At 28.3% G+C, this 230,686-nt stretch carries 226 protein-coding genes and 1 other RNA gene (2 of these 227 running past the window's edge); 101 read left to right on the top strand and 126 right to left on the bottom strand.

Annotated elements, in window-relative coordinates; translation table 11 throughout:
- From H9W90_RS04340 to H9W90_RS04320, 5 genes are all read right to left on the bottom strand, one after another.
- Nucleotides 1-269: the beginning of a DEAD/DEAH box helicase gene (locus H9W90_RS04340; RefSeq protein WP_187483243.1), read on the bottom strand. 1,072 nt of this gene lie to the left of the window's left edge; the window shows 269 of its 1,341 coding nt (coding positions 1-269); the start codon lies at nucleotides 267-269; its stop codon lies beyond the left edge, outside the window.
- Nucleotides 270-407: 138 nt separating this feature from the next.
- Nucleotides 408-599 (bottom strand): cold-shock protein, encoded by a 192-nt coding sequence (locus tag H9W90_RS04335; RefSeq protein ID WP_187483242.1) that lies wholly within the window; start codon nucleotides 597-599, stop codon nucleotides 408-410.
- Between the two features lie 225 nt (nucleotides 600-824).
- Complete coding sequence (gene hpf, locus H9W90_RS04330; protein ID WP_187483241.1) at nucleotides 825-1,127, bottom strand: ribosome hibernation-promoting factor, HPF/YfiA family; 303 nt, start codon at nucleotides 1,125-1,127, stop codon at nucleotides 825-827.
- A 25-nt stretch (nucleotides 1,128-1,152) separates the two neighbouring features.
- On the bottom strand, nucleotides 1,153-1,659 hold the full coding sequence (locus H9W90_RS04325; protein WP_187483240.1) for a peroxiredoxin-like family protein: 507 nt from the start codon (nucleotides 1,657-1,659) through the stop codon (nucleotides 1,153-1,155).
- 34 nt (nucleotides 1,660-1,693) lie between these two features.
- Nucleotides 1,694-2,749, bottom strand: a complete 1,056-nt coding sequence (locus H9W90_RS04320) for an NAD(P)-dependent alcohol dehydrogenase (RefSeq protein ID WP_187483239.1) — start codon at nucleotides 2,747-2,749, stop codon at nucleotides 1,694-1,696.
- 227 nt (nucleotides 2,750-2,976) lie between these two features.
- On the opposite strand from H9W90_RS04320, the gene H9W90_RS04315 reads away from it, so the two are divergent.
- The 3 genes from H9W90_RS04315 (at nucleotide 2,977) to H9W90_RS04305 (ending at nucleotide 7,357) form a co-directional block, all read left to right on the top strand.
- Nucleotides 2,977-4,626 carry an acetolactate synthase large subunit gene (locus tag H9W90_RS04315; RefSeq protein ID WP_187483238.1) on the top strand — a complete coding sequence of 550 codons (1,650 nt, stop codon included), beginning with the start codon at nucleotides 2,977-2,979 and terminating at the stop codon, nucleotides 4,624-4,626.
- A 4-nt stretch (nucleotides 4,627-4,630) separates the two neighbouring features.
- Nucleotides 4,631-5,998: an NAD-dependent succinate-semialdehyde dehydrogenase gene (locus H9W90_RS04310; protein WP_187483237.1), complete on the top strand. Its 1,368-nt coding sequence runs from the start codon at nucleotides 4,631-4,633 to the stop codon at nucleotides 5,996-5,998.
- A gap of 72 nt (nucleotides 5,999-6,070) precedes the next feature.
- On the top strand, nucleotides 6,071-7,357 hold the full coding sequence (locus H9W90_RS04305) for an MFS transporter (protein WP_187483236.1): 1,287 nt from the start codon (nucleotides 6,071-6,073) through the stop codon (nucleotides 7,355-7,357).
- 2 nt (nucleotides 7,358-7,359) lie between these two features.
- Here the strand turns inward: H9W90_RS04305 and H9W90_RS04300 are convergent, their stop codons facing one another.
- From H9W90_RS04300 to yiaA, 6 genes are all read right to left on the bottom strand, one after another.
- Nucleotides 7,360-8,244, bottom strand: a complete 885-nt coding sequence (locus H9W90_RS04300; protein WP_187483235.1) for a YihY/virulence factor BrkB family protein — start codon at nucleotides 8,242-8,244, stop codon at nucleotides 7,360-7,362.
- A 127-nt stretch (nucleotides 8,245-8,371) separates the two neighbouring features.
- Nucleotides 8,372-9,295 (bottom strand): EamA family transporter, encoded by a 924-nt coding sequence (locus H9W90_RS04295; protein ID WP_187483234.1) that lies wholly within the window; start codon nucleotides 9,293-9,295, stop codon nucleotides 8,372-8,374.
- Between the two features lie 132 nt (nucleotides 9,296-9,427).
- Complete coding sequence (locus tag H9W90_RS04290; protein WP_187483233.1) at nucleotides 9,428-9,568, bottom strand: hypothetical protein; 141 nt, start codon at nucleotides 9,566-9,568, stop codon at nucleotides 9,428-9,430.
- Between the two features lie 87 nt (nucleotides 9,569-9,655).
- Nucleotides 9,656-10,240, bottom strand: a complete 585-nt coding sequence (locus H9W90_RS04285) for a GDYXXLXY domain-containing protein (RefSeq protein ID WP_187483232.1) — start codon at nucleotides 10,238-10,240, stop codon at nucleotides 9,656-9,658.
- Between the two features lie 10 nt (nucleotides 10,241-10,250).
- Nucleotides 10,251-11,528, bottom strand: a complete 1,278-nt coding sequence (locus H9W90_RS04280; RefSeq protein ID WP_187483231.1) for a DUF2157 domain-containing protein — start codon at nucleotides 11,526-11,528, stop codon at nucleotides 10,251-10,253.
- A gap of 88 nt (nucleotides 11,529-11,616) precedes the next feature.
- Nucleotides 11,617-12,105: an inner membrane protein YiaA gene (gene yiaA / locus H9W90_RS04275; RefSeq protein WP_187483230.1), complete on the bottom strand. Its 489-nt coding sequence runs from the start codon at nucleotides 12,103-12,105 to the stop codon at nucleotides 11,617-11,619.
- A gap of 150 nt (nucleotides 12,106-12,255) precedes the next feature.
- Between yiaA and H9W90_RS04270 the strand changes: the two genes are divergently transcribed.
- Complete coding sequence (locus tag H9W90_RS04270) at nucleotides 12,256-13,752, top strand: hypothetical protein (protein ID WP_187483229.1); 1,497 nt, start codon at nucleotides 12,256-12,258, stop codon at nucleotides 13,750-13,752.
- A gap of 96 nt (nucleotides 13,753-13,848) precedes the next feature.
- Here the strand turns inward: H9W90_RS04270 and hisIE are convergent, their stop codons facing one another.
- The 13 genes from hisIE to H9W90_RS04205 form a co-directional block, all read right to left on the bottom strand.
- Nucleotides 13,849-14,448 carry a bifunctional phosphoribosyl-AMP cyclohydrolase/phosphoribosyl-ATP diphosphatase HisIE gene (hisIE, locus tag H9W90_RS04265; protein WP_187483228.1) on the bottom strand — a complete coding sequence of 200 codons (600 nt, stop codon included), beginning with the start codon at nucleotides 14,446-14,448 and terminating at the stop codon, nucleotides 13,849-13,851.
- A gap of 73 nt (nucleotides 14,449-14,521) precedes the next feature.
- The gene (gene hisF / locus H9W90_RS04260; protein ID WP_187483227.1) at nucleotides 14,522-15,277 is read right to left on the bottom strand and encodes an imidazole glycerol phosphate synthase subunit HisF; all 756 of its coding nucleotides are present in this window, start codon (nucleotides 15,275-15,277) and stop codon (nucleotides 14,522-14,524) included.
- A gap of 1 nt (nucleotide 15,278) precedes the next feature.
- A complete protein-coding gene (gene hisA, locus H9W90_RS04255) occupies nucleotides 15,279-16,016 on the bottom strand; it encodes a 1-(5-phosphoribosyl)-5-[(5-phosphoribosylamino)methylideneamino]imidazole-4-carboxamide isomerase (protein WP_187483226.1) in 738 nt (245 codons plus the stop codon).
- A gap of 2 nt (nucleotides 16,017-16,018) precedes the next feature.
- A complete protein-coding gene (locus H9W90_RS04250; protein ID WP_187483225.1) occupies nucleotides 16,019-16,399 on the bottom strand; it encodes a RidA family protein in 381 nt (126 codons plus the stop codon).
- A 9-nt stretch (nucleotides 16,400-16,408) separates the two neighbouring features.
- A complete protein-coding gene (gene hisH / locus H9W90_RS04245; RefSeq protein ID WP_187483224.1) occupies nucleotides 16,409-16,990 on the bottom strand; it encodes an imidazole glycerol phosphate synthase subunit HisH in 582 nt (193 codons plus the stop codon).
- A 74-nt stretch (nucleotides 16,991-17,064) separates the two neighbouring features.
- The gene (hisB, locus tag H9W90_RS04240) at nucleotides 17,065-18,201 is read right to left on the bottom strand and encodes a bifunctional histidinol-phosphatase/imidazoleglycerol-phosphate dehydratase HisB (protein ID WP_187483223.1); all 1,137 of its coding nucleotides are present in this window, start codon (nucleotides 18,199-18,201) and stop codon (nucleotides 17,065-17,067) included.
- Nucleotides 18,202-19,239: a histidinol-phosphate transaminase gene (gene hisC, locus H9W90_RS04235; protein ID WP_187483222.1), complete on the bottom strand. Its 1,038-nt coding sequence runs from the start codon at nucleotides 19,237-19,239 to the stop codon at nucleotides 18,202-18,204.
- Entirely contained in the window at nucleotides 19,236-20,522 is a 1,287-nt protein-coding gene (hisD, locus tag H9W90_RS04230; protein WP_187483221.1) for a histidinol dehydrogenase, read from the bottom strand. The genes hisC and hisD overlap by 4 nt, the downstream gene beginning before the upstream one ends.
- A 125-nt stretch (nucleotides 20,523-20,647) precedes the next feature.
- Nucleotides 20,648-21,505 carry an ATP phosphoribosyltransferase gene (hisG, locus tag H9W90_RS04225; protein ID WP_187483220.1) on the bottom strand — a complete coding sequence of 286 codons (858 nt, stop codon included), beginning with the start codon at nucleotides 21,503-21,505 and terminating at the stop codon, nucleotides 20,648-20,650.
- 380 nt (nucleotides 21,506-21,885) lie between these two features.
- Nucleotides 21,886-22,266: a hypothetical protein gene (locus H9W90_RS04220; protein WP_187483219.1), complete on the bottom strand. Its 381-nt coding sequence runs from the start codon at nucleotides 22,264-22,266 to the stop codon at nucleotides 21,886-21,888.
- A gap of 69 nt (nucleotides 22,267-22,335) precedes the next feature.
- On the bottom strand, nucleotides 22,336-24,108 hold the full coding sequence (typA, locus tag H9W90_RS04215; protein WP_187483218.1) for a translational GTPase TypA: 1,773 nt from the start codon (nucleotides 24,106-24,108) through the stop codon (nucleotides 22,336-22,338).
- Nucleotides 24,109-24,380: 272 nt separating this feature from the next.
- Complete coding sequence (locus tag H9W90_RS04210) at nucleotides 24,381-24,671, bottom strand: LETM1 domain-containing protein (RefSeq protein ID WP_187483217.1); 291 nt, start codon at nucleotides 24,669-24,671, stop codon at nucleotides 24,381-24,383.
- Nucleotides 24,671-25,834, bottom strand: a complete 1,164-nt coding sequence (locus H9W90_RS04205; RefSeq protein ID WP_187483216.1) for a proline dehydrogenase family protein — start codon at nucleotides 25,832-25,834, stop codon at nucleotides 24,671-24,673. Before H9W90_RS04205 ends, H9W90_RS04210 begins: the two co-directional genes overlap by 1 nt.
- An 89-nt stretch (nucleotides 25,835-25,923) precedes the next feature.
- Between H9W90_RS04205 and aroB the strand changes: the two genes are divergently transcribed.
- Nucleotides 25,924-26,982, top strand: coding sequence for a 3-dehydroquinate synthase (aroB, locus tag H9W90_RS04200; protein WP_187483215.1), 1,059 nt, complete (start codon nucleotides 25,924-25,926; stop codon nucleotides 26,980-26,982).
- Between the two features lie 91 nt (nucleotides 26,983-27,073).
- On the opposite strand, the gene H9W90_RS04195 is transcribed toward aroB, so the two are convergent.
- Together H9W90_RS04195 and H9W90_RS04190 are read right to left on the bottom strand one after the other, a co-directional pair.
- Nucleotides 27,074-29,590: a TonB-dependent receptor gene (locus H9W90_RS04195; protein ID WP_187483214.1), complete on the bottom strand. Its 2,517-nt coding sequence runs from the start codon at nucleotides 29,588-29,590 to the stop codon at nucleotides 27,074-27,076.
- A gap of 150 nt (nucleotides 29,591-29,740) precedes the next feature.
- The gene (locus H9W90_RS04190; RefSeq protein ID WP_187483213.1) at nucleotides 29,741-30,193 is read right to left on the bottom strand and encodes a cold-shock protein; all 453 of its coding nucleotides are present in this window, start codon (nucleotides 30,191-30,193) and stop codon (nucleotides 29,741-29,743) included.
- Between the two features lie 231 nt (nucleotides 30,194-30,424).
- On the opposite strand from H9W90_RS04190, the gene H9W90_RS04185 reads away from it, so the two are divergent.
- The 6 genes from H9W90_RS04185 (at nucleotide 30,425) to H9W90_RS04160 (ending at nucleotide 38,976) form a co-directional block, all read left to right on the top strand.
- Complete coding sequence (locus tag H9W90_RS04185) at nucleotides 30,425-31,441, top strand: hypothetical protein (protein ID WP_187483212.1); 1,017 nt, start codon at nucleotides 30,425-30,427, stop codon at nucleotides 31,439-31,441.
- A gap of 165 nt (nucleotides 31,442-31,606) precedes the next feature.
- Nucleotides 31,607-32,278, top strand: a complete 672-nt coding sequence (locus tag H9W90_RS04180) for a TetR/AcrR family transcriptional regulator (protein ID WP_187483211.1) — start codon at nucleotides 31,607-31,609, stop codon at nucleotides 32,276-32,278.
- A 5-nt stretch (nucleotides 32,279-32,283) separates the two neighbouring features.
- Nucleotides 32,284-33,951 carry a peptidase domain-containing ABC transporter gene (locus H9W90_RS04175; protein WP_187483210.1) on the top strand — a complete coding sequence of 556 codons (1,668 nt, stop codon included), beginning with the start codon at nucleotides 32,284-32,286 and terminating at the stop codon, nucleotides 33,949-33,951.
- A 3-nt stretch (nucleotides 33,952-33,954) separates the two neighbouring features.
- The gene (locus H9W90_RS04170; protein WP_187483209.1) at nucleotides 33,955-35,313 is read left to right on the top strand and encodes an HlyD family secretion protein; all 1,359 of its coding nucleotides are present in this window, start codon (nucleotides 33,955-33,957) and stop codon (nucleotides 35,311-35,313) included.
- Nucleotides 35,314-35,316: 3 nt separating this feature from the next.
- Entirely contained in the window at nucleotides 35,317-36,711 is a 1,395-nt protein-coding gene (locus H9W90_RS04165) for a TolC family protein (RefSeq protein ID WP_187483208.1), read from the top strand.
- Nucleotides 36,712-36,780: 69 nt separating this feature from the next.
- Nucleotides 36,781-38,976, top strand: a complete 2,196-nt coding sequence (locus tag H9W90_RS04160; protein WP_187483207.1) for a T9SS type A sorting domain-containing protein — start codon at nucleotides 36,781-36,783, stop codon at nucleotides 38,974-38,976.
- Between the two features lie 38 nt (nucleotides 38,977-39,014).
- Here H9W90_RS04160 and H9W90_RS04155 read toward each other — a convergent pair whose 3' ends face one another.
- Both H9W90_RS04155 and H9W90_RS04150 read right to left on the bottom strand, forming a co-directional pair.
- Nucleotides 39,015-39,215, bottom strand: coding sequence for a helix-turn-helix transcriptional regulator (locus H9W90_RS04155; RefSeq protein WP_187483206.1), 201 nt, complete (start codon nucleotides 39,213-39,215; stop codon nucleotides 39,015-39,017).
- 1 nt (nucleotide 39,216) lies between these two features.
- Nucleotides 39,217-39,660 carry a hypothetical protein gene (locus H9W90_RS04150; RefSeq protein ID WP_187483205.1) on the bottom strand — a complete coding sequence of 148 codons (444 nt, stop codon included), beginning with the start codon at nucleotides 39,658-39,660 and terminating at the stop codon, nucleotides 39,217-39,219.
- A 120-nt stretch (nucleotides 39,661-39,780) separates the two neighbouring features.
- On the opposite strand from H9W90_RS04150, the gene H9W90_RS04145 reads away from it, so the two are divergent.
- A complete protein-coding gene (locus H9W90_RS04145; protein WP_187483204.1) occupies nucleotides 39,781-40,200 on the top strand; it encodes a hypothetical protein in 420 nt (139 codons plus the stop codon).
- Between the two features lie 69 nt (nucleotides 40,201-40,269).
- Here the strand turns inward: H9W90_RS04145 and H9W90_RS04140 are convergent, their stop codons facing one another.
- The 4 genes from H9W90_RS04140 to H9W90_RS04125 are packed head-to-tail and all read right to left on the bottom strand — an operon-like array spanning nucleotide 40,270 to nucleotide 42,914.
- On the bottom strand, nucleotides 40,270-40,734 hold the full coding sequence (locus H9W90_RS04140) for a MaoC family dehydratase (RefSeq protein ID WP_187483203.1): 465 nt from the start codon (nucleotides 40,732-40,734) through the stop codon (nucleotides 40,270-40,272).
- Between the two features lie 3 nt (nucleotides 40,735-40,737).
- Nucleotides 40,738-41,361 carry a trimeric intracellular cation channel family protein gene (locus H9W90_RS04135; protein ID WP_187483202.1) on the bottom strand — a complete coding sequence of 208 codons (624 nt, stop codon included), beginning with the start codon at nucleotides 41,359-41,361 and terminating at the stop codon, nucleotides 40,738-40,740.
- Nucleotides 41,362-41,363: 2 nt separating this feature from the next.
- Nucleotides 41,364-42,485, bottom strand: a complete 1,122-nt coding sequence (locus tag H9W90_RS04130) for a DEAD/DEAH box helicase (RefSeq protein ID WP_187483201.1) — start codon at nucleotides 42,483-42,485, stop codon at nucleotides 41,364-41,366.
- 33 nt (nucleotides 42,486-42,518) lie between these two features.
- Nucleotides 42,519-42,914, bottom strand: a complete 396-nt coding sequence (locus H9W90_RS04125; protein ID WP_187483200.1) for an acyl-CoA thioesterase — start codon at nucleotides 42,912-42,914, stop codon at nucleotides 42,519-42,521.
- A gap of 106 nt (nucleotides 42,915-43,020) precedes the next feature.
- Between H9W90_RS04125 and H9W90_RS04120 the strand changes: the two genes are divergently transcribed.
- A complete protein-coding gene (locus H9W90_RS04120; RefSeq protein ID WP_187483199.1) occupies nucleotides 43,021-44,358 on the top strand; it encodes an MATE family efflux transporter in 1,338 nt (445 codons plus the stop codon).
- Between the two features lie 122 nt (nucleotides 44,359-44,480).
- Nucleotides 44,481-45,047 carry a TetR/AcrR family transcriptional regulator gene (locus tag H9W90_RS04115; RefSeq protein ID WP_187483198.1) on the top strand — a complete coding sequence of 189 codons (567 nt, stop codon included), beginning with the start codon at nucleotides 44,481-44,483 and terminating at the stop codon, nucleotides 45,045-45,047.
- A gap of 50 nt (nucleotides 45,048-45,097) precedes the next feature.
- On the opposite strand, the gene H9W90_RS04110 is transcribed toward H9W90_RS04115, so the two are convergent.
- A complete protein-coding gene (locus H9W90_RS04110; RefSeq protein ID WP_187483197.1) occupies nucleotides 45,098-45,772 on the bottom strand; it encodes a DUF2461 domain-containing protein in 675 nt (224 codons plus the stop codon).
- A gap of 57 nt (nucleotides 45,773-45,829) precedes the next feature.
- On the opposite strand from H9W90_RS04110, the gene H9W90_RS04105 reads away from it, so the two are divergent.
- Nucleotides 45,830-46,654 (top strand): DUF1853 family protein, encoded by an 825-nt coding sequence (locus H9W90_RS04105; protein WP_187483196.1) that lies wholly within the window; start codon nucleotides 45,830-45,832, stop codon nucleotides 46,652-46,654.
- Nucleotides 46,655-46,740: 86 nt separating this feature from the next.
- Here H9W90_RS04105 and H9W90_RS04100 read toward each other — a convergent pair whose 3' ends face one another.
- The 4 genes from H9W90_RS04100 to H9W90_RS04085 are packed head-to-tail and all read right to left on the bottom strand — an operon-like array spanning nucleotide 46,741 to nucleotide 51,052.
- Nucleotides 46,741-47,853, bottom strand: coding sequence for an efflux RND transporter periplasmic adaptor subunit (locus H9W90_RS04100; protein WP_187483195.1), 1,113 nt, complete (start codon nucleotides 47,851-47,853; stop codon nucleotides 46,741-46,743).
- A gap of 19 nt (nucleotides 47,854-47,872) precedes the next feature.
- Entirely contained in the window at nucleotides 47,873-49,117 is a 1,245-nt protein-coding gene (locus H9W90_RS04095) for an ABC transporter permease (protein ID WP_187483194.1), read from the bottom strand.
- 2 nt (nucleotides 49,118-49,119) lie between these two features.
- On the bottom strand, nucleotides 49,120-50,352 hold the full coding sequence (locus tag H9W90_RS04090; RefSeq protein ID WP_187483193.1) for an ABC transporter permease: 1,233 nt from the start codon (nucleotides 50,350-50,352) through the stop codon (nucleotides 49,120-49,122).
- A 1-nt stretch (nucleotide 50,353) separates the two neighbouring features.
- A complete protein-coding gene (locus tag H9W90_RS04085) occupies nucleotides 50,354-51,052 on the bottom strand; it encodes an ABC transporter ATP-binding protein (protein WP_187483192.1) in 699 nt (232 codons plus the stop codon).
- Between the two features lie 180 nt (nucleotides 51,053-51,232).
- Here H9W90_RS04085 and H9W90_RS04080 point away from each other — a divergent pair, with 180 nt between their 5' ends.
- Genes H9W90_RS04080 through H9W90_RS04070 form a run of 3 tightly spaced genes read left to right on the top strand, consistent with a single transcriptional unit; the run spans nucleotide 51,233 to nucleotide 52,966 of the window.
- Nucleotides 51,233-51,649 carry a thiol-disulfide oxidoreductase DCC family protein gene (locus tag H9W90_RS04080; protein WP_187483191.1) on the top strand — a complete coding sequence of 139 codons (417 nt, stop codon included), beginning with the start codon at nucleotides 51,233-51,235 and terminating at the stop codon, nucleotides 51,647-51,649.
- Nucleotides 51,649-52,305, top strand: a complete 657-nt coding sequence (locus tag H9W90_RS04075; RefSeq protein WP_187483190.1) for an HAD family hydrolase — start codon at nucleotides 51,649-51,651, stop codon at nucleotides 52,303-52,305. The genes H9W90_RS04080 and H9W90_RS04075 overlap by 1 nt, the downstream gene beginning before the upstream one ends.
- A 10-nt stretch (nucleotides 52,306-52,315) precedes the next feature.
- On the top strand, nucleotides 52,316-52,966 hold the full coding sequence (locus tag H9W90_RS04070; RefSeq protein ID WP_187483189.1) for a DNA alkylation repair protein: 651 nt from the start codon (nucleotides 52,316-52,318) through the stop codon (nucleotides 52,964-52,966).
- A 214-nt stretch (nucleotides 52,967-53,180) separates the two neighbouring features.
- Here H9W90_RS04070 and carB read toward each other — a convergent pair whose 3' ends face one another.
- Together carB and rpmH are read right to left on the bottom strand one after the other, a co-directional pair.
- A complete protein-coding gene (gene carB, locus H9W90_RS04065) occupies nucleotides 53,181-56,036 on the bottom strand; it encodes a carbamoyl-phosphate synthase large subunit (protein ID WP_187483188.1) in 2,856 nt (951 codons plus the stop codon).
- A 107-nt stretch (nucleotides 56,037-56,143) separates the two neighbouring features.
- Nucleotides 56,144-56,305: a 50S ribosomal protein L34 gene (gene rpmH, locus H9W90_RS04060; RefSeq protein WP_187483187.1), complete on the bottom strand. Its 162-nt coding sequence runs from the start codon at nucleotides 56,303-56,305 to the stop codon at nucleotides 56,144-56,146.
- Nucleotides 56,306-56,534: 229 nt separating this feature from the next.
- Between rpmH and pyrG the strand changes: the two genes are divergently transcribed.
- From pyrG to H9W90_RS04045, 3 genes are all read left to right on the top strand, one after another.
- Entirely contained in the window at nucleotides 56,535-58,148 is a 1,614-nt protein-coding gene (pyrG, locus tag H9W90_RS04055; RefSeq protein WP_187483186.1) for a CTP synthase, read from the top strand.
- A gap of 150 nt (nucleotides 58,149-58,298) precedes the next feature.
- On the top strand, nucleotides 58,299-60,188 hold the full coding sequence (gene yidC / locus H9W90_RS04050) for a membrane protein insertase YidC (protein ID WP_187483185.1): 1,890 nt from the start codon (nucleotides 58,299-58,301) through the stop codon (nucleotides 60,186-60,188).
- A gap of 200 nt (nucleotides 60,189-60,388) precedes the next feature.
- A complete protein-coding gene (locus H9W90_RS04045; protein WP_187483184.1) occupies nucleotides 60,389-61,192 on the top strand; it encodes an SDR family oxidoreductase in 804 nt (267 codons plus the stop codon).
- Between the two features lie 162 nt (nucleotides 61,193-61,354).
- Here the strand turns inward: H9W90_RS04045 and H9W90_RS04040 are convergent, their stop codons facing one another.
- The gene (locus tag H9W90_RS04040) at nucleotides 61,355-62,548 is read right to left on the bottom strand and encodes a THUMP domain-containing class I SAM-dependent RNA methyltransferase (protein WP_187483183.1); all 1,194 of its coding nucleotides are present in this window, start codon (nucleotides 62,546-62,548) and stop codon (nucleotides 61,355-61,357) included.
- 131 nt (nucleotides 62,549-62,679) lie between these two features.
- Between H9W90_RS04040 and H9W90_RS04035 the strand changes: the two genes are divergently transcribed.
- The 14 genes from H9W90_RS04035 to H9W90_RS03970 all read left to right on the top strand — a co-directional run bounded on the left by H9W90_RS04035 (nucleotide 62,680) and on the right by H9W90_RS03970 (nucleotide 75,182).
- Nucleotides 62,680-63,405, top strand: coding sequence for a class I SAM-dependent DNA methyltransferase (locus H9W90_RS04035; RefSeq protein WP_187483182.1), 726 nt, complete (start codon nucleotides 62,680-62,682; stop codon nucleotides 63,403-63,405).
- The gene (locus H9W90_RS04030; RefSeq protein WP_187483181.1) at nucleotides 63,402-64,079 is read left to right on the top strand and encodes a ZIP family metal transporter; all 678 of its coding nucleotides are present in this window, start codon (nucleotides 63,402-63,404) and stop codon (nucleotides 64,077-64,079) included. Before H9W90_RS04035 ends, H9W90_RS04030 begins: the two co-directional genes overlap by 4 nt.
- A gap of 79 nt (nucleotides 64,080-64,158) precedes the next feature.
- Nucleotides 64,159-65,142: a papain-like cysteine protease family protein gene (locus H9W90_RS04025; RefSeq protein ID WP_187483180.1), complete on the top strand. Its 984-nt coding sequence runs from the start codon at nucleotides 64,159-64,161 to the stop codon at nucleotides 65,140-65,142.
- A gap of 11 nt (nucleotides 65,143-65,153) precedes the next feature.
- On the top strand, nucleotides 65,154-65,744 hold the full coding sequence (locus tag H9W90_RS04020) for a hypothetical protein (protein ID WP_187483179.1): 591 nt from the start codon (nucleotides 65,154-65,156) through the stop codon (nucleotides 65,742-65,744).
- Entirely contained in the window at nucleotides 65,744-66,085 is a 342-nt protein-coding gene (locus tag H9W90_RS04015) for a hypothetical protein (protein WP_187483178.1), read from the top strand. Before H9W90_RS04020 ends, H9W90_RS04015 begins: the two co-directional genes overlap by 1 nt.
- 336 nt (nucleotides 66,086-66,421) lie before the next feature.
- Nucleotides 66,422-67,633, top strand: a complete 1,212-nt coding sequence (locus H9W90_RS04010; RefSeq protein ID WP_187483177.1) for a sensor histidine kinase — start codon at nucleotides 66,422-66,424, stop codon at nucleotides 67,631-67,633.
- Between the two features lie 120 nt (nucleotides 67,634-67,753).
- Nucleotides 67,754-68,530, top strand: a complete 777-nt coding sequence (locus H9W90_RS04005; protein ID WP_187483176.1) for a hypothetical protein — start codon at nucleotides 67,754-67,756, stop codon at nucleotides 68,528-68,530.
- Nucleotides 68,531-70,243, top strand: coding sequence for a tetratricopeptide repeat-containing sensor histidine kinase (locus H9W90_RS04000; RefSeq protein WP_187483175.1), 1,713 nt, complete (start codon nucleotides 68,531-68,533; stop codon nucleotides 70,241-70,243).
- A 62-nt stretch (nucleotides 70,244-70,305) separates the two neighbouring features.
- On the top strand, nucleotides 70,306-70,947 hold the full coding sequence (locus tag H9W90_RS03995) for a response regulator (RefSeq protein WP_187483174.1): 642 nt from the start codon (nucleotides 70,306-70,308) through the stop codon (nucleotides 70,945-70,947).
- A 114-nt stretch (nucleotides 70,948-71,061) separates the two neighbouring features.
- On the top strand, nucleotides 71,062-71,931 hold the full coding sequence (locus H9W90_RS03990) for a hypothetical protein (protein WP_187483173.1): 870 nt from the start codon (nucleotides 71,062-71,064) through the stop codon (nucleotides 71,929-71,931).
- Between the two features lie 19 nt (nucleotides 71,932-71,950).
- Nucleotides 71,951-72,787 carry a hypothetical protein gene (locus H9W90_RS03985; protein ID WP_187483172.1) on the top strand — a complete coding sequence of 279 codons (837 nt, stop codon included), beginning with the start codon at nucleotides 71,951-71,953 and terminating at the stop codon, nucleotides 72,785-72,787.
- Complete coding sequence (locus H9W90_RS03980; protein ID WP_187483171.1) at nucleotides 72,780-73,301, top strand: hypothetical protein; 522 nt, start codon at nucleotides 72,780-72,782, stop codon at nucleotides 73,299-73,301. The genes H9W90_RS03985 and H9W90_RS03980 overlap by 8 nt, the downstream gene beginning before the upstream one ends.
- 10 nt (nucleotides 73,302-73,311) lie before the next feature.
- Nucleotides 73,312-74,223 (top strand): DUF6175 family protein, encoded by a 912-nt coding sequence (locus tag H9W90_RS03975; protein WP_187483170.1) that lies wholly within the window; start codon nucleotides 73,312-73,314, stop codon nucleotides 74,221-74,223.
- Nucleotides 74,224-74,234: 11 nt separating this feature from the next.
- A complete protein-coding gene (locus H9W90_RS03970; RefSeq protein WP_187483169.1) occupies nucleotides 74,235-75,182 on the top strand; it encodes a hypothetical protein in 948 nt (315 codons plus the stop codon).
- Nucleotides 75,183-75,257: 75 nt separating this feature from the next.
- Here H9W90_RS03970 and H9W90_RS03965 read toward each other — a convergent pair whose 3' ends face one another.
- The gene (locus H9W90_RS03965) at nucleotides 75,258-77,441 is read right to left on the bottom strand and encodes an ATP-dependent DNA helicase RecQ (RefSeq protein WP_187483168.1); all 2,184 of its coding nucleotides are present in this window, start codon (nucleotides 77,439-77,441) and stop codon (nucleotides 75,258-75,260) included.
- Nucleotides 77,442-77,582: 141 nt separating this feature from the next.
- Between H9W90_RS03965 and H9W90_RS03960 the strand changes: the two genes are divergently transcribed.
- From H9W90_RS03960 to lptB, 3 genes are read left to right on the top strand one after another with little or no spacing between them, the layout of a single operon-like run.
- Complete coding sequence (locus H9W90_RS03960; RefSeq protein WP_187483167.1) at nucleotides 77,583-78,551, top strand: KpsF/GutQ family sugar-phosphate isomerase; 969 nt, start codon at nucleotides 77,583-77,585, stop codon at nucleotides 78,549-78,551.
- Entirely contained in the window at nucleotides 78,551-79,387 is an 837-nt protein-coding gene (tatC, locus tag H9W90_RS03955; RefSeq protein ID WP_187483166.1) for a twin-arginine translocase subunit TatC, read from the top strand. Before H9W90_RS03960 ends, tatC begins: the two co-directional genes overlap by 1 nt.
- A 54-nt stretch (nucleotides 79,388-79,441) precedes the next feature.
- Nucleotides 79,442-80,179: an LPS export ABC transporter ATP-binding protein gene (lptB, locus tag H9W90_RS03950; RefSeq protein WP_187483165.1), complete on the top strand. Its 738-nt coding sequence runs from the start codon at nucleotides 79,442-79,444 to the stop codon at nucleotides 80,177-80,179.
- Nucleotides 80,180-80,241: 62 nt separating this feature from the next.
- Here the strand turns inward: lptB and H9W90_RS03945 are convergent, their stop codons facing one another.
- Together H9W90_RS03945 and H9W90_RS03940 are read right to left on the bottom strand one after the other, a co-directional pair.
- Complete coding sequence (locus H9W90_RS03945; protein ID WP_187483164.1) at nucleotides 80,242-80,616, bottom strand: VOC family protein; 375 nt, start codon at nucleotides 80,614-80,616, stop codon at nucleotides 80,242-80,244.
- Nucleotides 80,594-81,325, bottom strand: coding sequence for a CDP-alcohol phosphatidyltransferase family protein (locus tag H9W90_RS03940; protein ID WP_187483163.1), 732 nt, complete (start codon nucleotides 81,323-81,325; stop codon nucleotides 80,594-80,596). Before H9W90_RS03940 ends, H9W90_RS03945 begins: the two co-directional genes overlap by 23 nt.
- Nucleotides 81,326-81,422: 97 nt before the next feature.
- Here H9W90_RS03940 and H9W90_RS03935 point away from each other — a divergent pair, with 97 nt between their 5' ends.
- From H9W90_RS03935 to H9W90_RS03925, 3 genes are all read left to right on the top strand, one after another.
- Nucleotides 81,423-82,403, top strand: coding sequence for a YheT family hydrolase (locus H9W90_RS03935; RefSeq protein ID WP_187483162.1), 981 nt, complete (start codon nucleotides 81,423-81,425; stop codon nucleotides 82,401-82,403).
- A 74-nt stretch (nucleotides 82,404-82,477) separates the two neighbouring features.
- Nucleotides 82,478-83,548 carry a putative type IX sorting system protein PorV2 gene (locus H9W90_RS03930; RefSeq protein WP_187483161.1) on the top strand — a complete coding sequence of 357 codons (1,071 nt, stop codon included), beginning with the start codon at nucleotides 82,478-82,480 and terminating at the stop codon, nucleotides 83,546-83,548.
- 5 nt (nucleotides 83,549-83,553) lie between these two features.
- On the top strand, nucleotides 83,554-84,744 hold the full coding sequence (locus H9W90_RS03925; RefSeq protein WP_187483160.1) for a lipoprotein N-acyltransferase Lnb domain-containing protein: 1,191 nt from the start codon (nucleotides 83,554-83,556) through the stop codon (nucleotides 84,742-84,744).
- Here the strand turns inward: H9W90_RS03925 and H9W90_RS03920 are convergent.
- From H9W90_RS03920 to H9W90_RS03770, 31 genes are all read right to left on the bottom strand, one after another.
- Nucleotides 84,716-86,098, bottom strand: a complete 1,383-nt coding sequence (locus H9W90_RS03920) for an exopolysaccharide biosynthesis polyprenyl glycosylphosphotransferase (RefSeq protein WP_254712524.1) — start codon at nucleotides 86,096-86,098, stop codon at nucleotides 84,716-84,718. The two genes, H9W90_RS03925 and H9W90_RS03920, sit on opposite strands and share 29 nt — an antisense overlap.
- A 94-nt stretch (nucleotides 86,099-86,192) precedes the next feature.
- A complete protein-coding gene (locus H9W90_RS03915; protein WP_187483159.1) occupies nucleotides 86,193-87,371 on the bottom strand; it encodes a glycosyltransferase family 4 protein in 1,179 nt (392 codons plus the stop codon).
- Between the two features lie 9 nt (nucleotides 87,372-87,380).
- A complete protein-coding gene (locus tag H9W90_RS03910; protein ID WP_187483158.1) occupies nucleotides 87,381-88,685 on the bottom strand; it encodes a phenylacetate--CoA ligase family protein in 1,305 nt (434 codons plus the stop codon).
- Between the two features lie 7 nt (nucleotides 88,686-88,692).
- Complete coding sequence (locus H9W90_RS03905; RefSeq protein WP_187483157.1) at nucleotides 88,693-89,706, bottom strand: glycosyltransferase family 4 protein; 1,014 nt, start codon at nucleotides 89,704-89,706, stop codon at nucleotides 88,693-88,695.
- A complete protein-coding gene (locus tag H9W90_RS03900; protein ID WP_187483156.1) occupies nucleotides 89,693-90,925 on the bottom strand; it encodes an O-antigen ligase family protein in 1,233 nt (410 codons plus the stop codon). The genes H9W90_RS03905 and H9W90_RS03900 overlap by 14 nt, the downstream gene beginning before the upstream one ends.
- Nucleotides 90,926-91,019: 94 nt before the next feature.
- Nucleotides 91,020-92,099, bottom strand: coding sequence for a glycosyltransferase (locus H9W90_RS03895; RefSeq protein WP_187483155.1), 1,080 nt, complete (start codon nucleotides 92,097-92,099; stop codon nucleotides 91,020-91,022).
- A complete protein-coding gene (locus H9W90_RS03890) occupies nucleotides 92,092-93,219 on the bottom strand; it encodes a glycosyltransferase (protein WP_187483154.1) in 1,128 nt (375 codons plus the stop codon). Before H9W90_RS03890 ends, H9W90_RS03895 begins: the two co-directional genes overlap by 8 nt.
- 3 nt (nucleotides 93,220-93,222) lie before the next feature.
- The gene (locus H9W90_RS03885; protein WP_187483153.1) at nucleotides 93,223-94,356 is read right to left on the bottom strand and encodes a glycosyltransferase family 4 protein; all 1,134 of its coding nucleotides are present in this window, start codon (nucleotides 94,354-94,356) and stop codon (nucleotides 93,223-93,225) included.
- A 21-nt stretch (nucleotides 94,357-94,377) separates the two neighbouring features.
- Nucleotides 94,378-95,781 carry a glycosyltransferase family protein gene (locus H9W90_RS03880; RefSeq protein ID WP_187483152.1) on the bottom strand — a complete coding sequence of 468 codons (1,404 nt, stop codon included), beginning with the start codon at nucleotides 95,779-95,781 and terminating at the stop codon, nucleotides 94,378-94,380.
- A gap of 8 nt (nucleotides 95,782-95,789) precedes the next feature.
- Nucleotides 95,790-96,620, bottom strand: coding sequence for a GNAT family N-acetyltransferase (locus tag H9W90_RS03875; RefSeq protein WP_187483151.1), 831 nt, complete (start codon nucleotides 96,618-96,620; stop codon nucleotides 95,790-95,792).
- On the bottom strand, nucleotides 96,610-97,524 hold the full coding sequence (locus H9W90_RS03870; protein ID WP_187483150.1) for a polysaccharide deacetylase family protein: 915 nt from the start codon (nucleotides 97,522-97,524) through the stop codon (nucleotides 96,610-96,612). The genes H9W90_RS03875 and H9W90_RS03870 overlap by 11 nt, the downstream gene beginning before the upstream one ends.
- Nucleotides 97,525-97,544: 20 nt before the next feature.
- Nucleotides 97,545-98,336, bottom strand: coding sequence for an SDR family oxidoreductase (locus H9W90_RS03865; RefSeq protein ID WP_187483149.1), 792 nt, complete (start codon nucleotides 98,334-98,336; stop codon nucleotides 97,545-97,547).
- Complete coding sequence (locus H9W90_RS03860; RefSeq protein WP_187483148.1) at nucleotides 98,326-99,024, bottom strand: acylneuraminate cytidylyltransferase family protein; 699 nt, start codon at nucleotides 99,022-99,024, stop codon at nucleotides 98,326-98,328. The genes H9W90_RS03865 and H9W90_RS03860 overlap by 11 nt, the downstream gene beginning before the upstream one ends.
- Nucleotides 99,021-100,013: a Gfo/Idh/MocA family protein gene (locus H9W90_RS03855; RefSeq protein WP_187483147.1), complete on the bottom strand. Its 993-nt coding sequence runs from the start codon at nucleotides 100,011-100,013 to the stop codon at nucleotides 99,021-99,023. The genes H9W90_RS03860 and H9W90_RS03855 overlap by 4 nt, the downstream gene beginning before the upstream one ends.
- A 24-nt stretch (nucleotides 100,014-100,037) precedes the next feature.
- Complete coding sequence (gene neuC, locus H9W90_RS03850) at nucleotides 100,038-101,162, bottom strand: UDP-N-acetylglucosamine 2-epimerase (protein WP_187483146.1); 1,125 nt, start codon at nucleotides 101,160-101,162, stop codon at nucleotides 100,038-100,040.
- Between the two features lie 3 nt (nucleotides 101,163-101,165).
- Nucleotides 101,166-101,825, bottom strand: a complete 660-nt coding sequence (locus H9W90_RS03845) for a TylF/MycF/NovP-related O-methyltransferase (RefSeq protein WP_187483145.1) — start codon at nucleotides 101,823-101,825, stop codon at nucleotides 101,166-101,168.
- A gap of 2 nt (nucleotides 101,826-101,827) precedes the next feature.
- Nucleotides 101,828-102,865 (bottom strand): N-acetylneuraminate synthase, encoded by a 1,038-nt coding sequence (gene neuB / locus H9W90_RS03840; protein WP_187483144.1) that lies wholly within the window; start codon nucleotides 102,863-102,865, stop codon nucleotides 101,828-101,830.
- A 7-nt stretch (nucleotides 102,866-102,872) separates the two neighbouring features.
- Nucleotides 102,873-103,832, bottom strand: coding sequence for a glycosyltransferase family A protein (locus tag H9W90_RS03835; RefSeq protein ID WP_187483143.1), 960 nt, complete (start codon nucleotides 103,830-103,832; stop codon nucleotides 102,873-102,875).
- Between the two features lie 17 nt (nucleotides 103,833-103,849).
- The gene (locus H9W90_RS03830) at nucleotides 103,850-104,773 is read right to left on the bottom strand and encodes a glycosyltransferase family 2 protein (RefSeq protein ID WP_187483142.1); all 924 of its coding nucleotides are present in this window, start codon (nucleotides 104,771-104,773) and stop codon (nucleotides 103,850-103,852) included.
- Between the two features lie 11 nt (nucleotides 104,774-104,784).
- Nucleotides 104,785-105,930 (bottom strand): glycosyltransferase family 4 protein, encoded by a 1,146-nt coding sequence (locus H9W90_RS03825; RefSeq protein WP_187483141.1) that lies wholly within the window; start codon nucleotides 105,928-105,930, stop codon nucleotides 104,785-104,787.
- A gap of 12 nt (nucleotides 105,931-105,942) precedes the next feature.
- Nucleotides 105,943-106,716, bottom strand: coding sequence for a glycosyltransferase family 2 protein (locus H9W90_RS03820; protein WP_187483140.1), 774 nt, complete (start codon nucleotides 106,714-106,716; stop codon nucleotides 105,943-105,945).
- A 16-nt stretch (nucleotides 106,717-106,732) separates the two neighbouring features.
- A complete protein-coding gene (locus H9W90_RS03815; RefSeq protein WP_187483139.1) occupies nucleotides 106,733-107,458 on the bottom strand; it encodes an FkbM family methyltransferase in 726 nt (241 codons plus the stop codon).
- Between the two features lie 22 nt (nucleotides 107,459-107,480).
- Nucleotides 107,481-108,443: a hypothetical protein gene (locus H9W90_RS03810; protein ID WP_187483138.1), complete on the bottom strand. Its 963-nt coding sequence runs from the start codon at nucleotides 108,441-108,443 to the stop codon at nucleotides 107,481-107,483.
- Entirely contained in the window at nucleotides 108,436-109,674 is a 1,239-nt protein-coding gene (locus H9W90_RS03805) for a glycosyltransferase (protein WP_187483137.1), read from the bottom strand. The genes H9W90_RS03810 and H9W90_RS03805 overlap by 8 nt, the downstream gene beginning before the upstream one ends.
- On the bottom strand, nucleotides 109,671-110,423 hold the full coding sequence (locus H9W90_RS03800; RefSeq protein WP_187483136.1) for a glycosyltransferase: 753 nt from the start codon (nucleotides 110,421-110,423) through the stop codon (nucleotides 109,671-109,673). The genes H9W90_RS03805 and H9W90_RS03800 overlap by 4 nt, the downstream gene beginning before the upstream one ends.
- A complete protein-coding gene (locus H9W90_RS03795) occupies nucleotides 110,420-111,469 on the bottom strand; it encodes a glycosyltransferase family 2 protein (RefSeq protein WP_187483135.1) in 1,050 nt (349 codons plus the stop codon). Before H9W90_RS03795 ends, H9W90_RS03800 begins: the two co-directional genes overlap by 4 nt.
- Nucleotides 111,454-112,338 (bottom strand): alpha-1,2-fucosyltransferase, encoded by an 885-nt coding sequence (locus H9W90_RS03790; protein WP_187483134.1) that lies wholly within the window; start codon nucleotides 112,336-112,338, stop codon nucleotides 111,454-111,456. Before H9W90_RS03790 ends, H9W90_RS03795 begins: the two co-directional genes overlap by 16 nt.
- Nucleotides 112,339-112,370: 32 nt before the next feature.
- Nucleotides 112,371-112,949 carry a CatB-related O-acetyltransferase gene (locus H9W90_RS03785; protein ID WP_187483133.1) on the bottom strand — a complete coding sequence of 193 codons (579 nt, stop codon included), beginning with the start codon at nucleotides 112,947-112,949 and terminating at the stop codon, nucleotides 112,371-112,373.
- A 2-nt stretch (nucleotides 112,950-112,951) separates the two neighbouring features.
- Nucleotides 112,952-113,926, bottom strand: coding sequence for a glycosyltransferase family 10 domain-containing protein (locus H9W90_RS03780; RefSeq protein WP_187483132.1), 975 nt, complete (start codon nucleotides 113,924-113,926; stop codon nucleotides 112,952-112,954).
- A 4-nt stretch (nucleotides 113,927-113,930) separates the two neighbouring features.
- Nucleotides 113,931-115,208 (bottom strand): ABC transporter ATP-binding protein, encoded by a 1,278-nt coding sequence (locus H9W90_RS03775; RefSeq protein WP_187483131.1) that lies wholly within the window; start codon nucleotides 115,206-115,208, stop codon nucleotides 113,931-113,933.
- A gap of 3 nt (nucleotides 115,209-115,211) precedes the next feature.
- Entirely contained in the window at nucleotides 115,212-116,084 is an 873-nt protein-coding gene (locus H9W90_RS03770; protein ID WP_187483921.1) for an ABC transporter permease, read from the bottom strand.
- A gap of 97 nt (nucleotides 116,085-116,181) precedes the next feature.
- On the opposite strand from H9W90_RS03770, the gene ftcD reads away from it, so the two are divergent.
- A complete protein-coding gene (ftcD, locus tag H9W90_RS03765) occupies nucleotides 116,182-117,864 on the top strand; it encodes a glutamate formimidoyltransferase (RefSeq protein ID WP_187483130.1) in 1,683 nt (560 codons plus the stop codon).
- Nucleotides 117,865-117,997: 133 nt separating this feature from the next.
- Nucleotides 117,998-118,465 carry a GNAT family N-acetyltransferase gene (locus H9W90_RS03760; RefSeq protein ID WP_187483129.1) on the top strand — a complete coding sequence of 156 codons (468 nt, stop codon included), beginning with the start codon at nucleotides 117,998-118,000 and terminating at the stop codon, nucleotides 118,463-118,465.
- Here the strand turns inward: H9W90_RS03760 and aroQ are convergent.
- The 3 genes from aroQ to H9W90_RS03745 all read right to left on the bottom strand — a co-directional run bounded on the left by aroQ (nucleotide 118,460) and on the right by H9W90_RS03745 (nucleotide 120,455).
- On the bottom strand, nucleotides 118,460-118,873 hold the full coding sequence (gene aroQ / locus H9W90_RS03755) for a type II 3-dehydroquinate dehydratase (protein WP_187483128.1): 414 nt from the start codon (nucleotides 118,871-118,873) through the stop codon (nucleotides 118,460-118,462). The two genes, H9W90_RS03760 and aroQ, sit on opposite strands and share 6 nt — an antisense overlap.
- A gap of 78 nt (nucleotides 118,874-118,951) precedes the next feature.
- A complete protein-coding gene (locus H9W90_RS03750) occupies nucleotides 118,952-119,455 on the bottom strand; it encodes a hypothetical protein (RefSeq protein WP_187483127.1) in 504 nt (167 codons plus the stop codon).
- A gap of 88 nt (nucleotides 119,456-119,543) precedes the next feature.
- Entirely contained in the window at nucleotides 119,544-120,455 is a 912-nt protein-coding gene (locus H9W90_RS03745; protein WP_187483126.1) for a hypothetical protein, read from the bottom strand.
- A gap of 49 nt (nucleotides 120,456-120,504) precedes the next feature.
- Here H9W90_RS03745 and H9W90_RS03740 point away from each other — a divergent pair, with 49 nt between their 5' ends.
- Nucleotides 120,505-120,876: a TM2 domain-containing protein gene (locus H9W90_RS03740; RefSeq protein WP_187483125.1), complete on the top strand. Its 372-nt coding sequence runs from the start codon at nucleotides 120,505-120,507 to the stop codon at nucleotides 120,874-120,876.
- 69 nt (nucleotides 120,877-120,945) lie between these two features.
- A complete protein-coding gene (gene xerD / locus H9W90_RS03735; protein ID WP_187483124.1) occupies nucleotides 120,946-121,842 on the top strand; it encodes a site-specific tyrosine recombinase XerD in 897 nt (298 codons plus the stop codon).
- Nucleotides 121,843-122,106: 264 nt separating this feature from the next.
- On the opposite strand, the gene rny is transcribed toward xerD, so the two are convergent.
- From rny to H9W90_RS03715, 4 genes are all read right to left on the bottom strand, one after another.
- Nucleotides 122,107-123,675, bottom strand: a complete 1,569-nt coding sequence (gene rny / locus H9W90_RS03730; protein ID WP_187483123.1) for a ribonuclease Y — start codon at nucleotides 123,673-123,675, stop codon at nucleotides 122,107-122,109.
- A 47-nt stretch (nucleotides 123,676-123,722) separates the two neighbouring features.
- Nucleotides 123,723-123,830, bottom strand: a non-coding RNA gene (gene ssrS / locus H9W90_RS03725) — 6S RNA.
- Between the two features lie 54 nt (nucleotides 123,831-123,884).
- A complete protein-coding gene (locus H9W90_RS03720; RefSeq protein ID WP_187483122.1) occupies nucleotides 123,885-124,175 on the bottom strand; it encodes a cell division protein ZapA in 291 nt (96 codons plus the stop codon).
- Nucleotides 124,176-124,188: 13 nt separating this feature from the next.
- Nucleotides 124,189-124,470, bottom strand: coding sequence for an MreC domain-containing protein (locus H9W90_RS03715; protein WP_187483121.1), 282 nt, complete (start codon nucleotides 124,468-124,470; stop codon nucleotides 124,189-124,191).
- A gap of 146 nt (nucleotides 124,471-124,616) precedes the next feature.
- Here H9W90_RS03715 and H9W90_RS03710 point away from each other — a divergent pair, with 146 nt between their 5' ends.
- Complete coding sequence (locus tag H9W90_RS03710) at nucleotides 124,617-126,320, top strand: M23 family metallopeptidase (RefSeq protein WP_254712523.1); 1,704 nt, start codon at nucleotides 124,617-124,619, stop codon at nucleotides 126,318-126,320.
- Nucleotides 126,321-126,325: 5 nt separating this feature from the next.
- The gene (locus H9W90_RS03705; protein WP_187483119.1) at nucleotides 126,326-128,773 is read left to right on the top strand and encodes a TonB-dependent receptor; all 2,448 of its coding nucleotides are present in this window, start codon (nucleotides 126,326-126,328) and stop codon (nucleotides 128,771-128,773) included.
- Nucleotides 128,774-128,858: 85 nt separating this feature from the next.
- Here the strand turns inward: H9W90_RS03705 and bcp are convergent, their stop codons facing one another.
- Nucleotides 128,859-129,311, bottom strand: coding sequence for a thioredoxin-dependent thiol peroxidase (gene bcp, locus H9W90_RS03700; protein WP_187483118.1), 453 nt, complete (start codon nucleotides 129,309-129,311; stop codon nucleotides 128,859-128,861).
- 118 nt (nucleotides 129,312-129,429) lie between these two features.
- Between bcp and H9W90_RS03695 the strand changes: the two genes are divergently transcribed.
- On the top strand, nucleotides 129,430-130,092 hold the full coding sequence (locus tag H9W90_RS03695) for an endonuclease III domain-containing protein (protein WP_187483117.1): 663 nt from the start codon (nucleotides 129,430-129,432) through the stop codon (nucleotides 130,090-130,092).
- Nucleotides 130,093-130,125: 33 nt separating this feature from the next.
- On the opposite strand, the gene H9W90_RS03690 is transcribed toward H9W90_RS03695, so the two are convergent.
- Entirely contained in the window at nucleotides 130,126-130,752 is a 627-nt protein-coding gene (locus tag H9W90_RS03690; RefSeq protein ID WP_187483116.1) for an SDR family oxidoreductase, read from the bottom strand.
- A 372-nt stretch (nucleotides 130,753-131,124) separates the two neighbouring features.
- Nucleotides 131,125-131,712: an RNA polymerase sigma factor gene (locus H9W90_RS03685; protein ID WP_187483920.1), complete on the bottom strand. Its 588-nt coding sequence runs from the start codon at nucleotides 131,710-131,712 to the stop codon at nucleotides 131,125-131,127.
- Between the two features lie 218 nt (nucleotides 131,713-131,930).
- Between H9W90_RS03685 and uvrA the strand changes: the two genes are divergently transcribed.
- From uvrA to H9W90_RS03655, 6 genes are all read left to right on the top strand, one after another.
- The gene (uvrA, locus tag H9W90_RS03680) at nucleotides 131,931-134,723 is read left to right on the top strand and encodes an excinuclease ABC subunit UvrA (RefSeq protein ID WP_187483115.1); all 2,793 of its coding nucleotides are present in this window, start codon (nucleotides 131,931-131,933) and stop codon (nucleotides 134,721-134,723) included.
- A 34-nt stretch (nucleotides 134,724-134,757) separates the two neighbouring features.
- Nucleotides 134,758-135,870 carry a MauE/DoxX family redox-associated membrane protein gene (locus H9W90_RS03675; protein ID WP_187483114.1) on the top strand — a complete coding sequence of 371 codons (1,113 nt, stop codon included), beginning with the start codon at nucleotides 134,758-134,760 and terminating at the stop codon, nucleotides 135,868-135,870.
- Nucleotides 135,871-136,013: 143 nt separating this feature from the next.
- Nucleotides 136,014-137,108: a hypothetical protein gene (locus H9W90_RS03670; protein ID WP_187483113.1), complete on the top strand. Its 1,095-nt coding sequence runs from the start codon at nucleotides 136,014-136,016 to the stop codon at nucleotides 137,106-137,108.
- Between the two features lie 94 nt (nucleotides 137,109-137,202).
- The gene (locus H9W90_RS03665) at nucleotides 137,203-139,179 is read left to right on the top strand and encodes a sensor histidine kinase (RefSeq protein WP_187483112.1); all 1,977 of its coding nucleotides are present in this window, start codon (nucleotides 137,203-137,205) and stop codon (nucleotides 139,177-139,179) included.
- Between the two features lie 7 nt (nucleotides 139,180-139,186).
- Nucleotides 139,187-140,032, top strand: a complete 846-nt coding sequence (locus tag H9W90_RS03660; RefSeq protein ID WP_187483111.1) for a metallophosphoesterase — start codon at nucleotides 139,187-139,189, stop codon at nucleotides 140,030-140,032.
- 1 nt (nucleotide 140,033) lies between these two features.
- A complete protein-coding gene (locus H9W90_RS03655) occupies nucleotides 140,034-140,783 on the top strand; it encodes a LytR/AlgR family response regulator transcription factor (RefSeq protein ID WP_187483110.1) in 750 nt (249 codons plus the stop codon).
- A gap of 123 nt (nucleotides 140,784-140,906) precedes the next feature.
- Here the strand turns inward: H9W90_RS03655 and ychF are convergent, their stop codons facing one another.
- On the bottom strand, nucleotides 140,907-141,998 hold the full coding sequence (gene ychF / locus H9W90_RS03650; RefSeq protein WP_187483109.1) for a redox-regulated ATPase YchF: 1,092 nt from the start codon (nucleotides 141,996-141,998) through the stop codon (nucleotides 140,907-140,909).
- A gap of 104 nt (nucleotides 141,999-142,102) precedes the next feature.
- On the bottom strand, nucleotides 142,103-142,453 hold the full coding sequence (locus tag H9W90_RS03645) for a 4Fe-4S dicluster domain-containing protein (RefSeq protein WP_187483108.1): 351 nt from the start codon (nucleotides 142,451-142,453) through the stop codon (nucleotides 142,103-142,105).
- A gap of 69 nt (nucleotides 142,454-142,522) precedes the next feature.
- Between H9W90_RS03645 and H9W90_RS03640 the strand changes: the two genes are divergently transcribed.
- From H9W90_RS03640 to H9W90_RS03590, 11 genes are all read left to right on the top strand, one after another.
- Nucleotides 142,523-143,584: an acyl-CoA reductase gene (locus H9W90_RS03640; protein WP_187483107.1), complete on the top strand. Its 1,062-nt coding sequence runs from the start codon at nucleotides 142,523-142,525 to the stop codon at nucleotides 143,582-143,584.
- A gap of 5 nt (nucleotides 143,585-143,589) precedes the next feature.
- Entirely contained in the window at nucleotides 143,590-144,654 is a 1,065-nt protein-coding gene (gene serC, locus H9W90_RS03635; protein WP_187483106.1) for a 3-phosphoserine/phosphohydroxythreonine transaminase, read from the top strand.
- Between the two features lie 70 nt (nucleotides 144,655-144,724).
- Entirely contained in the window at nucleotides 144,725-145,678 is a 954-nt protein-coding gene (locus H9W90_RS03630) for a D-2-hydroxyacid dehydrogenase (RefSeq protein ID WP_187483919.1), read from the top strand.
- 18 nt (nucleotides 145,679-145,696) lie between these two features.
- Nucleotides 145,697-146,365 (top strand): YggS family pyridoxal phosphate-dependent enzyme, encoded by a 669-nt coding sequence (locus H9W90_RS03625; protein ID WP_187483105.1) that lies wholly within the window; start codon nucleotides 145,697-145,699, stop codon nucleotides 146,363-146,365.
- A 25-nt stretch (nucleotides 146,366-146,390) separates the two neighbouring features.
- Nucleotides 146,391-147,470 (top strand): exonuclease domain-containing protein, encoded by a 1,080-nt coding sequence (locus H9W90_RS03620; protein ID WP_187483104.1) that lies wholly within the window; start codon nucleotides 146,391-146,393, stop codon nucleotides 147,468-147,470.
- Nucleotides 147,471-149,423 (top strand): DUF3858 domain-containing protein, encoded by a 1,953-nt coding sequence (locus H9W90_RS03615; protein WP_187483103.1) that lies wholly within the window; start codon nucleotides 147,471-147,473, stop codon nucleotides 149,421-149,423.
- A gap of 103 nt (nucleotides 149,424-149,526) precedes the next feature.
- Nucleotides 149,527-150,978, top strand: a complete 1,452-nt coding sequence (locus H9W90_RS03610) for a C1 family peptidase (RefSeq protein WP_187483102.1) — start codon at nucleotides 149,527-149,529, stop codon at nucleotides 150,976-150,978.
- A 7-nt stretch (nucleotides 150,979-150,985) separates the two neighbouring features.
- Nucleotides 150,986-154,393, top strand: coding sequence for a caspase family protein (locus H9W90_RS03605; protein ID WP_187483101.1), 3,408 nt, complete (start codon nucleotides 150,986-150,988; stop codon nucleotides 154,391-154,393).
- 46 nt (nucleotides 154,394-154,439) lie between these two features.
- Nucleotides 154,440-154,970 carry an RNA polymerase sigma factor gene (locus tag H9W90_RS03600; protein ID WP_187483100.1) on the top strand — a complete coding sequence of 177 codons (531 nt, stop codon included), beginning with the start codon at nucleotides 154,440-154,442 and terminating at the stop codon, nucleotides 154,968-154,970.
- Nucleotides 154,971-154,973: 3 nt separating this feature from the next.
- The gene (locus H9W90_RS03595) at nucleotides 154,974-155,762 is read left to right on the top strand and encodes an anti-sigma factor (protein WP_187483099.1); all 789 of its coding nucleotides are present in this window, start codon (nucleotides 154,974-154,976) and stop codon (nucleotides 155,760-155,762) included.
- 299 nt (nucleotides 155,763-156,061) lie between these two features.
- Entirely contained in the window at nucleotides 156,062-156,199 is a 138-nt protein-coding gene (locus H9W90_RS03590; protein WP_187483098.1) for a hypothetical protein, read from the top strand.
- Between the two features lie 311 nt (nucleotides 156,200-156,510).
- On the opposite strand, the gene H9W90_RS03585 is transcribed toward H9W90_RS03590, so the two are convergent.
- The 4 genes from H9W90_RS03585 to H9W90_RS03570 all read right to left on the bottom strand — a co-directional run bounded on the left by H9W90_RS03585 (nucleotide 156,511) and on the right by H9W90_RS03570 (nucleotide 161,391).
- Nucleotides 156,511-158,739 (bottom strand): TonB-dependent receptor, encoded by a 2,229-nt coding sequence (locus H9W90_RS03585; RefSeq protein ID WP_187483097.1) that lies wholly within the window; start codon nucleotides 158,737-158,739, stop codon nucleotides 156,511-156,513.
- A 21-nt stretch (nucleotides 158,740-158,760) separates the two neighbouring features.
- On the bottom strand, nucleotides 158,761-160,056 hold the full coding sequence (locus H9W90_RS03580) for a tetratricopeptide repeat protein (protein WP_187483096.1): 1,296 nt from the start codon (nucleotides 160,054-160,056) through the stop codon (nucleotides 158,761-158,763).
- Between the two features lie 82 nt (nucleotides 160,057-160,138).
- Nucleotides 160,139-160,711, bottom strand: coding sequence for a DUF4331 family protein (locus tag H9W90_RS03575; protein ID WP_187483095.1), 573 nt, complete (start codon nucleotides 160,709-160,711; stop codon nucleotides 160,139-160,141).
- A 29-nt stretch (nucleotides 160,712-160,740) separates the two neighbouring features.
- Nucleotides 160,741-161,391 (bottom strand): DUF4331 family protein, encoded by a 651-nt coding sequence (locus tag H9W90_RS03570; protein WP_187483094.1) that lies wholly within the window; start codon nucleotides 161,389-161,391, stop codon nucleotides 160,741-160,743.
- Nucleotides 161,392-161,582: 191 nt separating this feature from the next.
- Between H9W90_RS03570 and H9W90_RS03565 the strand changes: the two genes are divergently transcribed.
- The 4 genes from H9W90_RS03565 (at nucleotide 161,583) to H9W90_RS03550 (ending at nucleotide 165,205) form a co-directional block, all read left to right on the top strand.
- Entirely contained in the window at nucleotides 161,583-162,410 is an 828-nt protein-coding gene (locus tag H9W90_RS03565; RefSeq protein ID WP_187483093.1) for an ion transporter, read from the top strand.
- Nucleotides 162,407-163,327, top strand: a complete 921-nt coding sequence (gene miaA, locus H9W90_RS03560; protein ID WP_187483092.1) for a tRNA (adenosine(37)-N6)-dimethylallyltransferase MiaA — start codon at nucleotides 162,407-162,409, stop codon at nucleotides 163,325-163,327. Before H9W90_RS03565 ends, miaA begins: the two co-directional genes overlap by 4 nt.
- Nucleotides 163,327-164,610 (top strand): DUF2254 domain-containing protein, encoded by a 1,284-nt coding sequence (locus H9W90_RS03555; RefSeq protein WP_187483091.1) that lies wholly within the window; start codon nucleotides 163,327-163,329, stop codon nucleotides 164,608-164,610. The genes miaA and H9W90_RS03555 overlap by 1 nt, the downstream gene beginning before the upstream one ends.
- 76 nt (nucleotides 164,611-164,686) lie before the next feature.
- Entirely contained in the window at nucleotides 164,687-165,205 is a 519-nt protein-coding gene (locus H9W90_RS03550) for an OmpH/Skp family outer membrane protein (protein ID WP_187483090.1), read from the top strand.
- 139 nt (nucleotides 165,206-165,344) lie between these two features.
- Here the strand turns inward: H9W90_RS03550 and guaB are convergent, their stop codons facing one another.
- Complete coding sequence (gene guaB, locus H9W90_RS03545) at nucleotides 165,345-166,820, bottom strand: IMP dehydrogenase (protein ID WP_187483089.1); 1,476 nt, start codon at nucleotides 166,818-166,820, stop codon at nucleotides 165,345-165,347.
- A 253-nt stretch (nucleotides 166,821-167,073) separates the two neighbouring features.
- Between guaB and H9W90_RS03540 the strand changes: the two genes are divergently transcribed.
- Nucleotides 167,074-169,305, top strand: coding sequence for a TonB-dependent receptor family protein (locus tag H9W90_RS03540; protein WP_187483088.1), 2,232 nt, complete (start codon nucleotides 167,074-167,076; stop codon nucleotides 169,303-169,305).
- Nucleotides 169,306-169,336: 31 nt separating this feature from the next.
- On the opposite strand, the gene H9W90_RS03535 is transcribed toward H9W90_RS03540, so the two are convergent.
- Both H9W90_RS03535 and H9W90_RS03530 read right to left on the bottom strand, forming a co-directional pair.
- On the bottom strand, nucleotides 169,337-170,863 hold the full coding sequence (locus tag H9W90_RS03535; protein ID WP_187483087.1) for a bifunctional metallophosphatase/5'-nucleotidase: 1,527 nt from the start codon (nucleotides 170,861-170,863) through the stop codon (nucleotides 169,337-169,339).
- A gap of 42 nt (nucleotides 170,864-170,905) precedes the next feature.
- The gene (locus tag H9W90_RS03530; protein WP_187483086.1) at nucleotides 170,906-171,763 is read right to left on the bottom strand and encodes a hydroxymethylglutaryl-CoA lyase; all 858 of its coding nucleotides are present in this window, start codon (nucleotides 171,761-171,763) and stop codon (nucleotides 170,906-170,908) included.
- Nucleotides 171,764-171,897: 134 nt separating this feature from the next.
- Here H9W90_RS03530 and H9W90_RS03525 point away from each other — a divergent pair, with 134 nt between their 5' ends.
- Both H9W90_RS03525 and H9W90_RS03520 read left to right on the top strand, forming a co-directional pair.
- Nucleotides 171,898-172,161 carry a hypothetical protein gene (locus tag H9W90_RS03525; protein ID WP_187483085.1) on the top strand — a complete coding sequence of 88 codons (264 nt, stop codon included), beginning with the start codon at nucleotides 171,898-171,900 and terminating at the stop codon, nucleotides 172,159-172,161.
- Nucleotides 172,162-172,410: 249 nt separating this feature from the next.
- The gene (locus tag H9W90_RS03520) at nucleotides 172,411-172,920 is read left to right on the top strand and encodes a hypothetical protein (protein WP_187483084.1); all 510 of its coding nucleotides are present in this window, start codon (nucleotides 172,411-172,413) and stop codon (nucleotides 172,918-172,920) included.
- A gap of 140 nt (nucleotides 172,921-173,060) precedes the next feature.
- On the opposite strand, the gene H9W90_RS03515 is transcribed toward H9W90_RS03520, so the two are convergent.
- From H9W90_RS03515 to pheT, 3 genes are read right to left on the bottom strand one after another with little or no spacing between them, the layout of a single operon-like run.
- Complete coding sequence (locus tag H9W90_RS03515; protein ID WP_187483083.1) at nucleotides 173,061-173,675, bottom strand: LysE family translocator; 615 nt, start codon at nucleotides 173,673-173,675, stop codon at nucleotides 173,061-173,063.
- Between the two features lie 42 nt (nucleotides 173,676-173,717).
- A complete protein-coding gene (locus tag H9W90_RS03510; RefSeq protein ID WP_187483082.1) occupies nucleotides 173,718-174,752 on the bottom strand; it encodes a quinone-dependent dihydroorotate dehydrogenase in 1,035 nt (344 codons plus the stop codon).
- Nucleotides 174,753-174,797: 45 nt separating this feature from the next.
- Nucleotides 174,798-177,224, bottom strand: coding sequence for a phenylalanine--tRNA ligase subunit beta (pheT, locus tag H9W90_RS03505; protein ID WP_187483081.1), 2,427 nt, complete (start codon nucleotides 177,222-177,224; stop codon nucleotides 174,798-174,800).
- A 123-nt stretch (nucleotides 177,225-177,347) separates the two neighbouring features.
- Here pheT and H9W90_RS03500 point away from each other — a divergent pair, with 123 nt between their 5' ends.
- The gene (locus H9W90_RS03500; protein ID WP_187483080.1) at nucleotides 177,348-179,342 is read left to right on the top strand and encodes an LTA synthase family protein; all 1,995 of its coding nucleotides are present in this window, start codon (nucleotides 177,348-177,350) and stop codon (nucleotides 179,340-179,342) included.
- On the opposite strand, the gene H9W90_RS03495 is transcribed toward H9W90_RS03500, so the two are convergent.
- From H9W90_RS03495 to H9W90_RS03475, 5 genes are read right to left on the bottom strand one after another with little or no spacing between them, the layout of a single operon-like run.
- Nucleotides 179,339-179,899, bottom strand: coding sequence for a phosphatase PAP2 family protein (locus H9W90_RS03495; RefSeq protein ID WP_187483079.1), 561 nt, complete (start codon nucleotides 179,897-179,899; stop codon nucleotides 179,339-179,341). The two genes, H9W90_RS03500 and H9W90_RS03495, sit on opposite strands and share 4 nt — an antisense overlap.
- 1 nt (nucleotide 179,900) lies before the next feature.
- Nucleotides 179,901-180,941 (bottom strand): peptidylprolyl isomerase, encoded by a 1,041-nt coding sequence (locus H9W90_RS03490; RefSeq protein ID WP_187483078.1) that lies wholly within the window; start codon nucleotides 180,939-180,941, stop codon nucleotides 179,901-179,903.
- A 7-nt stretch (nucleotides 180,942-180,948) separates the two neighbouring features.
- Nucleotides 180,949-181,650, bottom strand: a complete 702-nt coding sequence (locus H9W90_RS03485) for an FKBP-type peptidyl-prolyl cis-trans isomerase (RefSeq protein WP_187483077.1) — start codon at nucleotides 181,648-181,650, stop codon at nucleotides 180,949-180,951.
- Nucleotides 181,651-181,658: 8 nt separating this feature from the next.
- The gene (gene gldI, locus H9W90_RS03480; protein WP_187483076.1) at nucleotides 181,659-182,189 is read right to left on the bottom strand and encodes a gliding motility-associated peptidyl-prolyl isomerase GldI; all 531 of its coding nucleotides are present in this window, start codon (nucleotides 182,187-182,189) and stop codon (nucleotides 181,659-181,661) included.
- Nucleotides 182,179-183,207 carry a DHH family phosphoesterase gene (locus H9W90_RS03475; protein WP_187483075.1) on the bottom strand — a complete coding sequence of 343 codons (1,029 nt, stop codon included), beginning with the start codon at nucleotides 183,205-183,207 and terminating at the stop codon, nucleotides 182,179-182,181. Before H9W90_RS03475 ends, gldI begins: the two co-directional genes overlap by 11 nt.
- Before the next feature lie 78 nt (nucleotides 183,208-183,285).
- Here H9W90_RS03475 and H9W90_RS03470 point away from each other — a divergent pair, with 78 nt between their 5' ends.
- Nucleotides 183,286-183,705 (top strand): nucleoside-diphosphate kinase, encoded by a 420-nt coding sequence (locus H9W90_RS03470; protein WP_187483074.1) that lies wholly within the window; start codon nucleotides 183,286-183,288, stop codon nucleotides 183,703-183,705.
- A 128-nt stretch (nucleotides 183,706-183,833) separates the two neighbouring features.
- A complete protein-coding gene (locus tag H9W90_RS03465; protein WP_187483073.1) occupies nucleotides 183,834-184,634 on the top strand; it encodes a hypothetical protein in 801 nt (266 codons plus the stop codon).
- A 1-nt stretch (nucleotide 184,635) separates the two neighbouring features.
- On the opposite strand, the gene H9W90_RS03460 is transcribed toward H9W90_RS03465, so the two are convergent.
- Together H9W90_RS03460 and recF are read right to left on the bottom strand one after the other, a co-directional pair.
- Complete coding sequence (locus H9W90_RS03460) at nucleotides 184,636-184,932, bottom strand: DciA family protein (protein ID WP_187483072.1); 297 nt, start codon at nucleotides 184,930-184,932, stop codon at nucleotides 184,636-184,638.
- Nucleotides 184,933-184,974: 42 nt separating this feature from the next.
- Entirely contained in the window at nucleotides 184,975-186,054 is a 1,080-nt protein-coding gene (gene recF, locus H9W90_RS03455) for a DNA replication/repair protein RecF (RefSeq protein ID WP_187483071.1), read from the bottom strand.
- A 114-nt stretch (nucleotides 186,055-186,168) separates the two neighbouring features.
- On the opposite strand from recF, the gene H9W90_RS03450 reads away from it, so the two are divergent.
- The 7 genes from H9W90_RS03450 (at nucleotide 186,169) to H9W90_RS03420 (ending at nucleotide 192,347) form a co-directional block, all read left to right on the top strand.
- The gene (locus tag H9W90_RS03450; protein WP_187483070.1) at nucleotides 186,169-186,936 is read left to right on the top strand and encodes a tetratricopeptide repeat protein; all 768 of its coding nucleotides are present in this window, start codon (nucleotides 186,169-186,171) and stop codon (nucleotides 186,934-186,936) included.
- 72 nt (nucleotides 186,937-187,008) lie between these two features.
- Nucleotides 187,009-187,515, top strand: coding sequence for a 6,7-dimethyl-8-ribityllumazine synthase (gene ribH, locus H9W90_RS03445; protein WP_187483069.1), 507 nt, complete (start codon nucleotides 187,009-187,011; stop codon nucleotides 187,513-187,515).
- Between the two features lie 147 nt (nucleotides 187,516-187,662).
- Nucleotides 187,663-187,938 carry a riboflavin synthase subunit beta gene (locus H9W90_RS03440; protein ID WP_187483068.1) on the top strand — a complete coding sequence of 92 codons (276 nt, stop codon included), beginning with the start codon at nucleotides 187,663-187,665 and terminating at the stop codon, nucleotides 187,936-187,938.
- On the top strand, nucleotides 187,938-189,752 hold the full coding sequence (mutL, locus tag H9W90_RS03435) for a DNA mismatch repair endonuclease MutL (protein ID WP_187483067.1): 1,815 nt from the start codon (nucleotides 187,938-187,940) through the stop codon (nucleotides 189,750-189,752). The genes H9W90_RS03440 and mutL overlap by 1 nt, the downstream gene beginning before the upstream one ends.
- A gap of 3 nt (nucleotides 189,753-189,755) precedes the next feature.
- Nucleotides 189,756-190,481: a rhomboid family intramembrane serine protease gene (locus H9W90_RS03430; protein ID WP_187483066.1), complete on the top strand. Its 726-nt coding sequence runs from the start codon at nucleotides 189,756-189,758 to the stop codon at nucleotides 190,479-190,481.
- Entirely contained in the window at nucleotides 190,481-191,335 is an 855-nt protein-coding gene (locus H9W90_RS03425; RefSeq protein WP_187483065.1) for a rhomboid family intramembrane serine protease, read from the top strand. The genes H9W90_RS03430 and H9W90_RS03425 overlap by 1 nt, the downstream gene beginning before the upstream one ends.
- A 1-nt stretch (nucleotide 191,336) precedes the next feature.
- A complete protein-coding gene (locus H9W90_RS03420) occupies nucleotides 191,337-192,347 on the top strand; it encodes an endonuclease/exonuclease/phosphatase family protein (protein ID WP_187483064.1) in 1,011 nt (336 codons plus the stop codon).
- 3 nt (nucleotides 192,348-192,350) lie between these two features.
- Here the strand turns inward: H9W90_RS03420 and H9W90_RS03415 are convergent, their stop codons facing one another.
- Nucleotides 192,351-192,671 carry an antibiotic biosynthesis monooxygenase family protein gene (locus H9W90_RS03415; protein WP_187483063.1) on the bottom strand — a complete coding sequence of 107 codons (321 nt, stop codon included), beginning with the start codon at nucleotides 192,669-192,671 and terminating at the stop codon, nucleotides 192,351-192,353.
- Nucleotides 192,668-193,165, bottom strand: coding sequence for a GNAT family N-acetyltransferase (locus H9W90_RS03410; protein WP_187483062.1), 498 nt, complete (start codon nucleotides 193,163-193,165; stop codon nucleotides 192,668-192,670). Before H9W90_RS03410 ends, H9W90_RS03415 begins: the two co-directional genes overlap by 4 nt.
- A gap of 39 nt (nucleotides 193,166-193,204) precedes the next feature.
- Between H9W90_RS03410 and mtaB the strand changes: the two genes are divergently transcribed.
- The 4 genes from mtaB to H9W90_RS03390 are packed head-to-tail and all read left to right on the top strand — an operon-like array spanning nucleotide 193,205 to nucleotide 196,918.
- Nucleotides 193,205-194,539, top strand: a complete 1,335-nt coding sequence (mtaB, locus tag H9W90_RS03405) for a tRNA (N(6)-L-threonylcarbamoyladenosine(37)-C(2))-methylthiotransferase MtaB (RefSeq protein WP_187483061.1) — start codon at nucleotides 193,205-193,207, stop codon at nucleotides 194,537-194,539.
- A 17-nt stretch (nucleotides 194,540-194,556) separates the two neighbouring features.
- Nucleotides 194,557-195,312 (top strand): DUF6438 domain-containing protein, encoded by a 756-nt coding sequence (locus H9W90_RS03400; RefSeq protein ID WP_187483060.1) that lies wholly within the window; start codon nucleotides 194,557-194,559, stop codon nucleotides 195,310-195,312.
- Nucleotides 195,312-195,971, top strand: a complete 660-nt coding sequence (locus H9W90_RS03395) for an alpha/beta hydrolase (protein ID WP_187483059.1) — start codon at nucleotides 195,312-195,314, stop codon at nucleotides 195,969-195,971. Before H9W90_RS03400 ends, H9W90_RS03395 begins: the two co-directional genes overlap by 1 nt.
- A 44-nt stretch (nucleotides 195,972-196,015) precedes the next feature.
- Entirely contained in the window at nucleotides 196,016-196,918 is a 903-nt protein-coding gene (locus tag H9W90_RS03390; protein WP_187483058.1) for a lytic transglycosylase domain-containing protein, read from the top strand.
- A 12-nt stretch (nucleotides 196,919-196,930) separates the two neighbouring features.
- Here the strand turns inward: H9W90_RS03390 and H9W90_RS03385 are convergent, their stop codons facing one another.
- From H9W90_RS03385 to H9W90_RS03360, 6 genes are all read right to left on the bottom strand, one after another.
- Nucleotides 196,931-197,128: a YwbE family protein gene (locus H9W90_RS03385; protein WP_187483057.1), complete on the bottom strand. Its 198-nt coding sequence runs from the start codon at nucleotides 197,126-197,128 to the stop codon at nucleotides 196,931-196,933.
- Between the two features lie 85 nt (nucleotides 197,129-197,213).
- Nucleotides 197,214-197,405 carry a cold-shock protein gene (locus H9W90_RS03380; protein ID WP_077809452.1) on the bottom strand — a complete coding sequence of 64 codons (192 nt, stop codon included), beginning with the start codon at nucleotides 197,403-197,405 and terminating at the stop codon, nucleotides 197,214-197,216.
- Between the two features lie 117 nt (nucleotides 197,406-197,522).
- The gene (locus H9W90_RS03375) at nucleotides 197,523-198,464 is read right to left on the bottom strand and encodes an NAD(P)H-dependent flavin oxidoreductase (protein WP_187483056.1); all 942 of its coding nucleotides are present in this window, start codon (nucleotides 198,462-198,464) and stop codon (nucleotides 197,523-197,525) included.
- A complete protein-coding gene (locus tag H9W90_RS03370; protein WP_187483055.1) occupies nucleotides 198,464-200,143 on the bottom strand; it encodes a S8 family serine peptidase in 1,680 nt (559 codons plus the stop codon). Before H9W90_RS03370 ends, H9W90_RS03375 begins: the two co-directional genes overlap by 1 nt.
- Before the next feature lie 53 nt (nucleotides 200,144-200,196).
- Nucleotides 200,197-201,384 (bottom strand): tRNA 2-thiouridine(34) synthase MnmA, encoded by a 1,188-nt coding sequence (mnmA, locus tag H9W90_RS03365; RefSeq protein WP_187483054.1) that lies wholly within the window; start codon nucleotides 201,382-201,384, stop codon nucleotides 200,197-200,199.
- 131 nt (nucleotides 201,385-201,515) lie between these two features.
- Nucleotides 201,516-202,235 carry a toxin-antitoxin system YwqK family antitoxin gene (locus H9W90_RS03360; RefSeq protein ID WP_187483053.1) on the bottom strand — a complete coding sequence of 240 codons (720 nt, stop codon included), beginning with the start codon at nucleotides 202,233-202,235 and terminating at the stop codon, nucleotides 201,516-201,518.
- Between the two features lie 79 nt (nucleotides 202,236-202,314).
- Between H9W90_RS03360 and H9W90_RS03355 the strand changes: the two genes are divergently transcribed.
- The 7 genes from H9W90_RS03355 to H9W90_RS03325 all read left to right on the top strand — a co-directional run bounded on the left by H9W90_RS03355 (nucleotide 202,315) and on the right by H9W90_RS03325 (nucleotide 209,089).
- Complete coding sequence (locus H9W90_RS03355; RefSeq protein WP_187483052.1) at nucleotides 202,315-202,863, top strand: HEAT-like fold family protein; 549 nt, start codon at nucleotides 202,315-202,317, stop codon at nucleotides 202,861-202,863.
- 47 nt (nucleotides 202,864-202,910) lie between these two features.
- Nucleotides 202,911-204,254: an adenylosuccinate lyase gene (gene purB, locus H9W90_RS03350; RefSeq protein ID WP_187483051.1), complete on the top strand. Its 1,344-nt coding sequence runs from the start codon at nucleotides 202,911-202,913 to the stop codon at nucleotides 204,252-204,254.
- The gene (locus H9W90_RS03345; protein ID WP_187483050.1) at nucleotides 204,255-204,728 is read left to right on the top strand and encodes a hypothetical protein; all 474 of its coding nucleotides are present in this window, start codon (nucleotides 204,255-204,257) and stop codon (nucleotides 204,726-204,728) included. It begins immediately after the preceding gene.
- A 1-nt stretch (nucleotide 204,729) separates the two neighbouring features.
- Nucleotides 204,730-205,497: a TerC family protein gene (locus tag H9W90_RS03340; RefSeq protein WP_187483049.1), complete on the top strand. Its 768-nt coding sequence runs from the start codon at nucleotides 204,730-204,732 to the stop codon at nucleotides 205,495-205,497.
- Nucleotides 205,498-205,546: 49 nt separating this feature from the next.
- Nucleotides 205,547-205,819, top strand: a complete 273-nt coding sequence (locus H9W90_RS03335) for a hypothetical protein (protein ID WP_187483048.1) — start codon at nucleotides 205,547-205,549, stop codon at nucleotides 205,817-205,819.
- Between the two features lie 107 nt (nucleotides 205,820-205,926).
- Nucleotides 205,927-208,197: a TonB-dependent receptor gene (locus H9W90_RS03330; RefSeq protein ID WP_187483047.1), complete on the top strand. Its 2,271-nt coding sequence runs from the start codon at nucleotides 205,927-205,929 to the stop codon at nucleotides 208,195-208,197.
- Between the two features lie 127 nt (nucleotides 208,198-208,324).
- Nucleotides 208,325-209,089 carry a CDP-alcohol phosphatidyltransferase family protein gene (locus H9W90_RS03325; RefSeq protein WP_187483046.1) on the top strand — a complete coding sequence of 255 codons (765 nt, stop codon included), beginning with the start codon at nucleotides 208,325-208,327 and terminating at the stop codon, nucleotides 209,087-209,089.
- Here the strand turns inward: H9W90_RS03325 and H9W90_RS03320 are convergent.
- Nucleotides 209,086-210,462, bottom strand: coding sequence for an MFS transporter (locus tag H9W90_RS03320; protein WP_187483045.1), 1,377 nt, complete (start codon nucleotides 210,460-210,462; stop codon nucleotides 209,086-209,088). The two genes, H9W90_RS03325 and H9W90_RS03320, sit on opposite strands and share 4 nt — an antisense overlap.
- Before the next feature lie 68 nt (nucleotides 210,463-210,530).
- The gene (locus H9W90_RS03315; RefSeq protein ID WP_187483044.1) at nucleotides 210,531-211,346 is read right to left on the bottom strand and encodes a M48 family metallopeptidase; all 816 of its coding nucleotides are present in this window, start codon (nucleotides 211,344-211,346) and stop codon (nucleotides 210,531-210,533) included.
- Between the two features lie 222 nt (nucleotides 211,347-211,568).
- Here H9W90_RS03315 and msrB point away from each other — a divergent pair, with 222 nt between their 5' ends.
- The 8 genes from msrB to H9W90_RS03275 all read left to right on the top strand — a co-directional run bounded on the left by msrB (nucleotide 211,569) and on the right by H9W90_RS03275 (nucleotide 218,401).
- Nucleotides 211,569-212,048, top strand: a complete 480-nt coding sequence (gene msrB / locus H9W90_RS03310; protein WP_187483043.1) for a peptide-methionine (R)-S-oxide reductase MsrB — start codon at nucleotides 211,569-211,571, stop codon at nucleotides 212,046-212,048.
- Between the two features lie 43 nt (nucleotides 212,049-212,091).
- Nucleotides 212,092-213,588, top strand: a complete 1,497-nt coding sequence (locus H9W90_RS03305) for a YfcC family protein (protein WP_187483042.1) — start codon at nucleotides 212,092-212,094, stop codon at nucleotides 213,586-213,588.
- Nucleotides 213,589-213,657: 69 nt separating this feature from the next.
- Complete coding sequence (locus H9W90_RS03300) at nucleotides 213,658-214,200, top strand: DinB family protein (RefSeq protein ID WP_187483041.1); 543 nt, start codon at nucleotides 213,658-213,660, stop codon at nucleotides 214,198-214,200.
- Entirely contained in the window at nucleotides 214,178-214,678 is a 501-nt protein-coding gene (locus H9W90_RS03295; protein ID WP_187483040.1) for a hypothetical protein, read from the top strand. The genes H9W90_RS03300 and H9W90_RS03295 overlap by 23 nt, the downstream gene beginning before the upstream one ends.
- Nucleotides 214,679-214,680: 2 nt before the next feature.
- The gene (locus H9W90_RS03290) at nucleotides 214,681-215,124 is read left to right on the top strand and encodes a hypothetical protein (protein ID WP_187483039.1); all 444 of its coding nucleotides are present in this window, start codon (nucleotides 214,681-214,683) and stop codon (nucleotides 215,122-215,124) included.
- Nucleotides 215,125-215,198: 74 nt separating this feature from the next.
- The gene (ffh, locus tag H9W90_RS03285; protein WP_187483038.1) at nucleotides 215,199-216,527 is read left to right on the top strand and encodes a signal recognition particle protein; all 1,329 of its coding nucleotides are present in this window, start codon (nucleotides 215,199-215,201) and stop codon (nucleotides 216,525-216,527) included.
- Nucleotides 216,528-216,604: 77 nt separating this feature from the next.
- Entirely contained in the window at nucleotides 216,605-217,480 is an 876-nt protein-coding gene (gene folD, locus H9W90_RS03280; protein ID WP_187483037.1) for a bifunctional methylenetetrahydrofolate dehydrogenase/methenyltetrahydrofolate cyclohydrolase FolD, read from the top strand.
- 3 nt (nucleotides 217,481-217,483) lie between these two features.
- Complete coding sequence (locus tag H9W90_RS03275) at nucleotides 217,484-218,401, top strand: YitT family protein (RefSeq protein WP_187483036.1); 918 nt, start codon at nucleotides 217,484-217,486, stop codon at nucleotides 218,399-218,401.
- 19 nt (nucleotides 218,402-218,420) lie between these two features.
- Here the strand turns inward: H9W90_RS03275 and H9W90_RS03270 are convergent, their stop codons facing one another.
- The 13 genes from H9W90_RS03270 to H9W90_RS03210 all read right to left on the bottom strand — a co-directional run.
- Nucleotides 218,421-219,452, bottom strand: a complete 1,032-nt coding sequence (locus H9W90_RS03270; RefSeq protein WP_187483035.1) for an AI-2E family transporter — start codon at nucleotides 219,450-219,452, stop codon at nucleotides 218,421-218,423.
- A gap of 76 nt (nucleotides 219,453-219,528) precedes the next feature.
- Nucleotides 219,529-220,110: a hypothetical protein gene (locus H9W90_RS03265; protein ID WP_187483034.1), complete on the bottom strand. Its 582-nt coding sequence runs from the start codon at nucleotides 220,108-220,110 to the stop codon at nucleotides 219,529-219,531.
- A gap of 86 nt (nucleotides 220,111-220,196) precedes the next feature.
- Nucleotides 220,197-220,562: a cupin domain-containing protein gene (locus H9W90_RS03260; protein ID WP_187483033.1), complete on the bottom strand. Its 366-nt coding sequence runs from the start codon at nucleotides 220,560-220,562 to the stop codon at nucleotides 220,197-220,199.
- 3 nt (nucleotides 220,563-220,565) lie between these two features.
- Complete coding sequence (locus H9W90_RS03255; RefSeq protein ID WP_187483032.1) at nucleotides 220,566-220,958, bottom strand: hypothetical protein; 393 nt, start codon at nucleotides 220,956-220,958, stop codon at nucleotides 220,566-220,568.
- 152 nt (nucleotides 220,959-221,110) lie between these two features.
- Entirely contained in the window at nucleotides 221,111-221,674 is a 564-nt protein-coding gene (locus H9W90_RS03250) for a hypothetical protein (protein ID WP_187483031.1), read from the bottom strand.
- A gap of 48 nt (nucleotides 221,675-221,722) precedes the next feature.
- Nucleotides 221,723-223,294, bottom strand: a complete 1,572-nt coding sequence (locus H9W90_RS03245) for a helicase HerA-like domain-containing protein (protein ID WP_187483030.1) — start codon at nucleotides 223,292-223,294, stop codon at nucleotides 221,723-221,725.
- Nucleotides 223,295-223,396: 102 nt separating this feature from the next.
- The gene (locus tag H9W90_RS03240; protein WP_222934233.1) at nucleotides 223,397-224,125 is read right to left on the bottom strand and encodes a glycosyltransferase; all 729 of its coding nucleotides are present in this window, start codon (nucleotides 224,123-224,125) and stop codon (nucleotides 223,397-223,399) included.
- On the bottom strand, nucleotides 224,125-225,657 hold the full coding sequence (locus H9W90_RS03235; RefSeq protein WP_187483029.1) for a glycosyltransferase family 39 protein: 1,533 nt from the start codon (nucleotides 225,655-225,657) through the stop codon (nucleotides 224,125-224,127). The genes H9W90_RS03240 and H9W90_RS03235 overlap by 1 nt, the downstream gene beginning before the upstream one ends.
- Nucleotides 225,658-225,897: 240 nt before the next feature.
- A complete protein-coding gene (locus H9W90_RS03230; protein ID WP_187483028.1) occupies nucleotides 225,898-226,260 on the bottom strand; it encodes a TraR/DksA family transcriptional regulator in 363 nt (120 codons plus the stop codon).
- A gap of 214 nt (nucleotides 226,261-226,474) precedes the next feature.
- Nucleotides 226,475-227,626, bottom strand: coding sequence for an ABC transporter permease (locus H9W90_RS03225; protein ID WP_187483027.1), 1,152 nt, complete (start codon nucleotides 227,624-227,626; stop codon nucleotides 226,475-226,477).
- The gene (locus H9W90_RS03220) at nucleotides 227,623-228,741 is read right to left on the bottom strand and encodes an ABC transporter permease (RefSeq protein ID WP_187483026.1); all 1,119 of its coding nucleotides are present in this window, start codon (nucleotides 228,739-228,741) and stop codon (nucleotides 227,623-227,625) included. The genes H9W90_RS03225 and H9W90_RS03220 overlap by 4 nt, the downstream gene beginning before the upstream one ends.
- 38 nt (nucleotides 228,742-228,779) lie before the next feature.
- On the bottom strand, nucleotides 228,780-229,763 hold the full coding sequence (locus H9W90_RS03215; RefSeq protein WP_187483025.1) for an HlyD family secretion protein: 984 nt from the start codon (nucleotides 229,761-229,763) through the stop codon (nucleotides 228,780-228,782).
- Between the two features lie 14 nt (nucleotides 229,764-229,777).
- On the bottom strand, nucleotides 229,778-230,686 hold the 3' portion of the coding sequence (locus H9W90_RS03210; RefSeq protein WP_187483024.1) for a TolC family protein. The gene runs 480 nt beyond the window's last position; only the last 909 of its 1,389 coding nucleotides appear in the window; its start codon lies beyond the right edge, outside the window; the stop codon is at nucleotides 229,778-229,780.

The raw sequence follows: 230,686 nt of genomic DNA, 5'->3' as shown, positions 1-230,686 counted from the left end.
TTATGAATTTGTTGCCCCAATTCTCTTGTTAGCGCTAAAATAATTGCCTGAATATCTTCTTTTTTTGTGTCAATTAATTGCAATAATGGCAAGCCAAAAGAAGCAGTTTTACCTGTTCCAGTTTTTGCCATTGCAACTACATCTTCATGCTGATTTAAGATTACAGGTATTACTTTTTGCTGAATATCTGTAGGTACAGAAATCTGTAAATCTGTTAAACTTTGTTGTAATTGTTGATGGATTCCTAAATCGGAAAAATGTTTTGACATGTAAAATTATTTTGTGCAAAGATAACGACACTTTTTGTTGATATGGTTTTTTCTTTACTGCATTTTTAATTCAAAAAAAACATAAAAAAAGCTCATCAAAATTGATGAGCTTTCTTTTAAACTTGAAAGTATATGTTATTAGATAACTTTTACGTTTACTGCGTTTAAACCTTTGTTACCTTCTTGTAAATCAAATTCTACTGCATCTCCTTCACGAATCTCGTCTACTAAACCAGAAACATGTACGAAATGATCTTTTTCAACTCCTTCTTCAGTGATAAATCCAAAACCTTTAGTTTCATTGAAAAACTTTACTGTACCTTTACTCATAATATTGTTATTATATTTATTAAGCCACAAAGATGACTCCATATTTTAGACTTACAACCTATTAATTGATTTATTTTCAAATTATTACGTAATCCTCACTGACTTTTGGGTATTTATGTATCAATCAACGAACTGTCAAGTAAATAACTATATAATTCTTATCTTTTAAATACATAAAAACCTCCCAAATTGGAAGGTTTTCAACTTTATTACTCGAAAACTTTTTTAATAAGCCTTCATTTTATCTTTTTTCTTTCTTAATTGTACGTCTAATTCACGAATTGCTTCACTAACTGACGACTCAAAATTATCGTTACTTGATTCTGCAAATAATCTTGGCCCAGGTAAACTTACTCTAATTCCGCAAATTTTTCCTGTTTCTTCTGAAGATGTATTTTCTTGTTTAAAAAACACATCTGCTCTTATTAGAAAATCATATTTCTTATACATATGATTTAGTTTTTCTGTTGTAAAAGCTTCTAAACGTTCGCTTGCTGTAATTTCATGGTATTCAAATTTAATGTCCATATTTTTTCTTATTTAAGTTAATAATTTACGCTTCTCCTCTTGCAGGATATCCTTCTTTTAAAATATAATCGATTCCGCCTAAAACTTCTCTCAAAGGAGATCTTCCAAAAGGCATCGATTGTATAGATTCCCAATAGACAGTTCCGTCTTTATGAATTAAAAACAAACCTGGTTCTGTAAAATGTTTGGGTTCATTTTTAATTCCTTCAGAAATAAATAAACCCCATTTCCTGGCTTCTTCAATAGGAAAATCATATCCAACAGGAATATCTTCAATATCCCATTCTTTATACGTTTCTTTGGCTACTTCTTCAGTATCTGAACTTATTGCAATTAGATTTACGCCTCTTTCTGTAAACTCGTCTTTTTTCTTTTGAAGTTCTTCTAATTGTTTTTTACAAACAGGACAATGTTTTCCTCTATAAAAAACAAGCATTGTAAAGTTTTCTGGAGTTTGATCTTGTAGACTCCACTTTGTATCGTTCACTAAATTTATTTCTAAATTAGGTGCTTTTTCTCTTGGTTTTATCATCTTTTTCTGTTTTTTATTAATATATATTCTCTCTCTATGCTTCTTTTAATGTTTTCATATCAATTACAAATCGATATTTTACATCGTTATTTGTAACTCTTTCAAACGCTTTGTTGATATCTTGCATGTCAATCATTTCAATTTCTGATGTGATATTATGTTCTCCGCAGAAATCTAACATTTCTTGCGTTTCTTTAATTCCGCCAATTAGAGATCCTGCAACTCTTTTTCTTCCCATAATTAAATTTCCACCATTCATTGGTTCCAAAGGCTCTATTGCGCCAACCATAACCATTGTGGAATCTCTTTTTAAAATTTGTAAATACGGATTGATATCGTGTTTTACAGGAACAGTATTCAACAGAAAATCGAAACTTCCTGCATGTTTTTTCATTTCATCTTTATTTTTTGAAATAATTACATCATCTGCTCCTAATTTTTTAGCGTCTTCTGCTTTTCCTTCGGAAGTTGTAATCATATACGTTTCTGCACCCATTGCACTTGCGAATTTAATTCCCATATGTCCAAGTCCACCTAAACCAATGATACCAACTTTATCTCCTTTTTTAATTTTCCAATGATTTAATGGTGAAAATGTAGTAATTCCTGCACATAATAATGGTGCAACTGCTTTTGTATCTAAATTCGTTGGAACTTTTAAAACAAATTCTTCTCTTACAACAATGGATGTTGAATATCCTCCAAAAGTTCTATCTCCAGAATGTTTGTCCTTTCCATTATACGTTCCAACCATTCCATTTTCACAGAATTGTTCTAAATCGTCTTCACAAGCACCACATTCTTTGCAAGAATCAACCATACATCCTACTCCAACTAAATCTCCTTCTTTATAATTTTTGACTTCAGCACCAACTTCAATTACTTTTCCAATAATTTCATGACCAGGAACTAAAGGATAATTTGCATTTCCCCAATCGTTTTTTGCTGCATGAATATCACTATGACAGACTCCACAATATAAAATATCGATTTTTACATCATTCTTTAAAATTGCTCTTCTTTCAATTTCCATTTGTTGCAAATCTTTATCTGCAGCTTCAGTTCCATATGCTTTTATTTTCTCTGACATCTATTTTTATTTTTTATGAATTTCCACGAAAATAGGAATTAAAAAAGGTGATTATTGGCTCTTTTGAAATCGATTTGGACTCATTCCAAAAATTAACACTTTATAACACAATCCCTTTAAAATTAACAGATTCTTAAGGTTGATGATGAATATTAACAACTATTTTATTCTTATTTTCGAAGAAATGATGAACAAATTTCATCTGTAAAAAAAAGCTATAGAAAAACATGAAAACTTCCGATATAATTATTCAAGCATTAGAAAATGAAGGTGTAGAATATATTTTTGGATTGCCTGGAGAAGAAAATTTAGACGTTTTAGAATCCATCAGAAAATCCGATAAAATTGAGATTATAATAACAAGACACGAACAAGGTGCAGGTTTTATGGCAGCAACTTATGGACGACTCACAGGAAAACCTGGAGTTTGCATGTCCACTTTAGGTCCTGGAGCCACAAATTTAGTTACGCCAACTGCGTATGCACAATTAGGTGCAATGCCAATGGTTATACTTACAGGTCAGAAACCTATTAAAGAGAGTAAACAAGGAAAGTTTCAAATTTTAGATGTGGTAGAAATGATGCAACCACTCACAAAATTCACCAAACAAATTACCTATGGAAAAAATTCTGGAGCTATTATTAGAGAAGCTTTCAGGCGTTCTCAAGAAGAAAGACCTGGAGCTGTTCATTTAGAGATTCCAGAAGATGTTGCCAAAGAAGAAGTAGAAAAACCTCATTTTTTTAATGTTGAAAATATAAAAATTCCATCTGCAAATAAAGATTCGGTTTTAGATGCTTGTAAAATGATTATTGCAGCAAAAAAACCACTTTTATTAATTGGTGCTGGTGCAAATAGAAAAAGAGCTTCTGAGGCACTTACTGATTTTGTAAAAACTTTAAAAATCCCATTTTTTAATACACAAATGGGAAAAGGAATTATTGATGAAAGAAATCCTTTATATATAGGTACAGCTGCACTTTCTTCGAATGATTTTATTCATGAAGCGATTGAAAATGCCGATTTAATTATTAATGTTGGTCACGATTCTATTGAAAAACCACCATTTATAATGAATGCTGATGATGAACGAAAAGTGATTCATATCAACTTTTTTGCAGCTGAAATTAATGAAGTTTATTTCCCACAATTGAATGTTATTGGAGATATTGCCTCAACAATTAAAGAATTAACAAGTCAATTAAAAGACAATTCAAAAAAATGGAACAATGACTTTTACTTGAAAGTGAAGGAAAATGTTTCTAATCATTTAGCAAAATATGAAGAAGACAATCGTTTCCCAATTTTACCTCAAAGATTGGTAAAAATTACCAGAGATATTTTACCAGAAGATGGAATTGTAACTTTAGACAACGGAATTTATAAAATTTGGTTTGCGCGTAATTTTCCTGCCTATGCTCAAAATACTTTAATTTTAGACAATGCTTTGGCAACAATGGGCGCAGGTTTTCCTTCTGCGATGATGGCTAAAAAACTAAATCCAGATAAAAAAGTAATTTCAGTAAATGGAGATGGTGGTTTTATGATGAATTCACAAGAATTGGAAACCGCAATTCGTATGAAATTAGATTTGGTAATTATTATTTTAAATGATAATGCCTATGGAATGATTGAGTGGAAACAAGAAGGAGAAGGATTCCCAAAGTTTGGTTTGGAATATAAAAACCCCGATTTTGTAAAATATGCTGAAAGCTTTGGTGCTTTTGGGTACAGACCAACATCCATTAAAGATTTTGAAGAAATATTAGCAAAAACATTAGATTTAAAAGGAATTCATATAATAGATTTAGCAGTAGATTATTCGCTAAATCATAAAATATTGAATGTATTATTGAAAGAAAATTCGAAAAAATAAAAAAATGAAAAAGACAACAACTATAAATCCTGCAACAGAAGAAGAAATAAAAAGTTATGAAAGAATTTCTCCAAAAGAAGCGAAAGAAAAAGTAGCAAAAGCGAATGAAGCTTACCAAACTTGGAAAAAAACAAGTTTTGAAGAGCGTTCTAAATTAATGAACAAATTAGCGACAATTTTTGAAGAAAACATAGAAGAATATGCTCAATTAGCAACCCAGGAAATGGGTAAAATAATTAAACAATCTCGTGCAGAAATAGAAAAATGTGCAAAAATATGTAGATATTATGCTGATAATATTGAAGAATTATTAGCAGATGAAGTTATAAAAACTGAAGCTAAAAAAAGTTATGTTACTTTTCAACCTTTAGGAGTTACTTTGGCTGTAATGCCTTGGAACTTTCCATTTTATCAGGTAATTCGTTTTGCTGCACCAGCAGTTATGACTGGTAATACTGGCGTTCTAAAACATGCATCTAATGTACAAGGTTGTGCTTTTGCTTTGGAAGATGCATTTAAAAAAGCAGGTTTTCCTAATGGAGTTTTTACCAACTTAAATTTAGAATCTAAAGACATTAAAGCAGTTATTGAAGATAAAAATATTGTAGCAGTTACATTGACAGGAAGTGAACCTGCAGGACGTTCTGTTGCAAAAATTGCTGGAGAAAATTTAAAGAAAACCGTTTTAGAATTAGGAGGAAGTGATGCATACATCATTTTGGAAGATGCAGATTTAGAAAAAGCGACGGATTTAGCTACTTATGGACGTTTGCAAAATAACGGACAAACTTGCATCGCCGCAAAACGTTTTATTGTTTTAGAAGAAATCTATGATGATTTTCTAAAACTCTTCACCAAAAAAATGAAAGATGCAAAAATGGGAGAACCTACCAACGAAGATGTTTATTATGGACCAATGGCAAGAGTAGATTTGCGAGATGAATTGCATGAACAAGTAGAAAAAACAATAAAACAAGGTGGTAAATTGGTTTTAGGTGGTAAAATTCCAGATAGAAAAGGCGCGTATTATCCTGCAACAATTTTAGCGGATTTAAAAGCTGGAATGACTGGTTTTGATGAAGAACTTTTTGGTCCAGTTGCTTCTGTAATTAAAGCAAAAACAGAAGAAGAAGCAATTGAATTAGCAAATAATTCCACTTTTGGTTTGGGTTCTGGTGTAATTACAGGAGATTCTAAAAGAGGAGAAAAAGTGGCTCTACAATTAGAAGCAGGAAATAGTTTTGTAAATAAATTGGTGGCTTCAGATCCAAGATTACCTTTTGGTGGAATTAAAAATTCTGGTTATGGTAGAGAATTATCAAGTTACGGAATTCGTGAATTTGTAAATACAAAATCAATTTGGATTGATTAAAAACTAACAAATAACACATCAACATTTAAAAATAGACTTTTAAGAATGGTTTTATAGTACTAATTTTGTGCTATGAAAAAATCCGTTTCAGAAAAAGTCTATTTTTTTTTTAATACTGATGATAAAAATGTTGACGAGCATTTGCCAAGAAACTACTTTTTACTTTTAATAAGTAGCATTTTTACAAAATTGGGAGACACTTTAAGCAACCCAAAAACAGTATTGGCTTGGATTATGAATTATATAAACGCACCAGTTTATATGATTAGTTTTATTGTGCCTATTAGAGAATCTGGCTCTATGTTACCTCAAATATTTTTAGCGAGTTATATTAAAACCAAAGCAAAAAGAAAATGGATTTATGTTTCTGGGTCTATTTTTCAATTTGCTTCAATTTTAGCAATTGGTTTAATAGCTTACTTTTTTGAAGGTGTTTTTGCAGGGGGTTTAATTATTTTATTTCTGATAATTTTTAGTCTTTCAAGAAGTTTATGTTCTGTAAGTTCTAAAGATGTTTTAGGAAAAACAATCCCTAAAGATAGGCGTGGAAAATTAAAAGGATATACAGTCTCTGTATCCGGAATTTTAGTTTTATTGACTGGTTTATTTATGATGTATAAATCTAAAAGCGATGCTTCTCTCCTATTCTACAGTGGAATTTTAGTTTTTGCGAGTTCTATGTGGCTGATTTCAGCATTTATTTATTCAAAAATTAAAGAACCTAAAAGCGAAGTTGAAGAAAATAAAGATACTTGGAAAGAAGTTTTACAAAGAATAAAAATTGTAAAAAAAGATACTCATTTTAGAAACTTTATTATTGCACGTTCGCTATTATTATGTTCGGCTTTAACTGCTCCTTTTTATGTATTATTGGCACAAGAAAATATTGGAAAAGAAAGCTATTTGTTAGGTTTATTTATTATCGCAAATGGAGTTGCATCAATCTTAAGTGCTCCAGTTTGGGGAAGAATGGCAGATATATCGAGTAAAAATGTTATGTCTTTTGCAACGATAATTGCATCAATTTTAGGAATTGTAATGTTTATAATTATTGAAGTATTTGTAGACTTTTCGAAAGTATTTTGGTTGTATCCAGTCGCTTTTTTCATTTTAGGAATTGCACATAGTGGCGTTCGTTTAGGAAGAAAAACATACGTTGTAAATATGGCAGAAGGAAACAAAAGAACAGATTATGTAGCTGTAAGTAACACCATAATTGGTTTAATTTTATTAGTAACTGGTGGAATTAGTGCTTTAGCATCACTTTTTTCTGTAGAATTGGTATTATTGGTTTTATCAATATTTGGAATTTTGGGCGCATTTATGAGTTATAAATTGCCAAATGTAGAAGCTGAATAATTTTATTCTTTAATAATTATTTCATCATTATTGTTCAAATAGGTATCTGCATACACTTTTGTAAAATGCGCTCCAAAAAAGAGAATTAAACTCGAATAAGAAACCCATAACATAATCAAAATTACAGAACCAGCAGCACCATAAGTAGAACCTGGATCCATTTCACTAAAGTACCAAGCTAATAAATATTTACCTACCACAAATAATATGGCAGTTAAACCTGCTCCTACTTTTACAGCTCGCCAACGTACTTTTTTACTTGGTAAATATTTAAACATCGCAGCAAATAAAATGTAAATGAATAAGATGGACATTAGAAAATCTACAACATAGATATATTCAAACAAATTATCTGGCACAAATACTTCTATTCTCCTGCTAAATGCACTAATTAATGCTGTTAAAACGAAACTAATCAACAATAAAAAACCTATAATTAAAATAAAACCAAAGCTTTTTAGGCGATCTATTATCATCTTTATAAATCCGTTTGTGTTAGGGTTTTCTTTTACTTTCCAAATTTTATCGAATGCGGCTTGTAATTGATAAAACACTCCAGTTGCACCATAAATAAGTGTTCCAACTCCAATAATTGTGGTAAAAATAGAGACAGATTCATCTCCTCTATCTAACATCATTACTCTTATAGATTCTGCTGTTTGAATTCCGACAGCACTTGTAATTTCATCTAATAATTCACCTTCTACAATTTCTCTTCCCCAAATATTTCCTACTAAATTTAAAATAATTACTATTAAAGCAGGCAAAGATAAAATGGCATAATAGGCAACAATGGCACTCAATTCAAAAGGACCACTATCTAACCAATTACTTCCTGTTTTCTTTAATAATTTTGGAAAGTCTTTTATAATTGTTTTCGCTTGCACAGTTTTATTTTAGAGTTGTAAAATTAAAGATTTACAGATTTAATAATTTGCGTAGATGCATTTTTTTTGAACTCATTTCGAAAAACATAATTCAATTTTAAAAGAGAAAATCAGCAAAAAAAAGAATTTAAGTTTTAGCAGTTCCAGTTACATTTTTTACTTTTCTTTTTCTGGAAGTAATAAAGTAAACACCCGTTAATAAAATGGCAGAAGCAATCATAGATTGTGTAGAGATTTTTTCATCCAGAAAATACCACCCCATAAATAAAGCAATTACAGGATTTACATAGGCAGATGTCGCCACTTTTTCGGTTGAAACTACTTTTAGCAAATAATTAAAAGCTGTAAAAGCAACAATTCCACCTAAAATAATTAATAAAGACATCGATATTTGAACGTTTGAACTCCAATTTAAAGGAGAAGTCCATTTTTCATGAAAAGAAAGACTTAAAATAGCTAAAACAACACCAGCAATTACCATTTGTATTCCTGTACTCACAAAAAAATTTTTTGGTAAATCTGCCTTAGAAACAAAAACACCTCCATAACTCCAACCTAAAACACAGCCTAACATTACTAAAATTCCTAAAATAGTTTCACTTGAGGTTACTAATTCTTGCTGACTCACCAATAAAACCATTCCTGTGATTCCTAAAAAAATTCCAATTATAGATTTTTTTTGCATGGGTTTTCTATCTAAAAAACGCAGAATTAGTAAGACGAATAATGGTTGTGTAGAGGCAATTAACGCAGCAAAACCACTATCTACATATTGCAAAGCCCAAACAAAAACACTGTTTCCTAAAATTAGAAAGAATAAAGATGCAATGGCTGAATTGAGAAATTGCTTTTTAGTAATTTTAAGACTAAAACCGATAATTTTAGCAATCATCAACATTAAAACACCAGCTGTGGAAAAACGAATACAAGCCAAGAAAAATGGAGGTAATTCTGTTACTGCAACTTTGTTAAATAAATAGGTAGAACCCCAAATTACATAAATGGATATAAATGCTACAATAATTAAAATTTGAGATTTATTCGCTTTCATAATCTACTTTGTTAGAAGTTGCGAAATTACCATTAATAATTAAGTCCTTTTCAATTTTAATTGAGAATAAAAAAACCTTCACAAATTTGTGAAGGCTTTATCGTTAACTAACCAAATAATTAAATTATTAAATTATTTATTTTCTTTTTGTTCGACAATTGTTTCGTTTTCTAACTCAAACTTTTTGTTTTCTTTTAAATTCCGATTTATACTTGTTGGATTATCTTGAGTTTTTGTTCTTTCAAATTTCTTGTTATCTTTTATAATTCCCATAATATTTATTTTTTTTAGTTCACCTCTAAATTACTAAAAATGAATGTATTGTTACGTTAAAAGGTTGTTAAGATGTGTTTTAAAATGTTAAAGGCCATTAAAATCTTTTGAATTTTTATTTACCAAATCTTTAATTGGAGTGTCAGTTATAAACACATTTTCCAAAACAGAAATATCGTCTTTAATGTAAATTAATGCGTATGTAAAATTCTTTGTTGAAGTAGTTCTTTGTGTTTCTCTCACTAAATCTTCTGCTGGTTTCGCTTTAGATTCTTCCATATAAAAACGTTCGTTATTCAAAGTGAAAACTAGTTTATTGCTATGTTTATAATATCCTCCTACTTTTGCTTTTATGTAATCTTTATTATTATTTAATTTTTCTTTGCTTACAGTATCTAATTTTGCAAAACCAAGGCTATCTTTTACATAAACGTAAATTTCTTCACCTCTATTCCATGCAGAATCCTTTGTTTTAAAACTACTTATTTCATAATTCATTCTTATGTATTTCCCTCTAAATGGGTCATTGGGATCTAAAGGTTGTGTTATAAAATTATATGCTTTTCCTGTTTTTAAAACATTTTCTTGGTCGTAAATCATTTTTATTGGCGCCATTAATTGAAATGCGACAACTACTAAAAAAATTGGCATTATTATTTTTGATGTTTTCATAATATATTTTTTAAGCGTTTTTTCTTGATTTTTTTAACATTAAATAATTTGATGCAAAGAACCCTACACCTACTGAAATGAATAACAATCCTCTGATGACAAAAGTCATTTCTGTATCAAAAAATCGCAAAGAAATTAAGGCTGTAATGATTAATAAACCGTAATTTAAAATTCCGAAATTCGTAGTATCAGTTCCTTTTTTTATCATACCAACTCCCAAAATAAAGATGATAATATTTGCCAAAATTATTGATAAATAACCATCTATATCATTTAGAAAATAAATTAGAAGTATTAAAATTGAAGCATATTCGAATAAACTATTCCAACTAAATTTTGATGTTTTTTTGTTATAAATTAATAAGAAAACCGTTGATATGAGCAATACAATTGAAACTAATAAACTTTGATTTTGAATTTCTAAAGTTAAAAAATTATCATTCCAAAATCCTTTAACTGACATTGTAAGCATCATTATTATCAAACCTAAAGAACCAAAAAGTAGGAATCCGTTTTTTCGAATCCTTGTATTTTTAAAAAGAGTTAATTTTCCAACATTATATAAGAATCCGAATAGAAAACCATAAACGATTATATAAATTTGATAATCTCCTTTTACAAAAGTTCCAAAAGAAATAACAACACTTAATGGAATTAAAAAATTACTTACTGTAGTTATATTTTCTTCAATTTTATGTTTTAAATTATTGATATAAAAAGGCATTAAACCCGCGATTACACCTAAATACATCCAAGGTGTTTTATAACCACTTGAATAATCATAGCCTAATTCATAAGCATAAACTGTTGAAAAAATTAAACATAAATTAAAGACAAAGTTCGATTTTAATAAATAAACCAAAGGCAAACATAGTAGTATCCATGCTAATAAAAAGGAGCTTAAATTTCCTGGAATGTTATAAATCTGACTGACTAATGAAATACTTGACCCCACAGCAAAAAATAAAAATGTTCCTGAAGATTCTAACCAAGTGCTACTTTTCTTTTTTAATATTGAATAACCAACTGCGATTTGTCCAATTATTAATGGTAAAAATGCAAATATAGTTTTTGTTAGCGTTGAGAAATTATCCCAATTATGTGCCAATATTAAAATAATACCTAAACCTACCAAAAGGCTTCCTATCACTCCAAAAACAGTAAAAAGCTTGTTGGAAGAATTAACTGAATTAGAATTATAATAACTCTCAATTTTTGAGGCTATTTCTTCAGAAATAACACCTTGTTTGATTAGTTTTGGTAATTCTTGTTTAAATTTTGAATTCATAGAATTAGATTTTTAAATAAAGTTACTATTTTTTTAAACCCCACAAGCATTTTACTTGTGAGGTTTTGGATTTAAAACCATTATCAAACTAACTATTTTCTTCTTCACTTTTAGTGTTGATAAAATCGATATCTCTGGTGTTTTTTTGTACGGTAATTGCACCAAATAAACTTAATAAATAGGAAATTGCGTAGAATCCTTTTTCACTTAATTCTAAATCGGCATTTCTTAAACCGATAATTAATAATAACAAGGATGCAATTACAATAACCCAACTGATTCCATAATACATTTCGCTTACTTTAATTTGTTCAGCCTTGTCTCTCACTGCTTTTTGCAGTGAAATAACAGCGTAAATACCCATTAAAAGAATCGCAAAATAGTATCCTTTTTCGTTCAATTCCATACCTGCATTCCACAAACCAATGCAATAAGAAAGCAGTCCAATAATAACAACTCCCCAACTTGCACCAATATATGCAGGTGTTGGTTTATGGTTCAATTCTTCTTTAGATTTTTTACTGTTTTTCTGTTTTTTAGTTTCTTCGTTTGCAGAAACTGTTGTTTGATAATTCATAATTTTTAGTTTAATAATTATGATACAAATTTGCGATAGAATTACAACTTGTGAAATACTATTTTCTATAAATACTGACGATATAATTTATTAAATTTAATATATTTACCTTTAATAATTGATTTATAGATAATTATTACTGACGATATAATGATAAATATAAAAGACATACTACAAAGTTTTACAAATGAAAAGCAGGAAGAACTCATCCTTTATTTAGAGAAAAAGAACAAAAGAGCAGATACCAAAAACATCCAATTAGTAAAACTATTAATTGCCGAAAATTTATCGTCTAAAGAAATTTGCTTAAAACTCTACCAAAAAGACAACAAACCAGCTTTACATGCTTTAAGAAAGCGATTATTCCAATCTATTATCGATTTTACAGCAAATTCGAATCTAAAAGAAGAGAATTCTATAGATATGCAATTGATAAAATTCATTATTTCTGCAAGGGTTTTTCTCAAAAAAGGACAATTTACTATTGGTTACAAAATTTTAGAAAAAGCCGAAATTACTGCAAAAGAGCATCAATTATTTACGATTCTAAATGAGATTTATCATTCTAAAATTCAGTATTCGTATGCCATTCCTTCTTTAAATATTGATGAAATTATTATCAATTTTAAAGAAAATCAGCAACAATTGTTGTTGGAAGAAAAAATGAATATTGCGTATGCGAAAATTAGAAAAGCGTTACAAGATGTTCAGCACCAACATAAAATTATCGATATAAAAGCAATGATAGAAAACGTTTTAGAAGATCATCAAATTAATATATCAAGTTCTTTTTCTTTTAAACCTTTGTATCAAATTTTACAAATTACTAATATTTCTTCTGCTCAAAATTTCGATTATTGGAATATAGAGTCCTTTCTTTTAGAAACGTATGAATTGATGAAAAACCATAAATCGAAAGAAAAACAACTTTTTTATCATATTGAAATTATATATCTAATTGCCAACACACTTTTTAGAAATAAGAAATTTACCCAATCTTTAAAATATTTAGATTTGATGCACGATCATATGCAACAACAAAAAAGCAAATATTTTAAGGAATATAATCCTAAATACAAACTTCTACTCGCATTAAACCACAATTATAGTGGAAATCAAGAAAAAGCAATTGATTTGTTAATTCCTTTTACGAATCAGAAAAACATAGATATTATTGCTCAATTGGATATTTATTTGTCGCTAATTGTCTTTTATTCTCAAAGGAAAGAATTGAAAAAAGCGCAAAATTTATTTTCGGAATTTTATCATACAGACAAGTATTACATTGAAAAAGCAGGCATAGAATGGACGATAAAAAAGAATATTATAGAAATTTTGTTACAAATCGATTTAGGAAATATAGATATTGTAGAATCAAGAATACTAAGTTTTAAAAGAGCGTATTTTAAGCACTTAAAAAGCATAAATCAGAAGAAAGTAATCACTTTCATAAAACTGGTTGAAATCTATTATAAAAACCCAGAAATCATCACCAGTAATGATTTTGAAGATAAAGTAGAAACTTCTTTCAATTGGATTGGTAAAGAAAAAGAAGATATTTTTATGATGAGTTTCTTTGCTTGGTTAAAAGCTAAAATGACCAAACAAGATATGTATTTGGTCACTATAGATTTTATGAAAACATAGTTCTAGTCAGTTCGAGCGCAGTCGAGAACTCTCTTAAAATAGAAAATATTTAATAACCTCTCGACTGCGCTCGAGAAGACAAATCAAAAACTAATTTCACTTCTGTCTTTTCATCAATTCTGCTTCAATATCTTTTAAAGTAAAACCTTTCGCTTGTAATAACATTAAATAGTGAAACATCAAATCTGCAGATTCATATAAGAATAATTCATCATTATTGTCCATTGCTTCAATAACAGTTTCCACTGCTTCCTCTCCTACTTTTTGTGCCACTTTACTTATTCCTTTTGCAAATAAACTTGCAACGTAAGATTTTTGAGTGTCTTTATTCGCAACTCTTTCTGTAATTACATTTTCTAAAGTTGAAAAGAAACCATAATTCGATTTATTTTCTTCGTTCCAACAAGTATCTGAACCTTTATGACAAGTTGGTCCATTTGGATTTACTTGAATCAACAAAGTATCGTTATCGCAATCTAACTTTATATCGACTAAATTCAACACATTTCCACTTTCTTCACCTTTTGTCCAGAGTCTATTTTTAGTTCTACTAAAAAATGTTACTAATTTTGTTTCTTGAGTTTTAGCAAAAGCTTCTTCATTCATATAACCCAACATCAACACATTTTTTGTGGTTGCATCTTGTATGATTGCAGGAACTAATCCATCGTTATTTTTATTGAAATCTATCTTCATAATTTTTATTTTCTATGTCTCCTCGAGCGTAGTCTAGAGGTTATAAGTTCTCGACTGCGCTCGAACAAACACTCTAAATTCTTACAGGAATATTATTCTCTTTTAATTCTTGTTTTAATTCTAAAATCGGAATCTCACCAAAATGAAAAACGCTTGCTGCCAAAGCTGCATCAGATTTTCCATCAACAAATGTATCTATAAAATGTTGCACTGTTCCTGCGCCACCAGAAGCAATAATTGGAATGTTTAATTCGGTTGATAATTTTGCTAAAGCTTCATTGGCAAAACCTGCTTTTGTACCATCATTATTCATAGAAGTGAACAAAATTTCTCCTGCACCACGTTTTTCTACTTCTTTTGCCCATTCAAATAAATTGAGTTCTGTTGGAATGGTTCCTCCAGCCAAATGTACAATCCATTCTCCATCAATCTGTTTTGCATCAATTGCAACTACCACACATTGACTTCCGAATTTATTAGATAATTCATTCACTAAATCTGGTCTTTTAATTGCTGATGAATTTATTGAAACCTTATCTGCTCCACATTGTAATAACAAATCTACATCTTCCACAGAAGAAATCCCACCACCAACTGTAAATGGAATATTTACCTGTTCTGCAACTTTTAAAACCATTTCTCTCATTGTTTTTCTTCCTTCTAAAGTGGCAGAAATATCAAGAAAAACCAATTCATCTGCACCTAATTCAGCATATTGTTTTGCTAAAACTACAGGATCTCCAGCATCTATTAAATTAACGAAATTTACACCTTTTACAGTTCTTCCGTTTTTAATATCTAAACAAGGAATTATTCTTTTTGTAAGCATTTTATTTATTTAAAATGAAGTTTTCTAATTGTTTTAAGCTTATTTTATTTTCATAAATAGCTTTTCCAATAATTACACCTTCGCAACCATTTTCTGCTAATTTTGGTAATTCATCAAATGTTGAAATTCCACCAGAAGCTATCAATTTTAAACCCTTTACTTCGGATAAAACTTCTTTATAAATATCAAAACTTGGGCCTTGTAACATTCCGTCTTTAGAAATATCTGTACAAATAACATATTGAATTCCCTTTTTATGATAATCTGCGATAAAAGGAATCAATTCTAAAGTACTTTCTTCTTGCCATCCATTTGTTGCTATTTTTCCTCCAGTATTATCTGGATAAAAATCTGCTCCTAAAATAATTTTTTGAGATCCATATGTTGAAATCCAACTTTCAAAAATCGTTGAGTTTTTCACAGCAATACTACCTCCAGTAATTTGATTAGCTCCTGAATTAAAAGCAATTTCCAAATCTTTATCAGACTTTAAACCACCACCAAAATCAATTTTTAAGTTAGTTTTTGATGCAATTTGCTCTAAAACTTTATAGTTGATAATCTCGCTCGCTTTTGCGCCATCTAAATCTACAACGTGTAAATATTCTATTCCTGCAGCTTCAAATTCTTTGGCAACTTCTAACGGGCTTTCATTATATATTTTCTTGGTATTGTAATCGCCTTTTGTTAAACGAACACACTTTCCGTCAATAATATCTATGGCTGGTATTATTCTCATAACTATTTATTTAATGCAGTAACTTGAATTTCTATTTTCATTCTCGGATCCGCCAATCCAGCAGCAAACATTGTTGCTGAAGGTCTTATTTCCCCTAAATATTTTTTTAAAACAGGCCAAGTTTGTTCAAATTCTGAAGCATCTGGTAAAATATAAGTTACACGTACTATTTTACTCATGCTAGAGCCAGCTTGTTCTAAAACTTCTTCTATATTTTTTAAACATTGCTCAGTTTGATTTACAACATCATCAGCAATGGTCATATCATGATAATTGAAACCAGTTGTTCCAGAAACAAAAATCCAATCTCCTTCTACTACAGCTCTTGAATATCCAATTTCTTTTTCGAATGAAGACCCTGAACTTATTAATTTTCTTGCCATAATTAATTATTATAAGTTTAAGAAGTTTTGAAGCAAATGTGCTCCTTCTACTCCACTTTTTTCCGGGTGAAATTGTACACCATAAAAATTATCTTTTTGTAATGCTGATGCATATTCAATTTCATAATCGGTTGTTGCAATTGCTTCATCACAACTTTCAGCATAGAAACTATGTACTAAATACATAAATTCTCTTTCTTTAATTCCGGTAAATAAAGAAGATTTTAAATCATACACTACATTCCATCCCATTTGTGGAACTTTTACAGCTTTAGAAAACTTTTTCACTTCTACATCAAAAATACCTAATCCTTTTGTATTTCCTTCTTCAGAAGAATTACACATTAATTGCATTCCTAAACAAATTCCTAAAACAGGTTGTTTTAAAGTTGGGATAACTTTATCTAAACCACTTTCTTGCAGCATTTCCATTGCAGAACTTGCTTCACCAACTCCAGGGAAAATTACTTTATCAGCAGCTTTAATTTCATCAATATTATTTGATAAAATAGCATCTACACCTAATCTTTTAAAAGCAAATTGAATGCTTTTTATGTTTCCTGCTCCGTAATTTATAATTATGAGTTTCATAATTAGTTTTTAATTTTTAGTGTTTAGTTTTAAGTTAAATTACTCAAAACTAAAAATTGATAACTCAACACTTTTTAAAGCATTCCTTTTGTAGATGGTAAAAACATCTTATTTGAATCTCTTTTTACTGCCATTTTCATTGCTTTCGCAAATGCTTTAAAAATTCCTTCAATTTTATGATGTTCATTTACGCCTTCTGCTTTGATGTTTAAATTACATTTTGCACCATCTGTAAACGATTTAAACAAGTGAAAAAACATTTCTGTTGGCATGTCGCCAATTTTTTCACGCTTAAAATCTGCGTCCCATTCTAGCCAATTTCTTCCTCCAAAATCAACTGCCACTTGCGCTAAACAATCGTCCATTGGTAAGCAAAAACCATATCTTTCAATTCCTAATTTATTGCCCAGTGCTTTGTTGAATAATTCCCCAAAAGCAATCATAGTATCTTCAATTGTATGGTGTTCATCAACTTCTAAATCACCATCAACTTTAATAGTCAAATCCATATTTCCGTGTCTACCAATTTGGTCTAACATATGATCGAAAAAGTGTAAACCTGTAGCAATATCGTTTTTACCTGAACCGTCTAAATTTAGTTTGATGTAAATCTTCGTTTCATTCGTATTTCTGGTGATTTCTGCAACTCTATCTTCTAATTTTAGAAACTCATAAATTACTTTCCAATCTGTGCTTGTTAAAGCAATACAATCTAAAATTTCTTGTTTAGAAGTTTCTATTTCATCTGCCCCTAATTCAGGGTCTTCTGATAAGAAAATTCCTTTACAACCTAAATTCTTCGCCAACTCCATGTCTGTAATTCTGTCTCCTAAAACAAAAGAATTTTCTAAATCATACTCATCAGAAAAATACTTTGTTAGTAAACCAATTCTTGGTTTACGAGTTTCAGCATTTTCGTGTGGAAACGTTTTATCAATTAGAATTTCAGAAAAAACAACACCTTCTTTTTCGAATGCTGAAATAATTTTATTTTGAGCTGGCCAAAAAGTATCTTCAGGAAATGAATCAGTTCCTAAACCATCTTGATTGGTAACCATAACCAATTCATAGTTCAATTCTTTGGCAATTTTTGCCATATATTGAAATACTTTTGGATAATATTCTAACTTTTCTAAACTATCTAATTGATAATCTACTGGCGGTTCTAACACCAAAGTTCCATCTCTGTCTATAAATAATACTTTTTTCATTTAAATTTCTTTTAAAGCTTGAAGTAATCTCTCATTCTCCAAACTTGTTCCAACTGTAAAACGTAATGTATTCTCACACAAAGGCTGTGTTGTTCTATTTCTAATTACAATTCCTTTTTTAATTAATTGATTGTAACGTTTTGTAGCATCATCAACCTTTACTAACACAAAATTACAGTCTGTTGGATAAATTGTGTTGATGAAATCAATTTCTTTTAAACTTTCTAAAAGCTGATTTCTTTCTGCTTTAATTTCAATGATTTCTTGCTGTACTTCTTCCACTTTTTGTAAACGCTCAATTGCTTTTTGCTGCGTTAACTCGTTTACATTATAAGGTGGTTTTATATTATTTAAAATTGCTATAATTTCTTCAGATGCATAACAAACACCTAGTCTAATTCCCGCCAAACCATAGGCTTTAGACAACGTTTGTGTAATAATTAAATTAGGAAATTCTTCTAATCTTTCTAACCAACTTTTCTCTTCTGAAAAATCGATATATGCTTCATCAATAACAACCAAACCATTAAATTTCTTTAATAATTCTTCTACTTTATTTGTTGAAAAACTATTTCCTGAAGGATTATTTGGAGAACATAAAAACAAGATTTTACTGTTTTTATCTACTTTCTCAAAAATTTGTTCAACTTTTGGTTGAAAATCTTCCGTTAATAAAACGGTTTTATTTTCTATATTATTGATGTTTGCCAACACAGAATACATTCCATATGTTGGTGGTAATGTGATGATATTATCTTCTTTAGGTTCGCAAAAAGCTCTAAAAATTAAATCTAAAACTTCATCACTTCCATTTCCTAAAAGAATATTTTTCTTGTCAACTTTTTTAATTTCTGATAATAAATCTTTTACTGAATTTTGCTGCGGATCTGGATAACGATTTACGCCATTTTCAAACGGATTTTCATTGGCATCCAAGAAAATCATATCATCTGATGTTGCATCTTTATATTCATCTCTTGCTGATGAATAAGGTTTTAGAGATTTTATATTTTCTCTAACTAAATTTAAAATATTCATGATTTTAAATCTTTTAAACGTAAAGTTACCGCATTTTTATGTGCTTCTAAACCTTCTGCAGCTGCCATTAATTCTATAGAATTTCCTATATTTAAAATCCCTTCTTTTGTTATTTTTTGAAATGTAATACTTTTTGTAAAACTATCTAAATTCACTCCAGAATAAGCTTTGGAAAACCCGTTTGTTGGTAAAGTATGGTTTGTTCCTGATGCATAATCTCCTGCGCTTTCTGGCGTGTAATTACCTATAAAAACAGAACCTGCGTTTTCTATGTTATCTATATAATAATCATTATTATTTGTACAAACAATAAAGTGTTCTGGGCCATATTCGTTAATTAACTCCAAAGCGATTTCATCTGTTTCTACAAAAATAGATTTTGAATTATCAATTGCTTTTTGAGCAGTTTCTTTTCTTGGCAGGTTTTCTAGCTGTTTTAGAATCTCACTCGAAACCTCATTAATAAGTTCTTTCGATGTAGAAACTAAAATAACTTGACTATCTGCACCATGTTCTGCTTGACTCAATAAATCTGCTGCAACATAACTCGCGTTTGCAGAATCGTCTGCGACAACTAATAATTCACTTGGTCCTGCTGGCATATCAATTGCAACACCATGTTTTGTAGAAAGTTGTTTTGCAACCGTTACAAATTGGTTTCCTGGACCAAATATTTTATAAACTTGTGGAATTGTTTCTGTACCAAATGTTAATCCTGCAACAGCTTGAATTCCGCCAACTTTTATAATTTTTGTTACTCCACATAAATTTGCAGTATATAAAATTGCTGGGTGAATTTTTCCTTCTTTATTTGGTGGAGAACACAAAACTATTTCTTTACAGCCTGCAATTTGTGCAGGAATTGCCAACATTAAAACTGTTGAAAAAAGTGGTGCTGTTCCTCCAGGAATATACAAACCAACTTTTTGAATTGGTCTTTTTTCTTGCCAACAAGAAACTCCGTTTGTAGTTTCTACTGAAACTTTTTCTGTTTTTTGAGCTGTATGAAACTTGGTAACATTTTCTTTTGCAACGTTTATAGCGTCTTTTAATTCTGATGAAACTAAATTGATTGCCTCTTTAATTTCTTGTTCTGAAACTAAATTATTTTCTAAAGAAACACCATCGAAAATTGATGTGTATTTTTCGATTGCAAGATCTCCGTTTCTTTTTACATCATCAAAAACTTGATTTACTGTTGTTTCAATATCATCAACCGTTTTTGTTGGTCTTTGTAATATTGAAGTCCAGTCTTTTTTAGATGGATTATTGATTATTTTCATAATTCTATTCTCTTATAAACTTGCGTGAGCGTTAGGGATTGAAACGGCATCCTTTTTTCTTTTTCGGAAAAAAGATATAGTGGAAAGCCCGTTAAAACGCCCAAAAAACCATTCAATTTTTTAAATTAAAGTACCATTTTTTCAATTGGACACACTAAAATTCCTTCGGCTCCATTTGCTTTTAAATCTTCGATAATGTCCCAGAATTTATTCTTGGTAACTACTGTGTGCACAGAACTCCAACCTTTTTCTGCCAATGGCAAAACTGTAGGACTTCTCATACCTGGCAAGAGTTTTAGTATATTTTCTAACTTATCATTTGGTGCATTTAATAACACATATTTTGAATCTCTACCTTTTAAAACAGACTGAATTCTAAATTGAATTTTGTCTAAAATAACTTTTCTTTCATCGGAAATTTGAGGAGAAACTGCCAAAACTGCTTCCGATTTTAAAAGAACCTCAATTTCTTTTAATCCGTTTTTGAATAAGGTACTTCCACTGGAAACGATATCGCAAATTCCATCTGCCAAACCAATATTTGGCGCAATTTCTACAGAACCATTAATAATGTGTAATTGTGCATCTAGATTTTGTTCTTTTAAAAACTTTCTAACTGTTTCTGGATAAGAAGTTGCAATTCTTTTTCCGTTTAAATCTTTTAAAGAATTGGATTTAGATTCTTTTGGAACAGCTATTGAAACTTTACATTTAGAAAAACCTAAACGTTCTACAAATTCTAAATCGCTTCCTTTTTCTATTAAAACATTCTCACCAATTATTGCTGCATCTACTACTCCATCTCGTAAATATTGAGGAATATCTCCATTTCTTAAATAGAAAACTTCCACAGGAAAATTTCTTGCGGATGCTTTTAGTTGGTCTTTACCATTATCGATAGAAATTCCAATGTCTTTTAAGATTCTCATTGAATCTTCGTTTAATCTTCCTGATTTTTGTACTGCAATTCTTAAATTACTCATTTTGTTTTGTTTAATGCCTGAACAAATACGGTTTTAAAATTGAAAAAACCCGTTTGATTTGCTCAAACGGGTTTATAAATATCTTGATTTTATTCAATACATCTTTAAATCGCTTGACTGCAATTGTAAAAATGATGGTGATGTGATTGAATAAAGTTCATTTGTTTTCTAATAAGTTACAAATATCTAAATTTAATTAGATATAAACCAAAAGAAGAGTAAAAACTTTTAAGAAATAGGAAATTTTATCAAATTTTTAAAATTTGTTTGATTTTTTATTCTTTTAGCAAGAACAGATGTTTATTCTATTAATCTTATTATAATTAAATAATCTAAATTCTCTAACTACACCTATAAAACATTGAATAAACATCTCAATTTTAACTAAATTGAGGTTCTATGTCTGGCAGTTTATTTTTAAAACTTGGTGCATTCTCTCTGTAAGAAACAGCTTTCTTTTTAGAAACCATAACCAATAAATCTTCATTTAAGGTAAATAAAGTGGCTGCTCTAAATTTATTTATCAATAAATTTTCTATTTCAGAAATTACCTCATCAAAAGAAAATTGTTTGTATTTCTCTTCCTCTTTATGACGGTATTTTAATTGAAAAACTTGTTTATTATCAATGATAAACAAACGCATGTATACATTTATCAATCCTTCACCTTTTTTAAGAGGTTTGCTTAATGTAAGTTTTACAAACTCATCATTTGTAAGGCTTTGTTTTAATGTTTGGAAAAGGTGTTTAAAATCACTCATATTACAAAGATAAAAAAAGCTCAAGTTTAAAACTTGAGCTTTTTAAATATATTATTCTATTTGTATTTCTTATCCTTTAAAGTTGATTTTACGCATACGTAAACTTTCTGGAGTAACTTCTAAATACTCATCAGCTTTAATGTATTCCATATTTTCTTCTAAAGAAAAGTCTACTTTTGGTGCAATTTTCATAGCATCATCTGTACCAGATTTACGCATGTTTGTTAATTGCTTTCCTTTAATTAAGTTAACTGCTAAATCGTCTGATTTAGAGTTTTCTCCAATTACTTGACCAATGTATATTTCTTGATTGATATCAATAAAGAAACGACCTCTATCTTGTAAACGGTTTAATGCATAGGCAGTTGCTTTACCAGCAGCAGAAGAAACGATTGCTCCTTTTACTTCTTCTGTAAAGTCTCCTTTGTAAGGTCCGTATTCTGAAAAACGGTGGTTAATAATAGCAGTACCTGCTGTTGCAGTTAAAATTCTATTTCTTAAACCTATTAAACCACGAGAAGGAATTGTAAACTCTAAATGTTGTAAATCTCCTTTAGGCTCCATAATCATTAAATCTCCTTTTCTTAAAGAAACCAAGTTTACTGCTTTAGAAGCAACATCTTCTGGTACATCAATAGATAAGGTTTCATATGGTTCTGATTTTACACCATCTATATCTTTTAAAATTACCTGTGGTCTTCCCACTTGTAATTCATAACCTTCTCTACGCATTGTTTCAATTAATACAGATAAGTGTAAAACTCCACGTCCGAAAACGTTAAATTTATCTTCAGAATCTGTAGTTTCTACTTTTAATGCAAGATTTTTCTCTAATTCTTTAAACAATCTGTCTCTTAAGTGACGAGATGTTACATATTTACCTTCTTTACCAAAGAAAGGAGAATTGTTAATTGTAAACAACATACTCATTGTAGGTTGGTCAATTTCTGTTCTTGGTAATGCTTCAGGATTTTCTAAATCTGCAATTGTATCACCAATTTCGAAACCTTCAATACCGGTAATAGCACAAATATCTCCACAAGGAACTTTGTCTACTTGCATTTTACCCATTCCTTCGAATACGTGTAATTCTTTAATTCTTACTTTTTTAGTAGATCCATCTGCTTTACAAAGCATGTAATCTTTACCAACTTCTAAATCTCCTCTAAATATACGTCCGATTGCAATTCTTCCTGTAAAAGAAGAAAAATCTAAAGATGTAATTTGCATTTGAGCAGTTCCTTCGTTGTATTTTGTTGCTGGAATAGATTCTATAACAGCATCTAATAAAGGAATAATATTGTCTGTTTCGTTTTTCCAATCTGTAGACATCCAATTATTTTTTGCAGAACCATAAATAGTTGCAAAATCTAATTGCTCTTCAGTTGCTTCTAAAGCAAACATTAAATCGAAAACTTTTTCGTGCACTAAATCTGGTGTACAGTTTTCTTTATCTACTTTGTTTACTACAACAATTGGCGTTAAACCTAACTCTAAAGCTTTACCTAACACAAAACGAGTTTGTGGCATTGGCCCTTCGAATGCATCAACTAATAACAAAACACCATCAGCCATTTTTAATACACGCTCTACTTCTCCACCAAAATCGGCGTGACCAGGAGTATCAATTACGTTAATTTTTGTGTTTTTATAAGTAACAGAAACGTTTTTAGAAAGAATTGTAATTCCTCTTTCACGCTCTAAATCGTTATTATCTAACAATAAATCTGTACGTTCTTTACGGTCGTCTAAAACTTTTGCTTGATCTATAATTTTATCTACCAAAGTTGTTTTTCCGTGATCGACGTGGGCAATAATTGCGATGTTTCTAATTTCGTGCATTTGTACTTTCTTAAATTTCGTGCAAAAGTAATTGTTTAGAAGTGAATTACACTATTTTTTACAAAGTATTTTAATGTGCCATATTGTTAAATAATTTGAACTGTTTTGGCATGTGTGCGCGTTAGCGATTGAAACGGCATCCTTTTTATGCTAAATTTACTCAAGTATCTACGAATTAATTTATTAATTAACTGAACTACAGATAGCTATTGATATATATTCTAAATAAAAAGATATAGTGGAAAGCGCGACCTGATAAGGTAACGTCCAAATTATTCATTTTTAGGATTGTCTTGAAATGCAGAGGGTAAAATATCTGGAATTAATTTTATTAGTAATGGTAGCAATAATGCACCTCCAGGCAATAAAAAAACTGCCAATGCTGGTATCGACTTACAAATATCTAACAGTTGAATTTTTATTTTTTCCTTCTCTTCAAATGTTAACTTCGAGTGTGTAGATTTTCTAATTAAATGCATCGCTTCCTTGCTTTGAGAGATTTCTTGATGTAATCTCAATTTGTTTTTATGGAGCAATATTCTAATTTCTTCTACGGTTTTCATTACAATTTTCTGCGTTTACGCTCTGTTTTCAATAAATTTAATTCTCTACTTGTTTGTCCTGCAACAGAAGTATTTTCTTCTGCTCTACGAATTAAATACGGCATAACATCTCTAACTGGACCAAAAGGTAAATATTTTGCAACATTGTAACCTTGGTTTGCTAAATTATAGCTAATATGATCGCTCATACCAAATAATTGCCCAAACCACAGTCTTTTATCATTTTCTTTAATTCCGTATTTTTTAGCTAAATCCATAACTAAATAGGAGCTTTCTTCATTATGAGTTCCTGCAAAAAGTGCCATTCTTGGATGTTCCATCATGTATTTTATGGCTTCATCATAATTTAGATCTGTTGCTTCTTTGTTTTCACAAATTGGTGAAGGATATCCTTTTTCTTCTGCTCTTTCTCGTTCTTTTTCCATGTAAGCACCACGAACTACTTTCATACCAATGTAAAACCCTTTTTGATGAGCTCTAGAACGTAACTCTTTTAAATATTCCATTCTATCATGTCTATACATTTGTAATGTATTAAAAACAATAGCTTTTTCTTTATTATATGTTTCCATTAAAGATTCTATAAGATCATCGGCAGCTTTTTGCATCCAACTTTCTTCTGCATCTATTAATAATGGAACATCTTTTTTAAGAGCAGCTTTACAAACTGTATGAAAACGATTTAAAACACGCTCCCACTCTGCTTCTTCGTCTTTTGTTAATTCTTTTCCTTCAGATATTTTTTGATACAAACCAAAACGTCCAAATCCTGATGGTTTAAAAACAGCAAATGGAATTGACTTTTTTTCTTCACAAAAATCAACAATTTTTAAAATGATTTTTAAAGCTCCATCAAAACTTACTTCTTTGTCTTTTCCTTCTACAGAATAGTCTAAAACACTATGCACGTTACCATTTGTATGCATATTATCTATGATTGGTAAACAATCTTCTTCTGTTACACCACCACAAAAATGGTCGAAAACCGTTGAACGGATTAGGCCTTCTATTGGCAAATGTGCTTTTAAAGCAAAATTAGTTACAGCACTACCAATTCTTACCATTGGTTGGTTTTGTATCATTTTAAACAAAAAATAAGCGCGTTCTAATTGTGAATCTGATTTTAAAGCAAAAGCTACTTCTGTATTGTCGAAAAGTTTCATTCGGTATCGTTTTATCAAAAACAAATATACTGCAAGAGGATAAATAATTCAATAAATTCTATTTAATTTGCAGTCATAATATTTTATCGATGAAAACTATTCAAGCCGCAAGTTATCCTGTTCATTTTCAAGAAGAAGCGTATAAAAAGCTATCTAATTTAATTGTTAAAAATGATTACTCTACTATATTTATTTTAGTAGATGAGAATACTTTTGAACATTGTTACCCTAAATTTATACCAAATTTAGAAACAAATAAGAGAATCGAAGTCATAGAAATTGAGTCTGGAGAGATTAATAAAAATATTGAAACTTGTATTGGTGTCTGGAACGCAATTACAGAACTTGGTGGTGATAGAAAAAGTTTACTAATTACTTTGGGTGGTGGAGTAATAACAGATTTAGGTGGTTTTGTGGCTTCTTGTTTTAAACGTGGAATCGACTTTGTAAATATACCAACAACTTTACTTTCTATGGTTGATGCTTCTGTTGGTGGAAAAACTGGAGTTGATTTAGGAGTTTTAAAAAACCAGATTGGTTTGTTTTCTAACCCAGAAATGGTTTTGGTAGATGCAGATTATTTAACGACTGTAACAGAAAGAGAAATTAAATCTGGAATGGCAGAAATCATTAAATATGGTGTTACTTATGATATTAAACTATTTAATGAGGTAAAACTAAACAAAGGACTACATATCAACGAATTAATATTTAGATCTGTTGAAATAAAAAATGAAGTTGTTCTACAAGATCCGAAAGAAAAAAGTTTGCGTAAAATATTAAATTTTGGACATACAATTGGGCATGCAATTGAGTCTTTTTATTTAGAATCGGCAGATAAGGAAAACTTAACTCATGGTGAAGCAATTGCTATTGGAATGGTTTGTGAAAGCTATATTTCTAGTAAACTTCTAAATTTTCCAGAAACCAAATTAAACGAAATAAAAGAGGTTGTTTTATCTATTTATGATAAAATAAATCTTTTAAAAGAAGATTTTTCTGGAATTATGGAATTATTAAAACATGATAAGAAAAACGTAAACGGACAAGTAAATTTTGTGCTTTTAAACGATTATGAAAATCATAAATTAGATTGTAAAGTCTCTGAAGATTTAATTGTTGAGAGTATGGAATTTTATAATTCGTAATTATAAATTTAAGAAACAGTACTTTAAAGTTCATAAAAAAAATCCTTCAAATTTAAAAATTGAAGGATTTTTTCTTTTAAAAATTAGCTACTTAAAACTCACGTTTCCCAAATTCACTATCAATAAATTTTGATTTATTTTTAGCTGCATTAAATGTATAAGAAAGGTTTAAAGAAACCATATCTACTTCATAGACATAGTTTGTAGTTGTAAAAAATTGATTTGGTCTAGATGTAGTAATTCGTTGTTCATTCGTCTTAAATAAGCCCATATCTATATTTTGCCACTGTAAAGTAGCTGTTAAACGATTGTCCATAAACGTTTTTCTAAACGTTAAATTTGGCGAGTAAAAACGAGAATCTTCACCCATTGCTGTATTTCTATCAGATAAATAATTAAACGTAAATTGCAAAGAAGCATTTTCCCAGAAATTATACGTAGAATTTAAATTGAAAGAATAAATAGTAGATTTTGAATCAATATCATAATTTCTTTCTACTCCATCTCTATGTCTAAAGTTTAAAACACCATCAATAGCGTAATTATAAACGTTTACACCGATGAAGTTTGTCCAATTTTTTGTTGGTTTTATAGTTGCTCCAACTTCAATACCAATTGAATTACTTTTACCAACATTAGAATATACTCTGTTTATAATACTGTCTAAAACAGCACCATTACTTTCGTAGGCTAATGTATTTACACGATTTATAACATTATTTACATGTCTATAATATGCAGTTGCATAAATGGAATTTCCTTTTTTTAGTTTTTTTGTGAAGCCTAATTCAACTAAATCTATAAATTCTGGCAACAACGTATTATCTCCTTGCTCAAAAACTTCTGAATGTTCGCGTTCTGCAAAACTATTCATCTTAAAAGTTGTTGTTCTTTCTACTCTTTTACTATATGCAGTTTTTATGTTTGTTTTATCATCAATTTTATATTGTAAAGATGCTGAAGGGAATAACTTTACAAAATCATAATCATACACGTTTTCTGTAGTTTCACTCTGTAAAGCTTCTTTATACTCTCTATCCATTGATTCTAAACGTAAACCAGCTGCGTAATCCCATTTATTTTTTGTTCCAGTAATTTGTGCATAACTAGAATGAATTACTCTTTTTAAACTAACATCACTAGAAAATTCAGGTACTAAAACACCATCTCTTTCATAAACGAATTTTCCTGTGTGATCTAAATCCCTGTATTGATAACCTGTTTCTAAAGTTCCTAATTCAAAAGGTTTCCATTGATAATCTAAATTAAAACGTGTTCCATATAAAGGATTGTCGTTTGTATTGAATTCTTTTTGATACACAATATTATTATCTGGAAAACCTAAATTATCATTTTCTGTTGGTCCGCCTAAAAAAGTGTATTCATATAATATAGAAGTAGAAATTTTAGATTTATTATCAAATTTATGCGAATAATCGAAACTTCCTAAAGCAAAATCTCCTTTTCTAACTCTTAAATTATGATTGTAATATGCAAATGTATATTCACGATTGTTACTCCCAATTGGAGAAATTGCATGATTATCGAAGTAAACAATATCTGCCAAACGTTCTTTTGTTCTTTTTCCTGCAAAAAATCCTAAAGAAAAATTATCATTTTTATTTGGCGTATAATCTACGTTAAAACGTCCATTATAGGTAATTTCATCGAAACTACGTTCTCCATCAGAAGGTAAAAAAGTTGTTTTGTCTTCTGGAGTATTTACAATAAACATGTCTCCTTCTCTTCTACCGGTTTTATCATTTCTTTGATAACTTGCTCCAACAGAAATATTCCAATTATCTGTTCTTTTATTTACAGTTGCATCAATTCCATATCTCTGTGCTGCTACTTTTGTGTCATAATCTTCAATCGAAGGAAATCCACCACGAACATTAATTTGAGCAAATGTTCCGTTAATTGCTCCTTTTTTTGTGAGTATGTTTAGTATTCCTCCTTTTCCTTCAGGATCATATTTTGCAGAAGGTGCAGTAATTAACTCTATAGATTGCAATGCATTAGCTGGTAATTGTGCTAGAATTGCACTTGCATCTCCTTGTGTTGGTTTGCCATTTATTAAAACGGTAAAACCTTTACTTCCTCTTACACTTATTTCTCCTAAACCATCTATTGTAACTGAAGGTAAATTTTTTACAATATCTACAGCATTTCCACCAACAGCTGTTTGATATTTTTTAGTATCGAAAACTTGTCGATCAATTTTATGAGAAACCGTTTGTTTTTCTGTTTTAACAACTACTTCATTTAATTGATTTGTAGTACCTAAACTTAATTTTATGGTTCCTACATCTTTAAATTCTCCGTTTTTGTTGATAACAATAGACTGTATAGTTTTTGTCTGATAACCAAGAAAAGAAGCTTCTATATAATAGGTTCCAGATTTTACACTGGTAATTAAAAACTGACCTTTATTATCTGTGACAACACCATTAATTAAAGTTTTACTTTGAGAATTATATAAAGCTACACTAGCATATTCTAATGGATAATTATCTTCTCCATCAACAATTTTTCCTTTTATTTGGGCAGATATTAGTTGTATCGAAAATAAAAATAATACTAGAAAAACATTTTGTCTTAATTTCATAAAATTGAGTTAATTCAGTTTGCAAAAATAATTAAGTTTAGCTTATTAGACTAAAAATATGAAGATGGTTTAATTACTTTTTAAGTTTAATTTTCTGACAAAAAAAATCCTTCTAAAAGAAGGATTTTAAATTATTTATGTGTGAGCAAATTAAATTTTCTTAACTTTTACAGCATTCATTCCACGCATTCCTTTTTCTAATTCAAAAGAAACTTTGTCGTTTTCTGTAATCTCATCAATAATACCACTGATGTGTGTAAAATATTTTTCGTTATTTTCAGTATCGATAATAAAACCGAAACCTTTAGAAGAATCAAAAAATGAAACTTTTCCTTTTCTAACTGGGTCTTCTTCTGGTAAATCTTCTTTTTTAGTTACAGAAATTTCTATATCTTCTAATTCGATTTCTACTTTCAATTCTGGATCTGGTGGAGTATCTGTTAAGTTTCCATTATGATCTACATATGCAAACTGAATTCCTGTTGATCCGTTTTCTTCTTTTTCCGCCTTTCTAGCGTCCATTTTTTTCTGCTTATCTAAACGCTTCTTTAAACGTTTTTTTTCTTTTTCACTTTTACTAAATGTTTGTTGCGATTTTGCCATTAATTATAAATAGAGTTTTTATTAAGAGTTTATGTAGTATATAAAGATTGATTTTTAAAGTAACCAAAATGAAATAATATAACATTATCTCTTGATATTCTCTACACTTTGCAAATATACTACAAATTTAATTTTCTTCAAAATAAAGATTTCTATCAAAATTTTTAAAAAAAATAAAACCACTTCTACATTTTTCTCGTAAGTAAAACTGAAAACTAAAATTATATAATTATGAAAACACTTAAAATTTTTGCATTCGCATGCGCAACCGCTTTAACCTTATCATCTTGTTCTAATAGTGATAATGACATTAATCTTGATACTAAAATTTTATTTACTTCTAATAATTCAGATGGAAATGTAAACATGTACAATGTTACAGACATAAATGCTGTAGCAAAATCTACTCTAACTACCGCAACAGTTAAAGCTGATGGAATTTATTATGATGGCGATCAAGACCTTGTAGTACAGGCTTCTAGAAGCACTTTTGGATTAGAAGGTTACACAGGAATAAACGTTTCAAGTACTTCTGCAAACGTAAATATTGGTATTACTGGTTCTTTAGACATGAAAAGTCCAAGAGAATTAGCTGTTAATGGTGATTTTTATGTTGTAGCAGACAATGCAGATGCAGATGGAGATGATACTACAAAAGATGGTAAACTTTTTATTTATTCTAAAAATGGAACCTCTTTTACTTTAAGAAACATAATAACAACAGATATTAAACTTTGGGGAATAACATTTATTGGAAATGATTTATATGCAATTGTAGACACTACAAATGAATTAGCAGTTTATACTAATTTTTTAAATAATACTAGTACAACAACAATTTCTGCAACTAAAACAATTGCAGTAGAAGGTATTGTAAGAACTCATGGTTTAACTTATGATGGTATGACAGATACAATGATTTTAACAGATATTGGAGCAGCTTCTAATGGACAAGATGATGGAGGTTTTCAAGTGATTGAAAATTTTACTTCTAAATTTAATGCTACACAAAATAACGCAACGTTAGCTTTAAGTCAACAAACAAGAGTTTCTGGAGCAAGTACTTTACTAGGTAACCCTGTAGATGTTGCTTATGATGGAGATACTAAAACTGTATTTATTGCAGAAGCTGGTAATGGTGGTGGAAGAATCCTTGCTTATAACAATATTGGTAATGGTGGTAACTTAACTCCAATTTATAATACAGATTTAGCAGCAGCATCTGCTGTATTCTTTCATAAAGAATAGCTAAATATTAAGACATAAAATTTTGTTTATTTTATTGTTTGAATTAACGTAAACCTTCTGAAATTTCGGAAGGTTTTTTTTATATTATAAAAAATTGTTAATTATTAAATAAAACAATTAACATTAATAGTAATACTATTATATTTGCAAAATAAATGTTGTAAAATGAAAAACTCATCATCATTAATAAAGATTTCCATACCAGAAAAAATCTATATAAAAGACCCTGAAACATCAAATCTTGGTAAAAGAATTGTAGAAAACAGTATTTTACTTATTGATGAAATTGGTTTTGAGAGTTTTACTTTTAAAAAATTAGGAAGCAAAATTGGTTCTAATGAAAGTTCTATTTATAGATATTTTGAAAGCAAACATAAGCTGCTTTTATATTTATCATGTTGGTATTGGGCTTGGTTAGAATATCAACTAGTTATTGAAACCTTTAATATTTCTAATGTTGAAGAAAAATTAAAAAAAGCAATAGCAGTAGTTACTAAAAAAGTAAAATTAGATAGTAAATTTGCACATATTAATGAAATTTCACTCTATAAAATAATTATTAATGAAAGTTCAAAATCATTTTTAACAAAAAATGTAGATTTGGAAAACAAAGAGGGATATTTCGAAATATATAAAAGGCTAATTTCTAGATTGGAAAGAATGATATTAGACATAAAACCAGATTACAGTTTTGCTTTAAATTTAGCAAGTACAATTTTAGAAGGTGGCTTGCATCAGCATTATTTAATAGAACATTTTCCATCAATCACCAATTTCAGGAAAGGAGAATCTCCAACAGATTTTTTTATACAACTAACTAAAAACTCTTTATTATAAATTCTATGGAAAACAAACAATTATCTCCTTGGAAACGCTTTCTAGGTTTATTACAATTAGAAAGAAAAGATATTTTTCAGATTTTATATTATGCCATTTTTGGAGGAGTTGTGGCACTATCTTTACCTCTTGGAATTCAAGCTATTATTAATCTTATTCAAGGTGCACAAATTTCTACATCTTGGGTAGTTTTGGTTGTTTTAGTAACTATTGGTGTTATTTTTTCTGGAGCATTGCAACTTATGCAATTAAGAATTATAGAAACCATTCAACAAAGAATTTTTACAAGAGCTTCTTTTGAATTGAGTTATCGTTTTCCAAAAATAAAAATGAATGAGTTACACAATTATTATCCACCAGAATTGGCAAATCGTTTTTTTGATACATTAACTATCCAAAAAGGTTTAGCAAAAATTTTAATTGATGTACCTACTGCTCTTTTACAAATACTTTTTGCATTGATTTTGCTATCTTTTTACCATCCATTTTTTATCATATTCGGTATACTTTTATTGTTGCTAATTTTTATCGTTTTTAAATTTACAGCTCAAAAAGGATTAGAAACCAGTTTAGTGGAATCTAAAAATAAATATAAAGTTGCACACTGGATTCAAGAAATAGCAAGAACAGTAGTAAGTTTTAAGCTTTCTGGAAATACAAATTTGGCAATGCAAAAAAATGATGCATTAGTTGAGGAATATTTAATATCTAGAGAAAATCACTTTAAAATTTTAGTCATTCAATTTATACAAATGATTAGTTTTAAAGTCATTGTAACAGCTAGTTTGCTTTTAATTGGTGGGGCATTAGTTTTAAATCAAGAAATGAATATTGGACAATTTGTTGCTGCAGAAATTATTATTCTTTTAGTAATTGCTTCTGTAGAAAAACTAATTATTGGTTTAGAATCTTTTTATGATGTTTTAACTTCCATAGAAAAAATTGGACAAGTTGTAGACAAAGAATTAGAACCACAAGAAGGAGAAAGACCATTGTTTAAAGACGGTTTAATTATTGAGCTAGATAGCGTTTCTTACAGCGTAAATGATAGAGAAAAGCATATTATTAAAAACATATCTTTAACCATAGAACCATCTAGTAGAATACTTGTTATGGGAGAAAGTGGTGCTGGAAAATCTAGTTTATTACGCTTAATTGCTGGTGTAATTCAACCAACTGCAGGTAACATCTATATTAACAACTTATCATTAAACAGTTTACATTTAAATCATTATCGTTCTCAATTAGGTTTATCCCTTTCTGAAGAAACCCCTTTTGAAGGGACAATTAGAGAAAATTTAATTTTTGGAAATAAAGCTATAAAAGATGATATAATTTATGAAGCTTTAGATGCAGTAGGATTAAATCAATTCTTAAAAGAACAACCCAATGGTTTGGACACGATTATTCATCCAGAAGGTAAACAGATGTCTTATACGAAAGCTAAAAAATTAATTTTAGCCAGAGCTATTATCAAACAACCAAAAGTTATGATTTTAGAAGACCCACTAGATCAATTTAATTTAGACGAAACTTTAAAGATTATCGATTATTTAACAAACCCTAAACAACCCTGGGCTTTAATAGTAGTAAGTAGCAAAAAAAGCTGGAAATCTCAATGTAATCAAAAAATTACGTTAGAAAAAGGTAAGATTAAATCTATAAAAAACTAAACGATGTTAAACATTTCTAACAATCAATTAAATAAAAAAGTAGATTTAAAAAAGTTTAAATCTGGAAAAGAAATTTTCAGCAAAGAATATTATAAAGCTTTTAATAAGTTTCTATTAGCCGCTGCAATTTTAGGTTTTATTGTACTTTTTTTACCTTGGACACAGAATATAACCAGTCAAGGTCAAGTAACTACTTTAACACCAAATCAAAGACCACAAACCATTCAATCTCAAATTCCTGGTAGAATTGAAGAATGGCTTGTGCATGAAGGAGATTTTGTAAAAAAAGGAGATACTATTTTAAGAATTTCTGAAGTTAAAAGTGATTATTTTGATTCGCGTTTAATTGAAAGAACTAATGAACAAATTAATGCAAAATCATCTTCTGTTAACGCTTATAGTGGAAAAGTTTTGGCATTAGAAAGACAAATTGCTGCTTTAAAAAATGAACGTCAATTAAAGATTCAACAAACAAGAAATAAATTATTGCAATCTAAACTAAAAGTAAAAAGCGATAGTATAGATTATGAAGCGGCAAAAACAAATACTAAAATTGCAGAAAGGCAATTTAATAGAACAGAAACTTTACAAACAGAAGGCTTAAAAGCTGTTAAAGATGTTGAAGAAAAACGTTTAAAATTACAAGAAACGCAGGCTAAATTAATTTCTCAAGAAAATAAATTATTAGCAAGCAGAAATAATATTTTAAACGCAGAATTAGAATTATCACGAATTGGTGCAACATATACAGATAAAATATCAAAAGCACAAAGCGATATGTTTACTGCTCAATCTAGCGGTTTTGATGCAAAAGCTCAAGTTTCTAAATTAGAAAACAGCAATAGTAATTACAAAGCTAGAAATAGTTTATTATTTATAACTGCTCCGCAAAACGGATACATTAACAAAGTAATAAAAGGTGGAATTGGTGGTACTTTTAAAGAAGGTGAAGATTTGGTTGGCATTATGCCAGAAAAATACGATTTAGCTGTAGAAACCTATGTAAGACCAATAGATTTACCTCTTTTACATGTTGGCGAAAAAGTAAGAGTTCAATTCGATGGTTGGCCTGCAATTGTATTCTCTGGATGGCCTAACGTTTCTTACGGAACATATGGTGCAAAAGTAGTTGCAATAGAAAACTTTATTAGCGATAATGGAAAATACAGAATTTTGTTAGCACCAGATAACAAAGACCAAACTTGGCCAACAGCCATTAGAGTTGGTTCTGGAGCAAGAACAATTGCATTATTAGAAGATGTACCAATTTGGTTCGAGCTTTGGAGACAACTTAACAGCTTCCCACCTAACTATTATCAACCAGCAGGAAATAATAAAGGAGATAAATCTGATAAGAAATAAGTTATGAGAAAGTACTTTTTAGTTTTATTTTTATTGATAAATTCTATCAATTTTGCACAAGATAAAATTGAGTCTGTAATGACTTTATCAGAATATCTAGGATACGTAAAAAACTATCATCCTATTGTTAAACAAGCCAATTTAATCATCAATAATAGTGAGGCAAAACTATTAAAAGCAAGAGGTGCTTTTGACCCTAAAATTGAAGTAGATTTTGATAAAAAACAATTTAAAGAGAAAGAATATTATAATAAATTAAACGGAGCATTTAAAATACCAACTTGGTATGGCGTTGAGTTTAAGGCGAATTTCGAACAAAATGAAGGTATCTATTTAAATCCAGAAAACACAGTTCCAGAAGATGGTTTGTATAGTGCAGGAATTTCAATTTCATTAGCAAAAGGGTTTTTAATGAACCAAAGAATGGCAGACATTAAAAAAGCGAAGTTCTTTTTAAATCAAGCTAAAGAAGATCAACAAATTCTTGTAAATGAAATTTTATATAATGCATCTATTACTTATTTTAATTGGCTAAAAACATTTAATGAAAAAAAAGTATACGAAGATTTTTTAAACAACGCAGAAATTCGTTTCAAGGGAACTAAAAAAGCTTTTATGGAAGGAGAAAAACCAGCTATTGACACTTTAGAAGCAGGAATTACTCTAAAAACAAGAAAGTTAAATTTAGAAAAATCTAGAATTAAATTAGTAAAATCTTCTTTGGAGCTATCTAACTTTTTATGGTTGAATGATAATACACCAATAGAGTTAAAAGAAAATATTATTCCAGATATAGATGCAGTTAACTCAATTGATGCTTCCTTAAATATTGCTCTTTTTAATAATAAAAATTTTGACATTAACCAGCATCCCAAAATTAAATCTTTGGGTTTTAAAATTGAAAGTTTAACTATTGATAAAAGACTAAAATTGAACAGTTTGTTGCCTAAAATTGATGTTCAATATAACTTTTTAACTCAAAATGCAGAACAAATAAATTCATTAAACACACAAAACTTTAAAGCGGGAATCAATTTTAGCATGCCATTATTTTTAAGAAAAGAAAGAGGAGATTTAAAATTGGCTCGAATAAAGTTAAAAGATTTAGAATTTGAAAACAAGACAACGAAAGTTGTTATAAAAAATAAGGTAAATGCAATTCAACAAGAATTAAAATCTTATACAGTACAAAATAATTATACAGCAGATATAGTTAAAGATTACAATACTCTTTTAAAAGCGGAAGAACGCAAATTTTTCTTGGGAGAAAGCTCTCTATTTCTTGTAAACTACAGAGAAGCTAAATATATAGACGCAAAATTAAAGGCAATAGCTTTAGAGAACTCTTTCTTTAAAACAAAGGCTAGTTTATTTAAAGCTTTGGTTACCAATTTTTAAAGAAAAACAATTTTAAAATTTTCTTTAATTATCCACTAATTTTAATAATTTTACTCTTTATTTAACACAATGATTTTAAAGAGCAAATTTTCATTTTTTTTCGTACTATTTATTATATTTACTAATACTATTAAAAGTCAACATTCTATTGCTAGACAATGGAATGAAGAACTTTTAGAAGCAATTAGAAAAGATTTTGCTAGACCAACTGTTCATGCAAGAAACTTATTCCATTCATCTGCAATTATGTATGATGCTTGGGCAATTTTCGATGACACTGCACAAACTATATTTTTAGGAAATACTTTTGGCAATTACACAACAGACTACACTCCTATTGCTGTTCCAGCAAATAAAGACGAAGCAACAAAAGAAATTATTAGTTATGCTTTGTTTAGATTATTGAACCATCGCTTTAAAAATTCTCCTAACGCATCAGAAACACTTAATTCTTTAGAAACTTTTTTCACTTCTTTAGGATATGATAAAGACTTTGTTTCTGTAGATTATAATTCTGGTTCTTACGCTGCTCTAGGAAACTATATGGCAGAAAAAATGATTGATTTTGGAATGCAAGATGGAGCAAATGAAACAAATAGTTATAGAAATAAATACTACAGGACTGTAAATAACCCTTTAGTTTTAAAACTTTATGAAGACAACAGCAATATAGATCCAAATAGATGGCAACCATTAGCTTTTGACGTATTTATAGATCAATCAGGAAACCCTTTTCCTTTTAATACACCTGAATTTTTAAGTCCAGAATGGGGAGAAGTAATTCCTTTTTCTTTGAATAAAAATGATTTAGAAATCTTAAATAATAATTTTGATTCTTATATATACAACAATCCTGGTGCTCCCGTGTATATACAAGAATCTAATGAAGATGGAATAGACGACCCTTACAAATGGAACTTTTCTCTAGTTATTGCTTGGTCTGCACATTTAGACCCTAATGATAACGAAACTATGAATATTTCGCCAAACTCTATTGGGAATGTACCTATATCAGATTTTCCATCAACATTTACAGAATATAAAGAATTCTATAATTTCGAAAATGGTGGAGACACAGGTAAAGGATATCTAATTAACCCAAGAACTGGTAGAAAATATCAAAACAACATTGTAAAAAGAGCAGATTACGCAAGGGTTTTAGCAGAGTTTTGGGCAGATGGTCCAGATTCGGAAACACCACCTGGACATTGGTTTACAATTTTAAATTATGTAAGCGATCATCCACAATCTAAAAAAACTTTTGGAAACTCTAACACAGAGTTACCAACTTTAGAATGGGATGTTAAAAGTTATCTTGTTTTAGCTGGAGCAATGCATGATTCAGCAATAAATACTTGGGGTATAAAAGGGTATTACGACTTTATACGACCTATTTCCGCAATTAGATACATGGCTTCTAAAGGGCAAAGTTCTAATAAAAATTTACCAAGTTATAACCCTCATGGTTTACCATTAATAGAAAATTTAATTGAAGTAATTAAAACTGGAGATCCTTTGGCGGGTAATAATGATGAAAATGTTGGCAAGGTTAAAGTAAAATCATGGAAAGGCCCAGATTTTATTACCAATCCTGATACAGATTTAGCTGGTGTAGATTGGATTTTGGGTACGCATTGGTGGCCATATCAACGTCCGTCTTTTGTAACTCCTCCGTTTGCAGGATACCTTTCTGGACATTCTACTTTTTCTAGAGCAGCTTCAGAAGTTTTAACATTAATAACAAATGATTCTTATTTTCCTGGAGGAGTTGGAACTTTTGACGTTAAACAAAACGAATTTTTAGTTTTTGAAGAAGGTCCTACAGAAGATTTTACTTTACAATGGGCAACTTATAGAGATGCATCAGACCAAACAAGTTTATCTCGAATTTGGGGCGGTATACACCCACCAATTGATGATATAAAAGGAAGAATTATTGGTGATAAAATTGGAAAAGAAGCTTTTTCTCGTGCTGAAAAATACTTTTCTGGAACTTTAAATATTGATTCAAATTCAATAGAAAACAATATTTCTATTTATCCAAATCCTTTTGTAGAAACTATCACTATTAATACTTTAAACAAAGACAATTATATAGTAGATATCTATAACCTTATTGGTAAAAAAGTACATTCAGAATTTATTAATAGTGCAAAAAAAACTATTTCTCTTTTAAACTTACAATCAGGGATTTACTTTATTAAAGTTAATTCTTTAGACGGTAAAAATCAATTTGTAAAAAAGGTTATCAAATCAAAAAAATAACCAATTTAAATATGATGATGATAAGTAATAAAATAACTTTAATCATCTTCTTCTAATTTAAAAAACTCATTTACTGGTATTTTAAATATTGCTGATAATTTTAATGCTAAAACTGTTGATGGTACATACCTACTCTTTTCAATAGAATTGATAGTTTGTCTAGAAACACCAATTGCTTTTGCTAAATCATCTTGTGTTAAATCTAATATTGCACGTTGTACTTTAAGTGTGTTCTTCATCTTATTTGTTCATTCTTTTAAGTTGCCAGAAAAACATCAACTGAACTATTAGCATAAAAAATAATACTTGAAAATAACTAAAACTCTTCATTTCCTCATTTTGATTCAATAAATTCCCTACTCCATAATTAACCAAAGGCTGTACTAAAGAATATACAATTGCCATAATAAAAGCCAATCTATATGATTGAGATCGTAAACTGTCTATAAATTCATCTTCAATTTTTTCTTTTGATAAAGAGATTAGCAACAAACCAATTAATAATATTCCGTGCAAAATTGGTCTTATCCATTCAGAATCTTCAATATATTTTCTACCAATCATTAAAACAAAAGTTCCTATTGCAATAATGAGTCCTATCTTTTTAAATTGATTTCCTAGTTGAAATTTATTCATTTTTTCTAAATGACTTCTTTCTCTTTCACAAATTGATTGTTTCGACATCTTATTTATTTTACAATTAGACAAATTTACTTTATATAATGACAAAAATACTTTACATTTTATAGTTTCACAAGTTTTTTTACTACTTTTAATAAATCAACTAACTAAACTATTTTTATTATGACAGAAAATTTAAACAAACCAAGTAAAGCTTTTTGGGTTATTGGAGTGCTAGCACTTTTATGGAATCTCATGGGAGTTAGTGCTTATTTATTTCAAGCTTTGATAACAGAAGATATGATAGCGCAATTATCTCCAGAACAACAAGCAGAAATGTTGGTAGAACATCCTGCTTGGATTACTGCACTATTTGCTTTGGCTGTTTTTGGCGGATTTTTAGGTTGCATCTTCTTTTTGGCAAGAAAGAAAATTGCGTATTACCTATTTATTCTTTCAGGAGTCTGTGCTACAATTCAACAAGTTCATATTATGATGAATGCTGATTTAAAAATGTACGTAATGCCAATTATGATTATTGTTGTTTGCATTTTCTTAATCTGGTATTCAAAAAAATGTATTGCAGATGGAATTTTAAAGTAAAACTTTAAAATAATTAAATCTTAAAAGATGCCTTATAAATATTGATTTGTAAGGCTTTTTTATATTAAATTATTCAAACAAAGCAGCAATAAACTCTGCTACACAAGCTGGTTTTTGTTGCCCTTTTATTTCTATAGTACAAGAAAAGGTTACTTTAATTCCGTTGTTTGCTAACTCTTCAATTTCTTTTACAGAACTCAACATTCTTAATTCACTATTTACAGGAACAGGACTTGGAAAACGAACTTTATTTATTCCATAATTCAGTCCCATTTTTACACTTTTAATTGTAAAAGCTTCTTCTAACATTCTAGAAATCATGGCAACAGACATAAAACCATGTGCAACTGTGCTTTTAAAAGGACTCTCCTTCTCTGCCCTTTTTTCATCAATATGAATCCATTGTTTGTCTAACGTTGCGTTGGCAAAATTGTTAATCATTTCTTGGGTAATTGTGTACCAATTTCCTGTTGGTAATTCTTTACCTAACATTAATTTAAATTCGGAGAAATCTGTAAATTCTAATGGTTTCATTATTTAGTTTTTAGTAAATAAATCGTCTTTAATTTTTGGTAATTGCAATTCAAATTTTACAGCAACTGCTCTAATAATAACAATTACAGATGCAGAAATTATAAAAATAATATTTTCTGGAAATCCAAAATAATTCAAAATTAAATACGTAATTCCACCAGCTAAACATGCAGAAGCATAAATTTCTTTTTCGAAAATTAATGGAATTTTATTTGTTAAAACATCACGTAAAACACCTCCAAAAACTGCAGAAATCATTCCCATTATTAGGGCAATAATTGGGTGTAAACCAAAGGACAATGCTTTTTCTAAACCTAATAAAGTAAATACACCTATACCAACTGTATCAAACAAAAACATGGTTTTGCTTAAATGAGCAATTTTACTTTTAAAAAGAAAGGTAAAAACAACTGCAATTAAGATGGTCCAAAAGTAATTTAGATCTCCAATCCAATTTATTGGATGCGCATTTATTAATACATCACGTAACATTCCACCACCAACAGCTGTAACAAAAGCAATAATGATTACGCCAAATAAATCGAATCTCTTATCTGAAGCCACTAAAGCTCCACTAATTGCAAATGCAAACGTTCCAAGAATATCTAAAACGTAAATTAAATTCATTTTTATATATCTACTTCAGTAAATTTAATGTTTAAGTCTTTCTGAATTTCGTGAATTCTCTCAATTTCATAAGGCAAGACAAATGCTAAAGATATACCTGTTTTTCCAGCTCTTGCAGTTCTTCCACTTCTATGTGTATAGTAATCTAATTGTTCTGGTAATTGATGGTGAATTACAAATTCTAAATCTCTAACATCAATTCCACGTGCAGAAACATCTGTAGAAACTAAATATTGTAGACTTTCATTTTTAAAAGCACGCATTACTTTATCACGTTCTTTTTGTTGCATATCTCCTTCTAAAGCAGCTGCAGAAAAACCTTCTTCTATTAATTCATCTGCTAAATTTTGCGCTCCAGCTTTTGTTCTACAAAAAATGATACCTCTTTGTGCATCTCTTTTTTCTAAAAAGGTAATAATTTTCCCTGTTTTTTCTTTGATTGTAGTTCTAGCAAATTGATGTCTAATGTTTTCATTTACTAAAGAATCAGGATTTATTTCAACTCTTGGCGCATTAGCATCCATATAAGTTTTTACAATCTTTTTTATTTCTTCTGGCATTGTTGCAGAAAATAACCAAGTATTTCTGTCGTTTTTAGTTGTAAACTTTAAGATTCTATTCAAATCTTGTTTAAAACCCATGCTTAACATTTCATCAGCTTCATCTAAAACAACTGTTTTAACGTGACTGATATCTATATCTCCTCTTTCAATTAAATCGATTAATCTTCCTGGAGTTGCCACAACAACATGTGTAGTTCTTTTTAAATTACCAATTTGTCTGTCAATTTTTTCTCCACCAAAAACAGCTTCTACAAAGATTTTTTCTTCATTATATTTTGTAAACTTGAATAACTGCTTCTTAATTTGCTGCACCAGTTCTCTTGTTGGCGATAAAATTAAAGCCTGAATATTATCTGATGTAGCATCTATATTATTAAGAATTGGCAAACCAAAAGCTGCTGTTTTTCCTGTTCCTGTTTGTGCTAAACCAATAAAATCGGTTTTACCTTTTAATAAAATAGGTATTGCCTTCTCTTGAATTTCTGAAGGTTTATAAATTCCTAATTCTTTAATAGACTGTATATATTCTTTGGTAATACCTAATGCTGAAAATGTTGACATTTTTTCTCTAAATTTAATGCTGCAAAGATACTTTTATTTGTTTGGTTGTAATACTTTTAAAACGTTTTCTCTAATTCTTACTGGCTTATATGTTTTTGCATCTAACATTGCCCAAGTAGTTTTTGCTTTTAGTATTACAACATCATCTTTATAAAAATTAATATAACGTATAGAAGTAAAACCTCTTGTTTCTCCAACCCAGGTTTTACCAATAACTTCATCTCCTAAAACCGCTTGTTTTAAATACTCTATTTCGTGTTTCATAACCACCCAAACATATTCAGACAATGGATTATCTTTTGTTAAATAGGCTAAATGTTCAAAAGCAACAGTATCCATCCATTTTACATAGGAAACATTGTTTACATGGTTCAAATCATCTATATCAGAGATTTTAACTTTAAATTTTACACTAAAAACTGAATCCATTTTTTTTGATTTTAGCAAACTTAAAAATTTTAATACTTCTATAACAATTATTGATGTTTCATTTTAGATAAAATAAGGAAGATTCACGTTCTTTGTAAAACTTTATATGAATAAACTAGCAAGCGATTTAGGTACCGAAAAAATAAGTAAATTATTGATAAAACAAGCTGTTCCTGCAACAATAGGAATTCTTGTAATGTCTTTAAACATGATTGTAGACACCATTTTTGTTGGACAATGGATTGGTGTATTAGCAATCGCAGCAATTACTGTGGTTTTACCAATTGCATTTTTAATTTCATCTATTGGAATGGGAATTGGAATTGGTGGAAGTTCCATCATATCAAGAGCTTTAGGTGCTAATAATTCTGAAAAAGCTTTTTTAACGTTTGGAAATCAGATTTGTTTAACTGTAATTCTTGCCATTCTTTTTGTAACGCTTGGTAATGTTTTTAGTGTTCCTATTTTGAATTTATTCGGCGCAAAAGGCGATATTTTACCAATTGCATCAGAATATTTTGGGGTAATTATTTATGGAGTTCCTTTTTTAGCTTTTGCTATGATGGGAAATCCTGTAATTAGAGCAGAAGGAAAACCTAAATTTGCCATGTATGCAATGATGGTTCCTGCAGTTTTAAACGTGGTTTTAGATATTATATTTATAAAAGTTTTCGATTGGGGAATGTATGGCGCAGGTTTAGCAACATCTCTTTCTTATGCAAGTTGTGGTTTATATATTTTATATTTCTTTTTATCTTCTAAAAGTGAATTAAAAATTATCCCAAAGAACTTTAAATTAGATTTTAAAATTGTAAGAGAAATTGTTGAGCTTGGTGGAGTTTCTATCGTTAGACAAGGTGCAATTAGTATTTTAATGATTGTTTTAAATTATTCGCTTTTTACTTATGGAGGAGAAATTTCTATTGCCGTATTTGGGATTATCAATAGAGTTATGATGTTTGCTTTATCTCCTGTTTTAGGTGTCTCTCAAGGATTTTTACCAGTTGCTGGTTTTAATATTGGTGCAGAAAAAAATAACAGAGTTAAAGAAACTATTAAGAAATCAATCTATTTTGGGTCCATTGTAGGAACTATTATTTTTATAGGAATTGTTATATTTAAAGAACAAATTATTTGGGTTTTTACCAATGATGCAACATTGTTAGAAAAAACCCCAAATGCAATGTTAATTGTCTTTTTAGTAACCCCAATTGTAACGATGCAATTAATTGGATCTGCCTATTTCCAAGCTGCAGGAAAAGCGATGCCTGCATTATTTTTAACACTTCTAAAACAAGGAATTTTCTTAATTCCTCTAGCCTATTTTTTACCAATGTATTTTGGTGTAAATGGTGTTTGGTGGTCTTTCCCAATTGCAGATACACTATCTACAATTATTACAATTATCGTTTTAAAAAGAGAAGTAAATAAAAACCTTCAGTAATATTTCTCTATTTGTTAATATCCTTTTGATAAAATAGTTTCATTTTTGTTTTTTCAGTTTAAATAATGATTAATTTAGTAAATTACGACGATTATTTTTTTTGAAATAATCGTTTCAATACTATGTCTAAAAAAACTTCTTTTAATAAAGCTAATATTTTGAATAAAGTAACTTTACTTTTTTATTCAAAAGGGTATTGTGCTACTTCTATGGAAGATATTGTTTCTGTAAGTGGATTGAATAGATCTAGTATTTACAATTCATTTGGAAGTAAACTAGAATTGTTTATTGAGTGTTTTAACAATTGCGAATCTAAATACAGAAGAGATATTCAGAACATAATAATGGCTTCTACAAATCCATTAAAAACTATTCGAGAACTTTTAGAATTCTCTATTAATGAATCTAATAAAGAATACTTAATTCCGAATTATATTTCTGAAACAAATAATAAAGAGCCCCAAATAATTAGATTGGTAAAAAATCAACAATCATATATTTTAGATTTATTTGAAGATCTTGTAAAAAGAGGACAAAATTTAGGTTCTATAAACAATAGTAAATCTAGCAAAGTATATGCGAATTATTTGATAACTTCTTATTATGGATTGCAAATAATGAAAAGTGCTTCTGATATTGATTACAAACTTCAAAATGTAATTTACAATATCATTTCTGTGATAGAATAGGTGTGTTTTATTTTGAAACAATCATTCTAATAAAGTTATACTAACTTTTTTTAAATAATTCTTTCTCCGTTTAAATTTGTGGTTAGAATATCACTAAATAGATTAAAAAACGGACGCAAAGCTTTAAAACTTTTGTCTACTTCTTGTATAAAATTTGGAGATAAAACTTCCTCATCCGTAAAATTTTTGGTTGCAATAAAACCTTTTTTACGCAATAAATCTACATCTGGATGTTCTTTATCAAAACCTCTAGGAGCAGTTTTTAATTCGCTAAAACTTTCGAATTTTCCACCAAAATGTTTCTTGTAATTCTTCTCTTCTAAAATGTCTTTTATTTCTGATGCATCTAACTCAATTTCTTTACGAATTCGGAATAAGTCTTCTTTACTCGGTTCCCAAAATCCGCCAGCTAAAAAAGATTCTCCTGGTCTAATTCTTAAAAAATAACCACCTCTTAATTCTTTTCCTAATCTAGAATATGAATTTGCAAAATGAGCTTTATAAGGTGTTTTATCTTTAGAAAAACGAACATCTCTATAAATACGCATCATTTTAGATTTCTCTATTTCATCATGTTTTTGCAAGTTTAAATGAATCTCTGCAAATACATCTTTCGCATTTTGTTGCGCTTTTAAATAGGTTTCTTTGTGGTCTGCAAACCAATCTCTATTGTTATTTTTTTGTAAATCTTGTAAGTATTTAAAAGTAGATTTTTCGAATTGCATTATAGATGTGTTTTAAAAGTTCAATTTACAAAATAGATTTGTAACTTCGAATTTGAAATGCATCAAAAAACAAAAGACATTCAGAAAAGATATGATGGTTTTCTACAAACAAATTGTTTGTGGAAAGACAATGCTGTATATGATTTAAAGCAATTTAAAATCGAATCGAAATCAATGAAATTTGATACTGAAATCAATGAAAAACTACGTTTAGGAAAATACATTGAAAAGTTTGTTTCGTTTGAATTGGAACAAGAAACTACTATTGAAATTTTATGTGAGAATATTCAAATTCAGAAAGATAAAATTACATTAGGGGAATTAGACTGTATTATATCAAAAAATAAAAAACCTATTCATTTAGAAATTATTTATAAATTCTATTTGTATGATAACACCTTTGGTACAAATGAAATTGAACATTTTATTGGTCCGAATAAAAAAGATTCTTTGGTTGAAAAGTTAGACAAACTTAAACATAAACAGTTACCACTTCTCTACTCTAAAGAATGTACAGAGTATTTAAAAACACTGAATTTAGAAAATAACAAAATTGAGCAACAAGTCTATTTTAAAGCACAATTATTTGTTCCGTTTTCAAATAGAAATATCAAATTAAAACAATTAAATTCTGATTGTGTAATTGGTTTTTACATCAATAAAGATGAATTAAATCAATTTACAGAGTGTAAATTTTACATTCCTAATAAAAAAAATTGGTTGGTAATTCCGCACCAAAATGTAGAATGGCAATCTTTTTATCAATTTAAAGAAAATTCTTTAGAATATTTAGAAAGACAATTTTCTCCTCTTTGTTGGCTGAAAAAACCAAATGGAGAAATTGAAAAGTTCTTTTTGGTTTGGTGGAAATCATTAGATTAATTGACTGATAATCATTATTTAAAACAAAAAAAGAGAAATTTCATATATGAAATTCCTCTTTTTAAAATCAACTAATTGCTAAAAAATTAGTCTTCTTTTTTCTTATCGTCTTTAGAAGCTTTGTTCCAAATTTTAATTTCGTCATCTTTTGTAACTCCTTCTAAAACTTCAACATTTACTCCATCTGAAGTTCCTAATTTTAAAGTTTTCTTTTCATAGTTACCATCTGCTTGTTTTACTTCTACATAAGGCTCTTCAGTCTTTTTATCAAATCTTAACAATGCTTCTTTTATAGATAAAACACTATCTTTTTTTACTAAAACAATATCTGCATTTGCACTATAACCTGCTCTAATAAAGAATTTATCATCTAAAGAAACATCTGCTTTAATTTTAAATTGTACTGCACCACCTTCTTCAGTTCCTTTAGGCGCAATAAAGTTTAATTTTGCTGGAAACTTTGTTCCTTCAATGGCACCAATTGAAACTTCAATTTCTGTTCCTTTTACTAATTTACCAACTTCAGATTCATCTACTTTTCCTTCAAAAATCATTTTACTCATGTCTGCAATCGATGCAATTGTTGTTCCTGCATTAAAGTTGTTAGACTGAATTACTTGATCTCCTTCTTTTACAGGAATTTCTAGAATTGTTCCAGACATTTGTGCAATTATGTTTGTATTTGCACTTCCACCAGAACCTGCAGAACCTCTTTTTATTATTTGATAATCGTTTTGAGCATTTTTTAAATCTTGTTTTGCTTGATTATAAGTAAGCTCTACTCCTTCATATTCTGCTCTTGCAATTACACCTTTATCGAATAAATTCTTCGTTCTTTTATAAGAAACTGCTGAATTATTTACTCTTAATTTTGCATTATCTACTCTACCTTTAGCACTAATTAAAGATTGCTCATTAGGTACAACTCTTACGGTTGCAATTAAATCTCCTTTTTTAACTTTAGAACCTTCTAACAACAATACTTTGTCTATAATACCAGTTATTTGAGGTTTAATTTCAATTTCCTCTAAAGGTATTACTTTACCAGTAGCAACTGTTTTTTTAACAATTGTTGTTCTAAATGGAGTTTCAGTTTCGAATTCTACAATACTTTTTGCGTTCTTTTTACCGAACCAAATAAGTGCTGCAATAAAAAATACTGCAATAACTATTAAAATAATTTTTGATCTCTTGCTCATGATTTGTTGTTAATTGATTTTATTCTTCTCTTAATGCTTCTATTGGTTTTACTACTGTTGCCATATGTGCAGGAATTAATCCTATTAAAGTTCCTAACACTATTAATGTTACAAATGCAATTAATATAATTGGTATATTAACTGTTGGGTTTATTAAAGCGGCATCTTCTCCTTGTCCAAATGCTGTGTCTATTAAAAATAGAATTAATGCGCCAAAAACAATACCTAACATACCAGCAATGGTTGTTAAAAAAACAGATTCTAAAATAATTTGCTGTCTTATACTTTTGGGTGTTGCGCCTAAAGCTCTTCTAATACCTATTTCTTTTGTTCTTTCTTTAACGGTAATTAATAAAATATTACCAATTGCAAAAACTCCTGCAATTAAAGTAGCTATACCTACAAACCAAGTTAAAAACTGCATTCCTGTTAAAAAGCCAGTAATTTTCCCAATTTCTTTTCCTAAATTAACACTACCAAAAGCACGTTCGTCATCTGGATGCACTTTATGAAGTCCTTTTAAAGTAAGCAAAACATCTTTTTCCATTTGCTCTATATTGGTTCCTTCGTTTGCAGTAATCATCATCCAATCTACTTTATTGGCTGTATTATATACTTTTTTAAAAGTTGTAAAAGGTATGTATGCACAATCTCCATCAAAATCAATTGTATTAGAAGGTTTGTAAACCCCAATAACTTGATAACCAATAGCGTTTATTTTGATATACTGACCAATTGGAAATTCATCTTTATCAAACAATTGCTTGTACATATCTTCTGATATAACAGCTACTTTTGCAGTAGTTAGAATATCATTTCCATTCAAAAAACGTCCGTATAATAATTGTTTTTTCTGAATTTGATCTAAAATTGGATAATCTCCACTTACTTGAAAATTACCAGATTTAAAATCTTTTATAATTAAATTGTTTGTTTGATTTCTTGGAGCTAATAATTTAATTTCATCAGAATATTCAGACTTTAAAACATCTATATCATTCATTGTTAAACTAAACCTTCTACCTTCTTGAAAACCTTTAAAAGGTGTGTCTGTAGATTGTGTCCAAACAAAAACACTATTGGTTGCAAAATTACCAAACAGTTTGTTAAAACCATTCTCCATACCTCTTGCTGCACCTAATAAAACCACTAACAAGAAAATTCCCCAAAGTACACCAACAATAGTAATTGCGGTTCTCATTTTGTTTTTACGAATGCTTCCGTAAATTTCTTGCCAAGTATCTGAATCGAATAAAAATTTCATAATTAATCTGCTCTTAATGCTTCAATAGGTTTAATATTTGCAGCTCTTTTAGCTGGCACATAACCTGCAATTAATCCTGATAAGATTAATACAATAGTTGCTCCCAATACTATTCCTGGGCTTACACTTGGGTCTTTTATAAAGTAATCTTCTTCTAAACTATTACCAATTAAACTTAATATATAAGTTCCTAAAGACAGTCCTAAATAACCTGCAATAGTGGTAATTAAAACGGATTCTTGCACAACCATACCTACAATTGAAGATGGTACTGCACCCAATGCTTTTCTAATTCCGAATTCTTTAGTTCTTTCTTTTATTACAAAAATCATAATATTAGAAATACCTATTATTCCAGCAATTAAAGTTCCAGAACCAACAAAAATTACAATTAAATAAAGTACAAACATAAATTGCCCAACTCCTTTATTTGCTTCTGCCATATTTCTAACAGAAAGCGCACTTTGGTCATCTGGATGAATGTTTAACTTTTTACGTAAATCTCGTTCCATTTTATTTCCGAATGCAATTGCTGCATCTAGACTTAAATTTGGATTGTATCCTAAATTAATCTGACTGATATAATCGTTATTACCATACATCATTTGTGCTGTAGTAACTGGTATATAAGCCATTCTCTCTTCATTATCTCCTCCTTCATCAGAAAAAATACCGATAATTAGAAAAGAACTTCCGTTTACATTTACTCTTTTTCCTAAAGCAATTTTTTCTCCAAATAAATCCTTTTTAATTAATCTACCAATTACAATAACTTTCGATTTTTCTTTAAGATCTCTTTCGTTTAAATATCTACCTTCATCAATAATCGTTTTTTCTAAAAATTGATGATCTGGATTTACAGCTCTAATATTATAATTACTAGCCTCACTTTTATATTTTATAGAAAAATTCTTATAGATTCTTGCAGATTGATATTGAATTTTGTCTTCATATTCTTTTGCTACAAAATCATAATCATCATTTCTTAATTGAACTCTTCTTCCCGTTTGTAACCCTTTAAAAGGTTTAGATGTTTTCCAAACACGCACAAACATAGAGTTCTGTGCATCATCATTAAAAGCGTTAGTAAATGAATTACTTAACCCACTAACAACACCAAAAAGTAATGTGAATAATAAAATTGCAAAAGCAACTGTAAAACCAGACATTACAGAACGTAACCTGTTTTTATTTATACTTTGAAATATTTCTCTCCAACGATCTAAATCAAACATATTAAACGGCTTTAGCTTTTCCTACAGAAGTTATCTCGTCACTAATAATTAAACCGTCTTTTAAACGTACCACTCTTTTTGTCTGTTCTGCAACTTCTTCTTCGTGAGTAATTACAAAAACCGTCATTCCTTCGTCATTAATATCTTTTAACAAATCCATTACAGAATCTGTAGTAGTAGAATCTAATGCTCCTGTTGGTTCATCTGCCAAAACAACTTTTGGTTTAGTAACCAATGCTCTTGCAATTGCAACACGTTGTTTTTGTCCTCCAGAAAGTTCGTTTGGTAAATGGTTTGCCCAATCTTTTAAACCAACTTTATCTAAATACTCTAAAGCAACTTTTAAACGTTCTTTTCTTGCCATACCCTTATAATATAAAGGCAATGCAACATTTTCTAAAGCTGTTTTGTAAGAAATTAAGTTAAATGATTGAAAAACAAAGCCTAAAAATTTATTTCTTAAAATGGCTGCTTTTTTCTCATTTAAGTTCTTAATAAGCTGACCATTAAGAAAATAATTACCTTCATCATGTTCATCTAACAAGCCAACAATGTTTAATAATGTAGATTTTCCAGAACCAGAAGAACCCATAATAGAGACAAACTCGCCTTCTTTTATATGTAAATCTATTCCTTTTAAAACATGAAGTGAATCTTTACCAATAGGATAAGATTTGTGCAGTTGTTCTATTTTAATCATTGGTTGGTAGTTTGGATATAAAAGTATTGAATGCTATTGATTACGGTTACTAATTTTTTGTTAAAAGCAATAATTTTAAACATTAAATACAACCATAAGACGTCTTAAAATAAATAATGTTACAATAAAATTAAAAAAAGATAAAGTATCTTTGTTTTGGATAAAAAATAAAGGGTTTAAATGATTGATATTCCTAGAAATAAGAAAGTAATTTTATTTGACGGTGTTTGTAATTTATGCAATAATTCCGTTTCTAAAGTAATTAAATACGATAAAAAAAACACTTTTATATTTGCTGCAATTCAGTCTAATTCTGGACAACAAATTATAAATTATTTAAACATAGATACTTCTAAAACAGATTCCATTATTTTATACGAACCTGGTGATTCTTATGATGTAAAATCTACTGCGGCATTAAAAGTGATGCAAGATTTTGGCGGAGTTTGGAGCCTAACAACTCTTTTATGGATTTTTCCTGAAGGATTTAGAAATTTTGTCTACGATTATATAGCCAAAAACCGTTATAAATGGTTTGGCAAAAAAGAAAGTTGTATGATTCCTACACCAGAATTAAAAGCTAAATTTTTAGATTAATGAACTTACCAAAAGAAATAAAATGTGTCATTTTTGATATGGATGGCGTTATTATAGATTCTGAAGAAATACACAAAAAAGCTTATTACGAAACCTTTGTTTCTTTAGGTTTAGAAGTTTCAGATGATTTATACAAATCCTTTACAGGCTCTTCTACCATTAATGCTTTCCAAAGATTGGTGGCACATTTTAAGATTGATAATAATCCTGAAGAACTTGTTTTAGACAAAAGAAGACGCTATGTAAATTTCTTTGAAAATGACCCAAATTTACATTTGGTTGAAGGTGTAGAAGAAATTATAAAGTATTTCTACCAAAATGGAATTACCTTAATATTAGCTTCCTCTTCTGCAATGATAAATATTGATAGAGTTTTTAACAGATTCAATTTAAACCAATATTTTACAGCAAAAATTTCTGGCGCAGATTTAAAAGAATCTAAACCTCATCCAGAAATATTTAACAAAGCAGCTCTTTTATCTAAAGTAAAAAAAGAAAACTGTATTGTTATTGAAGATTCAGATAACGGAATAAAAGCCGCAAATGATGCAAACATCTTTGTTTTTGGTTATGCCAACAAACTATCTGAAGGACAAACATTAGAAAATGCAAATGCCGTAATAGAAGATTTTCATCAACTAAAAGAATTTGTTTAAAATACTTTAAATGACTGCTAAAGAATTTAAAACCACTTTAGACCTAATTACACAAGAATATGTTGCAAAAATTCCTAAAAGGGAAATATTTTCTTTGGCAAAAGAGTTTATAAGAATGCCTGTAAATGAAGTTGTTGAATTATTAAAATCTAAAAACGAAGACCATAAATTGGGCGCAATTTCTGTTTTAGATTGGAAAGCAAGACATAAAAAAACTTCTACAGATGAAAAAAAAGAAGTTTACAAAGCCTATATAAATAACCATCATTTAATAGATTATTGGGGTTTGGTAGACAGAGCAGCACCTTATGTTGTTGGTGGTTATTTATACGATAAAGATAGAACTCCTTTATACAGATTGGCAAAGTCTAAAATGCCAATGGAAAGACGCACAGCTATTGTAAGTACCTATTATTTTATTAGAAAAGACGAAATAGATGATACTTTTAAAATTGCAAAAATTCTTATAAATGACAAAGATGAATACGTGCAAAAAGCAGTAGGAAGTTGGATAAGAGAAGCAGGTAAAAGAGATGAAAGTAGACTAAAAGAATTTCTTAATAAATACGCAGCTTCTATGCCAAGAGTAACATTAAGGTACACTATTGAAAAATTAGATAGAGAAACCAAAGACTATTATTTAGGATTAAAAACTCTTTAATAAAAATTTAGTAAATTTCCTTTTAGTTGAAAAATGGAAACAACTGTTTCATAAAAAACAAGTGTTTTCCCTCTTTCATTTCTCCTAAAAAAAACCGAACTTCGCTAACTACGAATATAAGTCATTAAAACGATCTCATATTCGTGCTTACGTTAGCGAAAAACAAAAAAGCATCCTTAAAAAGGATGCTTTTTTCAATTATATTTATAAAATATTATTTATTCAAATACATTTTACGCCTAGAGTATAAATCGTAAAATTCGTCATCTTTTAGACTATCTATAAATAAGATGCTTTCTCCAGTAGATTTCATTTCTGGACCTAGCTTCTTGTTTACATTCGGAAACTTATTAAAAGAGAATACTGGTTGCTTAATTGCATAACCATCTAATTGTGGATTAAAATTAAAGTCTGTAACTTTATTATGACCCAACATTACCTTTGTAGCATAATTTACATACGGTTCTTTGTATGCTTTTGCTATAAAAGGCACTGTTCTAGAAGCTCTTGGGTTTGCTTCAATAATATAAACAATATCATCTTTTATGGCAAATTGTACGTTTATTAGACCTACAGTTTTTAATTCTCTTGCAATGGTATGTGTATGATCTTTAATTTGTTGCAATACAAATTCACCTAAATTAAAGGCTGGTAAAGTTGCATTAGAATCTCCAGAATGAATTCCACAAGGCTCTATATGCTCCATAATACCTATAATGTACACATTTCCATCAGCATCGCAAATTGCATCTGCTTCTGCTTCTATTGCGCCATCTAAATAGTGGTCTAACAATAATTTATTACCAGGCATTCTACCTAATAAATCTACAACATGTTCTACTAATTCTTCTTTGTTGATAACGATTTTCATTCCTTGTCCTCCTAATACATAAGAAGGTCTTACCAAAATTGGGAAATCTAATTGGTCTGCTAAAGTTAAAGCTTCATCTGCAGTTTCTGCAATACCGAATTCTGGATAAGGAATATTGTTTCTCTTTAACAATTCTGAAAAACTACCTCTATCTTCTGCTAAATCTAATGCTTCAAAAGAAGTACCAATAATTTTAATTCCATATTTCGTTAACTTTTCTGCTAATTTTAATGCAGTTTGTCCACCTAATTGCACAATAACTCCTTCTGGTTTTTCATGACGAATAATATCATAAATATGTTCCCAGAAAACTGGTTCGAAATATAATTTATCAGCAGTATCAAAATCTGTAGAAACCGTTTCAGGATTACAGTTAATCATAATCGTTTCATAACCACATTCTGCAGCTGCTAAAACTCCATGCACACAACAATAATCGAACTCAATTCCTTGTCCGATTCTGTTTGGTCCAGAACCTAAAACAATAATTTTCTTCTTATCTGTAACAATACTTTCATTTGCTATGGTAATTTCTCCATCTGCAGTTTCAATTTCGTTTTCGAAAGTTGAATAGTAATAAGGTGTTTTTGCTTTGAATTCTGCTGCACAAGTATCTACTAATTTAAATACACGTTGTACTTTTAATTCTTCTCTTTTGTTATAGACTTCACTTTCTAAACAGCTTAACATGTGTGCTATTTGTCTATCTCCATAACCTTTTTGTTTTGCCTCTAACAATAAATCTCTCTGAATTGTATCTATTGTATAAGTAGAAATCTCTTTTTGAAGTTGAAACAACTCCTCATATTGTTTTAAATACCACATGTCAATTTTTGTGATATCGTAAATCTGGCTCAAAGGAATTCCCATTGCAATTGCATCGTAAATTGCAAAAACTCTGTCCCAACTTGCATTGGTTAATTTCTCTATAATTTGGTTGTAATCTGTGTATCCTTTTCCGTCTGCACCTAAACCATTTCTTTTAATTTCTAAAGACTGTGTTGCTTTGTGCAATGCTTCTTGAAAAGAACGTCCAATTCCCATTACTTCTCCAACGGCTTTCATTTGTAAACCTAAAGTTCTGTCTGAACCTTCGAATTTATCAAAATTCCAACGTGGTATTTTTACAATTACATAATCTAAAGTTGGCTCAAATAAAGCAGAAGTAGATTTTGTAATTCCGTTTTCTAATTCATCTAAAGAATAACCAATAGCTAATTTTGTTGCTACTTTTGCAATAGGATAACCTGTTGCTTTTGAAGCCAATGCTGAAGAACGAGAAACTCGTGGATTGATTTCAATAGCAATAATATCTTCTTTTTCATCTGGCGAAACTGCAAATTGAACGTTACAACCACCTTCGAAATCTCCAATAGAACGCATCATTTTTATTGCCATGTCACGCATTCTTTGATACGTTTTGTCAGACAATGTCATAGCTGGTGCTACTGTAATAGAATCTCCAGTATGAATTCCCATAGGATCCATATTTTCGATAGAACAAATAATTACAACATTGTCGTTTTTATCACGCAATAATTCTAATTCATATTCTTTCCAGCCCATCATGGCTTTGTCAATCATCACCTCATGAATTGGAGATGCTTCTAAACCACGACTTAATAATTCATCAAAATCTTTTGGATCATAAACTATAGAAGCTCCTGCTCCACCTAAAGTATAAGAAGAACGAATTACTAATGGAAAACCAAATTCTTGGGCAATTTCTTTTCCTTTTAAAAATGAAGTTGCTGTTGCTTGAGGTGCCATTGGCACATCAATCTTTAACATTAACTCTCTAAACTGCTCTCTATCTTCTGTAATATTAATAGCATCTATATCTACACCAATTAATTTAACATCAAAATCTTTCCAAATTCCTTTATCATCTGCTTCTATACAAAGATTTAATGCAGTTTGCCCACCCATTGTTGGTAAAACAGCATCAATTTGCGGATGTTCTTTTAAAATTTGAATGATTGATTTTGTGGTAAGAGGCAACAAATAGATATGATCTGCCATTGAAGGGTCAGTCATAATTGTTGCAGGATTAGAATTTATTAGAATTGTTTCTATTCCATCTTCTCTTAATGAACGTAAGGATTGTGAACCAGAATAATCGAATTCACACGCTTGTCCAATGACAATTGGTCCAGATCCAATAATTAAAATTGATTTGAGGTCTTTTCTTTTTGGCATGTTAAGTTACTGTGTTTAATGAGTTTGTAAAAATAGTTAGCAGTTAGGTATAAAAAAAGGTGTTACTAAAAATAGTAACACCTTAATTATTAACAAATTGTTAATCATTATCTTTTATGTCTAGTTTCCGAAGAAACAGAAATTTTCTTTCTTCCTTTAGCTCTTCTTCTAGCTAAAACTTTTCTTCCATTTGCAGAAGCCATTCTTTCCATGAAACCATGTTTGTTTCTTCTCTTTCTCTTTGATGGTTGATACGTTCTTTTCGGCATTATATGTATTTTTAAATGTCTTCTAAATTTTTTATTTTTGCTTAAAGAATTTTACCTCATTTAAAGCGTGGGCAAATATACAACTGTTTTTATTTTTGACAAACACTATTTGAAAAAAAATTAAAAATATTTTTGTCTTGTGCAAAAGTACAAATTTTAGAAATGTTTTCACCTTTTTTATTTGACAGAATTTTTAGAGTTAGTACTTTTGCCCAAACCTAATATTACCATGCACAATACTAAATACGTTTTTGTAACAGGAGGCGTAACTTCATCACTAGGAAAAGGAATTATTGCAGCTTCTTTAGCAAAATTATTGCAAGAAAGAGGTTTTTCTGTAACCATTCAAAAATTAGACCCTTATATTAACATAGATCCAGGAACACTTAATCCTTATGAACATGGCGAATGTTATGTTACTGATGATGGTGCAGAAACTGATTTAGATCTTGGTCATTATGAGCGTTATTTAAACATTCCAACGTCTCAAGCAAACAATGTTACTACAGGTAGAATCTATCAATCTGTAATAAATAAAGAGCGTAAAGGAGAGTTTTTAGGAAAAACGGTACAAGTAATTCCTCATATTACAGATGAAATTAAACGTAGAATTCAACTTTTAGGTGAAACTGGCGATTACGATATAGTAATTACAGAAATTGGTGGAACTGTTGGTGACATTGAATCTTTACCTTATGTAGAGTCTGTAAGACAACTCCTTTGGGAAAAAGGAGAAGAAAACGCCATTGTTATTCATTTAACTTTAGTGCCTTATTTAGCCGCAGCTGGTGAATTAAAAACAAAACCTACACAACATTCAGTAAAAATGTTGATGCAAAGTGGTGTAAGCCCAGATATATTAGTGTGTAGAACAGAGCATGAAATTTCTGATGATATTAAACGTAAACTAGCTTTATTCTGTAATGTTAAGAAAGAAGATGTTATACAATCTATAGATGCAGAAACTATTTATGATGTTCCTAATTTAATGTTAGAGCAAAATTTAGACACTGTTGTTTTAAATAAGTTGAAACTTTCTTCTAAAGGTGAACCAGAATTAAAAGTTTGGAACAACTTCTTGAGAAAACATAAAAACCCTAAGCACGAAGTAGAAATTGCTTTAATTGGTAAATATGTAGAGTTACACGATTCTTATAAATCTATTACAGAAGCTTTTATTCACGCAGGCTCTTCTAACGAAACTAAAGTGAAAGTACGTTGGGTACATTCAGAAAGCTTAACACCTAAAAATGCAGAGAAAAAATTACAAGGTGTAAACGGAATTTTAGTTGCTCCTGGTTTTGGAGATAGAGGAATTGAAGGAAAAATTAGAGCTGTAAAATATGCACGTGAAAACAACATTCCTTTCTTCGGAATTTGTTTAGGAATGCAAATGGCGGTTATAGAATATGCTAGAAATGTTCTTAATCTTGAAGGAGCTTCTTCTACAGAAATGAATAAAAGTGCAAAACACCCAGTTATCAACTTAATGGAAAGTCAAGAAAATGTAACTGAAAAAGGTGGTACAATGCGTTTAGGTGCTTGGGATTGCGAGTTAAAGAAAGGTTCTAAAGTTTACAAGGCTTATAAATCTGAATTAATTAGCGAACGTCACAGACATCGTTTCGAATTTAACAACGATTATTTAGAGCAAATTGAAGCTGCTGGAATGAAAGCTGCAGGAATAAATCCAAAAACTGGTTTGGTAGAAGTTGTAGAAATTGCTTCTCATCCTTGGTTTGTTGGGGTACAATATCATCCAGAATATAAAAGTACAGTGTTAAAACCACATCCTTTATTTGTAGATTTTATTAAAGCGGCTCTAAAACAATCTAAAATATAGCGTTTAAAAAACGGAACGTATTTTGAACTACAAACAACATCAACAATAACAGTAGTAAAATCAACTAAAATATATACAGTTTTGCTACATTTGTCGGCTTTTTCTTTTTAGAAAAACTTAAAAATGACAAATTGACATTTAAAATAAAACATGGAACAAAAAAAATTTGACGTTAATTCCTTTATTGGAATGCTTCTTTTAGGAGGAATTATTATTTGGTGGATGAATACCAACAAACCAGAAGAAGTAAATACTGAAACTACTACAAATCAACAAGTAGTAGATTCTTTAAAAAACACCAATTCTCAAAACACTTTTACTGTTAACGAACCTGTTTTTGCTAGTGATTCTTTAAAACAAGTTGCTTTAACAAATCAACTAGGTGCGTTTGCACAAAGTGCTATTAACGGAACAGAGGGAACTTCAGTTTTAGAAAATGAATTAGTAAAATTAACTATCGACAATAAAGGTGGGCAAATTAAAGAAGCGTTAATTAAGAAGTATAAAACATACGATTCTCTTCCTTTATACATGATAAAAGACAACAATGCGTCTTTTAATATTAATTTTGGAACAACTGATAACAGAATTTTAAATACAAAAGATTTATTTTTTGAACCAACTGTTACTAAAAACGGAGCGAACACAGTAATTTCAATGAAATTGAAAGTATCTGACACTCAATTTTTAGAATATAGATATGAAATTAAACCAAAAGAATATATGGTGAATTTCGCTGTTCGTTCGCAAGGTTTAAGTAATGTAATTAACTCTTCTAACCCAATTAATTTAGATTGGTCTTTAGATGGTTATAGACATGAAAAAAGTTTAAAGACAGAGAATACAATGTATTCTTACTACTACTATAAAACAGATGATGAAGTAGATTATTTAAACGCTGGAAATACAGAAGTTATAAATGATGTAGATTGGGTTGCTTACAAACAACACTTTTTTACTTCTAATTTATTAACAGAAACTCCTTTTAACAACGCAACTGTTACTTCTACAGACTTGGTAAAAGATGAAGAAATTGATACTGTTTTTACAAAACGTTATGAACTTAAAACTCCTTTAGCTTTAACTAACGGAGAATTAAATTATAACATGAAATGGTTTTACGGCCCAAGTGATTATAATTTATTAAAAACCTATGAAGGAACAGATTTAGACCAAACAGCAGATTTAGGTTGGGGTATTTTTGGTTTCTTAAATAGAACTGTTTTCTATCCTGTATTTAATTTATTAAAAGGTTTCTTATCTAACTACGGATTAATTATTATTCTAATGACCATTGTTGTTCGTTTAATTATGTCTCCGTTAGTTTATAAATCTTATTTATCAAGTGCAAAAATGAAGGTTATTAGACCAGAATTAACTGCATTAAATGAGAAATATCCTGGAAAAGAAAACGCTATGAAGCGTCAACAAGAAACCATGGCAATTCAGCGAAAAGCTGGTGTAAGTATGATGTCTGGTTGTATACCTGCGTTGTTACAAATGCCTGTATTCTTTGCTTTGTTTAAGTTCTTTCCAACAAATTTAGCTTTAAGACAAGAAAGCTTTTTATGGGCGCCAGATTTATCTTCATACGATACAATCTTTACATTACCATTTACAATTCCTTTTTATGGAAACCACGTAAGTTTATTCCCAATTTTGGCTTCTGTAGCAATTTTCTTTTACATGAAAATGAACCAAAGTCAACAAGCAAATATGCAAGCACCAACGCAAGAAGGAATGCCAGATATGAGTAAAATGATGAAGTATATGATCTACTTCTCTCCTATTATGATGTTATTCTTCTTTAACAACTATGCTAGTTCATTAAGTTTGTATTACTTTATTTCTAACTTATTAACCATTGCAATTATGTTGGTAATTAAGAATTATGTAATTGATGAAGATAAAATTCATGCACAAATTGAAGAGAACAAAAAACGTCCTGAAAAGAAGAAAAGTAAATTTAGAGAACGTATAGACTCTGCAATGAAACAAGCGCAAGAACAACAAGCGCAACAAAAAAAAGGTAAAAAATAGCAAGTAGCACTTGCAGTCAGATTATAAAAACCGAAACTTAATTGTTTCGGTTTTTTTTTGAGCTTGAAAAACTGGTTTTACTTAATCAATATTTTGGCTAAAAAAAAACTAACTTCGTAACGAGAACTTAACTTGTTTCTGTAACTAAACATTATAACGTTACCTTTTCTAGTTAACTTTGGCAATCTTAACAAAACAAAATGGAATTAAAAGATAAAACAGTTTTAATTACTGGTGGAGCATCTGGAATTGGTAGAATAATGGTTCATTTAATGTTAGAACGAAAAGCCAAAGTAATTATTTGGGACATTAATCAAGAAACCATAAATGAAACAATAGCTGAATTTTCTAACAAAGGAGAAATATTTGGCTATAATGTTGATGTTTCTAATCTTACACAAATTAAAGATACCGCTAAAAAAGTGAAGTCGGAAATTGGTATTGTTGATGTATTAATAAATAATGCTGGAATAATAGTTGGAAAATATTTTAATGAGCATACAGCTTCCGATATTTCTAAAACAATGGAAATTAATGCAAATGCACCAATGCATATCACATTAGAATTTATTAATGACATGTTGAATAATAATTCTGGTCATATTTGCAATATAGCTTCTTCTGGCGGATTGGTTTCAAATCCTAAAATGTCTGTTTATGCTGCGAGTAAATGGTCACTAATTGGTTGGTCTGACAGTTTACGTTTAGAGATGAAACAATTAAATAAAAAAGTAAATATTACTACAATATTACCCTACTATATTAATACAGGAATGTTTGATGGTGTAAAATCTAAAATTCCTATTCTTGAACCAGAAGCTACAGCATTAACCATTATTAAAGCAATAGAAAAGAATAAAAAATTAATAAGTATACCTGGTTATATCTACAGATTTACACGTTTTGGGCAAGCATTTATGTCCATTAATGTTTTTGACTGGTTTGCTGGAGACCTATTAGGAATTTATAAAACAATGGAACATTTTACAGGTAGAAAAAAATAATCTTTAAATTTTTGGAACTGAATAAATATAACTTATTTAATAAAAGAATTTGCTCATGTTTATACAAGAGCTTGCAAACAAGTTTAGCCCTGATTGAAACGGCATCCTTTTTTATTTTTCATAAAAAAGATATAGTGGAAAGCAGGAAATAGCTTCAAAAAATTAATCTTCAGAATTAGAATCGGCATCAGTTTCTTCTTTTGGTTCTTTAAACTTACGAGTTCCTTCATACAACTCATATTTTACAAACTTACAGTTTAAATCTCCGTTTTTAAGAGCAATTCTTTTGGAAGTTCTTAAACCAACAGCCTTTAAAGCATCTGTATCTGAAGTAATTAACCAAGCTGTAGAACCAGGATAATTGTGTTTTAAAGTATCGCCAATTTTCTTATAAAATTCTTCTGTATCTATATTTAAACGCTCGCCATAAGGTGGATTGAATAAAATAGTTGTGTTTCCAAAAACTTCTTTTTTAGAATTGAAAAAGTTAACGTGGTGTACGTCAATAAATTCATCTAAATTGGCACTTTCTACGTTTGCTTGCGCTTTTTGAACTGCAGATGGAGCTTTATCAAACCCCATAATTTTAAAGTGAGAAGAACGTATTTTCTTTAATAAAGAATCTTGAATGGTAAAATATAAATCTTCATCATAATCTTTCCAATTCTCGAAAGCAAAAAGTTTTCTATTGATATTTGCCGGAATATTATTGGCAATCATGGCTGCTTCAATAAGAATTGTACCTGAACCACACATTGGGTCTATAAAATTCTCATCTCCTCTATAACCAGATAACAACACCATTCCTGCTGCTAAAACTTCGTTTATAGGTGCAATATTTGTCGCTGTTCTATAACCTCTTTTATGCAAAGAATCTCCAGAAGAATCTAAAGAAACGGTTAACCATTCTTTATGAATATGAATGTGAATTTTTAAATCTGGATAATCTAAATCTACATTTGGTCTTTTGCTATATTTATGTCTAAAATAATCTGCAATTGCATCTTTAGATTTTAATGAAATATAATGCGAGTTTGATGTAAAATTCTTCGAATTTACTACTGCTCCTATTGCAAAAGTGCCTTCAGTTTCTAAATAGTTTTCCCATTTAATTTTCTGAATTGCTTCGTACAAATCTTCTTCATCGTAAATTTTACAAGTTTTTATCGGTTTTAAAACACGAACAGCCGTCCTTAAAGCAATATTTGCTTTGTACATAAAACCAGTATCTCCTCTAAAAGTTACACTTCTAATGCCTTCTTTTACATCTTGAGCTCCTAAATTTTTCAGTTCTTCTGCCAAAACACCTTCTAAACCGAAAAGTGTTGTTGCCGTCATTTTAAAATCGTTATTCATACCTATAAAATTGATTGCAAAAGTACACTTTATTGTTTGAAAATAGAAGTTTGAAGCGTGAAGTATTACTTTGTTAAAATTTCATTTTATACGCCGTAAGATTTGTTTACTTTTACAGACTTAATCTACTTATGAAAACAAAAGATTGGTTTACAGATTGGTTTAACACCTCTTATTATCACATTTTATATAAAGATAGAAATGATGCTGATGCGCAGTTATTTATGAGAAATATTACCTCATTTTTAAGCTTGCCTAAAACCACGCATATTCTAGATTTACCTTGTGGTAAAGGTAGACATGCTGTATTCTTAAATTCTTTGGGTTATAAAGTTACTGGTGGAGATTTGGCTGAAAACTCAATTAAATATGCTAAAAAATTTGAAAATGAAAATTTGAATTTTGAAGTGCATGATATGAGAAAGCCTTTTAATAATACTTATGATTCCGTTTTTAACTTATTTACTAGTTTTGGTTATTTTGAAGATGATGCTGAAGATATTTTAATTCTAGAGAACATAAAAAACGGATTAAACAAAGATGGTTTTTTTGTTTTCGATTTTTTAAATGCAGAAAAAGTAAAATTAAATTTAGTAAAAGAGGAAGTTAAAGTTGTAGATAATATTACTTTTAACATAAAAAGAGAGATTAAAAATGGGTTTATATTTAAACATATTTCTTTTTTTGCTGATGACAAACAACATTCTTATACAGAACAAGTAAAATATTTAGATTTGCCAAAAATGACTTCTTTTCTTGAAAAAGTAGGTTTTAAAATTGAAAACGTTTTTGGAAATTACAGTTTAGATAACTACAATCCTAAAACATCTGATCGTTTAATTATTGTTGCAAAATGAGTTACTTATTATTAATAGCATCTGTATTTATTGGTTCTGTATTGGTTTTTATCTTAAAACCAAACAAGAAAATTGTACGTTTATTATTGGCTTTTAGTGGCGCATACTTATTATCTGTAACCATTTTACACTTATTACCAGAAGTTTATACAACCATTAATGATACTAAAAGAGTAGGAATTTTTATCTTACTTGGTATCATTTTGCAATCTGTTTTAGAGTCATTTTCAAAAGGCGCAGAACATGGGCATATTCACATTCATTCAGATGGAAAAGAATTTCCAACTTTGTTATTTGTAAGTTTATGTTTGCATGCTTTTTCTGAAGGTTTGCCAATACATGATGCAAATGATAATTTATTGTGGGCAATTGTTGTTCATAAAATACCTATTGCTATCGTGTTAACTACATTTTTAATTCAGACAAATTACTCAAAGAAAATTACTTTTATTTTCTTATTAGCATTTGCTTTTATGAGTCCTTTAGGTGTTTTATTAGGAGATAAAATTCAGTTTTTTACTACCTACTCTACTGAAATTACTGCTTTTATCATTGGTGTTTTCTTACACATTTCTACTATTATTTTATTTGAAAGCTCTGAAAACCATAAATTTAACTTGCAGAAATTTATTGCAATTCTTCTAGGGATTTTACTTACCGTTTTTACTTTATAATTTTTTACCTATTTTTAGTGAGATTAATATACCTATTTGTAGGTATGTATTTGTTTTAAATATTTATAATATTTGGAATATGAAAGAATTCTATTGTTTAGAATCAATAACTTACAAACCTCAACCCATTGGATCTAATTGGTGTTGGGCTGCATGTTTATCTAATTTTATTAATAATTTAGATTCTATTTCTAATATTGGGGTAGAACAATGTGATTTGGTAAATTATTATAAAAAATATTTAAAAAAAGTTGATAATAGCTTTAATTATGATGAAGAAAATTGTTGTCCAGAAAACTTAAAAAATTCTTGTAATATTGGAATGAATGATAAACACTTTCCTCATATCCTAAAAAAAATAGGGTTTGAATGTGACACTTATGAAACCATTCAAAAATTAAATTCGTTTGACTTTATTGTAAAAACACTTAAAGAAAACCTTTGTCCAATAGTTGTAAAAACAAAAACTTCTGTGGCTCATGACATTTTAATAACGGGATATGGAAGTTTAGGTGATTGTAAGTATATATTTATTAGCGACCCTTCTAGAAAATATGACGAAATATATTTTGAGTTGGAGAATTTTAGAGAAAAAATTAAGTATGCTGAAAAGTATTGGATTTTAAAAAAATCTAAAAAAAATAATTCTGAAAAAGAATATCTTTTAAGAGATACCAAAGTTGAAGATTTAATTTCCTTTCCAGATTATAAAATGAAAGTATCAAAACATAATATATTATTCAATTATTATAATAATCAACCTAATAATAGTTGTTTCCCATATATACCAAGAAAAATTGTAAATAATTTTATAGGAATAATTGTTCAGAAATTTTTAAACACTAAAGGAATTATATCTAATGAAAGTATAAATATAAACAATGGAAAAATGTATATAGGTGATTATGCGTATTATGGTAATTACAGATTAAAAAAAGGAAAACTACAGGTAAAACCAATAAAGTTTCCTTACAATTATAATTTAAAAAAAGAATGGGTAGACTACTACACTCTTCTAGATAAACTAAAAAACTTACCAAAAATAAAATTTTTTAATAATTAAAACTTAAAATTATGGCTCACGAAAATTTAAAATTTAGACTTGATTTAAATGAAAGAAATGATTGGCAACCTATTTTAGCCACACAAGAGTTTGGCACTTTTTTTATGGTTTATATAAAGTTTAAGGACTTCATAGAAGAAAATAATCAGGGTTTAAGTATTAAATCTTATAAATGTGATTTCAAACTTCAAAATTTTAAAGGAGATATTACAATTGGTTTTTCTAACAATACTCCTATTTTAACGTATCCTGATGGTACTAGACCTTATGATAATGAATTAAACGCATATATTAACATTGTAATACAACCATTTAACCTTAATCATGAAATTAATGATTGTAATTTAATTGTTACACAACCTTTGGAAAAAGGTTTAATTTTACAAACATATTATGATAGAGTAAACCCTCCAATTAATATCTCAGATCCTTTGCATCCAGAAAAATCCTTATACTTAAATCCTAATAAACTTATTAGAGATGGAGAGTTTTATTCAGAAATTTCTACAAGAAAGCTTGGGGATACAAACCCTTTTCCAAATCCTAATGATGCTGGCTGTAGAAATGGGCTTTGTGTTGCCGACAGACTAATAATCGTTTAATGAAAAAAATAATATTACTTTTTTTTATATTTTCCTTCTACCACTTTAATATATCTGCAAATAATGGAGTAAAAGATTTTTTTTATCAAATTAAAACTAATAATTATAGTTCTGCAAAAATAGAGCTAGAATTAATAGAAAACTACAATCTAAAACTTCTACTAATAGATTATTACAATTTTATTTATAATAGTGATATTTCTTTTAAAAACTCAACTGATAAATTAAAACTAAATAATGAGTCTGAATTAATCATTTATCAACTGAATATAGGTTTAAAAGAATATTACGGAAAAGGGAATGAAATACTTGCTTTTAAAACTTTAAAGAAAGCATTATAAAAAGCATTAAAGAATAAAGATAAGATTTTAATATGTGAAATTAGCAAAGCAATACTAGAAATTTATGAGCATTTTTCATCTAATGTTTTAGATAAATCTTTTAATTATTTTTTAGAAATTCATAAAAAACACTCGTATGACAAAATTGAAAAAAACATAAATAAATTATATAATTACATCATAAATATAAGATATAATTATGAAAACAAAGTTTTAATAAAAAAATTATTTAATAAAACTAATGATACAATAAACCTTGATTTATCATATTTATTAAAAACCAAATTATGCTTGGCTAACGCCATTTACCATTTTAAAATAACCGAGAATTTTAAAATGAGTCAAACTTATATCAAAGAAACATCTACTTTACTTAAAGATAAAAAAGGGTACTTTGAAACTGAAAAAAAAATTTCTTCACAGATTATTTTAGGTGCATTATTATTTTTAGACAAAAAAAATGAACTTGCACTTCAAAAATTAAAGGAAGTTTCTATTGATAATGAACATTTTATTTACAAAATACAAAGTAAATATAAAAACTATTGGCTTTATAAAGTGCATAGTAAAATGAATAAAATAGATAGTCTAATTTATTTAAATGAATATTTAGAAATAGAAAGAGAATTAAACCATTCAGCTAGTTTAGCTAGTGTTTCAGATTTAGAAACAAAATATCAAACAGAAAAAAAAGAAAAAGAAAACCTTCAACTTAAACAAGATAATCTTGAGGCAGAAGCAAAAAGAGTAAAAAACAGAAACTTGTTAATTGGCTCTCTCCTATTCATTTTATTAGCAGGAACAATTGGAATTTTATCATTAAAAAACTCTAAAAGAAAAAGAAAACTTGCTGAACAAGAAAAAGAACTAGAAACACAGAAAAATCTTACACTTCTAAAAGAACAAGAACTAACGACCATAAATGCAATGGTAGATGGACAAGAAAAAGAACGCAAACGAATTGCAGAAGACTTACATGATAATTTAGGCTCTGTTCTGGCAACTTTAAAATTACATTTCGAAAACCTTCAAATAAACAAAGAGAAAAAGAAAATAAACCAAGACGAATTATTTAACAAAACAGAAAGTTTAATTGACGAAGCTTATTTAAAAGTTAGAAGTATTGCACACGCAAAAAATGCTGGTGTTATTGCAAACCAAGGTTTACTAACTGCTGTAAAAATGATGGCAGAAAAAATTTCATCTGCAGATTCTATTAAAATTGAAGTTATTGATTTTGGGTTAGATAAACGTTTGGAAAACAGTTTAGAAACAACTGTTTTTAGAATTATTCAAGAATTAATTACCAATATTATAAAACACGCAGAAGCGAAAAATGCGACCATTAATATCTCTTTATATGATAAAAATCTAAACATTATCATTGAAGATGATGGTAAAGGTTTTGAAGTGAAGAAAGTAAATTTAAAAGGCGGAATGGGAATTTCATCCATAAAAACAAGAATTGAGCACTTAAAAGGAACTTTTGAAATTGATTCCATAAAAGGTAAAGGCGCATCAGTTATTATTAATATTCCTATTGAATAATTATTAGTTATAACAACTTTTTCCTTATTTTACAAATTAATATACCTATTTGTAGGTATGTATTTATTTTGAATATTAAAGATATTTGAAATGTTATTAATCAGCTAAAAATCAACAAATATGAAAAAAATTATACTTATTATTTTATGTATTGGTCTTGTTTTAACTTCTTGTAAAGATAAAAAAAGTAAAAATGAGAAGGAAAATGAAAGTAATGAAAAAAAGTATGAGTTAAAAACTCAAAAATTAAGCATGCTATCAAAAATAGATACAATATCAGTAATACAAGCTTCTAAATACAAACGAAACCTAGAAGTTATTCAGGATAGATTAAGTAATAATACTAGAGAAAGTTATTTTAATTATCGTACAAATTCAAATGGCATCAAAATTATTGATACAATCAAAATAAAAATTGCGGTATCTAATAAAAACTTTGAATTTAAAAGTGTAACTAACTTAATGAAGATTAATAACCGTGGTTTAAAAGCAATAGCTATTCATATTAGCGATAGCACCACAAATAAATCATGTAATAAGCCTAAAACTCATATTTTAGAAATTTCTATACCTATCGATCAAATACAACCACATATTATCAACAATGATGAGTTAGTATTATCAAAAGGTGACAAACTAAATGTTATTGTGTTAAATGATGATATTAAAAGCTTTTCTTCATATAGTTCTGATGTTTTTATTGAGTTAGAAAATTATATATTAAAAATGGGGGGAATGATATATGGATGTAATGACTTTAGCGCAATGACAGAAAGGTTAAAAGTTTTATTAAAAGAGCAAAAAGAAAGTCCATTTTATGAAGAATATAATGAAATGGTAAAAATATTACTTAAACCTAAAGAAGGTGGTGGTGGTGTAATAATTGAAGGCCCATAAATGTTAGATAAAACATCTAAATATCTAAAAAAACTACAATTTATAATATTTATAATTTGTAGTTTTTCTTATGGTCAAACTTCTAAATTAGATTCTGCATATTATTATTTTAATAAAGCAAAGCAATTTGATTATCAAAATAAACATTTTAGAGCTTATGAAAATTATATAAAATCTCTAAAATTATATGAAAAAATAAATGAAATAGATAGTGTTGCCAAATGTAATATAGTGTTATTTGAACTTATCGAATCACAAAATGATTTAAACAAAAATTCTAAACCCTATTTAGATGCATACTATACATACGCTTTACAAAAAAAAGATACCTTATTTATACTAAAATCTTACAACAGATACGCCCAAATTTATTGGAATCGAGATACAATAGCAAAATCTAGAAATTATTATAATAAGTTTTTAAAACTTGCAAATTCTAAAAATTTTATAAAATATAAAGCTGGTGTCTATTCTAATCTTGCATTTTTATACACAAAAAAAAAACCAGATTCTTCTACTTTTTATTATGAGAAAACACTTAAATACAAAAATCAATTATCTGATTTTCAGTTATTAGGTACATATATAAACTTTGCAGTTTTCTTGAAAAGTCAAAAAAAGTATTATGAAGCTATTCAACAATTAAAAAAAGCAGAACAATTAAACACTGGTAATTATAAGCTAAAATATAATAAAGTTATATATAGGAATTTTGCGAATTATTATAGTTTGGTAAACAATCACAAAAAAGCACTTCATTATTATAAAAAATACAACGCTGTTAGAGATAGTTTAAATAACACACAACAAAATATTGCAATTTCAGATTTAGACAAAAAATATCAAACAGCAGAAAAAGAAAACCAAATTCTTCAACTAGAAAAAGATAATTTAGAAACAGAAGCCAAAAGAATAAAAAACAGAAACATGTTAATTGGCTCTCTCCTATTTATTTTATTAGCAGGAACAATTGGAATTTTATCATTAAAAAACTCCAAAAGAAAACAAAAACTTGCAGAGCAAGAAAAAGAGCTAGAGACCCAGAAAAATCTTACTCTTTTAAAGGAACAAGAATTAACTACTATAAATGCAATGGTAGATGGGCAAGAAAAAGAACGCAAACGCATTGCAGAAGATTTGCATGATAATTTAGGTTCAGTTTTAGCAACATTAAAATTACATTTCGAAAACTTAAAAATTAATAGCGAAAAGAAAAAAATAGATCAGGAAACTTTATTTAATAAAACTGAAGGTCTTATAGATGAAGCATATTTAAAAGTACGCAGAATTGCACATGCTAAAAATGCAGGTGTAATTGCAAACCAAGGGTTGTTAACTGCTGTTAAAATGATGGCAGAAAAAATATCTTCTGCAGATAAAATTAAAATAGACGTTGTTGATTTTGGTTTAAATGAAAGAGTAGAAAACAGTTTAGAAATTAGTGTTTTCAGAATTATTCAAGAACTAATTACCAATATTATAAAACACGCAGAAGCTAAAAATGCAACCGTAAATATCTCTTTATATGATAAAAATTTAAATATTATTATTGAAGATAATGGTAAAGGTTTTAATATAAATAAAGTAAATCTAAAAAAAGGAATGGGAATTAATTCAATTAAAACTAGGGTCGAACACCTAAAAGGTACTTTTGAAATCGATTCTACCATAGGAAAAGGGAGTTCTGTTATTATAAATATCCCAGTAGAATAAATACCTACATGTAGTGATATTCTAAAAAGTGAAAAAACCTATTTTTGATAAAAAGAAAACTTATGATAACAATAATAATGGCAGAAGATCATCAAATGTTAATAGATGGTGTAAAATCTTTCTTTGAATATGATGAAGATATTAATATTATTGGCACTGTAAATAATGGAGAAGATTTAGTGAAATTAGTTTCTCTAAAACAACCAAAATTAGTTCTTACAGACATTAGAATGCCTAGAATGGATGGTATTGAAGCTACAAAAATTATAAAAAAACAATTTCCTCATATTCAAGTATTGGCCATGACAATGTTCGATCAACCAGATGCCATAAAACAAATGTTAGATGCGGGAGCAACAGGTTATCTTTTAAAAAATTCTGGAATTAAAATGTTATCTAAAGCAATTGTTACAGTTGCAAATGGAGAAACTTTTTTCGACCCAAATGTTGCTTTTAATTTTATGAATAATTACATAGATGAAAACGTTGTAATTGGTAAAACCAATAAAATTGTTTTATCTAACAGAGAAAAAGAAATTTTAAACTTAATTGCAAACGGAAAAACTTCTAAAGAAATTTCTGAAAATTTATTTATTGCAAAAACTACTGTAGATACCCACAGAAAAAACATGATTCGAAAACTAAATTTATCTTCTGGAAGCGAATTAATCAAATATGCAATAGACAAGAAATATCAATTCTAAAAGAGGAAACTACTCTAAAAACCTAACAACTCATAATACATTTACCTACTTATAGGTATGTTTTACAGTTAGTGCTTCATTTACTTTTGAAACAATAACTTAAACAAATATATTATGAAAAAAATTACAAAAATTTGTCTTGGCATTCTGTTGTTTAGCTGTTTAACAATTGTAGGCCAAAACTTCACTTCTAATTTAAGTGCCGTAGATTTAAGTACTGTAGATTTAAACAGCGTAAATGTTAATGACGAAATCATAGATGATAATTCTATAGAAACTTATTCTGGTAGTTTTATAATACAAGATGGTAATCTTGTGTTTAAATCTGATGATTGTACATTAAAAGGATCTGGAATGCTATTAAAAAGTATTTCTGGTAAAAGCTTTAAAACAAAAAAATGGATTAAAAAGGTAAAAAAAGAACCTAATAAAGAAATGCAATATGTTCTTATTAAAGGAGTAAAATCTTCCAATTCTCCTGTAATTTTTGTTAAGAAAGTAACAAAACCATTAAAAAAAGCAAAATCTTGGTCTGGTGGTAGTTCTTATCTATATCTAACTGCTGCACAAGAATTATATAAAAAAACAATTGAATTAAGAGAAAACTACGACTTATTTTCTGTTGATATAGAAGAAGTAGATGATCCTGTTTTAGGGAAAATTACAGAATACACGCTTTATGATTCTAAATGTAATAAAATGTCACCAGATGATATTAAAAAAATGAGCGATAAAGAATTAAATAGTGTAAATAACTCATTAAAAATTGGTGGTGGATTACTTCTAAAACAAGCCGCACTTACAGGTTTAGCAGCATTAAGTACGCAAGAAATTGCAACAGCAAGCATGTTCCAAAAAGTTACAATGGGTAAAGACGCTATTACTGCTGGGGTTTTTCAGGCAGCAATTATTGCTCAATTACCAAAAATAGTAAGCAATTTAAAAGAATCTAAAAAATATATAGATCAATTAAAAGCTGAATAATTCTTAAATAAGAAACATCATGAAAATTAAATCTATATATCTATTTACTTTACTAATATTATTTATAATTCCAAAAACGAATTCTCAACAAGGAGAAGATTATAGGTTAATTGTAGGTGTAGCAAAATTTACATCTACAAATGTTAAACAAGAACGTTTTGCAAATATGGTTTCAGAAAGAGTTTTAGATGTTTTAAACCAACAAAATAGATTTCAAGTTATAGATTTAGATGGAACTGCAAGAGAACAAGCAATTTCTAAATCTCAAGAAAATTATAAGTCCAAAAATTGGATTGAATCTAATAAATCTATTAGCGCAGAATATACACTTACAGGAGTTGTAACTAGTATTAAATTCATAAGATTAAATGCAGGTAAAGGCTATAAAGCTACCTTAACATATGCAATTAAAATTATTAATACAGAAAGTGGAGAAATAATACAGAATGGTACTTCTACTTTTACATCTACTAAAAGTGAAATAAAATTAACTCCAGAAAGTGCTTTACAAAGTGCTTTAACAACCACAATAGTTCCTTTAAGCAATTATTTTTCTACAAGTTTTCCTGTAAAATTGAATCTTGTTAGAATAGAAAAAGAGAAAAAAGAAAAAGCACAGGTTGTTTTATTAGATGGTGGCTCTAAAATAGGTGTTGTAGAAGGAACAAAATTTGAAGCTTATTTTATAGACAATTCTTTAGGTAAACCATTACCAAAATTTATTGGAGAGATAAAAATAACAAAAATTTTAAGTGAAGATTTTTCCGAAGCAAAAGTTACAGATGGAGGAAAAGAGATTTTTAAATATTTAAATGAGGGTAAAAAAATAATTTGTAAAAGCTTAAATAATGATTAATAAACTAAAATTTATACTAATTGCAACTACAATTCTTTTAATTACAAGTTGTGGTTCTAAAAAACAAGTAGCATTTTTTCCAACATCAGAAGTTACCTATCAAGATTACACTGGAGACATTCTTACATTAAGAGTTCTTGGTTATGGTGGTAATGAAAGTGCTGCAATCGAAGATGCACAAAGAAGAGCTATGGAAACACTTTTCTTTAGAGGGATTCCTAATTCTAGTATATCTAAACCTTTGGTTGGGTATAATGAGAATGAACTAAAACAAAGACACAGCTCGTACTTTAAAGACTTTTTTGGATACAAGAGATTTTTAACATTTATATCTGAAACCGCATTTATTGGTGGAGATAAACAAAAAGTTATTGCTACCAAAATAGATAAAAAGAATGGTGCAAGAGAAGATATGGTAGATGCTCTTGTTGTTGCTGTAGATGTTCTAATTAATGTAAAACCATTACGTAAAGATTTAGAACAGAAAAATGTGATAAGAAAATTCGGATTTTAAAATTAAAAACATGAAACTAAAAATTATAATAATTGCATTAATAGCAATTGTATCAGCAAAAACATATAGTCAGAATGTAGAGCAAGTACAACCAACAATTATGGTTATGCCTTTTACAAAATCTGGTGAAAATGCATTAGAATTATTCGAAAATGATTTTAAATGGCAATCTATTATTGCAAGAGTAAATAATTCTCTGCAAGAAAGAGGTTTTAGACCAAAAGATTTACAAGAAACTATAAATCAAGTTAAAAGAACAAAAGCTATAAGTTCTTTAAAGAATGCCAATTTTAATGTGGAAGAGGCAATTTATATGGAAGCAAGAACAGATATTATTGTTAAAGCTTTTATTAATATTCATTCAGAAGATGGTGGAGCTACCAATAGCGTACAAGTTTCACTTAAAGCCATAGAAGCTTCTTCTAGAATGTCTTTATACGATATGCCAACAGCCTCTTCTCCTCCATTTAAAACAACAGATTATGGGTATTTAGTTGACAGAGTTTTAACTGAAGAAAATAGAATAGAAAAATTTGTGGATGGTTTAAATGAAGCTTTCGGACAAATTGTATCTCTTGGAAAAGCCATTACTATAGAAATTTTAGTAACAGAAGACAGTGTTTTTAAATTAGATGATGAAATTGGTGATAATGCAGATTTTGTGTCTGAATTAATAACAGAATGGGTCAAACAAAACGCTAATAAAAATCAATATAGAATTAAGCAAGATTCAGAAAACATTTTAAGTTTTGATGAAGTAAGAATTCCTTTAAAAACGGAAAGTGGCAATAATTATTCTGTAAATGACTTTGCAAGAAGCATATCTAGAGCAATTGCAAAAATTTGCAGAAAAGATGGTGTAAAAGCTAAAAGAAGCAAACCTTCTGTATCTGAAGGAACTATAAGAATTATTTTACCTTAAAAAATTGTATCATGAAAATTAAAATACTAATTATCGTTTTATATTGTATCTCAATTTCCAATATAAACTCTCAAGAAAACCAAGAATTACTAAATTCTAGAATTGTTTTATCTATAGTAATGCCACAAAATGAAGAGAAAATTACCACTTCTAATTTTGTTAAAATAAAATCTAAAATAAAACAGATAATTTCTAAAAATGATGTTGCTGCAACAGATTATTATTCAGATTTTTTAATTTATCCTAGTATAGAAATTTACGACGAAGAAACAATTGATGCTGGTTTACAGCCAATTACTATTATTAGCGGAGACTTCACTTTATTTGTAAAACAGGCTTCAACAAATAATCAATTTGGTAGTATTTCTGTAAAGTTTAAAGGTTCTGGAAATAGTAGATCTAAAGCCATAAAAAACGGAGTTTCAAAAATTAATTCTAATCACAATGATTTTCAAACATTTCTTAAAAATGTAAAATCAAAAATTGTTAATTATTATCAAAAAAATTGCAATTTATATGTTTCTGAAGCAGATAAATTAAACGCTAGTAAACAATATGAACAAGCACTTTTAAAGCTTTTATCTATTCCTGCAGGAGTTACTAATTGCAATTCAAAAATTAATTCTAGAATAGTTCAGTATTACAGAAATTATTCCAACAGTGTTTGTGATAAAAAAATAGTTATTGCAAATGGTTATTATAGCGAGAAAAACTATTCTAAATCTCTAGATATTTTAAGAACAATAGACCCAGAGTCTAAATGTAAAAGTGCTGCATTAAGTTTAATGAAAAAAATTGAGTCTAAAATAGATAAAGAAGACAAACAAGCACTAGATATAACTATGAAAATTTATAATGATAAAGTTTCTATGGAAAAAGCGAGAATAGCATCTATTAAAGAGATTACTTTGGCTTACTATAAAAACCAACCTGATACTAATATTCATGTAATTAGATAAAGTAACTTTTATATTTCCCCAGTTTTATTATCTAAAAAGCTCTTTTAAATAAAAGAGCTTTTTTTATATTTAAATCTAATTTCCTACTTCGTTAATGAATTTAATTCGCATTAAACGCAGTTCATCTTCATCATAATCGCCATCAAATTCATCTAAAGCTTCTTGTATACTGTCAGATTCTGCTTCCATAAAATACTCATGAATCTCTTCTTGCTGATCTTCATCTAACAAATCATCTATAGCATAATCTATATTTAATTTAGTTCCAGAATAGATAATTGCCTCCATTTCCTTAATTAAATCATTCATTTCTTTTCCTTTAGATTTTGCAATATCTTCTAAAGGCAATTTTCTATCAGTATTTTGAATAATATATAGTTTTAAGCCAGAATTAACCCCTGTACTTTTTACTATTAAATCATCTGGTCTTAAAATGTCATTTTCATCAACATAATCTGCAATTAATTTTACAAAGTCTTTACCAAATTTTCTAGCTTTCCCTTCTCCTACTCCATGTACTTTAGACATTTCTTCTAAATTGATAGGATATTTTAAAGCCATATCGTCTAAAGACGGATCTTGAAAAACTGCAAAAGGTGGCACTCCTTGTTTAGTAGCAACTCTTTTACGTAAATCTTTTAATAGTTTTACTAACTTTTCATCAGCAGCTCCTCCAGAAGATTTTGCATTTGTAATTATGTTATTATCATTTTCTTCTGAATAAGAATGGTCTTCTGTCATCATAAAAGAAGTAGGGTTTTTCATAAACTTTTCTCCTTCTTCTGTTAACTTAACAACACCATATTGTTCAATTTCTTTTCTAATATAGTTTACCACTAAAACCTGACGAATTAGTGCCATCCAATAAGAAGCAGTCTTATCTTTGCCTATACCAAAATGTGGTTGTAAATGTGTTTTATGTGATGTTAAAAGTGCATTTTCTTTACCAATAATTGTATTTACAACTTCTTTAGATTTATATTGCTGTAATGTGTCTTTTACAACAGAAAGTAATTTAACAACATCTCCTTTTGCCTCATGTTTTTTCTTCGGATTTCTAGAATTGTCATCCATATCTGCTCCATCACCATTTTTCTCATCAAATTCTTCACCAAAATAATGCAACAAATATTTTCTTCTGTTCATAGAAGTTTCTGCATAACCAACAACTTCTTGTAACAATGCATGACCAATTTCCTGTTCTGCAACTGGTTTACTAGACATAAATTTCTCTAGTTTTTCTATATCTTTATAAGCGTAAAAAGCCAAACAATATCCTTCACCATCATCTCTTCCTGCTCTACCAGTTTCTTGATAATAACTTTCTAAACTTTTAGGAATATCATGATGAATTACAAAACGTACATCTGGTTTGTCAATTCCCATTCCAAATGCAATTGTTGCAACAACCACATCACAATCTTCCATCAAAAACATATCTTGATGTTTAACCCTAGTTTTAGCATCTAAACCTGCATGATATGGAACTGCTTTAATACCATTTACCTGTAAAATCTGGGCTATTTCTTCAACTTTTTTACGGCTTAAACAATAAATAATTCCAGATTTTCCTTCCCGCTGTTTTACAAAACGAATAATATCTTTTTGAACATCTGCAGTTTTTGGTCTAACTTCATAAAATAAATTAGCTCTATTAAAAGAAGCTTTAAATCTGTTAGCATCTGTAATTCCTAAAGTTTTTAAGATGTCTTCTTGAACTTTTTCAGTTGCTGTAGCTGTTAAACAAATAACAGGAACATTATCTATGGCCTTTATAATGTGTTTTAAATTTCTATATTCTGGTCTAAAGTCATGTCCCCATTCAGAAATACAGTGTGCTTCATCAATTGCAACAAAAGAAATAGTTTGCGTTCTTAAAAAAGTTACATATTCTTCTTTTATTAAAGATTCTGGTGCAACATATAAAAGTTTAGTAATTCCGTTAGAAATATCTTCTTTTACTTGTGCAACTTCCGTTTTATTTAATGAAGAGTTTAAAACGTGTGCAACTCCATTGTGTTCAGAAATTCCTCTTATGGCATCTACTTGGTTTTTCATTAATGCAATTAAAGGAGAAACAACAATTGCTGTTCCTTCTTTCATTAAAGCTGGTAGTTGATAACAAAGAGACTTTCCTCCTCCTGTAGGCATTATTACAAAAGTATTTTCATTGTTAACAATACTCTTAATTACCTGTTCTTGTAATCCTTTAAATTTGTTGAATCCAAAGAATTTTTTGAGAGGACTATGTAAATCCATTTATATAAATATTCGTTTAATATTAAAAAACAAATTACCAACCTATTATAGTTTGTTGTAACTATTTTTTGTAGTAAATTTGTCCTGTTTTCTTATCTAAAGATATAACTTTTTTTTATTCTGATAAAATATACTTAAAGCTTGAAAAATTTAGACAACATTTTAATTACTGCAAAAAAAACTATTTTAACAGAAAGTAATGCTATTGCTAATTTAGCAAATTTAATTGATGAAAATTTCGAAAAAGCCGTTAAATTCATATTAAATTCTAAAGGACGCGTTATTGTTACCGGAATTGGAAAAAGTGCGAATATTGCAACTAAAATGGTAGCCACTTTTAATTCTACAGGAACTCCTGCTATTTTTATGCATGCAGCAGATGCTATTCATGGAGATTTAGGGAATGTGCAAAAAGATGATGTTGTTATTTGTATTTCTAAAAGTGGAAATACGCCTGAAATAAAAGTATTAGTTCCGTTAATTAAAAATTACGGAAATAAAATTATAGCAATTACAGGAAATATTGATTCTTTTCTTGGAAAAAATGCAGATTTCCCTTTAAATACTTTTGTAGAAAAAGAAGCTTGTCCTAATAATTTAGCACCAACAACAAGTACAACTGCGCAATTAGTTATGGGAGATGCTTTAGCTGTTTGTTTATTAGAATTGAATAATTTTAGCAGCAAAGATTTTGCAAAATACCATCCTGGAGGCGCATTAGGAAAACGTTTATACTTAAGAGTTTCAGATTTAATAAAAAATAATCAACTACCTAAAGTTGAAGAAAATGATGCGATTGCAAAAGTAATTGTAGAAATTTCAGAAAAAAGATTAGGTGTTACTGCTGTTTTAAATAACAACAAAATTGTTGGAATTATTACAGATGGTGATATTAGAAGAATGTTAAGTAAAACTACTGATATCAATCATTTTACAGCAAAAGATATTATGGGTAAAAGCCCAAAAACAATTCACGAAAATGCAATGGCAATAGAAGCTTTAGATGCTTTAGAAAATGCTAGTATTACTCAAATTTTAGTGGTGAATGACACCAACGAATATGTTGGTGTTGTGCATTTACACGATTTAATTAAAGAAGGAATTTTCTAATGGCAGAAAAACAAAAAGAAATGTCTTTTCTAGGTCACCTAGAAGAATTAAGATGGCATTTAGTAAGAGGTGCATCAGCAATATTTATTATAGGAATTATCTTATTTGTCTTTCAGAAAGAAGTCTATGAGAATTTCTTATTAGCACATAGAAACCCAGACTTTATAACGTACAGATTATTCTGTGATTTCTTTTCGTTCTTTGGTTTAGATAGTAGTTTTTGTAACGTAGTTTTTAAAGACAATTTAATAAGTTTAAAACCTACACAACAATTAATGAACTCAATCTGGTCTTCATTAATATTAGGTATAATTCTAGCTTTTCCTTATCTTTTATGGGAAATATGGAGGTTTATAGCTCCAGGATTAACAAAGAATGAAGTTAATAAATCCAGAGGTTTTATTTTTGTAGCTTCCTTTTTGTTTTTCTGCGGAATTGCATTCAGTTTTTATGTGATTGCTCCAATTTCAATTCACTTCTTATACAATTACCAGATAACAGATTTAATTCAGAATAACTTTACAATGGATTCTCATATTGGTCTAGTTACCAATATGTTATTAGGTGTTTCAATTCTTTTTGAATTACCTGTTTTAGTCTACTTTTTAACAAAAATAGGTTTGATAACTCCAGAATTTTTAAAGAAGTATAGAAAACATGCCTTGGTTGTTGTGCTAATTTTAGCTGCTATTATTACGCCTCCAGATATTGCGAGTCAGATTATTGTGGCAATTCCTATTCTTATTTTATATGAAGTAAGTATTAGAGTTTCTAAAATGGTATTGAAAAAACAAGCCAAAGAAGCTAGAAAAAACACGAAAGTTAAGCAGAAATAGATAAATTATAATTACTTTAAGAGTTAACTTTAACAGTTTTACTATCTTTGAAATATGATTTTAAGAGCAGAAAATATTCAAAAAATTTACGGAAGTAGAAAAGTTGTAAAAGGAATTTCTTTAGAAGTACAGCAAGGAGAAATCATTGGGCTTTTAGGGCCAAATGGTGCAGGAAAAACAACTTCTTTCTATATGATTGTTGGAATGGTTAAACCTAATTCTGGTAAAATTTTCTTAAATGACGAAGAAATTACTGAAGATGCCATGTACAAACGTGCTCAAAAAGGAATTGGTTATTTAGCACAAGAAGCATCTGTTTTTAGAAAATTATCTGTAGAAGATAATATTATGTCTGTTTTAGAATTTACAGGATTGTCTAAAAAGGAACAGAAAATAAAGTTAGAATCTTTAATTGAAGAATTTAACATTGGTCACGTTCGTAAAAACAGAGGAGATTTATTGTCTGGTGGAGAAAGACGTAGAACAGAAATTGCTCGTTGTTTAGCCTCTGACCCAAATTTTATTTTATTAGATGAACCTTTTGCAGGTGTAGACCCAATTGCTGTGGAAGATATACAGAGTATTGTAGCGCAATTAAAGAATAAAAATATTGGTATTTTAATTACAGATCATGATGTACAAGCTACTTTAGCAATTACAGATAAAACTTATTTAATGTACAATGGAGGAATTTTAAAAGAAGGAACTCCAGAAGATTTAGCTGCAGATGAAATGGTACGTAAAGTGTATTTAGGTAAAGATTTTGAATTGAAAAAGAAGAAAATATTTTAAATTTCTATTTTCGCAGCAATCACAATTTATAAGGAAAAATCTAAATAAATTTTGATAAATTTTTATTGATTAAAATTACCAAAATGCCACAAGATTCCTGATGGATCGTGTAAAAAAAACTCTTTTCCCCAATCGTTAACAACAATTTCAGACAGTCTGACTTTAGAATATTTTTTTGGTAGATTTTTAGCTTTCATTTTTACTAGATAAGTCTCTAAATCTTCTACTTCTAGAAATAACATCGAATTATCTACCCAATCTTTTACAAATGCTTTTTGAAGATAAAAACCTAATTTTTCATCAACTTTAAAAAAAGACATATTTTTTGATATAACAACTTCAGTAAATTCTAAATCTTTATAAAAACTTCGAGATTCATCGAAATCTTTTGCGCCAATAAACGCTCTTATCGATTTAAACAGTTGCTTTTTTTCCATAATTACTAATTATTGATAAAACTACATAAAGCAATATAATTAATGGAATAGAAATGTATTGTAAGAAAATAATCATCAGCAAAGAAATTACTAGAAACAAATACTTAACAACATTATTTTTTACTGAATAATCTTTAAATTTTAAAGAAAATAAAGGTAATTCTGCATTCATTAAATACGTTAAAAGCAATGTTATAGCAATTAAAAAGTAATTATTAGACAGTAAACTTTGTACAAATTCAATTTCTGTATTCATTTGAATTAATGGCAAAGAAATTACAAATAAACTCATAGCTGGTGTTGGCAAACCTATAAAAGAATCTGATTGTCTTGTGTCTATATTAAATTTTGCTAATCTGTAACAAGCTCCTAAAGTTAATAGTAAACCCAAAAAAGGTAAAAAAGTTGGAAGCGTAAATTCATCTGTAAAACTTCCGGTTTCAATTTGTTTATCAATTAATAAATTAAACATAATAATTCCAGGAACAACACCACTTGTAACCATATCCGCTAAAGAATCTAACTGTTTACCTAATTCTCCAGAAACATTTAGCAAACGTGCTGCAAATCCATCGAAAAAATCAAAAAATATTCCTATTACAACTAATAATCCTGCAGTTACAAAATCACCTTGAACAGCAAAAATAGTTGCAACTGTTCCACAAAAAAGATTACCAAGCGTTAATAAATTAGGAATGTGTTTTTTCATTAGTTTTTTATCGTTTATATCGCTAAAATAAGAAATCCTATTTTGTTAGTTTTCTAATTCATTTAATTTTTGTCATATTTGTAGAAATATAAAAGCCATGCCTGTTTTTACTTCTGACTTCTCTCCTACTTTACCTTTCAGAAATGGTTATTTTAACACCATGTACAGGCCACTTTTTATGAAAGACACCTGTCAGTACTTACGAAAACGAGTTACAACTTGGGACAATGATTTTATAGATTTAGATTTTTCTTTGGTAGGTTCTAAAACGTTGGTTTTATTGATACATGGTTTAGAAGGAAGTTCTGAATCTAAATATATAACATCTAACACAAAACACCTTAATAATTTAGGTTTAGATGCTGTTTGTTTTAATTTAAGAGGTTGTTCTGGAGAAGACAACAAATTGCTGGCAACTTACCATAGTGGAAAAACTGAAGACGTAGATTTTGTATTAAACTATTTAATTAGAAATTACGATTATGATAATATTGTAATGGTTGGCTTTAGTTTAGGTGGAAATTTAACTCTAAAATATCTGGGTGAAAATACCTCTAAATTATCACCAAAAATAAAAGGTGGCATTGCTGTATCTGTTCCCATTCATATTGCTTCCGCAGAAAAAGAAATGGACAAGTTAAAAAACAAATTGTATATGGAAGTGTTTTTTAAAACCATGAAAAACAAACTTTTAGAAAAAGCCCATAAATTTCCAGAATATAATTTAGATAAAGATAAATTGTTTAAAGCAACCAAATTTAAACATTTAGAATATTTATATACAGTGCCTGTTTTTGGTTTTAAAAGTCCAGAAGATTATTGGGAAAAAGCAAGTTCTAAACAATTTGTTTCTAATATAGATAGACCAGCACTTTTAATTAATGCAAAAGACGATACTTTTTTATCCAAAGAATGTTTTCCTTTTGAAGAAGCAAATAGTTCTGAATTCTTTCATCTTGAAGTACCAGATTATGGTGGTCATGTAGGTTTTATGTCTTCTTTTAAACCTGCTGAAAACAGATGGTTAGAAAATAGAATTGCGCGTTTTATAGAAGAAAATATCCAGATTGATATTTAGCAAACAATATCTTTAGAAAACATCAGTTATTTTAGTAAGAATTAAGATATTTGTTATTGATAATTTTTCGCCTTTTGAAATATAAAATTTTACTTTTTTTATTCATTTTTCCGCTATTTTTAAATGCACAAGCATTAAGAAATTACTCTAACGAATTTTTAACAATTGGTGTAGATGCTGCTGCTTTAGGAATGAGTAAATCTGTTGTTGCCACTACAAATGACGTTAACGCAATTTACTGGAATCCAGCAGGTTTAGTTGGCATTGAAGATTACCAAGGTTCTTTAATGCACGCTTCTTATTTTGCAGGAATTGCAAATTATAATCACGTAGGTTTTGCAATGCCAATTGATAAAGAAAGTGCTATTGGAATTTCTATTATTCGTTTTGGAGTTGATGATATCTTAAATACAACAGAATTAATAGATAGTGATGGAAATATAGATTTTAATAGGATTCGACTTTTTTCATCAGTAGACTATGCTTTTAATATGGCTTATGCCAGAAACCTAATTTTTAAAGATTTAAAATTTGGTGTAAATGCAAAAATAGTTAGAAGAATTATTGGCGACTTTGCTTCTTCTTGGGGTTTTGGTTTTGATGCAGGAATTCAATTTGAAAGAAATGATTGGAAGTTTGGTGTAATGGTAAGAGATATTACTACCACTTTTAACAGTTGGGCAATTGATGAAGATGAATTTAATAAAATTAAAGATGCAATTCCTGGGCAAAACCAAGATTTGCCAGAAACAACAGAAATTACAAAACCAAAACTACAATTAGGAGTTGCTAGAAATTGGAGAGTTGGAAGATTTCTAAATTTGCTTACAGAAGTAGATCTAAATGTACGTTTTGCTAAAACTAATGATATTTTTTCTTCTGAAGCAGCAAGTATAGACCCTGCTGCAGGTTTTCAATTAGATTATGACGATTTGGTATATTTAAGAGCTGGTGTTGGGAATTTTCAATATATAACTGAATTTGACAACAGTAAATCTCTTTCTATGCAACCAAATTTTGGAGTTGGGTTTAAATACAATGGTATAAAAATAGATTACGCATTAACAAATATTGGTAGTGTTGGTAATGCTTTGTATTCTAATATTTTTTCAATTACTTTTGATTATACTTTTTTTAGACGTTAGTTTTTATGAAAAAAAAATACTTTTTTCTTCTTTTACTTTTATCCTTTTTAAAACCAATTTATTCTCAAGTAGAACTTTCTGTCTATTCAGAAGTTAGTATAGTAACTGCTGGTCCAGGTACTGAGTTGTACTCGGCTTTTGGCCATTCTGCTGTTAGAATAAAAGATCCTGTTTTAAATTTAGATATTATTTATAATTATGGAGTTTTCGATTTTAATGCTCCTAATTTTTATTCAAATTTTGCAAAAGGAAATCTTATTTATACGTTAGCTCGTTATGATTTTAAATATTTTTTAAGAACCTATAATAATGAAAAACGTTGGGTAAAACAGCAAGTTTTAAACCTAACTAGAGATGAAAGACAAGCTTATTTTTTATTTTTAGAAGATAATGCCAAACCTTCTAATGCAAATTATTCTTACGATCCGTACTTTAATAATTGTGCCACCATATTAAGAGATATAACAAAATCTATTTTAAAAAATAAAGTTGCTTTTAATGATAATCATTTAGTAAAAGACCAAACTTTAAGAAGTTTAATGGATAAAGAATTATACTGGAACACATGGGGTAGCTTTGGCATTAATTTAATTGCAGGAACAATTTTAGATAAAAAAGCAACAACATCTGAATATATGTATTTACCTGACTATGTTTATGATGCTTTTAAACATGGAACAATTTATATTAAAAATCAACCTGAAAATTTAGTAAAAAGAGAAGATGTTCTTCTAAATTTTAAAGAAAATAAGCAAAAATCGGGTCTTTTTAATCCTTTTATAATTTTTAGTATTTTAGCTATTCTAGGTATTTTTATAACTTCTAAAGATTTTAAAAACAATAAAAGAACTAAAGTATTAGACTTTATTTTGTTTTTTATAACAGGAGTTATTGGCTGTGTTATTGCTTTTTTATGGTTTTTCTCAAGTCATTCTACTGCACCAAATAACTTTAATTTTTTATGGGCTTTTGCTCCGAATTTAATTGTTTCGTTTATACTGTTAAAAAATCATCAACATAAATGGTTGCAGAAATATTTACAACTATTAATCTTATTTTTAATAGTAATTCCAATTCTTTGGTTAGCTAGAGTTCAAGGTTTTCCAATTGCAGTTATTCCACTACTAATATTATTGCTAGTAAGATATTTATACTTGTTAAAAAATGTTATTGTCCGCGATAATATAATATCGTAGTTATTGTTTTAATAAGGATTTTAAAGTCTAGAAAAGAGTTCCTTTCTTTAATATAATACAAGTCGTACCTTAATTTTATTCTTTGCTCTTCTAATGTACTTGCATACGGATAATTAACTTGTGCCCAACCTGTTAAACCTGGTCTAACTACGTGACGAATTGCATAAAATGGTATTTTATCTTCTAAATCTTTTACAAACTCCGGTCTTTCTGGTCTTGGTCCAATAATACTCATTTCTCCTTTTAAAATATTAAAGAATTGAGGAACTTCATCTAATCTAGTATTTCTTAAAAACTTACCAAATGATGTTATTCTTGCATCATTCTTTTTTGCCCAAACAGCACCATTGATTTCTGCATTTTTAACCATAGAACGCAATTTGTAAATTTTAAAAAACTTACCATTTTCACCAACTCTAATTTGTGTATAAAATAATGGACCTCTATTACCAATTAAATTTCCAAGCAGTAGTAAAGGAATTAATACAGTAAAAGATATTAAACCAAATAAAGATATTGCTATATCTATAAATCGAACCCAGAAAAGATAAAACCTATTTTCATTGTTTTTACTAAAATTTATATATTTATAAAAGTTATGGTCTAGATATTCTTTAGGAACTCTTCCTGTAAGATCTTCATAAAAGCCTTCATAACTTATAATATTTACACCTTTTTCAAATAATAAAATAAGCTCTTTATTTAACGAGTCTATAATTTCTTTTGAAAAACCGGCTTTAGAAACAATTACTTCAGTTATATAACTTTTCTTAATAAAAGAGTCTAATTTTGCAGAAGATATATTTTGAAACCCATTTATTCCAGTTATTTCTTTGTCTGAAATATAACTTATTACGTTGTGAAAATTATCATTTTTTATTTTATTAAGTATTTTTTCAATCCTTTCAGATTTACCAATAAACACAATATTCTTAAAAAATTTGGGTGAAAATATTAACCAAGTATATAAAAACCTCCATAGTATTATTGGTACAGATATTAATAAAAAGAAATAAACTATCTGTAACCTGTTTGTAGGTAACTCTGGAGAAATGAATGGTGTAAAAATATAAAAAATTGTAGTTGAGAAAGCTGTTAAAACAACACTTCTAACAATTAAATATCTATTATTTGAAACATTTAAATTGTATAATTGAAAAACTTCTCCGAAGATTAAATAATAAAAAATAAGTAAAAATATCCATGTAAAAATAGGCTCCTTGGAAAAATTTAAATAACTAAAATTTAAAAATAATGTGGCAAGAAATAAACAAACTGTAACTAGTAATATATCTACTACTCTTAAAAGAAACTTTCTTTCAGACAAATTATAGTATGAAGATTTTTTATCCAATATTAATGTTTTTTTGAGTTGTTTAAATTTATGAAAAAAATAAATTTAATTTTTTGGGAGAAAACAAATTTATAAAAAAGAATGTGATAGTTCATTATTTAAGAAAATTATTACCAAATAATTTTTGTAATTGTTTCTCTAAATTATATTCCTCTCTATGTAGCTCTAACAACCTATTAGTCATACCACTATATTCTTTTTGATTTAATTTTATATACTTTAAAATATTATTTCTTAAACCTTTAAAATCATTAGAATTACAAGTAAAGCCAATTTTTTCTTCTCTAACAATAAGCTCCCCTTCTCCTTCTCCAAAAAATAAAATGGGAACACCTAATTGCATTAATTCAAAAATCTTTGAAGGAACTGCCCCATAGATTCTGTTTTTAAGAGGAACAAAACCAACATCATATTTTCTTATTTCATTTTTAATTTCTTTTGATGTTTTAACACCATGAAAAAAAATATTATTTCCTTTAATATTAGTTAATTCTTTAATTTTTTCTTCTTCTAGACCTGCTCCGTAAATGTGCAACTCTGCATTTAATTCTGTAAAATTAATATCCTCACAAACTTTAAAAATTCCTTGAGCATAACCCAATAAACCAGCATAAATAATTTTTAAATTGCCATTGCTTTTTTCTTTTGGACTATATTCTTTATAATCAGAAACATTTCTGTAAACTAAAGAATCTTTTTGTGTTAATTTACTAATATGGTCAATAATTTCATTTGATTGACCAATAATTTTATTTGCTAATTTATAATTGATTTTTTCTATTTTTTCTAGTAAATTATAAAAAACACCTTTTTTAATAACACCCAATTCTAAAGCAGATAAAGGCCAAATATCAGACACATTTAAAATGTTTCTACAACCTAAAAATTTACTAAATAATAAACCCGAAAGTGCCACAAATAATGGTGGAGATTGTATTATAAATATATCTGGTTTTTTCTTAATAAAGCTAAAAAAAGAAAACCATAAAGACCAAGAAAAAGACAACATACTTAATAATCTAGCTATGACATTTGTAGATTTAGATGGAAAAATCCAAAATCTTTTTACCTCTATATTATTAATATTCTCTTTTACGCTTAATTTATTCTTATAGTTCTTAAAAATTTTTCCTTGAGGATAATTTGGTAAAGGACAAATTACTGTAACATCATTTCCTCTTCGTTGTAAACCTTCAGCCAGATTCTTAATCCTATTTGCTGCGGCTCCCATTTCTGGAGGGTAATAGTTAGAAATTATTACAATTCTTTGCATTACAAGAGGTTAATTGTTTTTTATTAATGAAGTAAACTGCTTTAATTTTCCGCTTTTAGATCTTTCTAGTTCATCTAATTTAAAAAATTCTATTTTTAAATTTGGTTCTAAATAATCTAATAATGCTTTTTCTATCTTTTCTTTTTGAGTTCTTTCTAATTCGCGTATAGAAACATACTCAATTTTAAAAGTATCTAAATGAGTTTGAATTACCTTTATTTCTTTAACCTCGCCAGAATCTTCCATAATAGATTTTGTAATATAGTAAAAGGTTAATCCTGGTGCAATTTTGCCACTTGGCAATTTTACCAAATCTTCACTTCGGCCTTGTAATTTCTCTAGAATAAATTGAGTTTTATTTATTCTTTTAATAGCTCCTTTATCGCCTATTTTATAGCGTATGAAAGGATTTGCTTTATTATATAAAGATGTAATAACAAGGTTACCAATCTTGCCATCTTCAAGTATATTGTTGTTATCATCTAAAACTTCAACAAAAAGAGTTTCTGTATTTAAAATCCAGTTATTATTGGAGTCTTCAAAGGCTATTAAATCTAATTCAGACGCTCCATATTCATTTATAATTGGAACTCCAAATGCTTTTTTTAGTATCTCTTTATCATTTTCAAATAACATTTCTGAAGTAACAACACAAGCTTTTAAAGTGTTACAAATATCTTTTAAAACAATATTTTTAAATATTAAATATTTAGCAAAAACTAATATTACAGTTGTATATCCATTTAAATAAACAAAGTTTTTAGTTTTAAATTTCTCTATCCAATTTTCGAGTGCTTTATCAGATACATCAAAAACATTAAATCTATATCTGTTAGAAAAAACATCTTTTAAAAGTTCTTTGTTTTTTGATAATTTATCTTTTGGAAATCCATAAAAACGTGCCTGCTTTTTACCATACAAATTGTGCCAATTAAATCTATTGGTTATAATAGCCCAAGTGAGCGCATGAGAAAATTTATCTTTAGCAAAAGAAAAAGGATTGCCTGTAGAACCTGATGTTTTATTTTTGAAAACATTTTTTAACGTGTAATCTTTACTTAATCTTTCTTGTAAAGAAACTTGCAATTCTTTTTTTTCAAGAACTGGTAAAGAGTTCCAATTCCAGTCTTTATTGTTAACTAATTCCCTATAAAAAGGAGTATTATCTAAATGATATTTTACAATTTTTTTCTTTTGTTTATCAACATAAGAATCAAAATTATTTTGTTGTAAATTATGAATCTCCTTTAATTTTTTTCTAGCTTCAACTATAGGATAATTATTAAATCTTAAAGAATAATCTATTATGCTCATCCTCTATTTAATTTAAAATATTTAACCATTTATGTTTCACTATTTCCCAATCGAAATTTTCTACTTTTTTTCTTGCATTGTCAGCTAAATTAGAATAATTATCTTCTAAAATAGCCATAATTGCTAATGACATTTGTTTTTCGTTGTTTTTATCAACTAATAAACCATCAACTTTATCATTAATTAAAAAGGGTATTCCTCCCACATTTGTGCTAATAACTGGCAGGCCTAAAGCCATAGCTTCTATTACACTTATTGGAGTATTATCAAAATTTGTAGTATTTATAAAAATGTCGAAATCTTTAGCTTTTTTTAGCCAATCTTCTTTAGGTAAAACACCTGTAAACTCTACAGAATCCTCTAGATTATATTTTTTTACAAGATGTATAGTTTCTGTATAAGAATCATCAGAAAAAGGACCAACCATACATAAAATAGCCTCTGAATAAGCTTCTTTTAACGATCGCAAAGTTTCTATTGCTAAAGTTGGGTTATAAATATTTTTAAAAGCTCTAACCCATAATAATTTTGGTTTGCTGTTTTTTCTTTTTTTATATGGATAATCTTTAATATTTATTGTGTTTGGTATATATTCTACAGAATAACCTTCTTTTTCGAAGGCATTTTTTAGGTAATTAGATGGCGCCACATTTTTGTAAGAATTTTCAAATATTTTTTTTGATAAAAAACTACTTTTTCTTATTCTTTCTGGCAAATTACCTCCATGTAATATTGGTATATACTTGATTTTAAACAACCTAGATAATTGTGATGTAAAAAAAGCATAGTAAAAGTTTGTTGTACTATAGGTATCAATTAAAATATAATCTAAACTATTATTGTTTTTAATTATAGACATACACATATCTAATAATCTAATAACTTTATTGATTTTATTAGATGATATAATAACATTAAAATTCTCTTTTGATAGTTGATTAGAAAGGTTTTCTAATGTTGTTAAATATTTAGTTTTTTTGGCTAAATTATTACCTATATATAGAATATTAAGCTTCTTCATCTTCGGTAATTCTAATCAAACTTAAAGCGTATATAAATCCAGGAAGAGCAATTCTCATGGCAGAATGGTTTATCGTTAAAAACCACATGGTATAAAAGGATATTATAAAAGCCTTTCTATATAAATCTGACCTAAAGAAATTAAACATAGGTACAAAAAGCAATAATAAAAGTAAGAAAAAACCAATATAACCATGTTCTTCTAACAATCTACCAACCTCATTATGCGATGCAGCAGTTACATGTTCAGTTCTTTCTAGTCTTTTATATTTACCATTTCCAACTCCTATTCCTAAAGGATTATCTAAAAAATTACTAAACTGTATTTCTAATAAATCTCCTCTACCAGTAGTAATATCTTTTTGAATACCTCTTGCATTTTTACCTGTATATCTGTTGTTTAACATTCCTCCTGTAATCCCAGATGTATAGACCCAAATAGCAAAAATAAAAAAAAGTGCTACAAGTAAATATTTAAAAAGTGTTTTGAAATTCAGTTTTCTATACAAAAGAAAAAAGAAGGCAAACAATAAAAGTGTAATTGCAGATGTTATAATTCCTCCTCTAGAAAACGTTAGTAAACCTCTAAATGTAAAATAGATAAGAAATATTGAATCTAAAATTAAATACCCTGATAACTTTTCTTTAAGAAGAATAAATACGGTTAGAATAAACATTCCTAAACCTATTGCTGTTGCCACTTGGTTGGGTCCAAATCCACCAGAAGTTGCAAAATTAGCTTCACCACCAAAAACAATTTCTTCTAAATCTGGAGTTCTAAAATAAAGATAACAAATCATAGAAAACAAGGGAAGAAGCATAAAAAATAATGCATCTAATTGTTTTTTCTTACTAATAGGTCTTAAATAAAAGTAAAAAGCAGCAACACCTAAAACTATAGGTCCACTTAAATTAAATAAAATATTCTTCCTTAATGACTCTCCTTCAGGAACTTGGGTGAAAATTATTCCTAGTAAAAGTAAGAGAATATAAAAAACATAATGTACAGAAAAGACCTGTTTAAACCTACCAACAAATATACCTAATAACAGAAATAATATTACACCATACTTACCCGTTTCATAAAACACAAAACCACTAGTCATTCTAATAAAAACCTCTGCACCAACTAAATATGATGCAAAAATAAAAGCTTCTTCATTTTTATTCTTTGAAGAAAATATATAGTAAATAGGTACAACAATACACAATACCCCCATAATTTTTGGAAAGAAGGGTAATGTTCCTAAAAAACCAAATATTATGTGAACAACTATAAATAGTAGCTTATTATTTAATACTTTTTCTATCAAATTATGCGGTATAAATTTTTACAAGTTGTCTTATAAACTTTTCTTTTGAATATGTTTCTACAACATTGTTATTATGCTGATTCTTAAAATAATCTCTTTTTTCTTTTGAATTTGCCAACAAATTAAAAGCTTCGGATAATTGTGTTATATTTTCAGATTCTACTACAATACCAGATTCATTATCTTTTACTACAATTGAACACTCTCCAACATTGGTTACCACAACTGGCAATTTTGCCAATCCATATTCTAATAAAGCTATTGGTAAACCCTCGAATTTAGAAGATAAAACACCAATAGTACTTTGATTTAAAATATTAGCAACATCTAAACAACTATCATACACAAAAATATGCTTTTCTAAACCTTTATTTTTTATTAATCGGATAATATTTTCTGAATAAACATCTTTATTAATTTTACCTACTAGGTGCAAAGACCAATCTTTATTTAATTTAATAAATTGTTGAAAAGCTTCTATTAAAAACGGATGATTTTTCTCTTGTCTAAAAGCTGCCAAATGGACTATTCTTTTATCTTTTACACCTTTTAATTTGGTTATTGTTTCTTTATTTACAAAAACAGGAAAATTCTTTAAGTAATAAACGTTTTTAGTAAATAAACTTTTAATTGACCATTTTTTTAAATCTTCATTAACAACTATAATAGATCTAAAAAATAAAGATGCTATTTTTAGAACTTGAAGCTTTTTCCCTTTTAAATTTATGTTATTTCCAAAATGGTTGTGCCAAATTACTTGAATATTTGGTGCAATTACTTTTACACAAAATGCTAAAAAAAATGAAGTTGCGTGCGCGTGAAGAACACTAATTTTATTAGCCTTTATATATTTTTTTAAGGCAAATAATGCCTTTAAATCTATTACTTTTTTTCTATTTAAAAAAAGATAACCAACTTCTTTATTAATATTATTTAATAATTCACCTTCTTTTCTTGAGACACAAATATGAGAATTTACTCCTTTTTCATTAGACAAAGAATTTGCAATATTAATCGCTAGAACTTCTGCACCACCAGTATTTAACGAATCTATAATTTGTATAACTCCGAGTTTATTCACCTAATAAAATTTTCTTAATTTCTTTTTCAAAATTATCTAAAGTATAGTTTTGAGACCATTTTTTTGCTTGTAAACTTTGTTCTAAATAAATCTCATTATTATTAATATAAGCTATAACAATCTTCAATAATTCTTCGACCTTAATTGTTGGAGATACAATAGTACCTCTTTTACCATAATCTAACATATAATCTACACAAGAAACTTTTGTGGAAATTGGTAAACAACTCCAAAACATAGCTTCTGCTACCACTTTTGGCCATCCTTCTGACTTTGATATAAAAATTAAAAAATGAGAATCTTTATAAGCTTCTTTTATAACTTCTTTCGGTTTATTACCATGTAAAATGATTTTATCTGAAAGATTATTTTTTAAAACATAATTAGAAACCTTTTCAAACTCTGAACCTTCACCATACATATTTAACCTAACATCTATGTTTTTCGCAATTAATGCCTCAATCAATTTTACACTTACTAATGGTTGTTTTCCTTCAGAAAAAGCACCAACAAATATAAATTTTATTAAAGATGATAAATCTTTCTTTTCTAGTTCCTCAATTTCATTATTATTATAAGAAGCAGTAAAAAATGGAATAATATTTTTTGATTGATTTTCCCATTTTCCATAAACTAAAACTTTACAGTTTCTGGTTAGAAAAGTATTTGACACAAGCCATTTTTGAATTCTATAACTTATAGGTTGTTTACTTTTAGGGTCCCAATTACCAGCATATTTAACTGTTTTCGGTTTAAAAGGAAAAAGAATTTGAACAAAACAGCCTAATAATGCAATATTTCCTGGGCATCTTAAATGAATATGATCTGCCCATAACATTGCTCTAAAAATTTTAAATAGAATTACCGGAATTAAGAAAACAGATTTTAACTTATTACTAAAATTAAGTGTATTAAAACTTGGTATTTTAGTAATAGAAATATTTTTTTGAAGGTATTTTTCTTCAATTGTAGAAATTTCACCAACTGAGATAGGCGCAACAATTTTTACTTCAGAAACATATTTACACCATAAATTCATTTCTCTAACATAAGGTTCATAGGCATAAATGTTATTTGAATCCTTTTTATGAAAAGCATGTGTTATGATTGCAAATTTCAAAATTTATTTAATTAGAGATTTGTAAAAATTATTGTTTTTTAAATAGATGTTTTCTGGAGAAAATTTACCAATTACTTTTTTTCTTGCATTTACTCCAATTTCATTATGTTCTTCCCTTTTATTAAAAACTTTAATAATTGTATTAGAAATACTTTCTATTTCTAAAGGTTTACATAAAAACCCATTAACCTCATCATCTATTGTTTCTGGTCCTGGTCCATATTCTGTAAAAACAACTACTTTTTCCATACACATAGCTTCTGGAGCAACTAAACCTTGAACTTCCATGTGTGAGGGAAACACACAAATTTCTGCAAATTCATATACTTTTGGTAATTCTGCATAGGTAACCGTATTTCTAAAAGTAATTTTATTTATTATTTCATCAGAAAATTGAGCTAACATCCAATCTTTGTATAATGTTCCGTCTGGAAAAAACCAATCTCTACCATAAATATACAAGTGAAATTCAGGAAATTTTTCAATTATTTTAGGAATAGCTAAACAAAGCTGTCTAATTCCTTTTTTTTCACAAATTGAACCAGCAAAAACGGCTGCTCCTTTTATAACCTTATTTTTATCTGCTGGATAAAATTGAGAAACAGGAATTGGGTTATTTATAGTGATGTTATTTTTATTAGAAAAATCTATAAATTTTGAAGTTTGTTTTTTTACAAATTCTGATGTTGCAATTACAGCATCTGTTTTTCTAAAAGTTATTTTTTCTAGAAAAGCTTTTTTAAAATTTAGTTTTTTGTTTTCGAAAGCATGAAAAAAGTGATGTCCTCCATGCAAGCGTACTATTTTTTTTACACCTGTGGGGATTTTTACAAACGCAAAACCACCTTCTTGTGCTTCTAAAATATCTATTTTATTTTCTTGATGAATTTTATGAATTAATTTAGAAACAGATTTAGAGTTAAAATACCAAGAGAATCCTTTAATAGTAGATTTTTTTGCATAATAAATTGATACATCATTTATTTTTGTGTCAACTTCATTAGAATTAACACCAACAATAGAAACTTTATGTCCGTTTTTAATGAGTAATTCTGTGTAAGTCAACAAAAAGGTACCTATACCTCCAAAAGATATATTTGGTAGCGGAAACTCACTAGAAATAAAACAAATATGCATAAATTTTAAACGTTCTTTATATTATTTTATACAATCTAAAATTGTATTTTTTAATTTTTCTGAATTTTTATCAAGAGGATGTAATACAATTTTTTCTAACCATTTTTTTCTGTCTTCTCCAATTTTATTTGGTTGTTCAATAGCTAATAGCGTTTTTTCTTTTATTTCATTTTTACTATTAAGCCAACCAACTGCTTCTAAATCATTCATACTTCTAAAATGCTCAAAACCATAAATATCTTCTACCTTAAATACTGAGTTCTCAACAGGATTATAGTTCAAATATAAACAAGGTATATCTAAAACAGCAAAATCATGTGCCATTGTACTACCTAAATTAATAACAACATCTGAATGTTTTACAGTATTTGCTAATAAGTAATTATCATATGAAGTTGGGTAAATTGAAGTAAAAGAATCTTCTTGATCTTTTTCTGTTTTCCAATCTGGTTCTATAGAAAAAACCAATTCTTTATAATCTTCTAATATTTTATTAAACCTAGTAGATTTATCTACAGGACATTTTCTAAAAATAATTTGCGGTCTACTTGCTTTGTCTATTTTACTAATTTCTTCGCAAACATCTTTTAAATAGTTTGCTTCGTAAGGAGATGATGTATCATTCCCAGAAAAACAAATTGTTTTTTTACCAGAATCTAAACCGTATTTATTAAAAAAAACATTCTTCTCTTCGAAGTTATTTTTATCGAAATAGAATTCGAATTGTGGTGTACCAGTAACTATAACATTAGAAAGATTTATTTCTTTATGTAATAATTCTACTTGATTTTTCATTAATTGAGACCAAACATAATAATAATCATATCTGGCAACTAATCTAGCCTTTGGCATATTGTCCCAAGAAAAAATTACAGTTGCAGTTTTAATACGCAACTTTTTTGCAGCAGCTATTATTGGTGAAGCTATTGGTGATCTTTGATGTAGATTTAAAACAAAATCTGGGTTTACTTCTAAAAGTTTTTTCTTGTGTATTGCTGTGTTCTTATTTTTTAAAATTTCTGCTTCGTAAATCTTATCATAAGTTCTAATAAGCCTTTGAGATTTAGAAAGAATAATTCCTAATTTTTCTGCTAAAAAATATAAACTTTTCTTTTTTATCCCTTTTTTACTAGGTATCCAAAACCTTAATATTGTATTATTTTTTAGTAATTTTTTTCCTCTTAATAGTCTAGCATATGCTAAAGATTCTCTTAAAATTCTTAATTTAGGAGTTTCAACAAAATGAGGTATTTCAGAAAAATTAACTATTTCTGGTTTGCTTTTTTTTATTTCTTTAACAGCAGATTTAGATAACTTATGATAAATAAAAACTTCATTGTTTTCTTGTATTAAATTACTAACAAAATTAGAAAACAAATAATTTCTTACACCAACTCCATCTGGAACTATAATTAAAATTCTCATAATATAAATTATATACTACCTACTCTACCATGATCTGAATAAGACCTATGAACAATAAACTTATTATCTAATGGTTTTTCTGATAGGAATGTAATATCACAAAAGTAATTTTCAACTATAGGATCTAATCTCCAAGGAACCACATTTTTATAATCTAATGTCCAATTATTTTTCTCTAGTTCTTTCACTTTTAAATCATTCCAAGAGGTAATATAATCAACCCAAAGAAAACCTAACTCCCAAGCTTTTTCTTCTGTAAGTTTAACATTTTCTAAATCTACAAATCTTAAACCTCCTACTTTTGGTTGAGAAATCCCTGTAGAGTTTTCTATTTTTATACCTTGTAAAGTTGGTTGATTAAAATAATGTCCTTGATTATACACTATTGAATTAATATCTACTTCTATTGGTTTACAAACGTTTTCGGTAGTAATATTTTTAATATTAGGGTTTACCTTTACATATCTTACAAGATCGTAATATCTAATCCACCCCATATTTCTGTACAAACCAAGTCCTGCTTCATTAGCAGCTGTTGCTGCTAAAGGGTAATATGCTCTAGCTAAATCGTATAATTGTCTTAAAACACCTTTACCTCTGCATTCTACATCTAAAAACACGTTAATAATCCAAGCAATATTATTTCCGAAATTTGCACCAACATGACCAACAACTTCATCTTTATCATTTAAACAAATAAAAGCTCTACCATGTTTTTTTTCTCCATATTGCCAAAGCCAAAACTCTCTTTGGTGTAATGGATGATTTTCCCTATAAATTCTTTTGTAGAAAGTATATAATTTATTCCAATCTTCTATGTTTGCTTCTCTAACCTTCATAACTTTTGCCTCCTATTAAGTCGTTACAATCGAATCTTTTTAATAATAATAAATTTTGATTTGAATCATTTATTCCTTTTTCTGTAGTAAAACCGAATTTGTGATATGATTCTGTTGCAGTTTCTAAAACATTTTCATTAATTACTTCTTCTGTTCCATAAGGATAAGAAATTGTATTAATAACAGATTTAGTTACCTTCTCTAAATATTTTTTTGATTCAACAATTTCTTTATTTAATTCATCTTTATTTAAAACACCTAAATGTTTGTGACTGTAAGTATGATTACCAATCATATTCTTTTCTGATAATTCTAAAACTTCAGATTCTGCCATATATAAGCTACTATTCACTTCTTTTTCATCAAAATAATTATCGAATAGTTTATTAATTATAGTAGCCTTACTGTCATTAGGAAATAAAAAATTTAATAAATATTTAAGTTCTGCATTTACAATAGTATCAAACCTATAAATTTTACAGCTTCTTTCTGTATCTGATTTAGAAAAGGTGTACTTCAACTCTTTTTTTAGTTTTTCTAAAAAAAGTTTGGGCTCTAAAATTGATTTTAAAAGATGTATTTTATGAACTAAACTTACTTTTTTTTCTTTAAAATTTAATGCATTTAAAAAAAAGTAGGCTTCTAAATCCAATTCTTTTAAAATACTATATGCATTAATATATTGTTCTTTTAAGCCATCATCAAAAGTAATTAAATTAAAATTATCTTTAGATGCAATAATATCTTGGTAGTTGTTATTAAACTCATTGATAGAAAGAAAATCTCCTTGATTTTTCAACAATAACAATTGTTTTTTAAACTGAACATTTGTCATCCCAAAAATACTTGGATATTTGGTATTAAAAGATTCTCTTATGTAATGGTAATTAACTATTGTAAGCATTTATTTTTTTAGTTTATGCTTTACCAAGCTGTCCAACCACCATCTATAACTAAATTATGGCCTATCATATGAGAACTTGCATCTGAAGCTAAATAAACAATTCCTCCTCTTAATTCACTTTTATCGCTCATTCTACCAATTGGATTTAGATTCTTAAAACGCTCTAAAAACAATCCATCATGACCATCAAAAATTCCACCAGGAGTTAAAGAATTAACACGAACTCCTTTTTCTGCTAACCAAGTTGCTACATATTTTGTTAAAGCTACAACACCATGTTTACTAACTGTGTATGCTACTGGTTGTACAATACCAGTTCCTGGATACATTTTATGATTAGGGCTAACAACTCCATATAAAGATGCAATGTTAATTATTGACCCTTTTTTTTGTTTTATCATTTGATTACCAACAGTTTGACAACCTAAAAACGTACCAGTTAAGTTTACATTCATAATTGAATTCCAATCGTCTAAAGAGAAGTTTTCGAAAGTTTTATCGAAAGCAGAAGTTTTAGTGCTGTTTGTATAACCTGCATTATTTACTAAAATGTCTAAACTACCTTCTTTTTCTACAATTTTAGAAACAACTTCTTGCCAATTTTCTTTACTAGTTACATCTAACTTTATTGGATAAATTTCATCAAAATCAATTTTAGCAGCTTTATCTTGGCATTTTTCTTCATTTATATCTGCTAGATATACTTTTGCTCCGTGTGAAGCTAATGCAATTGCATGTTCTGAACCTAATAATCCTGCGCCACCAGTTACTAAAGCTATCTTTCCTGATAAATCGAATAAATTATTTTCCATCTTCATTCATTAAAAATTCTACTAATTTAAAATCTAATTCTGTATCTATATCTATTGCCAAATCTCTTGGAATTGGATGAATTCTACAAGTTGCATCTGACCAATGGTCGTAATTAAACAAAGCTTCTCTTTTTATGACGTAAACAGCTGGTGTTAAGCTATAAACATTGGGTGCTTCTTGTCTGTTTTTTATAGGTGTTTCAGATTTTTTTACAATAACAGCTGTTCCGTCTTTTTGCTCTTCCATCATATTAAAATACGGATTCCTTTCCGGTTCATAACCCGTTATAATAACATCTGCATTTGTTTCTTTTGATAATTTTATACAACTATCTATATGTTCTGGCAATCTTCTTGGTACAGTAACATCTAAATCTACCAAATGTGTAATTTTTACTTTATTTTTTGCTTCATATTCTAAAACAAGATTTTTAAAAACTTCCCATTTTGATGCATTATCTGTTGCTAACTCTGGTTTTCTTTTGAATAATTTTTCTTTTTCTAAATAGTTGCTAGATAAATCTAAAATTAAGTCGCTATCTGAAGAAATAATAACATCTTCTAAAAGTTTAGAAGATTTTGCACAATTAATTGTATAACTTAATAAAGGTTTCCCTAACAAATTACGATAGTTTTTCCCTTTAACACCTTTAGAGCCTCCTCTCATACAAATACTACCAACTATCATAATTCAATAAATTTATTTTCTATGTTAGACTTTTTTACATTTATAACCATATTTAAAGACTTTATTGCACTATTTACAGTAGACAACCTTACATCTAAATCTTTAAAATCAGCATTCATAAAAGTTTTTATAATATTGATGAATCTATCGTTTCTTTCGATGTGAGAGTATTCGAATTCTTGCCAAGTTAAATTACCATGAGTCATCCAAAGAACTTTACACTCTTTATAGTTCCATATGATTGTTCCCTTATCACCCACAATTTTACAAGTTCTAGAAAGTTCTTTTTGTAAGTAATCTAAAGAGATTGTTCCTAATACTCCTTGTTTGGTTTCAACAATGTTCATAGAAACATCTTCGGTTTCTATTTCTAAATTGCTAATCTGCTTATTCTTACCAAAAATATATTTTATGGGGCCAAAAAGCCAATTTACATAGTCGAATTCGTGAATTAAATCTAACATAACTCCACCACCAAGTGCAACTTTTGCACTCATTCCATTTCTATAATCTTCATGTGGTCGCCAATCTGGTAAGTACTGCCCAACCTCAACTTGAAATGAGCAAAGTTTCCCAACCTTATTTTCTTCTAGTAATTCTTTTATTTTTAATAAACCTAAATCGAAATGTAAATCATAGCCAACAACAACGTTTAAGTTAAGTTTATTAGAAATCTCATTAATTTTTAATGCTTCTTCTACGGAATGTGTTATTGGTTTTTCAATATAAATATTTTGAATTTTAAAACTCGATATTTCTAAAAAATCTTTATAATGATTTGCTGTTGGAGTTGCAATAATTACAGTATTAAAAGACATATTTTCACAAGCCTCTCTAATTGATTTATAAACTTTTAAATCTGGAAACTCTTTTAAAACAGCAGCATTTCTTCTTACCAAACAAATATCTTTATAGCCTAAAGACAATAGGTTTCTTAAGTGTCTTTGCCCAATTGAGCCTAAACCAACAATTAGTATTTTTTTTGACAAATTTCTAAATCTTAAAATTACTTTTTACAAATCTTGAAATTGCTTTTGGCAATTTACATTCCAAATTTCTTCAGAATTTAACAAATGTAAGAAAACAGTATTGCTATTACCTTCTCCAAATTCAGAAATATCAATTTTTTCAGATTTTAATGCTACACTATTTTCTATTGCAGTTAAAATTTCTGATGATTTGTGTGCAACATTTAAGATTGAACTTCCTTTAGATCTATTATTTTGTCTAGAACCAATATCTATAGTTGGAACTTTATAAAATGGTGCTTCTCTAATACCCGCACTAGAGTTGCCTATTATAAAATTTGCATTTTGAAGTAATCTTAAAAAATTTTCAAAACGCAATGATGGAAATATTATGAATTTTGAATTATTTTCTAATCTCTTATATTCCTCTAAAATTTCCTCTGTACCTAAATCGTTATTAGGGAAAATAACAACATAGTTTTTATTTGACGCTAATAAACTATCTACAAAAATTGCAACTTGATCTTTAATGTTTTCATATTCTGTAGTTACAGGATGATACATTGCAATTGCATATTCATTAAAATAAATACTATAATATTCTTTTACCTTATCTATATCTGGTAAGTTGTTAGGATTCATTAAGTCTAAATCTGGCGAACCAATAACATAAACGGAGCTTTCTAATTCTCCCATTTGAATAATCCTTTTTTTAGCTTCATCATTTGATACTAAATGAAGATGTGCTAATTTACTTACAGAATGTCTGATTAACTCATCTATAGTTCCGGAAATTTCTCCTCCTTCTATATGTGCAACCAAAATATTATTTAAACTACCAACTATGGCCCCTGCTAGAGCTTCTACTCTATCTCCATGAACAACTATTAAATCTGGTTTTTGTTTTGATATATATTCAGAAAAACCTAATATGGTTTTAGCCAAAGTTCTATCCATAAATTCTGCTCCTGCATGATTTTTGTATGTTGCAACATTATTGAATCCGCTTTTATAAATTTCATTAACAGTTAAACCATATTTTTCATCTAAATGCATTCCTGTTGCAAAAATTTGCACATCGAAATTTGAAGATTCTTGGGTGATTTTAATAAGTGATTTTAGTTTCCCAAAATCTGCACGAGTTCCTGTTAAAAATACCAGTTTTTTCATAAGTTACTTTACAATGTATGATATTGCGTGCGAAAAAGGAAGTTTTTTAATTTCTACAGTATCATCTAAAAAATCATCTACAGCTTTATTTGTTCCCGAAAAAGTACCATAATCATCTAAAATAATTATTCCGCCTTTGGTAACTCTATGATATAGTTTTTCTAAAATATGTTTTACCGGTTCATAAATATCTACATCTATATGCAAAAGTGAAATTTTTAAATGTGGGTTTTCATCCAAGTATTTATCTAATGTAATTAAGATGTTTCCTTTTATTATATCTACATTCTTTTTTAAATTTTGTTTTTCTAACAGTTCATTTATTTCTTCAAAAGAAATACCAACACCACCATTTGTTTCATCTATAAAAGCTTCTCTTCTACCTTTATCGTTTTCGAAATCTGTTTCTGGAAATTCACCAAAAACATCAAAACCTATAATTTTTCTACTTTTAGTTTGCTCTAAAACTTCTCTTAATTTTATCCATCTAAAAAAAGAATTTCCTTTAAAAACACCTAACTCAACAATTTCGCCAGGTATAGATGAAGATAATTTAAAAAGTTCTAAATGTGTCATAAATTTCCCAAAACGAGAAGGATCTGCAGTGGCGTAAAAACCATTTTCATAATCGAATTGATTCTCTAGATTGTATAACTTCTTCATTTTTAAAAATCTTTATAGGTTAAATGATGATCGTTTTCAATATTGTTTGTGGCAATTTTACCTAAAATAGAATTAAATTCTTCTGCTAAAACCTCTCCAGTTCCTGGTCTTTTAACCCAAATATTTTCTTTAGTAAAAATGTCTCCTTTTTTAATTGGTTTTATAGTAACTACTGTTGCAAAAGCAAAGTCTATAGTTACTTGTTCTTCTTTGGCTGGTTCTTTTGTACCTCCTCGCATTTGCCAAATTAAATTGCTTCCTTCTATTAATTCTTTACAATCATTTTCGTCCATTGAACAAACGATGTCTGGCCCTGTTCTTTGTTTGTGATCTGTAAAATGACGTTCTAAAATTGAAGCTCCTAAAGCTACAGCACCTAAACAAGCATGATTTGTAAGTGTATGGTCTGATAAGCCAAAAACATTTTTTGGAAATGCTTCTGACAGTTCTTGCATGGCTCCAAAACGAACTAAATGCACTGGTGTTGGATATAAGTTTGTAGTATGTAATAAAGCTAAAGGCACATTAGCTTTATCGAAAATTGCTACAGCTTTGGCTACACTTTTAATTGTATTCATACCAGTACTTAAAATTACTGGTTTGCCAAAAGATGCAATGTGCTCTAATAATGGATAGTTATTACATTCTCCAGAACCAATTTTATAGGCAGAAACGTTCATTCTTTCTAATCTCTCTGACGCGGCTCTTGAAAAAGGTGTAGAAATAAAAATCATACCTTTACTTTCTACATATTCCTTTAATGCAATTTCATCTTCTTCATCTAATGCACAACGTTTCATAATTTCATAAATTGAAACATCTGCATTACCTGGAATAACTTTTTTAGCTTCACCACTCATTTCATCTTCTACAATGTGAGTTTGGTGTTTTACACATTCTGCCCCTGCTCTATGAGCTGCATCTACCATTTCTTTGGCAACTTTTAATGAGCCTTCATGATTAATACCTATTTCTGCTATTACAAAAGGAGTGTAATCTTTTCCTATTTTTCTGCCTTGTATTTCTATATAATTGTTCAAAATATCTCTAAATGGTTGTTAATTTTCTATATATTTTTGCAGTAATCTCTTTTATTTTATAAGGTATAAAAGAATTACTGAACTTAATTTTATTACTGTTTTCTGTAAGATTTAACTCACTAAATTTATATTCTTTTACCCAATTTGGTATGTTATTACCTAAATGATAAGCAAACGTTTTTATAGTTGAAAGTCTATAATAACCTAATTTGTCTATGGGATTATCTAAATGAAATGTTTCAGCTCCGTTTTCAAAGATATATTTTGGTTTTTCTACGTTAATTTTATCTAAAACTTCTTTTCTATAAGTTGCAATAAAATGACCTGCTCCTACACACGTTTTACTCCTATTTTTTTCTAAATATAGTTGATTTTTAAACCAATTATTTTTTTCAATTGAAATTTTACTGTTAACACTTTTCTCAAACAATAAAATGTCTTCATCTAATACAACTTTACCTTTTTTTACTTTTAGTAATTTATCAAAAAATAATGAATGATTGCAATAATAAGCAGATTGTGGCATTGGTAATGGGGCTACAACACCTGCTTTCTTATAATTATTAAAAACTTGAATTGTATTACTTAACCAATTAGAAAAGTAAAAAACATCTGCATCTGCTATTGTTATTAATTGCTCGTAACTTGCTTTTGCTTCTGATAGAATTGTGTAAACCTTACCATAATTAGTAGATAGTTTAACGTGTTTATCGATTATTTTATCTTGTAATAAACTGTCTAAATAATTAGTGACTTCTTTTTTACAATTATTATTAATTATGGTAATATTTGTTTGAGTTTTATTGGTTGTTTTAAGTAAAGAATCTATAGAGATTTTTAATACTGAAAATAAATTATTAAAATATTGGTCATGAGAATCTGGAATATAAACAGGAATTATTACTCTATGCTGTTTATACTCTATCTTATTAAATTTCTTTTTTTCAGGATTCTGCCCTATTCTCATTATACTTTAAGTTATTTTTATGTAAACTTAATATTTACCTTCTTTATTAATGTTAAAAATAAGTCTGATATTACTTTAAAATTTAAAGTCATTAAAACTCCTTTAACAATGTAAAAAAAGTTTGTGTAACTTTTACTCAACTTTACTAATTTTATATTGTAAGCATATTTATACAAAAAATGTTTTCTTAAGAAATAGTTTTTTTTAAGTATTTTTTTTTCATTTTTTAACATTTTAAACACTAAATTATTTGCAATAATTCTAGATTTTACGGTCTTATAAGAGTCTTTACCATTAATACTGCATGGATGAATTCTAAAATAATATAATGTTTTATGCAATGGATAATAATTAGCAGAATTAAATAAAAGTCTTGTATAAAATTCCCATTCTTGTTTTCTCTGTAAATCTTCGTTAAACAACTTTTTATTTTCTAAAAAGGTTCTTCTAAAAAGTGGCCCATTTGTATGAAAATTTACTTTGCCTGTTATATGATCTAGAATAGGGTTTACAGAAGATATTGTATCCCATTTATTAAAAGTATTAGAAATAGTTTCATTAAACTCTATTCCTTCACAAACAACATAATCTTTGGTTTTAAACTCTTCCAAAATTTTAACCTTTTCTTCAATTTTATGAGGGCTCATGATATCATCACTGTCAAACCACTGAATAAAGTCTCCTTTTGAAATTTCAAAACCTAAATTTCTACATGCATTTGCTCCCTTTTTTCGATTTTTGGGTCTGGTAACTACCTTAAACCTACTATCATTAAGACTCCATTTTTCTATAAGCTCTACTGTATTATCTGTAGAACCATCATCAACTAAAATACATTCCCAATTTTTATAGGTTTGTTCTTTTACAGATGTTAAAGTTTCTAGAATCAATAGAGCTCTATTATGTGTAGGAATTAAAATTGATACAAGAGGTTTACTCATATTATTGGTTTCTAATTTAATGATGAAACAGCGTCTAAATATTTTTTACTAATTATTTCAATTGAATATTCTGAAACATATCTTTCTCTATTGAATTTAGATATTTCTGCTACTTCATCTTTACTAAACATTTTAATTTCTTTTATTTTTTCTGACAATAACTTTACTGTGTTATCATGCCAAAAAGCATATTTGCCAGTAAGTCTTTCTGTCATTGCTCCTGTTTTAGATGAAATTAATATTTTCCCTGCAGCCATTGCTTCTATTGCTGTTAAAGGTCCTGCTTCTAATTGGTAATAAGAAACTATAAAACATTGACAATTTTTATAAATTTCTTGTAACTCATTATTCTGTATAAAGCCAGTAAAAATGACTCTCTTATCTTTTGTTTTTGCTTTTAAATCTTCTAAATCTGGACCATTACCAACAACATATAATTTATCATTTATATCCTCACTTTTACAAAAAGAATTAATTACAACATCTATATTTTTGTTTTTTTCAATTCTAGAAACTGTCATAAAGTTATTTACTTTTGAGTTTAAAGCAGGAACTTTTAAAAAGTTTTCTTCGTTAAATGCACATTGATCTATAATATTATATCTATAATTTCTATTTAGTTTTTGGGCATTTCTTAATGAATGATGTATAAAAACATCAACATATTTTAAATAACTAAAATCTATATTTTCTGTAATATTACCAGTAGTTCTAAAAACTATTGATTTCTTATTTATTTTTGCAATTAAAATAATATCCTTAATATAATTTGATGATAATTGTGCCGAAATAAAAACTATATCCGTTTTTAAAATCTCTTTATTTAATATTTTAATTTTTCTTTTTTGAACGTTTAAAATTTTTTTAATTAATGGTGCACTTAAACTAGAAGCATCGTAAGAAATACTTTTTTTGAAATGTGAAATTAATTTAATAAAAACTCTTACAAACAAACTACTGTCAAAAATTTTATATTTTAAGCTTGTTACAGAGAAACCTTTGAATGCTTTAACTTGTGAATTGTGCGTATAATTACCCGTTGAAAGAACCTTAACATTGTATTTAGATGATAAAACCGAAGCAATAAAACCCACCTCTAACTCTCTACCTCCTACATCCCCAATAGGGCTTAAAATTAATACTCTAGGCTTCAACATTTATACTTTTAATTATTTGAATAGCTTTTTTTTAAGTCTTCTTATTAAACTTTTAAAAGTTTTACTTTCTAAAGTTTTATATTTCGCACTTAATTTTATCATGTTTTTATAATCTTCATAAAAAACACCGAAGTAATTTTTTAAAATTATATTATTTTCTTCTACTACTTTTTTTTGATATTCAGAACTATTACTAATTCCATTTAAATCTACTATTGATAGTTTTTGATTGATGTGAGTAAAAACAACTTTATTGCTCAAAAAACACTTAATATAAAAAGCTTTATCTGAAACTATTTTAAAACCTTCATCATAATATCCATAAATATCAAAAAGCTCTTTTTTAATTAGAGAACTTTGATGCGGTAAAGATGATTTAAAAAAATGTAAAGGAGTTAAATTGTCTGGGTACTTTTTCTCACCTTCTAAAAATTTATAATCTCCATAAACTATATCTCCTAAAAAAAGAGGGCTCTCTATAAAATCTTTTAATGCACTAACTCCATTTAAAACATCTCCGCTATTTAAAAACAACAAATATTCTCCTTTAGCGGCTCTTATTCCTTTATTCATTGCATTGTAAATTCCAGCATCTTTTTCACTCACTAGGTGAGAGAAAGAATCTTTCTTTTCTTGTAGGTATTTATAACTTTCATCTGTAGAACCTCCATCAATTACAACGTACTCAAAATTAGAATAGGTTTGCTTTATAACAGATTCTACAGTCTTTTTTAGACCAGAAAAATCGTTATAATTTATAGTAATTATGGATAAAAGTTGTTGCATTTTTATTTAACAATAATTAATAATTTAAAGTTTCATCTATAAAATATCCATTTGCAATTAAGTAACCAACTAATTTATAGTTATTTTCTTTTAAATAGCTAAAAATTTCACTTTCACTTAAATTTTTGAAATCGAAATTATCTAACATCTCAACAACAATTAATTTAGGCCTGTACTTTTTTAAATTTATTGACTGTAAAACTTTAAAATCATGTCCTTCTACATCTATACACAGTAGGTCTATTTTTGACACCTTATGTTCTTCTATTATTTCATTTAATGTTAAAGTGTCTATAGTTCTAGAATCTGAAATTAAATTTGCATGATTTTTTATTTCATCGTAAAAATCTTTATTTATAGTATTTACACCATCTTCTGAAAACTCATACACTTTAACAGACTCATTTTTATCTGCTATTGCTGTATTAATTTGTATGTCACCTTTTCTTTCTAGCTTATGCAAAGAAATTAATTCTTTATTAAGATCTATAGTTATACCGCTCCAACCTTTACGATACAATAAAAAAGTATTAGAATATTGAATGGGATGATTACAACCAACATCAATGTAAAATCCTTTATTTAGTTTTAAGTATTTTTCTAATAAATGGCATATAGCAATATCTTCACCTAATTGAGAATAGGTTTCTCTGTATTTAATTTTAATAATTTTTTTAAAAAAATTATACACTTTAAATTTAAGTGCCGTTTTTACGGAAGATCTTTTAGAAGTAAATAACATATTTTATTTTACAATATTCATATTACCAGTAACACCCATTTTCAATTTTTTTGAAATTTTTAGGAATTTCTTCCTCTAATGGTCTCACCCAATTTTCATTTATTATGTGCGATAAATCATATTCTGTTTCCCATCTTTTACCAAGAATACCAAACAACATTTGCGTAGATCCCCCAATATGAACCGCTTTCTTACCAATTTCTTTAATATAGCTTGCTAATGGTAAACCATAGGCTCCACAACCTAAAATAGCAATATCAAAATCTATTTTCTCGATATCTTTTTTCATGAAACTCAATGCTTCAAACCAATCTTTAAATGGTAAATTTTTATGGTTATCAATAATAGAAACAACTGGTTTATAGGTTATTAAATTAAACTCTGGAAGTACTTCTTTATTCTTAAATAACTTTTCTCTCTTTTTATATTGAGACTCAATACTTTTAGTAAAAGGATGAATAACTAAAACCTTTTTTCCTTTTAAAATTCTACTCCATGGTATTTTATGGTTGTAGGGATTTAAATCCTCCAAACCAACTTTTCGAGTGTTTTTTAATTCTAAATTAAACTTATTTTCCACTTCTAACCAAGAACCTAAAATATCTATATTTTTAATTTTTGCAATAATTAATTCAGAAAATTTATTTAAATTTTTTTTACTTGCTGGAAAAAAACCTGCGTTATTCTGAATTTCTTGCTTAATTTTTAAAGTATAGTCTAAAGTATCTATATCTCCAATAATAAATTTTTTATATCTTAATAATAAAGGTTCATTTTTAACTTTATATTGATATACACAGGTGAACTCTGTATTACCAAACCTAGAAATCATACAAGGTTTATCTAGTTTTAATACATTATAGATTAAATCTGAAGATGCTTGACCATTAAATTCTGGTTTTTCAGTATTAAAAAAACCTCTGTATTTTTTTCCAAAAATATTTATGTAAATTTTCCTAAAAACCTTAAGTATAAACTCAATCATTTTTTAATAATTCTTTATATATTTTTGAATAACCTTTGTATTGATTATAAAAACTAAAATGCTCTTCAGCATATTTTCTAATTTGTAAAGAATTAAAACTTTCTTTAGCTTTATAAAATGCTATTATTTTTTCTGATAAAGAAACACCTGTTAATTCTTTAGAAATAAAACCAGTTTTATTAGGTAAAACATGTTCTTTAATACCACCAATATTATAACTTATTATTGGTAAACCAACTGCAAAAGATTCTAAAATTACGTTTGGCAAATTATCTTCTCTGCTTGGTAATACAAAAACGTCTGCTAAATTATAAATCTCTACTATTTTGTTTTCATCATAAATCTTACCTAAAGAAATAACTTTTACTTTTCCATAATTGTTGGGCTTATCTATACCAATTGTTAAGATAGTAAATTGTATTTCATTTAGATAACTTAAAGAATCTAAAAGTAAATCGAAACCTTTTCTATAATTACTAACATCTTCTGCTACAAACAAAATAACAAATTCATTTTTTTTAATTGAATAGTTGCTTCTTAATTCTACTTTGTTTTTAATGGCAAAAGTGTCTAAATCGATAGAGTTTACAATATTCTTCTTAATAAATCTAGTAAAAAAACCACCAGCAATAGCTTCTTCTAATAACCATTTAGATGGAGAAATAATTGCTCCTTTTTTAATATAATTTAAGTTCTGTTCTTGTATATTTTCAATTTTTTTATTAAAATCAGCTAATTCTATTGTGGCTTTATTATAATCATTTTTATAATGAAACATTCCTAAAAAAGGATTCATGTCATGAAAAGTCCAAACTATAGGTTTTTTACAAGCTTTAAAAAAAGTAGTATAATCTAAAATACCAGAAACCCAATGCAAGTTAATAATATCTGCTTCTAAAAATAAAGGATGATTTTGTAATTTAAAACTGCTAAAAGGTGATGAAATAATTTCAAAACCTTTTTCTTTTTTATATTGGTTTATTTTTTTTGATAATTGACTCTTTTTGGAAATTGGAAATAAGTTTAAAAATTTTAAACCAATTCTTTTTAAAATAGTTGGCTTTTTGTATTTAAAAAAAGAATCGTTAACAATTTCATTTTTAAAATCTATAGTTAAGTTTGTAGACAAATATGCAGAAGAAACTCCATTCTGCTGTAATGCAGTGTGTAATCTTTTTGCAGCAATACCTGCTCCTCCTTTAGATGAATATGTTATTTGTAATACTTTCAAATACTTTTATATTTAACTAACCTATATAGATTTATGAGTGTTTCTTTTAAATTATTCTTTAGGTACTTAAAAGAATAATTATGCAAAATATAATCTAAAAGGATAGTTTTTAATTTATTAAAAATAAAAGAATATCCTTTTTTTGTTTCTAATTTCCAGGAATGATTCCAAAGATGTACTGCATAACTTTTATCTGTTATATATAATTTATAATCCTTTTCTTTATTTTGATAAGTTAAGGGATAAAAATATTCAGGACTTAATAAAACTTCATTTTCTTTTAAAGTTGATGAATTTATTAAATTTTTAAATGAATGCGTTATTATTGGAGGGTTAAATTCATCAAACTCTGTTTTTGAATAAAAATCTAACATTTCAGAAAAAAACCGATGCTTTTTAATACCCCCAAATAAACCAAAAGCAACTCTTTCTTCTACCTCTAAACCGGAAAAAAAATTATATTCTAACAGTTTATCAATTGGTTTTAACAATAACATGTCTGTGTCTAAATAGATTCCGCCAAATTCATAAAGAGCTTTGGTTCTTATATAATCTGAAACAAAAGCATATTTTCTTTTTCTTAGAGAATTTTTGTAAAAAGAATTAGTAAACTGCGAACTATTAGTCTCATTCCACTCAATAATTTTATAATCTTTGCAGTTTTTCTCCCAAGATAAAATGCATTTTTTTAATATTTCTGGTTTCTCATTATTACCAAACCAACAATAGTGAATTATTTTTGGTATCATAAAAAATCTGTTTTAATCTTATAGAAAAACGCAGATTTAATGAACAAGTTTAAAGAGTTTTTTAAATTAAACTTTATTTTATACTTTCTTACAACTTTTAAATACTTTAAAAAATCTGCATAAGAATATCTTTCATATTTAGAAAAATAGTTTGTTAAAAATGTGTTTTCTAATGTAGAAATATAATTTTGAAAACTTTTTGACTCGAAAAAGTTAGTTTTACTATTAGATATCTTCAAATTAAATACAAAATCACTAAATATTTTAATATCTACATCTTGCATTTTCTTCTTATAAAGTAATAGCTTTTCTAACATAAGAGTTTCCTCTTTTGTTAATTCTTTATAAAAAGTTTTTATATAATTTATTTTTACTGAAAAAGATTTTTTGTCTTGCGCTGTCTTTTTGCTCTGCGAAATTTGATTTTGGTGAACTCTATATGCAAGTAAATTTTCTTGAATATTATAGAATTTCCCTTTATGAATTAATAAAGACCAAAGATGATAATCTTCCGCAGGTTCATTATCTTTAGAGTAAAATAACTTATTCTTTTCTAAAATACTTTTTCTAATAACTACTGTTGGATGTGCAACGCAACAACTATGTAAAAATCCTGTTTTTATTATAGAATGCTTTTCTGGTAGAACAACTTTGTTAGAGGAATTAATAATACTATAGTTAGAGCCACAAATTACATGTTCTTTATTTTTTTCTAAAAACTCTACTTGCTTTTTTATACGATTTGGTAAACTTATATCATCAGAATCCATTCTAACAATATACTTTCCTTTTGCTTTTAGCAAACCAAAATTTAGGGTTTCAGAAATCCCCGAATTTTGCTTCATATTAAGAACTTTAATTCTTGAATCTTTATATGAAAGAATTATATCTAAAGATTTATCCGTTGAAAAATCATTAACTATTAGAAACTCGAAATTATCATAAGTTTGCTTTAAAACACTCTCTATTGCCTCACCTACATAATCTTCTGAATTATATACAGGCATTAAAACAGATACTAAAGGGATGTTTAGATTCGTATCCATTGTGGCGGAATTAAATTTTGAGATTGTGCTTCTAGTGTTTGATCTAAAAACCATTTTTTAGGAGCAATTACTTTCTTGTTAGGATTAGAATTTAACCAAGCTCCCCAAAAACTAAAAGAACTATTTGCGATTATATTGTGTTTACAATTACTCATTAAAAACATATCTATCCAACTATTTTGAGCTGTATTATTACTGATATAATTTTTACTGATATTAATAATATTAAACTTTTCTTTTACCCAATCTATATCATCTGAAAAAAAATATAGATTATAGTTATTAGTTTTATTTTTGGTAATTTCTTCTATTGCTTGATAATAGTAATCTAAAGAGCAAGTACCATGTGTTTTATTTGTTTTAGAATCATTAACATAATCTCCTCTTCTAATATGAATTGAGATAGATTTATTTGCAATTATTTCGTTTAATATTTGATGATTTTGAGGACCTATTTTGTCTTTTGGAAAAGTAAAAATAGATTTTACAAAACCCTCATAACCAACAAAATACTTATAACTTTGAAAATAACCATAAATACTTACTGGGCTTTTTAAACGTAATGCTTCAGAATTAAAATCAAATGAAGGTTCTCTGTAAGTATTATTTTTTTTTGTAAAAAATTTATTTATAATTTTACTAATTACACTTTTTTTTAAAGTTGATAATTCCTTGTATCTAATATTAAATATATCTAAATCAAAAGACCTAAAAGCACAATTTGGATCTTTCTTGTCTTCATTAAAAAAACTTTTATCTAATACTAATTTAGAGTTATTTTTTTTTGCAATAATACTTCCAAATGCCAATTGAAACATCTGATTACCGAGACCACCATTAATAGAAACTATTACTTTATTATTTCCCAATTTACCTAATTGTAAGTTTATTAATAAAAAAACTAATCTATATCAAAAAGATTCGTTTTTTCAAGCTCTAAAATTTTTCTTTTGGCTTTTTCTAAATCTAAAAGCCACCACTTACTTTTTTTTAAAGTTATAATGGTTTCTTCATTAAAACGCATTCTTATATGTTTTGAAGGAACTCCTCCTACAATTTCAAATTCTTTAACGTTTTTATTAACAAAAGAATTTGCTCCAATTATAGCTCCATCACCAATTTCTACACCTCTTCTAACAACTACGTTAGAACCTATCCAAACATCATTTCCAATAATACAGTCTTTCTCTGTTAATGTTTCGAAAGGCTTTTTATAAAAAATACTAGATGTAGAAACTCTATTAATTTTATGTTCGCCAATTCCTATACTAACATTATTTGCAATAGAACAATATCTACCTATTTTAGATTCAGTAATATTACAGTTAAAACCAATATAAGTATTATCTCCAATAGTATTTATACCACTTAAAATAGCACCACTCATAATTGTATAAGGCAATTTTTCATCTTCTACAACTACCTTGGTTTTACTTTTTGTGAAAAGTGATTTAATTTTTTTTGCTATTTTTTTTATCAAAACTAAAATTTTAAAAATTTTATAATTCTTCTGTATGTACTCCTTAATTTATTTAAAACAATACCTCTAAAGTTTAAATATTCTGAATGTATATTATTATTTAAAATAATTTCCTTTTTGGATGCATTAACTTTAATATTATCTAGAATACCTGCAATAAAAGGAAAAAATTGATGCTCATTAATACTCTTTAATTTTTCTTTTAATAAAGTACTATCATTTTTTTCATAGGTAGAATCTTCAATTGTATTTTCTATAACCTTTATAGATTCTGTTAAGTTATCTATGTCTATTCTTGCAAAAGAATTAGGTGATATATAAGTTTCAAGATTAGGACATCCATAATAAAATGAAAATGTATTTGAATATAAACAATCGAAAAACTTTTCTGTAACGTAATCTAAACAGTAATCATTTTCAATAGCAATAGAATATTTATAATCTGCTAATGCTTCCCATTTATCCTCTATTTCTAAAAAACCTCTACCAAAAATATCTAAATTATCACCAAAATGTATTTTAAGCTTTTTTACAAATGCTAATCTTTTTCGATGACCTTCTGTTATTGTCTTATTAGAACTTATTACTGAAATCAATTTCTTTTTTTCAGGAATAATGTTTTGATTTAAATCATCAAATGTTTTATTAATAAACCAAGGTAAACCTGTTTGTTTAAAAATAATATTTTTATGTCTAATTTCTCTATTAACAGTGACAATTAATGCAAATTGATCTAAAAATTTTTGTCCATAAACTGGACTTGTAGTTTTTCCTTCACCAGATATAAAAATAATATTATTAGGGTTGCAAAGTACTTTTTCAGGTAGTAAATTATGATCTGAATAAATAACCCAATAATCACATTCTTTTAAATTGTTATCTATAACAAATTTATAATTACCCCAAATTTGACTATTATTTGGTGTTTGCCTAAATATTGGCCAGTTGTAATTATATGTTAGTTTTACAATTTTCAAAAAATTATAATTTATTCCATTTAGGATTTAAAAAGAATAAACCTGCTGCTTTAGGAAGTGGTCTATTGGTATATTTTCCTCCATCTATTATTTCAAAAGATATTGAATCTTCAATTGAATCAAAAATTTGATGACCAGACAAATTACTACACGTTAAGTTGATGCTATAAATTCCAGGAAAGAGTCTAATATCCTTAATAGAAACAACAAATGTTTCTTCTTTTTTATCTAAAGTTAATTCATAATTAGAATCTCTACCCATTATATGAAATATGGGTATATCTTCATTAGATTTTATTTGTATTCCAGTTTCAATTTTTGTTTCGCTAGAATTATTTCTAATTGTAAATTCAATATTTAATGTTTCACCAATAGAAAAATCTTTAGTTATAATTAAATCTTGATTTTTTAATGTTATTGAAACAAATTCAACAGCTTTTTTGACTTCTTTATTTTCTTTAAAGAAAACTGTGTGGTTCGTTTTTAAATCTCTAGCCAAATAAGCTTCTAAACCTTCATCTGTATTACCATCAAATTTTACAGTTCCGTTTTCTAAAACTACTACTCTAGAGCATAAACTTTTAATTGCTGACATATTATGACTTACAAATAAAACGGTTCTTCCATCTGCATTAGAAATGTCTTGCATTTTACCTATTGCTTTCTTTTGGAATTCAGCATCTCCAACTGCTAAAACTTCATCTATAATTAAGATATCTGGTTCTAAATGCGCGGCAACAGCAAATGCCAAACGAACTGTCATACCACTGGAATAACGTTTTACAGGTGTATCAATATATCTTTCACAACCAGAAAAAGAAATTATTTCTTCTAATTTCTCATCAATTTCTTTATGCGTCATTCCTAAAATGGCTCCATTTAGAAATACGTTTTCTCTACCAGTCATCTCTGGATGAAAACCAGTACCAACTTCTAATAAAGAAGCTATTCTTCCATTAAATTTCACAGAACCTGTAGTTGGGCCTGTAACTTTAGATAATATTTTTAAAAGTGTAGATTTTCCTGCTCCGTTTTTCCCAATAATCCCTAAAACCTCTCCTTTTTTTACTTCAAAGTCAATATCTTTTAATGCCCAAACATAATCTGAATTTCCTTTTGAAGTTCTATCATTACTTTCGCCTATTTTTAAATATGGATCTTCTTTACCTCTAATTCTTGCAAAAAAACGATTTAGATCGTGTCCAATAGTACCAGTACCAACAGTTCCTAAACGATATTGTTTAGATAGATTTTCTACTTTTAAAATTATATTATTATTCATTTTTTAAATGGTATCAATAAACGTTTTTTCAGTTTTATTAAAAACTACCAATCCTAACATAAAAACAAAAAAAGATATTATTACTACATAAATAATTTCTAAAAAATCTACACTACTAGAATTGAAAACAATGTTTCTAAAATTTTCTATAACTATTGTCATTGGGTTGTATTCAATCATTTTAATAGCTATTGGAAAATTTCTCATCTTATCTACAGCAACTTCAACAGGATACATTACTGCTGATAAATACATAAGTAATGATACTCCAAAAGTTAACAAATAAGTAAGATCTCTATACTTTGTAACCATAGAAGAAACCATCATACCCAAACCTAGGCTTAAAAAGCCCATTGAAAGAGTTAAAATTGGTAGATATAGAAGGTCTAAAGTAAATGAAACTGATAAACCTTTTACTGCAAAGTAAATGTAAAATGCAATAAATATTAATAATTGAATTCCGAATTTTAATAAATTAGAAAAGATTGTAGATAATGGCATTACCACTCTAGGAAAATAAACTTTCCCAAAAATTCCTTCATTATTTTTAAAGGTATCAGATGTTTGCGTTAAACAGTCCTTAAAATAGTTCCAACAAGTAATACCGGCAAGATTGAATAAAAAAGCTGGAACTCCATTAGTAGGAATATTTGCTATATTATTAAATATCAGTGTAAATATTACTGAAGTAAATAAAGGTTGTATTAAATACCATATTGGTCCTAAAACTGTTTGCTTATATTTAGTTACAACATCTCTCTTAACAAAGAGAATAAGTAAATCTCTATACTGCCAAACTTCTTTTAAATTTACTGTAAAAAGGCTCTTTTTAGGAGTTATCTCGAAAAGCCATTTATCTTTCTGCATTTCTAACATTATGGTTAAATACAAATATAATTTAATTAATCAATTTTTAAGATTTAGTACTCTGTTTAATTATTGCTTTTTTTATATTTGAGTAAAATATATTCACATGAACAAGCAACTTATAGAATGCGTACCAAATATTAGCGAGGGAAGAGATATTAACAAAATTAACACCATCGCAAATGTAGTAAAAACAATAGAAGGTATAAAACTTTTAGATGTAGATCCTGGCAAAGCAACTAACAGAACAGTAATTACATTTGTAGGCGAGCCTGATCAAGTTGTAGAGGCAGCTTTTTTATTAATAAAAAAAGCAGCAGAATTAATAGACATGAGTAAACAAACAGGAGAACATCCAAGATTTGGAGCAACTGATGTTTGTCCTTTAGTACCAATTGCAAATATTTCTATGGAAGAAACTGCAAAATATGCACATAAATTAGGAAAGAAAGTTGGTGAAGAACTTGGTATATCTGGATATTTTTATGAAAACGCAGCTACTTCATTAGACAGAAAAAACTTAGCTACAGTTCGCTCTGGAGAGTATGAAGGTTTAAAAGAAAAGCTTTCTAAACCTAATTGGAAACCAGATTTTGGACCAACAGAATTCAATAAACAAATAATATCATCTGGAGTTACAGCAATTTCTGCCCGTGATTTCTTAATTGCTTATAACGTAAATTTAAACTCTACGTCAACTAGAAGAGCAAATGCAATTGCTTTTGATATTCGTGAAAACGGTAGAGCAAAATTAGTTGATGGTAAAAAAGTGCTAGACAAAAACGGTGAAGCTGAAAGAATTCCGGGAAAACTAAAAGCTGTAAAAGGAATTGGTTGGTTTATTGAAGAATACGGAATTGCACAAATTTCTTACAATCTTACAAATATTTCTATAACTTCTATGCATGAAGCTTTTTATGAAACAGATTTAGCAGCTACAAAACGCGGTTTGCGTGTAACAGGATCTGAATTAGTTGGTTTAGTTCCACTACAAGCTATGCTAGATTGTGCAGATTTTTATCTAAAAAAACAAGAACGTTCATTAGGAATTAGCGAAAGTGAGAAAATTAAAATCGCTATAAAATCTCTTGGTTTAGATGATTTAAAACCATTTAATCCGCAAGAAAGAATTATAGAATATGTAATGAATTCCGATGCTGATAAAAAACTAATTGACTTTACAGTTAAAGATTTCGCAGAAGAAACAGCATCAGAATCTATGGCTCCTGGAGGTGGAAGTATTGCTGCTTATGTTGGTGCTTTAGGCGTTTCTCTAGGAACAATGGTTGCCAATCTTTCTGCACATAAAGCAGGTTGGGATTCTAAATGGCAATATTTTTCTGATTGGGCAGAAAAAGGTCAGAAATATAAAAACGATTTGTTGTTTTTGGTAGATGAAGACACAAATGCTTTCAACAAAATTATTGATGGTTTTAGAATGCCAAAAACAAATAATGAAGAAATAGAAGCTAGAAAAAAAGCCATTGAAAACGCTACAAAATATGCAACAGAAATTCCATTTAAAGTAATGGAAACTGCACATAACTCTATAGAAGTTATGCTAGAAATGATGAAAAACGGATTGCAAAATTCACTTTCTGATGGTGGAGTTGGTGTTTTGTGTGCAAAAACAGCAGTAACTGGCGCATATTTTAACGTTAGAATAAATGCAAAAGATATTAAGGACAGAGAATTTGCTGAAGAAATTTTAGCAAAAGCAGAAGAAATATATCAAAAAACGATTGTTTTAGAAAATGAAATGATGATGATCATCAACAAAAACATATAATATAATTTGGGCGTTACCAGACAAAAAAATGTGTGGTCGGGCTTTACACTATATCTTTTTTGTAAAAACAAAAAAGGTTAAGAATATTAGCAGATATTAGAACTGTTTCAAACCCTAACGCAATTTGTCAAGTATGGAAATAGAAAACCTAGAAATTATTGCTTATCAACTAGAACATGCAAAGGACTTCTACAACTTAAATGTAGAATGGTTAGAAAAATATTTTTACGTAGAACCTTATGATAAAAAAGTTTTAAGCAATCCGAAAGAATATATTTTAGATACTGGAGGTTTTATTTTTTGTGCAAGATATAATTCAGAAATTGTTGGTGTTGTTGCACTTATTAATCAAAAAACTTTTTTTGAATTGAGTAAAATGGCTGTTTTACCAAAATATCATGGTAAAAAAATTGGGTTACAATTAATGAATTATTGTATCGAGTTTGCAAAAAGCAAACAATGGAAAAGTATTACGCTATATTCACACAGAACATTAGTTCCTGCAATTAATTTGTATAAAAAAATAGGGTTTAAAGAAATTCCATTAGAAGAAAACTCACATTATGAGCGTTCTGACATTAAAATGTTATTAGAATTATAAAAAACTTTCAATAGCTAATTCATAACCTTTTAACCCGAAACCAAATAATACTCCTTTTGCATTTGCAGCAATATAACTTTTATGCCTAAAATCTTCTCTGGCATGAATGTTAGAAATATGAATTTCTACAACAGGAGTTTCTATCCCTTTAACAGCATCACCAATACCAACTGAAGTGTGTGTATAAGCAGCTGCGTTTAAGATTATTCCATCAAAACTAAAACCAACTTCGTGTAATTTATCTATAATTTCTCCTTCTATATTAGACTGAAAATAAGATAATTCTACTGTTTTAAACTTTAATTGTAATTCTCTAAAATAATCTTCAAAAGTACTAGAACCATAAATTTCTGGTTCTCTTTTTCCTAATAAATTTAGGTTGGGTCCGTTTATAATTATAAGCTTCATATTGCTAAAATACTACTTTAAACAAAAAAACGGAAGCATAATTTGCTTCCGTTTTTAAAAAATATAATTTTCTTTCTACTAAATACCAAACATTACTCCTAAACTTACATTAGAAAAAGTTAATCCATCATTACTAATTCCAGAATAAGATAAGTTTAATTGAGTAGTATCTCCTATTTTGTATCCTACAATTGGTCTGTAATAAAACCCACCATCATTACCATCATTTAAACCAACAGCATAACCAATGTTTGCTCCTAATACAAAACTATCTGAAACATTAAATCTTGCTGCACCAGAAATTGGTAAAAAAGAAGCATCAGAAACTTCTAAAGTTCCACCTCCAACTAAATCTACATCTTTACCAAAAAAATGAGAATACTGCACAGATGGCCCTAAAGTGAATCCTTGTGCAACAGGAAACATGTAATTTAATTCTGCTCCTAATGTAAAACTTGTAAGGTCACTAACATCTCCTGTTGGTATACCAACATTAAAACCTCCGTTTAAAACACCTTCTTGTGCATTGGTTTTACTTAATCCTACAATCGCTAAAAATGCGACAAACAATAATTTTTTCATAATGTTAATTTTAAATTTATGCTACAAAAGTATTGCACTATAAAAACTAAAATGTGCTTTATGCATTCAAAAATTAACTCAAATAAAATTATTTCTTTTTAACCTTTAATCTAACAACATTTATAGTAGCTTCTTTCCCTTCTTCTAAATCTGCAATTACTTCATATTGTCTTCTAAAATCATACAACTTTAATTTTGTAGTATTAGTTTTTAATTTACCAGAATTAATCGTTATTATTTTAATTAAATTTTCAGCATCAGTTAAATTAACAGTAATGCTTTTTTTCTTTCGTTTTACAGTATAATTTTCTAGAATAGGTACATTATTATTTAAAATTGTAATTACATCTCCATCTTCTATTCCATAATCCCAAATTTCCATTTTCATTTTGTTTGTATAAACAAAAACAGAAACTTTTTCACCAGAATTAATTTTAGTCTCACTAAACTTCTTCAAATAGTTTTCTGGTTTAATCTCTTCTTTTACAATACTGTCTATTTTTTTTATTTTATCAATCTTTTCAACTTTTTTGTACAGTTTTTTTATCTTTTTTTCTATAAACTTTGTGCTTACCAATTTTATTTTACCAGTTGCGCAAGTGTCTTTATCATCGTAAATACCTATAAAATTACCATCTAATAACTTTTTCTTTGACGATTCTTTAAATTCTCCCTTAAATTCTACAAAGCAAAATTCATCTGGTAAAAATTTAGATTTAGTATATAAAATATCACTTTCTTTAAATTGAATATTTTTATTTTTTGGGTTGTAGTATCCTCTTATATAAGATTTGGTCTCGTTTTCACCTGAAATATCTGTATAAGAATATCCTTCAATAAAACCATTTTTATTAGAATTAAACTCAATTTTATAAGAAATTAATTGATTAGATTCTAAAACTAAAGCTCCAACTAACTCAAAATCAAACTCTTCTTTTTCTTGAGAATAAGACTTAAAAAAAACGAGTAAACTAAATAAAAATAAAAAACTTTTGTTCATAGATATTTCTTTATATTTGAAACAAATAACTTAAAAAAAACTAAATTTTATGAAGAAATCACTAACTATTTACACATTCTTATTTGCTTTTTTAGCATTTTCTTTTAATTCTCACGCTTCTTTTCCTGTAAAAAAGAAAACAGAAAAGGTAGAAGTTATTAAAAACAACAAAGTTGAAAAAAATGAAGTTACAACATTTGCTACTGTTGCCAGTTCAGGTAAAAGTCAAGTTACTGCTTTATTATTATCTCTATTTTTAGGAGGTTTAGGAGTAGATAGATTTTATTTAGGATACACTTTACTTGGTGTTCTTAAATTAATTACTCTTGGAGGTTTTGGTATTTGGTATATTATAGATCTTGTTATGATTATAACTGGAGATTTACAACCAAAAAACGGAAGCTACTCTAAAACATTATAATCTATTATAATAACTTTTATAAAAAACCACCCAGATTTGGGTGGTTTTTTATTTTTGTAGATTTACGTTATGAAATGGCAAAACGCAATTAAAGACTATCAACTTTTTTTAAGAATAGAAAGAGGCTTGTCTAAAAACACAATAGATAGTTATTCTAGAGATTTAAAAAAGTTAGAAAACTTTTTATCTGTAAACGAAATAAACTACTCTCCTATTTCTATTGATGAAATTACAATTCAACAGTTTGTTTATGAAATAGCGAAAGCGGTTAACCCAAGAAGTCAGGCAAGAATAATTTCTGGTTTGCGTAGTTTTTTCGATTATTTAATTTTTGAAGATTATAGAAAAACAAATCCTACTGATTTAATTGAAGCTCCAAAAATTGGAAGAAAATTGCCAGATACTTTATCTGAAGATGAAATTGACAGCTTAATTTCTGCAATCGATTTAAGTCATCCTCAAGGAGAAAGAAACAGAACTATTTTAGAGACGATGTATAGTTGTGGTTTACGAGTTAGTGAACTTATTAATTTAAAAATTTCTGATTTATTTTTTGAAGAAGGTTTTATTAGAGTTACTGGTAAAGGAAACAAACAAAGATATGTTCCTATTCATTTTAATGCTCAAAAATATATTTCTATTTACATGAATAATATACGAAGTTATATTCAACCCAAAAAAGGTTTTGAAGATACATTGTATTTGAATAGAAGAGGAAAAGGATTGACACGCCAAATGATTTTTATGATTTTAAAAGATTTGGCAATTAAAATTGATTTGAATAAGAAGATTAGCCCACATACGTTACGCCATTCTTTTGCTACCCATTTGTTAAAAAACGGAGCAGATTTAAGAGCAATACAACAAATGTTGGGTCATGAAAGTATTACAACAACAGAAGTTTATGTACATGTAGATAAAAGTTATTTAAAAGAAGTTGTAGACACTTATCATCCTAGAAAATAAAACCTATTATATAGATATTAGCTGGCAAACAAGTTTAGCCCTGATTGTAGCATATGTTTGAGCTCTTTTTTTTATGCTTAACTAGATTCAGTATCTGTTATAAGTATGAAATTATTTATTTAAAAAAAGTGAGATGCTGAAATAGCATAAAAAAAAAGCGAGTGCGAAAAGCAGGAAATAGCTTCAAAAAACAATACAACAATAAAAAAACCTACTTAAATTAAGTAGGTTTTTGTTATTTGTAAGAGTAAATTAAGTTTTATTCTATTTTGCTACGTTTACTGCTCTTGTTTCTCTAATTACAGTCACTTTTACTTGACCTGGATACGTCATATCATTTTGTATTTTTTGTGAAATACTAAATGATAATTCTGCTGCTTTGGTGTCGTTAACTTTCGTGCTTTCTACCATTACACGTAACTCACGTCCTGCTTGTATTGCGTAAGCTTTTTGAACTCCTGTAAAGCCAAAAGCGATTGCTTCTAAATCTTTTAAACGTTGTATGTAAGAATCTAAAACTTGACGTCTTGCTCCTGGTCTTGCTCCTGAAATTGCATCACAAACTTGAACGATAGGAGAAATTAATGTTTTCATTTCAATCTCATCATGGTGAGCTCCAATAGCATTACAAACATCTGGTTTTTCACCATATTTTTCTGCCCATTGCATTCCTAATAAAGCGTGAGGTAACTCACTTTCTTCATTTGGTACTTTACCAATATCGTGTAATAAACCTGCACGTTTTGCTACTTTAGAATTTAACCCCATTTCTGCAGCCATAATTCCACATAAATTAGCAACTTCTCTAGAGTGTTGCAATAAATTTTGTCCGTAAGAAGATCTGTACTTCATTCTACCAACCGCTTTTACTAATTCTGGATGTAAACCATGAATTCCTAAATCGATTACTGTTCTTTTACCAACTTCTATAATTTCTTGAGTAATTTGTTTTTCTGTTTTACCAACAACTTCTTCAATTCTTGCTGGGTGAATTCTACCATCTGTAACCAATTTATGTAAAGATAAACGTGCTATTTCTCTTCTAATTGGATCGAAACAAGAAAGTATAATTGCATCTGGTGTGTCATCTACAATAATTTCTACACCTGTTGCAGCTTCTAAAGCTCTAATATTACGCCCTTCTCTACCAATAATTCTTCCTTTAACATCATCTGATTCTAAGTTAAAGACAGATACACAGTTTTCTACAGCTTGTTCTACACCAACTCTTTGTATAGTACCTAAAACTACTTTTCTAGCTTCTTGTTCTGCTGTTAATTTTGCTTCTTCTATAGATGTTTGAACAAAAGCCATTGCTTCTGTTTTTGCTTCGTCTTTTAATGAAGTAACTAATTCTTTCTTTGCTTCATCTGCAGAAAGCCCAGAGATTTGCTCTAACATATCTACATGACGTTTGTGCATTACTTCTAACTCACTTTCTTTATTCTCTAAAAAATCTAACTTAAAATCGTAGTCTTTCTCTTTTTGCTCTAAAGACTTATTCAGTTTTTTATTTTTATCTACTTCAGATGCCACTTGAGATTCTCTATCTCTAATACGTTTTTCTACGTCAGAAATTTTCTTTTCTCTAGATAAGATTACTTTTTCGTGTTCCGATTTAAGCTCTATAAATTTCTCTTTTGCTTGTAGTATTTTTTCTTTTTTAATTGATTCTGCATCAATTTTAGCTTCTTTTAGAATAGAAGCAGCTTCTTTTCTTGTACCATTAAGTAATTTTTTACCTTTTGATTTTTCCATAGCTTTTGCAATGATAAAACCAACTGCAATTCCTATTAAAACTCCCACAATAGCGGGTAGTAGTATTCCTTCCATAATTTAAGTTTAGTATATAAAAAAAGCCTACATTAGTTGGGTTTTTTAAACTCCATTATGGTTACTTATAGGACTAACTAACTGATCAAGGATCCACTCAAGGTGGCTTGCTTTTACAATTAAGACTCATCCTTCATAATTGAATCGTGTTGAGTTTAATAAACAATTTACTAACGTAGGCAGTGTGTTGTTAATGTATTTTAAAGAACTTATTTTAAATGAGAGTTTACCAAATTGGTTAACGCTGTTAATTTTTCTATTGCTTCAGCATTTGTAGAATCTTTTTCTATAGATGATATTTCCATTTTGGATGCAAATTGCAATGCACACATAGCTAAAACATCTTGTTTGTCGCTAACTGCATAATTTCGCTCATACATAGAAATTAACTTATTAATAGCACTTGCGGCTTTACGCATACCTTCTTCTTCTTTGGTGTTATTTACACTTAAAGGATATGTTCTACCAGCTATAACAATATTAATTTTTAGTTTTCCCACAATTTAAAGAACGTTATTCTTGTAACTGAATGATGCATTTATCGATTTCTCTAATTAATGCATTTATTTTTAGTTTTGTATCTGTACTACTGCCTTCTATAGTTTTAGCAATTTTTAGTAAATCATACTCTTTTTTTTGACTTTCTAATAATTGTTTGTTTTCTAAAAGTTGATGTTGTAAACGAGTGTTACTTTGAAGCAAAATTTCATTTTCATTCTTTAAAAATTCATAATTAGAAAATAAGCTTTCTAGCTTATCTTGCAGTAAATGAATTGCTTCTAATGTTTTGCTCATATAACTTTTAAAATAAAACTATATCTACAAAGTTAGCATTCTGTTTTAAATTTTACAACATTTAATTGCTTTTTTAATAATCCCTTGGTTTTTAAACTATTACAAGAAAAATGATTTTTAGTATTTTTACAAAAAATAATTGCGTTTTGAAACACTTTACTCTACTGATACTTCTTTTAGTATCTTTATCATTTTTTTCTCAAGAAGAATACCCAAAAGACTATTTTAGAAATCCATTAGATATACCAATTGTATTAGGTGGAACTTTTGGCGAATTAAGAAGTAATCATTTTCATGCTGGTATAGACATAAAAACTCAAGGAAGAGAAGGTTTAAAAGTTTATGCAGTTGCAGATGGTTATGTTTCTAGAATAAAAGTACAACAATTTGGTTATGGAAAAGCTATTTATATTACACACCCAAATGGTTTCACTTCTGTTTATGGCCATTTAAGCAAATTTGCAGATGCAATTGAAAAATATGTAAAAGCCGTTCAGTACAAGAAAGAAAATTACCAAACTGGAAATTTATATTTTAAGGAATATCAATTTCCTGTTAAAAAAGGAGAACTAGTTGCTTTTTCTGGTGATACTGGTGGTTCTGGAGGACCTCACTTACATTTTGAAATTAGAAACACAGCTTCAGAAAATATTATTAATCCGCTTTTGTTCGGATTCAAAGTCGCAGATTCTAAATCACCTACAATACAAGGTGTAAAAGCTTATTCTTTAAGTACGGACGCTAGAATTAATCAACAAAATAAAAGTTTTTCAATTCCTATTAAAAATATGGGAAATGGAAAATACAGTGCAGATAGAATTTCTGCAAGTGGTACTATTGGTTTTGGAGTAAGTGTTTTTGATAGATTAGACAAAGCAACTAATAAAAATGGTATTTACAGTTTAGAAATGTTAGTTAATGAAAAACGTTTCTATTATATAGATGTTGAAACTTTTTCTTTTTCCGAAAGTAAATTTATTAATCTACATGTAGATTATGAGTATTATAAGAAGTACAAAAGACGTTACCAAAAAACATACAAAGAAACTGCTGATAAACTTTCTATGTATAAAAATTTAATTAATAATGGAAAAATAAATATTAAACCAGGATTAAATTATACTGTAAAAATTATAGCAAAAGATTTTGAAGGAAATGTAAGTTCCATTAAAATTCCTGTTGTAGGTAAAGAAAGTAATACTATTTTTAAAAAGCAGAAAGACACTACAGCATATAAAATTATAGCTAAAAAATTTCAACGATTTTCTAAAGAGAATGTTACAATTGCATTTCCAAAGAACACTTTTTATGAGGATATATATTTAGACTTTAAAGTTGAAAACGGAATTGCTAAAATTCATACACCTACAATTCCATTAGACAAAAGCTTTACACTTACTTTTAATGTTTCTAATTATTCTGAAGCCGAAAAACAACAATTATACATAGCAAATTTAGAATATGTTAAATACCCAAGATATCAATTCACAAGAAAAAAAGATAGTACTTTTTTTACTACAACTAAATCTTTAGGAAACTATAAATTGCTTTCTGATAAAATAAAACCCAAAGCAAGTATTCTATATTTTAAAGACAATCAGTGGATTTCTAATCTAAAAACCATTAAAGTAAAAATTTCTGATATTGGTTCTGGAATAAAAAATTGGAGAGCAACAATAGACAATGAATGGATTTTAATGCAGTACAATCATAAAAAAAAGATACTAACTTATAATTTTAGTGATAAAAAATTGGTTGGTAGCAAACATATCTTTAAAATTGTAGTCTCGGACAATGTTGGAAATACCAAAGAACTTTCTAGAACGTTCTATAAAAAACAAGTAAACTAATTTACGTGAAAAACATCTTACTTCTTTTATTCTTCTTACCTCTTTTGGCTTTTGCTCAAAAGACTACAATCCTTAAAGGGACTGTGAAAAACAAAAATAAAGAGCCCATAGAAAATGTTTCTGTTACATATAAAAAGACCGGAACAACTACTGACAAAAACGGAAATTATAGCATAAGAATTCCTTTTAAAGAAGAAATTACCATAATTTATACTCACATCTCTTACAAAACAGTTGTAAAAAAACTAATTGCAAGAAACAGAAATGGTTTTAGCTTCTCTCCTATTATGTCTTCAAAAACAGAAAAAATTAAAGAAGTCGTTATAAAGAATAACAAAAAAAATGCTGAAGGAATAAAAAAAATAGACATTGCTATAGTTAAGAATACAGTTGGTCCAAATGCTGGTGTAGAAAATACTTTAATGACTTTACCAGGCGTAAATAATAATAATGAATTAAGTACACAATATAATGTTAGAGGTGGTAATTTTGATGAAAACCTAGTTTATATAAACGGAATTGAAATTTACAGACCTTTTTTAATTAGATCTGGTCAGCAAGAAGGTTTAAGTTTTATAAACTCTAATATGGTGCAAAACATTAATTTTTCTGCAGGTGGATTTCAAGCTAAATATGGAGATAAATTATCGTCAGTTTTAGATATAACTTACAGAAAACCTAAAGAATTAGCAACAACAATTGATGCTAGTTTATTAGGTGGAAGTGTAACATTCGAGAATCAGTTTTTAGATAAAAAATTAAGCACAATTACAGGTTTAAGATACAGAGATAATAGTCTTTTTGTGAATAGTAAACAAATAGAGACTAATTTCAGGCCGAAGTTTACAGATTTCCAAACGTTTTTATCTTATGAGTTTTCAGAAAATTTGACTTTAAATTTTTTAGGTAATTTCTCTCTAAACAATTACAACTATACACCTATTTCTAGAAGAACTCGTTTTGGAACAGTGGCAGATCCTTTAGAATTAACTGTTTTTTATAGCGGCCAAGAACAAGATAAATACCTTACAACTTTTGGTGCTTTATCTTTAGATTTTAAAGCTAATGATAGACTTTCGTTTACAGGAACAACGTCTAGATACAATACGCAAGAAGAAGAACATTTCGATATTGCTGCAGCTTATAGATTAGGTGAAGTAGATGCAAATATTGGTTCAGATAATTTTGGTGATGTAGAATTTACACAAGGAATTGGCTCACAATTAAATCATGCACGTAATGATTTAGATGCTTTAATTACAAATTTTCAAATTAGAGGAAAATATAAAAAAGAAAGACAAGAATTATCTTTCGGTATTAAATATCAAAAAGAAGATATTAGAGATAGAATTAGAGAATGGGAAGTAATAGATTCTCTTGGTTTTTCTATTCGTCCACCAAATAGTATTGGTAACAACCAACCCTACCAACCTTTTGAAGGACCAATTACACCATTTCAAAATATTAGAGCAGACAATAATGTTGTTATAAACCGTTTATCTGGCTTTGTTCAATTTAATGAACGTATGTTTTGGAACGATAATGAAGTTTGGTATAACGTTGGTGTTAGAGCACAAAACTGGACAGTAAAAGCAAATGGTACAACATCTAAAAATCAAACAATTATTAGTCCAAGAGCTCAATTTGCCATCAAACCAAATTGGAAAGAAGACATGCTATTTAGAGTTTCTGGTGGTTGGTATTCTCAACCTCCTTCTTACAGAGAGTTAAGAGATTACAATGGTAATATTAATGAAAATGTAAAAGCACAAAAATCTATTCATTTAGTAGCTGGAATGGATTATAGTTTTACAATGTGGGAAAGACCATTTAAACTTACCACAGAAATGTATTATAAGGATTTATCAAATGTAAACGCGTATTCAGTAGACAATGTAAGAATTAGATATAGAGCTGATAATGTTACAACTGCTTACGCCCACGGTATCGATTTAAGATTGAATGGGGAATTTGTTCCTGGAAGCGAAAGTTGGGTAAGTTTAGGTTATTTAAAGACAGAGGAAAATATAAATCATCGAGGAAATATTGCAAGACCTTCTGACCAACGTTTAAAATTCGGAATTCTTTTTCAAGATTATGTACCTAATTTACCAAACTTAAAAGCGTATTTAAACTTGGTTTATAATACAGGAGTTCCTGGTGGAGCACCTGCCTATGCAGATGTATATCAATTTCAAGAACGATTAAGAGATTATAAGCGCGCAGATTTAGGTATTTCTTATGTTTTTACAGACGCAAACAAACAATATAAAACAGGTTTTTTATCTAGTTTTAAAGAATTAACTGCAGGTTTAGAACTTTTTAATATGTTCGATATTCAGAATGCAATTACTAATACTTGGGTAAGAGATGTGTATTCTAAAACGCAATTTGGTATTCCAAATTTTATGACTGGTAGAGTTTTAAATTTTAAAGTTAGCATGAAGTTTTAAGTAAAAAACCAATCAATTTGTTAATGCAAGGAACGTAGCAATCCTTATAAATAGATATTACCTAGTTCCTTACAATGAAGTAAAATTATCCTAAAATTTGTTCTGCGTGTGCTTTGGTTTTTACTTTTAAAATGATGTCTTCAATAACTCCATTTTCGTCGATAACAAATGTAGTTCTGTGAATTCCATCATATTCTTTTCCCATAAATTTCTTTGGACCCCAAACTCCAAAAGCTCCAATTACAGCTTTGTCTTCATCTGCTAAAAGCGGAAAAGGTAATTCATGTTTATCAATCCAATTTTGTTGTCTTTTTGCAGAATCTGCACTTGCTCCTAAAACATCATATCCTTTTGCTAAAAAAGATTGATAATTGTCTCTTAAATCACAAGCTTCATTAGTACAACCAGGTGTGCTTGCTTTAGGATAAAAGAATAAAACTAACTTTTTACCTGAATAATCTTCAAGTTTAATTGTATTTCCAGCATTATCTTTTGCTTCAAATTGTGGAGCCTTATCTCCTATTTTTAGAGTTGTCATATTTTTATTTTAATTACAAAGGTACAAAGTAACAAAGTATTTTTAAAGCTAGAATAAATAAGGTTTCAAATATAACTTTGTACCTTTGAAACTCTGATATTTTGCAATTTTTAAAAATATGAACAAACAAGAAAAAGTACAATTTGTAATCGATAAATTAGAAGAATTGTATCCGGAAATTCCAATTCCTTTAGATCATAAAGATCCTTATACTTTGTTAATTGCAGTTTTACTTTCTGCACAATGTACAGATGTTCGAGTAAATAAAATTACACCTTCGTTATTCGCAAAAGCGGATAATCCTTTTGATATGGTAAAAATGACTGTAGAAGAAATAAAGGAAATTATTCGACCTTGTGGTTTATCGCCTATGAAATCGAAAGGAATTTATGGTTTGTCTAAAATTTTAATCGAAAAATATAATGGTGAAGTTCCACAATCTTTTGAAGGTTTAGAAGAATTACCAGCTGTTGGCCATAAAACAGCAAGTGTTGTTATGAGTCAGGCTTTTGGAATTCCTGCTTTTCCTGTGGATACACATATTTTACGTTTAATGTATCGTTGGAACTTATCGAACGGAAAAAGTGTTGCACAAACAGAAAAAGATGCAAAACGATTATTTCCAAGAGAGTTATGGAACGATTTACACCTGCAAATTATTTGGTACGGGCGTGAATATTCTCCTGCTCGTGGATGGAATTTAGAGAAAGATATTATAACAAAAACAATTGGTAGACAGACAGTTTTAGACACTTATCATAAAACAAAAAAAACACCTTAAAGGTGTTTTTTTTTTATAAAATTAAATACGCATTTATTCATTTGGTAACGCTTTACCAATTAAGGTTTCTCCTTTTATAATTTCAAAAGTTTCATTTATCGTCGCAGAATCATGTAAAACTCTTACTAAAGTTTGTGCAACGTCATCTCTACTAATTTCCCCAGATTTATTTAATTCTTTACTTAACTCAATTTTTCCATATCCTTTTTCGTTTGTTAATGTACCTGGTCTTACAATAGAATAAGGCAAATTACTTTCTCTTAAATAAACATCTGCATTCTGTTTAGCTTTCAAATAATCTTTTAACTCTTCAGTTTTTTCAGGATTATCTGCTCCCATAGAACTTAACATTACAAATTTTCTGACGTTAGATTTTTTACCTGCATCAATTAGTTTTTTTGCTCCATTTTCATCAACTTCTTTAACTTTTTTTCCTCCTGAACCAGCAGCAAAAATAATTTTGTCTATATTTTTTGTTGCATTAGAAACATCATTCTCTAAATCTGCTAAAACAGTTTCTATGTTTCTATCCTCAAATTGCCTTTGTTGTTCTTTTTTTCGAACCATAGCAACTGGATTAAAATATTGTGATGATTCTAGTAAATCTACTATCTTTTTTCCTGTGGTACCATTTGCACCTGCTACTAATATATTTTCCATGCTTGCAAGCTAGTATTAATGTAAGGTTAGTGTTAACTTGAATAAAATTTAAATTAACTGAATCGAATTAGTAAAAATTAGCAAAATAGTTACATTAAGAATTGTAACAAAAATCTGACTTTTAAATATTGAAATAAAAAAAGCCTCAACATTATGTTGAAGCTTTTTCCACTCTTAATTCAAATTCAATTCAATGAAATCATTTGATTTGGTTTTTACAAAAGTTAGCGATTTGGAAAAATTAATCAAATATTGAACTGTTTCTTTTTGGGGTTTCATCTGTAAATCAGATGACTTTTTTGAGTAAAGTTGCATCGTATAAGCTATTTAATTTATTGGTTATAAACAGTTAACGAAACAATTTTACTTTTATTATTGGTTAACCAAAATAATTTTATGTTTTTCTATTAATTTACGCATATTTATAAGTGCATAACGCATTCTACCCAGAGCTGTATTAATGCTAACGCCAGTGTTTTCGCTTATTTCCTTAAAGCTCATATCTTTATACATACGCATTACTAAAACTTCTTTTTGCTCTTCAGGAAGTTCGTTAATTAACTCTCTAACATCATTATAAATTTGTTCTTGTATAATTTTTTTCTCGGCATTTAAGCTTCCATCACCTAAAACAGAAAAAATATCGAACTCATCTGTATTTTTAAAATTTGGCATTCTATTATTTTTTCTAAAATAATCAATCACCAAATTATGAGCAATTCTCATCACCCATGGTAAAAACTTTCCTTCTTCGTTATATTTTCCTTTTTTTAAAGTTCTAATTACTTTAATAAAAGTATCCTGAAAAATATCTTCAGTAACATCTTTATCTTGAACCTTACTGTATATAAAACTAAATAAACGTTGTTGATGTTTTTTAATTAAAACACCTAAAGAAGCTTCATTTCCCTGAATATAATCGCTAACAAGAATACTATCTAGAGTTAATTTTTTACGCATCATAATTACTTTTGAAAAGCTAGAAGGCTTCTCTTCTTATTATTTTATTAATAATTTAAAAGTAATTTTTATCTATATGCGTCTAATTTTGTGTAGTTTATGAATTACAAATATGGATATTATTTTTTAATCGAACAAACTTTTTATAAAAAAAGATTTTACACTACATAATAAGAGTTTATTTTTTGGTAAATTTATACCTTATATTTTTTTGATACATGAAGACCGATATTTCCAAAGTAAATCCGAAAGAAAACATCATAATTAAAGGAGCTAGACTCCATAATTTAAAAAATATTGATGTTGTAATTCCTAGAAATAAATTAGTTGTAATTACTGGTTTATCTGGTTCTGGAAAATCTTCTTTAGCTTTTGATACTTTGTATGCAGAAGGTCAAAGACGTTATGTAGAAAGTTTAAGTTCTTATGCACGTCAGTTTTTAGGAAAATTACACAAACCAAAAGTAGATTATATCAAAGGAATTGCGCCTGCAATTGCAATAGAGCAAAAAGTAAATTCTACAAACCCACGTTCTACAGTTGGTACATCAACAGAAATTTACGATTACATTAAATTATTATATGCAAGAATTGGAAGAACCATCTCTCCTATTTCTGGGCAAGAAGTAAAAAAAGATACAGTTTCCGATGTTGTAAACTTTATAAAAAAGTTTGAGCAGAAAACGAAATTGCTATTATTAGCTCCTGTTACAATTAATGAAGATCGCGATTTAAAAACGGTTCTACAAGTTTTAGAACAACAAGGTTATGCGCGTTTAAAATGGAATGATAAAGTTTACAGAATTGGAGATTTCCCTCAAAAAGATTTCAAAAACGAAGCTTTATTTTTAGTGGTTGATAGAATTGTAACTAAAGATGATGAGGATTTTTACAACAGATTGGCAGATGCAATTCAGACTGCTTTTTTTGAAGGAAAAGGAATTTGTTTTATCGAGAATTTAGCAGATAATAAAGTGTCTGAATTTAGCAATCAGTTCGATTTAGATGGAATGTCTTTTCTCGAACCAAACACGCACTTGTTTAGTTTTAACAATCCTTATGGAGCTTGTCCAACTTGTGAAGGTTATGGAAATGTAATTGGTATTGACGAAGATTTGGTAATTCCTAACACTGGTTTATCAATTATGGAAGATGCTATTTTTCCTTTTAAAACGCCCTCTTACATTCATTATAAAGAAGATTTAATTGATGTTGCATATAAGTTTGATATTCCAATTCACAAACCTTGGTTTCAGTTAACAGAAAAACAACAAGAATTAGTTTGGTCTGGAAATAAGAGTTTTAATGGAATTCAACATTTTTTTACGGTTTTAGAAGAAAAAAGTTATAAAATTCAGAATCGAGTAATGTTGTCTCGTTATCGAGGAAAAACGAAATGTACTACTTGTAATGGCAAGCGTTTGCGAAAAGAAACCGATTATGTAAAAATAAATGAAAAGACAATTTCTGACTTGGTAACACTTCCCTTAGATGAATTATCTGTCTTTTTCAAAAATTTAAAATTAGATAAATACGAAGAGAAAATAGGTAAACGTTTGTTGACGGAAATTAATAATCGACTACAATTTTTAACGAATGTTGGTTTGAATTATTTAACTATCAATAGAACTTCTAACACACTTTCTGGTGGGGAAAGTCAGCGTATAAATTTAGCAACTTCGTTAGGAAGTTCACTTGTAGGTTCTATGTATATTCTAGATGAACCTAGTATTGGTTTGCATCCAAAAGATACAGAAAGATTAATTGGCGTTTTAAAAGATTTGCGTGATTTAGGCAACACAGTTGTGGTTGTGGAGCATGATGAAGATATTATGAAAGAGGCTGATTATATTATAGATATTGGCCCAGAAGCAGGAACTTTTGGTGGACACGTAGTTGCAGAAGGAACGTTTAAAGAAATTCTAAAATCCGATTCTTTAACTGCACAATACTTAAATGACGATTTACGAATTGAAGTTCCAACAAAACGTAGAACATCAAAAAATAATATTCAGATAATTGGCGCTAGAGAACACAATTTAAAAAATATAGATGTTACTTTTCCACTAAATTGTTTATCCGTAATTACTGGAGTTTCTGGTTCTGGAAAAAGTACTTTGGTAAAGAATATTTTATATCCATCAATGCAAAAAAAGTTGAATGGTTATGGAGATAAAATTGGACAACATACAGATATTAAAGGAAGTTTTGAAACGATAAAACATGTAGAATTTATAGATCAAAATCCAATTGGGCGTTCTTCTCGTTCCAATCCTGTAACATATATAAAGGCTTATGATGATATTAGAGCATTATTCTCAAATCAGAAATTATCAAAAATAAGAAACTATAAGCCCAAACATTTTTCTTTTAATGTTGAAGGTGGACGTTGCGAAGTTTGTAAAGGTGAAGGAGAGGTTACAATTGAAATGCAATTTATGGCAGACGTCCATTTAGAATGTGATGTTTGTAATGGAAAACGTTTCAAAAAAGAAGTTTTAGAAGTTAAATTTGATGGAAAATCTATTGACGATATTTTAAATTTAACTATTGATGATGCTGTAGAATTTTTCTCTGAAAACTTAGTAACTAAAATCGCGCAAAAACTAAAACCTTTACAAGATGTTGGTTTAGGATATGTGCAATTAGGACAATCTTCTTCTACGCTTTCTGGAGGTGAAGCACAAAGAATAAAATTGGCTTCGTTTTTAGTAAAAGGAAACACTAAAGATAAAGCCCTGTTTATTTTTGATGAACCTACAACAGGTTTACATTTTCACGATATTCAGAAATTATTAGCTTCTTTTAATGCATTAATCGATAAAGGACATTCTATTATTGTAATTGAGCATAATATCGAACTCATAAAATGTGCAGATTATATAATTGATTTAGGTTTAGAAGGAGGAAAAAATGGAGGTAAATTGATTTTTCAAGGAACTCCAGAAGAATTAGCTAGAAATAAAGAGTCTTATACTGCTAAATATTTAGCGGAGAAATTGGTGTTTTAATTGATAGAAAATATGAAATTCAACAAAAAATAAAATGCTAAAAAACTTAACCAACGAACAAAAAGTAAATTATGTAAGAATTTTATCAATTCTTGCAGTTTTGGTTTTAATGATGTATGCTCCAAAATTATGGCTTACTACTAAAGTTTTTCCTGTAATTCCTTTGTTTGATTGGTTGCCAATACCTACTGCTCCATTTGATTATATTCTAGCTGGTTTCTTTTTTGTTATTCAAGTTCTTTATATTTTTCAGAATAAAAGATGGCAAGGTTGGTTGGTTGTTTTACTTTATCTTTTATTAGCGTTAATCGACCAAAACAGGCTTCAGCCCTACTTTTACCAGAGTTTTTTAACCATATTTGCAATAGTGATTTTTCCTAAAAGTGCGGATGCAAAAAAAGTTTTGTATGCTGTTATTCTTATCTTTTTTGCTACTTATTTTTGGAGTGGAATTCAGAAAGTAAATGAAGCTTTTTACATACAGTGGTTAAGTGCTTTAGAAAAACACTTTAGTTTTTTACCTCAATGGTTTTTAGTTGCTTTCACTTATGCAGTTCCATGGTTAGAAGCAAGTATGGGAATTTTATTATTATTTAATAAAACTCGAAAATTTGGCGTGTTTTTTATTTTATCTATGCACGGCATTATTACTGTTTTACTCTTTTATTTAGGTTATGGCTATAACGTAGTTCCTTGGAACATTCAGAATATGATAAGTGTAGTTGTCTTATTTTGGACTTTAAAAACTTCAAATGCTTTAGAGTTTTTCTTAAAGTTTTTTAACAAACAAAAAGTTGCAATTTTAGTTTTTACCGTGTTTTTACCTTTGGCAAATAACCTTACTGGTTTTTATGACAATTTACTTTCTTTTCATTTTTTTACGGCAGATTTAAACTATTACAATGTTTTTATTAACGAAGAGTTAGAAGATGCTTTGCCAGATCATATTCAGCGTTTTTATCGTTATGAAAACGGAAAAGCATATCTACAAATGAATGAATGGGCACAGTATGATAATAAAGTGCTGTTTTATCCAGAAGAGCGAATTATTAATTTTATGGATAATTATTTACGCTCTTTTGCTGAAAATCCTAATGAGGAAGGATTAACAGAACTGGTTAATTACAATAGAGTTATTAAAGAATAATTTAATTGTAAGGTTTACTTCTGGCAAAATTCTCATAATAAAAACGAATTCTAATTCATCCTTCACGAATTCTAAAACAGCCAATATTTAACTTCAGTTCAAGACTACTTTTACAGTGTATTAACATTAAAAAAGTAGAAACCATGAGAACATTCATTAAAAAATCAGTATTTGTAGCAAGTGTAATTTTAGCAACAAGTTCATTTATAAGTTGCAATAATTCAGAAGAAAAAACAACTCCCAAAATTGTAGAAACTGCAAAATTAGATACACCAGTTTTAGCAGAAGAAGAATTAATAATTTATCAAAAACCAATTGTCTTTATTGCTGGTTTCGATAAAGGAAACGAAACATTTTATTCTACTTCTAGAAATTACTTTAAAGAAAAAGGTTACAAAGTTATAGACGGACAATACTCTTTAGAAGAAATTATTATTTGGCTTAACAATAACGCAAATAAAAACAGTAAGTATAGCGAAATTCATATTGTAAACAAAAGCAATCCTTACAAAGGAATGAATTTAGAAACCATTGTAAGGGGAGATAAAATTACAGCAGAAACCTTAAGAAAAACAATAACTCAAGGAACTTTACCAACATTAAAAAACGTAGTAAACAACAACTCTAAAATTGTATTTCATGCATCTGGTTTAATAGAAAACAAAGAATTAATAAAAACATTAAAAGATGCTTTTTCTGCAACAGAATTGCCAAAAGTAATTGCCTCACCATACCACACAATTTTTGGTGGTAAGTTTGCAAACCATTATTTAGCAAAGCCTCATTACGTGTTTTACCCTACAGCAAATTCGCCAGGAATAACAGATTTATCTAAAGAAATTGCTAGAAAATATCCAGAAGAAAAAGATATAGATTGGTATGATGCTTTAAATAATGAGGAAGAAAGATATGTTGGAGAGGCATATACAACTCAATTTAGTATTCCTGTTCAATGGGAGTTTGATTACCATAATTCAGATGATGAAGTACCAACTTTTACAATGCAAGAAGAAGTTATGGATTGGATAGAACAAAATGAAGAATTAATGGCAGATTTAGAAAAATACAATCTTCCTTTAGAAAAATTTAGATGGAATTGGTCTGTAAAAAACAGCAAATTAATTATTAGAGGAAGAACAACTGCATTGTGTGTATTAAAACCATTAATTAAACCTTATGGAGATTTAAAACACATAGAACCAGATACAAATAACAAACGTTTGTATGCGATGAAATAGTAAATGGAATGGAAATTGTAGGTTGATAAACGTCATTACACTCAATTAAAAATGGTGTAATGACGTTTTAATTAGTAAGTTTGTTATCATGAAAATGTTTTCTAAAATCTTAATTTTATTGTTATTTTTTATTACTGTTGATGGAATATCTCAACAAAATAAATTACAGCATTTTACCACAGAAAACGGTTTACCAAGTCTAACTATTAATGATATTTTACAAGACGAAATTGGTTATTTATGGTTGGCAACAAATAAAGGTTTAGTTCGTTTTGATGGAGATGAATTTAGGCATCTTGCAACCCATAGTTTATCTAAAGTAAATTCTCTTTTTTTTAAAAATGAAATACTTTTTATTGGTCAAGAAAAAGGTCTTTTTAAATATCAAAACAGAAAATTCTCCTATTTAGGAAATGAAAAAGTTTTAAAAATTATTTCTATTGATAATAGAATAATACTTGGTACAACAGAAGGGATTTATGAAGTAAAAGAAGATTATTTACAACCTTTACAAATAAACCCCAAAATAGATTTTACAATAATTTCTGATATTTATTTGCAGGAAAAATCAATATTAATAGCTACTAACAAAGGTTTGTGGTCAATAGATAAAATTTACAAACCTAGTAAAATTGACAAATTATTAGAAGGCAATATTGTTTCGGTACTTAAAAAAAATAATCATCTAATTGTAGCTACAAAAAATAATGGTATTAAAATTATTGATAAAAATAACGCAGTACAAATTATAAATAAAGAAAGTAAGATAGCATCAATAAAAAGTATTAATAACGAACTTTGGGTCAGTTCTCATGGAAATGGAATTTCTATATTTAATACAAACGATTTCACTTTTAAAAAAAGAATAAATAAGTATAATTCAGCTATTTCAAATGAAATAAATACGGTTTTTAAAGACAACCAAAATAATATTTGGATTGCCTCCAACAATAATGGCTTGTATAAATACAATAATAATTCAGTTGTAGATAATCAAAATAAGCCCAAACTTTTTATAGAAAAAATAGCAGTAAACTACAAAGGTTTAAACACTTTAAATTCAAAAAAAATTGAATTAAAACCTTCAGAAAACAATATCTCATTCAGTTATAAAACGGTTAACTTACAACAACCAAAAAATATTCAATATCGTTATAAATTAACAAGTGATTTTTCTCCTTGGAGTTCTAAAAATAATATTGAATTTGCTAATCTAAATCCTGGTAACTATACATTTACTGTTCAATCTAAAAATGGAAAAAATGTAAGCGAGCAAAAAAGTATATCCTTTTTTATAGATGCTCCAATTTATAAAAAAGCATGGTTTATAATTTTATGTTTTGCCTTACTTTTATTTGTTTTATCTCTTATTGTAGATATTTATATTAGAAAATTAAAGAAGAAAAATAAGCAAAAAATTACGCAACTTAAGTTTGAAAATCATTTGCTAACTTTAGAACAGAAAGCATTGCAATTACAAATGAATCCGCATTTTATTTTTAATGTTTTAAACGGAATAAAAGCTTTAGGAAATTCCGGTAATACCAAAGAATTAAACAAAACTGTTTCGCAATTTTCAATCCTTTTAAGGAGTGTTTTAAACAATTCTCGTTTAGATGAAATTAGTTTAAAAGATGAAATTGAAACCTTAACAAATTATCTAGATTTAGAACAAAAAATGAGTACTAAATCTTTTAATTACAAAATTGATACAAACCTTAATAATATTGATATTGAAGAAATTTTAATTCCGCCAATGCTAATGCAACCTTTTGTAGAAAATGCTATAAAACATGGCCTATCATTAGATAATAAAGGAGAAATAAATATCTTTTTTGAAGTAAAACAACATCATTTAGAATGTACAATAACTGATAATGGAATTGGGTTTCATCAATCAAAAAAAATAAATGATAAAACTTCTCATAAATCTGTAGCTTTAAAAATCACTAAAGAAAGAATCGAAAACCTATCTAAAAAAGGTTCTTTTAAGATTGAAGAAATAACAAAAGAAAAAACTGTTTTAGGAACAAAAGTTTGGTTTAAAATTCCATTAAAAACGGATTACTAAAATTAATATGAAAAGAAGAAAATTTATAAAAAAAACTATAATATCATCTTTGGGACTTGGATTAATTGGTGGTTTATATTCTTGGCAAATTGAACCTTTTTGGTTAGAGTTTGTAAAACTAAAAATGCCTATTAAAAACTTACCTAAAGATTTAATTGGTAAAACAGTTATGCAAATTAGTGATATTCATGTAGGAAATAGATTTAATTACAAATACATTATTGATTCATTTAAGAAAGCACAAGAATTTAAACCCGATTTCGTAGTTTATACCGGAGATTATGTTTCCTATGAAAATGAAGAACAATTTACTCAATTAGAAACTGTTTTAAAACATGTTGTAAAAGGAAATTTAGGAACTGTTGGTACTTTAGGAAATCATGATTATGGAAACAATTGGGCAGAACAAAATGTAGCAGATAAAATAACAAATCTATTAGAAAACTCTGGAGTTTCTATCTTAAATAATGAGGAAAAAAATATTAATGGATTAAATATTATTGGCTTAGATGATTTCCGGGGATTGAATTTTAATCCGAAGAAAATAATGTCTAATTATAATAAAACAAAAGCAAATTTAGTTTTATGCCACAATCCTGATGTTTGCGATTTAGATGTTTGGAATAATTATAAAGGTTGGATTTTATCTGGACACACACATGGTGGCCAAGTAAAACCTCCATTCTTAAATCCTCCAGTTTTGCCTGTAAAAAATAAAAAGTATAATGCCGGAGAAATAGATTTGAATGATGGAAGAAAACTATATATTAATAGAGCTTTAGGTAATTTACATCAAATAAGATTTAATGTAAGACCAGAAATAACAATTTTTGAATTAGAAAAAGAAATGTAATATGCAAAAATTAACCGCAATTATTGTAGAAGACAATCCTTTAGCATTAGAAATGTTAACGACAGATATTTCTAATAACCATAAAGAAATTGAAATCATAGGCACTGCAACATCAGTTGTAGAAGCAGCTAAATTATTACGCAAAAAACAACCAAATATTTTATTTTTAGATATAATGTTAGGTGATGGAACTGGTTTTGATATCTTGGAAATCTTTCATGATTTGCAATCTAAAATCATTTTTGTAACTGCAAGTGATGCTCATGCCATAAAAGCCTTTAAATTCTCTGCAATAGATTATATTTTAAAACCATATTCAGATTCAGATCTAGAAATTGCCATTGATAAAGTTAAAGATCAAATTCAACCAGATAAAGCGCAATTAGAAGTTTTACAGCAAGCTGTTACATCTCCTAACAACAAACCTAAAAAGATTTCTTTACATACTTCAGATAAGATAATTGTTGTAAATATTGTTGATATTATTCGCTGTAAATCAGACAATAATTACACAACATTTTATTTTAAAGATGGCTCTAAAATATTAGTTTCAAAAACATTAAAATATTACGCAGACATGTTAAAAGAAGTGGGTTTTTTAAGAGTACACCAAAGTCATTTAATAAATATAAAATACATAAAAGAGTTTATAAAATCTGATGGTGGTTATCTTTTATTAACTGACAAATCTAATGTTCCTGTTTCTGTAAGAAAGAAAGCAGAAGTTTTAGAAATTTTAAATAGTTATTAAGTTACTTTTCAAAATTATTCTTTTAAAAGATCTAATTCCAAATAAATGGATAAGAGATTTAATAGAAAAATCCCAATAATTTCTTATTGGGATTTTTTATGAATTTTTATTATGAATTAAGATTTATACGTTAAATCTAAAATGCATTACATCGCCATCTTTTACAACATAATCTTTACCTTCTACTCTCATTTTACCAGCTTCTTTCACTTTTGCTTCAGAACCATAAGCAACATAATCTTCGTAAGCAATTGTTTCTGCTCTAATAAATCCTTTTTCGAAATCCGTATGAATTACTCCTGCTGCTTGAGGTGCAGTAGAACCAATAGGAATTGTCCAAGCTCTAACTTCTTTTACACCTGCTGTAAAATAAGTCTGTAAGTTTAATAATTTGTACGCAGAACGCACCAAACGTGAAACTCCTGCTTCTTCCAAACCAATATCTGCCAAAAACATTTGACGCTCTTCATAATCATCTAACTCTGTAATGTCTGCTTCTGTACCAACTGCCAACACAATAACTTCTGCATTTTCATCTTTTACAGCTTCTCTTACTTTTTCAACATAATCATTACCAGAAACTGCTGAATTTTCATCAACATTACAAACGTATAAAACTGGTTTTAAAGTAATGAATTGTAATGGTTGTACAAATTCTAAATCTTTTTCAGAAAACTCTAAAGTTCTTACAGATTGTCCTTTTAATAAAGTTTCTTCAATTTTTAGTAAAACAACTAATTCTGCTTGTGCTTCCTTATTTCCAGTTTTTGCAGTTCTTTTTACTCTTTCAAGTCTTTTTTGAACCGTTTCTAAATCCTTTAATTGTAATTCAATATCAATTGTTTCTTTATCTCTAACAGGATCAATTGAATTATCTACATGAATAATATTATCGTTATCAAAACATCTTACAACATGTAAAATTGCGTCTGTTTCTCTAATATTAGCCAAAAATTGATTTCCTAAACCTTCTCCCTTACTTGCTCCTTTTACCAAGCCTGCAATATCTACAATCTCTACAGTTGCAGGTAAAACACGTTCTGGGTTTACCAATTCTTCTAACTTTTCAATTCTTTTATCTGGTACATTTACAACTCCTAAATTAGGTTCTATCGTACAAAATGGAAAGTTTGCACTTTGCGCTTTTGCATTTGATAAACAATTAAATAAAGTTGATTTTCCTACGTTTGGTAATCCTACAATTCCGGCTTTCATTATAATAAATTTTGCGAGTGCAAATATAGTTTTTTTTGATTCAATTTGTTCAATAAAAAAATCCTGAATTTCTTCAGGATTTTAAACTTTATAATGAATAACAATTATTCATTGTGCATAAACTTCTGCTTTTCTAATAATTCTGCTTCAGTTTCCACATTATCATCATCTGGCACACAACAATCTACAGGACAAACTGCAGCACATTGTGGCTCTTCATGAAATCCTTTACATTCTGTACATTTATCTGCAACAATGTAATAAATTTCATCTGAAACTGGTTCTTGATCTTCGTCTGCATTTACAGTTTTACCATTTGGTAATACTGCACTTCCGCTTAAATCTGTACCATCTGAATATTTCCAATCGTCTGCACCTTCGTAAATTGCTGTATTAGGACATTCTGGTTCACATGCCCCACAATTTATACATTCATCTGTTATTATAATTGCCATAATTTTCTTTTCTAATTTGTACCTTTGCAGTTGCAAAAATAAAGCCAAATTAATAGACAACCAAAATAAATGAGTAATATTCAGAATAGAATTACCGCTTTTGCAAAATTAGGTGATTTTTTAAGTCAGTTTTCTCAAGTAAAGATTGATAAAAAAGAAAACATAGAACATAATGATTTGTTTTTTGATGGCTTTAAACATCAATTAAAAATTGCACAAGAAAATAATTCTTGGTTTACAAAAGAGAACTTATTGTTTTCTTTAGAAAGTTGGTCTAAAGCTTTAACTAAAAGCAATTTAGATAAATGGATTTCTAACAATAATATAAAAGTTGAAACTCCAAAAACAGTTGCTATTGTAATGGCTGGAAACATTCCTTTGGTTGGTTTTCACGACTTTTTATCGGTTTTAGTTTCTGGACATTCCGTTTTAGTAAAACAATCTTCTGGAGATAAACATTTATTACCTTTTTTATCAAAATATTTAGAATATGTTGAAGAAGAGTTTAAAGAAAATATAACCTTTACAGAACAAAAATTAGAAAACTTTGATGCTGTAATTGCAACTGGAAACGATAATACAGCTCGTTATTTCGAATATTATTTCAAAAATAAACCAAATATCATTAGAAAAAGTAGAAATTCTGTTGCTGTAATTACTGGAAATGAAACTGAAGAAGATTTAAAAAAATTGTCAGAAGATGTTTTTACATATTTCGGGTTAGGTTGTAGATCTGTTTCTAAATTGTATGTTCCTAAAGAGTACGATTTTAATAATTTCTTTAACGGAATGTTTGTTAATAAAGACATGATTAACAACGCTAAATACGCAAATAATTACGATTATAATAAGGCTGTATATTTAATGAGCGAATTCGATTTGTTGGAAAATGGTTTTTTAATGATAAAGGAAGATAAGAGTTACTCCTCTCCTATTGCTACCATTTTTTATGAATATTATGACAATGAAATCGACCTAAAAATAAAATTACATCAAGATAAAGAAAAAATACAATGTATTGTTGCTAAAGACTTTATAGAAAATGAAGTCCCTTTTGGCGAAACTCAAAATCCACAGTTATGGGATTATGCAGATGGAATTAATACATTAGAATTTTTATCAAAAATTTAAATAAAATGAAAAAACATAATTTTAGTGCAGGACCATGTATTCTGCCACAAGAAGTTTTACAAAAAGCATCTGAAGCAATATTAAATTTTAATGACGATAATTTATCATTAATAGAAATTTCTCATAGAAGTAAACCTTTTGTTGCTGTAATGGAAAAAGCTAGAAGTTTGGCTTTAGAATTATTAGGTTTAGAAAATAAAGGTTACAAAGCTTTGTTTTTACAAAGTGGTGCAAGTATGGAGTTTCTAATGGTTGCTTACAATTTATTGAATAAAAAAGCAGCATATTTAAACACAGGAACTTGGTCTGACAAAGCTATTAAAGAAGCTAAAGCTTTTGGAGAAGTTGTAGAAGTTGGTTCTTCTAAAGACAAAGGTTATAACTATATTCCTAAAGGTTATTCAATTCCAGAAGATGCAGATTATTTTCACTGTACAAGTAACAATACAGTTGCAGGAACACAAATGAAAGAGTTTCCTGAAACAAATATTCCTTTAGTTTGTGATATGAGTTCAGATATTTTTTCTCGTCAGTTAGATTTCGAAAAGTTCGATTTAATTTATGCTGGTGCACAGAAAAATATGGGGCCAGCAGGTGCAACTTTAGTTGTTATTAAAGAGGAAATTCTTGGTAAAGTAGAAAGACATATTCCTTCAATGTTAAATTATCAAATTCATCTTGATAAAGATAGTATGTTTAACACACCTTCTGTTTTTGCAGTGTATGTTTCTATGCTAACATTACAATGGTTAAAAGATTTAGGTGGAATTCCGTTTATTGAAGAAGTAAACAATAAAAAAGCAGCACTTTTATATGATGAAATTGATAGAAATCCGCTTTTTAAAGGAATTGTAGCCAAAGAAGATAGAAGTACAATGAATGCAACTTTTACTTTAACAGATGAAAGTTTAACCGAAACTTTCGATAATATGTGGAAAGAAGCAGGAATTAACGGATTAAACGGACACAGAAGTGTTGGTGGTTATAGAGCAAGTATGTACAATGCTTTGCCTTTATATAGCGTACAAGCTTTGGTTGATGTAATGCAAGAATTAGAAAGAAATAATTAGAATAATATTTTGAAATATTGAAAATGTAATAGTTTTTGAATATTTCAATTTTTGAATGACTGAATAGATGATGAAAATATTAGCAAACGATGGAATTTCTCAAAGCGGAATAGACGCTTTAGAAAAAGGAGGTTTTGAAGTAATTACCACTAAAGTGGCACAAAATCAATTAGAAAACTATATAAACGAACATAACATTGATGCAATTTTAGTAAGAAGCGCAACTCAAGTTCGTCAAGAATTAATTGATGCTTGTCCGAGTTTAAAGTTAATTGGACGTGGTGGAGTTGGAATGGATAATATTGATGTTGAATATGCACAAGACCAAGGTTTGCATGTTATAAATACACCTGCAGCTTCATCAAGTTCTGTAGCTGAATTAGTTTTTGCGCATTTATTCGGAATGGCAAGATTTCTACATTCTTCCAATAGAGAAATGCCTTTAGAAGGAGATTCTCGTTTTAAAGAATTAAAAAAAGCATATTCTCAAGGTACTGAATTACGTGGGAAAAAAATTGGTATTATCGGTTTTGGAAAAATCGGACAAGAAGTTGCTAAAATTGGTTTAGGTTTAGGAATGCAAGTAATTGCAACTGATGAAATGATTACAAGTGCTCCAATTTCTTTAGAGTTTTTCAACGGACAAAAAGTTACTTTTAATATAGATACTGTTGATAAAGATGATTTATTGAAAGAAGCAGATTTTATATCATTACATGTGCCTGCACAAGAAGATTACATTATTACAAGTGATGAAATAGAAAAAATGAAAGATGGTGTAGGTATCATAAATACAGCTAGAGGAGGAATTATAAATGAAGTAGATTTAGTAAAAGCTATAGAAAGTGGTAAAGTTCAATTTGCTGGTTTAGATGTTTTTGAAACAGAACCAACACCTGCTGTTCAATTATTAATGAATCCAGAAATGTCTTTAACGCCACACATTGGTGCTGCAACTATAGAAGCTCAAGACAGAATTGGTACAGAATTAGCGAGTCAGATTATTGCTTTATTAAAGAATTAAAATTTTTGAAACTTAAAAATGATTAAAGAAAATCTATCAAAAATAAAACAATCTATTCCAGAAAGTGTAACTTTAGTTGCTGTTTCTAAAACCAAACCTGTGGAAGATTTGCAAGAGGCTTATAATGCTGGTCAGCGTATTTTTGGTGAGAATAAAATTCAGGAAATGGTTGAGAAGTTTGATGTTTTACCAAAAGACATTCAATGGCACATGATTGGTCATTTACAAAGTAATAAGGTAAAATATATGGCGCATTTTGTAGATTTAATTCATGGAGTAGATAAATTTTCTACTTTAAAAGAAATTAACAAACAAGCAAAAAAACACAACAGAGTTATTAATTGTTTGTTACAAGCAAAAATTGCAAAAGAAGAAACAAAATTTGGTTTGTCTTTTAATGATATTGAAGAAATTCTAAATTCATCAGAATTAAAAGATTTAAAAAATATAAAAATTGTTGGTTTTATGGGAATGGCAACATTTACAGAGAATCAAGAGCAATTACAAGAAGAATTTTCAGCATTAAAAAACTTCTTTGATACACAAAAAATAAATATTGAAGCAGAAAATTGTCAATTAAAAACTTTATCTATGGGAATGAGTGGAGATTTTAAATTGGCAATCGAAAATGGAAGTACTATGGTTCGCGTAGGAAGTTCTATATTTGGCAATAGAAACTATAATTAGTAATTTTCCCCGATAAGAAGACAATTTGTACGCAATATTAGACATTGAAACAACTGGAGGTAAGTTTAATGAAGAAGGCATTACAGAAATTGCTATCTATAAATTTGACGGACATGATGTTGTAGACCAATTTATTAGCTTGGTAAACCCTGAAAAAGAAATTCAGAAATTTGTAGTAAAGTTAACTGGTATTAATAATAACATGTTACGCAATGCACCTAAATTCTATGAAGTTGCAAAAAGGATTGTAGAAATTACCAAAGATTGTACTTTAGTTGCACATAATACTTCTTTCGATTATAGAATTTTAAGTACAGAGTTCGAACGTTTAGGTTACGAATTCAATAGAAACACACTTTGTACGGTAGAATTGAGTCAAGCTTTAATTTTAGACCAACCTTCTTATAGCTTGGGGAAATTAACCAGAGCTTTAGGAATCCCAATGACAGATAGACACAGAGCTTCTGGAGATGCTTTAGCAACAGTGCAGCTTTTTAAAATTTTATTAGAAAAAGACACCAATAAGTCCATTATACAAAGTTCTGTAAAATATCATGACAGAAGGTTAGAAAAAGAAAGACTTCAAAAATTAATAGATGAATCTCCAAAACTTCAAGGGGTTTATTATATACATGATTCTGAAGGAAAAGTAATCTTTATTGGTAGAGGAAAAAATATAAAAGCAGAAGTAAATAAATTGTTTTTAAAAACAACTAAAAGAGCCATAAAGATACAAGATAGAGCGACTTCAATTTCTTTTGAAAAAACTGGAAATGAACTTTTTACAAGATTAAAATACTATATTGAATTAGAAATTTTATCGCCTAAATTCAACTTTAAAAAAGAAAGAAAAACTATAGCTCAAGATTTTAATAATAATGATTTTATTATTTTTGATAAAGGGAGAGAAATAGAAGAAAATGCAGTTATTTTAATAGAAAATAACGAAGTTACAAGTTTTGGCTACACTAATTTAGCATATCAAGAAAATAGATTAGATATCTTAAAATCTGTTCTTACACCTGTCGAAAATAAAAAACTCTGTAAAACTATTATTAAAAATTATTTGAATAAAAATAATGTTCAGAAAATTGTTAGACTTTAAATGAAGAAAATAAACTTACTCATACTACTCCTATTTACAACACTAATCGTTGCACAAAAAAAGAAATCTTCTAAAATGGGACAAAGCACTTTAGAAGAATTAAAAATGACAGTTTACGAGAAAGATTCTACTGCTTCTGCTGTAGTTTTATATGAACATGCAAATCGTTATCCAGATAATAATAAGAGAGAAATACCAAGAACAGATTATTATTTTAGAATAAAAATTTTTAATAAAGCTGCTTTCGACAAAGCTAACATTGCGATCAACCTTTATAAAGAACAAAAAATATTAGATGTAAGTGCCGTTACTTACAATTTAACTGAAATTGGTACAATAGAAAAAACTAAACTTCAAGAGAAAGATATTTTTACAACAAAAGAAGGAAAAAATTGGACTGTTAAAAAATTTACACTTCCAAATATTAAAGAAGGAAGTGTTATAGAGTATAAATACAGTGTCTCATCTCCTTATTTAGGTATTGATGATTGGGAGTTTCAATCTGATATACCAAAAATAAAAAGTGATTATGATGCTTCCATTTTAGGAAATTACAAATACAATATAAAAATTGTTGGTTTTTTAAAACTGAATAAAGATAAGCCTTCAGTAGATAAGAAGTGTGTGTATATTGATGGTTTAGGAGAGGGTGCATGTGCAGTTTATTCTTACGGAATGAATAATATTCCTGCTTTTAAAGAAGAAGATTACATGTTAAGTAAGAAAAACTACATTTCTAAACTTACTTTCGATTTAAAGTCAAGTACAGGCTACGATGGTTCTATTAAAAACTACGCAACAACATGGAAACAGGCAGACAAAACATTAAAAGATCAATTCTTTAATAATCAAACTTCTAAAAAGAATTATTTTAAAAGAAGAATTCCTGAAACAATTTTAACAACAGAAAACACTTTAGAAAGAGCCAAAAAAGTATTTAACTTTATTAGAAATCATTATACATGGAATGATAAAAATTGGACAAATGAAGATGCTAAAGTAAAAGAAGCTTTTGATGATAAATCTGGTGATGTTGGTGAAATAAATTTGTCTTTATACAACAGTTTACAAGCTGCAGATATAAAAGCAAATTTAGTTGTTTTATCAACAAGAAATAATGGTGTAACTACCAAACTTTTTCCTGTAATTTATGATTATAACTATGTAATTGTAAAAGCAATAATTGATGATAAAGAATATTTTTTAGATGCAACAGATAAATTTTTACCTTTTGGGCAAGTACCAATAAAAGCTTTAAATGGTGAAGCTAGAATAATAGATTTTAAAGGAAAAAGTTCTTGGGTTGGTTTGCAACCAAAAATTAAAAGTTCTAAAAACATTACTGCAAAATTATCTTTAAGTGAAGATGGTGAATTCTCTGGAAATCTAATTATAAGAAGAAGTGGTTATTTTGCAGCCAACCAAAGAAAAAAAATTTCTTTAACTAATGAAAATGATTATTTACAAGATTTTGAGTCTAAAAATCCAGATTTAGAAGTTGATGAGTATAAAGCAGTTGATACAGAAAATTTAGAAAAACCTTTATTAGAAATTTTTAAAATAAAACTAATAATGGATGAAGATTTAGCAAATAAAACACGTATAAATCCTATTTTTTTTGACAGAGTTAAAGAAAACCCTTTTAAACTAAAAGAAAGAAATTATCCCGTAGATTTTGCATATCCTAGAAAACAAAACTATCTTCTTAATTTAGAAATTCCAGAAGGTTATACCATTACGCAACTTCCAGAAAGCAAAGCTATTTCTCTACCAAATAAGGCTGGTTCCTTCATTTTTAAAACTATTAAAAAAGGGAATATTGTAAATGTCTATTTGCGTCTAAATATTTCAAAAAGAATATTTCAAGTATCAGAATATTATGCTTTAAAAGAGTTTTATAAACAAATAATTATTTCTGAAAACTCTTACATTGTCATAGAAAAAAAACCATAAAACATAGATTAATAACCTTTTAACTTTAAAAATACGTCAAATGACGTATTTTTTTTTGCGCTAATTATTGTGAGTTTTGTAGGGTAACACTAAAACGCACAAAATGAAAAAACTTTCCACACTTATAGTATGCCTGTTTTTATCAGGTTTACTATTGTCACAAGAAGAAGATTTGGGCACAGGATTAAAGTTTAACAAAGCACTTTATGAAGCAATTCCACAATCTGTACCTCTAATAACAAGAAGTTACCAAGCATTACCTTCTAATTTTAGTTTAAAAGGCTACACTCCCACTCCAAAAAGTCAAGGTCCACAAGGTTCTTGTGTTGGTTGGGCAACAGGTTATGGAGCAAGAACAATTGCAAATGCTATAAAAAATGGTTGGCAGAACAATAGAGCAAAAATAGACCAGAACACTTTTTCTCCATCCTATATCTATAATCAAATTAGATTAACAAATGACTGTAAAGGTGCTTACATAGAAAAAGCAATGAATCTTATGGCAACAGATGGTTCTGTTAAAATGTCAGACTTCCCTTACGATTATAGATCCTGTGTTAAAAGTCCATCTTCGGTGACACGCTCAAAAGCAAAAAACCATAAAATTCTTTCTTTTGAAAGGTTAGATAAATGGACAAACTCTTACAATGCTACTTTAGTGGTTAAAGTAAAAAAAGCCTTAGTTAATAAAAACCCAGTTGTTATAGGTTTGTATAATTACAATAGTTTAAAAACTGATCAAAATTTTGTTTGGATTCCTAATTCCGGTACAAATGGTCATGCAATGGTTGTTGTTGGGTATGATAATAATAAAGCAGGTGGCTCTTTTGAAATTATGAATTCTCACGGTTATGGATTTGCAAACAAAGGTTTTTTCTGGATAAAATATGATGATTTTATTAGACAGGTAAAGACTTTATACGTTCTGGTTGATAAAACATCAGACAACAACAGCAACGATATTAAAAATAATAATACTTACGCATACAATAAATTGGGTGGAGAACTTACCTTAAAGTTAAGTAATGGTAGCAATATGCCAATAAGTTTAGCGGATGAAGCAACTAGGAATTTTAATATTGTTAAGGCTACAAAAACAACTTATAAAGTAGATAAATCTTATACATCTGGAACACAATTTAGAATTTACCTTAAGAACAAACAACGTGGTTATGTTTATTTAATTGGATATGGTTCATCTGACAAATCTGTAAATAAATTATATCCTTTTGCAAATTTTAGCGATTATTTTAATTACACTAATAGTGAAATTGCGTTGCCAAATGAAGATTATTTTATAGAGTTTGATAACAAACCTGGTAGAGATATTTTATGCGTTTTATACAGTAAAGAAAAACTAGATATTAACAGTATAATTAGCAAAGCTAAATATGGTTCTGGAGATTTTGTTTCTAGAGTTAAACAAGCATTATCCTACAAAATGTTTAAAGGTTCTGATATTACTTTTAGCAAAAATGAAATTTCCTTTAATGCTACTTCTAAAAGTTCATCAGCTAAAGTTGTGCCAATTTTTATAGAAATGAATCACCAATAAAATTATTATGAAAACTCTAAAAAACATAGTGTTCGTCTCATTATTAATTACTTATAGTGTATTTGGACAATCTAATAATTACATATATCAAGAAAATTTCGACAATAAAGGCAATTGGCCAATTGGCAGTAATGATATAAGAGATTTAAACGTTTTTAATGGTCGTTATTATTTCGAACACAAAAGAACAGATAAATCTTGGAGAATTTCTACCACGGATTTTAATTTAGATACTTCAAAAGATTTTGAAATTGAAACCTCTATCCAGAAAATTTCTGGAATCGACAACTCTGGCATTCAATTTTTATACGACTTTAAAGATGATAGTAATTACAAAGAATTAGGTTTTAGTTCTAATGGATATTTTAGAATTGCAGAATCTGTAAATGGCACTTATTCCAATATTAAAAAATGGGAGAAGTCAGACAAAATAAAAACAGGAAATTATGGTGTTAATAATCTAAAAGTTACTAAAAAAGGAAATTCTCTAACGTTTTATATCAACGAAAAAGAGATTTACACCATGCCTTATAAAAGTTTTGTTGGGAAACAAATTGGGGTTGCAATTTTTAAAAACCAGAAAATCTCAATCGATTATATTAGCGTAAAACAAAGTACATCAGTAATAAATAATAACACCAATAATTCCACTGTTTTGTACGATAATTTCTACTCAAACAATAACTCTTGGGCAGTACAAAATAATGATGAAGCTACTTTAGAAATTTCTAATGGTAAATATTATTTCGAATACAAAGATGTAAAAGGCTTTACCTCTACAAGAATAATAGATTTAGATAATACAAAAGATTTTAAGATAGAAGCATCATTTCAAAAAATTAATGGAATTCAGAATAATGGTTTTGGTTTAGTTTTTGGGCGTGAAGATGGAGGCAATCAAAATCAATTTTTTATTGCTCCTAGTGGAAGTTTTGCAATTGATGAATATAAAAACAGCAAATTAAATAGCCTTAAAAATTGGACAGCATCTTCTGCCATAGAAAAAGGAAATCTTGGTAAGAATAAGTTAACAATAGAAAAAATAAACAGCACTTATAATTTTTACATTAATAAAACTAAAGTACACACTGCCTACAATTTAACTTTTTTTGGCAAAAGACTGGGGTTTGTAGTTTTTGATAAACAGAAAATAGCAATAGACAATATTAGCGTAACCTATTTAGACCAAAACATAGATAATATAAACACGAATCTTAATTTTGAAAAAAATCTTGTTTTAAATGAAAATTTTGACAATAGTATTAATCAATGGACAGAACAAGACAATGAAGACACACGTTTTAGATTGTCTAACGGAAAATATTACCTTCAACATAAAAAACCAGATAAAGGTTGGTCTTCAAATATTAGTAAACATTTTGATAGCTCTAAAAATTTTGAAATAGAAACTAAAATTGATAAAATTAGTGGTGTTACCAACAATGCATACGGAATAATGTGGGGTTTAGATGGTGGTAATAGCTACAGATTTTACTTAACCGCAACAGGATATTATAAAATAGTTAGAACGGTAAATGGTAATGAAGAAATAATTACAAAATGGACTAAATCTTCAACTATCAATCAAAATAATGGAGCTTCTAATACCATAAAAATTAGAAAAGAAGGAGAACTATACACCTATTACATTAATAATAAACATGTTACAAAAACAGATTTCGAGCCATTTTACGGAGATAGAATTGGGTACATTGTTTATAATAATCAAGAAATTGCTGTAGATTTTTTAAAAATCAACCTTCTTAAAAGCAATACAAACAACACTGTTGTAACTAATAAAAAACTTACGCTTCCTTTGTATGACACCTTCAATGGAAATACTAATAATTGGAATTTAGAAGATTCTGATGATTATTCTGCTGCAATTACAAACGGAAAATTAATGCTTCACAAAAAGAAAAAAGGAGGCATTTTTATTAGTAAAGATGTAGAAATAAACACAACAAAAGATTTTATAATTGAAACCTCTTTAAGCAGGGTTAGAAATTCTACAGAAGGTTTGTATGGTATTACTTTTGGAAGAAAAAACTCTTCTAACGAATACACTTTTCTACTATCTGGTAATGGAAGTTATATGTACAGAAAGTTCGATAATGATGAGTACAAAAAAATTATTCCATTTACAGAATCATCAGCAATTAAAACTGGTTTAAATGAGTTTAACAAAATTAAAATTGTAAAAACAGGAAGCTTATTACGTTTCTATATTAATGATGTATATGTAAACGAAACTCCTTTTGAGCCTTTCTTCGGTAATAAATTTGGATATACTATTTATTACGATAAAAAAATTGCCATAGATCATTTAGACATTAAATACCAAACATCTACAAGTTTTAATAATCCACCAATTGTAGTAATTACCTCGCCAAATGTAGAGGAAGAAAGAGGTTTTAAAATTGTTGAAGCAAAAAGAATTCAGGTTCGAGGAAAAGCAACAGATACTGATGGTATTTTCGAAATTACCGTAAATGGTGTAGAAGCTAGTGTTTCTGAAGATGGAAGTTTTATTGCCAATGTTCCCTTAAAATATGGAAAAAACGATCTAATAGTAAAAGCTACCGATTTAAAACAAGCTTCTTCTACAAAAACATTTACCATAAAACGTAATTCTCCAGAAATAGATAATTCTGTAACTACAGACAATACTACCGAAAAATTAGACATTGGTTTTGGCAAATACCATGCACTAATAATTGGAGTAAGCACTTATAAAGATGAAACCATAGACGATTTAAAAGGAGAACCAACTAAAGATGCACAAGCGCTAGCAGATTTATTAATTAGAAAGTACAGTTTTGATACACAAAATGTAACTGTATTAAAAAATCCTACCGAAAATCAGATAATTAAAGAGTTTTATAATTTAAGAAAAAAGGTAGGTAGAAATGATAATGTTGTTATTTTCTACGCAGGTCATGGAAATTACGATAAAGTAAGTGAAAAAGGTTACTGGATGCCTTCTGATGCAGAAATGGAGTTCGAAGGAAATGTAATTTTAAACACAAGTATTGTTTCATATATTAAATCGATAAATTCTAAACATACCCTATTAATTTCTGATGCTTGCTTTAGTGGTAGTATTCTAACAAAAAACAGAAGTTTTAGTAATGCATCTAATGCTGTAAAAGCAAAATACTCTTTGCCAAGTAGAAAAGCAATTACAAGTGGTGCTTTAGAAACTGTACCTAATAAAAGTGTTTTTATGGAATACTTACTAAAAAGATTAGAAAGCAACCAAAACACATATCTTTCTGCTGGGCAATTATTTAATATGATAGAAGATCCAATAATTAATAATCCAAGAGGAGATAAAATTCAAAGACCAATTTACGCGCCCATAAGTAGAACTGGTGATGAAGGTGGAGATTTTATTTTTATTAAAAAGAATTAAACTTCATTATATCAATAATAATTAATATTTTAGCTCCTGATAACTTATGAATCAGGAGCTTTTAATTTTACAATTTCAACAAAAGGACGTTAAAGCCTATGAAAAACTATACAATATGTATTGTGATAGTATTTCTGGTGTAGTTAATACAATAGTAAAAAACGATGATGTTGCGCAAGAAATTACGCAAGACGTTTTTATAAAAGCTTGGAATAAATCCGATACTTACTCTTCTAAAAAAGGACGTTTTTTTACGTGGATTCTTAACATAGCAAGAAATGCAGCTATAGATTATACGCGTTCTAAAAAATATAAACAGTCTAAACAAAACCTTAACGCAGATTTTTTCGTAGATATATTAGAAACCAGTCAGAGTTTAGATGATTCTACAGATGCTATTGGTCTTAGAGAGTTTGTAACCAAATTAGGTGAAAAATGTAAATCTGTTATAGAACTTTTATATTTTAAAGGATTTACACAGAAAGAAGCATCAGAAGAATTAGACATACCAATTGGTACTATAAAAACAAGAAATAGAACTTGTATAGGCGAATTACGTACTATGCTAGGAGTTTAATAAATGAATACAAAAGAATACATATCATCTGGAATTTTAGAACTGTACGTTGCAGGCTCGCTTTCTGAAAAGGAAAACGAGGAAGTGTATGCTGCAATTATAGCAAACCCAGAGTTATTAACAGAAGTTATATCTATAGAAAGTGCAATAGTTAAATTAACTGCTGCAGCTAAAAAAGACATTCCTTATTCTTTTAATGCTATTAAGAGTCAATTAGATATTGAAACTTCAAAAGTAATTCCAATTTCGAAACCAAAAACAAATTGGGCACAGTATTCTGGTTGGGCTGCAGCCATACTTATTGGAAGTATGCTAGTTTGGTCTGTTACACAGAATAACAATTTAAAAGAACAAATTGCAACAGAAAAAGAACAATTAGAAGAACAAATAGACAAAGCCTCTAACAGTTTAGCTGAAGCAGAAAAACTAATAACTGTCTTTAGAGATAAAGATATTATATCTGTTCCTTTAGCAGGACAAGCTGTATCTCCTAACTCTTATGCAAAAGTTTATTGGGACAAGAAAACAAACGCTATTTATTTAGACGCCAAAGGATTACCAGAACCACCTAAAGGAAAGGTTTACCAAGTTTGGTCTTTAAAATTAAGCCCTTTAACACCTACAAGTTTAGGAACTATAGATACTTTTACAGCGGATAACAATAAGATTTTTACCATAAACAATGCTAACGAATCTGAAGCATTTGGTATTACTTTAGAGCCAGAAGGTGGTAGTGAATCTCCTACTCTTGAACAATTATATACTTTGGGTGCAGTAGCTGCAACTCCTTAAAAAAATAAACTATTATTTAATTTTAAACCTCACTTTTTGTGAGGTTTTTTTTTGTTTTTAAAAACTATTTCTACGAATAAATTGTAATAAAATACTACTTAAATTTTAAGTATATTCTCATTAATAGTAATTCTCTTAATCACTTTATCTTGTAACATAAATGATATTGATTTAGAATCTAATAATGGATTTTACATTGGCAATACTTTTATAAAACTCCGCAGAAATATTTGGTTGATAAAAATATAGTGAAAGATCATATTAGTAATTTAACAATAATTATAAGTAACAAGTATTAATTGGTAGACAATATAAATTCTAGAATTGATTATTTATACATTGATTTTAGAGATGTAAATTTTAAAATTGGAGAAAAGGTTCTCTTTGATTATAGAATTACAGAAAATGCTTCTAGAGTTAATAATTTTATAGATTGAGGTACAAGATTACTTGATAATAGAAATACTAATTAGAATGTAACACAAATAAATATTAATATAAATTCGGTATCATCTACAAATATTGATCTAAATTTAACTCTTATTAGAGCAAATGATGATGTTTTAATAAAAGGGGAAGTACTCAAGTGAATATATAAATATAAGTGAACAAAAAATGCCCGCTACAATTAAGCAGCGGACACTTCATCCAACTAAAATTAACCAACAATGGTTAAAATCTTTCTTCCGTTTAAAAATCTATTTACTCTTATTTTAAACAATTACTATATAGGTAGAAGTAATTTAGTCTAAAACTGGTAACTCACAGTTGCTTTCGCAAAAAACGGAGTTCCTGGTGTAAAATGAATTTCTTCAACAGAATTTGTTTCATTTTGTAATCTACTTTCAGTAGCAAACTGTGTTTCGTTCCATGCAACATCAAAAATATTTTCGATAGCAACACCAAATGTTACGTCTTTCATTTTATAATTGATATTAAAATCTGTTACAAAATAACCGTCTGCAACAATAGAATAATCTTCGTTTGCTGGTCTATCATCTAAATAACGGTATCTTAATCCGCCAGAAAATTTCCCTAAATTATTAAACGATAATCCACCAGACATTGTAAAATTTGGCGCTAATGGAATGTAATTTTCTCCGTTAACATTTTCTAAACTTCTTGCTTTGGTTAAAGTGGCATCCGTATCAAAATATAACCAATCTGTAAATTGATAACGGACACCAAAATCCAACCCAAATCTTTCTGATTCTCCTGATGGCTCAACAATTCCTGCATCTCCAACATAGACAAATTCTTCTTCTGATAATAAATACCAAACTGCAGTATTTAATACTAAATTCTTTGTAGGTTTCCAAATATTTCCAAAATCTAAACCATAAGCTCTAGGTAATATTTTATCCGCATTTTGTTGTAAAACAACTCTTGCATCGTTAGAATGAAACCCAATTCCTGATTTTAAAAACCATTGTAAATTGTCATTTTGTGTGTATAAAAAATTCAACTTCGGATTTACTATGGCTTTTGTTTTTGTTAATGTTTCGTAGGTAGGGTTTAAAGCATCATTATATAAAAACTTAAAATAATCTAGTCTAACAGAAGGTGAAATTTTAAATTTTCCTATTTCGAATTCTGAATTAAAAAACGCATACATATTGGTTTGTTTTACGTTACCTAACTGAATTCTATCTAAAACTTCTCTCCTATTTTTTGTGTGCGATAATTCGTTGTCATTTACCAAATCATAACGCAATCCTGCTCCTTTTGTAAATTTTGCTTCAACGCTTCCATAATTTTTTGTGTTGATTATCTCTGCATTCATACCAAAAATATCTCTATTTTCAAATTGCTTAATCTGGTCTCCATTTACTGCATCATCCAAGAAAAAAGTAAAGTTAGAATACAACTCAAAATTATATTTAGAGTAAAAAATATTTGTTTTTAACAGTGATTCGTTAGCCAATGTTTTATTAAACTGCACATTCAAATTTGTTCTAGATGTAAAACCACCTTCTGTATCATCAATTGCACCAAAACGTGTAATATTTCCGTTATTTACTTCCCTTACAGGAATTTGACCAGAAGCATCCCAACTACTTGTAAAATGTGATGCTGTAAATGTTACTCTATCTTTTCCGTTTAAAAAAGTGCTGTATTTTCCAAATATATTTAATCTATTAAAGTTCTGTGGAGATTCGAAAGCACCATCTGTAGCAATATACTCTAGAGCAACATAGGCATTTTCATTCTTTTTATTTTCTAATAAATTAAACATTCCAAGTGTTCTTAATGAGTTAAAATCTCCAAAACCCATTGAAATTGTATTTTTATTAATGGCTGTTTTAGTAGAAAAATCTACATAACCAGCAGTATTAAAATCACCTTGGTTTGCAAAATAAGGACCTTTACCAAAATTGATATTCTTAATAGTTTCTGGAATTACAAAGTGTAAATCGCTGTAACCTTGTCCGTGAGCGTGCGAAACCATATTAATTGGCATTCCGTCTACAGAAAGTGTAATATCTGTTCCATGATCTATATCAAAACCTCGTAAAAAAATCTGTTCTGCTTTTCCACCTCCTGCATGTTGACCAATAAACAAACCAGGAACTTTTCTTAATATTTCTTGAGAACTGTTTACTGGATTTACTTTTAAATCGATTTTAGAAATGGTTTGCAAAGCATTTATTTCTTTACGTAAAACCAATTCTTCTAAAAGAAACACTTTGGTTTCTAGAATAATAGTTTTTCCGTTATTAAAATCTACTTGCTTAACAGTTACCGTCTTCTTTTTAAATCCTAAAATACTGATTTGTATAGTGTTGTTAATATTTGTATTTTCTAGTATAAAATTTCCATTTTCATCTGTGTGAGTATGAGAATTTGTATCCATATTAATTACATATACATTCTCTAGAGGTTCATTAAAAGAGTCTAAAACACGCCCTTTTAATTGTTGTCCAAATGCTTGTAAATAACACGTAAAAACAACAAATAAAATAATTTTGTTTTTCATATTGTAAAAATTTGGACAAATTTAAATATTTATTATTTCTTTTTCCGTTAAAGGACCTAATTCATACACAGCTCCTAATAATTCTGACTTTAAAGAATTTGCTTCTTCTACTCTACCATTTGCTTTTAAAATATATGCAGTATGAAGTAATGCTTCAGGTTCAAAAGTTTTATTAATTACATGGTTTTGAGAAATTTCTAATGCTTTTTTAATATCGCCATTTTTATAAAACGACCATGCTAATAAATCATAAGATTGTACTGTTGGTCTTTCTAAAACCTCTTGTTTTGCAATTTCTAATGCTATTTCTTTTTTGGTTGCATCGTCTACAAATAAAAGAACATCGTATTTATGATACATTACACCATAATTTTTGTCAGCAGTTTTTACAAGATATTTTTTAGTTTGAATTTCTTTCTCTAAACTATCTCCCATAAAATCTGCAATTTCAGCTTTTAATAAATGATAATCTGGTGCTGCATTTTCTTTGGTTACTGTTTCTAAAATACGTAATGCTTCAGCAGGATTTCTTTCATAAGAATAAACAATCCAAGCAATACCTTTTTTTGCATAACTGTCGTTAGCATCTAATTCTAATGCTTTTAAATATGAATTATAAGAATCTGTAATTCTACCTGCATGACCATAATAATCTGCTAAATTTGTATAGTTCCATTGCATTAAGTAATTGTTATCTGATGCTTTAGCTATTTCTAATGAAGCTTCTAAATATTGAATTGCTTTGTCTAAATTACCCAAATGATCATTGTATTTAGAAAGTCTAATTAAATAATCGAAATTTTTAAAATCTTTTACTTTGGTTAAATACTTTTCTACTTTATCATGCTTCCCTAATTCTAAATAAACATCAATGAGCATGTATTGTGTTTGCTGTAGGTTTTCGCCATTATATTCTGCTTTTGTTAATAAATCTAAAGCTTCTTTAAAACGATGTTGAGAAATATAATTTCTTGCTAAACTTCTTAAATAACCTGCGTTGTTATAGTTAGTAGTTTCGTTTGCAATAATTAAATTATTTTCGGCTTTCTTTAATTCATCAATGTTTCCTGTCATTTTAAATAATGTAGAATTTGCTGCTGCAATTTTTACATTATAAGGATATTGGTTAGGCGTATTTTCTAATTTAGTTTTCCAGAAATTAAGTTCTGACTTTGATGTTTCTAAAGAATTACTATTATCAGCATTTAAATATGCTTCATAATCTTTAGTATTTGTTATTTGTTTGTTGGTTGTTTTATTGCAACTAATTGCGAATGAAAAAGTTACAAACAATAAAACTAGTTGGATATATTTCATGATTTGTATTTTTTAATTTAAAAAAGGGATAAAAATATCTGGCGCTATTCCCCCAAATAAGCGCCAGATTTAAATTAGCATTCTACCAAGGAGAAGCTAAATAAGGAAATGATGTTAAGAATTCTTTATCATTTGCATCTACATTATCGTTAGAAAGCGTTGGGTTTTCAGAATTTGTTAAACCGTCTTCACCACCAAAGATTAATATTAATTCTACTGTAATAACGTCATCTGCTAAAGCTCTTCCAGTTAAAACATTTGTTCCATCAAAGAAAGTTGTTTTACCATCTAAAGAAACATTTAAAACGTCTGTTGCAAGTAAACCTGTAAAAGTTGCTGCATCTAAACCTAAAGCATTTTTGTCTCCCGGATTTGCATATGCTGGACTTAAACCAGTTAAGTTAGCTTCAAACATAGATTGAAACATTGCTCCTTGATTAGATGGAGTAGTTGTATTAAATGCATCTTTACTAGCTCCTGATACAAATACAGTGTTAACTGCTGGTCTACCCATTTGATCTACCTGTACATATGTTCCTGGAAAATCCTTTTCTATTATTACCGGAATAGAATCTCCGTCATTATCACTACAACCTACAAATACAAATGTGGTTAAGACTAATATTGCTGAATATATTTTTGTTTTTAATTTCATGATATCTTAATTTAAAGTTTGATAATTAATTATTGTTTTCTTTTTGACTCTACCCAAGTATTTATAGTACCTGAAGTACCTACCATAGATTTTGGCACCTCTACCACTATTGACATTACGTTAGTTCCTGCAAATGTATCAGATCCTGGATTGTTAAAACCAGATGCGTTTCCTCCAATAATTGCTCCATATTGTGCAAAATCCATGAAGAAAGGATCATCTCTTGGTCCTGCAAAAAACTTCATTCCTTCATTTGTTGCAATAACTGGTTCAGATCCATATGCAGTAATAGCTACTTCAGATTTAACAGCATCTTCAAAAACGGTACTATTTAATCCTACTGAAGTAGGTGCATAAGGTCCATAAAAATACATCTTACCATCTTTTGGAATAGCTTGAATTACCAAGTTTTCAAAATTATCATTATCTGTATCAATATTAAATTCTATCATAACGTTAGAATCAAAATTCGCACTAGCAGTAGCACTAGGACTTAATAAACCTTGTACATTTGCTACAAATACTAGATTGTTTGTATCTTCACCTTGAAAGGCGTAGAAATCTGTAATATCTGCTGATGTACCTTGTGTAGCTGGTGCGTCTATGTGATCTGCAGCAACTGTAATTAAACCGATAATCGCGATGAAAATGGTTCCTAATAAAATTTTACTTTTTTTCATTGTGTGAGTTTTTAGTTAATATTTAATTGAATCTCACTCATACTTACGAGAAGAAACTAGTTACGGTTTTAAAAAAAGTGCTTTTTTTTTATTTTATTTTGAAAACCCTTATGAATAAAGAGAAAAACAGATGAAAAAAAATTATAAATTCAGTAAATATTTGTAGTATTGTAAAAGAAAAACTTTAAAAATTGAATAAAACCGATAAAAAACCTACTTGGAAACAACGTATTCATGAAATTATTTATGAAGCGGATACTAAAGAAGGTAAATTATTTGATGTTATTTTACTAATTGCCATTATAGCAAGTATTGTTTTGGTAATGTTAGAGAGCATAGAAAGCTTTGATAAAGAATATCATAATTTTTTAAATATTTCTGAATGGGTTATTACCATCTTATTTTCAATTGAATATATTTTAAGAGTTGTCTCTATAAAAAAACCTTTTAAATACATATTTAGTTTTTACGGTATTATAGACTTTCTATCTACCATACCTAAATACTTATCTTTTATTATTATAGGTTCTCATCATTTTGTTGCTTTAAGAGCATTACGTTTATTAAGAGTTTTTAGAATTTTAAAACTAGCTAGATATATTGGTGCTTCTAACAATTTAAAGATTGCTTTAAAAGCAAGTCGAGCAAAAATTGCAGTCTTTATTTTCTTTATTGTAATCATTTGTATTATTCTTGGTACTATAATGTATATGATAGAAGGTGCAGAAAATGGTTTTACTAGTATACCAAGAAGTGTTTATTGGGCAATTGTAACATTAACTACTGTTGGTTTTGGAGATATTGCTCCGCAAACTCCTTTAGGACAATTAATTGCAAGTGTAATTATGATTCTCGGTTACGGAATAATAGCAATTCCTACAGGAATAGTAAGTTCAGAAATGGCAAGAACTAACAATACTTTAGATACAAATACACAAGCTTGCCCAAATTGTTTGAAAGATAAACATAAAGATAAAGCCACTTTTTGCTATAATTGTGGTAGTATTTTAAATCCATGATTACAAACACAAAAAACATTTTAATTACCATTGTAGGACCAACTGCAATTGGTAAAACTGCATTAAGCATTCAGCTAGCTAATTATTTTAATTCAGAAATTATTTCTTGTGATTCTAGACAGTTTTTTAAGGAAATGACAATTGGAACTGCTGTACCAGATGCAGTTGAGTTAGCATCGGCAAACCATCATTTTATTCAGAATAGAAGCATTTTTGAAGATTATAATGTAGGTGCTTTTGAGAGAGATGCACTTGCTAAATTAGATATACTTTTCAAAAAAAATCCAATACAGGTAATGGTTGGTGGAAGTGGTTTATACGTAGATGCTCTTTTAAATGGTTTAGATTATTTCCCAGAAGTTGATATTAAAATAAGAGAACAATTAACAAGACAACTAGAAAAAGAAGGAATAGAAGTACTTCAGCAGAATTTAAAAGAATTAGATTTAGAAACCTACAATTCTATTGCTATTGAAAACCCACATCGTTTAATGAGAGCTTTAGAAGTTTGTATTGGCAGTGGAATTCCATATTCTACATTCAAAAACAAACCAAAAACACCACGTAATTTTACATCCGTTAAAATAGGGTTAAAAGCAGATAGAGAAATTATCTACAACAGAATTAATAAACGTGTAGATATTATGATGGAAAACGGATTGTTAGAAGAAGCTACAAAACTGTATCCTCATAAAGAATTAAACGCTTTAAAGACGGTAGGTTACAGAGAATTATTTTCTTATTTCGATGATGAATTTACAAAAGAATTTGCCATATCAGAAATTAAAAAAAACACCAGACGTTTTGCTAAAAGACAGCTAACTTGGTTTAAAAGAGATGAAAATACACTTTGGTTTGATTATAAAACTGATGTAAAAGACATTATTAAAACTATCGAAAAAAAAATAATTGACTAATGAAAGATAAATTCATCAACTTTTTTAATAAAATTTATAATTTAAAAAACAAAATTGCTTTTTTTCCTTCTATAATAGCTTTAGCAGGTTGCATTTTTGCTTATATAATGATGTATTTAGAAAATGAAGGTATTTCAAAATATATTCTAGAATTTTTCCCAGAGTTAGTAATTAGCAATACAGAAACGGCTAGAACAATTTTAACCACTTTTATTGCAGGTTTAATATCCATTATGGTTTTTAGCTTTTCTATGGTAATGATTTTATTAAACCAAGCCTCTAGTAATTTTTCTCCAAGATTATTACCTGGTTTAATTTCTAATAGAAGACATCAAATTGTATTAGGTATCTACTTATTTACAATAATCTATTGTATTTTTATTTTAGTTTTTATAGAGCCAACAGGAGATAAATATCAATTACCAGGATTTTCTGTGCTTTTATCAATTCTATTTATGCTAAATTCTTTAGCAGCATTTATCTACTTTATTCATTCTATTTCTCAAGAAATTCAAATTGATAATATTTTATTTCGAATTTATGATTCAGCAGAAAAAAAACTTACGAAGTTAATTGACATAGAAAAAAATTTAGATAAAGAATTACCAAACACTAAAAATTGGATTGAATATAAAGTTAAAACTACAGGTTATTTTCAAATAGTTTCCCTTAAAACATTAGCCAAAATTGCCAAAGAAAATAATTTTAAAATAGAAATTATTGCTACAAAAGGTTCTTTTTGTGATGAAGATGATATTTTATTTAAAACTGAAAAAGAGATTGAGGAAGACATAGAAAATAGAATTTACAACAACTTTCATTTTTCTAAAAGTGAATTGATAGACGACAATTACTTATTAGCTTTTAAACAAATTACAGAAGTTGCTGTTAAATCTATGTCGCCAGGTATTAATGATCCAGGAACTGCCATAAATGCAATAGATTATCTTTCTCAATTACTAATTTTAAGAATCCAAAAAATTGATGTGCATGCTATAAAAGACAATAATGAAATCTTGTTGATTGTTCACACATTAGAGTTCGAAAAACTAATCTATAATATTATGGTTTCTTTAAGAACCTATTGCTCTCACGATTTTATTATTGTAATAAAACTCCTATCCGTTTTAAAGAGATTAAGTAAAAAAACAACTAATAAATCTTATAAAAAAGTAATAAATTTTGAAGTTAATAACTTACTTACCGATTCTAAAAACAAGATTAATAATAGCACAGATTTAGAAAAAGTAGAAAATTATGCTTTAAGTTTTATAGAAGTATAAACTTTAACTTTTTTTATGACTGTCTTACTTGGGTAAATCACTCACTTTTATATCTTTGCCACACTAAAATTAAACCATGAAATCTAAAATCTTATTTATTTGTATTGCTTTTTTAAGCACAATTACTATAGCACAATCTAAAGTTGGTACTGTAGACAGTGATTATATTATTAATTTAATGCCAGAAGCGAAAGTTGTTGTTGATATGACACAAAAATATGGCGCTAAATTAGACACTTCTTTTTCTATTAAAATTAAAGAATTTCAAAATAAGGTAGATGCATTTAAAAAAGAAGAAACTACATTAGGTACGTTAGCTAAAAAAACTGCTGTTAAAGAAATAACAGATTTAGAAAACGATATTAAAAAATACCAAGCGAATGGTCAGAAATTAATGCAATTAAAACAAGATGAATTAATGAGACCTTTATACAAGAAATTATCTGACGCAATTAAAGAAGTTGCCAAATCTAATGGTTTCACACAAATTTTAACTATTACAGGTAATGAGTTTGCTTATATAGACGAAAATTTAGACATTACTAAACTCGTTATTAAAAAGTTAGGAATTACAGTTCCAGAACCTAAAAAATAATTTTTTATCATAAAATTTAAAAGCCTCACAAATTGTGAGGCTTTTTTTATTGATATAATTTAGCTTAACGTTTTAAACTCAAGTTTTAAAAAAAACTCAAGAAAAGTTTCTTGAGTTTTTTTTTAAAATTATAACTAGCTTACCTCCTACTATAATTTGGAGATTCTTTTGTAATTGCTACATCATGAGGATGACTTTCGTTAATTCCGCTTGCTGTTATTCTTACAAATTGTCCTGTTTCTTTTAATGTTTCTATGTCTTTTGCACCACAATATCCCATTCCTGCACGTAAACCACCAATAAACTGATGAATACTTTCGTCTAAATCTCCTTTGTAAGGAACTCTACCTACAATTCCTTCAGGAACTAATTTCTTAATATCTGCTTCAACATCTTGGAAATAACGATCTTTAGAACCTTGTTTCATTGCTTCAACTGACCCCATACCTCTATAAGACTTAAACTTTCTTCCTTCGTATATAATAGTTTCTCCTGGAGATTCTTTAGTTCCTGCCAAAAGAGAACCTAACATTACAGAATCTGCACCTGCAGCAATTGCTTTTGGTATATCTCCAGTATAACGAATTCCACCATCTGCAATAACAGGAACTCCACTTCCTTTAATTGCAGCAGCAACTTCTAAAACTGCAGAAAATTGTGGAAAACCAACTCCAGCAACAACTCTTGTTGTACAAATAGAACCTGGTCCAATACCTACTTTTACAGCATCTGCTCCAGCTTCAACTAAATATTTTGCTGCAGCTGCAGTTGCTATATTTCCTACAACAACATCTAAATCTGGGAATGCAGCTTTAACTTCTTTTAAAACAGTAACCACACCTTTTGTATGTCCATGAGCTGTATCTATAATTACAGCATCTACTCCTGCATTTACTAAAGCTTGTGCTCTTTCTACAGCATCACTTGTAACACCTAAAGCAGCAGCAACTCTTAATCTACCATAAGAATCTTTATTTGCAATTGGTTTTTGTGTAACTTTAGTAATATCTCTAAACGTAATTAATCCTTTTAATTTATAATTTTCATCAACAATTAAAAGTTTTTCAATTTTATAATTCTGAAGTATTTTTTCTGCATCATTTAATGAAGTTCCAACTGCGGCAGTTACCAAGTTCTCACTTGTCATTACATCTACAATTGGTCTAGTTCCATCGTGTTCGAAACGTAAATCTCTATTGGTAACAATTCCTTTTAAAGTTCCATTTTCATCAACTATAGGAATACCTCCAATACTATGCTCTTTCATATTTGCTTTCGCATCTAAAACAGTAGCAGTTAAAGGCAATGTAACAGGATCTAAAATCATTCCAGATTCTGCACGTTTAACTCTTCTAACTTCATGAGCCTGTTGCTCAATTGTCATATTTTTATGTAATACACCAATACCACCTTCTCTTGCAATAGCAATTGCCAAAGCAGATTCTGTAACAGTATCCATTGCAGCAGATGCAATTGGTACGTTAATAGTAATATTTCTAGTAAATTTTGTTTGAATACTTACTTCTCTTGGAAGAACTTCGGAAAAGGCAGGAACTAATAAAACATCATCGTATGTTAATCCTTCGCCTAAAATTTTGTTGTTGTGTGCTGTCATGTTGCAATTAAGGTATAATTGCGTGCAAATTTACAATTATTTATTGAATTTAAGTGTATTTATTTATGTTCGTTAATTATCAACGAATAACATAGAGTTTTTTTTTAAATGTTAAAATTTATGCATTAAAATACTGGAAACTAATTTCTTATAAATATTATTTTTATTTATTCTAAATAAGATTTGTATAGCTAAATATGAGTCGTATCTTTGCACCCGAAATCAAACCCTATTTAAAGTCAGTCTAAATAAAATGAAGAAAGTTATTATTGTTTTAACAGCCTTATTTACAGTAGCCTTATCAGCTCAAAAAAAAGAAAAACAAAAAGGAAAATTAGATTCCATACAGAAATTAGATGAAATTATAATTTCTACAACTGTAATATTTGGTAATAAATATGTTGCAGAAAACAGAACAGGTTCTGCTTATTATTTATCTCCTAAAGAATTGGCAAAATTTGGCTTTACTGATGTTAACAGAGCTTTAAGAACAGTTCCTGGAGTAACAATTTACGAAGAAGATGGTTTTGGATTAAGACCAAACATCAGTTTAAGAGGAACATCACCAGAAAGAAGTTCTAAAATTACTTTAATGGAAGATGGTGTTTTAATTGCACCTGCTCCTTACAGCGCTTCTTCTGCTTACTACTTCCCTACTATTGCAAGAATGCAAGCTGTAGAAGTTTTAAAAGGAAGTAGCCAAATACAATTTGGTCCTTTTACTACTGGTGGAGCCATTAATATGATTTCTACTCAAATTCCTACTGAATTTGGTGGAAACATAAGAGCTAGTTATGGAAGTTTTAACTCAAACCAATTACATGCAAAAATAGGTGGAGGTAACAAAACCTTTGGTTACATGATAGAATATCTAAACTATGGTTCAGATGGATTTAAAACTTTGCCGAGTGGGAAAAATACTGGTTTTAATAAAAATGATGTTGTTGCCAAATTTAAATTGAATTTATTTCCAAATGCAACTGTAAAACAATCTTTAGAATTTAAGTTTCAATATGCAGATGAAGTTGGTAATGAAACGTATTTAGGCTTAACTGAACAAGATTTTGATAACAATCCGTTTTCTAGATATGCTTCTTCTAATAATGATAAGATGACTACAGATCATACACAGTATATGATTACACATAGATTCAATTTTTCTAAAGACTTAAGAGTTACTACAACAGCATATCGAAATAACTTTGCAAGAAATTGGTATAAACTAAATGATATTACATTTAATGGAGATAAGCAATCCATTGCAAATGTTTTAAATGACCCAAATACACTTTCAGACCATTTTAGTATTGTAAACGGAACAACAAATTCTGGAGCAGATGCAATTGGTGTAAAAGCAAATAATAGAAAATATTATTCTCAAGGAATTCAAACAAAGTTAGATTATCATTGGTATAAAGGTGATGCTTTTCATGATATTGAAGTCGGTTTTAGATTTCATTATGATGAAGAAGATCGATTTCAATGGGTAGATAAATATAGTATTTCTAACACAGGTATTTTAGATTTAACAACTGCAGGAATTCAAGGAACAGATGCCAATAGAATTAGCAATGCAAATGCCTTTGCTTCTTATATAACATACAAACTAAAATATAACAATTGGACATTTACTCCAGGAATTAGATATGAAAACATCACTTTACAAAGAGATGACTATGGTAAAAATGATGTTACAAGAACTGGTGTAAATTTAGCTTCAAGAGAAAATACTGTAGACGTTTTTATTCCAGGAATGGGAATGAACTATAAGTTTAATAACGATTTTTCACTTTTCGGAGGTATTCATAAAGGGTTTTCTCCTCCAGGAAACCAAGAAGAAGAAAAAGCAGAAGAAAGCGTTAATTATGAATTAGGAACACGTTTTAATCTTGGAAAACTAAAAGGAGAATTTGTAGGTTTTTATAATGATTATTCTAATCTTTTAGGAAGCGATTTAGCTGCAACTGGTGGAACAGGTTCTTTAGACCAATTTAATGCTGGTGAAGTAAAAGTAAACGGAATTGAATTGTTATTAAACTATAATTTAGTTAAAAAAGAAAGTCAATTTTCTTTACCTTTTTCTTTTGGATATACATTTACAAACACAGAATTTTTAAATAGTTTTGGAAGTTCTGATAGTTTATGGGGAACTGTAACAGCTGGAGATGAGTTGCCGTACATACCAAAACATCAATTTAATGCAGCTTTATCTTTAGAACATTCTAAATTTGAAATAAACTTAAACGCTAGATATAATGGCGAATTTAGAACTTTAGCAGGAACTGGAACTATTCCTACAAATGAGAAAGTAGCTGCTAATTTTATTGTTGATTTGTCTGGTAAATATTATGTGAATAAAAAATTCAATCTAACAGCTAATGTTATAAACTTATTAGACAATACTTATGCTGTATCTAGAGTTCCTGCAGGTTTGAGACCAGGACATCCTTTTGGAATTTATGGTGGATTGGAGTTTAGGTTTTAATTTTTAAATAAATTAAGAACAAAAAAAAGTGCTAATCAATAGCACTTTTTTTTGTTTCTAACTTTAAGTATTCTACAACAGCCTTGCGAATATCGAAAGATAATTCACTCTCTTTGGGATGATAAACAGAAAGAACTTCTTTATTTTTATCTGATAAAAAAGGAATATCAAAACCTTTTAAAAGGTAATCTGAAAAGGCTACTGTATAGATTTGGTTGCTGTTTAAAGTTTTATCTTTAATCATCCAATTCTCCTCTACTTTTTCAATATTAAAACGATGTAAATATGCGCCAGTTCCTTTGGCTAAAACGCCATAATCTAAAACGCGTTTTAACAATCTTCCTTTTATTTTCACTTTTACAATTGCACCTCCATAAGGTAAAACTCTAAAAATATCTACAGGTGTAATGCTACCTCTTAATTGATCATCAATTCTTATAGAACCTCCATTTACAATAGCACAATCTACAGTATCATCATAAGAAAAAGACATTGCTTTTGTAATTATTTGCCCTAAATTTGTTTGTGAACTTCTTATTGGAGTATCTCTTCCGTCTAAAGGAATTTCAGTTTTATAAATTACCTCATCTGGGTTCGGTATCACTTCTTTAATTTTAGTTTCAAGAATATTTTGCCATTTAGCAACTACTTCACCAACTTTTTCATCTGTTTTTATGGATGAATTAATTTCTTTTAATTCAGATTTTACAACGATCTTTTTAGTTTTTTTATCATAAGAAATTCTATGAATAAAAACTGTTTTTGCATTTGCATCTGCTTTAGAAATTTGAACATTACCAACAAAATTATTACTATTTGTATGCTCATGACCTCCCATAATTAAAGGCAAATCTGGAATTAACTTTGCAATTCTTTTATCGTTAGCAACCTTTACATGCGTTAACCCAAAAACTACATCTACAGAATCTTTTATAGCTGCATAAGATGCTCTTGCTTTTACAAACATATTGCCATATTCTACATATTCTTTTGGATTTGAAGGAATACAAACACTTATAAAACCAATTTTAATTTTTGTGCCATCTGCATCTTTTAACTCTTTAATAAAAGTTTCCCCAACTGATTCTTTTACTCCATTTATCTCTTTATAAAAAGGAATTGCTGCTTCTTTTGTTTTTAATTTTACATTGGCAGAAATCCAAGGAAAATTACTTTCATTTAATCTTTTCTGTAAGTCTTTTTCTGACACATCAAACTCATGATTTCCAAAAGCTACTAAATCGAAATTCATAGCATTCATAACATCTACCATTTGTTTTCCACGAATTCTTTCTCCATCTACTTTTAAAGTTCCTAATAAAGACGGATTTAAAAAATCACCAGCCAAAAACAACATTGTGTTTGGGTTTTCTTTCAATAAATCTTTATGAACAGTTTCTACTCTTGCCATTCCGCCAAACTCTCCTCCTTGAATGGGTGCAATTTCATAAACATCATTTAATTGTAAAAAAGTAAATTCTATTTTTTTATCATCTTTAGAACAAGAGGATAGCATAATTATTGATAAAAAAAATAAGATTGATTTTGTAATTTTCATTTTTATAAAATTAAAAATTGAAGAGTTTTTTGATTTTAAGGCTTAAATAAAAATCTCTAAAGCCTTATTATAAGCACTTTCAAAACTCATTGGCTTTACATTTGTATCTGCTTTTACTGCAGTAAAATAAGATAATAACTTTTCTGTTGGCATGTTTCCTGTCAATTCATCTTTTGCCATTGGGCAACCTCCATAACCTTTTATTGCACCATCAAACCTGTGGCAACCAGCTTTAAAAGCAGCATCTACTTTCTCATGCCATTTGTCTGGAGTTGTGTGTAAATGTGCGCCGAATTCTATTTGTGGATATTTAGGAATTAAATTAGAAAACAAATAATCGATAACTTCTGGTGTAGAAGTACCAACTGTATCTGAAAGCGATAAAATTTTAACGCCCATTTTAGACAATTTTTCTGTCCAATTTCCAACAATATCTACATTCCAAGGATCTCCATAAGGATTTCCAAAACCCATTGATAAATAAGCTACAACTTCTTTATTAGATTTGTCTGCAATATTTAAAATTCCGTCTAAAGTTTCTATAGATTCTGCAATTGTTTTGTGAGTGTTACGCATTTGAAAATTCTCTGAAATAGAAAAAGGATATCCTAAATAATCTATTTCCTCAAATTGTGCAGCGTCATTTGCACCACGAATATTGGCAATAATCGCTAACAATTTACTTTCTGTTTTAGACAAATCTAACTTTGCTAAAACTGCTGCTGTATCTCGCATTTGCGGAATCGCTTTTGGTGATACAAAACTTCCAAAATCAATAGTATCGAAACCAACTTTTAATAAAGAGTTGATATATAATGCCTTTTTTTCTGTGGAAATAAAATGAGATTTTATTCCTTGCATTGCATCACGTGGACATTCTATAATTTTGACTTTTTTCATCAATTCAAATATACAATTTTTGAGTTTTCATTTTCATTTCTTTTATTGATAATTTTAAAGAAATGATATTAAATCATAAAAAAAATTAATTTTTATGTTTACAAAGTATGGTTTTATCTTTAAATCAATAATTTATGCCTCGTTTTAAAAGTTTTTTTGGGTATTGTTTACTCTTTATTTCTTTCTTTTGCTTATCACAAGAGAAGAAAATAGAGTATAAATATTATCCAACAACAAAGAAGAGTAGCGTAAAAGAATACCAACTAAAAAAAGGAAGAAAAACGCATGAATTCATTTTAGATAATAATAAAAAATGGTCTGTTAGATTGAGTATTCCTGAAATTAAAAAAGGAGAAAAAGTTCCCTTAATTATTGCATTATACTGGAAAACAAAATAAACTTTATATTACATAAATAATTGAAAAATCAAATGAAAAGAAAAGTAAAATTATTTACATAATACTACCAAAATTTTCTCATTATATGGGTTGCTACTATGCTAAAAATTTAAAAAAATGGATATTTCAGTGTAAAAAGAGGTTTTAGAATAAGACTGTAATTTAATTTGTATCTAAACTTTAAAAAATATAAATTGGCTAACTAAGTTTATAAAACGCTGAATAAACATACAAACGTTGCAAATAATTATGAAAATAAAAATACTGTCTATTTTAGTTTTATTAATTTTAAGTTGTTCTTCCTTAAAACAAAATGGTGGAGAATTACTAAAAAATAATAAAAATATTGAAATTGCAAAAATTTTAATTCTGAAGGATAATGATTCATTATATTTTAATGAATTAAGACTTCATCTTTCATCAGCCTTGCATACAAAGAAATATATGTTCAAAAAATTTGGCCAATGGGACGAAGCAATAAAAATAAATGAATTTAAAAATTACCTTATTTGGAAAAAATGTAGACTTTTTGAAGATAAAGAAGAGTTTTATACTGTAACTGCTTCAGGAGTTGAGAATAGAAAAGAAATGTATTCTTCAATAGTAATTCAAAATAAAGACAATAATGATTTATTTTCAGAAAATTCTAAACTAAAAGACACGTTGATTAGTATGTTTTACTATGGAACTAAAAAAACAAATTTGAGTTCTGATAAATTTTATAATGAATACTTGAAAATGAGAAAGTCAATTGAATAACCATTACTTACAACACCCCAAACAATTGATTTACAGTACCCTAAATTAGTTAATAAAGCTTAATAGACTTTCTTGGAAGATAATATTTAAGTAGTTTAACCAACTTAACAAATCTTATACAACAACGTTAACAAAACTTCCTAAATCAAAATTAGAACTGCAATTAATGTAAACACAATAATTTGCGCCCATTTTAAATACAATCCTATTTTTTTGTGTTGTTTTAGATATGCTGATATACTTCCCGCTAAAACAGCAATACTTCCAAACACAATAAAGGAAACTAGAATAAATATAAAACCAAGAATGTAAAACTGAACTACAGTTGATATTGTTTCAGAAAACAAAAACTGTGGAAAAAAAGCCAAAAAGAAAATTGTTACTTTTGGGTTTAAAACATTCATTAGAAACCCAGTTTTAAATAATTGTAGAGTTGTTTTGTGTTGTACGTTTTCTGTTGAAAATGTAATATCTGCATCACTTTTATAAACTTTATAAGCCAAATACAGCAAATATCCTGCCCCAAAAAGTTTAATAACAAAAAAGATATTCGGATTTTCTTTAATAATAGTAGAAACACCAAACGCTACTAAAGTTGTGTGAATAAGACAACCAGACATCAACCCAAAAACAGTCGCTATACCAAATTTTCTTCCGTTTACAATACTTTGTGTTAAAACAAAAATATTATCTGGGCCAGGAGAAATAGATAAAACCGAAGTTGCTATTGCAAAAGAAATAAGGGTTTCTAACATTAAAAGGATACTTTAATTCAGAAAATAATTACAGAATAAAAATTATAAATTTTTCAAAACAGCTTTATTAATTCTTTTAAGTAAACTTGGGCCTTCATAAATAAAACCAGTGTAGACTTGTACTAAATCTGCACCAGCATTTAATTTTTCTAAAGCATCTTCTGCAGAATGAATTCCTCCTACTCCAATTATTGGAAACGACTTGTTAGAATTATCTGCTAAATATTTAATAACTTTTGTGCTTTGATTTTTTATTGGTTGTCCACTTATACCTCCATTTCCAATTGCAGCTAAACGTTCTTTAGAGGCTTTTAAATTGGCTCTATTTGTAGATGTGTTAGAAGCTATTACTCCGTCAATTTTAGTTTCTGCAACCAATTCTATAATTTCATCTAATTGAATATCGTTCAAATCTGGTGCGATTTTTAATAAAATTGGCTTTTTAATTTTAAATAAATTATTCTCTTTTTGGCATTCAGTAATTAACTCTACCAAGTAATCTTTATCATTTAGTTTTGCGTGACTTCCAACGTTAGGGCAACTAACATTTAGCACAAAATAATCTACAAAAGGATGCAATTCTTTAAAAACTTCGAGGTAATCTTTTGTATAATTTTCTGGGGAAGTTTGTGTGTTTTTACCAATATTTCCACCAATAATAACTTTGTGTTTGTTTTTCTTTAAGTTATTAATTGCTTCTTCTACTCCTTCATTATTAAAACCCATTCTATTGATAATTCCTTGATCGTCTTTTAAACGAAATAATCTTTTTTTAGGATTACCAACTTGACCTTTAGGAGTTACTGTACCAATTTCTATAAAACCAAAACCAAAGTTTGCTAGTTCGTTATATAAAACTGCATTTTTATCGAAACCAGCAGCTAAACCAACAGGATTTTTAAATGTAAGACCTAATAAAGTTTTCTCTAAACGCTTATCATTTACCTGGTATAAACTTCTAAAAACTGAAGCAACAAAAGGGATTTTACATAAAAATCTAATTAAAGAAAAAGTAAAATAATGAACCTTTTCTGGATCGAATAAAAATAAAATTGGACGAATTATTAGTTTGTACATATTTCTCAAATATAAAAAAAGCCCCAAATAAATGGAGCTTTTAAGTTATCTTAAAACAGCTTCTAAATTCTTTTCGAAAGATTGCTGTAATTTCTGCATTATTTTATCTATTTGTTTGTCTGCTAATGTTTTAGTTTCATCTTGTAATAAAAAACTAACAGCATAAGATTTTTTACCTTCAGGTAAATTATCTCCTTCATAGACATCAAATAAATCTACTTCTTTTAGAAGTTTTTTTTCAGATTGAAATGCCAAATTATACACTTCTTTAAATTCTGTTTTTGTGTCTAACAATAAAGCTAAATCGCGCTTTACAGCAGGGAATTTCTGAATTTCTGATACTTTTATTTTCTTATTTCCTGTTAATTTTAAAATAGTATCCCAATTAAAATCAGCAAAAAGTACTTCTTGTTTAATTCCGAATTCTTTTAAAATAGAACTTTTTACTACTCCAAATTCTACCAACTTAATCTTCCCTAAACCAAAGCTAATTCCTTCAGAAAAAATATCCTGTTTTGATGGTGATGTTTTTACTTTATCAATACCTAATCTACTTAAAACAGATGTAATAATTCCTTTTGTATAGAAAAAATCTGATGGATTTGCTGCAACATTCCAGCTTTCTTTCGTTCTGTTTCCAGTAACAAAAAGTGTTAAGTGTTTATCTTCTTGGTATTTTTCTGAATATTTATGGTAAGTTTTACCAAACTCATAAAACTTTAATGAATTATTCTTTCTGTTAATATTGTAAGAAACCGATTCTAAACCACTAAAAAGTAAAGATTGACGCATTACTTTTAAATCGTTACTTAACGGATTTAACATCTCTACATTAGCTTCTTCATTGATGTTTTCAGATAAGTTTGCATATTCTGGCTTTGTCAATGAATTTGCCATGGTTTCATTAAAACCTAAAGCACTTAACTGATTTGCAACAATATTTTCAATTTTAGTTTCTTTATTAGAATCAAAAGAAATTGAAGTATTTAATTTATGTGAAAACTCTATATTATTATATCCATAAACTCTTAAAATTTCTTCAATAATATCTGCTTCTCTTTGAACATCTGTTCTGTAAGAAGGAATTGTTAAACCTAAACCTCCTGCTGTTTCACTATTAATTTTAATTTCTAAAGAAGCTAAAATATTTTTAATTGTGTCTTTAGGAATTTCTTGACCAATTAATCTGTAAGCACTTTCGTAAGAGAAAAACACTTGAAAATCTTCTAATTTCTCTGGATAAAAATCTGAAACGTCTGAAGACAATTTACCTCCAGCATATTCTTCAATTAACAAAGCTGCTCGTTTTATTGCATATTCTGTCATGTTTATGTCAATTCCACGTTCAAAACGAAAAGAAGCATCAGTATTTAAAGCGTGTCTTTTTGCCGTTTTTCTAACAGAAACTGGGTTAAAATACGCACTTTCTAAAAAGATAGAAGTTGTGTTTTCTGTAACTCCAGATTTTAATCCACCAAAAACTCCAGCAATACAAAGCGGATTAGAATCTGCATCGCAAATCATAATATCTTCTGCAGATAATTCTCTTTCAACTTCATCTAAAGTGGTAAACTTTGTACCTTCTTCTAAGGTTTTAACAAGAATTTTATTTCCTTTAATTTTTTGAGCATCAAAAGCATGCAAAGGTTGCCCAACTTCATGTAGCACATAATTTGTAATGTCTACAATATTATTTTTTGGAGTTATACCAATAGCTTTTAATCTATTTTGAATCCATTCTGGCGAATCTTTTACTTCAATATCTGTAATAGTAATTCCACAATATCTAGGAGCTTGTTCTTTATTATCAACCTCAACATCAAAACGTAAAGTTCTTTCATCTACATGAAAATCACTCACAGAAGGAGAAATTAATTCTAATTTTACATCTTTCTGAATTAAACCTGCTTTTAAATCTCTTGCAACTCCAAAATGGCTCATTGCATCAGATCTATTTGGTGTTAATCCTATTTCGAAAACTTCATCAGTTTCTATGTTAAAAACTTCTGCAGCTGGCGTTCCAACTTCTAAAGTTTCATCAAGAACCATAATTCCATCATGACCTTTTCCAAGACCTAATTCGTCTTCTGCGCAAATCATTCCATGGCTTTCTTCTCCTCTAATTTTTCCTTTTTTAATTTTGAAACCTTCACCTTTATCATCATATAAAGTTGTTCCAATAGTTGCTACAGGTACTTTTTGACCAGCAGCCACATTTGGTGCTCCGCAAACAATTTGCACAGGTTCTCCAGAACCTAAATCTACAGTTGTAACTTTTAATCTATCTGCATTTGGGTGTTGTATACAATTAAGAACTTTACCCACAACAATACCTTTTAAACTTCCTTTAATAGATTCTTTAGTTTCAATTCCTTCTACTTCTAAACCTAAATCAGTTAACAATTCTCCAGTTTTGGTAGCATCCCAATCTGTTTGCAAAAATTGTTTTAACCAATTGTATGATATTTTCATAATCTTTTTTTCTGCGTTTCCGAGCGCAAATTTACTGAATTTTATACTTTTTATTCTCTTTTTTTATTTTAAAAAATTGAAGTTTCTATAAAATAAATACCTTTGTATCTTTAAGATGATATAATGTTTAAAAAAATACCTAATTATATAAAATACATTTTTACAAATGTTTTTTTCTTGTTTGTTTTTACAGCCATTTTTAGAGTGCTATTTTATAGTTACTTTGCACAGCTAGAAGATGTCTCTTCTGAAGAAATTAGAAAAGCATTTTGGTTGGGTTTTCGTTTTGATATTAAGTTAGCGGTTCTAACTTTTTTTCCGTTAGCAATTTTAGTATTGATAACAAATTATCGTTTTTTTAAGAACAATATATATAAGACAATAGCCACTATTTATTTAATTCTTGCCTATTTAATTTTAACACTTTTCTTTTTATTCGATTTCGGTTATTACGATTATTTAAGCATACGTTTAGACGCATCTTCTCTTCGTTTTTTAAGTAATTTAAAAATTTCTAGCCAGGTATTGGTTGAAAGTTATCCTATTTACAAAGGGATATTTGGGCTTTTAGTTCTGTGCTTTCTTATTTACAAATTTTCTAAATTTTTATTTCACCAGTTTGAAAACCAGAAAAATACAATTTCAAAAAAAATAAAAGCTGTATATTTTATTGGTACTTTTTTGTTATTATCGTTCGGAATTTATAACAGTATTAATCATTATCCTTTGCGTTGGAGCGAAGCTTTTTTCTCAAAGAAAAATGCTGTTAATCAATTTGCTTTGAACCCAGTTTTATACTTTTTTGACAGTTTTGCATACAGAAGTGAAGGTGTAAATATGGAAGAATTCAATAAATATTATCCAGTTATTGCAGAACATTTAGATTTACCAAAAGATAGCGTTTCTTTTGAAAGAAAAGTAGTTTTTGATTCCACTTTTACTAAAAAACCAAACGTTGTTATTGTTATGATGGAATCTGTTGGCGTAAAGCCAATGAGTTTCTATGGAAATGCTATAAATAGCACTCCAAAAATGGATTCAATTTTAAAAAACAGTCTTAATTTTTCTAACTTTTACGTTCATAAATCTGGAACAGCAGCAAGTGTTTTTGCGAGTATAACAGGTTTACCAGACATTGAAGATGTTAGAACTGCTTCAAGGAATCCGTTAATTCAAGATCAGAGAATTATTTTTGATCAATTTAAAGATTATGAAAAACTCTATTTTCTTGGGGGAAGTGCAAATTGGGCGAATATTAGAGGCGTTTTTCAAGCAAATATAAACGGCTTAAAAATATTTGAAGAAGGAAGTTATGAAACCGAAAATAGAGCCGATGTTTGGGGTATAGACGATTATGAACTTTTTAAAGAATCTAACAAAGAATTAGAAAAACTACATCAAAAAGACAAACCTTTTATTGCATATATTCAAACTGCTTCTAATCATATTCCGTTTACAGTACCAGATGAAAAAGAAAGTTATAAAACTTTGGAGGAAAATGAAGTTTCTGAAAACAATTTAAAAGCTTCTGGTTTTAAGTCTGTAGCACAATTAAACGCTTTAAGGTACTTAGATTTTAATGTGAATCGTTTTTTAGAAAGAGCAAAAAAATCTGGCTATTATGATAATACTATTTTTGCTTTTTTTGGAGATCATAACACTGCTATGAATGCCACAGAGAAATATAGTAAAGAATATGATTTAAATATTCAATTACAACATGTTCCTTTCTTTATTCATGCTCCTAAATACGTTCAACCAAAAACAATAACTAAAAATGGTAAGTTGGTTGATTTGTTCCCTACTCTAGCTAATTTAGCAAAACTAAACCATACAAATTATACGCTAGGAAACAACTTATTAGATTCTACTAATACAAAAAATGCTTCTTTTGTTTACTTAAAAATTAACGGAGAACCTGCTGCTGGATTGATACAAGATAGTTTGTATTATTCTAAAACAACCATTACTAAAACAAACGGGTTGTATAATTTAAATAAGAAAGATTTAAAAGATATTAAAAATGACAACCCTATAATCACTAAAAAAATGGATAGTTTATTGGAAGCATTTTATCATTCTACAAAATATTTATACTTCAATAATAAAAAACGTTAAGCAAAAGAAACTTTGTCTATCTTTTTATAGAGTGTAAAATATAAATTTGCAAAAATTGTTCCGATGGTAATTCCTACGAAAATATCTATTGGAAAATGTACTCCTAAATACAATCTGCTATACGCAAATATTGCAGGAAAAAATAAAAGCAAGTAAATATATTTATATTTTCCTTTTAAAAGCAATGTAACATAAACTGTAAAAAAAGTAGATGTTGTTGCATGGCCAGACATAAAACTATAACTCTGTGGATTAATTAGAGTTCTTAAAAGATCTTTTATTTCTGGATCGTTATTGGGTCTTAATCTTTGAACTGTGTCTTTAATTAAATTGGTAAACTGATCTGAAAAAGCTACCAAAATTATCATAGATAAAATCATAAAACCTCCACGTTTCCACCCAAAAGATTTTATAATTAGAAAAAAAACAAGAAGGAACAATGGGCTCCAGTGAAATTGGTTAGTTACTGCCAACCAAAATGGATCCCATTGTTCATTTCCTAGATTATTTAAAAAAACTAGTAATTGCTTGTCTAAATTTATGATAGAGTCTAACAAATTACTCTCCTACTTTTAACAATTCAATATCAAAAACGATATCAGATTTTTCTGGAAAAGGTCCATATAATTTCTCTCCATAACCTAAATAATAAGGTATAAAAAGTCTTTGCTTATCTCCTTCTCTCATTTCTAAAAGCGCTTCATTAACACCTGCTATCATTGGTTGCTTATCTAATGTAAACACAAACGGTTTTGCATTGTTTTCTGTAGATTGAATTAATTTACCTGAAGCTAAAGAAATTGTATAATTCATTGTTGCAGGAATAGCTCTATTAAATTTTTTACCTTTTCCTTCTTTTAAAACAAGAATTTTTAAACCAGAATCGGTTTTTCTAGCTTTGTCAATTCCTTTTTCTTTTAAGAATGCTTCTTTTAGTTTTTCTAATTTTTCTGTATATTCTTTTTCATTTTGTGCAGCACCTTCTAATTCAGCTATAAAAACATTAGAAGCATCAAAATTCTTGGCAAATTTACCAACTCTAATAATATCTACTTTTTTAATAGTATCGTTTTGTTGAATACTGTCTAAAACATCTAAACCTGTTTCTACTTTACCAAAAACAGAATGTTTTCTATCTAACCAAGGTGTAGCTTTATGAGTTATAAAAAATTGACTAGAATTGGTTTTTGGCCCACGATTAGCCATAGATAAAACCCCTTTGGTGTCATGTTTATAAATTAAATTACCTAAAGAATCTGTAGGAAACTCATCTGCAAAACTATATCCTATGCTACCACTTCCTGTTCCAGTTATATCTCCTCCTTGAACCATGAAATTTGGTATAACTCTATGAAAACGAATACCATCATAAAATGGTTTGTCTTTTAAAGAATCTGTAACTTTGGTATTGGTACCTTCTGCAAGAGAAACAAAATTTGCAACCGTCATAGGTACTTCTTCTGCGTGTAACTTTATTAAAATATCTCCCCTATTGGTTTGAACGTCTGCATAAAGTCCTTCTTGTAAATCTTTATATTTTGCTGCTTTACAAGCAGTAATTAAAAGCACAAGAACAATAATGTATTTAAAATTCTTCATTACTATTTTATTTTTTTACCTCTAATAATTCTACTTCAAAGATTAAAGCCATGTAAGGTTTTATAATTCCTGGTCTTGGAGTTGCTCCATAAGCCAATTCTTGTGGAATAAAGAATTTAAATTTTGCTCCTTCTTTCATTAATTGTAATCCTTCTCCAAAACCTTTTACAAATTGGTTTACTGCCAATTCGTATGGTTTTCCCTTATCAACAGAACTGTCAAAAACGGTACCATCTATTGTTGTACCATGATAATGAAGTTTTACTTTTGTAGTTGGTCCTGGTTTTTCTCCAGTTCCTTCTTTTAAAACAATATACTGTAAACCACTATCTGTAGTTTTTACACCTTCTTTGGTTTTATTAGCTTCTAAAAAAGCAACTCCTTCTGTTTTATAAACTTCAGATTTTGCTAACTCTTCTTGCTTTTTTGCTTCTTGTACTTTTTGAAAATAGTTTCTTATGATATTCTGCACATCTTTATTTTCTATTAATAAATTTGTAGAATCTAAACCGTTTCTAATTGCTTGTGTTAAAATATCTTTATTTACTTCCTTAAAACCATTTTTAAGTTGTCCAGACATTGTTAAACCAATTGCATAACTTACAGAATCTATATCAGTTTCTAATGATTTTACTTCTTTTACTTGGTTTCCACAAGAAAATAAGGTTGCTGAAATTGCTACTGCTAATGTGTATTTTATAATTTTCATTTTTTTATTTAGTTTATATTTAATAATGTTACTGTACTTTTTATAGATTGATTAATTGCTATTTTATTTCCATCTCCAGAAATACCAAAAGCATTGTAAGATGGAATGACAAATGTAATAGTTTCTCCTATTTTCATCAACTTTATTCCTTTCTGAATTCCTGCAATAAAATCTTCTTTGTCTATTTTATATTTTTTTATGCCTAATTCTTCTGTGCTATAAATTACTACATCATTCAAATCTGTAATATTATAAGAAAATGTTACTTCTTGTCCTGCTTGTGGAGTTGGTATATCTTCTTCAACTTTATTTAAATAAGTATACCAAAAACCGTTTGGAGAAGTAATATATGTTTTAGTTGAATCTTTCTGTATTAAAGCTATAATTTTGGCATCTTCTGCTTCATTTAAAACTTTAGATGCAGAAATAGTTTCCTTTAATATGGTTGATGATGGTTTTGGATTTATTGGTTTTCTAGGTGTTGTTTTTGAACAACTAAAACAAATAACCATCAGAAAAAATAGACTTCTAATTTTCATAAGACGTTTCTAAATCTTTTTTATATTCTGGCAATAATGTTACAAATTTAGTAACTGTTTCTGCCATTGAAAGATCAGATTTTCCTCCCGCAGCATTGTCATGGCCTCCACCTTCAAAATGATTTCTAGAAAATTTATTTACAGAAAAATTACCTTTAGATCGGAAAGATATTTTTACAATATTTTGGTCTGCATCTTCAATAAAAATAGCTGCAAAAACAATTCCTTTTAATGAAAGAGCATAATTTACAACTCCTTCTGTATCTCCTTTTTGAAAATCAAACCGTTTTTTCTCTTCATTTGTTAAAGTAATATACGCTGTATTATAGGAAGGTAAAATCTGTAAATTACTTAAAGCTTGCCCTAACAACAGTAATCTATTATATGAGTTTGCATCATAAACATTGTTATGAATTTTATCATTTTTAGCACCCTTATCAATTAAATCTGCAATAACTCTATGTGTTTTACTTGTGGTTGATCGAAATCTGAAAGAACCAGTATCTGTCATGATTCCTGTATATAAACAAGTAGCAATATCGGCATCAATTAGATCCAAATCATTGTTCATTTCAATAAATTGATATACCATTTGACAGGTAGAACAAATTTCGACATCAGAATACATGTATTTTACATCATCAGGTTGTTGATGATGGTCTATCATTGCAAAATCATTTGGGTATTTCTCTAATGTATTTTGCATATCAAAACCAACCCTGTGCAACGCATTAAAGTCTAAAAGAAAAATAATATCAGAATTATTTATTGCTTTTTGAGATTGAGAATTTTGCCAATCGAAACGATAAGTTGTGTCTGAACCTGGCAACCAATGTATAAATTCTGGATATTCATTTGGTACAACAACTGTAGGGTTGTGTCCTTTTTTGTTGAAATAATGATATAACGCCAATGTAGAACCCATAGCATCTCCATCCGGATTTCTATGTCCAATTATTACAATATTTCTTGGTTTATCAAGAAAAGTTTTTAATTCTTCAAATCCTTTTAAAATCATAAGTGGCGAAGATACAATTTAATTAAAAAAAAGGTGTAATTTTGCGCCGATTTTAAGAAAACTCGAAAAACATTTACAATGGCAACAAATAGAACATTTACTATGCTTAAACCAGATGCTGTAGAAAACGGACATACTGGCGCAATTTTAGACAAAATTAATGCTGCAGGATTTAGAATTGTAGCTTTAAAGAAAACTCAAATGACAATAGCTGACGCAGAAACTTTTTATGCAGTGCATAATGAGCGTCCGTTTTTTGGTGAGTTGGTAGAATTTATGACTCGTGGTCCAATAGTGGCTGCAATTTTAGAAAAAGACAACGCAGTAGACGATTTTAGAACTTTAATTGGTGCTACAAATCCTGCTGATGCTGCAGAAGGAACTATTAGAAAATTATATGCAACTTCTATGGGAGAAAATGCTGTACATGGTTCTGATTCTGATGAAAATGCAGAAATTGAAGGAAATTTCCATTTTTCTGGAAGAGAGCAATTCTAGTATTTTTAAAAAATATTTTAAAAACTCGCAGCGAAAGTTGCGAGTTTTTTTTGTGGTATTGCTTTAGTTTGTAATTAAAAGGGAAAATTATAACTTTGAAAACATTATTTTCAAAAAAAAACCTAACTATGAAACATTTTTTTCTTCTTCTTGCATTTTTTCTTGTTGCAAATATAAATTCTCAAAATAATATAGCGAAAATTGAATTTGTAGATGCAGAGAAGAAGTTTCAATTAGAAAAATATTCTGAAAGTTTATCGCATTTAGAAATTGCCAAAGAATTATTAGGTAGCACAAATGCCAAAATAATGTATCTAGAGATTATGGCCAATGACAAATTAATCAAAAAAAAATTAAATGCAAAAACATTAACTGTTGGGCTTTATGACAGTATTTCCCTAAAAATTAAAAATCTTTCTAATACATATATTTCTAGTTTTGAAAATTCTGTTCCTTTTGAGAAACTGAAAGAAATTTATGGTATCAATAAAAATTATAAGGATGTAAATGTTTCTAAAGAAATGTATGTTAAAATAAAAATGGGAATTAAGGAGTTTGAAAAACAAAATAGGAGAAAATTAGAAAATTCTAAACGTGATGAAACTATAAATTTCTTGTTAGTAGGCGATGCACCTGTTTTTCCTGGGTGTAAAAAAAAATATAAAACTTGTTTTGATGAAAAAGTAAAACAACATTTTTATGATAATTTAGACCTAAGTTATTTTAAACAAAATAATATTAAAAGAATATTTATAAATCTCGTTTTAACTGAAAGAGGAGAGTTTATTTACATTAATAGTGCAGATTACAGTAAAATTATTTTTTCTGAAATAGATAGAGTAACAGATTTGTTGCCCAAATTAGAACCATTTATTTTTAGAGATAAACCAACTGGAATATCATATAGTTTTCCTATGAGAATCAAATAAATTACACCAACATCAATTTAGAAACAACTTCATCACCCAATTCTTCATTAATCATTTTTATAATTTTCTCTTTTCCATAACTTAATTCTTCACGTAAAACAGAAGAAGTTAAATTAATGATTAAAGTTTTGTTTTGAAGTTTAACAGAAGTAGTATGGGTTGCAACTCCTGGACCCATCATTTTAATCCAAGTTTCTTCTACCTTAATTTTCTGCATTCCTTTGCTTAAATTGTTTTCTTTAATAAAGCTTTGCATTAAATCTTTTACCGAAAAAGAATCGTTTTCTCTTTTTGCCATTTAACTTTAGATTATTGGGTTGTTAGAAGTATTGTAAACAATTTACAATTTAAAAATTTGATATGGTTTATTACTTTGTTTTACAATATTTTCAGTTCTATCAGAATGCGTGTCTGTAATAAATATTTGTCCGAATTCGTCATTATCAACCAAATTTATAATTTGTAAAACTCTACTTTCATCTAATTTATCAAAAATATCATCTAATAACAAAATAGGCACTACATTAGATTGTTGTTTTATAAACTCGAACTGTGCAAATTTTAGGGCAATTAAATACGATTTTTGCTGGCCTTGAGAACCAAATTTTTTAATTGGGTATTCACCAATTTCAAAACTTAAATCATCTTTATGTATACCAGATGTAGTGTATTGTAATATCTTATCTTTTTCTAAAGATTTTTGTAAAGCATCTTTCATAGAAAAATCGTGTAATTGACTTTTATAAATAAGATTCACATTCTCTTTATCATCGGAAATTATTTGATATTTTTCATTAAAAATAGGAATAAAATCTTCTAAAAAAGCTTTTCTAACTTCATAAATTCTACTACCATAATTAGAAAGTTGATCATCATAAACACTTAAATTTAAAGCGTCAAAAGTTCTGTTTGCAGCAAAATATTTTAACAACGCATTTCTTTGGCTTAACACTTTATTATATGCTAATAAATCTTGTAAATACTTTTTGTTTTGTTGCGAGATTACTCCGTCTATAAATTTTCTTCTGGTGTCACTTCCTTCTGTAACCAAATCTCTATCTGCTGGAGATATAATAACCAAAGGTAATTGTCCTATATGTTCAGAAAACTTCTCGTAATTTTTTCCGTTTCTTTTTAAAACCTTCTTCTGACCTTTTTTTAAACTGCAAACAATTTTTTCATTTCTATCGTTTAAAAGGTAATCTCCTTCCACCATAAAAAATCCTTCTCCGTGTCTAATATTCTGAACTGCGACAGAATTAAAGTAACTTTTAGCAAAAGACAAGTAATAAATCGCATCTAAAACATTCGTTTTCCCCACACCATTATTTCCTACAAAACAATTTATTTTCTGCTGAAAATCAAAAGTTTGCGATTCTATATTCTTAAAATTAACTAAAGAAAGCTTCTGTAAATACATGAATTATAAATGGTCTTAAAAACGAATTGCAAATTATTGAAAATTTTGCGAATTATCTCCTTTTAAAATCCAATTAAAAAAACTATTTTTGTCGCCACTAATTTTTAAGGAAATATGGCAACTTACAAGAAGAAATATAAACCAGAAGGTAAAAAAGAAGAAAATCAAATAGACGAATCTGAATTCGAAACTGCTGGGGTTTTAAATACTTTAGATGAAACAGCTTCTAGATCAGAACAATGGATTGAGAAAAACAGCAAACCATTATTCTACACTTTAGTAGGTATTGTTGTTATCTTTTTAGCATATATGGGATACACAAAATATGTTGTAGAACCAAATGAAAGAAATGCTTCTAACGAGTTAGCTTTTCCAAGAAAATATTTCGATGAAGCTGCAACTGCTGGTTCTGGTATTGACTCTTTACTTACTTTAGGTTTAGAAGGTGCAGATGGTAACTATGGTTTTTTAGACATTGAAAAATCTTATAGTGGTACAGATGCAGGAAATTTAGCAAACTATTATGCTGGTGTTTCTTACTTACAAATGAAGAATTACGAAAAAGCAATTGAATACTTAGAAAAATTTAATTCTGATGATGAAATGTTAGGTCCTGTTTCTTTAGGTGCAATTGGTGATGCTTTTGCAGACATTAATCAACCAGAAGATGCTTTAGAATATTATGCTAAAGCAGCAAATAAAAAAGACAATGAGTTTACAACTCCTTTATTTTTATACAAAGCTGGACAAACAGCAATGGAATTAAAGAAGTTTGATAAAGCAGAAACTTTTTTCACTAGAATAAAAGACAATTATCCAACATCTGACCAAGGTAGAGATATAGAAAAATTTATTGGAGCATCTAAATATGCTGCACAATAGTTTTCAGTTTTTAGCATTTTGTTTTAAATTAAGAAACAAAACATTAAAAACTAAACACTAACAACTAAATAAATGGCAACAACCAATTTATCTTATTACGATAAAGCTACAATCCCAAATGCGAAATCTTTTCGATTTGGGATTGTTGTTTCTGAATGGAATCCAGAAATTACAGAAAACCTAAAAAAAGGCGCAATAGAAACTTTATTAGATTGTGGCGCAACAAAAGAAAACGTTATTTCTTGGGATGTTCCAGGAAGTTTCGAGCTTGTGTATGGCTGTAAAAAAATGATTCAATCGCAACAAGTTGATGCTATTATTGCTATTGGAAATGTAATACAAGGAGAAACTAAACATTTCGATTTTGTTTGTGAAGGAGTTACACAAGGTATTGTAGATTTAAATATTAAATACGACGTTCCAGTAATTTTCTGCGTACTTACAGACAATACAAAACAACAATCTTTAGACAGATCTGGAGGTAAATTAGGTAATAAAGGTATAGAATGTGCTGTGGCTGCTGTAAAAATGGCTGCACTTAAAAATATAGATAGAAAAAGTGATAGTATTGGTTTTTAAAAACTAATTCTCACTTATATATTTTTAAGAATACTTTTACAATCATTCTTTGAGAAATTCCTTTAAATTCTTTAAATTTGAACAGCTTTAAAATTGGTATCATATTTGATTTATTCAAATAACTATTCACCAATTATTTACAGAACTATGGGATTTTTAAGACGTACAAACAAAAAATTTGATTATCAACCTCGCTATTATAAAGGCGAAGGAAACCCTTATAAAATTGAACACAAATTAGATCAATTTAGAAAAACCGCAGGTAAAAATAAAGGTATTAAAGGTAGGTTTGGAGACGCTATAGACGATTTAAAAAACTCTGATAAGAGCGTAAACAAAACACTCTTAATTATCATTTCTATTTTAGTGTTGATCTTCTTATACATCATAGATTTCGATTTATCTATCTTCAAAAGAAATTAATGTCAGATATTATTCAGCTATTACCAGATCATGTTGCAAACCAAATTGCTGCAGGAGAAGTCGTACAACGCCCAGCTTCTGTTGTAAAAGAATTATTAGAAAATGCAATTGATGCTGGCGCAACAAATATAAAATTGTTGTTAAAAGATGCTGGAAAAACACTTATACAAGTTATAGATGATGGAAAAGGTATGAGTACAACAGACGCAAGAATGTCTTTTGAACGCCATGCAACTTCTAAAATTCAAAAAGCAGAAGATTTATTTAATTTATGTACCAAAGGTTTTCGTGGAGAAGCTTTGGCATCTATTGCTGCAATTGCACATGTAGAATTAAAAACAAAACAAGAAAACGAAGAATTAGGAACTTGTATAAAAATTGAAGGAAGTAAAATAGTTTCTCAAGATTTTATTTCTACAGGAAAAGGAACAAGTCTGGCTGTTAAAAACTTGTTTTACAATATTCCTGCAAGAAGAAATTTCTTAAAATCTGATACCGTAGAAACAAGACACATTATAGATGAATTTCAAAGAGTTGCTTTAGCACATCCTGCAATTTCTTTTTTATTACACCATAACAACAACGAGGTTTATCATTTAAAAAGTAGTAATCTTAGACAAAGAATTGTAGCAGTTTTTGGTTCTAAAATGAACGAAAAATTAGTTCCTATAGATGAAAAAACTGATATTGTTAACATACAAGGTTTTGTTGCTAAACCAGAATTTTCTAAAAGAAAAAGAGGTGAACAGTTCTTTTTTGTAAATGATAGGTTTATAAAAAGTTCATATTTAAATCATGCAGTAGTAAATGCATTTGATGGCCTGTTAGAACAAGGAGCACATCCCTCCTATTTTCTTTATCTTACTGTACCAACAAGTACAATTGATATAAATATTCATCCAACAAAAACAGAAATAAAGTTTGACAATGAAAAAGCACTATATGCAATGTTGCGTGCAACTGTTAAGCATAGTTTAGGTCAATACAATGTTGCACCAGTTTTAGATTTTAACAGAGATGCAAATTTAGATACACCATATCATTTTAAATCGAATTCTAAAACAGCTTCGGTGCCTAAAATTTCTGTAGACCCAGATTTTAATCCGTTTAAAGAAGTAGAACAAAAAGAAATAAACTTCCCTTTTAAAAGAGAAAAAAACACACAAAGTTGGGAGTCTTTGTATACTTCTGTTGATACAATAGAAAACCAACCAAATGAAACTTTGTTTGACCATCAACAAGAAGAAAAAACACAGAAAACCTTTCAAATTCAGCGTAAATATGTAATGAGTTTGATAAAATCTGGCGTGGTTTTAATTAATCAATCTTTAGCGCATCAAAGAGTTTTATATGAACAATTTTTAGAGAGCATTACCGTTAAAGAAGCTAATAGTCAGCAATTATTATTTCCTGTAAAAATTTCTTTTTCTTCCGCAGAAATAGAAATGATTTACACCATTAAAAGCGAATTAGAAAACGCTGGTTTTTCTTTTGATGAGTTTACAAAAGATAGTGTTACAATAAAAGGAATTCCTGTGTCTGTAACAGAAAGTAAAATTACCATCATTTTAGAAGAATTATTAAATGATATAAATTTAGAAGTACCAGATGCTAGTTTTAGTCATTTTGATGTAATGGCAAAATCATTTGCAAAAACATTGTCTATAAAAACAGGTACTTTATTATCTGAAAAAGAACAAGAAAGTTTAGTAAATAATTTATTTTCTTGTAAAGAACCAACTGTTTCTCCTTTTGGAAAAGCAACATTTAAAACATTAACATTAAACCAAATAGATAATTTATTTAATAGTTAAAAAATGAACAAACTAACAGACGCTATAAAACATCTAATTATAATTAATGTAATTGTATTTATTGCTCCGCAATTATTAAAATTAGATTTTACAAATATGTTAGCGTTGCATTTTCCTGAAAATGAAAACTTCGGAATTTGGCAATATGTTACTCACATGTTCATGCACGGTAGTTTTGCACACATCTTATTTAATATGTATGGTTTATGGGCGTTTGGAACACCATTAGAGCAAATGTGGGGTAGAAATAAATTTCTGTTTTTCTATTTTTCTGCCGGACTTGGAGCTGGAATTATTTATACTTTGGTTAATTATTATCAATTTAACAGTATTTACGAACAAATATATAATTCGGGTTTATCTGCATCAGATATTCAAAATATACTTACAACTGGTCAGTATAATGACACCATTATAAAACTACCAGCAGAAACAATGAACAAATTCTACAGTTTATATCACACACCAGCAGTTGGAGCTTCTGGAGCAATTTATGGTGTACTAGTTGCATTTGGTATTTTCTTTAAAGATGCAAAATTAGCATTGATTTTTTTCCCAGTTCCAATAGCAGCAAAATACTTTATTCCTGTTATGATTTTAGGAGATTTATTCTTTGGAATGACAAAATATTCTATAGGGAATGTTGCACATTTTGCACATATTGGTGGGGCTTTAATTGGTTTTATAATTGCTTGGTATTGGAAAAAAAATCAATTTAAAATACATTAATGAGTTTTATTGAAGACATAAAAACACGTTACAAAGGGGGCAATATTGTAGAAAAATTAATCTATGTAAATATTGCTGTTTTTATTGCTACACTTCTTTTTAGTGTTTTTCAAGACTTATATAAAGGAGAGATAAACTGGTTGATAAATTGGTTTTCTCTCGATGATAATTTTACATCACTCTTAACAAAACCTTGGACAATTATTACCTATGGTTTCTTGCATGATGGTTTTTTACATATCCTTTTAAACCTTATTACACTTTACTTTATTGGTAATTTATTTATTGAATATTTTACGCAAAAACAATTACTTACATTCTATATTTTTGGGACAATTTTTGGTGGATTGTTGTATTTAATAAGTCATAATTACTTTCCTTTATTTGAAGGAAGTTCTTCTTTATTAGTAGGTGCTTCTGCTGGTATATCTGCAATATTTATAGGAATAACAACGTACATACCCAATTATCAATTAAAAATACGCTTTATTGGCTATGTAAAATTATGGCATTTAGCTGCAATTTGGGTAGGTTTAGATCTTTTAGGTTTATCTGGAGGAAATGCTGGTGGGCATTTTGCACATTTAGGTGGCGCTCTTTTTGGTTTTTTATACGTAAACCAAGCAAGTAATAAAGAAATTGGTTTTTTATATAAATTATCTACGATTTTTAAAAAGAAAGAAAAACCTTTAAAAACAGTTTATAAATCTCCAAAATCTAGTGTAAAGAAAGAAAAAAACACTTCTTTTAACCAACAACAGATAGATAGTATTTTAGACAAAATTGGTAAATCTGGTTATGATACCTTAACTAAAGAAGAAAAGGCATTTCTATTTAAACAAGGTAAGAATTAGCATGAAAAATTTATCTTTTTTCGATAAGATTTTATATCTAATAAACTCTTTTTTAGCAACTCTATTACTGTTGGCTTATTTATTACCATTTGTATCACCAAATACAATTCCTCTTTTTGCTATTTTAAGTCTCTTTGTACCAATTTTAATCATTTTAAACATATTTTTTGTTGTTTATTGGCTTATAAAGCTAAAAAAACAGTTTTTAATTTCTATTGGAATATTAATAATTGGTTGGTACTTTAGTGCTCCCTTTTATAAAATATCTAGTAAAAGTTCTTCTTTAAATAATGATTTAAAAGTGATGAGTTACAATGTAAAATCGTTTGACTTTTTCAATAATAAAAAAGACACCACACAATATGCAAATGGTTATGATTTTATAGTAAGCAAGAATCCTGATGTTTTAACGATTCAAGAGTTTTATCAATCACAAAAAGTAAAACTTTCTTTTCCTTATAAATTTATTAAAAAGAAAAATGAAAAAAGTAAATTTGGAATGGCAATTTACTCGAAATTTAAAATTATTAACTCTGGATCATTAGACTTTAAAAACACAACTAACAATATTATTTTTACAGATATCGTTAAAGAAAAAGACACTATTAGAGTTTACAACTTACATTTAGAATCTTTAAGAATTAAACCGAATGAAGAAAATTTTGGGGAAGAAAATTCAGAAAAATTAATAAAAAGAGTGTCTAACTCGTTTAAAAAACAAGCAGATCAATTAGAATTATTTTTAGCTCATGAAAAACAATGGAAAGGTAAAAAAATAATATGTGGCGATTTTAATAATACTGCATACTCTTGGGTATACAACCAAATCTCTAAAGATAAAAAAGATGCTTTTGTAGAAGCAGGTAAAGGTTTTGGTAAGTCTTATAATTATTGGTTTCCTATGAGAATCGATTTTATATTAACTGATAACAGAGCAATTATAAATCAATTTAATTCTCCTACAGTAAAATATTCTGATCACTTTCCGGTACTTTCTAAAATTAATTGGTAAGTTTTAATTATCTTTAAAACTATACTCTCTCTCTACTTTACAAATTCGCACTTGGTATTTTTTATACCATTTTTCTCTCCCTAAATTTCTTGCTTCCGTGTGTTCTATATTATTTTTCCAAGCAATAATATCATCTAAAGATTCCCAATAAGAAACTGTAATTCCTATTTCATTTCTTGCAGACTCAATTCCTAAAAATCCTTTTTGCAATTTTGCAAGTTCTTCCATTCTGTCAGCTGTTTTTTGGTAATCACTAATATCATTAGATAAAATAGAAGTAAAAATAACAGCGTAATAAGGAGGTTCTAAAGTATTTACAATCATAAAATTAATTCGTATTTAGTTTCTGGTAACTGTATATCTTCACTAATAAAATGTTTTACTTTTTTAAAATTAAATCTTTCTAATATTTTTGCTGAAGCAATATTTTCATCAACAACATAACCAACTAATTTTGGTATTTTTAATTGTTTACAATACTGTATCAATCCTTCACAAATTTCTGCTCCATAACCATTTCCCCAAGATTCTTCCAAAAATCGATAGCCAATTTCATCATCAACACCATCTTTTACCAAAGCCAATGTTCCAACAAATTTAATATCTATTTTTTCTATAATTGCGTAAATCCAAAAATCGTTTTTGGGTTGCAAATATTTTGATATTAAGTCTAATAATTCAACTTTATTTTCTTCTAAACTTTTCACATTTCCTGTAGCGTATTTTAAAACTTCAGGATTACTTTCAAGACTATGAAACGACTCTAAATCTTCTAAAATAAGTTTTCTAATAAGTAACCTTTCTGTCTCAAAAATCATGAATAATATTGTATTTTTGCATTCTCTAAATGTAGCAAAATGAATGCAGAAAAAAAAGTTGCTTTTTATACTTTAGGATGCAAACTAAACTTCTCGGAAACATCTACAATTGCAAGAAACTTTGTAAACGAAGGTTTTAAACGTGTAGATTTTGATACAAAAGCAGACGTATATGTAATTAATACATGTTCCGTTACAGACAATGCAGACAAGCGTTTTAAATCGATTGTAAAAAATGCTTTAAAGAAAAACGACGAAGCTTTCTTAATTGCTGTTGGTTGTTATGCGCAATTAAAACCAGAAGAATTAGCTGCTGTAGATGGTGTGGATTTGGTTTTAGGAGCTACTGAAAAATTTAATGTTACTTCTTATATTAACGATTTAACAAAAAATAACGTTGGAGAAGTTCATTCATGTGAAATTTCTGATGCCGATTTTTATGTTGGTTCCTATTCTATTGGAGACAGAACAAGAGCTTTTTTAAAAGTACAAGATGGTTGCGATTATAAATGTACTTATTGCACAATTCCGCTTGCTAGAGGAATTTCTAGAAGTGACACTTTACAAAACGTAATAACCAATGCTAAAGAAATTTCTTCAAAAGGAATTAAAGAGATTGTTTTAACTGGTGTTAATATTGGCGATTATGGAAAAGGTGAATTTGGAAATAAAAAACACGAGCATACTTTTTTAGATTTAGTAAAAGAATTAGATACTGTAGATGGTATTCACCGTTTAAGAATCTCTTCTATTGAACCCAATTTATTAAAAGATGAAACCATAGATTTTGTGTCTAAATCGAATTCTTTTGTTCCTCATTTTCATATTCCATTACAATCTGGAAGTGATGAATTATTAAAGAAAATGAAGCGTAGATATTTAACAAATACCTACACAAATAGAGTTTCTAAAATTAAAGAGGTAATGCCTAATGCTTGTATTGGTGTAGATGTTATAGTTGGTTTCCCTGGAGAAACAGAAGAATTGTTTTTAGAAACATACAACTATTTAAATGAAATGAATATTTCTTATTTGCATGTTTTTACGTATTCTGAAAGACCTAATACTGAAGCTGTAGAAATGGATGGTGTTGTTCCAAAAAAAGTACGTGCAAAACGTAGTAAAATGTTACGTGGATTGTCAGCTAAAAAAAGACGTGCTTTTTATGAATCTCAACTAGGAAATACTCTAACTGTTTTGTTTGAAAACGAAAACAAAGAAGGATATATAAACGGATTTACAGAGAATTATGTGAAAGTTAAATCTCCTTGGAACCCAGATTTGGTAAACACTTTACACACAATTACCTTAACAGAAATAGATGAAGATGGTTTGGTTCGTTTCAATTTTGAAAAGAATCTAGCTACCATTTAAGAACTAAAAAAAATATTATGAAATATTTCTTATTCCTTTTTTTTGTATTAGCCTTAAGTTGTGATCAACCAAAAAGCAAAGTTGAAACCACTACCCCAAAAAAGACAATTATAGAAGATAATACTGTTATAGATGATATGAAGAAAGAACCTGTTCTTAAAACTCAAGAAAACCTTTTAATCGTTCTAAAAAACCCGAAAAATGTTACCAACGCAAAAGCGTTAATAGAAAATAGTAGTTTAGTTTGGGAAGATTTAATTATTGATAATAAAAACCTAAAAGTTGCTTCAATAAAAGTTCCAATTGAAAAAAAAGATTTTTGGATAGAAAGGTTATTGACTTCAAATGTTTTTTCATCCGTAGAAATAAATTCTGAAGAAGCCGTAGAAAAAATAAAAGACATTGCAGAAAACACTTTTGTAAAAGTTAGAAAAACACACTGTTCTGGAGATTGCCCTGTTTTTGATGTAATCTTCTTTAAAAATGGAAAAGTTATATTTAACGGAATTGAAAATGTTCCAACCAAAGGAATTACAGAGTTTACACTTACAGAAAAGCAATTGAAAAAAGTTAAAGAGAGTTTCTTAAAAACCTCTTTTGGCACTTATTTTGATACTTTTATAGACAAATCTATTGCAGATTTCCCAAGTACATTTATTACACATAATAATAAAGAAATTGAAATTAAATTGTGGAAAAATGTGCCAGATGAATTAGCAATGGCTTACGAATCTTTAGATGAAATTTTATTAGAAAAAAAACTGATTGAATAATGACAAAAATCCCTATTTATTTTGTTCCTGGTTTAGCTGCTGGTCCAGAAATTTTTGAACACCTAGAACTATCTCCAGAAAAATATACATTTCATTATTTAAAATGGATAAAACCTCTAGCTTTAGAAGAGAGTATTTCTAATTACGCCATGAGAATGTCTGATGAAATTAAAGAGGAAAATCCTGTTTTAGTAGGTGTTTCTTTTGGTGGAATTATGGTACAAGAAATTAGTAATTTTATAGATGCAAAAAAAGTAATTATTATTTCTAGTGTTAAAACTTCAGATGAATTACCGAAAAGATTTAAAATGGCAAAGTTCACAAAAGCCTACAAGTTTTTTCCAACAAATATTGTTACTAATTTTGAAGATTATGCAAAGTATTTTCTAGGTAAATCTTTAAAGAAAAGAGCAAAAATCTATAAAAAATATTTATCCGTTAGAGGAAAAACATACTTAAATTGGTCTATTAGTAGTGTTTTAAATTGGAAACAAGATAAACCTAAAGAAAATTTAGTACACATTCATGGTACAAAAGATCATGTTTTTCCAATAAAACATATAAAAGATGCTATTGAAATTAAAGGAGGAACTCATGTAATGATTCTTACAAAAGCAAAAAAAATATCTAAAATTATTGACGAAAGTTTAACTTTTTAAAACCAAGTCATTTCCTTATTTTTAGGATGTAAATTGAAAAATCTATGAAAAAATCATTAAGAATATTATCGCTTTTAAGTATTACAGTTATTACAGTTACGTTTATTAATGCAATAGACAAATCTGAATCTGATCCAAAACCAAGTACCCATAAGACTTATAATATAAAAGCCATAAAACTTCCTACAAACTTAAATCTTGCTGGAGAAAGAGTTCCTATTGAAATTCCTGATATTAGAGAAAGAATGGATAGAGAATTATTAGTAAATACATATTGGCAATCTAATGGTTTATTACTTATAAAAAGAGCCAACAAATATTTTCCTATTTTAGAACCATTATTAGAAAAATATGGTTTACCAGACGATTTTAAATTTTTAGCATTGGCAGAAAGTGCTTTTATAGATGAAACTTCTTCAGCTGGGGCTGCAGGAATGTGGCATTTTATGAAAGCTACTGGTAAAGAATACGGATTAGAAATAAATAGTAATGTAGATGAACGTTATAATATAGAAAAGTCTACAATGGTTGCTGCAGAGTATTTAAAGAAATCTAGAGAACGTTTGGGCTCTTGGACATTAGCAGCTGCTGCATATAATGCTGGAAATTATGGTGTTTCTAAACGTTTAGAAACCCAACAAGTAGATAGTTATTATGACGCTCTTTTACCAGATGAAACAGAAAGGTATGTTTTTAGAATTATTGCTTTAAAAGAAGTAATATCTAATCCTAAAAAATATGGTTTTGTTTTTGATGAATCTGATTTATACACATTACCTGAAACTAAAACTGTTAAAGTAGATACTGTTATTACAAACATTGCTTTATTTGCGAAAAAATTTGGCATTACTTACAAAGAACTAAAACTACACAATGCTTGGTTAAGAGAAAACAAACTTAATAACAAGAGCAGAAAAGAATACGAAATTAAGATTCCAATTAAATAGTTAAATTAACAACTATTCAATTATATTTTTTATTCTACCTACAATACCAGATTCTAACTGTACTTTTATTCCATATGGATGATTTGTAGATTTAGTTAGAATTTTAGCAATTACACCTTCTGTTAATTCTCCAGTTCTTTGATGTGGTTTTTGAATAATTTCTACAAATAAACCAACCTTTACATTTTTTCTTTGTCTGCCGTCAATCATAATTAATTATATATAAAATCGAAAATAAAAAAAGCCTATCAATTATGATAGGCTTTTAGATAAAAAATTAACTAGTAATATATAATTATATAACTCTTACGTTTACTGCGTTTAATCCTTTTCTTCCATCTTGTAAGTCGAATTCAACTTCATCGTTTTCACGAATTTCGTCAACTAATCCTGACACATGTACAAAATGTTCTTTGTTTGTTCCTTCTTCAGTGATGAATCCGAATCCTTTAGATTCATTGAAAAATTTTACGGTACCTTTATTCATTATAATAAAATTAAATATGTTGTTTGTTTAATTACTAACAACGTTTATTGAATTGCAAAGATAATGCCAAATAAATTAATAAAACAAAAAAATTAACAATTATTTTCTTAATCGCCTTTAGATACTACAGACTATAGACTTAACTTCATTAAATTCTTTAATAATACTGTTTAAAACTTCCTTTGCAGGTTTTATTTCATGTATTAATCCTGCTATTTGACCAATTTCTAACTCGCCATTATCTAAATCACCTTCAAACATTCCTTTTTTTGCTCTTGCCCTTCCTAACAAATCTCTAATATCTTCTATTGATGGATTTTGTTTATACAACTCTTGCACCTCATTAAAGAATTTATTTTTAACCAAACGCACAGGAGCTAACTCTTTCAAAGTGACTTGTGTATCTCCATCCTTAACATCAATAATTGTATTTTTAAAATTTATATGAGCAGAAGATTCTTCAGTAGCAGCAAACCTACTTCCAATTTGTACAGCATCTGCTCCTAAAATCATAGCAGCTAACATTCCTCTACCAGAACCAATTCCTCCAGCAGCAATTACAGGGATTTTTACCTGTTCTTTAACCATTGGAATTAAAGTAAACGTAGTAGTTTCTTCTCTTCCATTATGTCCACCAGCTTCAAAACCTTCACAAACCACAGCATCTACACTTGCTAATTCTGCTTTTAATGCAAATTTTACAGAACTCACAACATGTACAACTGTAATTCCTTTCTCTTTTAAAAAAGAAGTCCAAGTTTTTGGGTTACCTGCAGAAGTAAAAACAATCTTCACTCCTTCTTCAACAATAATATCCATAATTTTTTCTATATCTGGATATAACATTGGCACATTTACACCAAAAGGTTTATCTGTAGCTTTTTTGCATTTCTGAATATGTTCTCTTAAAACTTCAGGATACATAGATCCTGCACCAATTAAACCTAAACCACCAGCATTAGAAACTGCTGAAGCTAATTTATAACCAGAAACCCAAATCATTCCTCCTTGGATAATTGGATATTTTATTTTGAAAAGTTTTGTGATTTTATTTTCCATTAATTCTTAATCAACTTTAGGGTTTTATGTTGATTTCCTTTTTGGATTTTCAACAAATAAATGCCACTTTCTAAATAGGATACATCAATTGTATTTGTAAATATTTTTGATTTTTCAACAACTTTCTTTCCTAAAATAGTATATATCTGAATATTGAATTCTTCAATATTTAAATTTTTCGAATCTATTATAAATGAGTTATTTACTGGATTTGGATAAATACTAAAATCTGAAAGTAAATTATCATTTACTGAAGCTGGATACAAAGAAAAATATATTTGTTGTGCTACTTCAAAATTAGGAATTCCATAACCATGTTGTTCTAAAGGATTGCTATATTTATCTGCAGATTCGTAAACACCTCTTTTTAAATTTGTGTGATAATTAGTATCAGAAGATTTCTTGCCAGAAGATTTTATAAACGCAGGTAATTGTTGATTTAAACAAGCAATAAGACCAGCTATAATTGGTCCTGAAAATGAAGTTCCACTAGATGTAGTAACTACCTCACCTGTAGTATGATTTATTAATGCTGGGTTTTGACCTTGTGCCAAAATCTCCGGTTTTATTCTTCCATCTGAACTTGGTCCATAAGAACTAAATCCGGCAATATTTCCTGATGCATCTACTGCCCCAACAGTAATAACTGAAGTAGCATCTGCAGGTGCAGAAATGTATTTCCAATCTTTATTCCCTTCATTTCCTGCAGAAACAACTAATAACATTCCTCTAGAACTTCCTATTTCTGCTCCTCTCGAAATAAAAGTCGTTTTACCATCCATATCTGCATAAGAATAATTGTATTTTGCTTCATCAAAAGTAGTGTAGCCTAAAGAAGTATTAATAACATCTACTCCTAAACTATCTGCTCTTTCAGCAGCTTCTACCCATAAACTTTCTTCTAAAGGAACTTCTCTAGAAGCATCTTCTGTTCTAAATAAATAAAAAAAAGCATCTGGTGCAGACCCTACAAATTCATCTTCTAAATAACCTCCAATAGTAGACAGAACATTTGTTCCGTGATTATGTCCTGTATAAAATTCAGCTTTTCTTTCTACAAAATCATATCCTCCTAAAATTTGATTATTATCCCTTAACCTTTTAAATGCAGCTAACGTATTTACATTAGGAAAACCTGCATCTATAACTGCTATATGTTGATTTCCACCAGTTAAACCTTGCTCATGAAGAAACTCTCCTTTTAACATTTTAATCTGATTTTCTGAATCTCCGTAAACAAAAGTAGTTTCTATTTCGTTAAATTTTTGATGATGATTTGGAGTAATAGTTTTTTGCTGTTTTTTTCCGCTTCTGTTTAAAGATTTATTTGCAAATTCTATATGATCTATAAAAGTATAGTTTGTAATTAAATCATTAATCTGGCTTTCTGTAGCAATTACATGCACAGCATTTAGCCATTTAGATTTTGCTAAAACAGTAATTGTAGATTCATTTTTTAATTGATTATAATAATTTTCATCAACAGGAACATCTAAAGAATCTAAAGCAATATTTTGTATTTCTCTTCTATCTAATGCTCTTTGAGTAAGCATTGTTAATGGATTTTCTAAAAAAGAGTCTTTGTTTGGTTTATCTTTTAAAAATAACCATGCTTCTTCTTGTTGAGAAAAAAGAGGTGAAAAAATTAAAAAAGAAAAAAGGAATAGTATTTTTTTCATATTTCTACTTTAAAGTATAAAAATATGAATTTATAATCCTTAAAAAAAGCTTTTTAAGATATTACACCAGAACCTAGCAATTCATCATTTAGGTACCAAGCTACAAACTGACCTTCTTGTATGGCAGATTGTTTGTTTTCAAACTCTACATACAAACCACTTTCAACTTTGTGTAAAGTAGCTTTTTCTAAAACTTGTCTATATCTAATTCTGGCTTCAACTTGCATGGTTTCTCCGTTTTCTAAAGCTAAATCTTCTCGAATCCAATGGATTTCTTCGTTAGAAACAAACAATACATTTCTATACAAACCTGTATGATTTTTACCTTCACCAGTGTAAATTACATTTTCTACAACATCAGTTTCAATGACATATAATGCTTCTTTTGTTCCACCAACATTAAGTCCTTTACGTTGACCTTTAGTAAAATAATGTGCACCTTGATGCTTCCCAACAACTTTTCCATCCTCTTTATTGTAGGAAAATTTTGTTGAAAAATATTTAAGTTCTACTTCTTTATTTTCAAACTTTGGAGCCGGTTTTGTATAATCAGAAAAATCTGCAGGAATTGTTACAATGACTCCTTCTTTTGGCTGTAATTTTTGTTGTAAAAACTCTGGTAAACGAACTTTACCAATAAAACACAAACCTTGAGAATCTTTCTTTTCTGCAGTAATTAAATCAGCTTTTTTTGCTATTTCTCTCACTTCTGGCTTTAATAATTCACCAATTGGAAATAATGCTTTTGCTAATTGTTGTTGAGAAAGTTGACATAAGAAATAAGATTGATCTTTATTACCATCTTTACCTGCTAATAATTTATAAACTGGCTTGCCATCTATAATTTCTTCTCCTTTTCTGCAATAATGACCCGTTGCAACATAATCTGCACCTAATTTTAAAGCGATGTCCATAAAAACATCAAACTTAATTTCTCGGTTGCAAAGAATATCTGGATTTGGAGTTCTTCCTTTTTCGTATTCAGCAAACATATAATCTACAATTCTGTCTTTATATTGCTCACTTAAATCTACTACTTGAAAAGGAATTCCTAGTTTTTCGGCAACAATCATAGCATCATTACTATCTTCTAACCAAGGACATTCATTAGAAATAGTTACAGAATCATCGTGCCAATTTTTCATAAAAAGCCCAATAACTTCATAACCTTGTTCCTTTAATAAATGTGCTGTAACACTAGAATCTACTCCACCAGAAAGACCAACAACTACTCTTTTCATTATTTATTTTTGAGGATGCAAAGTTACAAATTAGAAATGGTTTTACTAATTGAAAGAATTGATGTTGTTATTGATTTGAGTTATGTTGAAAATAATGCTTTTAAATAAAGAAAACTTTAAAATCGAAAGGACTAATTATCTTTCTTTTTAGTATAAGTAGATTTTTTCTTTTCTTTTTTAACTTCATCACTTGCAATTTCTCCATCCATATAATACTCCCATTCTCCTACTCTTTTTCCGTTTTTATAATGGCCCGTTTCTTTTAAATTTCCATTCAATTCAAAATACTGTGCTAAACCATTTGGCTTACCATTTTCGTATGTTATTTCTTCAATTAAAATTCCTTTACTAGAATATTTACTACAAACACCATCTAACAAGCCATCTTTGTAAATAGCAAATTCTGTTACTTGTCCATCTGGGTAATAAATTAATTGCTCACCTTCTAGCTTACCATCTTTGTAGTTTTCTTCAGACAGTAAAGTTCCATCTGGATAAAAATATTTCCAATTTCCTGTTCTTTTTTTGCCATTTAAAACGCCTTCTGTTTCAATTTTACCGCTTAAAGTATAAAATTGAACAAATAAAGAATCTGAATCTTCAAAAAAAGTTTTTATAATAACAGGATGATCAGATTGTGTGATATCATAGAATTTAAAAACACCAACTTCTTTTCCATTTTTAAATTTACCAGAATATCTTATTCTTTTATTTGGATAATACTTTTTCCAAACACCAGTTCTTTTTTTATTTTTATCAAATTGATTGATTTTTTGTGCATTAGAATCTTCACTAGTAAAAAAACAAGCGAAAAATGCTAAAACAAAAAACAGTCTTTTTATATTTATCATTTCAATAGTATTTTAATACAAATATACATTAATAGTGCCAAAAACAAATCTACTTTTTGTAACAGAACAACTCAATAATATGGAGAACCCTAAAAGGGAAAACCGAGAAAGAGTTGCAAATATTGTATTAGAAAACAAAGATTTATTTAAAGAATTGGTTACCATAACTTTTGATGTTAATAATAAGGTTTCTATAAAAGCAGCTTGGATTTTAGAATGGATTTGCACACATCATCATTTAAATTGGATACTTCCACATTTAGATGAATTTTCTAATAAAATTAAGAACCTAAAATTCGACAGTGCAATTAGACCTTGTGCAAAAATTTGCGAACATTTAGCTACAGCATATTATTCAAAAAATGAAAATGGGGTTAAAAAAAATCTCTCAATTAAACATATTAACACAATTGTAGAAACTGGTTTCGATTGGTTAATTACCCCTCAAAAAATAGCTGTAAGAGCATATACAATGAATACTTTATATTTTTTTGGTTTAGAAAAAGAGTGGATTCATCCTGAATTAAAACACTTAATAGAAACTAAAATTATACATGAAAGCAAAGGTTGCAAAGCACGAGGAAAATTTATTTTAAAAATGATTGAAAAACACCAGAAATCGCATTAATAAATGTGTTTTAATCCTTATTTTTGTTGCTTACAACACAACAAAAAATGAACTTAACAAAACTTAATGCCATCTCTCCTATTGATGGACGATACAGAGGTAAAATTGAAAATTTAGCAAACTATTTTTCTGAAGAAGCTTTAATTAAATACAGAGTTCGCGTAGAAATCGAGTATTTTATTGCTCTATGTGAAATTCCTTTGCCTCAATTAGCAGATTTCGACAATAATTTATTTGAAGATTTACGTAAAATTTATACAGATTTTACTGCTGAAGACGCACAGAAAATTAAAGATATTGAGAAAGTTACAAATCATGATGTAAAAGCTGTTGAGTATTTTATCAAAGAAAAATTTGATGCTTTAGGTTTACAAAAACACAAAGAATTTATTCACTTTGGTTTAACATCTCAAGACATAAATAATACTGCTGTACCTTTATCTATTAAAGAAGCAATGAATGATGTTTATGTGCCTCATTATTTTGAACTTTTAGAAAAATTACAAGAATTAGTAATTGAATGGAAAGATATTTCTATGTTGGCAAGAACGCATGGTCAACCAGCTTCTCCAACACGTTTAGGAAAAGAAATAGAAGTTTTTGTAGTTCGTTTAAAAGAACAATTCAATTTATTAAATGACATACCTAGTGCTGCTAAATTTGGTGGTGCAACTGGTAATTTTAATGCGCATAAAGTTGCTTATCCTTCAATTGATTGGAAAGAATTTGGAAGCGAATTTGTTCAAGAAAAATTAGGTTTACAACATTCTTTTCCAACAACACAAATAGAACATTACGATCATATGGCTGCGTTGTTCGATACTTTAAAACGTATCAATACAATCATCATTGATTTAGACAGAGATTTCTGGACCTATGTTTCTATGGATTATTTTAAGCAAAAAATTAAGGCTGGTGAAGTTGGTTCTTCTGCAATGCCACACAAAGTAAACCCGATTGATTTTGAAAATTCTGAAGGAAATTTAGGATTGGCAAATGCAATTTTCGAGCATTTATCTGCTAAATTACCAATTTCTCGTTTACAAAGAGATTTAACTGATAGTACAGTTTTACGTAATGTTGGTGTACCTTTTGGACATACAATTATTGCTTTTACTTCAACTTTAAAAGGTTTGAATAAATTATTGTTAAACAAACAAAAATTTGAAGACGATTTAGAAAATAATTGGGCTGTTGTTGCAGAGGCAATTCAGACAATTTTAAGACGTGAAGCGTATCCAAATCCTTATGAAGCTTTAAAAGGATTAACGAGAACGAATGAGAAAATCAATCAGAAATCGATTGCTAATTTTATTGATACTTTAGAAGTTTCACAAGAAATTAAAGAAGAATTAAAGGCTATTACACCTGCTAATTATACTGGAATATAAATGAAGAAAAAAGAAAAAAGAGAAAAGAAAAAAGAAAAATTAGCAAGAAATATTCTAGTCTTGCTTCTTGCTTCTTGCTTCTTACTTCTAAATTTCACATCTTGTCAATCAGATATTAAAGATAATTCTGATAGATTTAAAGTTGGCGTTTTCGAAATTCCTGCTGGAGACAGTTATAGTAAAACTATCATTACTAGAAAAGACAGTCTTCAAATTGAAGAATACGAAAAGATTGTTTCTATTTCTAATGATAGTACTTCTGGTGTAAAAAGAATAAAACATATTGATACTTTGTATATCAAATGGAAAAACAATTTCTTTTATACCTTAAAAATGAAGTCGCCAAAAAAAGAATTGGATAAAGATCCAATTTACGTTCAAATTACAAATGTTACAGAAGACTCTTATAATTTTACAGCAAAAATTGGCTTCAGTAAATTTGCAACAGATGGTACTATTTATAAAGTAAAATAAAATGGAAATTTTTGCACACGCAGATACTTGGGTTGCCTTACTAACATTAACTTTTCTTGAAATTATTTTAGGAATCGATAATATTATTTTTATATCTATTTCAGCAAATAAATTGCCAGAAAATCAGGTTAAAAAAGCGACTATATTAGGTTTGGCTTTGGCAATGATTACTAGAATTATATTACTGTTTGGAGTCTCTTATTTAATTGCTTTAAAAGATCCGTTTTTAGAAATCGAGACAGGTTGGTTTAAGACAGGATTAACAGGACAAAGCATTATTTTATTTCTTGGAGGTCTATTTCTTTTATACAAAAGCACAAAAGAAATTAGAGAAAAAATGGAAGGTACTAATGAAGATGAAGTCATAAAATCTCCAAAAAAAATCTCATTTACAAGTGTAATTATCCAAATTATTTTAATTGATATCGTTTTCTCTTTCGATAGTATTTTAACTGCTGTTGGAATGACAAATGGAGTTGATGGCGCACTAATAATTATGGTTATTGCAGTAATTGTCTCTATATTGATTATGATGGTTTTTGCAAACTCTATTAGTAGTTTTGTAAATAGGAATCCAACCATACAAATGTTGGCATTATCTTTCTTAATATTAATCGGTTTTATGTTAATTACAGAAGGTGCACATTTATCGCATACTGAAATTTTTAACAAATCTGTGGGAGCAATTCCTAAAGGATATTTGTATTTTGCAATCGCATTTTCGTTAGGTGTAGAAATGCTGAACTTAAGAATCAGAAAGAAAAAATAATATCAAAAAATTTAAAAGACATATCAGTTTTATTTTCTTGTTTTTGTTGATGATTCCAACATCAATACAAGTGATGCATGAATTAGAAAATCATGAACATACTATTTGTACTTCAGTTGGTGATCAGCACATTCATGCGCAAGATTTAGATTGTGATGAAATTCACAAACAACTAAATGTTTTTTCTACAAATATTGCATCTAATTACGATGTAATACCAACACATTTTTACACATCTATTTTTATTGATAAGCCTCAAGTTTCTAAAGAGATTTATCAGTCTATAAAAACTACAAGAGGCCCACCAAATTTTACTATTTAAAACCAAATTATCATTATAAAAATGTATGATGAAATATGTCTTTTTTTTAAAAGATTGTTTCAACATAAAATAATGAACACTATTTTTTAATTAGTAAAAAAACATCAATGAAATCATTTATAAAACTGCTATTTTTAATAGCGAGTTTCTCTGTAAGTGCTCAAAATAGCATTTCAGGAAAAATTACAGACATACAAAACAATCCGTTAGAAAACGTTGAAATTTACATTCAGGAAATCCATAAAGGAACAGTTTCCGATGAAAAAGGAATGTATAAATTTAATAATGTACCAAATGGGAAAATTAAAATAACATATACTTATTTAGGTTTTAAAACAGTATCTAAAGTAATTGACATCAATTCAGAAAACAAAGAATTAAATATTCAATTAGAAGAAACATTTTTTGAAATTGATGAAATTATAGTTTCCACACCTTTTAATAAATTACAATCAGAAAATGTAATGAAAGTGGAACGTTTAGATGCAAAATCTATAAAAAAATTAGGAGCTACAACCCTATCAGAAGGGATTACAAACATTGCTGGAGTATCACAAATTTCTACTGGAAGTTCCATAGGAAAACCTGTAATTAGAGGTTTAAGCGGAAATAGAGTTTTAGTTTACACACAAGGAATCCGTTTAGAAAACCAACAATTTGGTGGCGAACATGGTTTAGGAATTAACGATGCAGGAATTAGCAGTGTAGAAGTTATAAAAGGACCTGCTTCTCTACTCTATGGATCTGATGCTTTGGGTGGTGTTTTGTACTTAAACCCTGAGAAATTTGCATCAGAAAATAATTCAGAATTTAATTTAAGTCAACGTTTTTTTGGAAATACTTTAGGAACAAATACTTCAGTTGGAGGAAAAATATCCAAAGAAAACTGGAAGTTTTTAGCAAGAGGAACGTATGCAAATCATTCAGATTATAAAATTCCTACAGATGAAAGAGTAACCAATACTCGTTTTAATGAGAAAGATTTTAAAACAGGAATTGCGTATTCTAAAAACAACTTTACATCTGAATTGCGATATAACTTCAACCGTTCTAAATTAGGTTTAACTGAAGGAATTGCAGAACAATCTACAAGTACAGATCTTTTAGAGCCTTTTCAATTGATTGATAATCATATATTAAGTTCTCACAATCATTTCTTTTTTGGAAACTCTAAATTAGATGTTGATTTAGGATATACTTTAAATGACAGACAAGAGTTTGAAGAGCATGAAGAACATGAAGACCATGATGAAGATGAAGATCATGATGACGAAGAACATGAGGAACATGAAGAAGCTGCCTTAAGAATGAAATTAAAAACGTTTAGTTACAACGCAAAATATCATTTCCCAAAAATCGGTAATTTGGAAATTCTTTCTGGAGTACAAGGTTTGCAACAAACAAATACAAATTTTGGTGAAGAAATTTTAATTCCTGATGCAAATGTAAATGATTTTGGAGTTTTTACAACTGCTAATTATGTTTGGAATAAAAGTACTTTACAAGCAGGAATTCGTTTTGATAATAGACAAATTTCTACAGATAGAATGGAAATTATCCATGAAGGAGATTCGCATGTTTTTGAAGCTATTGATAAGTCTTACAATAGTTTTACAACTTCTTTAGGTTTTAAAACAGCTATTACAGATGCAATTACCACAAGAATTAATGTTGCAACTGGTTTTAGAGCGCCAAACTTGGCGGAATTAAGTTCTAATGGAGTTCATCATGGAACCAATAGATTCGAAAAAGGAAATAGTAATTTAACCAATGAAAAAAACACACAAATAGATATTTCTTTAGAATATAAAACAGAACATTTTGAGTTATTTGCAAATGGTTTCTACAATCATTTAAATGATTATATTTATATTTCTCCAACAAATGAAATTGAAGATGGTGAACAAGTTTTTACATATATACAAGAAGATGCTAAATTATATGGAGGAGAATTTGGCTTTCACTTACATCCTCATCCATTAGATTGGTTGCATTTAGAAAGTACATTTGAAACCGTAATTGGTAAACAAAACAATGGTGATTATTTACCTTTAATACCTGCAAATACTTGGAAAAATACTTTTAGAACAGAATTTACAATTGGTAATTGGTTGCAACAAGGCTATACTTCTATTAGTTTACAGAGTACTTTTGCTCAAGAAAATATCAATACATTTGAAACGACAACAGATAGTTACAATTTATTAAATTTAGGTTTTGGAGGAGATTTTTCAATTAACAATGTAAAATTCTCAACTTCGGTTTCTGTAAATAATTTATTGGATAAAAAATACATCAATCATTTATCGAGATTAAAAAGTGATGGTATTCTAAATCAAGGTAGAAACATTGTTTTTGGTTTGAACTTTGCAATTTAACATCATAAATAATAATGGTAAAAAAGTGTTACTTAATCGTAACACTTTTTTATTTTTGCAGAAATTAAACTGTGCTGTTTTAGATCTTTATAAAGTGATAAAAATGCTCGAATTATAAAGCATTTTTATGTCTAAATTACCAAAAAAACATCAATTTATAGATTTGTCCGATTATGGAAGACCAATTGCAAGAATCATTGCAAATTCCTTAAAATCAACTTCATTTACACCAGTAGATGTAACCATTGCATTTGTTATCTCTGGTTTAATAGGTGTTTATTGTATTGTTTCAACATATTATTGGGCAGCAGCTTTTTTCTTAATTTTTAAATCAATTTTAGATGCTGCAGATGGCGAACTTGCCAGAATTAAAGAAACTCCTTCTTATACAGGTCGTTTTTTAGATTCAGTATCAGATATTATTCTGAATTTCATCATTTTCATGACACTTTGGTATGTAACAGAAGTTAGTATTTGGTGGACTTTATTAGCTTTTTTCGGAATTCAATTACAAGGAACTTTATACAATTATTACTACGTAATTTTAAGAAATAGATTCGAAGGCGATACTACAAGTAGAATTTTTGAAGACTCTACTCCTATTGCTTTGCCTGGAGAAAAGCAAAAAAATGTTACAATACTGTACTTTATTTACAAAGCTTTATATGGCATTTTTGATGAAATAATTTATGCTTTAGATAAAAATGCTCCCAAAGGAAAACCTTTTCCTAATTGGTTAATGTCTTTAGTTTCTACTTTTGGTTTGGGGTTTCAATTACTAATAATAAGTGTATTGTTAGTTTTCAATTTAAAAGAATTTATCATTCCTTTTTTTATAGGGTATTCAATATTGATTTTCGTTTTTATATTGATTCGTAAAGTTTTTTATTAACGAACATGTTCTGTTTTTTTCAATCTGCTTAAAACAATTAAAGAAGCAACAAAAAATAAGGCTAAAGAAAGTACACTCCATTGCATTGAATCTGTTAAATAAATTAAGAAGCCAAATACAAAAGTCCCCAAAACAATCGCTATTTTTTCAGTAACATCATAAAAACTAAAATAAGTTGCATTATCATGTGTTTTTGGCAATAATTTAGAATAAGTAGATCTAGTTAAAGACTGTATTGCACCCAAAACTAAACCTAATAAACCTCCCAAAGCGTAAAAATATAAGTCCACATTTGGTAAATCTTTTTCTAGTAAAAAGGCGCTAAAACAAACTAGAATCCAAATAAATATAGTTATTTTAATTGCTTTAAGGTTTCCTACTTTAGAAGATAATCTAGAAAAAAACCAAGCACCAAAAATAGCAACAACTTGAATCAACAAAACTGTTACAATTAAATTAATAGTTCCTAATCCTAATTCTGAAGAACCAAAAATAGTAGCCAACAAAATAATTATCTGTACACCAACACTTAATAAGAAAAACGCAATCAAGAAATTTCTTAAAGTTGGGTAATTCTTTAACTCATACCAAACCTTTTTAAGTTCTTTAAAACCTTTCCATATATAATCTTTTTCTGGCTTTCTATTATGAACATTATTTGGTAATTTCTTAAAAGTTATTTGAGCAAATCCAATCCACCAAAGACCTACCATTACAAAAGATATACGCATTGCCTTTAAAGAAGCTGCATCTTTTGCACTTTCTAAAGCTGCAGTTATTTCTGCCTCGTTTCCATTAGCTAAAATTGTATCTGGAATACTTAAATCGAAACCAAAAGTTGCGGGATATAAAATCATTCCCAAACTAAACAACAACAATATAATTGAGCCAATATAACCATGAATAAACCCTTTAGCACTTGCAGCATCTTGCTGTTCTGGATGTGCAACTTCAGGTAGATATGAATTATAGAAAACAATGCTAGACCAAAAACCAATACTGGCTAAAACAGTACAAATAATTCCAACCCAAGCAGTACTAATATCTTCAAAGAAATACATGCTAATGACAGATAAACCTCCTAACCAACAGAAGAATTTCATGAATTTTAATTTGTTTCCTGTGTAATCTGCAATTGCAGATAATATAGGCGACATAAATGCTACTACTAAAAAAGAAAAAGACAAAGCATAGCTATACAAAGTATCTGGATAATCCCATTTCATCCAAAGAAAATTTACAGTTTTGCCATCTGTAATTGCGCTGTAAAAAAGAGGAAAAACAGCAGTACTTATTACTAAAGAATATACGGAATTTGCCCAATCGTAAAATGCCCAAGCATTTATTAATTTCTTATCACCAATTTTTAACATAGTTTCTATTTAATAAAAAAGCCGTTCAATTAAAATTGAACGGCTCACAATATAGTAAAACTATTTTTTTATTTAGTCCTTCCTTGTGTATTAAACTTTTGCGCATACTTTTTTGCTGTTGGTAAATAATTACGCAAATCTTGAATTCTTGATGCGTTAGATGGGTGTGTACTTAAAATTTCTGGTTGAGAACTTCCTCCAGATTTCTCACTCATTCTTACCCAAACTTCTGCTGCTTCAGTTCCGTTATAACCTGCCATAATCATAAAAACCAAACCTAATCTATCTGCTTCTTGTTCATGTGTTCTGCTAAATTTTAGCATCCCTAAACCAGAACCAATACCAAAAGCAGTATTCCATATTTGTTGTGTTTGTGGGTTTTTTCCTGATGTTCCCAATGCAACGGCTAAACCACCTATTTGCTGTAATTGTCCATGAGACATTCTTTCTTGACCATGTTTTGCAAAAGCATGTGCAACTTCATGTCCCATAACAGCTGCAACACCATCTTCATTTGCGCATATTGGCATAATACCTGTGTAAAAAACAACTTTTCCTCCTGGCATACACCAAGCATTTACTGTTTTATCTTCTACTAAATTAAATTCCCATCTGTAAGAATCTGCTTCACTAACCATATTATTAGCTCGCATAAAACGGTCTACAGCTGCAGAAATATTTTTTCCAACCCCTTTAATTTGGTTTGTCATTGTTCTGTTTGTAGATAATTTATTCTCTTGTAAGAAACTACTGTATTGAGCAAAACTTGCAGGTAACACTTGTGCATCACTTACAAAATTAACTCTACTTCTACCTGTAATTGGCACTTTACTACATTCTGTGAAAAGAAAAACTGTTAAAAGCAAAAAGGCTATTTTTTTCATCTTATATTTTTTTTAATGTTGATAATTTGTCGGCAGCAATTTATAAATTTTATTAATACCATTTGTGCTCAAAAGGAATTTTATCTGACTTTATAAAAAAACAAGCCAAATAAAATCTATAAGAAAAATACCATTACCTTTAATTATTATGTAAGTATTGCTTTGTTAATTCGTCTACATAAACAATAGAAAAAATCATAAAATTAAACTATATAAAGACATATGAAAAAAATAATCTCATTTCTAATATTAGCAGTAATAGTAAGTTGTTCTAGTAAAGCACAAACTTCTTCTAAAGATAAGAAAACATATAAAGTTGTAAAAACGGATGCTGAATGGAAAAAACAGTTAACGGATAAACAATATTACGTTTTACGCGAAGCTGGTACAGAAAGAGCTTTTACGAGTCCGTTAAATAAAAATTATAAATATGGAACTTATGTTTGTGCCGCTTGTAAAACAGCTTTGTATAAATCTGAACATAAATTTGATTCTGGTACAGGTTGGCCATCTTTTGATAGAGCCATAAAAGGAAATGTAGAATTAGATGTAGACTATAAAATTGGTTACGCAAGAACTGAATTAAAATGTAATACTTGTGGTGGACATTTAGGGCATTCTTTTGATGATGGTCCAGAAGAAACAACAGGTAAAAGACATTGTATAAATGGAATTGCTTTAGAATTTATTCCTGAAAAATAATTTTAAAAAAGTATCTTTATCTATTTAAAATTCAATTTTAAATATGAAGAAACTTAAATTTCCAAGCGCACAAAGTGTTTTGTTAATAATTGCCGCTTTAGTAGCTTTATTAACTTGGTTAATACCATCTGGACAATATGATAGATTGTCTTATAGTAAAGAAGACAATTCGTTTACTAGAAGTAGTTTAGAAAAAACCATAAAACTACCAGCAACACAAGAAACACTTGCCACGCTAGAAGTAAAAATACCGTTAGAAAATTTTACTTCTGGGGCAATTTATAAGCCTATTAGTATTCCTGGAACTTATCAAAAATTAGAATCAAATCCGCAAGGATTTAAGGCTTTTGTATTAGCTCCTTTAAAAGGAATTATTCAAGTTGCAGATATTATTATTTTAGTACTCTTTATTGGCGGTTTAATTGCTATTGTAAATTATACTGGAGCTTTTGAAGCCGGAATTACTAGGCTCTCAAAATTATTAGAAGGCAAAGAATTTACCTTAATTATTATTGTAACTACTTTAATTGCTTTAGGTGGAACTACTTTTGGTTTGGCCGAAGAAACAATTGCTTTCTATCCTATTTTAATTCCCATTTTTTTAGCCGCAAAATATGATGCTATTGTTGCCTTGGCTTGTATTTACATTGGTTCTTCCATAGGAACAATGGCATCAACCATAAATCCTTTTAGTACTATTATTGCTTCTAATTCTGCAGGAGTTAATTGGACAACTGGTATAAATGGGCGAATTACAATGTTGGCCTTGGGTTTAATTATCTGTATTTTATACATTATTAGATATGCGCAAAGAGTGAAGAAAAACCCATCTAAATCTATAATTTTTAATCAAAAAAATGAAATTGAAAAGTTATTCTTGTATGAAAACTCTTCAGCAACTTTTGAATTTACCACAAAACTAAAATTAGTATTACTAATTTTTATAACATCATTTATGGTGATGGTTTATGGAGTTAGTAATCTAGATTGGTGGTTTTTAGAAATGACTGCTGTATTTTTTGTAGCTGCTGTTTTAATTGGATTTATATCAAAAATTAACGAAACTGTTTTTGTAAATACTTTTATTAAAGGTGCTAACGAATTATTAAGTGTTGCTTTTATAATTGGACTTGCAAGAGGTGTTACTATTTTAATGGAAGATGGCTTAATTAGTGATACTTTACTATACTATTCTAGCAATTTAACTGAAGGAATGCATAAAGGAATTTTTATAAACGTAATGATGTATGTCTACAGTGGCTTATCATTTTTTATTCCTTCTTCTTCTGGAATGGCAGTTTTAACGATGCCTGTTTTATCTCCATTAGCAGATGGTGTTGGAGTTGGAAGAGAATTAGTTGTAAACGCATATTTATATGGTATGGGTTTATTCAATTTTATAAATCCAACTGGGTTAATTTTAGCTTCTTTGGCAATAGTAAAAGTAAGTTATGATAAATGGTTAAAGTTTGTTCTGCCTTTAGTCTTTATTCTTGCTGCATTATCTATGTTGGTTTTAACAATATCTGCTTATTTGTAAAATGCGCTTATTTCTTATGGATTAAGTGCATCAAATTTTCCTTATATTTAAACTTTAATCAAACAATTAATGGATAAAGAAGAAATTATTGGTTTACTAGAAGAAAAACATAAAGTATTATTTAATTGGTTAGAAAATCAGCCAAAAGATATTTGGGAAAAAGGTCCAGATGGAAAATGGACAACTGGTCAGCATATTCAGCATTTGGTAGATAGTTTACAAGCTTTAAATAATGCTTTGAGTTACCCAAGGTTTTTCTTAAAATATAAATTCGGTACTTGCAATCGAGATACTAGAAGTTATGAGGTTGTCGCTAAAAAATATCAAAATAAATTACTTGAAAACAGTGACAGAGCAAGAGTATTTAATCAAAAATTAAAAAAACCAACTTTAAAAGAAAGAGAAAGGTTATTGACACGTTTACAAATCCAAAATAAAAAACTACAATATAAAACTAAAAAAATAAGCGACATAAATTTGGATACTTTGCTAATTCCACATCCATTAATGGGTAAGATGACTATTAGAGAAATTATTATGTGGACTGCTCATCATACAGAACATCATACAGAAACATTAGCTTTAACTTATGGTGAAGAAAATTATTGCTAAACCACATCTCTTATTATTTTTTTTAATAGTGTTATATGGTTGTCCACAAGCAATATCACATAAATACAAAGAAATAAACAGTGTTTTAGATATAAATAAAAACAGCATCATAAAATATAAAAATGATTCTATTGATGTTTATTTAAGTTACATTCATTTTTTTGGAAATAAAAAAAGAAATATATTAATTGCTGATCTTAATTTTTTATCAAAAAACTCAATTTCTAAAAATGATTATAATATTGAAATCAGTTCAACTAAATTTGGAATTTTAAAGAGTATAAAAATCCCTTCAGATTATTTAATCCTTAAATCATCTTATCATTCTAATTTAAAAAAAGAAATAGACACAAATAACATTTTCCGTTTTCATAAAATAGTTGGAACAAAAGAATCTTTAAGAAAAATTAAAAAAGATACTATTAAAATAATAATTAATAATAAAACGTATTTGTTTAGAGTACCAAATAAAAATTAAAAATGAAGAAAATTATTGCAAAACCTCATCTTTTCTTCTTTGGGTTAGTTCCTGTATTTATAATAATTGCTTTTTTAAGTGGAGATAAAGTAATTGATGTTAACATTTATAATACATACTTTGTAATGGAAAAGTATCATTTATATTTATTTTCAGCTACTTTTTTTGCAATGATTGGCATTAACTATTTCTCACTTTTTTGGGCAGAAAAACCTTCGAAAAAATGGTTAACAATTATTCATTTAATTCTTCAAACAATAGCTCTAACGCTTTTATTAACCTCAAATAATTGGAATTGGTTACTTGGTAATAATAACTCTACTCTTTTAGATAATATTGCAAATTCTAGCACTATTATTATTTTCTCTTTTCTAATTTTTCTACTTTCGATATTTGTACATTTAATAAACTTCTTTACAAGTCTATTTTTAAAGACAAAAGACTAAAAAAACTATCAACTAATCACTAACAACTAATCACTAATTATTATATTTGTGCTTCCAAAAAAGAACACAAAATTATGTTTAGTAATTTAAGCGATAAGTTAGATAAAGCCTTACACACCTTAAAAGGGCATGGTAGAATAACAGAAGTAAACGTTGCAGAAACTTTAAAAGAAGTTAGAAGAGCGTTATTAGATGCCGATGTTAACTTTAAAATTGCCAAAGAATTTACCAAAAAAGTACAAACAGAAGCACTTGGTCAAGATGTTTTAACAACATTAAACCCAGGACAATTAATGGTAAAGTTAGTTAAAGATCAACTAACTGAATTAATGGGAGGTGAAACTGTAGGTGTAAATTTAGGTGGTTCGCCAACTGTAATTTTAATGTCTGGTTTACAAGGTTCTGGTAAAACTACTTTTTCTGGTAAATTAGCTAACTTCTTAAAAACAAAAAAAGCAAAACAAGTACTTTTGGTTGGTTGTGATGTCTATAGACCTGCTGCAATTAATCAATTACAAGTTGTTGGAGAACAAATTGGTGTTGAAGTATATGCAGAAGTTGGTAATAACAATCCTGTAGAAATTTCTAAAAATGCAATAAAACATGCCAAAGCTAATGGTAAAAATGTTGTAATTATAGATACTGCCGGACGTTTGGCTGTTGATGAAGAAATGATGAATGAAATTTCTAACATTCATAAAGCAATACAGCCACAAGAAACATTGTTTGTTGTAGATTCTATGACAGGGCAAGATGCTGTTAATACTGCAAAAGCTTTTAACGATATTTTAAATTTTGATGGAGTTGTTCTAACAAAATTAGATGGTGATACAAGAGGTGGTGCTGCACTTTCTATAAAATCTGTGGTTGATAAACCTATTAAGTTTATTGGTACAGGAGAAAAAATGGATGCTATTGATATTTTTCATCCAGATAGAATGGCAGACAGAATTCTTGGAATGGGAGATGTTATTTCTCTTGTTGAAAGAGCTCAAGACCAATATGACGAAGAAGAAGCTAGAAAATTACAGAAAAAGATTGCCAAAAATCAATTTGGTTTCGATGATTTCTTAAGTCAGATTCAGCAAATTAAAAAAATGGGAAGCATGAAAGACCTTATGGGCATGATTCCTGGAGCTGGAAAAGCAATGAAAGATGTTGATATTGATGATGATGCTTTTAAAGGAATTGAAGCAATAATTCATTCTATGACTCCATCTGAAAGAAGTACACCAACAAGTATAAACGCAAGTAGAAAAAAGAGAATTGCAAAAGGTTCTGGAACTTCTGTTAATGAAGTAAACCAGTTAATGAAGCAATTTAACCAAATGAGCAAGATGATGAAAATGATGCAAGGTGGTGGTGGCAAAAAGATGATGCAAATGATGAAAGGAATGAAATAATATTTTAAAGAGATAAACAATGTTTGTCTCTTTTTTATTTAACAAAATACAACAACACACAACTATACTATTAACAAATGATTTTATTAGACGGAAAAAAAACAGCTGCGGATATTAAAGAAGAAATTGCTTTAGAAGTTAGAGAATTAAAAAATAACGATAAAAGAACACCACATTTAGCAGCAATAATAGTTGGTAATGATGGAGCAAGTATTACTTATGTAAATGCTAAAGTAAAAGCTTGTGAACGTGTTGGTTTTGAGTCTACATTAATAAGATTACCAGAAGAAACAACAGAAGAAGAATTATTAAATGAAATTGCCATTTTAAATATTGATAATGATATTGATGGTTTTATTGTACAACTTCCATTACCAAAACATATAGATGAGCAAAAAGTATTAATGGCTGTAGATCCAGAAAAAGATGTGGATGGATTTCATCCAACAAATGTTGGAAAAATGGCATTAAATTTACCTACATTTATTTCTGCAACGCCTTTTGGAATTTTAGAATTATTGGACAGATATAATGTTGAAACTTCAGGAAAACATGTTGTTGTTTTAGGTAGAAGTCATATTGTTGGTAGCCCAATGAGTATTTTATTATCTCAAAAAAGAAAGGTTGGTAACGCAACTGTTGCTATGTGCCACAGTAGAACTAAAAATTTAAAAGAATTTACTTTAAAAGCAGATATTATAGTTGCCGCAATTGGAATTCCAGAATTTGTAAAAGCAGATATGGTTAAAGATAATGTAACTATTATTGATGTTGGTATTACAAGAATGGCAGATTCTAGCAAGAAAAACGGATATAGATTAGTTGGAGATGTTGCTTTTAATGAAGTAGCAGAAAAATCTGCTTTTATCACTCCTGTTCCTGGTGGAGTTGGCCCTATGACAATTGCAATGCTACTAAAAAACACTCTTTTAGCTTGCCAAAGAAGAAACTAAAATATGGACAACAAAGAAAGTGCAAATTATTTATCTGAATATTTTCAAATATTAATAGGAATACTTTTAACAAGTTTAGGTTTAAAAGCATTTTTATTACCTAATGGATTTTTAGATGGTGGCGTAACAGGTATTGCACTTTTAGTTAGAACACAAGTAGATATAAATATGTCATACTTATTAGTTCTTTTTAGTATTCCATTTTTAGTGCTGGGTTTTTTTACCGTATCTAAAAGAATTGTTGTAAAATCTATTATCAGTATTTTAGGTGTTGCTTTATTAATACATTTTGAAAACTTTCAAACCATTACAGAAGATAAGTTATTAATATCCATATTTGGTGGATTGTTAGTTGGTTCTGGTATTGGTATTGCAATTAGAAATGGTTCTGTTTTAGATGGTTCAGAAATTTTAGGGATTTATTTAAACGATAAATTTGGAATAAGCATTGGAAAAATAGTGCTATTCTTTAATATTATTTTATTCAGTATTACCGCATTTGTAGTTTCTGTAGAAGTTGCGCTCTACTCTATTCTTACTTACATTATTGCGGCAAAAGTTACAGACACTGTTATAGAAGGTTTCGAAGATTTTATTGGTGTAACTATTGTATCTAAAAAATTTAACCTTATTAAAATTGCCATTTTAGAAGAATTAGGAACAGGTTTAACGGTTTACAAAGGTTCTTCTGGTTTTGGTAGCAAAGGTAAAACAGAAGATTTTGATATTATTCATTCCATAATAAACAGAATCGATATTAAAAAAATGTATAGAATAGTACATAAAATAGACCCTGAAGCTTTTATTGTAGAATTTGATGTAAACAGTGTAAAAGGAGGTGTTTTAAGACATTATATAGATAAAAAGAAAAACAAAAAATTAGAAAAATTTAAAGCTAAAGTTAGTAAAAATGAACATTAATTTTAGCTTATAATCATCTTTATAAAACGGCTTTTCTGTCTTTTTTTGCTCCGAATTCTTTTTTGTAAATCCTTACAATTACCAAAAACAAACTTATTAATAGAGGTCCAAAAATTAGCCCAATAAATCCAAATAAAGGAACTCCTACAATTACTCCAATTAACGTTATTAAAGGATGTACATTATCTAATTTTTTTAGAACAAATAATCTTATAATATTGTCTGTAGAACCTACAACTACCAAACCATAAATTAAAATTCCCCAAGCAGAAAATTCGCTTCCTGTAGAAAGTGTTAAGATAAAAACTGGTAAGATTCCTATTAAAGTTCCTACAAACGGAATCATAGAACCTACTGTTACAATTACAAACCAGAAAAAAGGATCTGTAATACCAAAAATTAAAAAACCTATCAAAGCAATTATTCCTTGTGCAATAGCTACTAAAGGAATACCAATTGCATTAGAACGAACCATTGCTTGAGATTCTGTTCCTATAATTTTTAGGTTCTTTTCACTAATTGGTATGTATTCGTATAATGAATTTCTTAATTCAGAACGATTTGTTAACATATAATATAACATAAAGTACATTAAACCAATTGCTATAAAAATATTGAAAGTACTTCCTGCAAAACCTTGTAAATTATTGGTAATCCAAGTAGAAATTTCAGAAACATCTATGCTAGACGTAATATCGAAACCAATTTTACCTTCTATAATACCCATTTGACTTTTAAAAGCTTCTACTACTTGTTCTGAATTTGTTACAGCATCTCCAATTTTGTTACCTAACATAATAAGAATTCCTGCAACAGGTAATAATATACAAACAAAGGAAAGCAACATTAAAAAAGCCGCTGCCAAATCTGGGCTCCATTTTTTTTTCACTAAAAGAACCATCCATCTTCTTAAAAGAACATATATGGTTATTGCGCCTAAAACACCAGATAAATATGGCATTAACTCTCTAAAAATTAATACAGCAATAAAAAGAATTAATAATAAAACAAATATTTGTCTTATAGTTCTTGGAGCAATAGTGGCTTTCATTTAATGAATTTTAAGGCAATTTATAGATTAATAGAATATAAAACTATAATTATTAAATTTTTAATTAACTCATAACCTATTTTACACAAGAAATTTTCCAAAAAGGAAAAACTATTTTCTCTGATTTATCAACCCATTCTCCAATCCATTTGTAGCCTTTTTTATCAATGTCATAAAAAGTAAGTCTAGAAAAACCTTCAGCGCCATTTGGAGCTTTTTGCTTCTTATACAAAACTATTTTTCCTTCTTTATTCTTATTCCCATTCCAAACTGATAAAGTTGATGAAATATTTGCTGAAGAATAATAATGAACATTCCAATGCAGACTATCCTTGTTATATTGACGAATGCTTCCAGAATGTATTCCATCTTCCTTTAAGGTTTCATCTTGTACAGCAGTTCCGTTCATAATATATTTCCAACTCCAAATCATTTTTGTAGGTTTTGCCCAAGTACCATCTGGGTTTCTAGATTCTGATATGCAATTGCATTCGCCTATTAAATCTTTGTAATCTAGGAGTTGTTTAGGAGCTTCAGGGTTGTATTTACCAAAAGGATTTTCTTTTGAAGTTTCAAAAGTAAAATTTTCTTTTTCTTGGGATAAAATCGAAAAAAAAGACATGCAAAAAAAGATCAATAAAATGGTTTGAAGTTTCATAAATTGTTGATTTTTGTTGTAGAAATTTAGTAAAACCAACAAGATAAGTACTATAAAATACTTTATTTATGATAAAATTAACGTATTTATATTTCTTCTCTATTTACCAAATCCATTGAAAAAGCTGGCAAACAAATAGCAAGGTATTCACATTTCTCTTCAAAAGGATTGGAGTATTGGACTCTCGTATTTTTTTCTATTCTTATGGATTGTCCAGCTTCTAAAACTACTGTTTCTCCTTCTATAATAAATTGTTTTTTACCTTTAATGATATAAGTATACTCTTCGAATTCTGGAGTTTGAAAAGGCTCACTCCAACCAGATGGTGCAACCATGTGAGCAATACTTATTTGCGTGTTTTTATCAGTTGCATTCCCAAAATGTTCTTCTATTAACTTACCATCTGTTGTTGGAACAATAAATGGTGATTTCTGAATTGTGTATTTTTTCATTATTTAATAATATAAAACATTATACTCTCTTTCTACAACTCTTTCAATTTCATTAAAAAGATCAAAATCTTTTTCAAATGAATAAAAATTATCTGCATTTTCTAATTCATTTTGTGTAAAATATGAAATAGATTTTTTTGCTAATTTTTTATTAGATTTATTTTTAGCGCCAATTGCTAACCTTAATATGTTTATATGATTTTTATCTTTTAATAAACAACCAATTATTCCAATAGATTCTGGTTCTGAAACTGTACATTTAAGTAGAATTTCTCTTTCTTTATTGTTAATTAAAATATCGTTATCTAAATAATATTGCAAAATTATTCTCCTTTCAAATTCAGAATTTGGTTGTAGAATTTCTCTTTCGCTATTTTCTATAGAGTATATTTTCAATTAAATTAATTTAAGAATCTTTTTTGAGATGCCTTTTCACTTACTTGATTAAAATGAATTACATTCTGCGTAAGCAATTGAAGCGACATCCTTTTTAGTTTTTCACTAAAAAGATACAGCGAAAAGCGCGGTTGCGTTTTACGCAATATGCCCTAATTAAACCAAACTACAAAAGATTTCATTTTTGCTAAATCTGGAATCTGCTCTAATGTAACTTTTTGAGGACTTAAATTTTTTAACCCTAATTCTTCCTTATCAATAGCAATTGTTGCATTTATATCGTCTAAAAATAAAGTTACTGAAGACAAAGTAGTTTCTACTCTTGGCTTATTTACCAAATTAATTTCAGCAAAAGTTGAACCTAAATGAATGTCTGAAGTTGTTTTAAAACGTGCATCATGAATTTCGATACTTTTTATAGTTGAAGTAGAATCTAATTGTTCTTTAGGCATTATTGTTAATAAATGCTTCCCTCCTTTTTCGTAGATTAAATACTCATCATCATCTTGAAAATAATTGTCTCCCAAAGCTCCTTCACTTAAATTTTTTACAATAGAATCATTCTTAAAAATATTATCTAATTCTAACATTGTTGTTTTTTGTGTTAAAGGACCAACTTTTCCTTTTTCAATTTTAAATTTATCATTATTACTACAACTTACTAATACTAATGTAAATACAACTAATATTGCTCTAAAAGCGTTTTTTTTAATCATTTTTGTTTGGTTTAAATACGTTTATTAAACGTTCTTTTTACTAATTTGTTATTTTAAAACTTTCTTTAATATGCCGAATGCCGCTCTAATAAAAGTTGCACTTGTAAGCACTTTAACTATTGGATTTTGTCTTGTACTTCTTCTAGAATACGTTCTTCTTGTTGCTTTTTCTTCTCTTTGTTTTTCTGCTTCTCTTTCTTTTGCTCTCTTCTCTTTTTCTTTTTCTTCTGCAGCTTTTTTAATAGCTTTTTCTTCTGCTAAATTTATTTTATCAATTTTTGAGTTTAGCATTTCGTAGGCACTTTCTCTATCTAATTCTTGATTGTATTTATGTGTTAATCTAGAATTATTTATAACCTGACTTATTTCTTTTTCTGTAAGTACATCCATTCTACTCATTGGTGCACGCAACATAGTTCTTGCTAAAGGTGTTGGAATTCCTTTTTCGTTTAAAACGGAAACAAATGCTTCTCCAATTCCTAATTTTGTTAAAACATCTTTAGTGTCGTAATAATCTGAACTTGGGTAATTTTCTGCAGCCAACTTAATCGCTTTTCTATCTTTTGCAGTAAATGCTCTTAATGCATGTTGCACTTTTAAACCTAATTGTGCTAAAATATCTTCTGGAACATCTTTTGGGTTTTGAGTTACAAAATACAAGCCAATTCCTTTAGAACGAATCAGTTTTACAATACTTTCTATTTGGTTTAATAGTGCTTTTGAAGCTTCTTCGAAAACCAAATGTGCTTCATCTATAAAAATGATTAATTCTGGTCTTCCTGAATCTCCTTGTTCTGGAAAAGTTTCATATACTTCTGCCAATAATTGCAACATAAATGTAGAGAACAATTTTGGTTTGTCTTGAATATCTGTTAAACGCAACACAGAAATAATTCCTCTTCCGTTTTCGTCTACTCTAGTTAAATCTTCTACTTCGAAAGATTTTTCACCAAAAAATAAATCTCCTCCTTGTTGTTCTATTTCTATAATTTTACGCAGAATTGCCCCTGTAGAAGAAGATGAGATTCGTCCATATTCATTCTGAATTTCTTCTTTACCTTCGTTGGTAACATAATGCAGAACTTTTTTGAAATCTTTTATATCCAAAAGTGGTAACTTATTATCGTCGCAATATTTAAATATAATAGCTACAATTCCACTTTGCGTTTCAGACAAATCTAAAATTCTTGATAATAAAACTGGACCAAACTCTGATATAGTTGCACGCATTTTTGTTCCATCTTGTTCAGAAATTGTTAAAATTTCTATTGGGAACTTTTTAGCTTCAAAAGGGAAACCAATTTTTGCATGACGTTCATCAATTTTTGCGTGTCCAGGACTTGGCTGCGCCAAACCAGAAAGATCTCCTTTAATGTCCATTAATAGCACAGGAATTCCTTTTTCTGATAAATTTTCCGCTAAAACTTGTAGTGTTTTTGTTTTTCCTGTTCCTGTTGCGCCAGCTATTAAACCATGTCTATTTAAGGTTTTTAAAGGAATTTTTACAATGGCATCTGTTATGGTTTCTTCTCCTAACATTGCTGCACCTAATTCTATAAAATCTCCTTTGGTTTTATAACCCTCATTAATGAATTCAAAAAATTCTTCCTGCTTACTCATGAAAACTAAATTTTGATAAAAATAATCAAAGTTTAATTGTTAGGAAATAAAAAGTTGGGTTTGTTTATAAATGTTTTGGATTAGAAAATATATTTATATTACTTATTTATATTTTCTTTTAATTTTTAATATTTCTTTTGGGGTATTTAAAAAATCGGTGAATTTAACTTTAGATTCACCTTTTTCAACCCATTCTAATAATGGATACTCAACTATTTTTTCGATTATATCGTTTCCAAATAATTTCTTTATTCTAATAATTAGTTCTACATCAAACAACCATTTTGTTATAAATTTATCATTAAAAACTGCAACAGGAATTTTTGTAGAAAATAGTTTAGCACCACATTGCGTGTCATATACTGGTAATTTTAGAACATTAGCACTAATTATAGTTGCAAAAATTCTACCGAATAAAAAACGATGGAATTTTCTATTTACATTTGCTCCCATTCTTTTTATTCTTGACCCCATAACCAAAATCAAACTATCATTTATAATGAAATAATTGCGAAGGTTTTCAATTTCAAATAATGGTGTTGCCAAATCTGCATCAAAAAAACCAATGTAATCGTATAACTTTAAGTTATAGAGTTCTAATACAGCTTCTCTAATTGCTTCTGCTTTACCTACATTTTTATTATTATTTATAACAAGTACTTTATCTGGCTCTTTTATTTTAATTGAATTTAAAACATCTATTGTATTATCGCTACTGCCATCATTTACAAAACAAAAATGGATATCCTTGTTTTGTATAAATTTTAAAAAAGTCTTTGTAGGAAGTCTTTTCTCTTCATTATAGCATGGAATAATTATACAAGTTTTCATTATTTTAACTTAAACATAGATATTATTGGGCTGTTGTCTCTAATAATCTTAAAAATAAGTTTATTATCGTCAATTTTAATTGCTTCTAAATAATTATTAGTGATAAAATAATCTGCATCTTCAATATTTTCGCTCCTAACAATCCTTTTTTTATCTTTTAAAGGCAATGTTTTAGCATTTTGAAAACCAATAAGGCCAGAAAAAACCACTTTTATTTCTTCAGAATCATCTAAACTAACCAATGTCTCTAATGCTTCTTTATAAGAATGTCCCCAATAATCTAGCTTAAAATTTTTAGCTCTATAATTTTCTTTTGAACTAACAAATTCATTAAAATAAACTGTTTGATAAGGATGTAATGAATATTGTTTTTTAAGTACAAAAACTTGATAAATAATTAAAGAAAATATTAAGTATTTATGAATTTGTTTGTCCCTAAAATAATAGATAAAGAAAATAATAAAAATAATAAAACTTGGATACAAGAAAAACAATTGCCTCCAACTATTATAAATTACAGAGTTTTTTAATAAAACTATTGCTATAGTTAACACAAAAAATGAGCTTAAAAAAGCGATATATCTGGTTTCTTTTGTTACTAAAAAAGCACCTTTTGTTTTTAATACAGATATTGTAAGTAGTAATATACCCAAACAACCATAAACTAAATATAAAAAAGGATTAGATATAAAAAACCATTTAAAAAAATAACTTTTATCATCTGTTGCTCTAATCATTTCTCCATAAGTTAACTCAAAAGGATTATGTCTAAAATGCGACATGTTAGTAAATGATTGAAGAAAGTTATCTATTGGATTCGCCCATAAATTTGGCCAAAATAAGTAAACAAAAAACGCTGTAATAAAAAAATACAACGCGCTGTTTTTAAACGTACTTTTTATGTTATTGAATTTAAAATCTAAATAATCAAAAATAAATAGATATGCAATTACTGCTATTGGAAACAGCACCCCAACTATTCTAATATTAATTAAGAGCGCACTAACTAAAGAAAGCAATAGAATGTTTTTAAAACTCCTTTTTTTTATAAACTTTATAAAAACATAGAAACATATAATAAACATTGCCATTAAAGGAATATCCTTTGAGTTTATAAAAGAATGTGCGTAAATTCTGGGATTTAACATGTATAGAAATAATGCTAAAACTCCATAAATTTTTGAATTGAATAATTGAGAAATTAATAAGTAAAGAAATACACCACCAACTATATAAAATAAATGTGTTATTAAGTGCCTATAAGCATAGATATTTCTTTCATCTCCACCAGGTTTTTCCCAATTAAAAATTTCTTCTAATATAACTAAAGGAGCTTCAAAAACTACCCCATAATCCCTATCCATCCATGTTTTAAGAGATTTATTACCTTTAAAAACATAAGACATATTTATTTTAGCTGTACCACGTTGTACAACTTCATCTGTACTTATTCCATAATCTTTATAAATAGAAAATGTAATAAATATGGAAATAATTAAATAAAGAGAGATTATAAATTTGTCACTTTTCATGCCCATCCTTTCAATTTAAATATCCGTAGATATTTTTTTTTCGAAAGTAAGCTAATTTTTTATTAATAAAAACAAACTACAGATGAATGTGATATTGAGTTAAGCTTTATAAACCCTTAAATGTTCTTACCTCACAAAACTTATAGTTTAGTTAAAAGATTTTTTTAGATAAAAATAATAACTAAAGTAACTGAATAAAAAATGATTAAATTATAATTGTTTCAACAACATTTTATCATTTTAATCTTCTTTTGGTAAAATATCGAATCTTGCAGTAGGATTTGCCGACAATCTTTCTTCTCTAATCAACTGACCAGTTTTATCGCAAACTCCATAAACCTTATTTTCTATGCGTTGCAAAGCAGATTTTAATTCACTTTCTTTTTTTTCTAAACGTTTTTTTAGTTGTTCGTTTTTTGCTTGTTGTTGAGAGTGTTTACTTGTTTGGTTAAAGTCTACATTAGCATTTGCCAAACGTTGTTTTTGTTCTTTTAAATTTGTTTCGAACTTCGCCAATTCTTCTTCTGTAGTTTTTAAATCTTCTTCTATAATTACTTTGAATTGCTCTAATTTTTCTGGACTGTATTGTTTTTTATCTAACATATATTTTATTTGAATTAACGTTCATGAAATTAAATTTCAACTTATCTTTCAAAGATATATGTTATGTTAAGAGCATTTGTTTCCTATCCAACTAATTCTTAACTCAAATAGATAAATTTGTTAGGAATAATATTGATAAAACACCAACTGTCATCAATATTTATAGAAAATACTTCCATTTTTTTATCAGACTTTACTATTAATTATTACGTTATTATGATTTTCGTTTTAAAAACCAAAATCTCACATACAACAATAAATACCCAACTAATAGCAAAACCAATAAATGAATAAAACCATCAGTAATATTACCAAGGGTTGCCACTTCTGTGGCTAATGCATTAAAAACCTTAAAATATGGTGTGGATGGTAATATATTTGCGAATAATTGTAATGCATTTGGCATTGCTTCTATGGGCCAAGAATAGCCAGAAACTAAGAATAATGGATAGGTAGAAAATGCCAAAACCTCTGTCCAACCAATTGGAGTTTTAAAGAAGGAAGCAAACAATATTGTGTATAAAATAACAACAGAAATAAACAAAAAACTTAGCAATAAATGCAACAAAATAGCACCATTAAAGCTTAATGAAAAGTGTGGAAATACTAATTTATAAAACAAAAAGAAATAGGCTGTATATAGAATTACATAATAAAAACTCTTTGCTGAAAGAACTCCAATAAAATTATAAAAAGTAAATTTTCCTGTATCTTTTAAAACTCCATTTTTAAATTCGTGAACCACACTTTGTCCAAAACCAATTACTAAAGTTTGTTGCAAAATTAAAATCAATAAAATGGGTAACAAATAATCGCCATAATTATTGGTTGCATTATAAATAGATTTTATAACAGGCATTATAGGTTGTGCCTTTTGTTTGGCAATTTCAACAGGAATATTATTCGATATAAAATATTGCATTCTAACGCCACCAGAAACTGTTAACATAACTTTTTGTACTGATTTGTTAATTTCGTTGGACGTTAAAAACTTGGTATTATTTAAAATGAGTTCTACATGAGAACCGTCTAAATTCATCGTTTTTTTCTGAAAATTGTTTGGCAGAATAACAATTCCTTGAACTTTTAGATTATTAAATTGAAACATTGCTTCCTCTAAAGAAGAATAATGTCCTTGAATAGCAACTTTTTCTGAAGTGTTTATCAATTGAGAAACTTTTCTCGATAAATTGGAATGATCGTAATCTACAACAGCAATTGGTATTTCTGAAACCTCTTTTTCTGAATAAATAGAGCCAATAAAAAAAGCATACAAAATCGGAGCCACCAAACAAGTAAGCAAGACGCTTTTGTCTTCAAAAATTAAAGACAATTCATTTTTTAAGGCAGTTATCCATTTTTTCATGCGGTTGCTTTATTTTTTTGAAATAATAGCATACTAATGGTTACAGTATAACCTACTAAAAAGAAAAGCAGTAAATTTATTACAGGTTGCGCTAAAAAAGAAAAAGGTGTGCTCATTTCTAAACCTTTTAAAAACGCATTTAAGAAATGTGTGTAAGGAATTATTTGAGCATACCAAGCATCAAAAGCTGGCATTGCCATAATTGGGAATGTAAAACCACTAAATACAAACGCAGGGGAATTGTAAACAAAAGAAACATCCATTGCAATGGCTTCATTCTTAAAAATGGTAGAAATCATAATTCCTAACATTGCATTTGCCAAAACAAATACCAAAATAACCCATAAAAATGGTAAAATATTTACACTTGCTGGAATACCTAAAAGTGGATGCACAACCGAGAATATAAAAACAGCTACCACAAAACCTAATAATGTATAAGTGAGTAATTTTCCTAAAATTATTCTAAAAATACTACCATTTGAAAGTACTATTAAATCGTTGAATGTGTTATTTGTGTATTCTGAATTTACAGATCTTGCAGCCAAAAAGAAAACAATCATTTGCAATAAAACCGTTGTTAAACCCGGAATTAAATAATATAAATAATTATAATGTGAGTTGAATAAAGGTTTAGAAATTACCTTAATTGGCATCACCATTTTTTCTGCTTTTTCATGTGGAATACCAAGTGTTTTAAAAGTATTCAAATTAATTCCTGCAGACATTGTATTTATAAAAGTAGCAGCTTCCTTAAAAAGTAAATTCCCGTAAATAATGTTTGAAGAATTGGTATAAACAATCAATTTCTCTTGATTTCCTCTAAATATATTTTTCTGAAAGTCTTTTGGAATTAGATAAAATCCTTTAATGTCAGGGTTTTCAATAAAAACCTCTTCAATATTATCTTTTGAATTTAAAAATTTAACAATGTTTAATTTCGGAGAAGCTTCTACATTATTTATTACTTTTCTACTTAAACCTGAATGATCTAAATCTAAAACCGCAATTGGAACCTTTTCAATAGCTCCTTTTTCGTAAATAGCGCCCAAATAAAAGAAAACTCCAATAGGAATTACCAATAAAAGCACCCAAGCTGCAGGTCTTTTTTTCAACCGAAACAGCTCTCTAATAATTATTTTTAGTATAATTCTCAAAGTTTAATATTTAAACTCATACCTGGTCGTAAATTTTCGATTTTCTCAATTGGAGTTAAATGAATTTCAAAGGTTTTCATGTCTAATCTCCCCTTATCTGCTGTAGGAATCCAATCTGCAAAATCTGCCATTGGTGCTATATAAGTCACTTTAAATTGATGAGAATTGTTATTAAAAGCAGGTAATTTTCCTGAAACTTCTGTTCCCATAGAGAAATTCTGTAAAAAATCTTCTCTTACATGAATTACGGCATAAATATCTTCTAATTTTTGTACAGTAAAAATAGGATAACCAGCAGGCATTACTTCACTTTTCTCAGCTAATTTCGATGAAATTTCACCAGAAACTGGTGCATAAATTTCTAATTCTTTATAATAAGCTTTAGCTTCATTTACCATTCCACCAGCAGCGTTCATTTGTCCTTTTGATGCTTTTTTATCTTCAATTCTTGCGCCTTCTTTTGCCATTTCGAAAATAAGTTTTGCGGCGTTCATTTGGTCGAAAGCTGCATCTCTTTTAAATGTAATCTCGTCCATTTTTTGGGCAGAAATTAAACTATCTTTAGACATAACTTCTAATCTTTTAAACGATTTTTCAGCATATTTATATTGACTTTGCGCCATTTTATAGGAATCTTCAGCGGCAGCAACTTCTTGTTTTCTTGCGCCAAAATTTGCTTTTTGGTTTACAGATTTTGCAGCATCGAACATGCCTTCTGCTTGTTCTATTTTAGCATCTAAAATATCACTTTCAATAGTTGCTAATAATTGTCCTTTTTTTACTTTATCCCCTAATTTTACATAAATTTTTTCTATGCGTCCAGGAATTTCTGATGCTACTCGAATTTCTGTAGTTTCAAATAAACCTACAAAAACACGATTTTCGTTTTCGCTTGGTTTTTGTATAATTAATAAAAATATTCCCACAACAACAATTAAAATCGGAATAATTAATATGAAGAGTTGTTTTTTGTTTTTCATAATGAAATAAATTTCTATTTTTTTAAATTTTCAACATTTAAACTTCCTGTTGAAATCAATAAATCTAAAGCTACCAAACGTTGGTTGGCAATTTTTTTGTAGTAATTGAGTGTAGAATTTTGATATTCTGTTTCCGTTTCTAACAAATCCGTAATAGAAATTAAACCTTCTCTATAACTTTTTCTTGCTAAATTTAAGCTGTTTTTAGCAACTTCCATTTCTTTTTGTTTCAATAATAATTGCTGATTTTTCACTTCAAAATCTACTTGCATTTTTTTTGCAAAAAGAGATAGTTTTTCTTCTACATCTATTTTTTCTTCTTCTGCAATCGTTTTTTCAATATTGGTAATACGTGTTTTATTGGTGTTTTTAAGTCCGCTAAAAAGATCCCAATGCATACCAACTCCTAAAAAATAAGTTGGAAATAACTCAAGTTTATTCAACTCTAAATTTACGTTTTCGCCTCCTGGTAAACTGTAAGGCGTTTCTAAACTTGCATTGAACAAATTGGAATAAGAAAGTGTTGCCAAAGCTTGTACTTTCGGTAAAAATGAGTTTTTATTCATCTTTAATTTGTAACCATAAGCATTTATGGAAGCTTCCAACGCTTTTAATTCTGGACGATCGCTAAACGTGTTTTCTATGCCATTTAAATCCCAAGGTTGTAAATGAAATTTGTATTTTTCTAAGGTGGAAGGTGCCACATCCGTTAACATAGAAAGTTTGGAATACAACAAACTTAAGTTTCCATATAACTCCACTTTTACAGAAGCTAATTTTAATTCGGCAGCCGTAATTTTATCTCTGTCATAAGGAATTGCGAGTCCGTTTTTGATGGCTTTTTTTACTCTTTCCTTCTCTTTTGCTAACCTTTCTTCGCTTTTTGTAATTACAATTTCAGATTTTCTCAACAATTCAATTTT

Origin of the sequence: Polaribacter pectinis (genome assembly GCF_014352875.1) — a bacterium.
Taxonomy (GTDB): domain Bacteria; phylum Bacteroidota; class Bacteroidia; order Flavobacteriales; family Flavobacteriaceae; genus Polaribacter; species Polaribacter pectinis.
The sequence above is the reverse complement of the archived record's forward strand: the minus strand, read 5'-3'. Positions and strand labels throughout refer to the sequence as shown.

Excerpts from the sequence above, each read along its gene's own strand:
- H9W90_RS04335 (WP_187483242.1), bottom strand. The coding sequence starts at position 599 with ATGAGTAAAGGTACAGTAAAGTTTTTCAATGAAACTAAAGGTTTTGGA.
- hpf (WP_187483241.1), bottom strand. The coding sequence starts at position 1,127 with ATGGACATTAAATTTGAATACCATGAAATTACAGCAAGCGAACGTTTA.
- H9W90_RS04325 (WP_187483240.1), bottom strand. The coding sequence starts at position 1,659 with ATGATAAAACCAAGAGAAAAAGCACCTAATTTAGAAATAAATTTAGTG.
- H9W90_RS04320 (WP_187483239.1), bottom strand. The coding sequence starts at position 2,749 with ATGTCAGAGAAAATAAAAGCATATGGAACTGAAGCTGCAGATAAAGAT.
- H9W90_RS04315 (WP_187483238.1), top strand. The coding sequence starts at position 2,977 with ATGAAAACTTCCGATATAATTATTCAAGCATTAGAAAATGAAGGTGTA.
- H9W90_RS04310 (WP_187483237.1), top strand. The coding sequence starts at position 4,631 with ATGAAAAAGACAACAACTATAAATCCTGCAACAGAAGAAGAAATAAAA.
- H9W90_RS04305 (WP_187483236.1), top strand. The coding sequence starts at position 6,071 with ATGAAAAAATCCGTTTCAGAAAAAGTCTATTTTTTTTTTAATACTGAT.
- H9W90_RS04295 (WP_187483234.1), bottom strand. The coding sequence starts at position 9,295 with ATGAAAGCGAATAAATCTCAAATTTTAATTATTGTAGCATTTATATCC.
- H9W90_RS04290 (WP_187483233.1), bottom strand. The coding sequence starts at position 9,568 with ATGGGAATTATAAAAGATAACAAGAAATTTGAAAGAACAAAAACTCAA.
- H9W90_RS04285 (WP_187483232.1), bottom strand. The coding sequence starts at position 10,240 with ATGAAAACATCAAAAATAATAATGCCAATTTTTTTAGTAGTTGTCGCA.
- H9W90_RS04280 (WP_187483231.1), bottom strand. The coding sequence starts at position 11,528 with ATGAATTCAAAATTTAAACAAGAATTACCAAAACTAATCAAACAAGGT.
- yiaA (WP_187483230.1), bottom strand. The coding sequence starts at position 12,105 with ATGAATTATCAAACAACAGTTTCTGCAAACGAAGAAACTAAAAAACAG.
- H9W90_RS04270 (WP_187483229.1), top strand. The coding sequence starts at position 12,256 with ATGATAAATATAAAAGACATACTACAAAGTTTTACAAATGAAAAGCAG.
- hisIE (WP_187483228.1), bottom strand. The coding sequence starts at position 14,448 with ATGAAGATAGATTTCAATAAAAATAACGATGGATTAGTTCCTGCAATC.
- hisF (WP_187483227.1), bottom strand. The coding sequence starts at position 15,277 with ATGCTTACAAAAAGAATAATTCCTTGTTTAGATATTAAAAACGGAAGA.
- hisA (WP_187483226.1), bottom strand. The coding sequence starts at position 16,016 with ATGAGAATAATACCAGCCATAGATATTATTGACGGAAAGTGTGTTCGT.
- H9W90_RS04250 (WP_187483225.1), bottom strand. The coding sequence starts at position 16,399 with ATGGCAAGAAAATTAATAAGTTCAGGGTCTTCATTCGAAAAAGAAATT.
- hisH (WP_187483224.1), bottom strand. The coding sequence starts at position 16,990 with ATGAAACTCATAATTATAAATTACGGAGCAGGAAACATAAAAAGCATT.
- hisB (WP_187483223.1), bottom strand. The coding sequence starts at position 18,201 with ATGAAAAAAGTATTATTTATAGACAGAGATGGAACTTTGGTGTTAGAA.
- hisC (WP_187483222.1), bottom strand. The coding sequence starts at position 19,239 with ATGAATATTTTAAATTTAGTTAGAGAAAATATAAAATCTCTAAAACCT.
- hisD (WP_187483221.1), bottom strand. The coding sequence starts at position 20,522 with ATGAAAATAATCAATAATCCATCTAAAAAAGACTGGACTTCAATATTA.
- hisG (WP_187483220.1), bottom strand. The coding sequence starts at position 21,505 with ATGAGTAATTTAAGAATTGCAGTACAAAAATCAGGAAGATTAAACGAA.
- H9W90_RS04220 (WP_187483219.1), bottom strand. The coding sequence starts at position 22,266 with ATGAGTGATTTTAAACACCTTTTCCAAACATTAAAACAAAGCCTTACA.
- typA (WP_187483218.1), bottom strand. The coding sequence starts at position 24,108 with ATGCACGAAATTAGAAACATCGCAATTATTGCCCACGTCGATCACGGA.
- H9W90_RS04210 (WP_187483217.1), bottom strand. The coding sequence starts at position 24,671 with ATGAAAACCGTAGAAGAAATTAGAATATTGCTCCATAAAAACAAATTG.
- H9W90_RS04205 (WP_187483216.1), bottom strand. The coding sequence starts at position 25,834 with ATGAAACTTTTCGACAATACAGAAGTAGCTTTTGCTTTAAAATCAGAT.
- aroB (WP_187483215.1), top strand. The coding sequence starts at position 25,924 with ATGAAAACTATTCAAGCCGCAAGTTATCCTGTTCATTTTCAAGAAGAA.
- H9W90_RS04195 (WP_187483214.1), bottom strand. The coding sequence starts at position 29,590 with ATGAAATTAAGACAAAATGTTTTTCTAGTATTATTTTTATTTTCGATA.
- H9W90_RS04190 (WP_187483213.1), bottom strand. The coding sequence starts at position 30,193 with ATGGCAAAATCGCAACAAACATTTAGTAAAAGTGAAAAAGAAAAAAAA.
- H9W90_RS04185 (WP_187483212.1), top strand. The coding sequence starts at position 30,425 with ATGAAAACACTTAAAATTTTTGCATTCGCATGCGCAACCGCTTTAACC.
- H9W90_RS04180 (WP_187483211.1), top strand. The coding sequence starts at position 31,607 with ATGAAAAACTCATCATCATTAATAAAGATTTCCATACCAGAAAAAATC.
- H9W90_RS04175 (WP_187483210.1), top strand. The coding sequence starts at position 32,284 with ATGGAAAACAAACAATTATCTCCTTGGAAACGCTTTCTAGGTTTATTA.
- H9W90_RS04170 (WP_187483209.1), top strand. The coding sequence starts at position 33,955 with ATGTTAAACATTTCTAACAATCAATTAAATAAAAAAGTAGATTTAAAA.
- H9W90_RS04165 (WP_187483208.1), top strand. The coding sequence starts at position 35,317 with ATGAGAAAGTACTTTTTAGTTTTATTTTTATTGATAAATTCTATCAAT.
- H9W90_RS04160 (WP_187483207.1), top strand. The coding sequence starts at position 36,781 with ATGATTTTAAAGAGCAAATTTTCATTTTTTTTCGTACTATTTATTATA.
- H9W90_RS04155 (WP_187483206.1), bottom strand. The coding sequence starts at position 39,215 with ATGAAGAACACACTTAAAGTACAACGTGCAATATTAGATTTAACACAA.
- H9W90_RS04150 (WP_187483205.1), bottom strand. The coding sequence starts at position 39,660 with ATGTCGAAACAATCAATTTGTGAAAGAGAAAGAAGTCATTTAGAAAAA.
- H9W90_RS04145 (WP_187483204.1), top strand. The coding sequence starts at position 39,781 with ATGACAGAAAATTTAAACAAACCAAGTAAAGCTTTTTGGGTTATTGGA.
- H9W90_RS04140 (WP_187483203.1), bottom strand. The coding sequence starts at position 40,734 with ATGAAACCATTAGAATTTACAGATTTCTCCGAATTTAAATTAATGTTA.
- H9W90_RS04135 (WP_187483202.1), bottom strand. The coding sequence starts at position 41,361 with ATGAATTTAATTTACGTTTTAGATATTCTTGGAACGTTTGCATTTGCA.
- H9W90_RS04130 (WP_187483201.1), bottom strand. The coding sequence starts at position 42,485 with ATGTCAACATTTTCAGCATTAGGTATTACCAAAGAATATATACAGTCT.
- H9W90_RS04125 (WP_187483200.1), bottom strand. The coding sequence starts at position 42,914 with ATGGATTCAGTTTTTAGTGTAAAATTTAAAGTTAAAATCTCTGATATA.
- H9W90_RS04120 (WP_187483199.1), top strand. The coding sequence starts at position 43,021 with ATGAATAAACTAGCAAGCGATTTAGGTACCGAAAAAATAAGTAAATTA.
- H9W90_RS04115 (WP_187483198.1), top strand. The coding sequence starts at position 44,481 with ATGTCTAAAAAAACTTCTTTTAATAAAGCTAATATTTTGAATAAAGTA.
- H9W90_RS04110 (WP_187483197.1), bottom strand. The coding sequence starts at position 45,772 with ATGCAATTCGAAAAATCTACTTTTAAATACTTACAAGATTTACAAAAA.
- H9W90_RS04105 (WP_187483196.1), top strand. The coding sequence starts at position 45,830 with ATGCATCAAAAAACAAAAGACATTCAGAAAAGATATGATGGTTTTCTA.
- H9W90_RS04100 (WP_187483195.1), bottom strand. The coding sequence starts at position 47,853 with ATGAGCAAGAGATCAAAAATTATTTTAATAGTTATTGCAGTATTTTTT.
- H9W90_RS04095 (WP_187483194.1), bottom strand. The coding sequence starts at position 49,117 with ATGAAATTTTTATTCGATTCAGATACTTGGCAAGAAATTTACGGAAGC.
- H9W90_RS04090 (WP_187483193.1), bottom strand. The coding sequence starts at position 50,352 with ATGTTTGATTTAGATCGTTGGAGAGAAATATTTCAAAGTATAAATAAA.
- H9W90_RS04085 (WP_187483192.1), bottom strand. The coding sequence starts at position 51,052 with ATGATTAAAATAGAACAACTGCACAAATCTTATCCTATTGGTAAAGAT.
- H9W90_RS04080 (WP_187483191.1), top strand. The coding sequence starts at position 51,233 with ATGATTGATATTCCTAGAAATAAGAAAGTAATTTTATTTGACGGTGTT.
- H9W90_RS04075 (WP_187483190.1), top strand. The coding sequence starts at position 51,649 with ATGAACTTACCAAAAGAAATAAAATGTGTCATTTTTGATATGGATGGC.
- H9W90_RS04070 (WP_187483189.1), top strand. The coding sequence starts at position 52,316 with ATGACTGCTAAAGAATTTAAAACCACTTTAGACCTAATTACACAAGAA.
- carB (WP_187483188.1), bottom strand. The coding sequence starts at position 56,036 with ATGCCAAAAAGAAAAGACCTCAAATCAATTTTAATTATTGGATCTGGA.
- rpmH (WP_187483187.1), bottom strand. The coding sequence starts at position 56,305 with ATGCCGAAAAGAACGTATCAACCATCAAAGAGAAAGAGAAGAAACAAA.
- pyrG (WP_187483186.1), top strand. The coding sequence starts at position 56,535 with ATGCACAATACTAAATACGTTTTTGTAACAGGAGGCGTAACTTCATCA.
- yidC (WP_187483185.1), top strand. The coding sequence starts at position 58,299 with ATGGAACAAAAAAAATTTGACGTTAATTCCTTTATTGGAATGCTTCTT.
- H9W90_RS04045 (WP_187483184.1), top strand. The coding sequence starts at position 60,389 with ATGGAATTAAAAGATAAAACAGTTTTAATTACTGGTGGAGCATCTGGA.
- H9W90_RS04040 (WP_187483183.1), bottom strand. The coding sequence starts at position 62,548 with ATGAATAACGATTTTAAAATGACGGCAACAACACTTTTCGGTTTAGAA.
- H9W90_RS04035 (WP_187483182.1), top strand. The coding sequence starts at position 62,680 with ATGAAAACAAAAGATTGGTTTACAGATTGGTTTAACACCTCTTATTAT.
- H9W90_RS04030 (WP_187483181.1), top strand. The coding sequence starts at position 63,402 with ATGAGTTACTTATTATTAATAGCATCTGTATTTATTGGTTCTGTATTG.
- H9W90_RS04025 (WP_187483180.1), top strand. The coding sequence starts at position 64,159 with ATGAAAGAATTCTATTGTTTAGAATCAATAACTTACAAACCTCAACCC.
- H9W90_RS04020 (WP_187483179.1), top strand. The coding sequence starts at position 65,154 with ATGGCTCACGAAAATTTAAAATTTAGACTTGATTTAAATGAAAGAAAT.
- H9W90_RS04015 (WP_187483178.1), top strand. The coding sequence starts at position 65,744 with ATGAAAAAAATAATATTACTTTTTTTTATATTTTCCTTCTACCACTTT.
- H9W90_RS04010 (WP_187483177.1), top strand. The coding sequence starts at position 66,422 with ATGAGTCAAACTTATATCAAAGAAACATCTACTTTACTTAAAGATAAA.
- H9W90_RS04005 (WP_187483176.1), top strand. The coding sequence starts at position 67,754 with ATGAAAAAAATTATACTTATTATTTTATGTATTGGTCTTGTTTTAACT.
- H9W90_RS04000 (WP_187483175.1), top strand. The coding sequence starts at position 68,531 with ATGTTAGATAAAACATCTAAATATCTAAAAAAACTACAATTTATAATA.
- H9W90_RS03995 (WP_187483174.1), top strand. The coding sequence starts at position 70,306 with ATGATAACAATAATAATGGCAGAAGATCATCAAATGTTAATAGATGGT.
- H9W90_RS03990 (WP_187483173.1), top strand. The coding sequence starts at position 71,062 with ATGAAAAAAATTACAAAAATTTGTCTTGGCATTCTGTTGTTTAGCTGT.
- H9W90_RS03985 (WP_187483172.1), top strand. The coding sequence starts at position 71,951 with ATGAAAATTAAATCTATATATCTATTTACTTTACTAATATTATTTATA.
- H9W90_RS03980 (WP_187483171.1), top strand. The coding sequence starts at position 72,780 with ATGATTAATAAACTAAAATTTATACTAATTGCAACTACAATTCTTTTA.
- H9W90_RS03975 (WP_187483170.1), top strand. The coding sequence starts at position 73,312 with ATGAAACTAAAAATTATAATAATTGCATTAATAGCAATTGTATCAGCA.
- H9W90_RS03970 (WP_187483169.1), top strand. The coding sequence starts at position 74,235 with ATGAAAATTAAAATACTAATTATCGTTTTATATTGTATCTCAATTTCC.
- H9W90_RS03965 (WP_187483168.1), bottom strand. The coding sequence starts at position 77,441 with ATGGATTTACATAGTCCTCTCAAAAAATTCTTTGGATTCAACAAATTT.
- tatC (WP_187483166.1), top strand. The coding sequence starts at position 78,551 with ATGGCAGAAAAACAAAAAGAAATGTCTTTTCTAGGTCACCTAGAAGAA.
- lptB (WP_187483165.1), top strand. The coding sequence starts at position 79,442 with ATGATTTTAAGAGCAGAAAATATTCAAAAAATTTACGGAAGTAGAAAA.
- H9W90_RS03945 (WP_187483164.1), bottom strand. The coding sequence starts at position 80,616 with ATGGAAAAAAAGCAACTGTTTAAATCGATAAGAGCGTTTATTGGCGCA.
- H9W90_RS03940 (WP_187483163.1), bottom strand. The coding sequence starts at position 81,325 with ATGAAAAAACACATTCCTAATTTATTAACGCTTGGTAATCTTTTTTGT.
- H9W90_RS03935 (WP_187483162.1), top strand. The coding sequence starts at position 81,423 with ATGCCTGTTTTTACTTCTGACTTCTCTCCTACTTTACCTTTCAGAAAT.
- H9W90_RS03925 (WP_187483160.1), top strand. The coding sequence starts at position 83,554 with ATGAAAAAAAAATACTTTTTTCTTCTTTTACTTTTATCCTTTTTAAAA.
- H9W90_RS03915 (WP_187483159.1), bottom strand. The coding sequence starts at position 87,371 with ATGCAAAGAATTGTAATAATTTCTAACTATTACCCTCCAGAAATGGGA.
- H9W90_RS03910 (WP_187483158.1), bottom strand. The coding sequence starts at position 88,685 with ATGAGCATAATAGATTATTCTTTAAGATTTAATAATTATCCTATAGTT.
- H9W90_RS03905 (WP_187483157.1), bottom strand. The coding sequence starts at position 89,706 with ATGAAGAAGCTTAATATTCTATATATAGGTAATAATTTAGCCAAAAAA.
- H9W90_RS03900 (WP_187483156.1), bottom strand. The coding sequence starts at position 90,925 with ATGGGGGTATTGTGTATTGTTGTACCTATTTACTATATATTTTCTTCA.
- H9W90_RS03885 (WP_187483153.1), bottom strand. The coding sequence starts at position 94,356 with ATGCATATTTGTTTTATTTCTAGTGAGTTTCCGCTACCAAATATATCT.
- H9W90_RS03880 (WP_187483152.1), bottom strand. The coding sequence starts at position 95,781 with ATGAGAATTTTAATTATAGTTCCAGATGGAGTTGGTGTAAGAAATTAT.
- H9W90_RS03875 (WP_187483151.1), bottom strand. The coding sequence starts at position 96,620 with ATGAAGGTTAGAGAAGCAAACATAGAAGATTGGAATAAATTATATACT.
- H9W90_RS03870 (WP_187483150.1), bottom strand. The coding sequence starts at position 97,524 with ATGCTTACAATAGTTAATTACCATTACATAAGAGAATCTTTTAATACC.
- H9W90_RS03865 (WP_187483149.1), bottom strand. The coding sequence starts at position 98,336 with ATGGAAAATAATTTATTCGATTTATCAGGAAAGATAGCTTTAGTAACT.
- H9W90_RS03860 (WP_187483148.1), bottom strand. The coding sequence starts at position 99,024 with ATGATAGTTGGTAGTATTTGTATGAGAGGAGGCTCTAAAGGTGTTAAA.
- neuC (WP_187483146.1), bottom strand. The coding sequence starts at position 101,162 with ATGAAAAAACTGGTATTTTTAACAGGAACTCGTGCAGATTTTGGGAAA.
- H9W90_RS03845 (WP_187483145.1), bottom strand. The coding sequence starts at position 101,825 with ATGAAGAAGTTATACAATCTAGAGAATCAATTCGATTATGAAAATGGT.
- H9W90_RS03835 (WP_187483143.1), bottom strand. The coding sequence starts at position 103,832 with ATGAGAATAGGGCAGAATCCTGAAAAAAAGAAATTTAATAAGATAGAG.
- H9W90_RS03830 (WP_187483142.1), bottom strand. The coding sequence starts at position 104,773 with ATGAGTAAACCTCTTGTATCAATTTTAATTCCTACACATAATAGAGCT.
- H9W90_RS03825 (WP_187483141.1), bottom strand. The coding sequence starts at position 105,930 with ATGTTGAAGCCTAGAGTATTAATTTTAAGCCCTATTGGGGATGTAGGA.
- H9W90_RS03820 (WP_187483140.1), bottom strand. The coding sequence starts at position 106,716 with ATGCAACAACTTTTATCCATAATTACTATAAATTATAACGATTTTTCT.
- H9W90_RS03815 (WP_187483139.1), bottom strand. The coding sequence starts at position 107,458 with ATGTTATTTACTTCTAAAAGATCTTCCGTAAAAACGGCACTTAAATTT.
- H9W90_RS03810 (WP_187483138.1), bottom strand. The coding sequence starts at position 108,443 with ATGATTGAGTTTATACTTAAGGTTTTTAGGAAAATTTACATAAATATT.
- H9W90_RS03800 (WP_187483136.1), bottom strand. The coding sequence starts at position 110,423 with ATGATACCAAAAATAATTCACTATTGTTGGTTTGGTAATAATGAGAAA.
- H9W90_RS03795 (WP_187483135.1), bottom strand. The coding sequence starts at position 111,469 with ATGGATACGAATCTAAACATCCCTTTAGTATCTGTTTTAATGCCTGTA.
- H9W90_RS03775 (WP_187483131.1), bottom strand. The coding sequence starts at position 115,208 with ATGAATAATAATATAATTTTAAAAGTAGAAAATCTATCTAAACAATAT.
- H9W90_RS03770 (WP_187483921.1), bottom strand. The coding sequence starts at position 116,084 with ATGTTAGAAATGCAGAAAGATAAATGGCTTTTCGAGATAACTCCTAAA.
- ftcD (WP_187483130.1), top strand. The coding sequence starts at position 116,182 with ATGAACAAGCAACTTATAGAATGCGTACCAAATATTAGCGAGGGAAGA.
- H9W90_RS03760 (WP_187483129.1), top strand. The coding sequence starts at position 117,998 with ATGGAAATAGAAAACCTAGAAATTATTGCTTATCAACTAGAACATGCA.
- aroQ (WP_187483128.1), bottom strand. The coding sequence starts at position 118,873 with ATGAAGCTTATAATTATAAACGGACCCAACCTAAATTTATTAGGAAAA.
- H9W90_RS03750 (WP_187483127.1), bottom strand. The coding sequence starts at position 119,455 with ATGAAAAAATTATTGTTTGTCGCATTTTTAGCGATTGTAGGATTAAGT.
- H9W90_RS03745 (WP_187483126.1), bottom strand. The coding sequence starts at position 120,455 with ATGAACAAAAGTTTTTTATTTTTATTTAGTTTACTCGTTTTTTTTAAG.
- H9W90_RS03740 (WP_187483125.1), top strand. The coding sequence starts at position 120,505 with ATGAAGAAATCACTAACTATTTACACATTCTTATTTGCTTTTTTAGCA.
- xerD (WP_187483124.1), top strand. The coding sequence starts at position 120,946 with ATGAAATGGCAAAACGCAATTAAAGACTATCAACTTTTTTTAAGAATA.
- rny (WP_187483123.1), bottom strand. The coding sequence starts at position 123,675 with ATGGAAGGAATACTACTACCCGCTATTGTGGGAGTTTTAATAGGAATT.
- H9W90_RS03715 (WP_187483121.1), bottom strand. The coding sequence starts at position 124,470 with ATGAGCAAAACATTAGAAGCAATTCATTTACTGCAAGATAAGCTAGAA.
- bcp (WP_187483118.1), bottom strand. The coding sequence starts at position 129,311 with ATGACAACTCTAAAAATAGGAGATAAGGCTCCACAATTTGAAGCAAAA.
- H9W90_RS03695 (WP_187483117.1), top strand. The coding sequence starts at position 129,430 with ATGAACAAACAAGAAAAAGTACAATTTGTAATCGATAAATTAGAAGAA.
- H9W90_RS03690 (WP_187483116.1), bottom strand. The coding sequence starts at position 130,752 with ATGGAAAATATATTAGTAGCAGGTGCAAATGGTACCACAGGAAAAAAG.
- H9W90_RS03685 (WP_187483920.1), bottom strand. The coding sequence starts at position 131,712 with ATGCGTAAAAAATTAACTCTAGATAGTATTCTTGTTAGCGATTATATT.
- uvrA (WP_187483115.1), top strand. The coding sequence starts at position 131,931 with ATGAAGACCGATATTTCCAAAGTAAATCCGAAAGAAAACATCATAATT.
- H9W90_RS03675 (WP_187483114.1), top strand. The coding sequence starts at position 134,758 with ATGCTAAAAAACTTAACCAACGAACAAAAAGTAAATTATGTAAGAATT.
- H9W90_RS03670 (WP_187483113.1), top strand. The coding sequence starts at position 136,014 with ATGAGAACATTCATTAAAAAATCAGTATTTGTAGCAAGTGTAATTTTA.
- H9W90_RS03665 (WP_187483112.1), top strand. The coding sequence starts at position 137,203 with ATGTTTTCTAAAATCTTAATTTTATTGTTATTTTTTATTACTGTTGAT.
- H9W90_RS03660 (WP_187483111.1), top strand. The coding sequence starts at position 139,187 with ATGAAAAGAAGAAAATTTATAAAAAAAACTATAATATCATCTTTGGGA.
- H9W90_RS03655 (WP_187483110.1), top strand. The coding sequence starts at position 140,034 with ATGCAAAAATTAACCGCAATTATTGTAGAAGACAATCCTTTAGCATTA.
- ychF (WP_187483109.1), bottom strand. The coding sequence starts at position 141,998 with ATGAAAGCCGGAATTGTAGGATTACCAAACGTAGGAAAATCAACTTTA.
- H9W90_RS03645 (WP_187483108.1), bottom strand. The coding sequence starts at position 142,453 with ATGGCAATTATAATAACAGATGAATGTATAAATTGTGGGGCATGTGAA.
- H9W90_RS03640 (WP_187483107.1), top strand. The coding sequence starts at position 142,523 with ATGAGTAATATTCAGAATAGAATTACCGCTTTTGCAAAATTAGGTGAT.
- serC (WP_187483106.1), top strand. The coding sequence starts at position 143,590 with ATGAAAAAACATAATTTTAGTGCAGGACCATGTATTCTGCCACAAGAA.
- H9W90_RS03630 (WP_187483919.1), top strand. The coding sequence starts at position 144,725 with ATGAAAATATTAGCAAACGATGGAATTTCTCAAAGCGGAATAGACGCT.
- H9W90_RS03625 (WP_187483105.1), top strand. The coding sequence starts at position 145,697 with ATGATTAAAGAAAATCTATCAAAAATAAAACAATCTATTCCAGAAAGT.
- H9W90_RS03615 (WP_187483103.1), top strand. The coding sequence starts at position 147,471 with ATGAAGAAAATAAACTTACTCATACTACTCCTATTTACAACACTAATC.
- H9W90_RS03610 (WP_187483102.1), top strand. The coding sequence starts at position 149,527 with ATGAAAAAACTTTCCACACTTATAGTATGCCTGTTTTTATCAGGTTTA.
- H9W90_RS03605 (WP_187483101.1), top strand. The coding sequence starts at position 150,986 with ATGAAAACTCTAAAAAACATAGTGTTCGTCTCATTATTAATTACTTAT.
- H9W90_RS03600 (WP_187483100.1), top strand. The coding sequence starts at position 154,440 with ATGAATCAGGAGCTTTTAATTTTACAATTTCAACAAAAGGACGTTAAA.
- H9W90_RS03595 (WP_187483099.1), top strand. The coding sequence starts at position 154,974 with ATGAATACAAAAGAATACATATCATCTGGAATTTTAGAACTGTACGTT.
- H9W90_RS03585 (WP_187483097.1), bottom strand. The coding sequence starts at position 158,739 with ATGAAAAACAAAATTATTTTATTTGTTGTTTTTACGTGTTATTTACAA.
- H9W90_RS03580 (WP_187483096.1), bottom strand. The coding sequence starts at position 160,056 with ATGAAATATATCCAACTAGTTTTATTGTTTGTAACTTTTTCATTCGCA.
- H9W90_RS03575 (WP_187483095.1), bottom strand. The coding sequence starts at position 160,711 with ATGAAATTAAAAACAAAAATATATTCAGCAATATTAGTCTTAACCACA.
- H9W90_RS03570 (WP_187483094.1), bottom strand. The coding sequence starts at position 161,391 with ATGAAAAAAAGTAAAATTTTATTAGGAACCATTTTCATCGCGATTATC.
- miaA (WP_187483092.1), top strand. The coding sequence starts at position 162,407 with ATGATTACAAACACAAAAAACATTTTAATTACCATTGTAGGACCAACT.
- H9W90_RS03555 (WP_187483091.1), top strand. The coding sequence starts at position 163,327 with ATGAAAGATAAATTCATCAACTTTTTTAATAAAATTTATAATTTAAAA.
- H9W90_RS03550 (WP_187483090.1), top strand. The coding sequence starts at position 164,687 with ATGAAATCTAAAATCTTATTTATTTGTATTGCTTTTTTAAGCACAATT.
- guaB (WP_187483089.1), bottom strand. The coding sequence starts at position 166,820 with ATGACAGCACACAACAACAAAATTTTAGGCGAAGGATTAACATACGAT.
- H9W90_RS03540 (WP_187483088.1), top strand. The coding sequence starts at position 167,074 with ATGAAGAAAGTTATTATTGTTTTAACAGCCTTATTTACAGTAGCCTTA.
- H9W90_RS03535 (WP_187483087.1), bottom strand. The coding sequence starts at position 170,863 with ATGAAAATTACAAAATCAATCTTATTTTTTTTATCAATAATTATGCTA.
- H9W90_RS03530 (WP_187483086.1), bottom strand. The coding sequence starts at position 171,763 with ATGAAAAAAGTCAAAATTATAGAATGTCCACGTGATGCAATGCAAGGA.
- H9W90_RS03525 (WP_187483085.1), top strand. The coding sequence starts at position 171,898 with ATGCCTCGTTTTAAAAGTTTTTTTGGGTATTGTTTACTCTTTATTTCT.
- H9W90_RS03520 (WP_187483084.1), top strand. The coding sequence starts at position 172,411 with ATGAAAATAAAAATACTGTCTATTTTAGTTTTATTAATTTTAAGTTGT.
- H9W90_RS03515 (WP_187483083.1), bottom strand. The coding sequence starts at position 173,675 with ATGTTAGAAACCCTTATTTCTTTTGCAATAGCAACTTCGGTTTTATCT.
- H9W90_RS03510 (WP_187483082.1), bottom strand. The coding sequence starts at position 174,752 with ATGTACAAACTAATAATTCGTCCAATTTTATTTTTATTCGATCCAGAA.
- pheT (WP_187483081.1), bottom strand. The coding sequence starts at position 177,224 with ATGAAAATATCATACAATTGGTTAAAACAATTTTTGCAAACAGATTGG.
- H9W90_RS03500 (WP_187483080.1), top strand. The coding sequence starts at position 177,348 with ATGTTTAAAAAAATACCTAATTATATAAAATACATTTTTACAAATGTT.
- H9W90_RS03490 (WP_187483078.1), bottom strand. The coding sequence starts at position 180,941 with ATGAAGAATTTTAAATACATTATTGTTCTTGTGCTTTTAATTACTGCT.
- H9W90_RS03485 (WP_187483077.1), bottom strand. The coding sequence starts at position 181,650 with ATGAAAATTATAAAATACACATTAGCAGTAGCAATTTCAGCAACCTTA.
- gldI (WP_187483076.1), bottom strand. The coding sequence starts at position 182,189 with ATGAAAATTAGAAGTCTATTTTTTCTGATGGTTATTTGTTTTAGTTGT.
- H9W90_RS03475 (WP_187483075.1), bottom strand. The coding sequence starts at position 183,207 with ATGATTTTAAAAGGATTTGAAGAATTAAAAACTTTTCTTGATAAACCA.
- H9W90_RS03470 (WP_187483074.1), top strand. The coding sequence starts at position 183,286 with ATGGCAACAAATAGAACATTTACTATGCTTAAACCAGATGCTGTAGAA.
- H9W90_RS03465 (WP_187483073.1), top strand. The coding sequence starts at position 183,834 with ATGAAACATTTTTTTCTTCTTCTTGCATTTTTTCTTGTTGCAAATATA.
- H9W90_RS03460 (WP_187483072.1), bottom strand. The coding sequence starts at position 184,932 with ATGGCAAAAAGAGAAAACGATTCTTTTTCGGTAAAAGATTTAATGCAA.
- recF (WP_187483071.1), bottom strand. The coding sequence starts at position 186,054 with ATGTATTTACAGAAGCTTTCTTTAGTTAATTTTAAGAATATAGAATCG.
- H9W90_RS03450 (WP_187483070.1), top strand. The coding sequence starts at position 186,169 with ATGGCAACTTACAAGAAGAAATATAAACCAGAAGGTAAAAAAGAAGAA.
- ribH (WP_187483069.1), top strand. The coding sequence starts at position 187,009 with ATGGCAACAACCAATTTATCTTATTACGATAAAGCTACAATCCCAAAT.
- H9W90_RS03440 (WP_187483068.1), top strand. The coding sequence starts at position 187,663 with ATGGGATTTTTAAGACGTACAAACAAAAAATTTGATTATCAACCTCGC.
- mutL (WP_187483067.1), top strand. The coding sequence starts at position 187,938 with ATGTCAGATATTATTCAGCTATTACCAGATCATGTTGCAAACCAAATT.
- H9W90_RS03430 (WP_187483066.1), top strand. The coding sequence starts at position 189,756 with ATGAACAAACTAACAGACGCTATAAAACATCTAATTATAATTAATGTA.
- H9W90_RS03425 (WP_187483065.1), top strand. The coding sequence starts at position 190,481 with ATGAGTTTTATTGAAGACATAAAAACACGTTACAAAGGGGGCAATATT.
- H9W90_RS03420 (WP_187483064.1), top strand. The coding sequence starts at position 191,337 with ATGAAAAATTTATCTTTTTTCGATAAGATTTTATATCTAATAAACTCT.
- H9W90_RS03415 (WP_187483063.1), bottom strand. The coding sequence starts at position 192,671 with ATGATTGTAAATACTTTAGAACCTCCTTATTACGCTGTTATTTTTACT.
- H9W90_RS03410 (WP_187483062.1), bottom strand. The coding sequence starts at position 193,165 with ATGATTTTTGAGACAGAAAGGTTACTTATTAGAAAACTTATTTTAGAA.
- mtaB (WP_187483061.1), top strand. The coding sequence starts at position 193,205 with ATGAATGCAGAAAAAAAAGTTGCTTTTTATACTTTAGGATGCAAACTA.
- H9W90_RS03400 (WP_187483060.1), top strand. The coding sequence starts at position 194,557 with ATGAAATATTTCTTATTCCTTTTTTTTGTATTAGCCTTAAGTTGTGAT.
- H9W90_RS03395 (WP_187483059.1), top strand. The coding sequence starts at position 195,312 with ATGACAAAAATCCCTATTTATTTTGTTCCTGGTTTAGCTGCTGGTCCA.
- H9W90_RS03390 (WP_187483058.1), top strand. The coding sequence starts at position 196,016 with ATGAAAAAATCATTAAGAATATTATCGCTTTTAAGTATTACAGTTATT.
- H9W90_RS03385 (WP_187483057.1), bottom strand. The coding sequence starts at position 197,128 with ATGATTGACGGCAGACAAAGAAAAAATGTAAAGGTTGGTTTATTTGTA.
- H9W90_RS03380 (WP_077809452.1), bottom strand. The coding sequence starts at position 197,405 with ATGAATAAAGGTACCGTAAAATTTTTCAATGAATCTAAAGGATTCGGA.
- H9W90_RS03375 (WP_187483056.1), bottom strand. The coding sequence starts at position 198,464 with ATGGAAAATAAAATCACAAAACTTTTCAAAATAAAATATCCAATTATC.
- H9W90_RS03370 (WP_187483055.1), bottom strand. The coding sequence starts at position 200,143 with ATGAAAAAAATACTATTCCTTTTTTCTTTTTTAATTTTTTCACCTCTT.
- mnmA (WP_187483054.1), bottom strand. The coding sequence starts at position 201,384 with ATGAAAAGAGTAGTTGTTGGTCTTTCTGGTGGAGTAGATTCTAGTGTT.
- H9W90_RS03360 (WP_187483053.1), bottom strand. The coding sequence starts at position 202,235 with ATGATAAATATAAAAAGACTGTTTTTTGTTTTAGCATTTTTCGCTTGT.
- H9W90_RS03355 (WP_187483052.1), top strand. The coding sequence starts at position 202,315 with ATGGAGAACCCTAAAAGGGAAAACCGAGAAAGAGTTGCAAATATTGTA.
- purB (WP_187483051.1), top strand. The coding sequence starts at position 202,911 with ATGAACTTAACAAAACTTAATGCCATCTCTCCTATTGATGGACGATAC.
- H9W90_RS03345 (WP_187483050.1), top strand. The coding sequence starts at position 204,255 with ATGAAGAAAAAAGAAAAAAGAGAAAAGAAAAAAGAAAAATTAGCAAGA.
- H9W90_RS03340 (WP_187483049.1), top strand. The coding sequence starts at position 204,730 with ATGGAAATTTTTGCACACGCAGATACTTGGGTTGCCTTACTAACATTA.
- H9W90_RS03335 (WP_187483048.1), top strand. The coding sequence starts at position 205,547 with ATGATTCCAACATCAATACAAGTGATGCATGAATTAGAAAATCATGAA.
- H9W90_RS03330 (WP_187483047.1), top strand. The coding sequence starts at position 205,927 with ATGAAATCATTTATAAAACTGCTATTTTTAATAGCGAGTTTCTCTGTA.
- H9W90_RS03325 (WP_187483046.1), top strand. The coding sequence starts at position 208,325 with ATGTCTAAATTACCAAAAAAACATCAATTTATAGATTTGTCCGATTAT.
- H9W90_RS03320 (WP_187483045.1), bottom strand. The coding sequence starts at position 210,462 with ATGTTAAAAATTGGTGATAAGAAATTAATAAATGCTTGGGCATTTTAC.
- H9W90_RS03315 (WP_187483044.1), bottom strand. The coding sequence starts at position 211,346 with ATGAAAAAAATAGCCTTTTTGCTTTTAACAGTTTTTCTTTTCACAGAA.
- msrB (WP_187483043.1), top strand. The coding sequence starts at position 211,569 with ATGAAAAAAATAATCTCATTTCTAATATTAGCAGTAATAGTAAGTTGT.
- H9W90_RS03305 (WP_187483042.1), top strand. The coding sequence starts at position 212,092 with ATGAAGAAACTTAAATTTCCAAGCGCACAAAGTGTTTTGTTAATAATT.
- H9W90_RS03300 (WP_187483041.1), top strand. The coding sequence starts at position 213,658 with ATGGATAAAGAAGAAATTATTGGTTTACTAGAAGAAAAACATAAAGTA.
- H9W90_RS03295 (WP_187483040.1), top strand. The coding sequence starts at position 214,178 with ATGGTGAAGAAAATTATTGCTAAACCACATCTCTTATTATTTTTTTTA.
- H9W90_RS03290 (WP_187483039.1), top strand. The coding sequence starts at position 214,681 with ATGAAGAAAATTATTGCAAAACCTCATCTTTTCTTCTTTGGGTTAGTT.
- ffh (WP_187483038.1), top strand. The coding sequence starts at position 215,199 with ATGTTTAGTAATTTAAGCGATAAGTTAGATAAAGCCTTACACACCTTA.
- folD (WP_187483037.1), top strand. The coding sequence starts at position 216,605 with ATGATTTTATTAGACGGAAAAAAAACAGCTGCGGATATTAAAGAAGAA.
- H9W90_RS03275 (WP_187483036.1), top strand. The coding sequence starts at position 217,484 with ATGGACAACAAAGAAAGTGCAAATTATTTATCTGAATATTTTCAAATA.
- H9W90_RS03270 (WP_187483035.1), bottom strand. The coding sequence starts at position 219,452 with ATGAAAGCCACTATTGCTCCAAGAACTATAAGACAAATATTTGTTTTA.
- H9W90_RS03265 (WP_187483034.1), bottom strand. The coding sequence starts at position 220,110 with ATGAAACTTCAAACCATTTTATTGATCTTTTTTTGCATGTCTTTTTTT.
- H9W90_RS03260 (WP_187483033.1), bottom strand. The coding sequence starts at position 220,562 with ATGAAAAAATACACAATTCAGAAATCACCATTTATTGTTCCAACAACA.
- H9W90_RS03250 (WP_187483031.1), bottom strand. The coding sequence starts at position 221,674 with ATGATTAAAAAAAACGCTTTTAGAGCAATATTAGTTGTATTTACATTA.
- H9W90_RS03245 (WP_187483030.1), bottom strand. The coding sequence starts at position 223,294 with ATGAGTAAGCAGGAAGAATTTTTTGAATTCATTAATGAGGGTTATAAA.
- H9W90_RS03240 (WP_222934233.1), bottom strand. The coding sequence starts at position 224,125 with ATGAAAACTTGTATAATTATTCCATGCTATAATGAAGAGAAAAGACTT.
- H9W90_RS03235 (WP_187483029.1), bottom strand. The coding sequence starts at position 225,657 with ATGAAAAGTGACAAATTTATAATCTCTCTTTATTTAATTATTTCCATA.
- H9W90_RS03230 (WP_187483028.1), bottom strand. The coding sequence starts at position 226,260 with ATGTTAGATAAAAAACAATACAGTCCAGAAAAATTAGAGCAATTCAAA.
- H9W90_RS03225 (WP_187483027.1), bottom strand. The coding sequence starts at position 227,626 with ATGAAAAAATGGATAACTGCCTTAAAAAATGAATTGTCTTTAATTTTT.
- H9W90_RS03215 (WP_187483025.1), bottom strand. The coding sequence starts at position 229,763 with ATGAAAAACAAAAAACAACTCTTCATATTAATTATTCCGATTTTAATT.